The organism is Arsukibacterium indicum, from assembly GCF_019100565.1.
Classification (GTDB): Bacteria; Pseudomonadota; Gammaproteobacteria; order Enterobacterales; family Alteromonadaceae; genus Alishewanella; species Alishewanella indicum.
In genome coordinates this window covers 229,682-460,367 of sequence record NZ_JAHRID010000003.1, presented here as the reverse complement: position 1 = coordinate 460,367, position 230,686 = coordinate 229,682, and the positions used below count along the sequence as shown (strand labels likewise).

Here is a 230,686-nt window from a genome sequence, read left to right as displayed (position 1 = left end):
ATCCCGGCTCATTTGCCAGCATTGTTTGTTGGTACCCTGTTGGCAATATTGCTGTTGCAAGCAGGTGTGGCGGCCGACACCATCGGCTCGCGTTTTAGTTACACATTGGCTGATGGCAGTGTTGGTAACGGCATTCCACCTTATCTGCCCTACTTTGACTGGCCCTGGCTGCGACCCGGCCCTGGCGGTGAGCAACAGGGGTTTAGCTGGCCGCTGTTAAAAGACCTGCTGGCCGCTGCTTTTGCCATGGCGATGTTGTGCGCTATTGAGTCGTTATTATGTGCCGTGGTGCTGGACGGCATGTCAGGCCGGCGCCATAGTGCCAATAGTGAGCTATTGGGCCAGGGGCTGGGCAACATTATTACGCCTTTCTTTGGGGGAATAACGGCCACTGCTGCGCTGGCCCGTTCGGCTGCTAATTTCAAAGCTGGGGCGCAAAGCCCGCTTGCCGCTGTGGTGCATAGCCTGGTGATCTTACTGGCGCTGCTGCTGTTAGCACCCTTGCTCTCTTTTGTGCCGATGGCTGCACTGTCAGCACTACTGTTGATGGTTGCCTGGAATATGAGCGAAGCACCGAAAGCTTTGCATTTGCTGAAAACCGCACCACGCAGCGATATTCTGGTGTTTCTCTGCTGCTTTTCACTGACCGTACTGCTGGATATGGTCATTGCTATTACAGTTGGAATGTTGCTGGCTGCAGTGTTGTTTGTAAAAGACATTGCAGAAATGACTAAAGTGACAGATGTCAGCCTGCACAAAAAACTGGTCGATACTGCACTGCCAGCCGGCTGGAAAGTACTGAAAATTAACGGTCCATTATTCTTTGCCGCGGCAGAACGAGTATTTGCTGACATCGCCAGTTTAACCGGGCAATGTCGAGGCATCGTGCTTTATATGGATGGTGTAACGGTATTAGATGCCGGCGGCCTGGCTGCGTTAAATAAACTGATCAGTCAAAGCGCTAAAAGCGGTACCGAACTGATTATTACTGATTTGCAATTCCAGCCTCTGCGCACCATGGCCAGAGCCGGAGTAAAGCCGGTCGCCGGCAGCCTGAGTTTCTATCCGGGCTTAAAGCAGGCGTTAGATGCGCTGGCATCAGCGGCTGCCACAAGACTGGCGGACAATTAACTTCGGTTGAATATGGGTACTGACAATGGCCTCGTTATTTATCAGCCGCAGCAGGTTGTCGACCAGCATTTCGCCTGCCAGCGAGGTGTCCTGTTGAATGGTACTGAGCGCCGGTGTGGCGAAAGACGCAACCGGAATATCGTCAAAGCCCATTACTGCAATATCAGCTGGTATCCGGTAACCCAACTGATGCAGTGCCCGCATAACACCAATCGCGATAATGTCGCTGGCACAAAATACTGCATCAACCGTTTTACCCAGCGCCAAAATCTGGCGGATGGCATGATCCCCTGCATTCTCGGTGGAAATGGCATCGCACTGCGCAATATCAGACGGCTGAATGCCAGCCGCATGCAAGGCATCAGTAAAGCCCTGGTAGCGTTCAAAAAATTCAGGGCTATGTTCAGATGCATTGCCTACAAACGCAAAGTTTTTATAACCATTAGCCAGCAGGTGCTCGCCGGCCAGCCGGCCGCCCTCACGGTTATTGCTGCGAATGGTAGACTCCGGATGATCGTGCACTTCGGCGCCCCAACAGACAAAATGGGTTTGCTGAGCCAACAGTTTTTCCAGCTTTTCTTCATAATCGACATAATCGCCATAGCCAAGCAAAATAATACCGTCGGCTTTGTTACTGTCTTCGTAATCAGCGTGCCAGTCATCACTTAACTGCTGGAAAGAAACCAGCAAATCCTGACCGCGTTTGGCGCAGGCGCGGGTAATACTGCCCAGCATTGATAAAAAAAACGGGTTGATCAGCGACTCATCAGAGGTAGGATCTTCAAACAATAGTAGCGCCAGCGTGCTGCTTCGTTGCTTACGTAAATTACTGGCGTTTTTATCGACTTTGTAATTTAGTTGTTTGGCAATAGCATGCACCCGCTCGCGGGTTTCTTTGTTAACCTGAGGGCTATTGCGAAGCGCTCTGGACACCGTGGATTGAGACACACCGGCCAGGTAGGCAATATCAAAAGATGTCGCTTTGTCTTTCATCATGTGCTCTGCTGTTACAGCGGTGCAGCCCTGCAGATACCTGCAGCAATCTGATCAGCGCGTTATAGTTATAGTTCGCTCATCATAGATGGATTCCTCAACAGATTCAATTTCGGTGTCGCTATCTGTTGTTAGCCCGCTGGTGTAATAAATCCGGTTAATTTGTGAAACTATGTTATTTCTGTTTCAGCGCAAGCCTGCACCTTGCTAAACTAAACAGTCACTGGTAACAGGTAAGCTGTTGTGTATAAAACGCCGATAAAATTAGTATTAATAATCAGTTTTTTGCTTTGTAGTTATGCAGCAGACAGCGCGTCCCGCTGTCATGGTGATGATTGTATTACCGAACAAAAACTGTATTTAAGCTGGGCGTTAGGCTATGGCCAGCGCAGCAATCCGCTGCATGGTGGCAAAAAACTTAACTTAGTGTTGTTACCTGACATTTATTACTACAGTAAATACTGGTTTTTTGACAATGGCCGTCTGGGAAGCAGCATTGCACTGAGCGATGCTACTCAACTAAGTATTATTGGTCAGTTTAATCAGGAAAAAGGCTACTTTCAGCAATGGTTTAGTGGCAATTTGCTGCAGTTCGAAGCCAATAACCTAAGCATGCCTCAATTCAGTAGCAGTGTTGATCGTCAGGCACCGTTTCAGGTTGCTGTCAGTCAGGTTAGCAAAAGGCCTACCGCCTATGATGTTGGCTTGCAACTGGATACGGTTAGCAACGATATCCTCTGGCAACTGTCCTACTGGACTGATGTCAGCGGCCAGCACAATGGTCAGTATGCCAGTGCCGGTGCGCGGCGGGGTTGGCAAAGCCCTTACGGAAAGTGGCAACTGTCCGGATTAATTCACTGGAAAAGCGCCCGGCTGATTGATACCTATTATGGCCTGACAGCATTAGAGGTGCCGTTGGGTCAGGAATATCAGGGTAGGGATAGTTGGCAGGCAGAACTTCGGTTAAACTGGAGCAAACCACTAACAGAACGGCTCAGTGTGTTGGTATTTCTCCGCTATTTACAACTTGACAGCGCAATGACAGACAGCGCTCTGGTTCGCTCTGATCACGTCACAACCTGGTTTGGTGGCGTCAGTTACCGGTTTTACTAATGTGGGTGCTACGTAGTTGTCTCGCCATGCTGCTGTTGGTTTGCCAGAGCAGCATGGCTAACGATGCCACTGATAAATGTGCTGAGCCTTTATGCTGGCAGGTTAGCCCTATAGTATGCGTTGCCGACAAACTGGAGCAGGGCTGCGAAGCCGAACTTCGGGTGATCTGGTTCAGTGACACGCCAAGGACAGTTTGTTTATACCTGGCAGAACAGGCAGAACGCTGCTGGCAGGAAGCAACCAGTGGTCAGTGGCGGCAGCAGGTTAACTGGCGGCTGGGCTGGCTGAGCTTGCGGCAGCAGCAGCAGGTATTATTGAGTACCGAATTGCAGGTATTAAGCCGGCAGCCGGTAAAACGTCGGCGTATTTCGGGCGCATGGAGTATTTTTTAATGGCTAAGATCCTGTTAGTGGAAGATGATGCCCGGTTGGCCGGGTTAGTACAAAGTTTTCTGGTGCAGCATGGTTTTAGCGTGCAGCAGCAAAGCCGGGGCGATCTGGTTGCAGAGCAATGTAAACAATTTCAACCTGATTTAATTGTACTCGATTTGATGCTGCCGGGGCTGGATGGTTTTGGGGTTTGCCGGCAAATAAGGCCCTGGTATAAAGGTCCGGTGTTAATGCTTACCGCTAAGCAAAGTGATATTGACCAGGTGCTGGGGCTGGAGTTGGGCGCCGATGATTATGTTATTAAGCCGGTTGAACCACGGGTGCTGCTGGCGCGGATTAACGCCCTGTTACGCCGCACTCAGGTTAGCCCGCAAGCCGAGCAACAGGAGTTGGCTTTTGGCCGGTTGCTGCTGAAGCAACGGTCACGGGAAGCCTGGTTTGACAAAAACCTGGTAGAGCTGACCAGTTATGAATTTGACTTGTTGTGGATGTTGGCCCGGCATGCCGGGCAGACCGTGAAGCGGGAGGCTATTCATCAGCAGATTATTGGCCGTGAATACGATGGTCTTGACCGCACCGTGGACGTTCGGGTATCGCATTTAAGACGCAAGCTGGGCGACAATGCCGAAGTGCCGTTCCGGATTAAAACCGTTTGGGGCAAGGGTTATTTGTTTGTCGCTGATGCCTGGTAAGTATGCATCGTCTCTTTCTGCACTTTTATCTGTTTTTATTTCTGGTACTTATTGGCCTCGGCTGGACGGTTGACCAGCTTTGGCAATATGCTCAGGGTGGTCAGCCACCGGCATTGGTTGACACGCTGGCTGAGCAAATGGCCTTGGTTATGCGCTTACCTGAAGCGCAGTGGTCCAGCCATCTTGGGCTACCCTATCAGGCTGTGCCGCTTGACAGCGTAAGCTGGCAGCCTGAGGAGTGGCAATTGCTGCAGCAAAACCATTTATTACCTTTATTTCAGGACAACAGTGTATTTTTTTATGGTTTGAGGCATGAGCAGTTATGGCTGGTTGGCCCATTACAATTAAACGAGCGCTCTGGTTTTGACTGGTTCAGTATTTTGTTTTTCAGTTTACTGGCGGTAGCTGTAGCACTATGGTTATGGCCGGTTGCCCGCGACATTCGTTTTTTACAGCAAGGCCTGCAGCGATTTGGCAGAGGGCAACCGGCTGAATTACAGCTGCCAGCCCGCTCATTTATTGCGCCAATAGCCGACAGCTTTCAGCAAATGAGCCAGCAAATTATTTCGTTGCTGGAGTTGCAGCGGGAAATGACGCATGCAGTATCACATGAGCTGCGCACCCCAATTGCCCGGCTGAAATTTGCCCTGGAAATGGCGGCAGAGCTACCACAAAACGACAAGAGTTTGATGCTGCAGGACGTCAGAGAGCTGCAGCAACTGGTTGATGAAATGCTCGATTATGCCAAATTGCAAAGCCATCAACTGAATTTAAAAATTCAGCATGTTGATTTGACCGAGTTAATTAACAACGTTGCCGAAAAGCTGGCACCGTTGCCGGGTGCTGCTATCGAGCTGCAGTTACCGCCTGTATCGATGCTTTACTGTGATGCCCATTATCTGGAACGGGCAATTCAAAATTTACTGGTCAATGCCAAGCGTTATGCCAAAAATCGTATTGTTGTAGACGTAAAGGCCCAGCAAGGTTACTGGCGGATTAGCGTTAACGATGATGGCCCGGGCATTCCGGCCGATCGCCGGGCGGAAGTGCTTAAACCCTTTCAGCGGCTGGAACAAAGCCGTAGTCGGGAAGAAGGTGGCTTTGGGCTGGGCCTGGCTATTGTGCAGCGGATTGTGCAATGGCATCAGGGTAAACTGATTATTGGTGACAGCACGCTGGGTGGTGCCAGCTTGCAGCTATTGCTGCCGGTAAGTTAATTTTCTTCTGCTAAGAGTACCTGTAATGAGAAGTTCTGAGCCGTCTGTCTGGTTACTGATGCTGCTGGCAGCGGTGGTTGCCACCACACCACTGGCTATCGATATGTACCTGCCAGCTATGCCAATGATGGCAACGGAGCTGGCTACCAGTATTGGCCTGGTGCAGCAATCGCTGAGTATCTTTCTGGCGGCTTATGGCATTGGTATGCTGCTGTTCGGGCCGCTGGCCGATATGCTGGGACGCCGGCCGCTGGCGGTATTTGGTTTAACCGGCTTTATTCTGGCCAGTATTGCCCTGAGCCTGGCGAGCAGCATTGAGTGGTTTCTGGCCTGGCGTGCGGTGCAGGCGCTGGCAGGTGCCGCTGCTTCTGTGGTGGTGCCGGGGATTATCCGGCATCTGTACCAGCAACATACCGCCAAAGGTATGTCCTATGTATCAATGATCATGATGCTGGCGCCGCTGGTGGCGCCTGCTATGGGCAGTGGCATTATCTGGCTGGCCAGCTGGCAGGCTATTTTTCTGTTTCTGGCATGTTACGGTATGCTGGTGGTTGGTTTTTGCTGGCGCTTTTTACCTGAGATCCGCAGCGATAGCGACATGCAACGGCCGGCTTTTTTCAGTGGCTATATCAAAGTATTCCGGCACAAAGCCGCCTGGCCTGACATTGCCAGTTCCATGTTTGCCTCTTTCGCGTTTTTTTGTTTTTTAACTGCGGTATCGTTTGTATACATCGGCTATTTTGGTGTCAGCGAGCAGATATTTGCACTGTTGTTCGGCTTTAATGTGCTGTCATTAATGAGTGCCAACTTGTTGAATAGCCGGCTGGTGGTGCGTTTCGGGCCACAACGGATGTTGCGCTTTGGCTTGATAGTGGCGCTGGGCTGCGCAGGTTTGCTAAGTGTTTTTAATTTTCTGGGGCTGGGCCTCTGGTACACGGTGTTTACCGTAGCACCGTTAATGGCCAGCCTCGGTTTGATGGCTACTAATGCTGATGCCATGATCATTATGCAGTTTCCGGATAACAGCGGTACCGCCACTGCGGTAATTGGCACTCTGCGCTTTGGCAGTGGCGCGCTGGCCGGGCCTTTACTGGCATGGTTTTATACCGGCGATGCGCTGCCGTTTTCAGTGTTAATGCTTGGTGGGGTGCTGGCTATTGGGGTAAGCCAGCTATGGCGTCAGTTTGGTCATCAGGGGTTATCCGCTGCCCGGGATTAGCTAGCTGCCAGGCTGTTGTTACCCTGGCCCGGCGATAACGGCTATCAGAAACCGAGGTTTTTCAGGAAATCGTCGTCGACTTCCGGTTCAATATCGACCGTATTCTCCTGGCGGTATTGTTGGGCATTGGCCAGAATATCGTCCGGGTTTTCCTGCTCTGCCGGTTCAAACTCCTGTAACTGAATAAACTCGGTTTTATCCATCGCCAGCTCCATATAAAAAATATTATGTTCCGGCGTACTGAAGGTAACCCGGCGGGCCTGGGGTTGGTCAAGCTGAGTATTAATCAGAATTTGTACCTGCTTATTAATCGCCATCATTTTCGGCTGGCTCTGGTTAATTGAGGTGTGTAAATCCTGGCGCACTTTGTTGGTAAAATCACCGACGATCTGGTTCATTAGCTCGCCCATCACATTGCCAACCTCGTCTGAGGTGTGAAACTGGGCCAGCTCATTTTCCGGCATGCCCATGCTCATCATATATTTCCGGTAAATTTCCAGGGCTGCCGGGGCCGTAAAGTTAATAATGACCAGGCCGGAAAAGCCGCCATCGAACAATACAAAGCAGCCGAGATCGGGGCGCAGACAGGTTTTCTGAATCTTCTGAACCATTGGCGAATGGTTAACAGCCGGGTTGCCGGCCGCAGCCAGCACGCCATTTACGGCCTGACACAAGGTTAGCAAAATGTCATCAGTGGTGATAATACGGGTTTTTTTCATACTGTTATCCAGAGGCAATTTTCTGACAGTATAAGCGCTTATCAGCAGTAAATACTAAATTTTACAGGCGCCGCCGCTACATTCATCATCATCGTCACCAAACTGAGGCTCTGCAGCCCTCGCTTCAGCTTCTGCCTGCTGCTTAGCCAGTGCAGCTTCAGCACCATCAAAATCAAGGTTGTTTAAATCAAAATCCAGCTCAGAATCAAAATCAGACATGCTGTTAACTCCTGTTTATGACACCCTTGTTATGGCTGCCGTGTTATCTGTGGCCAGTGTAGCAAACAGCGGGGGCCGTTTTAAACCGCTGGCACAATTAAAACCGCGCAGCCTTGGTTATTTCCGGCACGGGTCGATTTCACCAATGCTGATTACTTGCTATTATAACGGCCATCTTTTCTGACCCGCCCGGAGCTGCTGATGAGCCAATTAACCATTCAAACCCCTGACGACTGGCATTTGCATTTTCGTGATGGCGATATGCTGCTGGAAACGGTACCCGCTACGGCACGCCAGTTTGCCCGTGCCATCGTTATGCCAAACCTGGTGCCGCCGGTAACCACGGCTGATATGGCCATTGCGTATCGCGAACGGATCCTGGCTGCCCGGCCGGCCGGCAGTAACTTTCAACCACTGCTAACGCTGTTTTTAACCGATAAAACCAGTCGCCAGCAAATTATTGACGCCAAAGCCGCCGGGGTTGTCGCGGCAAAGTTATACCCGGCCGGCGCTACAACCAACTCTACTGCAGCAGTCAGTGCGCTCGATTCATTGTATTCGGTATTCGAGGCTATGGCCGAGCAAGGCATGCTGCTGCTGGTGCATGGTGAGGTAACTGACCACGACATTGATATTTTTGATCGGGAAAAAGTATTTATAGACCGCTACCTGCAGCATATTGTTGCCCGCCTGCCGCAGTTAAAAGTGGTGTTCGAACACATTACCACTGCTGATGCCGCCAGTTTTGTCAGCGAGGCAGGCAGCAATGTGGCCGCTACTATTACGCCGCAGCATTTATTGCTGAATCGCAACGATTTACTGGTAGGCGGCGTACGGCCTCATAACTATTGTTTACCGGTGCTAAAGCGTCGCACCCATCAGGAGGCTTTGCGGGCCGCGGTAGCCAGTGGTTCCAATAAGTTTTTCCTCGGTACTGATTCAGCGCCACACGAAAAGCACCGCAAAGAATCTGCCTGCGGCTGTGCCGGTTGTTACAGCGCGCACAGCGCCATAGAGTTGTATGCTCAGGTGTTCGACGAGCTGGGTTGTCTGGATAAACTGGAAGGCTTTGCCAGCCATTATGGCGCCGATTTTTATGGGCTGCCCCGTAACAAAGGTACGGTAACCCTGCAGAAACAACCCTGGCAGGTGCCGGCTGAAATCACCTTGCCAAATAATAACCCGATAGTGCCGTTTTATGCCGGTGAAACCCTTAACTGGAAACTGGTTTAGGTTTTCAGATAGCTCAGCAGCCGCTCCAGCGCGCGGTAGCTAAGTGCTTCCATCAGATGAGCGCGGCTGATGTTGGTTTGCTGCTGTAAGTCGGCAATGGTGCGCGCTACTTTAATAATTTTATGGTAAGTGCGGGCCGACAGCTTAAAGCGGTGAATGGTGTCCTCCAGAAAACGAGCATCGTCCTGCTTTAACGGGCAGAAGTCGGCTATTTCGCTGCCACTTAGCCGGGCATTTGCTTTACCCTGGCGGGCCAGCTGAATATCACGGGCCGCCACCACCCGCTGTTTGACACTGGCGCTGCTTTCCTCTGTGCTATGTTGCTGGCTTAGCATGCCTTTGGGTAGCAATGGCACCTCTATCTGTAATTCAATCCGGTCAATAAAAGGCCCCGACAAGCGGTTTAAATAACGCATTACCTGCTCAGGTGTGGCGCGGCCATCCTCATGGTGGCCGGTTGGGCTGGGATTAAGTGCCGCCACTAACTGAAACAAGGCCGGAAATTCAGCCTGGCGGGCAGCGCGTGAGATATGGACTATGCCGGTTTCCAGTGGCTCCCGCAGCACATCCAGTACCTTGCGGGGGAACTCGGGCAACTCATCTAAAAACAGGATGCCATGATGGGCAAGGGAAATTTCACCGGGCCGTGGCACTGAACCACCACCAACCAGCGCTACAGCAGAGCTGGTGTGGTGCGGGCTGCGAAAGGGCCGCTGCTGCCAGTCGGTCAGGTTACGTTGCAAACCGGCTATTGAGTAAATTGCTGCCGTAGCCAATGCCTCCTGCTCTGTTAATGGGGGTAAAATGCCGGGCAGCCGCTGGGCCAGCATCGATTTGCCGGTACCGGCCGGTCCCAGCATTAACATGTTATGCTCGCCGGCTGCAGCGATTTCCAGCACCCGTTTGGCATGGCCCTGGCCCCGCACATCGGCTAAATCAGCATGGTGCTGCATCGGACGCTCTGGTAAAGGCGGAATGGCTGGCAGCGCCTGCTGGGCCAGTAAAAAACTGTGGACTTGCAGTAAGTGCTCAGCCCCGTGGATTTTGGCTTTGGGAACCTGCTGTGCTTGTTGCGCATTTAACATCGGCATCAGCGCTGCCCTGCCGGCATCGCGGCAGGCCACGGCCACCGGGATCTCACCGAGTATCGGCCGTATCTCGCCTGATAACGCCAGCTCGCCATAAAACTCATAGTTACCGGTGCTGTGCTCATTCAGCTGGCCGCTGGCTACTATAATCCCCAGTGCTATTGGTAGGTCAAAGCGGCCGCCTTCCTTGGGCAAATCGGCCGGTGCCAGATTCACCGTAATTTTTCGGTCGGGAAAAGCAAAACCACTGTTTACCATGGCGCTGCGCACCCTATCACGTGATTCTTTTACTGAGGTTTCAGGCAGGCCTACCAGTTGAAACGCAGGTAAACCATTGCTGATATGCACTTCAACAGTAACCAGTGGGGCATCCAGGCCATGGCGGGCCCGGCTGTAAATAACAGCCAGTGACATCCTGTCTCCAATAGTTTACTTAAATACTGCATTATGTTTAGCATAGTGTTAATTTATTGCAAGCTTTGCTGGCCTTATATCTAAAAAGCAATATCAATACAGGTGGTTATTCCCTGCTTAGCCAATTGCCTGCTAAGCTGAGAGGCAAACCGGTATACCGTTACACTCAACCTAAGGTAACAACAGATGATTCAGCGCTGGCTGCAGCATATTCTGGCTTATCCGCGACTTGTTACAGTGCTGTGCCTGCTACTGATTGCTGGTAGCGCCATAGGCATTGGCAACTTGTATTTCAGGGGCGACTACCGGATATTTTTCACTGAAGATAATCCGCAGCTGCTGGCCTTTGAGCAAATGCAGCAACAGTTTAATAAAAGCGACAATATTCTGATTGCTATCGCACCCGCCAGTAAGCAGGTATTCAGTGCCGATACCCTTGATCTCGTCAGACAATTAACCGAGGCTGCCTGGCAAACGCCATATTCGATCCGGGTAGATTCCCTCAGTAATTATCAGCATACCGAAGCGATAGACGATGATTTATGGGTTGCCGATCTGGTGGCGGAAGATCTGGTACTGACCAGTCCTGAGCTGGAAAAAATTGCTGCAGTTGCCCTGAATGAACCGGTGCTGGTAAAGCGACTGGTGTCGGCAGACGGTGCAGTTACTGCAATTAATATTACCCTGCAGCTACCGGAAGATAATCTGCAGCAGGAAGTTAAAGAAGTGTGGCAGGCGGTCTCTGACATGCTGCAAACTTTTGAGGCGTCGCACCCCGCTACTGAATTTTATGTCAGTGGGGTGGTAGCAATGAATCATGCTTTTGCCTATGAAGCTGAAAACGACGTTAAAACCCTGATCCCAATAATGTTTGCCGCTATTTTAATTATGCTGGCCTGGTTGCTGCGATCAGTACTGGCCTCGCTGGCGACCCTGATAATTATTGTTGTAACAGTGATCAGCACCCTGGGGTTGGCCGGCTGGGCTGGCCTGTTCTTAAGCACGGCTACTGTTAACGTGCCCACTATATTGATGACGTTGGCAGTGGCAGATTCGGTGCATTTAATAGCCTCTATGCAATTTGCTCTGCGCCGCGGTGACAGCCGGTTACAGGCGGTACAGTACAGTTTGAAGCGCAATACTATGCCGGTATTTATTACCAGCGCCACCACGGCTATTGGTTTTTTAACTCTGAATTTCTCTGACGTGCCGATATTGCGCGATTTAGGCAATATGACTGCGGTAGGGGTGATGCTGGCGTGCCTGTTCAGCCTGATATTACTGCCGGCTTTGTTATTATTTTTGCCGGTTAGTGCCGGCCGGCACGCTGATAATACTGCCGGCAGTGCTGATCCAACCATGTTATGGCTGGCCAATATGGTGATCCGCCGGCAACAGCCGTTGTTTTGGGGTATGAGCATACTGATTATCGGCTGTAGTAGCCTGATCACCCTAAACACCATTAATGATGAAGCAGTAAAGTATTTTGCTGCCGATACTGAATTTCGTCAGGCCAATGATTTTCTGGAACAGAACCTGACGGGGGCCACCACAGTCGATTTTGTGCTCGCCGGCGATAAAGCCGGTGCGGTTAATCAGCCGGAGTTTTTAGCGGCGGTAGCCGGTTTTACCAGCTGGCTGCAAAAACAGCCGGAAGTGCAGCATGTTAACAGTATTACCGACACCATCAAGCGGCTGAATAAGAATATGCATCAGGACGACCCGGCCTATTACCGGTTGCCGGAAACACCAGAGCAGGCAGCCCAGTATCTGCTGATGTATGAAATGTCATTGCCCTTTGGTCTGGATTTGAATAACCAGTTAAATCTGGATAAAAGTGCTACCAAGGTTGCCGTCAGTTTGCAGAATCTGGGCAGTAAACAGTTAACGGCCTTTGAAAGCCGGGCATTAGCTTACCTGGCTGAGCATGCTGGTGCCTATTCGGCCAGTGCTGCCAGTACCGCCCTGATGTTCGCCCATATTGGCGAGCGCAATATGGCGTCAATGCTGCAAACGTTGCCACTGGCACTGGTACTGATTTCATTACTGCTGGTATTCAGTTTACGATCCTGGCGGCTGGGGCTGCTTAGCCTTATTCCTAATATTACACCGGCGTTAGTTGCATTCGGCTTGTGGGGGCTGATCAGCGGTGAAATTAATCTTGCTTTGTCGGTAGTTGCCGGCATGAGCCTTGGCATCATTGTCGATGATACCGTGCACTTTCTCAGTAAGTACCGCGCGGCCAGAATAGAAGGGCAGGCAACAGAGCCGGCAATACGCTATGCTTTTAGCACGGTAGGGCGGGCGTTGTGGATCACCACTATGGTACTCGTTACCGGTTTTGCGGTATTAATGCTTTCCGGATTCCGGCTGAATTCGGACATGGGTATGTTAACCGCGCTGGTGATCCTGGTGGCCCTGATTATCGATTTTCTGTACTTACCGGCCTGCCTGCTGAAATTTGATGCAAAGGAGTATAAAACATATGCTACAGCTTAACCCCGGCATTACGGGCATAGTGTTACTGGTTGTAAGCCTGCTGGCTATGCCGGCCGGCGCTGCAGCAGACGAAGAAAAAGGGCTGCAGATAGCCACCGAGCAGAAAAAGCGTGACACCGGCTGGGGTGACAGTGAAAGCAACGTGCTGATGATCCTGCGCGATGCCAGTGGCAGTGAAAGTATCCGGCGGATGCGCACCCTGGCGCTGGAGGTGCCGGACGATGGTGATAAATCACTGATCATTTTTGACGAACCGCGGGATGTGCGCGGCTCGGCTTTTTTAAGCCATTCCCACCCCACTGCGGAAGACGACCAGTGGCTGTTTCTGCCGGCGATAAACCGGACCCGCCGGATAGCCAGTCGCAATAAATCGGGGCCTTTTATGGCCAGCGAATTTGCCTACGAAGATATGGCGTCGTTTGAACTGGAAAAATACCATTTTCGCTATTTACGGGATGAGGAAGTAAACGGGGTAATGTGTTATGTGATTGAACGGATCCCTGCTGATAAATTTTCCGGTTACAGTAAAACGATTGCCTGGGTAGACAAAGAACATTACCGGGTACAGAAAATAGAGTTTTATGATAAAAAACAAAGCTTACTGAAAACCCTGACGGCCAGCGACTACAAATTATTTCTGGATAAATACTGGCGGCCGATGCTGCTGAAAATGCAAAACCATCAGACCGGTAAAAGCACCGATCTGGTGGTAGAGGAGCTGCAGTTTAATGTTGGCCGCAGCGCAGCGGATTTTGATGTTAATATCCTGGATCGCCTGCGTTGACAGCAAGCGCCAACCATACCGAGGTAGTATGAAAACGCTGTTACATCAGTTATTGCAACGGACCGTATTGCCAGTACTGCTGCTGACTGCGATGACAATTAGTGCTGCCGGTCTGGCTGCAGAACTCGGCCCGGTTACAAAAACCGACACCTTATGGCGGCTTGCTGTGCAGGCCAGGCCGGATGACGCAGTTAGCATGCCGCAAGTGATTTATGCGTTGTGGCAGGCCAACCCGGCAGCTTTTGTAGACGGTGATATTAATAAGTTACGGGCCGGCACTGTATTGCAGGTTCCCAGCCGCAGTAAGATGCTGGCTAACGACGCTGCTGTCGCCAGAGTCTGGTTTTATCAGGCTATAAGAGGACAAGTGGCAACTGCCGTGTCACCGGCTAAAACAGACGCTGCTAAGGTGGCTGTCAAGCCTGCGGCTCAGGCTACAGCAAAGCCTGCACCGGCAACAACGCCTGTGGCCGGGCCTGCCGATACGGCTGCACCTGCCAGCGTTGCAGCGCAACCAGCAGCACCTCAGGAGCAACAAGCTGATGTTGACACCTCAAGCCCGGCACCGGGTGTCGGGCCCGCCGCAGGCTTTAGTCTGCGTCAGCAACATCAATTGACTGCCCAGCAACGTTATTTTGCCGAAACCGGTGCCGTTGGTCAGGCACGTGCCCACACCCTGCTGAGTTTGCTGTCAGACTGGTCGTGGCAGGATGAGGATGGTGTTCATAGTTTTCAGTTTACCCCGTTTTTACGTTGGCACCAGCGTGACAGCGCCAGCAACCTGCTGGATTTGCGCCAGGCATACTGGCGCTATGCCGGCCGTAACTGGGAGGTGAAAGCCGGCAATGACATCATATTCTGGGGTGTCAGTGAGTCGCAGCGACTGGTAGACGTGATAAACCAGGTGGATATGGTTGGCGGCGTCGATATGGAAACCCGGCTCGGCCAGCCAATGCTCAGTTTTAAAGGCTGGAACAGCGCCGGTACTCTGGAGCTGTATTTACTACCCTATTTCCGGGAACGGCTGTTTGCCGATCCGGCCGGCCGGCTGACCACTCCCTGGCCGGTTGAGCATGATATTGCGATATATGAATCGACTGACGAGCGCAACAATCTCGATGTTGCCTTGCGCTGGTCACAACGCTTCAGCTCGCTTGATCTGGGGTTAAGCTATTTTGCCGGCAATAGCCGCGAGCCGTTGTTAATCCTGCAGCCTGTAACTCAGCGTCTGCAGCCTTATTACTTTCAGATGCAGCAACTTGGCCTTGATACTCAGTATGTAGCCGGTGACTGGTTATGGAAACTGGAAACCATTTACCGGCGCAGTGGCCCGCAGGAATTTGCTGCCGCCACCGCCGGCTTTGAATACACCAGGGTTGGGGTATTTAACCAAAGCTGGGATCTTGGCTGGATAGCGGAGTATCAATACGACAGCCGCGGCTTACAGGCGCCGGTTACCGGCCAGAACGATATGTTTATTGGCTGGCGGCTGGCCCTGAATGATATAGCCGGCAGCGAGGTGCTGTTTGGTGTCTTGCAGGATTTAGATCGCAGCAGCAGCCGCAGCGCCCGGCTGGAAGCGTCAATGCGGCTGACTAACAGCCTGCGGCTGCGGCTGAATGCCTGGCTGTTTCAGACCGATGACATCGGCGATGTACTCTACAATCTGCGCCAGGACGATTATCTGGAATTAAGCCTCGACTATTATTTTTAAATAGCAATTTTGTTGAAAAACCGACGCTAAGTTGCAAAGACGCTTTGGTCTGCTGTCAAAGTAAGCTAGCATGGGGGTTTTCGTTGGCGGCAGCAAAGACGCTGCTGCCAGAAGTTATTTCAGCAAGAGTTAACACTATTTTGAATAGCCCGACTGATCAGCACGCCTTCCCACTTGACGAAAACCGCTTGTTGCAATGGTTTGACAGCGCTACCCTGCACCGGGCCCGGGCGTATCTACAGGCTGGCAAAGTGGTTAAGCTGGAGTATAACGATGATTTAAGTCAGGTGAGTGCTCAGGTATGGGGCGCCGGTTTTTCACCTTACCGACAGAATATCGTGCTGGCTCAGACCGACAATGGCTGGGCACTTCGCGATAGCTGCAGTTGCCCGGTGGGCCATCGCTGCAAACATATCCTGGCTGTATTACTAAGGTTAAAGCGTGATTATGCCCAGCAACAATTGCGGATTAAGCAATTACCACAGCTGAAACTGGATAACTGGTTTAACGAACTGGAGCAGCTACAACAACCCGCCCGGGATGCCAGTGGCGATACGGTGTTGTACTTACTGAGCTATGGCCAGGCTGGCCTGCAGTTGTACCCGCGCCGGGTAAGGCCGATGAAAAAAGGCGGTTTTACCAAGGGCCAGGCCATTGGTAAGTACGATTTAGTCAGTCCGCAGCCACCGGCCTGGCTAAGTGAAAGTGACTACCAACTGTTAACCCTGTTTCGCAGCCATAACCTGGCTGAACAATCGGTACTGGAAGACAACTGGGGCTATCAGCTACTACAACAGTTGCTGGCGACAGAGCGTTGTATGTTCAGTGAAGCACGTTACCCGCTAAGCTGGGGCGAGCCGCGGGCACTGGAATTAAGCTGGCATAACAGCAAGGCCGGCCAGCAATTAGGCTGGCGCATCGGCGATGATCACAGCAGCGTACTGGTGTTTACCGATCCGCCCTGTTACCTGGATACCGATAGTTATCAGTTGGGGCGGCTCAACACCCCCCTGAGTGGCCGTGAATTAAAGCTGTTATCGAAAATGCCACCAGCACCCGCCGCTCTGCTGCAAAGCCGGTTGGGCCGCTTGCAGCAGCTATTGCCGAAAATAAGCCTGCCAATGCCTGAAGGGTTAGGCGTTGAGCAAATTAACGTCACGCCAACACCAGTTCTGCAATTAAAAATGTTACCGCGTCACAGTAAAGGCCGGCAGGAGCCGGTCGCCTTACTCAGTTTTGATTATGACAAGCAGCGGCTACCGTTGGATTTACAGGCATCGCAAACGGAGGTGCAGCAAGGCTCAAGAACCTATTTTGTTAAAAGACACCGCGCCAGTGAAACGGCAGCGCTGGAAGTGTTACTGGAGCTCGAGTTACATAGCCTGCCACCGTTACCTGAGCCGCATAGCCAACAGGCCGCTTTTGGGGTTGGTGAAGGCCCCGACAACCCGGAACTGTGGCAACCGTTACTGCAGCAGCTGGACAGTTTGCGCGATGACGGCTGGCTGGTAGAACAGGCCAGCGATTTTAATCTGGATATTCTGGCTGCAACCCCGTATTTGCAAGTAAAAGATGGCAAGCAGAGCGGCTTTGAACTGGGGATCCAGGTGGATATTGACGGCCAGCAGGTGCCACTGCTACCACTTATTAGTCAGTGGCTGCGCCAGAACGGCCTGCCCGGGGATAACCAGCAAATCTGGCTCAGCTTGCCTCAGGGCAAACTGGCGCTGCCAATGACCTTAATACAGCCGCTTATTGATACTATTGTCGAGCTGCTGAATATGCACAAAGCGCCGTTGACTCTTGAATTACCCGATTACAAGGCAGCAATACTACCCCCGCCCGGCGCTGCAGAAATCCAGTACTTAAATGCCAACCGCCTCGCCAGCCTGAACCAGCAACTGCATAATTTCAGCGGCATTACCGATGTTACACTTCCGGAAAACCTGCAGGCTACCCTGCGCGCTTATCAGCAACAGGGCTTAAACTGGCTGAGCTTTTTAAAACAATATGGCCTGGGTGGCGTGCTGGCTGATGACATGGGCCTGGGTAAAACCCTGCAAACCCTCAGCTTTATCTTAAAACAATATCAGCAGGGTGAGCTGCAGCAGCCGGCGTTAATTGTCTGCCCCACCAGCCTATTGGGCAACTGGCAGCAGGAGGCGCGTCGCTTTACTCCTGATTTAAAAGTATTGCAGGTATATGGCCCGAAACGCCGGCCGCTGTTTGAACAGCTGGCTGATTATCAGCTGATTGTGACCAGCTATCCGTTACTGGTACGCGACATTGCCCTGTACCGGCAGCATCGTTTCAGTGTAGTGGTGCTGGACGAAGCGCAGCATATTAAAAATGCCGGTAGTCAGGCGGCGCAAAGTGTCCGGGCCTTGCATCGCGACTTCAGCCTGGCATTGACCGGTACGCCGCTGGAAAACCATCTGGGTGAATTAAAATCGTTGTTTGATTTTGTGCTGCCGGGTTTGCTGGGTACTGAGCAGCATTTTAGCCAGGTGTATCGCAAGCCCATCGAGAAGCATGCTGACACAGAGCGGGCACGAGTGCTACGCCAGAAAATTGCCCCCTTTATGCTGCGGCGCACTAAAGGCCAGGTAGCAACTGAACTGCCGGAAAAAACCGAAATAATTCAGTTGCTGGAACTGGAAGCTGACCAGCGCAACCTGTATGAAAGTATCCGCCTGATTATGGAAACCAAAGTACGGGAGCTGTTTGTCCGCAAAGGCGTGGCTGCCAGTCAGATTGAGTTTCTGGACGCCTTGTTAAAGCTGCGCCAGGTGTGTTGTGATGCCCGGCTGGTACCGATAGAGCAGGCACAAAGTGTGCGCCATAACGCAAAATTGCAATGGCTGCGTGATACCCTGCCCGAAATGCTGGAAGAGGGCCGGCGCATTCTGTTGTTCAGTCAGTTTGCCAGTATGCTGCATCTTATCGAGCAGGAACTGCAATTTATGGGGATCAGCTACAGCAAGCTGACCGGCCAGACTAAACAGCGTCAGACCCAGATTGATGCTTTTCAGAATGGCGAAACCGAAGTGTTTTTAATCAGTCTGAAAGCCGGTGGTACCGGCTTAAACCTGACTGCAGCCGATACCGTGATTCATTATGATCCCTGGTGGAACCCGGCCGCGGAACAGCAGGCAACGGATCGGGCACACCGGATTGGCCAGGACAAAGCGGTGTTTGTCTACAAACTGATTGCCCGCAACACTGTTGAAGAAAAAGTTCAACAATTACAGAGTTTTAAACAGGGGTTGGCCGACCAGTTGCTGGGCGGCACCAAAGGCCAGGTCTGGCAGGGTGAGGCCGCAGATTTGCTGGCGTTGTTCTCGAGTGACGACTAAGCCGGCCAAGCCAGCTAAACCCGGTTCTGCAATGAAAAGCTGCTGCGGCAAGATTGTTATTAAGCAGTTAAGAATGTAATATCGATGAGTTGAGGATTTAATAACAATAGCAAGGAGACAGTGATGCGTAAGTTACTCGTTGCGTTGGCCATTATTGCCGGCGCTATTTATGGTTATATCAAGCTCACCGGCACAGAAAGCCTGGTAGTTGATCATGCTGAACTGGAGTTTGTGCCGGCCGACACGGTATTTTTATCAGCGCAGCTGGAGCCGGTAGATTTTATCGCTTATTTGAATGCGTTTGGTTTAAGCCCCGATTATTACAGCGAAGCCAGTCAGCAGCAGTTAGCGGAGCTTGCCGCTGATACCGAAGAGCCACAGTTGCGTTTTGTGCTGAGCCTGGCCAAAGAATATATGCGGGCACTGGCGCAGCCAGAGCAGTTAGCAGTAATAACCGGTATTAAGCCGCAGGTGCGTTCACTAAGCTACATGCTTGGCCTGGCGCCGGTGGTGCGGATTGAGCTGGCAAATGAAGCGGCATTCTGGCAGTTATTCGACCGTGCCGAAGAAGAAAGCGGTATAAGCCATACCGCGATGCCGGGAGCTAATGGTGGTTTTCGCTCATACGCGTTCAGCTTTGGCGAGTACAGCGCAGAGCTGTTAGTGTCAGTAACAGATGGCTGGGGCAACATGGCCCTGGTATTGTCTACTCAGGGTGAAGAAACCCGCCAGCTGGCTTTAATGGCAGCCAAACCAGAACGCAGCATTCTCAGTGATAATCAGTTTGCCAATATGGCGGCAAACTATAAATTAAACCCTAATGCCATTGGTTTTATCAGCTTTCAGCAACTGGTTACCGGCCTGACAACTACCGATGGCAACCGTCTGGCAAACGATATTCAGCTGCTGGCCAGCCCACAGTTTGTTGCAGCGATGGAGCCATGGCGCAGTGCCGAGTGTCAGCAGGATCTCAGCAGTATTACCAGCAGCTGGCCAGGTATGTATTTCGACAGCAACATTACCAGCAAAGCGGGCCAGCCAACTCATGTACGCGGTAAAATGCTGCTTCCAACCACCAATAAAGACACCATTAATACGCTGAGCAGCATCCGCGGCTTTGTTCCTGACCATATTGCACAAGGCGGCAATCAATCACTGTTCAGCTTTGCCCTGGGGCTGGATATGACCGAGTTTGCGCCAGCGGTTACCAAACTATGGCGTGGTGTAACCCAGCCGGCGTATCAGTGCGCGCAACTGGCAGAATTGCAGCAAAAGATGCAGCAGGCTAACCCAATGGCGATGCTGGCTGCTGGCGCCATGGTGCATAGCGTGCAGGGCACATCGGTTACAATTAATAACCTGGCAATGGATCCAAACACCATGCAGCCAACAGCGGTTGATGCCATGCTAAGCGTGACAGCGAAAAATGCCCGCAGTTATCTGGAAGGGTTAAAAGCGATGGTACCGGGTATGGCGGAAATAACGCTGCCAGCCGATGGTGAAGAGCTGCCGCTGAACACCGTGCTGCCGATGCTGGATGCGTTTGGGGTAACACCGATGCTGCAGGTCAGTGACTCGCATCTGGTGGTGTATGCCGGCGATAAAGGCACGGCTCAGGCTAATGCGATACTGCAGCAGGCCATTGAGAAAAATGGCTTGTTAAGTTTTGGTATGGATTACGCGCGGTTTTTTGGCATCATGCAGCAAGCAATGCAGGCCAGTGGCCAGCCAGTACCGGCAGAGTTCAGTTCATTGACCGACATGAATATGCAGGTGCAGGCCAATCTGGATATTGATAAGCAGGGAGTGGTAATGCAAAGCCAGATGACCATAGGCGACGCGAAGTAATTCACATGTGACAGCGTTAAGTGGATATCAGGGCAGCCAGTGGCTGCCCTTTTTTATATCTGACGTTGTGCAAGCAGCAATATTAGTCAGCTTGCGTTGCAGCAGAGGCTGCTGGCAGCTGCAATGAAAAATAGTAAGCCAGCGCATTAATATCGGCATCATTCAGGCCACGGGCCTGCGGGGTCATCAGAGCATGCTTGCGCTCGCCACCGCGATAAGCGGTTAACGCCGCGCTTAGTTCGTTGGCAGAGCGGCCAGCCAGGCTGGGATAGTTTGGGTGGCTGGAGATACCATTGCGACCATGACACGCTGCGCAGCTGTACGCCTTTAGCTGGCCATGCTCAAACAGCTTACGTTCTGGCTCTGTCAGGCTGGCAATAAGTTGTTGCTGACTGGCATCGGGGCCGGGATCAGTGCAGGCACTGAGGCAAATGGCAATAACTGCAGAAAATAACGTGAACCGGCTAGCGGGAACAAAGGCTTTCTTCATCGACAGCTCCTGAATTTAGTATCCTCAGCCTGCCACAGCGCATAAAAAAAGCCCAGTCATTATTCCGCTAAAAATCAGTCGGCATACCACATTCTGGCCTGACGGGCCGGAATGCTGAAGCCATGATTACTGCCCCCAATACTGAAGGTTGCAGCGCCACTTAATGCATCACGGTAAGTTCGGTACCAATAAAAACGGCCGTTGGTATTCACGTTAAATGTGACCTGACCTCCACACTTGTTAATGCCCACTACGCCCTCCTGACCACGCCGGAATAAAATAGCGCAGTTACTGGATGCCAGTACCTCCATACCCTGACCCTGCATCCGGTTATGAAAGCTGATCATCCGCTGCATAAATGTTGCACGATACGCATTGACCCAGCGATTATTATCGGTGCCGGTGCTGTCACTGAATACCAGCGGTTTTCCGCCATCGCGGCCCATCACATAAGCATAAGCCAGATATTCGTCAGTCGGGTCCATGATCAGATAACGAAAGCCATCATTGGTTGGAATATCGTGAGTAATGGTAAAGGTAACCGCCCGGCTATTGGCCAATGCCTGGCCATAGGCCCCCGGATCGACCAGCTCATTCATGCTGCCACTGGGATTAAAGGCCCGGCGCAGGCTTTCGAATAATGGAAAGTCATAAGCTTTATGGTCGGTATACTGTAAATAGGGTGCCAGATAACTGTTGTATTCGTTATTGCCGGCGCCGCCACTGGTAATTATTTCACCAAACACATACATGCCGTTTTTGATCGTACTGGTGAAGATTTGGTTAATATGCCAGATAGTCATATGTTTGGCTGCATCAACTCTGAACCCTTTCACCCCCATGTTTTTCAAAGCCTGTAAGTAAGCCCGTTGCTGTTGTACCACCCAGCTGTTGGGGTTTAAATCGGGCAAGCCGGTGTCGCCACCGCCGCCACATAACCGCCAGTTCTGCACCTGCCAGACATCGTTATAATTCTGAATACAATTGGCCGGGTTAAAATCCCAGGGGCTGAATAAACCCTGAGTTAAATTGCCGAATAAAAGCTGGTTATTCCAGTATGTTGAGTTACTGCCATAACTGTTCAGCGCAGCCTGACCGGGAAAGTCGGTGGCACCATTGCGCTCATTAGCCATATGATTCAATACAATATCAGCGTACACCTCAACCCGCCGGGCCGGGTTACTGTCGTTCAGGGCGTTAATCATCGCCTGAAATGACTGCTTATTGCCTTTGCAGTGGTCAATTACCCGGATATCCTGTGGCTGATAACGTTGCCACCAGGCGCAGTTGCCGGCATTCGACTTTAACGGCGGGGCAACCAGTACTGCTTTGTAACCAAGATTCTTAATTTCTTCTGCCCGGTTGGCAACCTCGTTATAGTGCCAGTCAAAGGCATGTAAGATAACGTCGGCCAGCGCCTGTGGGGTAATAAACAGCAGCACGCCAAGCAGCATACTACGGTAACTTAATGTAAAAGCTCGCATGTTTTCGTCCTGTAATTTGTTGTTTTGCAAGACATCCGTGCATGAGCCGCCAGCGAAGCCAGCGAAGTGTTAGTGACAACAAGACCCCTTTAACACAGCTTCAGCATACTTAGCTGTTACAGCGAAATATTGTTGTTTCACGCCAAAATGACAATTTGTTTACAGTTTATAAATAATGGGAACGCCGGCGGTCAGACCGTTGCGGTTGCTGCAGCGAAATGACGTATTCAAACTGGCCGGGTCAGGTTATAGTCAGGTTTTAGCAGTTTTCACTGAAGTAAGTGGTAGTGAATGAAGTTTAAATCGTTTGCTGGTGGCAGTTTACTGCTGCTGTTATCAAGCCTCGCCCAGGCCGCCCCGGCTAATTTTGATCAGGCAAAAAAACTGGCGCAGCGCATTCACGCGCCAGAGTCGACCAGTTTCTATTGTGATTGCACTATTCGTTGGCAGGGTAATAAAGGCATTCCCGATTTGAATAGTTGCGGTTATCAAATACGGAAAAATGGCCCGCGCGCCAGCCGGATTGAATGGGAGCATGTGATGCCAGCCCACCATTTTGGCCATCAACGTCAGTGCTGGCAAAACGGTGGCCGGAAAAACTGCGTGAAAACCGACAGTATTTTCCGGTTAATGGAAGCGGATTTGTATAACCTGGTACCGGCAATTGGCGAGGTAAATGGCGATCGCAGTAATTACCGTTTTGGCATACTACCTGCCGCCCCTGCGCAGCACGGGGCCTGCCCGGTAAAGGTCGATTTTAAGCAAAAGGTATTCGAGCCGCCAAAACAGGTAAGGGGCGATATCGCCCGTACCTACTTTTATATGGCCGATAAATACAACCTGAGCCTGTCCCGCGCCCAGCAGCAACTGTTTATGGCCTGGCATAAGCTTGACCCGGTAAGCACAGCCGAACAGCAGTTAAACCAGCGAACCCGCCAGCATATGGGCCACGACAACCCCTTTATCAGTGGCAACCGCCATTGGCACCTGGGCTACCGCCCTACCGGCTATGGTTTGGTAGTGCGGCAGTAAAAAAGCTATGGGATGCTAATTATTAGCCTACAGATTATTTTTATAAATCTTGCCGTCTTTAATAATCAGCAGCAGATTTTGAACGGGGTCTGCCAGCAGCTCTAATTGCACTAGCGGATCCCCTTTTACTAATAAGACGTCGGCCAGAGCACCCGGCTCTATCACGCCTAACTTGCCTTGATAAGGCACTCGTTCGCCAGACAATGCCAGTAGCCGGCCATTGTCGTATGTGGCCATTTTCAGCACTTCAGCCGGGCTGAACCAGCGTTGCATTTTTACCAGCTGGGCGTTCTGATTAGCCGTTTTGCCGGGTGAAAACAAGATGTCAGTGCCCCATGCAATTTGCACCTTGTGTTTTTTTGCCAGGTTGTAGGCGCGATCGGTACCATTGCTTACCTGCAATTGTTTTTGCCGCGCTTCGCCCTGTTGCGGGTTGGCGTACTGGTCATCCAGAAACGGCTGCAGGCTCCACCAGACTCCCTGCTTTGCCATTAACTTTACTGTAGCCTCGTCAGCCAGCTGGCCATGTTCAATGCTTTTCACACCGGCCCGAATAGCCATTTGCATCGCCCTTGGCGTATAGGCGTGTACGGTAACGTAGGTGCCCCAGTTTTCGGCTGCCTGCACTGCTGCCTGCATTTCTTCTTCGGTATACTGTGCCACGTCTAATGGGTCATAGAAGGATGATACCCCTCCACCGGCCATCAGTTTTAACTGGCTGGCACCCAGCATCAGTTGCTCGCGGCTGCGTTTAAGTACCGCGTCTTTACCATCGGCAATGGCGGCCGCGCCAATCCGTTCGGTATGGCTAAGGCCTGTGTCATGCGGTATATCGGTTGGCAAACGGAAATCACCATGGCCGCCGGTTTGAGAAATAAGCGCGCCTGATGGGAAAATTCGCGGGCCGCTCAACACGCCGCGATCAATCGCTTGTTTCAGGCCGAACACCGGACCGCCGACATCACGCACTGAGGTAAAGCCACGTAGCAGCATGGCACCGGCTTCACGGCCTGCCAGGTGGTGGACAAAACCGACATCGCCGGTCAGCGCTGCTATTTGCGGGGCTGCAGCAAAAGTTAGATGGGCATGGGCATCAATTAAACCGGGGATTAGGGTATGGCCGGCACCATTAATAACGGTAGCGCCTGCAGCGGGTGTTACCGGCTCGCGGTGCAACTGCTTAATCGTGTTACCGGCAATTTCCACAGTAAGCGGTGGGGTAAGGCTAAGGTCTTTACCGGAAAACACCTTTACATCTGTTATATAAATCAGCCCGGGTGCAGCGTGCAAACTCAGGCTGCAAAGCAACATAGCAGCGACGACCACAACATATTTCAGCATCAGTTAATTCCCATTGAAAGTTAGCTGCTTAAGCATAGCCCAGTGGGGTTGTATGTCCGTGTTAATGGCGGACTTTTTTGCGTTGTAACTAGAAAAGGAATAAATTAACAATTGAGTGCCAGTATCAACAGTTTTTATAGTAGTATCTTTTGAATAATAGCTTTAGAGCAGTGTTGATACGGTTGTTAAACGACCAATCTTATTGAAGCAGTATTCGTTAAGCGCTTTTAGTACGCGAACCGGAGTAAATAAAGATGAAAAACCTGACTGAACATTTAAGCCAGTATGCGCTGTATCATCGCGACCAGCGTAATATAAAAACCCATTACATTGGCATACCGTTAATTGTCGTGGCCATTTTCAGCTTGTTGTCGCTGCCGCTGTTCAGTGTCGCGGGCGTAATGCTGACCCCGGCGCTACTGTTGTTTGTTGCCACGGCACTGTTTTACTTCCGGCTTGATCTCCGCTTTGGCCTGGTAATGCTGCTATTTAGTGGCAGCTGTTTTGCCCTGGCAACCTATCTGGCAGCCCAGCCTTTTGCTGTCTGGCTTGGCAGTTCGCTGGCACTGTTTGTGATTGGTTGGGTGTTGCAGTTTATCGGCCATTACTATGAAGGCAAAAAGCCGGCTTTTGTCGATGATATCGTCGGGCTGTTTGTCGGGCCGTTATTTGTGGTGGCCGAAATTAGCTTTAGCCTTGGCCTGCGTAAAAAGCTGCAGCATGATATCGAGCAGGTTGCAGGTAAGGTTCATTAAATGGCCTAAGCGGGTTGATTTGCTATTGATGAACGGCCTAGACTGGCACTACAAAAAATAACAAAGGAATGGTAACGTGCCAACTTCATTTATTGTTGTAGATGACTTTCTGGACAACCCGCATCAGCTACGTGATGCCGGGCTGAGTTTAAACTATCCCGATGCGCAGGGCCCTTATCCAGGCCGAAACTCAGCGCAGCGTTTAAACCTGGAAGGGTTAAATGAGCAGGTCTCCAGGTTGGTAGGTGAACCTTTAATGCCAATGGCCCATAACCAGGCGCATGGTAAATTCCGGCTGGCCTCAGCCAACGATGTGGGTACGGCGAAGGTGCATGTCGACAGCTCTCACTGGTCGGGTATTTTGTATATGTCCCGCCCGGAAGATTGCAAAGGCGGCACCGAGTTTTTCCGCCATAAAGCCACTAATACTGAGCGGGTTCCTTACAATGATCAGGAATCATTGCAGCGCTTTGGTGCGCCTTCTGCAAAAAAATGGATTTCAGACCTGTTAGAAACCGACTCGAATGATGACTCGAAATGGGAGATGACCCACCGGATCCCAATGCGTTATAACCGGCTTATTTTACTGCGGCCATGGTTATGGCATTCAGCCGGCGAATCTTTTGGTACCACGCCGGAGAACTCCAGGCTGGTTTATCTGATGTTTTTTGCCTCCGCCGCCGCGCTTAAACGGTAAATATCAGATAAAACCGTAAGCGCGTAGTAACCTATTGCTCTGGAGTAGCGGCCGGCTGACATTGGCTGTTAACTAAAGCAACACTGTTGCCGCTGGCCGGATGGCTTAGCCGGCACTGGTTATCAGCCTGCTGCAGTTCTAGTAATATTGCCGGCTGGCTATGGCGCCCCATAATCGGCAGCCCCTTTTCATCCCGCAATATTGCCTGCTCAATAAACAACTGATGCCGCGTGGCAAAAGCATTGTCAGCCAGCTTTACCGGCTGGCCACCAATCAGCTCAACAATAGCCTGCTGTAACTCAACTTTTACTGCCGGGCTCATATTGGTAAGCAGGGCGGGCTGTGGCTCAGCCGGTGTTATTTTACAGCCTGTCAGTAAGCAAGCGCCTGCCAGCAGGCTGGCGCTTATTTGTATGGTGCAACGCATTATTGGTTATCCTGCGCCGGCTTTATAGGCTGGTTAAGTTTATTTTCCAGAATAAAGGCCTGCATTCTTGGATCCTGACGCTGAATGCTCAGACCACTATCGTCGCTAACGCGCTGCTGCTGGCTCAGGCTCTGGGCAGCTACCCCAACCGGACAACTGTCGAAAGTGGCATAGTGCAGTGCGCTGGCCAGCATCCGCTCAGCCGGGTCGCCTAACTGGGCCGAGAAATCATCAGCCACCTGACAGCCCGGTACATCTGCTGCAAAGATCGGGTTTGGCGTTGGGTAAAAGCCATCGGCATATTCGCCAAAGTCTTTGGCGTTGGCGCCGCTGAACTGAATGGTAAAGTAGGTAGTGCCACAGTTATCGGTTGGGTAAAAGCCATAAGGCTTACCACAGGTTTTATCGCCAATCAGAATAACTTCAACATCGATACCGCGTAAGCCGTTGATAAAGGCTTCGCTGGCCGAGCAGGTATCTCCGGTAGATAATACAAAAATCCGGTTCAGGTTCAATTCTGGTAGTGGTGTGCTGGTTAACCGGCCGGCTTCATAGTCAATTTCAAAACCATAAAATGGCATCGGGCTTAATGTCTGGCCGGTTACCGGATCGCGGTTCGGGTGCTTATCATTAAAAATGGTTTTCTCGAAAATCCGATCCTGGATAATCGCATCGCCACTGACCATATAAGCGAACTGCGAAGCCAGTGCCAGTAAGCCGCCGCCGTTGTAGCGTAAGTCGAGCACTACCTCATTAACATTCGCCGCCGCAAAGCTGTTAACGGCGCTAATCAGCTGCGGCTGAGCCAGGGCAATATGGCTGTTAAACTGCAGGTAGCCGACCTTGCCAGCGGCGGTGTCCAGTACCTGCACATTCTGCACCGGGCTGCTGGCCACATCGGCAGAGGTCATGGTAACCGTTATTGTTTCACCATCATTGGTTAAAAATACAAACTCATGCTGCTCACCGGCGCTTTCCGGAAATAATGCAGCATTAATGGCATTAACACCGGCGTTAGTGTTGTCGTTGACAAAGTCTATACCGTCTACTTCAAGTAAGTCTGCGCCCCGCAATATATTGGCATTGGCGGCCGGCGAATCTGGCTCGGTATAAGCAACAATGAGTGAGCGTGGTGGCGTTGTGCTGCCAAATGACCAGGTAATACCGTAGCCTGAGCTAACGCCCGATTGGGTTTGCTGCTTGTAGCTTGCCGTGCTTTGAGAAAAGTGGAAATTATCTTTTTCAGCGCCCGAGTCAGTTAACTCATCGGTTTTCAGCTGATTGAAAAATGCCAGTACCGAGAAATTGGCCGGGTTATTGTCAGGCAGCTCGCGGTACCATAAATACGTATTATTGCTCCAGGAGCGCAACCACATTTTCTCATGCATGCTGGTGCCTGCCCGGTCCGGGTAAGGCTGGTTGTTGTTATACGGATCGGTACCGCTACGTGGCGAGGCACAGTAATTTTTAAAGTTACTTTCTGCCGCAAATACCCCGGGTGTCCAGGTGGGTGGGGTAACTCCGCTACCACCGCCCGAGCCGCCACCGCCGCCGATATTGCCAGAACCACCGCCACCACAGGCAGTGAGTAAAATAACGGTTGATACCAGTAAGCTGCGTTTAAACATGGTTATCCTTACCACCATTAACTAAAAATGAAGGGCCACGATGCTTGTTAAGTTGTTAACAAATCAGCGAGGTAAATGTAATTTCAAGAGGGCTAAAATTTAGCAAAATCGTAGCAAAACGGCAATTAATAAATAAAGGGGTAGTGTGGCGCTAACCGCCTATAAAGTCGGGTAAAATCGCTGAACTACATGTTTTGTTACAATATACGGCTGCTTAGCCCTGCGTTTAAGCTTAGATTGAACAACTAATATTTAGTTCAGGAATTACCATGATCGCCTCTGTTCAGCCTGAAATTAACCCGCAACCTGCACCTTTCAGGCTTATTCAGGCCGATGGTCAGCCACAGTTTGGCGTTTTCGATCTGCCGGTTACTGAGCTGGGTGTAGCAGATTTTGATTATCGCACTGCGATGGATAAGCCTGCATCCGGGTTGGCGCGCTGGGCTCATTACAAGCAGTTTCAGTTTGTCAGTGTCAGCCATCCGGACTGGATTCTGGCGGCGGCGATTGCCGATATCCGCTACCTGTGCTCTGGCTTTGCGTACTTTTATCAGCGCAGCACGGCCAGTTTAACCGAGTTTAAACTATTGCAACCGCTAGGCCGGCATAGCCAGATGAGTGCCTCGGCCACCGCAGGAGTGGCGCGCCTAACAGGCGGGAATAACAGTATTCGCATCGAGCCTTGCGGCTATAGCTGGCGGCTGGCGCTACAAAGTAAACAACTTAACGCAGATTTGCTGCTAAGCCCCGGCCACATCGTCGAACCGCTGGCGCTATGCTTACCCACTGGCTACAACGGCTGGACTTACACTCAAAAACATAATGCGTTGCGGGTAACAGGTGATATTCAACTGCAGCAACAGCCTGTTGCGGTAACCGCAGCGCTGGGCGGCTATGATTTTTCGGCAGGTTATATGCGCCGGGAAACCAGCTGGCGCTGGGGTAGTTTAAGCGGTTATAGCGGCAGCGATAAAATTGGTTTTAATCTGGCGGCTGGGGTTAACGAAACCGGCGCCACTGAAAACTGCTGCTGGGTAAATGATAAACGTTATTTACTGCCAGCCGTGCATTTTCGCTTTAACAGGCTTAAACCAGATACGCCGTGGCAGCTGGTTAGCCAATGTGGCGCGGTACAATTGCAGTTTATTCCGGCGGCCAAGCGGCAGGAGCGGCTGAACCTGGGGCTGCTGGCCAGTAATTTCCGCCAATACTGTGGCAGCTGGCATGGCACGATAACCCTTAGTGACGGCCAGCAAATTCACTGTATTGGCCAGCAGGGGCTGGCAGAAGACCATTTCGCCCGCTGGTAATGCCTCTCTGAGTTAACAAATTTTTACGACATACCCTCGTTGCTGTTTCTATACTTGACCCGACCTTTGGCCCTGCAGGAGGGGTTGCCCATGCGTGTTTGGCTTTTATTGATTTTTGCCGGTTTACTGTTCGGCTGTAATAGTAGCGATGACACTATTGCTGAGGAAGATGATCAACCCGTAGCGGTTGCGCCCGGTATTACTTTGCTGCGTTCAGCTTTATCTTATCAGCTAACGCCGGCTGCCAGTGATGGCCAGTTGCAACAGCTGGTACAGGATAACAATCAGTTTGCCCTGCAGCTGTATCAGCAGCAGATTAGCGCTGATAACAACCTGTTCTTCTCACCACACAGTATCTCTACAGCAATGGCAATGTTGTATGCTGGTGCCGCCGGGCAGACGGCAACAGAAATGGCCGCAGCGCTGCAATTTACTCAGATGCCGGCGCAACTGCATCAGACATTTAATGCCTATGCTCTTAAACTAAAGCAGGAAATCGCCGATCACCAGGCACCTTTTGCTCTGTACAGTAATAATGCTGCCTTTGTTGAAAAATCTTTTGTGGTTAAACCGGGATATCTGGATTTGCTTGCCCGGCATTATGACAGTGGCTTGTATACCGCCGATTTTAAAGTGCAGGCTGCCTTGGCCCGCCAGCAAATAAACCAATGGGTGGCCCAGCTGACCAATAACCGGATTAGTCAGATTTTGCCTGATGGCAGTGTTAACAGCGACACCGCGCTGGTGTTAGTGAATACTATATATTTTAAGGCGCGTTGGTATCAGGTTTTTACAGCAGCGAATACGGCAAACGCCAGTTTTACTCTGCTCGATGGAACGGAGCGTCAGGTGCCTTTAATGTATCAGTCACAAATGCGGCTACCTTATCACCAGGGCTCAGGCTATACCGCAATAAGTTTACCCTATGAAAATCCGGCACTTGAAATGCTGATTCTGGTACCTGAAACAGGAAATTTTACAGAGTTTGAAGCAAGTATCGATGCTGCAGCAATTGCTGATATCCGTGCGCTGATGCAAGACCGGTTGGTTGACTTACATCTGCCCAAATTTACCTTAGCAACGCAATTTCCATTAAAAGCTGCGCTGCAGCAGTTAGGTATGCAGGAAGCGTTCAGTCCGGGTTCTGCCAACTTTTCCGCTATATCCGACACTAACCAGTTGTTTGTAGACAATGCCATGCATCAGGCGGTGATCAGTGTAGATGAAACTGGTACCGAGGCTGCTGCCGCCACCAGCGCTGTTATCGGCGTTATTTCCAGCCCGGAATATGCGGCACTGCGCATCGATCGGCCGTTTATCTTTATGATCCGCCAGCAAAGCACAGGCGCAATACTATTTATGGGTCGGGTAACCCAGCCTTAAATGCAGTCTGGTCTGGCGATGTTAAAACGCCAGGCCAGCAGATGGCTGCTTTTCTGGCCTTGCTGCATGTTAATTTGTTTTATCTCAGCTGCGCCGGCCTGGCGCGCTGCAGCCAGCAGGGCTTTTAAGTGGCTTTGCTGTGACACCAGGCTGCTGAACCAGCCAACCTGCTCTGCAAATTCAACGCTCTCTTTAATCATTTGCCTGATAAACGCCAGCTCGCCGCCCGGGCACCATAGTTCATGATGCTGGCCGGCAAAATTGCGTTGCTGGGGGTTGTCATTGAGCCCCAGGTTAGTGCGCTTGCGCTGATTAGCCGCGGCTGCTTCGGCAGCCGAACCATAAAACGGCGGATTACAGACGGTTAACGCAAAGGTGTCGCCAGCTTTAATGATGCCGCGCAGGATGCTGTTGCTATCCGGCTGGCGGCGCAGGGTTATCTGGCCGTTTAATTTCGGATTGCTATCAATAATCAGCTGCGCGGCTTTTAATGCTAATTCGTCAATATCGGTGCCGACACAACGCCAGCCATAGCTGCGGCTGGCAATCATCGGGTAAATAAGGTTGGCGCCACAACCAATATCCAGCATGCTGATTTGCTTACCGGTAGGTACGCCAGCGGGCCCTGCCAGCAAATCTGCGGCATAGTGAATGTAATCAGCCCGCCCCGGAATGGGTGGACACAAATAATTTGGCGGCAGTTGCCAGTGGTTAATCTGATAGTAATGCTGCAGCAGGGCAGCATTTAACGCTTGTACCGCCGCGGGCTCACTGAAGTTAATGGTTTGCTCACCGCCAGGGGTGACAGTCAAATGCACCAGTAACGGTGGATAGCCCTTGCTTAGCGTCGCTAAGTCATAGCGGCCCTGATGTGGGTTGCGAGGGTGCAGCTGGGCTGATTTTGTCATAGTGGTCATAGTGACTGCAGTAACTTACTTTGCTGGCAGTTTACGTTATTCCGGCCGGGCTGGCGAGTCGGTACCTCCCTCCTTAAACCACTTAAGCAGCACTAAAGTACTAAATCGAATTTGCGTATTGGCTTCTATAGTTGGTTGGCACCCCAGCTTGCTAACGGGGATCGGAAGTCGAAACAGGGAGAAGTAGCGTCGCTGAGGTGTTCACTTAAACTACAAAAATGATAAGGAACAACAGACGTGAAAATTCAAGCTTTTAACCGGGCCGGCATAATGCTGGCCGGCGTGCTCATTGCCACTGGTTTACTCAGTCAGTCTGCAGTTGCCGGTAGCTGGCAGCAAAATGTCAGTGTCGGCGGTTTTAACAAAGTGCATTTATATACGCCAGACAGTGTTTCTGCCATTGGTCAGGGTCGTGGCTTATTGGTGGTGCTACATGGTTGCACCCAGTCAATTGACGCTTATTTAACTGCTAATTTAACCCAGGCCGCTGAACAGTACGGCCTGGTCATTGCTGTGCCGGACGCGATGAACAAAGCCGGCTTTGGTTGTTGGTCTTACTGGCAGGGTACTAAAGCGCGCAGTGCCGGTGACTATAAAAACCTGATCACCCTGGCTAATAACCTGGTAGCAGATGTCAGTTATCAGATAGACCCCAATCAGGTCTACATTGCCGGTTTATCTTCCGGTGCCGCCTTTGCCAATACCACGGCTTGCCTGGCGCCCGATGTGTTTGCTGGTATGGGAGTGAGTGCCGGGCCCAGTATCGGCACCAGTTCCAGTGGTGCTATTGGCCCCTGTGAAACCGCCAACGTCGCCAGCCGCTGTGCCCAGTATGCCGGCAGTTATGCCAGCCACTTCGACACGCAAATTGCCTCTATTGCTCATGGTCGCAGCGATACCACAGTTAACCTGTGTTACAACGAGCAAAATGCCAATGGCATGGCCGACTTATATAATGTCAGTAAGCTCAGTGGTGAAAACCTGATCAGTAATGGCAGCAGCCGCACGGCGGATGAAACCCTGTGGCAGAATGGCCGGGTATCAATGCTGTGGTTTAATAATGTTGATCATGCCTGGTCTGGTGGTCAGGGCGCCAGTGGCTCATATATCAATGGTAACAGCATTAACTATGCAAGCTATCTGGGCCAATACTTTCAGGATAATAATCAGCGGGTGAATCGCAATAGTGCCCCTGAGCTGACCAATATTAACGTCAGCCAGCAAGCCAGCATCGTAACGATAGCAGGCACTTCTAATGACGCTGATGGTGATGCTGTAACCGTAACCGCCAGCTTTACCGACAGTGTCGGCCAGCAACAACTGGTTAGTACCACACCTGCTGCTACCGGTAGTTTCAGCCTTAGCAGCCCGGCACTGAATGATGACTGGTATCAACTTAACGTAACGGCAACCGATAGCGGCGGTTTGGTCAGTACACCCTATACTGAGCAGTTGTTAATTGGCCCGCCACCACCGGCTACTGCGCCAGAGTTGTCTGAGCTGGCAGCTGCGGTTGATGGTCAGTGCGCTGTGGTGAGTGGCCGGGTGTTTGATTCAAATCGCGATCTGGCATCGGTAACGGTAGAGTTTGCCAGCGCGACTGTTACTGCCAGCATCAACGGTGATCTATTCAGTGCACAGCGTTGCCAGCTGGCGGGTGGTGAGCAAACTGCGCTAATTACCGCCACCGATCAGGGCGGCTTGTTCAGTGCTGAGCAGCTGACATTTAGCATTGATGCCGGCCAGAACGCTACATTAGACCAGCATATCAGTGCCAGCCGGCTGGACTACACCAATTATGCCAATTGTTACCTGGAATATGGCACCGCCAGCTTTGTGCTGCGCGAGCAGGTGATTACCGGTAGTCAGTGTCGCTGGCAGGATAATGACGCCAGCTGCTTTGGCCCGGCGCAAAGTTGCAGTGCTGCAGGCCCGGGTGATGGCGAAGATGATGGTGATAACGGCAATCCGCCGCCACCGCCAGCTGATTGCGTGGCCTTTACTACTAACAACTACAGCCATAAAGTGGCAGGGCGGGCATATAGTACCGGCAACTTCTACACTCCGGACTATTTCGCTAACGGCAGTAACGCGGCAATGGCCGGCTCTACCTGGGGCATAACCACACTCTCGTCAGCTGACGGCAGTTTCTGGCAGGTAGGAGCCTGCCAATAGTAAGGCTGTTCATTACGATACACATAAAAAAGCGCAGGCCAGAGCCTGCGCTTTTTCATTTAGTCAGTGTTTATACCGACACGTGCAATCGCACATCGATATTACCCCGGGTGGCATTTGAATACGGGCATACCTGATGCGCCTGTTCAACCAATTTATCAGCGGCAGCCTGGTCCATACCAGGCAGTTTTACATATAAATCAACGTCTAAACCAAAACCGCCTTCAATTTTGCCAATGCCTACTTCAGCAGTAAGGCTTAAGTTATCAGGCAGGCTGGTTTTGCTCTTCGCCGAAACGGCCTTTAATGCACCAATAAAGCAGGCAGAATAGCCAGCAGCAAAAAGTTGCTCAGGGTTAGTGGCACCGCCATCACCGCCAAGTTGTTTCGGGGCAGATAATTTTACATTCAATAAACCATCATCGGATTTTGCTTCGCCATTCCGGCCACCGGTAGAGGTAACAACTGCTTTATAAAGAATGTCCATAGTAACTCCTTAGTTAACGTTAAATGATCTTCAGTTTCAGCTAAGTTAGCATGCAACAATCTTGCGTGCAAGTTAATTGTGTACTATCTAATTCCTCGCCGTTATAATATCAACCATTGTTTTGCCAACCCGGACCCTGAAATGAGCCAAACCCTGCCACTGGATCAGCAATTGTGTTTCGCCTTGTATAGTGTTTCCAACGCGATGGTGCGGCTGTACCGGCCGCTATTGCAGCCATTTGACCTGACTTACCCGCAGTACGTCGTCTTGCTGGCCTTGTGGCAGCAAGACAATATCAGCCTGGGAACCCTGGGCCGGGCGACATTATTTGATTCTGGCACCTTAACGCCATTAGTCAAAAAGCTGGAGCAAAAACAGTTGCTGCAGCGGGTGGCCAGTCAGGATGATGAGAGGGTGAAACAGGTGGTACTGACAACAAAGGGCCGGGCGTTGCAGCAAAAAGTCAGCGGTGTGATGCAGGCACTGCGTTGTCAGGTTGCTATGGACGACGAACAGCTGATTCAATTGCGAGAGATGGCCCGCCAGCTACAGCAGCAAATTAGTGACGTGGCCAGTTGCAATGTATCTTAGTCTGTCAATCAACCTGATGTAATGCCTGTAAGCGCAATGGTTCAAGTTGTTGCAGCCGCTGTTTGTAGTCAGAATAAAATGGAACACTGGTCGCTATTAATAGCCTGCCACTTGGGTTGCGCAGCCAGCTATACCAGGGGTAAGTTGGCTGTTCATCTTGATTTAAAAGCTGCTGTGCGTGAACGTTTTTGGTATCTTGCAGCAGAAAAAGCGGGCGAACTAAACCATCAAAAATCCTCTCAACAACGCTTAGATTCTCGCTTGCAGCAGGATTACCTTGCAAGGTGTCCGCTAAAATATCAGCTCCATAATGCCATTCACCCGCCATCACCAGCTCAAGACTCAACGCATTATCACTAATGGCACTCGCCCAGGCTGCCGGTACCACCGCTGGGCGTTGGGCTTTGGGCAGTTGCTTTATCATCTCGGGAGCAAACTGAAAATGGTGCTTGAGAGCGCCTGTACTGACCATCTTGGTGATCAGACTATTGCTGTTAGTCAGCATGGTATGCCAGAACTGGTAATCTGCCTGTAGGGCAGCGTTAACCTGTTCAATATTGCCGTTTTTAGCTTCCAGCCAGGTTTGCCATAGAAATAAACGCTGGCCATGCAATAGTCCCTGATAGGCAGGCATGGTATCCAGAGTCGGTGGCGGCTCCTGCCAATGCGGGTATTGCAGCAATTCTGTGTAAAACGTCATTAGCTGATGCTGCTCTGCAATCAGCGCAGTTAAATCGGTTTGGGAATCCAGCGCGTCGTGACAAGACTGTGCTTCGCCGCACTGGCGATATAGTTCTTGCAGCGGCCCGCTTAGCAGCAGCTCATTTTTGGCATTGTGAGCCAGGTAATACTGATAGCCATTTTGCGCTGCCGGTATTGGCGGTTGTTGCAGCAGGCTTTGCATATGCAGGCTGGCGGCATTGGGTTTAGCGTCCTGCCAGTTAATGGCCAGCAAAATCAGATAGAACGCTGTTATCAGTAGCAATAAACCTATTATCAGCTTACCGGTACCGCGGGCTAAGGTTTTTAAAACGGCCATGCAACTTCCTATCTGTTTTAGTTAGCGGATTTAAACATTTGTTGCCAAGAGGTTACCCCGAACAGGCACAATAAGTAAAGCCACTACAGTTATTGCTGCTTAAGCTGAAACAGCGGGTATTGCCAGGTAGTGCGGCATAAAATAATAGTTGTGGTTATACTGCTAGCCATGAGTAAGGCAATTCGCCTGCTGCTTAATAAGGATATCGCGCAATGACAACCGCTTTATACGCCGGCATACTGGCAATTTTGTTTATTGTTTTAAGTATCAGGGTTATTACCAGACGAAATCAGTATCAGGTAGCAATAGGCAGTGATGGCCAGATATTACTTGAGCGGGCGATCCGGGTGCATGCTAATTTTGCCGAATATGTGCCCTTTGCCTTGCTTTTGATGTTTCTGGCCGAATACAGTGGCCTGGCACCGTTGTACCTGCATATTCTGGGTGTTGCTTTGCTTGTGGGGCGGTTGTCGCATGCCTACGGTGTGAGCCAGCAACAGGAACCACTGAAATTCAGGGTTTTTGGCATGATCCTGACGTTTACAGTGCTGCTGCTGGCGGCGCTGGCCATATTTATGTTGTATGGCAGCAGAGCGATTCTGAGCTGAGTTGTAATGGATTACTGAAACCTGACTTTTTTAACGTCAGGCTGGCGCTGACATATTCCCTGCGGTGATTAACTAGGGTATAACGGCGCTATGAAAATACCGAAACGTATTCAGCCGCTGGTCGAAGAAGGGCTGGTGGATGAAGTTATCCGGCCACTGATGAGTGGCAAAGAAGCCGCAGTGTATATCGTCCGTTGTGGCGAGGATATTCGCTGCGCCAAAGTGTATAAAGAAGCCGATAAACGCAGCTTTAAACAAGCGGTGTTATATCAGGAGGGTCGGAAAAGCCGCAACAGCCGCCGTACCCGTGCCATGGAAAAAGGCTCGAAGTTTGGCCGGGCCCAGCAGGAACAAAGCTGGCAGAACGCCGAAGTCGACGCTTTATTTAAGCTGGCCAAAGCCGGCGTGCGGGTGCCACAGCCTTATGGCTGCTATGACGGCGTCCTACTGATGGAACTGGTATGCGATGATGAAGGCATGGTGGCGCCGCGCTTAGGCGATGTAGCCATGGCTGAGGAAATTGCCCTGGCCGATCATGCAACCATGATGCAATACGTGGTAATGATGCTGTGTGAGGGGCTTATTCACGGTGATTTGTCAGAGTTTAACGTGCTGGTAGATGATTACGGCCCGGTTATTATCGATTTGCCGCAGGTGGTGGACGCCGCCGCAAATAACAATGCTAAGTGGATGCTGGAACGCGATATTAATAATATGCGTGATTATTATGGCCAGTATGCCCCCCAGTTGCTGCAAACCCATTATGCCGGCGAGATCTGGGCATTATATGAAGCCGGTGAATTGCACCCTGATGTGGTATTAACCGGCGAATTTACTGCCGATGACAGCGCCGCCGATGTCGACGCTGTGCTGGAGCAAATCAAAGCCGCCTTTGCTGAAGCGGAAGAACGTCGGGCCCGCATTGCCGCGGACCAGGACGATTAGTGCTTAATCAGCGGATGGGTAGTAAACAAAAAACAGTGTTTTAGCGCCGGCAAGCTGTCGCTGCTCCTGCTTAGATGCAGGCTGAATAAAAATGTGTGGGATGCTCATTGCCCGACCAACATCTTTCACGTAGTCAAAACCAGCTGGAACCTGTTGCATGTAAGCAACGTCGGTTGCCGCCATTAAAGATGGCCTGTGTTCCTGATAGTCGGGTAGCTGCCGGCGATAAAACGCCAGCACTTCGGCCGGGCTTGCTGTGGTAACAAAAGATGCGCCGGGTAAAGTAACGTAGCGCTTTTCTGCAATTTCAATTTCACCTTGTGCCGGAATATTTATCAGCAGCTTCGCTTCTGGAAACACCGGCAGCGTAACTAAATCTTCTGAGCCTTGACTGCCGGCAATCATGCCGTCAACCATTTGTTCCAGTTCAGCCACGCCGCGCTGTTGCATACGCTCAATAATCTGGTCCATTTCTCGTTGCTCAGCGGCAGTCGGCTCGCGTTCGCCAATCCGTTCAGTTAGTGCATCCAGTTCTGCCAGTAACGGGTCTTCCTGTTCTTCATCACTGTTGTCACATGCCAGCCAACGATCTGCTGGCACGCCACTACGCCTCTCCAGGCTGGCATGCAGGCAAGCTGTGTGCTGCTGCTCTGATTCTTCTGCGGTTATATCGCCTATGCCACATTCAGTTAAGGTTTGCTGCAGCAAACTTTTAAGGCGGGTTTTGGGTATATCAACGCATTCGGCCAGGCGGGTCATTTCTCCCATATTTTCCATCATGGCCAGCATCATATTAATTTGCTGTTCCTGCTGTGAAGAATTGGCCAACACACTGCCACTGAACAATAACGACAAGACTATTTTTTTCACCCTGCTTCTCCGTTAACAAAGACTGCCAAAATAATAACGCTAAAATTACCTTGTGGTAAATTTATATTTTAAGGGCAATGGAAGCGACAGAACCTGTCACAGGATCCTGACGTATAGCGTTTAAGCAACCAATACAGAGGGCACGATATGAGAACGTTAATGCTGTTGCTTGGTTTACTGCCCGTTTTATGCACCGCTAATGATGCAGCCTGGCAGGCATGGCGCGATGGCAGGGCGGTACTGATAATGCGTCATGCCTTAGCGCCCGGTACCGGCGATCCGGCCGGCTTTGTGCTGACTGATTGCAAAACCCAGCGCAATTTAAATGCTGCCGGGCGACAACAGGCACAAAAATGGGGAGAGGTCTTACGCCAACAAACTTCAGCAGATATTGCGCTGTACAGCAGTCAGTGGTGCCGCTGCCTCGATACGGCCCGCTTAATGAATATCGCTTCGGTGCAACCGCTACCGGCATTAAATTCATTTTTTGCCGGCCGTGGCGATCGGCAGCAGCAAACTGACGCCCTGTTAGCGCAATTCGCTGTGGCGAAGCTACCTGAACCAACGGTTTTGGTTAGTCATCAGGTTAATTTTACTGCGCTTACCGGTTACTTTCCTGCCTCTGGCGAAGCCGCCATTCTGGCGTTGCCCCTCACCGCTCCGGCTACCGTGTTAGCCAGAATTGCCCCCTGATGCGCTTTGCCATGCCGGAGCATATTAATAAGTAGTGTTTTTCACTAAATAATAGCCTAATCAGATTTGCCAGGATAACGCCTCTGATATTAATTCTATTAATATCAATTGGTTAATTTTTGGCAAAGCCTTTGCAAAGTTAACAGCAATAATTAACCAATAAGGAAATAACAATGAAATTCTCTCAATTTGCTGCTGTTACCACTTTCGTTGCCGCCACCGTTATGGCTAGCGGTGTGTTCAGCAATGCAGCTGCCAATGCGCCCTATGGCAATATCGACAAAGTGATGGGTAGCGCTGTGATAGGCAGTGGTGAGCACTATGGTAATGTGTCACTGGTTAACGGCAGTGTGCAAATGGCCAGTAACAGTAGTGCTAAAACTGTATCGCTGGTTAATGGCAGTATTGCGATTCGCGACGATGTGACTATTGACAGTGCTGAAACCGTAAACGGTGCCATTGAAGCCGGCCGCAATTTTACTGTTAGTGGCAGCCTGAGCACCGTAAATGGTGAAATCTCAACCAAAGACAACGCCCGGATTACCGGCGATGTGATGACCGTCAACGGCGACATTACCTTTAACAATGCGCAGCTGGCGCAGAATATCAGTACGGTAAACGGCGATATTCAACTGGCCGGTAATACGGTGGTGCAAGGTGACGTGATATTTAAAAAACCGGGTAAGAAAAAGTCGTTTTTTGGCTGGAGCAATAACAATAAGCCCAGCCTGCATATTGCGGCAGACGCTGTGGTTGAAGGGCAGATAATTCTGGAGCAGCCGGTAGATCTGAATTTTGCTGACCCGGCCATGCAGGCTAAGGTGGTAGAGCGTTTTTAAGGTTTATCGTTGCTAAACAGCTGGCGCTGCAATAAGCGACGGATTAGCTGATTATTCCAGTGCTGAATAATAATCTGGGCGCGAAACAGCGCCCACAATTCTATTACCGAAATTAACACTAACATCGCAATGCCAACTAGTATCATTGGAGTAAACAGTAAGGCGGCACCAACAATAAATACCAGTAAATTAGCCAGGCCGCGGCCCCACAGGCCAAGGTAAAAATGATGCAGGCCGGCTAAAAAGCACCAGTTCAATGTGGCGTAGGTATCAGGATCGCGTAGCAGCGGCTTTAGCTGCTGATAAAACACTTTACGTTGCTCATCCGGCAGGGCGGCAACCTGCTCCCGCAGCAGCTCCTCTTCGTCATCAACCTGTTGCTGATTCAGCATTACATTTTTCTCCAGCGGGTGGTACCGGTTCTAAACACTTACAGAAACTATCGTGCCGGTTACAACGCTTAATCCTTTGCCAGCCCATCACTGCCCCGCGGTATGCACCGAAGCGCTTAATGGCGGTGTAGGTGTAAGCCGAACAGCTGGGCTGATAATTGCAATCAATGCCAAACCAGCGCATGCCACCACCGGTTCTGCGATAGCGCCGAATAAGCCACAACAGCAAGCGCTGCATCTTAGCGGCCCAGCGTGACAACCATGGCTTCACGGGTCCAGAACAGCCAGAAGCGTTTTTGTTCAATCAGCTGAAACACCACCTGCCAACCTTGTGCTGCCTGGGCATTGAGCTCGGCTTCAACCTTTTTTAACGGCAGGCCAGATGCCCCCAGAAAAATAGTGCCACAGCCGCCTTCGGCAATATAAATCATTTTGTATTCTTTAAATGCTGTTGCCATGTTCCACATCCTGTTTAGCGGATTTAAAAATCAAACTGCGCTTCATCGATAAGCATTAAACTGTTGCTCGCCTTGTTGTAGCTGTTGTTCTGAGTTTTGCAATTGCCACTCCAGTTCAGGCAGCAGATTTATCAGATCATAATGTTCAGCTTTCAGCGCTTCAATTTCATTTAATAACCGGATGCGTTCATCCCTTACCAGGCCATCTGCAACCAGTAACTCAGTATGGATGGCAATCTGCTTTTCAACGTTTTTGATTTGTCGATGTTGCCGGTCAATAGCTGAGCGGGCATTGTTCACAGCCTGCTGTAACCCATACAGTTGCTGACCATCCTGATAGCCGCTAAGGAACTGTTCTGCCAAATTAGCAGGGCAGCTGCCCTGATAGCTGGCGCCGCGTAAGCCGACATTAAAGCCATTCCGTTGGGTGCAAAAGTTCTCAGAGCCAGCGCGATGGCCAAGGCGATAGGCATTAAGATCGGGCGAAACCCCATGGTCTGCGCAGTCCTGGCGGTAGCGGCTGATTTCAGTTTCAGGCTTACCACTGGCGCCATCTTCAAAACCAATGGTGCGCCAGTCCGCCGTCAGGCATTGTGATTTATCCATACTGGCGCAGCCATTAAGTGCTGCAAATGCCAGTAGGCTCAGCCAAAGCTTGTGTCTCATAATCATCTCATCATTATTGTTACTGCCACTGGCCAGATAAAAACCGGTGTTTTCAGGCTAAGGTACACGCTATATTCAGGTATTGGCAAGTAACAAAACAACGCCGGTTATTTAGTCGGCATCAGGGTAATTTCCCGTACATCGCATCTTGGATTGGCTGATATCGCAAACAGCACGGCATCAGCTATATCATCCGGGTCTAACTTGTCTGGTTTGGCTTCATCAAAAAACGGTGTATTGACCATACCCGGACAAATGGTGGTGCAGCGACCCTGCCACTCTTTCATTTCGGCGGCTAAATTCTGGCCAAAACCATAAGCGAACCACTTGGAGGCGCCGTATACCGAGCCTTGCAGGGTTATTTTTCCGGCAACAGAGCTGGTTAAAATAAAATGGCCCTTGCTCTGTTTTAGTGCCGGCAGGCTGGCTTTTGCGGTCAGCAATAAACCGGTGACATTAACATCAAGCAGGGTTTGCCATTCATCCGGGTCACCATTTTCAACGCCAGCAGTATTCAGACCGGTGCCGGCATTGGCGAACACAACATCTATTCTGCCAAACTTCTCTTTGGCTTTGGCCACTACATTTTTAATGTCATCCAGCTTTGATACACCTGCGGTTACCGCCAACGCCTTATTGGAGCCCAGGTTTTTGGCTAAGGCATTCAGTTTGTCGGTGCTTCTGGCTGCAATAACAACTTTATGGCCTGCAGCTACCACTTTTTTAGCTGTCGCTGCGCCGATGCCACTGGATGCGCCGGTGATCAAAACTATTTTTCCGCGATTCATCAGCTATCTCCTCATTTCACACAAAGTGCGGGTTAAAGCAAATAACAAAGCAATACCGGTACCACTTTGTAAACGGCTTTCCAGCCCAGTAAAACCAGGCATAACAGAGCAAAAACGTGGCGAAATCGTTCATAATTAATGACGGGAGGGGTAATAATTTTAGCAGTGCAGGTAAGAGTTACCGGCTAGCGGTTGGTATGGTAAATGGCCTGAACTGTTATTTTTTGCCTAGCAACAGCAACTGAACCGCGCCAACCGGTTGTTTATGCAAACCAACATGTTTTCTGACAACGTTAACTGCCTCCAGGTAGGCATGCTGAGTTTTAGCCCGCTCGTTATCATACAGTGCTACTTTAGCGTCATCATAAATCTCAGCATTGGGAATTTTGGAAATAACACTGGCCAGTTCTGTAGCTTCTGTCAGCAATTTATCCATCGCGTCAACAACCTCTGCCGGTGCATAGATGTATATTTTATTAATATTTTTTTTGCACAGCAGTATTTTATCAGCTTGGTCGTGTGTTCCGCTCCCCTCACAATACGCCGCATGATTTATTAAGGTATCAAGTGAGGCAAGGTATTCAGTAACAGCCTCACGTTCCAGCTGTTCTTTATGATATTCAAGATCAATTTCTTTTTGCCGACGGTAGGTGACAATGCCAAGCCATGCTGTGCCCACAGCTGCAAAAATGGCAACAATATTGGCAATTGATAAAAGATCAGCCATGTCTTTCTCCTGACATGAAAAAGTAAATTCGCTACCAGAGAATAGTAGTACAGCTTTTTTCTTATAAAGGGTTATTGCAGATAATTTGTAGTTACATTTTCCCGCAAGCAGTCTGTACCTGATTTTTATTTACTTTAAGTTTACTTAACTCTAAACTCGGCGCCAGATTAAATGCAGGGATGATGAAATGAAAACACTGATACCGGTAATGGTAATACTTAGTCTGACAGGCTGCGCTACGGTAAGAACCCTGCCAGTCAGCACAACGAATGTCAGCATCGAGCACGAAGGTAAGAAAAGTTATTGCCATAGCATACCGCGTATTTACAGCGGCTTATCCTACAACTTATGCAAGCTTAATGGTGAACCAAGCCGCCAGGTAAATCTGGGAAGCAGCTTTAACAACGTACCGTTCTTTATTATCGACGGCACCTTCTCGTTCGTGGCAGATACCGCCGCACTGCCTTACACCCTTTATACCCAGAGCAAGCATGGCAACATTGATGTTAATTAGTTTATCGCAAAGTATTGCTAGCCGATAGCGCAAGCCTCACCATAATCAGCTGGAATGGATTCTTGAAAAGCAGATGAGTTTTGTTTTTAAACGCATTGCCGCGTATTGTCTGGTTGCAGTTTTCAGCTGCTTTGCAATGCCTGTCTTGTCTGAAGAAACATCAGCAAATTGTAGTGATTTGCCTGCAGGCGCTATTGCAGCGTTACCACTTAGTTTTGAATTCCGACACCTTCAATTAGCATGTGATAAATTTGGACATCGACTTGAGCCCAATACCGACGTCTCATGGCTTAGTTTGCTGAATAAGCCCTTCGATGTTTATGCCCGACAACCACTAAAAATGAGCACAGAATCTGACGCTTCTGCGTATTTCTTAGCTGTATCGGCAAAACAGCTGAACAACAAGTATCGAACACTACTGCATCGCAATTTTTTAAAGAAAATCTTTCCTAATTATTCAGTACCTTCTTTGGTAACTGAATTCATTGCTACCACCAGCGAAGGAGTAGAACTCAGGTTATACCTGATGCCTGACAGGGGAATAGTGTGTTTTAACAACTGTGCTTACAGGCAAATTTTTCTGGTTAAATCAAACACACCATTCTGGCAGGATACTAAAAGCACCAAAGAAGATTTTATTAACTATCCGGCCAGTGAATCTGCATGGCCAAAACAGAAAATAGCGTGGGCCATTGTCCTGGTGCTATTTAACTGGCCAGTTCTGACGCTTTATATGTTTTTTATGCTGATGCCGGCAATATACAATGACTTAAATACTCAATCTCCAATTCTGGAGCGGTTTATAAAACATGACCGGAAAGGAGGCACCTTGCTGCTGTTAATTATTGGCATGCAGTGGCGAGTAATACGAGGCAAGTACACTGCAGATGCCAGACAAGCAAATTGTTTAACGATGGTGCGTATAGGTCAGGGAATGGTAGTGGCTAATATCGTTTTGTTTTACTTGTTTATCACGAGCTAAGACTGATTATGCAGTATGATTTTTATCCGTCTTTTTATCAGCATTGTGGCCGGAAAACCCAGCTGCTGGTTATTGTTATTTTTCTGCTACTTAGTTTTCTGCCGCTGATAGTTAATTTTGGCTGGCCAAAACAAATCAATTATGTGTTGCTTATTTTTACACCGATGCTGGCGCTGGTTATTGCTGTATTTGCTGACTTTTTACTCTCGCGCTATTTGTTACCCCGCTATCTGAAGCCCTTTCGGATAAACGCCAGTCAGTTGTTTATCCCCAAATGGTTAATCTATAAAAGAGAGCAGTCTGAGCAAAAAGATCTGATTATTGACGCTGAAATAATCCGCCGGATAATACTCCACACTTATCAGGTCAAAAATAGGCACAGCGTCGATAATTTTATCGATGCTATCTGCATTAAAACCTGGACGCAGGATATCTACCTTGATGGCAAAAAACTGATGTTTAATGGTGTTGCCAATGAGAAGAGTAAATTACTGGAGGCATTTAAGCTATTGGCCTGTGAGACGTTATTCGAACATAAAAACAATTATGGTGATGCCCGCTTGTTGTATACAGTATTCCAGGGTCGCCATCGCACTGTTTACACCGCAATGTATCTGCTGATGTTTGTAATTGCTCTTGGCAGCTTTCTGACGCTGGTGCTTTGGTAGCAGCTAAACGTTGATATAGTTACTCAACCTGTTTTCCAACCACTAACTTGCGAGCGGTTATAGCAGCAGAAGGCTTTGTTTAATCTGGCTGCAAAGCCGCTCTGAACGCTTCTTTATAGCGGCGCGACAGCGCCAGCTGCTTGCCGTTTTTCAGTAAAATATCACCGTCGCCGCTACTGTCATAGCTGATATTGTCGATAGCATTATGGTTTACTGCCAGGCTGCGATGAATTCGGCTAAAGCCTTTGCTGCTCAGTTGCAACAGGGTATTGCTTAGCGTCGCACGCAGCGGATAAATGCGGCCTTTGCTGTGCAGATTGACATAATTGCCGCTTGCCTCCAGCCATTCAATATCGTCGGTGCGGATCAAAAACTCTTTATCCAGTTTCTTCACCAGAAAATGTTCCGGTGCCTTTATCGGTTGTGCCCCGCTCGATTCTTCTTCGCTGTCCAGCTGATATGCCTCACCTTTCAGCCTGCTGTAGAAAAAAAGCAGCAGCCGGTAACCTACTAAAAACGACAGGTACCCCCAGGCATCTTTACGGTACTCGTAAAAGAACTCGCGCAGAATGGGCCCAAAGTTATAGTTGCCGCCCTGCCAGTGATAAACCAGTTCGCGCATGGCGACCATCAGGCCGACATGCAACATTGAGAACAACAGACTGCCAAGCAGATGCGCCAGCAGCTGACGGCGGAGATCGCTGAGCTGCAGCGGGAAGCGATTGAACCACCAGAATAACAGCGGAAACAATAGCAGTGTGCTGATGGCGCTGCTGTATTCCCAGACAATGGGTTCCCACAGTTGCAGCTGATTATCTGCGCTGCGGCTATGTTCCATCCATACAGAGCTGGCATTTATCGCAGCATTGATAAAAAAATAAATAGCCAGTAACAGATAGCTGTATAGCAGCGGCCGCTGGTCAAACTGCTGAAATACACTTTTTGCTTTATCGTTCGTCACACCCTGCCACCTGTTATCCCTGTTTGCTGCCTGTTGGCCATTACGTTGTGTCTCATGCTAGTGCAGCCGTGCATTCTTACGCAACAGAAAACGCAACTGCAACCCCGGAGCTTTAGCATGACAACACTAACCGACAACCGCCGCTACGACTTAGACTGGCTGCGCACACTGGCTTTTGGCCTGTTAATTTTGTACCACATTGGCATGTACTATGTCGCCGACTGGGGCTGGCATATTAAAAGTGACAGCAGCAGCACAATGTTGCAAAACCTGATGATCTTAACGAATCCGTGGCGCATGTCGCTGCTGTTCTTTATCAGTGCTATGGCTTTAGCGCTGGCGCAGCAACGCAGCCGCCGGTTAAGCCTGTTTAGTTTGCGCAGCAACCGGCTGTTAATACCGCTGTTGACTGGCATGTTCATTGTTGTGGTGCCTCAGGTTTATTTTGAGGCGTTAGCGCAGCAGCTTATTGAACCGGGCTTTATCAGTTTCTGGTGGCAGTATATCAACCCCAATACCACGCTATTGCCTGAGCACCATAGCCCGATAGGCCTGTTAACCTGGAATCATCTGTGGTTTCTGCCCTATTTATGGTGTTACAGCGCTCTTGTGTTGCTGACAGCACCGCTGTTAAATGCACTGGCTGGCAGTCTGCAGCCGCTATCGGGGCGTATTGCCCTGCTACTGGCAATGGCGGTACTTATTTGCGCCTGGTATTTCCTGCGCCAGGCTTATCCTTCCAGCCATGCCTTGCTGGACGACTGGTATAATCACGCCAAATACTTCGGTGTCTTTATTGCCGGTTATCTGTTTGCCCTTCAAGGTAACTGGTGGCGCAGCGTCATCGTATTCCGGCGTTGGTTTCTGCTGGCCGCGATTGCCTGCTACAGCCTGATTATTGCCGATCGTAACGGCCTGTTCGATAGCCTGCCGCCCGCTTTTGGCGAGTCGGTTAGTGGCCGCTTGCTTGTTGGCGTGGTACTGGCACTTAACCACTGGGGCTGGATTTTGGCGCTGCTGGGTTATGCCGGGCGCTACCTGAACCGGCCTGCCAATGCCTGGGATAAGCAAGGTAAAGTGCTGCACTACGCCAATAACGCTATTCTGCCCTGGTATATGTTGCACCAAACGCTAATTATTGTGTTTGCGGTATGGCTAAAAGCACTGGCATTGCCGGTAGCTGTTGAAGCCTCGCTGTTAATAGTGCTGACCTGTGTTGGCTGCTGGGCGGGTTATGAACTGGTTAAGCGTTTCTGGCTCAGCCGTTGGCTGTTTGGCTTAAAAGTAAGATTGCCAGCGGTTAAGGCTGAATACGCAACGCCAGTAACCCGTTAACATTGACAAAATGCTAACCCTGCCGCTTTAACCTCTGAATAATCAGCGGCAGGGCTCCGCGTGAGCTATGCCGGCTCTGGTACATCAGATACAACAGCACGAAAAGCAAAATACCCGCTGTTGCGGGTATTAAAGCCATGAGATTGGCGATTAACGGCGTTTTGGCATTAACTTCAGCAGGCGTCCCTCGCTTTGCGCACGTTCATCTTCAAGCACCCAGAGAACACCATCCGGCCCTTCGGTAACTTTGCGAATACGGGCGCCCATGTCATAACGCGCTACCTCTTTAGCCTTTTCACCGTCAAACTTGATGCGCACTATGCCTTGAGCGGAAAGGCCGGCTGCTAAGGCGTCACCACGCCAACCGTCAAAAAGCTTGCCACGGTATACGATAAGATCGGCCGGTGAAATCACCGGTGTCCAGGTAATTGCCGGTGCAGCAAACTCCGGCCGGGTATCGTGATCGGGAATGGGCCTGCCATCATAGTGCTTGCCGTTGGACACTACCGGGTAACCATAGTTGGCAGCGCGTTTAACCAGGTTAAGCTCATCGCCACCGGCAGGTCCCATCTCGATAACCCACAACTTACCGGTAAGATCAAACGCCAAACCCAGCGGGTTGCGATGACCCAGCGACCAGATCTCATCATAAATGGCTTCGCCATCGACAAAGGCATCTTGTTGCCGGTAATTTACAAAGGGGTTGTCTTTAGGTACTGAGCCGTCGTCATGTAAGCGCAGAATTTTACCCATAGATGACTGCATATCCTGGGCAGGCGTAAATTTCTGGCGATCACCTGAGGAAATCCACAAGTGCTTGTTATCATCAAACAGTATGCGGTGGCCGTAGTGGCCATAGCCCAGTACCTTGGGATACTGGCGCCAGATAACCTGCAGGTTTTGCAGCTGCGCGCGGCGGCCTTCTTCAACTAAGGTACCGCGGGCCACGGCTGCACCGCGCACACCGCCAACACCGGCTTCAGCATAGCTGAGGTAGACAAGTCTGTTATTGGCGAAGTCCGGATGCAAGGCAACATCGCCCAGGCCACCCTGTCCGCCATAATCCACATCAGGTACACCGCCGACCAGCGATTTCTCTCCCTGCTGGCTAACGATAGTCAGGCGCCCTTTCTTTTCCGTGACCAGCATCCGCCCATCCGGCAAAAAGGCCATCGACCAGGGTTCATCAAAGCGTGTTATTTCTTCAACCTTAAATGGCAACTTATCTTGTGCCGATATAGAAAATGTAAGAAGTAACCCAAGTAGAGACGCCAATAGCTGCCGGCTCATAAAAACCCTCCTGCCTGTGTTTTAAATGTGAGCGTTCAGTATAGCAAAGCCTTTGCAAACTGCAGTTTCGCTATCTGTCTTTCGCGCTTATATCATTGATTAGTGAGTAATTACGCAGTTACGTTAGGATCAGATCCGGCCTTTTTAACTTAATGGCGGGTGTCAGAAGGCAAAACCTGCACCCGCTTTCTTAACCTAACTAGATGCTAGCATGAGACCATACACCAAGTGCGTCCATTGCCATCATAAAAAAACCTAACATCACCATTCCGTACAAACTTACTTCCAGCCATAACGACAGCCACCACTGAAGGGGGGTTGCTGCTTGCCGCACCGGCTGTAATGCATCGACAAAACTGCTATTGCGCTCGTTGCGCCAGCGGGCAAATGGCACAACAATCGCCATAGCGTAAAAACCACTTTGAAAGGGCCAAACAACCCAATCACTAATGTAATCTTGCTTTGTTTGGCGTAACTTCTGTTGGATTGGTCGTGTAACAAGCATTGCAACTGTGGGATACGAAATTATCGTTAATAACAGAGAACTCACCCACAAAATAGAAAAAAAATCTCGAATCGAAAGCTCCATTAACGACGACCTCGAATACGATCGTAAACATACCCAGTTTCGTTTTGTGCCCAATTGTCCATCGTCGTGGCAGCCATGAACCCAAGTACTGCTGCACTGCCAATCAATATAACCCATCCCACAGGCGTTAACGTTAGTCCCAGGCTAATCGCGCTTATTGCGGCGACAGAACCTTTTCCGAATGCATAACCAGTTAATGCTCCAGCAGCAAAACCTGAATACTGAGTTACTGCCATACGAGTAGCGTCGCCCTGTGTCGTCATTACTTTATGGGTACGCGAACCAAAGTCCAGCACTAACAGGCCGCGTCCAATAATTTGGGTGCCATTAACAAAGCGTTGCACTGTTGCCACTTGCTGACTATTAGCAAAATGCAGAGATTGCGATGTCTGATGACCGCGCCGGCCGCTGCGGGCGATATTTATACCGCGCTCAGCATTTAATAGAGCTGAGCGACCAGCTTGCGAGCTGAGGTTTGCATGGTAGCGTTGCAGTTGAGCCTGAAAACGCTGCACCATCTCAGCATGTACTCGCTTGGCGTGTGCTGCCTTGCTGGCAATTACTGCGTTATGCGCGGATTTGGTTCGGGCGCCACTGGCCTGCGCCTTGGCCTGGCTAGCATCGTGCAAATCTATCAGGGCACGCTGATAACTTAGGATTGAGCGCTGAAACGCAGAGTATTTGCTATTTGCTGCACCCACTAACGCACCGGCAGCCGTCAGACCATGTTCGTCTAATAGCGCCATTACTGGGTTTATTTGCTCTTCCGTAACATAGGCAATAGCCAGGGTATAGTCATCATATGCGGAGGCAACTTGCTGCAAGCGTTGCAACTCCGGGTGCGAAAAGCGGTTAAAGACTTGTAATGTTAAATCATCGCCAGGTGCACAGCTCATTAAATAAGGCTGATTTGGCAGTAAAAAATCATCACGTCTATTATTAAGTTTTTGATATTTCGCAAGCAGGTCTGGTTGCTCAGCAAAAATCTGCTCTGCTCGCTGACTTGAGCGGGAAAAGTAAATTTCTGGCATGGTGATATCCCTATACAGGTAAATTACGCAGAAATTCTAGATTAATAATCTCAATATATAAACATTTTTATTTAATTAAATTTACAACAAGCTCTGGCGTTGTTAGCGCAGCGGTGCGAATTCTATTTCTGCATATTCTGTCGGCCTGGTCCTGTAAGCTGTTCACACAGACGGCGCCGGTAGGGGAGGTTTGGAGTTTTCCGTCATTTATAACAAATGGATCTGACCCTTAACGTTCTAAGCAAGCTGCTCAGCCGAGCAGATTAACCGGTATTAGCGATATTTCCTGCATATTCTGCTGGCGTAGGCCTATAAGTTGCTGACATAGTAGCTGCTGATAGGGTAAAAATGCCGCGCTAACCGACATTTGTTGCAGCCGTTGCTGATATTTAAGTTGCTTATCATCCAGCATGGCGGGGCTGGCGCGCTGGGTAAACTCGCTGATGGCAGGCAGTAACATGTTTTGGCATTGCAGGCTCAGCGCGATGCTAAGCCCGGCCAAATCGGCGTCGCCAAAGTAAATGCTGGGTTTGGCGCTGCTATGCCAGGCAGCAGATAATGCTTTGCAGCCTTTGCTATAGACCTCATCGCCGCGATAAATAACCAGCGGCTGCTGATACGGCAGTGCAACGTTAAAACTTGCCAGCTGATAAAAGCAATCAAGGTTCTCTACTATCAGCAGGGCGTCAAACTGTGCTAGTGGCAGGTGCTGCCAGTCGATATCGATAATATCTGCCGCTATGCCTAGGTTGGTCGCTACTGCCATATTCAGTTTTACCAGCACTCGGTTTTGACGCGGTTGCAGGCCAATGCTTTTTAGCTCTTGCTGGCTGGCGTTGGCATTGTTTAGCCGGCTGTTCTGGCTTAAATTATCCAGAAAGCACGCCTGCTGCAAGCGTTGTTGCACCGAAGCAATATTTTTCAGCAATGCCTGGGTAAAGGTAAAATGCGGCAGCTGCAGGCTGTTGCCCGGTACCAGCTCATGTTCAATACACCAGGCCAGGACCTGCTGTACGGCTTTAACATTGGTTGTTACCCGCTCGCTGCCACTGGCGTTCAGCCGCTGCTGCAGTTGCTGCAGGTAGCGCAGGGCTTGAGCAGTCAGCGGCGGGTAATGCATTACGCTGCCTGAACCTGTAACTGCAGGCTGATATCACGGATAAGCAACAACTGGTTCATAGCGCTTACCGGGGCTTCGTCACGTACTATCGCGAACATCTGCTTTTCGTCCTGTGGCAGTGCCTGGTACTCGGCGATGATCTGATACAGCCAGATCTCGCTGTCCCACTCAAGCGCTTGCTGCTCCAAATACCCCAGGGCACTGAGTTTGCCACCCTGATCAATCACCCGCAGGTAAAAATTCTCAACATCAGTTTTCAGTGCCTGCTGGCGGGCAGCTATTTCATCATCTACCAGCACGCTGCTAAAGCTGGCACTTTCGGTATCAAGCAGTTTTACCGGCTGATAGCGTGGCAGGGCGCGCACCAGTTCTGCCAGGCTTTGCCGGTCGCTGGCGTTATCCAGGGCAATAGCGGCTTGTGGCACTATGCGGGCGGCCTGATTAAACAGGGTCGGTAACTCAGAGCGGTTCGGGTAGTCGGCCGGCTGGTATTTCGGGTGTTGTCGCAAAAAAGCGGCCATATTGGTGATCAGCATAGAGCGGGCCTGCTGCTGGCGGAATTTGGCCAACAGTTCCACTAAGCGTTTTTGTACTTCCAGCAAGCTACTATGGTGCGAGCTTAGCTGATTCTGCAGCTGACTAACCAGCAATTTACGCAGGTGGTTGTTGCCTTCAGATAACTCAATTAACTCGTTAAAGTCGAGTAAATCCAGGCCGTCGAGCAGGCGGCGCAGCTGTTTCTGGGCCCGTTCGTTTTCACGGATTTTATCATCCAGGCTGGCAACAAAACCAAAGTCGCTGTTCAGCCGGTGCCATAAACTGTCGATAGCCTCTTCAAACTGGCCGCTTAAATCGTGCACATGCTCGGTTAAGCGTTGCAGCTGTAACTCAGCCACGCTGTAGTCGCCTTTAAACTGGGCATCACGGTAGGCCTGCACCCGGTTGCGGATTTGCTCCAGCTTTTCCGCCACGTCGGCGTTAATCTGCCGCCGGTTCTCGTCGGCCACCATACTGGCAATCAGCTCGCTGACCAAGGGCCTTAGCGCCAGCGGTTGCTGCTCGTCCGGCCGCCATAAAATACGGGCGGCAATCAGCTTTTTTAACGCGCCTTCACTAAAAGCGGTTTCATCAATAAAACCGTCCAGATAACCCTGCATCAGCGCTTTATGATGCTTGCCCAGCAAGGCCAGGCGATCGCTACCGATAGTAAACAGGTTAGAAGCTATACCGCTATCTGTTGGCGCCATCAGAGTAACGCCTCCTGAGATGGGGTGTCATCGACCGGCAGCTGTTCTTCATCGCGGATAAAGCGAATTACGTCAATTAAATAGTCAATTTTGCCGGTCACCACATAATACTGGCGGTCCTGGTGCGGCTGCAGCAGATAACCATGCTCTTTCAGGCGGCGGAAAATCAGTTTTACCTGATTATCCAGCTGCTCGCTCTGGCTGTTAAAAAAGCGGTCGCTGGCCAGCTGGTTTAAGCGCTGGCGCAAACTCTGGTTATCTTCCGTGCGCAGCACAAATTCCTGCAGCTTAATGGTATCACCTGCGGTTAATGCGCTGTCGCGGCCCAGGGTTTCCTGCACCAATTGCAGCCACTCCAATAGCGGCAACAACGATTGCACTGTAAGTGAGAACTGGCTGCTCAGCTGTTCGCGGGCGGCTTTGTTCAGCTCATGGTAGCCTAAGAAAAACACCGTATTATCGTCATTGCTGACCAGCCGCCGGTTTAGCGGCCGCAGGTAATGGTTAATATCCTGCTGCGTTTGCTCATTGCTTAAATGGCGATACGCATCCTCGTCGGTTATCTGACAGATAAAGTCACCGGCCAGCAGGCGCTCGAGTAAAGGTCCGTGTTGTAACATCAGCTTGCCTCCTGCTGCTTAGTGGCGAGGCGCTCGGCCAGCCGGCTTATTTTCGGTTGGATCCGTTTTAAGCGCCGCTTGCCAGGCTCGTGCTGGTCCGGCTCGATTAAATAACGATGACTGAACAGCATTAATACATCCGATTCCGGGTTAGGGAAGGCGCCGACAATGACAATATTATTGCTGCTGCAGGCGGCAAACAGTTTTTCGACGTTGTGATAGGCCAGGGTGCCGATTTCATCAATAGGCCAGTGAATGGCCACGTCGGCGTCGCCGCGCAGCAGGCGGGTAAAGGCCAGTAAGTACTTACATAAAATCAGGTAGGCCATACCATGGCTGGAAGACTCCAGTAACTGGCGATCATTTTTAATCACCAGCTCAGAGCCGCCTTCGCTTAAATGTAGCTCCAGCCGTAGCAAGGACTCGATGCTGTACTGCTCATCGGCCCGCAGTAATTCCACCACATCGGCTAATGCATTTAAATACTGCTCGGATGGCAGCGCCTTGCCCGAACTGCCCCAGTCATCATAGAGTTTGGCGAAGTGTTTTAATGGCTGCCAGAACCCCAGCTCGTCAATGGTGGATAAAATCCGCACTTCAGAGCGGCTAATGCCTTCGAGCACCAGATCATCAGCTACCGCTTCGCTTAAGCGCCGGCTTTGCAGGGCAATCCGGCGGTTAATGTCACTGAATACAGTGAAGAATTTCTTCAGATCGCCGCCAATATTCTCGCCCATTTCCAACAATTGCTGCTGGGCGTCTTTTAAAATCTGCAGCAGGTTCTGCAAAATAGGTAGTTGCTGGCGCTCGGCGGCGTAATCTGCCAGTTTGCGTTTCTCATGCTCCAGCCGGTCTAAAAATTCCGGGCCGGCGTCTTTACTCAGCACATTTTCAAACTGGGCAACTGCCTGCTTTAATGCACCGTCGGCTTTGCTGCGTTGCTCTAAGGCTTCATTGGCGCGGGCTAACCGCTCCACTAAATCGGCTGAGCCACTGACACTGGCCGGCGTTACCGTGGCCAGATGCAGCTCCTGCAATTTGTGCAGCACTGGTTTTATCTGATTCAGTAATTGCTCGGCCTGGCTCATCAGCTCCTGCTGATGGCGCTTTTGCTCATCCAGCTGTTTGTTCTGGCTGCTGTAATCGGTTTTTTGCTGCTCCAGCGCCTGCTTGACGCTGCGCTGTTGCTGTTTCAGGCCGGTTTCCCGCTCCAGCAGTTGCGGCCGCAGTTGCTGCCAGTCCAGCTTAATAAATTGCTGCCAGGCCGTTAACTGATCCTGGCGGGCTTCGACCGCTTTAATGTCGGTTTTCAGCTGCTCCTGTTTTTGCTTCAGCTCGGTTAAGCGGCGCGGATCAATACCTTTGGCCGACAGCTCTTCACTGAATGCCTGCTGTAAATCTTTAATCTGGTTTTTATTATCTTCCCGCTTATGCTCAAGCTGGCGCTCCAGCTCGTCGATTTGCTCATCAAATACCTGCAGCTCGGCCTGCCAGTCGGCTTTTAACTCCATTTTCTGGCTGTTATGGTCGCTTTGCAGTGCCTGCATATCAGCCTGTTGCTGCTGTTGCAGTTTTTCCAGCTGCTGTTGCTGGCTGGCCAGTTCAGTTTTGATCTTGCTCTGGCGCTGGCTACTCAGTTCCCGCTGCTGCGCCTGCAGCCGGTTGCGGGCATCGCGGGCATAGTCAATATTCTGTTCAAACTCGGTTAGCTGCCACTGGGCCTGCTCCAGCTGACTGCGGCTAAGTTCAGCCTGCTCGTGGCACTGCTGCAGGTGTTTTTCTGCCTGCTGTTTGCCGGCGCTGGCCTCTGCCAGTTGCTGCTCTGCGGCCTGAATGCGATGGCGTATCGCCACTTCGTCCTGAGCATAATCGGGGGTATCAATCGCTGATAACTCCAGCTGCAGGCCGTACAGGCTGTCGCTAAGCGCTGCCAGATGGGGTTGTAAATCCTGCCGCTCTAATAAGCGCTCGTCCAGCACCTTACCTAATTTTTGCTCCCAGCCGCTGTAATGCAGCCGTAAAAAGTGGCGCAGGCTGCCCTGCTCAGGTGTTAACTGACGGTGCAATTGCTGCAGCTGCTGCTCACTCTGGTGCAGGGCCTTGCGGCTTAATTCCAGCGCGTTATCAGCTTTGTCGCGGGCCGTGCGGGCCTGCTGATGCTGTTGTTGTAGCTGCTGCAACTGGCGGGCTTGCTGCTGGGCGTGTTGCTGAGCCTGCTCTAAGCGCAGGTCAGCGCTGCGTAGCTCGTCATGTTCGGTTTCAGTTAATAGTGGCGCCTGTAACTGGCTGTTCAGCACCGCGATGCTGCTGCTAAGCGTGGTTAACTGACCGGCAAATTGCTGCTGCGCCTGCTGCAGCCGCTGGGCAAAGGCCTGCTCCAGCGCGGCCAGTTTGGTATCCTGCTGCTCGCGGATGGCATCTTTTTGCTGTTGCAGCTGGCGGGCTTTGCCGCGGTGCTGTTCGCTTAAGCGGTTAAAGCTCTCGAGCAGTTTTGTTTTGCGCTGCTCTAACTGGCGCTCTAAATCGCCGTGCTGCTCTACCATTAACTGGTATTGTTCGACCAGCTCCTGCAGGCTTTCCCGCCACAGTGGCAGGGCGTCGGTATCCCGTTGCAGCTTTGGCATGTCCTGGCTTTCGAAATCATCATAGCGCTGCTGCAGCTGATCGAGCCGGGCGCTGGTTTCATGTAAATCGGCTTCGGTTTTTGCCAGTTGACCGTTCAGCTCCAGCTGCTGCTGGTTGAACTGCTCTTTAAGGCTTTGCAGCTGGCCGCGCAGGGTATTAACCTGTTGCTCGGCATCGGCTTTTTGCTGTTTCTGCTGTTGCTCATCTTGGTCCAGCAATGGCAATAAACCGGCTAACTGCGCCTCGCTGCCATCCAGTTGCTGGGCCAGCTGCTTTAAGCGCTCAAAATCCTGCTGCAGTTTATCCAGGCGCATCGACTGACGCATTTGCTGGATCCAGTCCCGCGCCTTGGTGTTTTTCACCTTGGTGGTGGGCAGGGTCACGCCGTCTTCTTCAAAAATGGCGGCCAGCATGGCTTTTAGCGTGTCCATTTTGCCTTCTTTGGCATGCACGGCACTGACCAGCTTTTCAATATGGCGCAGCTTATGGCCACTGCTGACTAAACTAAAGCTTGCGGCCAGCCGGCGTAATTTAACGCTATCGGCATTATTACCCCTAAGCGCCGCGGCATCGTTCTGAATAATGCTGCGATACTCGCTGGTAGCGCTGATTTTCGCCGATACCTGCACCTCAGGCCGGCTGCGCATACTGGCGGCCCAGTCGCTGTAACTGAGCGCTTTGACGCCGTCATTGCTTTCAATTAAATAGAATTCACTCTGGTATGGCGCGGCCACAAAGCGGTATTCCACCCCGCCATCACTTTTACGGGTTAATACCACCTGACATAAGGCTCCGCCTTCGCGCTGATATTCGTAAATCAGGTAGCTGTTGCTATACGGCAGATAAAACTCGTCAAACTTTTTGCGGGTTTTCGGTACCACCCGGTTTGGCTGCTCGCCATAAAATACCGGTACCAGCCGTTGCAAAGTGGTTTTACCCGAGGCGTTGGTGCCGCAAATATTGGTGTGCTGATCCAACTGCAATTCCACCACCCCAGGCAGGTGGGTGTGAATAAGCACAATACGAAGTAAACGAGACATAGCGCATCCTGTCGGCGGCGCCATACAGGTGCACCGCTCTGGTCATTTTAATCCGGCTTATTATCCATGGAATGAGGTTAAATGCCAGTTTGAAAACACAGTAAGCGGAAGATTAACCCAGCCAGGAGCTTATGCGTCGGCTGCGGCCGGCAGCTCACTGACCAGCGCGCTGCCAGAGCTGATATTCTGCAGCTGGCTGCGAAATTCTGCTTCGGCGCTAAGCGGCAGGCTAACACTCATTACTACCTGCTGCTGGTAGTCAGTGGCCAGCAATTGGCCAGCTAGTTCATTAATAAGCTGGCGGGCCCGGGTTTCCAGCGCAAAGTCCAATCGTACCGTCAGCTGCAGTTGGGGTAATACCTGGCGGCGAACTGCTTTTGCTGCGGCCTGCGACACCGCTGCCGAGTAGGCCCTTACCAGGCCACCGGCACCCAGTTTCACTCCACCAAAATAACGTACCACCAGCGCCAGGCTATTGCCCAGCTCCTGCTCGGTCAGCACATGCAACATCGGTTTGCCAGCGGTGCCAGCTGGCTCGCCATCATCGCTAAAAGCCTGCATTTCCGGCTGGCGGGTATTGCCAATAATATAAGCCCAGCATACATGGTTGGCAGCGCGGTACTGCTCGCGATACTGGTTAACCAAGCTCATCGCCTCATCACGGCTGCTTACCGGCAACAAAAAGCTCAGGAACTCACTGTTTTTCTCAGTCAGGCTGTGCTCAATCGGCGCAGCCAGTTCGGTGTAGGGGCTCATTTCATTACTCAGCTTGACTGGTAGCAGCTGCCGGCTGCTTACTCAACCGCCGCCATAGCCATTCCAGTGGGCCTTGCGAGTAGTGCTGCAGATACCAGCGGCAAAATAATAGTTGCAGGATAATGGTGGCAACCGCAATGCCCAGTAGCGCCAGCCGGTCCAGGCTGGCAAACCAGTCGGGTTTAAACACTTTAAACAGCGACACCATTAGCAGGCTCTGGCTTAAATACAGCGTGAAGGCCATCCGGCCGCAAGGGGCCAGCCAGGCTTGCAGCCAACGATAAAGCTCAGGCTTGAGGCGGGCATTAATCAGCGCGCTGGCGAAACCAAGTGCCATCAGCAGGGCGCTGATTTGCTCCCACGGCAGGGTTAAGGCCAGGTCGTAACCATAGCCGGTAAGATGATCTAACACAGCTGTGCAGCTACTGATTAAAAGTGACGTCAGCAGCAACAACAGCGTCTTGCGGGGGGAATAGCCCTGGCTGAACCAGCCACTTTTGTAAAGCGCCATACCGAACATCATCAACGCGGCCATCAGCCAGTACAGGGTTAGCGCAAAACCCACTAGCATAACAAAGTTTTGCCAAAGCATTTCAGTCAGCTGGCTAAGATAAGGGCCGGTCCATAACTGTTGTTGCGCCAACAGTTCATCTGCAGCCAATGGTTGCTGTGGTGGAGGCACGGCCAGTAAAACATATACACTGAACAGCACTGGCAAAATTAACGATATGGCAAGATGGATAGCGCCTTTGCGCCAAAGTGCGCCACAATCAAGCTTATAATAACCCTGCCTGAGTACTACCAAACCAGTAAGGGCATACCACAGCAAAATATCGCCAAACCAGATAAAACTGATATGGAGCAGGCCAAACACTGCCAGCCATTGCAGGCGGCGGCTTAAATATGCCTCGCCATATTTTTGAAGTATCAGTAGCAGGCTGACCCCAAACAGCAAATTAAACAGGGTTAAAAAGCGGCCGGTAAAAAACAGCGTCTGCAGATTAAATAACACGACATCTACACTACTGACACCCGGTTGCCAGATAAGGCTGTGGGAGTAGTCCGGCGGGCTGGCAAAAGCAAAAACATTAACCAGTAAAATACCTAAAATGGCCAGGCCGCGAATGATATCGAGCTGAACAAGCCGTTGTTTGTTAATAGTAGGATTATTTGCTGGCTGCAATTCAGGGCTCATTTAATTCGTTATGGTGTTTGCCAAATACCGGAATGGTAATTTGCCATTTAATCGCTGCCAGACGCAGTAATAATAACGCTGACATACCGGCAAGCATTGCCGATAACTGGCCCGAGCCAAGCGCCAGCAGGCTGGTATACACGCCGCCACCGACAATACAGGTTACTGCATACAGCTCACCGCGAAATACCATTGGGATTTCCCGGCACAACACATCGCGGATCATGCCACCGCATACACCACTCATAGTACCCAGCATAATCGCCACTAAGGTTGACGTGCCGTAATCCAGCGCTTTCTGGGTGCCCATAATGACAAAAAACGCCAGACCAATGGCATCCAGAATTTGCAAAGTATTGTTTGGAATGGTTAAGCGGTTGCGCACTAATAAAATAGTTGCGACTGCGGCTAAAAAGATAGCGTAGAAATAACTATTATTGTTTATCCAGATAACCGGGACATCAAGAATCAGATCGCGCAGGGTGCCACCACCAATTGCAGTAACACTGGCCAGCACTATTACCCCAAAACCGTCCATCTGATTGCGCCAGGCTGCCAGCGTGCCTGACACCGCGAATACCGCAACGCCCAATAAATCAAACCAGAAAAAATAGGTGGCCATGATGGGGTCGTAATCAGCTTAAAAAGATAGTGTCACGCTAGCAGGCTTTTAGCAGCAGGTAAATAATTTCTGCTAATGACAGCAACTTATAAAATAAATGATCTGCTGCCTTTTCGCCAGCCAGCGTGATGTGCTACGATTCAACGCTTTTGTAAATAATACGTTTGATAAATAATAGTGAATAAAGGATTACTATGAACAAGTTAGTTGTTGGTGCCGGTATTGTTGTGGTTGCCGCCGCTGCGGGCTTTTATTATGCCAATTCGCAAGCTGAAAATGCCATTAAGGAACAAATTGAACAGGCAAATAAGTCTTATGCGGAAATGGCGGCCACCGGCCTGATGCCAGCAATCAGCATTGGCTATCAGGATGTGTCAGCCAATGTTTTAACGTCAAGTTACAGCGTTAGCGGCATAGATGTCAGCGTTGCAGGCATGGGTCAGGTTGCTACTATTGATCAGGTAACGGCTGTTGGCTTAAAGCCAAAAGGCCTGGCGGATAAGGGCAGTGCCCAGCTGATTGGCGCGAAAGTGGCAGAGCCAATGCTGGCGATGTTACCACCGGATATGAGTGCTTTTATCCAGGGTGTAGCGCTGCATGCCGACTACAGCTACGAATACACGCCGGCTACCGGTGAGTTGTACTTCAGCCAGGATACCCGGATTAACGACGAGTTTAGTCTGGCTTATAATTTCTCTTTCGCCCAGATGCAGGAATTGTGGGCCTTTGCCCGTGATATGAGCGAGAAAACGCCGGAAGAACAACAGCAGCTAACCATGTCTGACAGCTACATGACCGATGTGATGGCGAATCTGGTAAAAGGCGCTCTGAAAAGTGGCGAGCTGGTAGTAACCAACAACGGTTTTATTGAACGTCTGGTTGAAATGGGCAGTGCTCAGGGTCAGATGCCACCATTGGATGCGCTAAAAGGCATGGCACTGATGGCAATCACCGCAGATGAAAACCTGCCGCTGGAAATGAAAGAAAGCCTGACTACTTTTATTAACCAGCCAGAAAAGCTGCAGGTTAACGTCAGCTTTGCTGAACCACTAAGTTTTGAGGCAGTGCAATCTGGTGCCTTAATGACAGAGCTGCAAACGCCACAGCAAATGATTGAATTTGCTAACCTGAAAATGGTTGCCAACTAAGCCAATAAGCTTGTTGAAAAAGGCAGCCAGGCTGCCTTTTTTATTGTCTGTTTTCTAACACTTGCTGTACCCGGGCCTGTAATTTTGGCAATACCGTTTCACTAAACCAGGGGTTACGCTTGAGCCAGATATTATTGCGCGGACTGGGATGAGGTAACGGTATCTTGCGGGGCCAGTAATCCTGCCAGCTGGCTACTGTTGCCGTCAGTGTCGGTTTAACGTCGTCCAGGTGATAAGCCTGGGCATACTGACCAATAACCACCGTTAACTGCAGCTGGGTTAACTGCCGCAATAACACTTGCTGCCAGGCTGGAGCGCATTCTGGCCGTGGTGCTAAATCGCCACTGCTGCCGCTACCCGGGAAACAAAAGCCCATTGGTAAAATTGCTACCAGCCGCGGGTTATAAAACTGCACAGCCGTTAATCCCAACCAGGAACGCAAGCGCTCACCACTGGCATCGGCAAAGGGCATGTTTGCCTGATGCGCTTTGCGCCCCGGCGCCTGGCCCGCTATCAGAATACGCGCATCGGGATGCCATTGTAATATGGGGCGGGGGCCCAGCGGCAAATCGGCCGCACATAAATTGCATTGGCGAACACTGGCCAGTAGCACGGCGTTGGCTGCAGACAGCGGATTATCAGCCATGTTGTTTCGTCCTAACCGGCACCAGATACCAGCTTATCAGCACCAGGGCGGCAAAGCCGGTATACAATACGATAAATACCCAGTCTGGCGCAGTGTAGTACAGTAAATATTGCAACCAGTGCTGAACAAAGGAGCCGGCATAAGTAGCTGCGCCGGCTTTTTCCCTTAACGCCATCTCCCAGACCGTAAGCGGACAGATAACACCCAGCCAGGATTGCAGTACCACAATAGTAATTGCCAGCAGATGCGCCAGCCGGAAGGCTTTATTGCCCACCCAGTACCACTGCAAAAAATGACCAAGATAGATGGCCAGCAGGCCGCCAACCACAAACAGTACGACTAAAAAGTGGATAACCAGAATGGTGTCGGCTAAGAGCAGTAATAAGGTATCAGACATGCGTATTACCTGCTGTCTGGTGCTGCCGCATAAATCCAGCACTCAGTACCTGATTTTAAGCAGGCGCTTACCCTGACATAAGCATCGACTTCATAATCGTCGGCCCGGGCCAGTTCGTCGTCAGTAAGCTCAAACACGGTACCAGGCACTTCATCAATGCTGTTGCCGGTAAAGCGCAGTATTGGGTGAATGGCTTTGCCACTTTCCCGCAGCACCCGCGGGTCGGTAATTGCTATTTCACCGACAACATAGCCCGGCAGAATGTCCTGGCAGCCGGCAAGCTCCCGGCCAAAGTTAGCCAGCTGGACGTTTTTTTGCTGCAGGGTACCGTAAGAAAAGAGTTTGGGCATGGTAAACCTTACTTAAACCTTACTTAAAGCGCACGCTAAACAAAGGCAATCCAGCGGCCGGCAGTTATTATGGCAAGCCACAGGATAATTGAAACAGCGGCGGTAAACTTCAGCAGCAAGCCTGGCGGCTGGCCTGCCAGTAAAAGGCGCCAGGCTGGCAAACTATGTACAATAGCGACATTGATCAAGGCCAGACTCAGCAACACCAGCTTTAGCAGGAAAGCGTTGTTGCCAAGATAGTGAGCAGGCTGCACGCTGAATAATAATAGCCCGCTGACGGCTGCCAGCAACAGCCCACCGGCGGCAACCCGGCTTAATAACGGGGCCAGTTCGCTAAGGCGGCCACGCTTAACAATGTTCAACAGGCGTAAGTCGAGCGTGACAATACTACCAACCAGTAAACTCAGACCAAGAATATGCGCTGAGGATAGCAAGGGATAGCCGATAGCCGACTGACGCAGCGCTGAGGCTAACGCAGACTCACTCAAACTCAGCAGCCAGGTTTCGGGCACTGAGCTTTAGTCCTCACGCAGTAAATTTGGATAAAAGGTATATTGTTTGTTGTTAATCGTGGCGCGTACAGCTTTGATAATCCGCTCATCTTGCTTCGCCGAGCGGTGACCACGGATCAGCACCTGATCACCAACTTTGGCTTCTCCTTCAACAAAACCGGCCGCTTTGGTCTGGCGCGGATTGCCTAAATCGACCTGCCAGCGGCCAACGTCGGTTTCAATCATTAAACGAGGGTGCGGCGGGCCAATATATACCTCTGTGATACTGCCGGTCATTTCTGTTTGTTGGTCTTCGGTCCAGTTCCAGCCATGGTGCGCTGCTGCCTCTGGCAACCATAACAAAATGAGCAGCAGTGCACTGAAAACAGACTTAACGATATATTTAGTCAGCATAGGTTTTCCCGTCGCTTTGATAAACAGGTATTAAGTATACAAAGCGCACAGCGTATTGCCAGTTCAGCCTGCCTGTCTTACCCCAGCCAGGGCAGACTGGCTTTACGGCTTTGCTCAAAATCGGCAATTTGCGGGTTTAACTGCTCACTACTGCCGATAAAATCGAGGCCAGATAGTAAGCGCTGCTTAATATCGGCGTCGATATTAAAGCCCAGCGCCGCATTATTACCAAACATGATCTCCTGGCTCTGCAGGTCAATCTGCCAGTGCTGCGGGCCCTGAGCGCAGCGGTTAAACAGCAGCTCAATATTGGTTTTACTTAACTGAATTAACAACATACCGTTGTTAACACTGTTATTAAAGAAAATATCAGCAAAGCTCTCTGCAATGATGACATTAAAACCATATTGCGAAATGGCCCAGGGCGCATGTTCGCGGCTGGAGCCACAGCCAAAGTTCTCCCGGGTCAGTAAAATGCTGGCACCCTGGTACTCAGGTTTGTTGATGACAAAATCCGGGTTGGGGCTGCCATCGGCTAAATAGCGCCAGTCGTAAAACATCGCCTCGGCAAAGCCGTCGCGGCTGACACTGGTTAAAAATTGCTTGGGAATAATCTGGTCGGTATCGACATTATTTTTATCTAATGGGCACACTAAACCCTGGGCGAAATTCTTACTCATGCTTGTGCTCCCGCTGCTGCTGTTACGTTATATTCAGTGTTCGCTGCAATATTCACAAATTGTCCGGCAATCGCAGCGGCGGCAGCCATAGCCGGGCTGACTAAATGAGTACGGGCACCGCGGCCCTGGCGGCCCTCAAAGTTACGGTTTGAGGTAGAAGCGCAGCGCTGGCCGGCTTCGACCCGATCATCATTCATGCCTAGGCACATACTGCAACCCGGCTCGCGCCACTCAAATCCGGCCTTTTTGAAAATGTCAGCCAGACCCTCAGCTTCAGCCTGGCGTTTAACGATGCCGGAGCCCGGTACAACTAAGGCCCGCACGCCTGCGGCAACCTGTTTACCCTGCACCACACTGGCGGCAGCACGTAAGTCTTCAATCCGGCTGTTGGTGCAACTGCCAATAAAGACCACGTCAACTTTACAATCGGTCAGCTTCTGGCCAGCTGCCAGCCCCATATAGGCCAGGGCGCGTTCGGCAGCGTCGCGCTTACTGGCATCACTGAAACTGGCTGGTGATGGCACGCTCTGGTCTATAGCTATAACCTGCTCAGGATTGGTACCCCAGGTAATTTGCGGTGTAATACTGCTGGCATCAATTTCTACGGTTTTATCAAATACCGCATCGGCATCAGAGTACAAGCTCTGCCAATAAGCTACTGCAGCGTCCCAATGCTCTGCCTGCGGGGCATGCGCTTTACCTTGCAGATAAGCAAAGGTGGTGTCATCAGGGGCAATAAGCCCGGCTTTGGCACCCATTTCAATGCTCATATTGCATAGGGTCATTCGCCCTTCCATACTCATTTCGCGAATAGCACTGCCGCAAAACTCGGCTACATAACCATTGCCGCCGGCGGTACCAATTTTTGCTATTACCGCCATAATCACGTCTTTTGGCGTAACATGGCTGCTTAAATCGCCATTAATTTCGATCTTCAGGGTTTTGGCCTGCTGCTGCGGCAAGGTTTGAGTAGCCAGCACATGCTCAACCTCTGAGGTGCCAATACCAAAAGCCAGCGCGCCAAACGCGCCATGGGTAGAGGTGTGCGAGTCGCCACAAACAATAATCATCCCCGGCTGGGTTAAACCCTGCTCGGGGCCAATAACATGGACAATGCCCTGATCAGGATGGGTTAAATCCAGCAATGGAATATTGTTGTCGCTACAGTTGGCGGCTAACGCTTCCAGCTGTTTGCGCGATGTTTCTCCGGCGGCGTCAATACTGCGGCGCTGGGTGGAGACATTGTGATCCATGGTGGCATAGGTTAAGTCTGGCCGGCGCACGCTGCGGTTTGCCAGCTTTAAACCGGAGAAGGCCTGAGGCGACGTTACTTCGTGAATTAAATGACGATCGACAAATAATAAATCGGTACTGGGGTTTAACTTACCCACCACATGGCTGGCATAAATTTTCTGATATAGGGTTGTTGCGTTTGCAATAGCCTGGCCCATTAACTATTCTCCTGGCGTAAGGTGGCAACAATAGCCGCGCCAACCGCTGCCGTGCCGTAAGTTGATTTTGGATCAATGTCGCGCGTTACGATATGCTGCTCTAAGCAATGCCGTACCGCCTGCTCAATGGCACTGGCGGCCGCTTCTTCACCAAAACTGTATCGCAGCATTAAGGCTGCACTTAAAATCTGGGCGACTGGGTTAGCAATACCCTTGCCTGCAATATCGGGCGCGCTGCCACCGGCTGGCTCATACAAGCCAAAGCCGCTGGCGTTTAAACTGGCCGAGGGCAGTAAGCCTAAACTGCCGGCGATAGCGGCAATTTCATCAGATAAAATATCGCCGAACAGGTTGTCGCATAACAGCACATCAAACTGCTGCGGGCTGCGGATAAGCTGCATGGCGGCGTTATCAATGTACATGTGCTCAAGCGTTACATCTGGGTAGCCGTTAGCAATGCGTTCAACGGTTTCACGCCATAAAATGCTGGTTTGCAGCACATTGGCTTTATCGATTGAAGTGACTTTATTACTGCGTTTCTGCGCTGCTTCAAATGCCACTTTGGCAATCCTTTCAATTTCAGCCACGCTGTAGCGCTGGGTATCAAAGGCATCGCTGTCGCTGCGGCCTTTTTCGCCAAAGTAAATGCCGCCGGTTAGCTCCCGAACACATAGCACATCCATGCCCAGGCTGCTAACCCTTGGGTGCAGTGGCGATAAATCGGCAAACGCCGGATAAATCTGGCCAGGGCGTAAGTTGCAGAATAAATCGAAGGTTTTGCGAAGTGGTAATAACGAGCCGCGCTCGGGCTGTTTATCGGGTGCTAAGCCGGTCCACTTCGGCCCGCCAACTGAACCAAATAAAATGGCATCACTTTGCTGACAAACTGACAATGTTTGTGGCGGTAACGGCTCGCCGGTGGCATCGATAGCGGCACCCCCTATCAGGGCGGGCGTCAGGTTTATACCAAACTGAAACTTGTCGGCCACTACCTGGAGTACTTTTACTGCTTCGGCCATGACCTCCGGGCCAATGCCGTCGCCGGCTAATACCGCAATATTATACTGCTTACTCATTGTTGTTCACCTGCTGCAATTTTTACTGTGTTTTTGTCTGGTGTGTGTTCTGATGCATGTTCGCGTGTGTGCTTCTGGGCGTGCTTATGGGCGTCGATAGTCTGCGCGCGCTGGATCATATTCAGCACATGGACATAGGCCAGCACCGAGCTACGCACTATGTCGGTAGCCAAACCGGCACCATGAAACCGCCGCCCTTCGTGCTCGGCAATAATATCAACCTGGCCCAGCGCATCTTCGCCGCTGCCTTTGGCCTGTAAGTTAAAGTCGACCATTTTAATTTGCAGTTTGCTGATGCGGGCAATAGCGCTGAACGCCGCCTCTACCGGGCCATTGCCGGTAGCGGCTTCGGTAAACAGCTGATCACCACAGCGTAAGCCGACGGTAGCGCTGGCAATATGGCCGGTATGAGTGGAAGAGCTTAAAAAATCCAGCGAGTAGTAATCGTTTTGCTCCTGCATATTTTCAAAAAACACCAGGGCTTCTAAGTCGTAATCAAACACCCGGCCTTTTTGGTCTGCCAGCGCCACAAAGCTTTTGTAAACAGCTTCCAAATCATAATCAGCATCGGTGTAGCCCAGTTCAGCTAACCGGTGCTGGATAACATGCCTGCCTGAGCGTGAGGTTAAATTCAGCTCGTTCTGGCGGATGCCAACCTGCTCTGGTGCCATAATTTCGTAGGTATTTTGTGCTTTTAACACCCCGTCCTGATGAATGCCGGAGCTATGGGCAAAGGCGTTTTCACCGACAATGGCTTTATTTGGCTGGATAGGCATATTGCAGATCTGGCTGACTAAATGACTGCTTCGGTAAATTTCAGTGGTTTTAATATCGGTGTACAGTGGTGCCAGCACGTCTTTGCGGGTGTTGATTATCATTGCCACTTCTTCCAATGAACAGTTACCGGCCCGCTCGCCAATGCCATTTACTGTGCATTCAATCTGGCGGGCGCCAGCCTGAATGGCGCTGATACTATTGGCTACGGCTAAGCCTAAATCGTTATGGCAGTGCACGCTTAAGCGGGCTTTATCAATGTTTGGTACTTTATTTCGCAGGGCGCAGATAATCGCTGCAAATTCGTTCGGAATGGTATAGCCAACTGTATCGGGAATATTTATGGTGGTAGCGCCGGCCTTGATAGCCTGTTCAATGATCCGGCACAAGTCATCGATGGGGGTGCGGCCGGCATCCTCACAGGAAAACTCAATATCGTCGGTATAACGGCTGGCCAGCTTAATGGCTGCAACCGCCTGCTCGGTAGCCTGTTGCAACGTTTTGCGCAGTTTATACTGTAAATGCAGCGGCGAGGTAGCGATAAAGGTGTGAATACGCCGGCGTTCCGCATCTTTTAGCGCTTCGCCACAGGCTTCGATGTCGGCGCTAACGGCGCGGGCCAGGCCGCAGATGATCGGGCCTTTAACTTCACGGGCAATCCGCTGCACCGAGTCAAAATCGCCAGGGCTGGATACCGGAAACCCAACCTCCATTACATCTACTTCTAAGCGGGCAATGGCATGGGCCAGCTGAATTTTTTGCTTCTGGCTTAAACTGGCCCGCAGTGCCTGCTCGCCATCGCGTAAGGTGGTATCAAAGATCCAGATTTTATTATCGCCGCTCATCTTGTGTTTCCTGTTCCGTTAGTCGGTATCGGTGGCAACTTGTGGCGGGGGCTTAAATGCAAAAAACCCCGGCCAGTGGCACGGGGTTTTCGTTATTGGTTGTTACGTTTTTCTACCAATAAACAACACCCCGCGCACCGGTGAGGAGCACGAGGAGGCTGATAATTGAAACGCAACGTTGTAAATTCATTGATTGCTCTTTTGGTAAATTTAATAGCAAAGCGGTACTAGTAATAACATGGTTATTTTTTAACTGCAACAGTATAGATGGCTAAACGCTTTAAAAATTTGCTGCACGGCGGGCTAAGCGCTAGGATTAAACAACCATATGCTATTCTAACTTATTAAAATTAAAGCAAACCAAGGAAGCTGACTATGCGAAACCCTCTGTTAAAACCTTTGTTACTGACTGCCAGCATTGCGTTGGTTGCTGCATGTAGCGAAGCGCCCGAACCGCGGCTGGCCGCAACGGTTGATGTGGATAACATCGCCCGCCAGTATACACAACTGGTATTAGCGCTGGGCGAACATGACAGCAATTATGTCGATGCCTATTACGGCCCGCAGCAATTGCGCGATGAGGCCGTTGCCCGGGGTTTGAGTGCGGCGGACATTGCTGCCGAGGCCAAAACCCTGCTTGAGAAAATTGACACTCAGCCTGCAGCAGACAGTGATTTGCGTAAACTGCGGCTGCATTATCTGGATAAACAGATACAGGCGCTGGCATTTCACGCAGAGCACCTGAGCAATGGCAACAAAGCCAATTTTGAAGCCCAGGCTCAGGCGTTGTATGACACCACGCCGCCCAATTACAGCCTGACTGATTTTGATGAAGTGCTGGCCGGTATTGCCGCGCTGGTGCCGGGTGAAGGCGACCTGACTGAGCGGGTAGTGGCTTACAAGAAAGACTTTGTTATTCCGGCAGACAAACTTGATGCGGTATTTCAACGCGCTATTGATGAGTGTAAGCAGCGCACTGTGGCGCATATCAGCTTGCCGAAAAATGAAGATTTCAGTCTGGAATACGTGCAGGACAAACCCTGGAGTGGCTACAACTGGTATAAAGGTAAAGCCTACAGCTTAATTCAGATTAACAGCGAGCGCCCGATTGATATTTCCCGCGCGGTTGACCTGGGTTGTCATGAGGGCTACCCAGGTCATCATACCTATAATGCGTTGCTGGAACACAAGCTGGTAGATGAACTTGGCTGGCAGGAATTCAGCGTTTATCCGCTGTACAGCCCGCAATCATTAATTGCTGAAGGTAGCGCGAACTACGGGATTGAGCTGGCGTTTCCGGGTGAACAAAAAATGCAGTTTGAACGTGACGTGCTATACCCGCTGGCTGGGCTGGATCCGGCAAGGGCCGCTGAATATGCTGCTTTTTTAAAATTAATGAACCGCTTAAGTTATGCTGGTAATGAAATTGCCCGCCAATATATTAATGGCGAGATTGATGGTGAACGGGCCGTAGCGCTGTTGCAGCAATACAGCCTGAATAGCGAAGCGGAAGCGCGCCAGCGGTTACGTTTTTTTGATACCTATGGCGCCTACGTGATCAACTATAACTGGGGCAAACAACTGGTAACAGACTATATTGAACAAACGGATGATCAGGCCGAGCGCTGGGCCCGGTTTAGCCGCTTGTTGTCATCACCCAGGGTGCCATCTTCAATAGAATGGTAAGCTGATAATGTGGTACCGCAGCCTGCTGCTAAAGCAACAGGCTGCGGTACCACTTAAAAATGTGCTTTAACCAGCAAGTTTACATTGGATTCATGGCTGCGGAATTGCTGGCTGTCGGCAATGCCATATTTATTACGCCAATATACATACTCTACCCCCACATATAATTTATTTTTCAGCCCCAGCAGCGGGTGCAGTGCCCACTTAAGTTGCGAGGTGGCATTTAAACTGGCGCTTTGATCGACTGTGGCACTGCTCCAGTCGATAAAACCATCCAGTAAAAACTGTTGCTCACCCAGGGTAAGCGGCACCGACCAGGTAGTCGTCAACTGCCAGTTGTCGGCTACTTTGTCGTTGTTGCGCCGGTAAAAATTCAGGTTCAGATAGTTAAAGCCCGGTACTGCTAAATCAGCCGCAATACCATATAAAAAATTGGTTTGCAGCGATGACATCTCGACAGTGCTGGTAAATAGCAGATCTTTTACCGGCCCGAACTGAACACTATTGCCGCTGAGTTTGCTGTAGCTTAGCCGGGGTGACCACTCGGCATAGTTACTGCGACTGCCGCTGTCGCCACGCAGGTGATCCAGAAAAAAGAAGCTGTCGCCCCAGCTGGTGCCAGCAACGTGCTCAAAGGTCAGGATCTGCAAGTTGCTGTCGTCAATCCGGTAGTTGCTGCCATTAAGATATGACACGCTGAAATCCTGCCACAAAATTTCTGCCTTAACCGGCACACCGGTCAGCGCAATACCACCCGCAAGCGTAATTGTTGTTATCGTTTTCATTAGTTACACCTTAAATTGGTTAACCAGTGCCGCTAATTGCTCTGCCCGTTGTTGCAGCAGGCTTATCGCTTTAAGCTGTTGTTCGGCATTATCATGAATACTGGCTGCACTGTCAGAGATTAAATGGGCAGACTGGTTAATATGCTCAACTACCGCACCTTGTTCTTCTGTGGCGGCAGCTACCTGATGATTGCCGGCGCTTATGGCTTCAAATTTTTGTTTAATTGCCATTAAGGCAGCAGCCGACTGTTCGGTATTGTCAGCTACCTTTTTGCTGCTGGCAGTGCCCTGCTGTATCGCACTGGTTGACTGCTGTGCTGTATGTTGCAGCTGGCTGATTTGTTCGCGAATTTCCAGGGTTGAATCCTGGGTTCGTTTTGCCAGGTTACGCACCTCATCGGCCACTACCGCAAAGCCGCGGCCTTGTTCGCCGGCTCTTGCTGCCTCAATTGCTGCATTTAATGCCAGCAGGTTGGTTTGCTCAGAAATGGCGTTAATAACTTCCACAACTGAGTTTATTGCTGCCGCCTGATCAGCAAAATCAACAATGGTTTTTTCAATATCGCCCATTACGGTATTTAGCTGTTGCATGGTGCGCGAGGTTAACGCCATGTTGTCGTTGGTGCTGTGGGTATCATGTACTGCTGATTCGGTATCCTGGGCAGTACGGTGGGCAATGCCTGATACTTCGGCAATGGTTTGGCCCATCTCAGTAATAGCGGTGGCAACCTGATCGGTTTGCGCCCGTTGCTGCTCAGTAGAATTAAAAGTGTTGTTGGCAAGCTGTGCCAGCTGTTCAATGCCTGATTTTATTGCTGTTTCGGTATTCTGAATTTCAGCCACCAGTTCCCGGATTTTACCAATAATGGCATTAAAGCCCTTAGCTAAGTGACCCAGTTCGTTATTGTGGCTGTCATCCAGCCGCTTGGTTAAATCGCCGCCGTCGCCTGACATCTGCAGTAAATCATCACCTACCTGGCGGATAGAATTACTCAACGAATTGGCAAAAATAATGGTTAGGCCAATACAAATGGCAGTAAGCACAATACTGGCGATAACAGAGAATAAAATCACACTGTTTATGGCGCTGCTTATTTCTTCTGCCGGCAGCACCGCTACCAGTTTCAGGCCGGTACCTCGAATATCCTGTACGCCAACATACACATCCTGTTTATTCAGCCTGGCTTCGGTAAGGCTGAACCCTGAGTTGTGCTGCTGCACCCGCGCAGCAATATTCTGATATTGTGAAACCTGGCTGATATTTTGCCGGGCCAGGGCCAAATCCCGGTGCACGGTGATCATGCCATTGCCATCCACCAGAAATAAAAAGCCGTTTTCACCCAGCTTATAGCCCGATACCAGGCTGGCAATAGCCGACACGTCATACCCCAGGCCAGCAACCCCGGCACGCTTATTATCAATTTTAACCGCGACATTAACAAACAAGGTCAGCTTGCCGGTGCGTTCATCAGCATCAATGGCCAGCTCGCGCTCTGCATTACTGTTTAAAAAAGAGAAAAACCAGCTGTCGCGTGGCTCGCTGGCAGAGATGGTTTTAAATACCCCCCCTTCGGTATAATAGGTTTTACTGTAATCGGACACCCAGAATAACGTTGAGGCTCCTGCGTCCAGCTGTCTCTGCCTGAAAAACTGCATCACCTCATTATGGTTATCGGCACGGGTTTCACCCTCACGCATCCAGTTATGCAATAAACTATTGTCAGCCAGCGCTTCTGACAGGGTAATAGGGTACATCAGCTCAGAGCGAACCTGCTCGCCAATCCGGCCAACGGTATTGGGCAGGTATTCCTGTTCAGTCTGGCCATAATATAGACCGGAAAACTGGTTAATATTAATCAGGGTGGAAATCACCGTTAACAGCGCCAGCGCTATGGTGACAAAGGCAATAAAGACAGTGCGTAGTTTTAATTGTTGCATGGCTGCTCCGGCATAACGTTCTAAACGTTTCTTGTTGTAATTTAATCCTAGCAGCGGTTTTCAATAACGCCTTGAAATATAAGTAACAAAAAGGGGTTTTTCTGGTTAATATTTACCAGTTTCAGAAAACTACTTGCATAAGGTGCCGACGTTCATTATTATGCGCGCCGTTCTGCCAGCACTTTTCAGTGCACGCAACTCTGCCCGGGTGGTGAAATCGGTAGACACAAGGGATTTAAAATCCCTCGCTCGAAAGGGCGTGCCGGTTCAAGTCCGGCCCCGGGCACCATTTATCTTCCTGATCTAAATATCTTTTTTATCAAACCTAATTCATTTGGCCAGCTTAGTGAAAAATACGCTATGTGCAGGTTATGTGTAGCCGATTTTGCCTGTTCCAATCACCTTGTTGCTGCCAAATGCTGTTTACGTCGCCTAAACGGGCTCAGAAACATTTGCAGCATCAGGTAATGGTCTACTTACAGATTAGTCCTGAACCCGTTCCATAGGCTGCAAAATGACTGTGGCATAGCCAAGTTCTATGCAGTTATAGTGAAATGCAGTCCAAAATCGGACTTTTACTGAATTTGAGGTTTGCTACCGAAATCTCTGGCTTGAATTTATTATTGCCGGGTAAAAGTGGCTCTAAGCGCTTTTACTGCGTTACATACTGCATGGTCGTATGTGCAGTATTGCCATTGGCGGCTTGCCTGAAGTTGATGATGTTAAGACGCGTAAAATTTGTCTTTTCAATAGGCGGTGAGTAAAACGCCATCACTTCCATTGTGAGGGTATGTGTTGGCTTGCCTGTTACAGCACAAGCCAATTTTGGCTTATAATTTAAGTCCTGGTGGCCTTATTTTTTTATTTTTACCAGGTCGCCCTCAACAAAAACACATTCATAGCGTTCACGAACTTTAAAGAAACCTTCACCCTTTTCTTTGTATTCAGTCTTGCGTTCAATTCTGGTGTTGACCAATAAATCGCCATCAATGCCTGATTGCTGACCATTCCGGATGGCGTCATCCATAGCACGCTGTAAAAGATTATCTTTAGGGCCAGAGATATATGCCAGCGTGACCATATTGACTAGATAGCATGATTTTCCGGTAGTGAAAGATACTGTGTTTGTAGACTTTTCGTATTCGAGATTTCTCACGTTGAAAGACGAGGCTGCTGTGAATTGCCCTAATCTCTCATTAGTATCTGGTGGTAGTTGAGCACATCCAGCTAAAGTAGATAATGCAATTAGAGACAAAAACTTATTAGTGTTTTTCACTATACTTCCTTTAAGTGATATTGATTAACAAACTTAATGCCAATTTTGCTAAAACTACTTAAAAGCAGTAGTACCTAAATTAGCGGGGCGACATTATATCGTTTTGATTTCTATTGCAATAAATTAGATGCATGAGCGTTACCCCATCATAGTGATGGCTTCTGCATTACCATAGCGATTCACCCTAACATTATTTATCAAGCTGAGCCGCCGGGCGGTTTAGAACAGCAGGTTTAACTCAAATAACAGCTTTTGAATATTTTGTCGGCTATCCATTAATAACAACAACTCAATACGCTGCTTTTGTTCATCAATGCGATATAACACCATATTATGCTTATCCACCTGCCATTGCCGGTATTCGGCAATACCTATTGCCAATAGCCGCTCGCTGATCGGCGCAAGCCCGGGTTGTGCTGCCAGGTCTTGTCGCAATCGTTGCTTGATGTTTGTAAGTGTATTGTCGGCAAGGGTTGCCGAATATTTTTCCGTTAGAAATGCGGCCAGCCGTTGTTGTGATAACTTAAATAATGGCGAGGCAACAAGCGTGTAAGTACTACTCAAACGCTTGATCCAGGGTTAACTCAGCAGTTTGCAACGATTTCTCAGACAATTTCAGCATTTTAAGAAGTGCCAGCGTGTCTTGCTGAAACTGATAATCCTGATAGGACTGCACCACAAAAGCGGGCTTGCCATTTTTGGTGATTATTAGTTCTTCCCGCAACTCCAGAGTATTGGCATGTTCTTTTAAATATGTAATGGTCTCGGTTTTCATAACCACCCTTTAAAAGTCTTTATTAAGCTTGGTTGAGCTTAGCAGAAAGCTTCACGCTGCACCAACCTTAAGCTTTACCGGCCGAAACTAGTAATACTTCAAACCATCTGCCTTGCCTCTGAATGCATAATAGGCCAGGGCGGTGTAACCAATAATCACCGGGATAACCACCACGGCGCCAAAGAAAATAATCAGTAAAGACTCTCTGGAGCTGGCGGCTTCATACAGCGTTAACTGATTGGGTACTACAAACGGATAAAAACTCAGCGCCAGGCCCAGGAAGCTACAGATAAAAATAATATTACAGATAGCAAAAGGCAGCCAGGCACCGTGGTCTTGTGGCAGGGGCAGTCGCTTCAGTACCAAATAACCAATAACAAACATCGCAAAACACAACAGCGGTATGGCAGCAAACAAATAGGCCATTGGTGGCTCGGTCCATACCTGTAGCGCATTGACGTTAACCAGCGGGTTAATGGTACTTACTGCCAGTATACCGGCAAGCGTAAGTACGCCGGCGATTTTGCACTGCTTAATGGCATGCAGCTGCAACTCGCCGCTGGTTTTGCCGACAAGCCAGGCATTGCCAATCATGGCATAAGCCGCGGTAACGCAAAAGCCGCTGAAACAGGCAAAAATAATGCTGCCGGCCGTGTACTCCAGGCCCATAACATAAATACCCAGCATAAAGCCCTGGCTGAAGGTGGCCAGTACCGAGCCCACTTTAAAGGTATAATCCCAGCGGGTTTTGCGGCTGGCTTTTACTTTGGCCCGAAAATCAAAGGCAACGCCGCGTAAAATCAGCCCCAGCAATAATAACGCTGCCGGCAAATATAAGGCATGTAAAATGGCGCTGTGCGCCGCCGGAAACGCCACCAGCAACAAGCCAACGGCCAGTACCAGCCATGTTTCGTTGGCATCCCAGAACGGGCCAATCGACGCAATGGCGGTGTCGCGCCAGGGTTCGTTTTTCATCGGCAGGGTAATACCGACACCTAAATCGTAGCCATCTAAAATGGCATACAGCAAAATAGCCAGGGCGGTTAAGCCTCCGAAAATAAGCGCTAAGTTTTCTGCAGTTAACCAGCTCATAATGCAGCTCCTGTGCGGGTGTCCGGGGTGCCTTCAGCCTTTTGCGCAATGCGGTTTTCAGCCTGGCCTGGCCGGGTTAAGTCGTATTCTTCCACTTCCACCGCGCGGTTAGCCAGCCAGAACAGGGTTTTAATGTAGGCTACCAGCAGTACCAGATATAACAGCAGATACATGGTCAGGGTTATGGCGACATGCTCGCCTGGCACTGTGGTTACCGCATCGCGGGTTTTCAGTACACCATAAACTAAGTAAGGCTGACGGCCAATTTCAGTAACATACCAGCCAGCCAGAGTAGCGACCCAGCCGGAGAAAGTCATGCCGATCAGTATTTTCAGGGGCAGCGGTGCCAGCGCTTTGTGTCGAAGCAGCTGATAGCTACCCCACCAGGCCATTAGCAGCATAAGCATGCCAATACCTACCATTACCCGGAAGCTGTAAAACACCGGCGCTACCGGCGGATGCTCGCCGGCAAATTCGTTTAAGCCCTTTAGCTCGCCGTCGGCGTCATGGGTTAAGATCAGGCTGGCCAGTTTCGGAACTTCAATCGAAAAATGATTTTGCTTTGTTTCTTCGTCTGGTATGGCAAATAATACTAACGGCGCGCCTTTTTCCGTGTGCCAGATCCCTTCCATCGCTGCAATTTTCTGTGGTTGATGCTCCAGGGTATTTAAGCCATGCAGATCACCCACCAGGATCTGCACAGGAACCAAGACGGCAGCGCTTAACAGCGCTGTTTTCAAAGTCAGCTTTGGTGCTTTTTTATTGTCGCCCTGCAAAATCCGGTAGGCTGATATACCCGCCACCAGGAAACAGACAGTTAAAGCAGACGCCAGCAGCATATGAAAAAACCGGTATGGAAAAGACGGGTTAAAAATAATGGCCCACCAGTCGGTGGCATGGGCTACACCATCTATCATTTCAAAGCCGGCTGGGGTTTGCATCCAGGAATTTAATACCAGAATCCAGAACGCAGAGAAAGTGGTACCAAGCGCCACCAGAAAGGTCGCCAGGGTATGGGCCCAGCGCGGCACTTTATGAAAGCCAAACAGCATAATGCCGAGCATGGTTGCCTCAAGGAAAAACGCAGTCAGGATCTCGTAAGCCAGCAGTGGTCCGGCAATATTACCGATGCTTTCCATAAAGCCCGGCCAGTTGGTGCCAAACTGAAACGACATGGTTATGCCACTTACTACGCCCAGGGCGAAGGTCAGGGCAAATACTTTTACCCAGAACCGATAGGCCCGCATCCATACCGGGTGCTGTGACAGATCAAAGCGTACTTTGAAATAAAACAATAACCAGCCCAGGGCAATGGTAATAGTCGGGAACAGAATATGAAAACTGATATTGGCGGCAAACTGAATGCGCGACAAAATTAAGGTATCTAACATAACCACCTCACTGCTAATAACCGCTAGGCATCTTTTTTCGGCCGGAACTTATCGGTAAACTCCAGCACCTTGCCCACACCAGAGCCCAGCTTCATCAGGGTATTAAGCTTTTCCGGCGATAATGACTGCAGGCTTTGCGTCCATTCGGTAATGTTTTCCAGCAGGTCGTGAATTTCGGTAATCCGTTTTTGGGCATAGGCTTCATCGTTATTGGCTGCTTCGTCCATCATAATGTCACGCAGCAAAGACAGCGTTGGGTCCATTTCACGCTTACGCCGCTCTTCAAATACCCGGTTGGCCATATCCCAGATACTGCCCCGGCTTTGATAAAATTCGCGGCGCTCGCCCTGTTTATGGATTACCTGCACCAGCTGCCAGCTGCCCAGCTCTTTTAAACCCATGCTGACATTACCGCGGGAAATCCCCAGTAACTCGGCAATTTCGTTTGCACAAATTGGCTCGGCACTCACCACCAGCAAGGCATAAATCTGGCCTACGGTGCGGTTAAATCCCCAGCGGCTGCCCATCTCGCCGAAGTGGCAAACAAAAGATTCAATCATCGGTGTCATTTGCATATATGATCCCTACTGAACTTTCAGAAATTTCTGAAACTATTGTACGCCTGGAGCTTGATCTGGATCAAGCGCTTTTTGGATATGGGTGATTTGGTTGATTTTTGCCGCAAATGTGCTGGCCAATTGCCAACTGATTCTGGCCTGATATACTGTATAAAAATACAGTTTAAGGAGTAGCTATGGTTGCAGTATTTATAGGCAACGCTGATTTCTGGCCAAAGCGACGGATGCCGTTTTACAGCGATCCGGTAATGGCCGGCTTCCCGTCGCCGGCTCAGGATTATATTGAACGAACCCTTGATTTAAATGAGCTTTGCGTGCGCCACCCTACCGCGACTTTTTTTGTGCGGGTAGAAGGCGATTCGATGATCGATGCCGGCATATTTGACGGCGACGTACTGGTGGTTGACCGTGCGCTGGATGCCGAGCATGGTGACATTGTGGTGGCAGCGGTGGGTAATGAGTTTACCGTTAAGCAGCTTGCTACCCGGCCTGCGTTGCAGTTGTTACCCCGCAATGCTGCCTATCCGCCTATTTGCCTGCGGGATGGCGACGAGTTGAATATATTCGGGGTAGTTACCAACGTGATCCGGCAGATGAAGCGCAAATGAGCAGCAAAGATAGCAGCGTGTTTGCGCTGGTTGACTGTAATAACTTTTATGCCAGCTGTGAAAAGCTGTTCCGGCCGGATTTAGCCACTACTCCGGTGGTGGTACTGTCAAATAACGATGGCTGTGTGGTGGCGCGCAGTAAAGAGGCAAAAGCACTTGGGGTGAAAATGGGCGTGCCGGTTTTTCAGGTACGCGATCTGATGCGCCAGCACGGTATACTGGCATTTTCATCAAACTATGCGTTGTATGCTGATATCTCGCAGCGGGTGATGAGCACATTGGAAGCCATGGCCCCGGGGGTAGAGGTGTACAGTATTGACGAAGCCTTTATCGATTTAAGCGGCCTGCAGATGCTGCAAAGTCTGTCGGAATTTGGTCGGGCAATTCGCCAGCGTATTCAGAAGTGGCAGGGTATTACCGTTTGTGTTGGTATTGCGCCCAGTAAAACCCTGGCCAAACTGGCTAACCATGCCGCCAAAACCTGGCCAAAAACCGGCGGTGTGGTCGATTTAACCTGCAAAAGCCGTCAGCGAAAATTGCTGGCTTTACTGCCGGTAAATGAGGTGTGGGGTATTGGTGGCAAGCTGACTAAACGGCTGCAGCAGCTGGGTATTAATACCGCACTGCAGCTGGCAGATGCCGCACCGGCTTATATCCGGCAACACTTTTCGGTGGTGGTTGAGCGTACCGTGCGCGAGTTAAACGGCGAGTCGTGCCTGGAGCTGGAGCAGATAGCGGCCACCAAAAAGCAGATAATTTCCAGCCGCTCTTTCGGTCAGCGGATAACCGATAAGCAGCAGATGCGTGAGGCGATTAGCGAATATATCAGCCGGGCCTGCAGTAAACTGCGCCAGGAGCAGCAGCAGGCGAAACACCTGACCGTTTTTCTGCGTACCAGCCCGTTTAGCGACAAAGATGCCCCATACAGCGCCAGTAAGAGTGTTGAACTCGAGGCACCAGCCAGCGACACCCGTCTGTTTTTAGCCAAAGCCATGCAGCTACTCGATGGCTTATGGGTAAATGGTTACCGCTATGCCAAAGCGGGCGTTATGCTGGCTGATTTTTATGACCCCGGCGTATATCAGCCCGGTTTGTTTGACCAGCCAGAGGCCGGCGGCCAGACCGCAGCATATCAGAAACTGATGCAACTAATGGACAAACTTAACGCCAAACACAGTAAGACCATCTGGTTCGCCAGTCAGGGTGGCAAACAGGAGTGGAGCATGAAACGCGAGATGCTGTCACCTGCCTATACGACTAACTGGCGCGAGCTGCCTGTAGTGAGATAACGGCTTGTGTTAATGACTATAAACTACTCAAGGAGGCATGATGACGGATAACTCCCATCAAGTTGAACATAGTATTGCAGACTTTGAAGCACTGAAAACTGCGATAGCCAATAGCGAAACCCTGCTGGTAAAAGAAATAGTGGCTGGCCAGACTATGCAAAAACTCGAAAAAGATTATCTGCTGGAGTTAGCCCGGCTGGGCAAAAATCAGGACATTGTCAAGGTGTTGGAGGTGGTGCCACTGAGAGACAACTAACCTGAATGCCGCTGTTACAGATGAGTTGATAACCGTTAATCGCTGGTGCCATGTTTTTGTTGTGCCCGGCTAACGGCTAACAACTATACTGACAACATGATTGGTGAGTAAAAGTCTGAAACACAGGCTGCAGAGCCTTCATTAAAAAGGATTATTAATGGGTATTAAAACAGGTGCTTTTCTAACCCTTTGTTGTCTGATGTGGCATGATGGATTTGCAACTTCTGATGCAGACAACAATGCCGGCACAATATCTTCGCAGACCATTAATTTAAGTTATGTCAGCCATCCGGTTGTCGAGACCGTATTATTGCCGCTGATCCGAAGCGCATACCAGAATATTCGGGTAGAGGTTAAGTTTACAGCGGTAGAAACGGAGCGGGGTTTGCGTTTGCTGCAGGACGGTATGGTTGACGGCGATGTCGCGCGGACAGGTCAGGTGCTGGCAAAACTTGATAACGTTATTACTGTTGCAAAACTGGCTGAACTTAAACTGGAGTTGCATTGCCGGCCGGGTGTTCAGTGTAAACTGAACGATCTGACCGACCCTGAGGTATTGTTGTTCTTTCCGGAAAGTGCCAGAACGCTAAAAGAACTCGACTTGCAGATAACCGCGCAAAAGTACCATTTGCGTGACTGGAGTCAACTCATCGCGATGTACGATGCCGGCAAGGTAGACCGCTTTTTATGGATAAGCAGCTCACTGGATTGTGCCAGTCCGGTTGCAAACACCACTGTTGTGGCGATCCCGACAGCGCCGATCGACCTTTACCATGTAATTCATGCATCAAAACTTGCGCTGCTGGAGCCACTTAAGAGCGCAATCAATAACGAACTGGAGCTGCTTATAGCGGGCAGGTGTCATTAGTAATGGCATTTTCCTGCTGAGCCATATCAATTTGTTGCTTGCTACTTAGCAGGGTGGCGTTAGTGGGTTCCAGTTGCAATGCGTTTTCTATTAATGCGGTTGCTTTACCGTGGCAACCAAGCTGGCCCAGCAGCACCGCATAGTTATTAAGGTACGGCACCTGTTGTTGTGCTGATGTTATTCCTTGCTCAAACCAGCTGGCAGCAGTTAATGGCTCAGACGAGAAATAATGATTGCCCAGCAAAAAATAAGGTAGCCAGTAGTCAGGCCATTGCCTGGTAGCTGTAACCAGAGCGGCAATGCCGGCAGCAGTTTGTCTGGTGTTGATAAGGTCCTGACAGGCTTTTGTATAAACAAAAGGATCAAGCAGCGGACTACTTTGCTCTGGTGGCAACATCACCAGCAACCAGTAGTCGGCGCGTTGCCAGGTGCGCTCAAAGGTTGAAAAATTAAGACGGTGCGCTGATGTTACCCCGGTATGTAATATCACTTCTTTGTTGTCAATGTCGTAACCCACTACCACAGCATAGTGCCACTGCGGAAACCAGCTAATTGAGTTGTTTTGCAGCACGATAACCGGAATATCATCGGCTATCAGGCTTAGTAGCAGGCTCATCGAGCCGCGCTGCTGATACGCCAGCATACCGAGCTGGCGGGTTGCTGCGGCCATTTCAATCTGTAAGGTACCGTCCAGGCCGGGGGTAAAGGTAGCCGGGGCAATATCATCCGGGCTTTTATTCCGGCCATAAAAGTTAGCAACTTCTGCTAAGGTAGTCGGGCCGCAGAAAAATTCCTGCTGCGGATAAAACGGTACCCTGGCAATAAAATGCGAGCCGGCAATGGCGGGCGGTTCGGCCAGCAGCTGTTTGGTTTGCGGCGGGGTCTGACAGGCGGTCAGACCGATGACTAGCAGAAGCAACAGACCAGCCAGATGGCTGGCCTGTGTCAGGTTACGCATAAAATGCTATGAGCCACCGATAGGGCGGATAAAAGGATAAACATCGGTAATGCCCATCAGGTCGAGTACTGCCACCACTACCAGCACAGTGACTATAGTCCCGACTATCCCGCCTGACGGTAACTCGTTTAGTTTGCTGTTAAATGTCTCGAGCTCGGCATCCGTCATATTGGCGATACGCAATTTAGCATCGGCCGGGTCGACACCCAGTGCAATCAACTTACTTTGTACTTCAGTAGTATCAACAAACGCCAGCACCTGCTGCTTGTTATACTGATGCTGTTGTTCGGCAATGACCTGATCCGAACTGTAAACGCCGGCGGTTGCCTGACCCATACCCACGCACAGCAGAGCAGCGAGCATAGTCACACTTGCCAGGCTTATTTTTAAAAGTTTATTTATCATAAATACATCCTTAAACTTATTGTTTATCGGGCAAACTGAGTTATTGGATAAGCTTTAACTTGTTGAAAATTAACAATGCATAGCCTCAGAAGCATAGCGGTATAAGCTGGCCTTTGCAAACAGATAACGGCCCACATAACCGTGCAGTGCCGTGTTACCTTATCTGATTAAATGCCATTGTGTTTGCCGGCCAGCGAGGTAAATAACCCGCTTGCCGTCAAAATAAGCACTTTGTTCCAGCTTAACATGCACTAACTGATCCCACTCAGGTAGTGCCTGCTTGATATTTCCTTCAATAGCATACGCCGTGTTGGCGTAAAGCGGCCAGTCGCCCTGGACAGGGGTGGGGCCCTGGTTATCCCACATACCAATGGTTGGCCCGGGGGCATGGCCTACAAAACCAATGGCATGGGTATAGGTACTGCTATTAATGCCGGCACGTTTTGCCTCTTTAATAGTGTTGGCTAATATCGTATTACCACTGCGGCCGGTTTTAAATTCGCCGGTCAGGATATCCTGCCAGCGGTTGCCAGTGGCCAGTGCGGCCTTTAAGCCAGCAGGGGCATCGGTTTCAGTATTTTTAAGGACATAGGCCATTTCCTGGGTATCAGTGCACAGTTTCAGGTAACAAATGCCGACATCGGTATGCAGCACATCACCGCGTTGGATAACACCGGACGTGCCGCAGAAGGGGTTATCTGCCTCACAGGCCAGGCCCTGGCGTTGCAGGTTGACATAAGGCATAAACCAGACCGGCAAATCCAGTTGCTCAAACCGTTCACGTAAATACCAGGCAACGTCATCCGTGCTGGTGACACCGGGGGTAATCACTTTGTTGCTGAATGCTTCAGCAATTACCGAACGGGCTAAACTGACAATTTGCGGATATAGCTCCAGCTCTGCTTCCGTACGTTGCTCCAGCCAGCGAACAACAAGCTGCTCGGCTGAAACCAGCCTGTTTTGGTAATCTGCCGGTAACGCTTTGACCAGTTGCTGGTGCAGACCAGAGGTTAAGCCATCGGCTACCGGCCAGTGTTCAGAGGTATTAATCCCAATTTTCTGGGGCTTGCGCTTAACAATTTCAGCAGCCAGGGCCTGCCATTGCTCAGTTAAATTACCGCCTGCCCAGGCTGACTGATAAGGTTCGCCCAGTGGATAGCGATTGACAGACAATTTTTCGATGGTGCCGTCGGCCAGGCGATTAAAAAGCAGCATAGTGGTGCGCCGGGCCGCAAAAGTAGGTTGGGGTACCAGGGTGAAATATACCGGATCTTCAGCATACTCGCGATTAATCACCAGCCACATATCCAGCTCTGATTCAGCCATTAACGTTGGCAGCACTTGCTCCAGACGCTCGTTTAAAATGCGGTTCTCAATCGCTACCCGCTGCCGCGCTGGCAATACCTGATAATCTGAAGCGCTGCTCAGTTGCCGGCCCTGGCTAAACTGCGTGGTATTGGCTGAGATTGTCGCGGATACCAGCATGGTTGCCAGCGCGGGTAGTAGTAATAATGTTTTCATGCATACCCCGTAACAGGATCGGATGTTCACTGTTTTAAGTCAGATAATATTAAAAAGCAATAGCTTAGGCCGAAAGCATTGTTCTTACTGTTGTTTCAATATATAAAGCTTAATTGTTTAATTTTTGTATATGAAAGCAGGGTTTAATGAAAACATTACTAAAAGTATTAGTGGCTATGCTACTGGTGTTGTTGGCGGTTTTATTGTCAATACTGGCGAATGCCACGGTTGAATTAACCAAGGGTGGCGTTTACAGCAAAGTATATTTGCCAATAGTTGTCGGCGAAATAAAGTGGAACGCGGCAGGTAGTGTTCAGGCCAGTGCGCCGGCAGTTTCTGGCTTACAGGGCCCGGTTATTGTTAAAAATGCCTCGACCCTGCAGTTAACAGCCTGGTGTCAGGATGAACGTATTACGCAGGAGCTGCCGCTTGCTGCCGTCAATGTGCAGCTGGATTGTCAGGACCGGCATTATCATTATCAACTGGCCGCTTCGCCGCTAAGCATCAATGCTGAAATAGCGACGCCGCCAGCAGTTGCTGTGATTAGTGATCTGGAAGGCAACATCGCATTTTTTGAGCATTGGGCCCGCAACAACGGCGTAACCGATGCCAATGGTGACTGGCAGTTTGGTAACGGCCAGCTCATTGTTCTCGGTGATGCCGTCGACAGGGGGCGTCAGGTGTATGAGTTGCTATGGCGGTTATACCAGCTGGCGCAGCAGGCTCAGCAGCACGGTGGCCAGTTGCTGCTATTACACGGCAATCATGAGCAATATGTGATGCGTGGTCTGGTTGATCGGGTAGAAACAGAGCATTTTTGGGCAATTGAACAACTTATGCCTTACGAGCAAAGTTTTGCTGCTGATACCGTGTTGGGTGGCTGGCTGCGGCAACAACCCGTTATTGCCAGAATGGGCAACTATTTGTTTACCCACGGTGGAGTAAGCCCGCAAGTACTGGCCAGCGGTTTAACGGTAGCGCAGCTCAATCAGCGGTACCACGCCACTTTGCAGCAAACTAATGGCGAGGTGAGCGAGGCTGATTATGCGTTGTTTTACGGTAGCAATGGCTTAAGCCAATACCGGGCGCTGCTGTCGGCTAATAATGATGGGGTATCTGGTGGCGATTGGCCGGAGGCGCACCTGCAACAGATATTGGCCCACTTTAATGTGAAAGCACTGGTAATTGGCCATACCCCGGTAGCAAAGCCAGCAGCATTGTTTGATGGCCGGTTATTGGCGGTTGAGGCAGAGCAAACCAGCAGTGCACTGATAATACGTGATGGCGAGGCAGAGTTTATCGATGTTGGAATGGTCAAAAACCGCTTTACCGAGCAGCAACACCAATATCGCTCGTTTCGTTTGCTGTCTGGAGCAGACTGGCGGGCACTAATGGCCAATAAACAGCACCTGAGCGATTTAAACCATGCCAAAACATTTTTTAATCGCGAAAAGCCTGTTAAAGGCAACTGACAGTGCAGCGTAGGATAAGGCTGGAACATCAGTCAGCCCTGTGGCGCATTTTAAGATACAATTAAGCCAATTAGTATCTTGAGGAGTTGTTATGCCACGTTATTCTGCTGATTTTATTAAAGCGATGCCAAAGTCAGATTTACATCTGCACCTGGACGGCAGCCTGCGGCTGGATAGCCTTATTGAGATGGCAAAGCGTTCGGCCACAAAATTGCCGTCGCAAAGTGTTGATGGTTTAAAACATTTGGTTTTTAAAGATAAATATCAGAACCTGGGCGAATACTTACACTGCTTTCAATATACCTGTGGCGTATTGCGTGACCCGGAAAACCTGGAACAGGCGGCGTATGAGCTGGCAATTGATAACCAGCAGGAAGGCGTTAACTATATTGAGGTACGGTTTGCCCCTCAGTTGCTGATCGATTTAAGCCGCGGCATTGATTTTGACCAGATCATGCATGCGGTAAATAACGGCTTAAAGCGGGCGAAAGACGAATACAACGGGGGTGAAGCCGTATTAAGTGGCAACAGGCCGCCTTTTGGCTACGGCATTATCAATTGCGCCATGCGAATGTTTGGCGATAAAGGTTTTTCGCCGTATTACACCAACTTGTTCCAGTTAATGCGTGATTTTGCACCAATGGATGTTATTAAACTGGCAGCGATGGAGCTGGTGCGGGCCAGCGTGCGCTTGCGTGATGAAAGCGGTATGCCAATCGTCGGCCTGGATTTGGCTGGTCAGGAGTCAGGTTATCCGGCCAGCAAGTTTAAAGAAGTGTATGAGTACGCGCATCAGCACTTTATGCTGAAAACCTTGCATGCAGGTGAAGCCTATGGCGCTGAAAGCGTGTTTGAAGCCATTACCGAATGCTATGCCGACCGGATTGGCCATGGCTACTCAATGTTTATTCCCGACATGATTCATAGCCCCGAGATTACCGACAAAGCAGCCTATATCCGCAATCTTGCCAGCTACATTGCTGATAAAAGGATTGCTATCGAAGTCTGCCTGACCAGTAATCTGCAAACCAATCCGCAACTTACCGATATTCGCCAGCATCAGTTTAAAGCCATGCTCGACAACAGGATGGCGACAGTCATTTGTACCGATAACCGCCTGGTGTCTAATACCACCGTCTGCAATGAGTATCAGTTGGCACTGGATAACTTTGATATTCCGTTAAAGCGTCTAAAAGACATGGTGGCCTATGGCTTTAAAAAGAGCTTTTTCCCGGGGAGCTATGTTGAGAAACGCCAGTATGCTAAAAATTGTCTCGATTACTTTGATCGCGTCGCCAAACAATATGGGTTTATTTAATTAAAACAGTGCTTTAAATTTGATGTCGCAAAACGCATACAGCTTATGTTATTGATTTTAAAGGAATCGAATAAATCGCTGCTGATAGTGTCGCTTATTGCAGACAGTGTGGGTGGGGGAAGCTGGATTCTGTCGTTCGAAAATGCCATAACATCATGAAAATTAAAGAATATTAAAAGTTGGCACAACACTTGATACACCTATGGTAATTACCGGAGGTGTGTTATGGATTTATTCTTAGTTTTTATCACGATGTTCCTGGTTGCCAATATGATGATAGTGGTAACAATGCTACGTCGGGTTGATTTAAATAACCCCAGTGTTCAGGCCTGGGAGCAACAGCAAGTTGCGGCAATCCGTGGTAATACCTTTACCGATAACCACCCTGCAGCAGTAAGCTATACCCCGGTTTATGCGCCCAAAGCGCAGTAAGCACATCACATTCCCATGAGTTCAGCTCCTTGCTGAATGCTTGTTCAGGCTAGCCCTCCTTACTGGCCTGTTTTTTTTAGTTAAACAGGTTATGCTAACGCTAACTTTCTACGAATTTAACTGCCTATGCGCTTCCATCTGCGAACTGCTTCATTACAGCAACTGGTTATTCTGAGTTTTTTACTGGCGATGATCCCGGTAGGCGTTTTAATGTGGCAAAGCCACAAGGCGTTATCTGGTTTAAGCCGGTTTGCAACGACTGAGGCAGAAAGTGCGGTGATCAGCGTGCGCCGGGCGGAAAGCATGCAAAATCTGGTGGTTGATATTGAACGGGCGGTTCGTCAGTATGCCGTGGTAAAAACCGATGCGCTGGCCCGGGTAGCGCAAAGCCATATCAATAACCAACAGGCCAGCCTCAGCCAGTTATGCAACAACTTACCCGAGCTGGATGACTGCCGGCAACAACAAACCGATTTACAGCAGTTGGCGGCCCAGTTTAACCAGCTTAGCGGAGCACCGCTGGAACAGCTGCTACAGCAAATCAGGCTGCGTCAGCAGCGGATCAGTCAGCAAATATGGGATTTACTGGAGCAGCGGCTGCTTAATCAGCAGCAACTGGTGCAGGATGCCCAGCAACGTCAGGCCTGGCAGACAGTGGCATTGGTAGTGTTAACCCTGCTGCTGGTGCTATGGGCCTCTGGCCGGGTGGCAGCACCGGTGAAAAAGCTGGATAAGATGATCAGGGCTATAGGTCAGCAGCAGCAGTTTCCTGAGGGCAAGCTGGATGGTCCGCGGGAACTTTCCGAGCTTGGTGAACAGTTACGTTGGTTAAGTTCACGCTTACAACAGCTGGAGGCCCTGCGTCTGATCTTATTACGCCATGCCTCTCACGAATTAAAAACACCGTTATCCAGTATCCGCGAAGGGTGTGCATTGTTAACCGAACAGCTGCTTGGGCCGTTAAATCCGCAGCAACTGGAAGTGGTAATGTTGCTAAATGGCAGTGCTGACCGGCTAAGTCAACTAACCGAGCAGTTGCTGGATTACAACCGGTTGTTGCAGCAAGCCAAGCCCGAACTTAGCCGGCAGGTGCCACAGCAATTGCTGCAAGCCTGTTTTGCTGATCATGCCTTGTCGTTGCAGCAACGCCAGCAACAAATTAAGCTCGATTGTCAGCTAAGCAGTTTTTACACCGACGAAACACTGTTCCGGCGAATTCTGGATAATCTGATTAACAATGCGCAGGCTTATGGTGCAGAGAGCAGCCCGGTTTGGGTTAAGCTTTATAAGAAAGATGAGATGCTGGTGCTGGATGTGGCCAATAATGGAGCGCCAATACCTACCGCTTTGCGTGAAAAATTATTTGAACCCTTTCAGCGTGGCACCACCCCAAGGTTCGATGCGGTGCAGGGTTCGGGCCTGGGCTTATCTATTGTGGCAGACTGTGCCCGCCTGTTAGGTGGGCATGCCGATATTGTTGATGTGGTATACGCTGATGTTTGCATCAGAGTGCGATTGCCACTGCTGGAGGAAAAGTAACATGAGATTGATGCTGATATTGCTGCTGGCGTTGTTGTCAGGCTGCCAGTTGTTAAACCAGCAACAGCCACCGCCACCGCCGCTGACGGAGCCGGAGTTAACCGAACAACAGGCCGCCGAAACGCCGGATAGTACTGTTAATAGTGAAGTGGCGCTAAGCCTGAATGATGACCCGGCAACATTGCAAGCCTGGGTTAACTACCGGGCCAGTTTATTGCATAACAAGGCATTGTGGCAGGAATTATTAGCGGATGTGGCTGAGCCGGATCCGGTGCAAATGTTACAGCGGATAATTCTGCAGCTGCATCCGGATACCCCCTATTTAACCCGGTTGCGGGTGCAAATGCAGTTAGCCGAACAAATAGCGTTATTACCACCGGGCCTGGCAGCTCTTATCAGCTGGGATTTAACTTTCAACCAGAAATTACTGGAAACCGAATCTGCAGTCAGCGCCCTTACCCGGCTGAATGCTCAGCAACACGAAAATATTGAACGCTTGCAGAAAAAAAATAAAGATTTGCAGAAAAAAATCGACGCCCTGACCCAGATAGAAGCCCAGCTTAACCAGAGTATCAATGAGGGTAATAATGGCAGACCCTAAACCGCGTTTATTGTTAGTTGATGATGACCCAAGCCTGCTGCGGCTGCTGACATTGCGGCTGGAAGGTGAGGGCTATCAGGTGGTTAGTGCCGATTGTGCTGAGAGCGCTCTGACTATTTTAAACAAACAAAGTTTTGATGTGGTATTAAGCGACTTGCGAATGCCGGGCCTGGATGGCATGAGCCTGTTTGATGAAATTGCCAAGCGTTATCAGGGGCTGCCGGTGGTGCTGATGACAGCACATGGCTCTATTCCGGAAGCGGTGGCTGCCACCCAGCGCGGGGTATTCGGCTTTTTAACCAAGCCACTGAATAATGCTGAACTGCGCGATATTTTAAAACAAGCGGTGCACCAGTCGGTACCCGAGCAAGCCGACTGGCGTGATGAAATCGTCAGTCGCAGCCCGCTGATGGCAGCGCTGCTGGAGCAGGCTTACCGGGTTGCGCAGCGTGATGTCAGCGTGCTGATCACGGGTGCCAGCGGTACCGGTAAAGAATTGCTGGCGAAAGCCATTCATAAAGCCAGCCCGAGGGCCAAGCAGCATTTTGTGGCAATAAATTGTGGGGCGCTGCCTGAGCATTTACTGGAATCAGAGCTGTTTGGCCACAGCAAAGGGGCTTTTACCGGAGCCGTTTCAGAGCATGGCGGTTTATTTCGCGAGGCAGATGGCGGTACCTTGTTTCTGGATGAAATCGGCGATATGCCGGTTTCACTGCAGGTTAAATTATTACGCGCATTGCAGGAGCGGCAAATCAGGCCGGTAGGCAGCAGTAAGAGCATCCCGATTAACGTCCGGGTATTATCTGCTACCCATCGGGATTTGCAACAGGCGATGACCGAAGGCAGTTTCCGGGAAGACTTATACTACAGGTTAAACGTTGTTAATTTACAGCTACCAAGCCTGGAACAGCGACCGGAAGATATTCCGTTGCTGGCCCGCCATGTGCTGGCGGTAAGTGCCGAGCGGCATAACGTTATGGTAACCCGCTTTGCAGACGACGCGCTGCAAATGCTGGCTACCGCCAAGTGGCCTGGCAATGTGCGCCAGCTGGTTAACGTTATTGAACAATGTGTGGCGCTGACCCATAGCCCGGTTATCGGCCAGAGCCTGGTAGAGCAGGCTTTATCGCAAAACAGCAGTTACTGGCCTACGTTGACCGATGCCCGCGATCAATTTGAGCGCCAATACCTGGTAAGGGTGCTGAAAATGACTGAAGGCAATGTTACCCGGGCTGCTGAGTTGGCTGGCCGTAACCGGACTGACTTTTATAAGCTTTTGAAAAAGCATGACTTAAGTGCTGCACAGGTTGCCGCTGAAGACGAGCCGCTGGAGTAACAGCGGCAGCTGTTTTACACTGGCGCTTTGAATAAGAGGAGACCTGAATGAATGCAAAAACACCGCCTAACGGCCAGCTGGCGACAGACGCCGAAACCCCTGAGCTTATAAAAGCGAAGATTATCAGCGAAACGGCCCGGATTCACTGGCCGCAGTTGCAGAAATTCTTTGCCGCTGGCTCGGTGGTTACCGTTAGTGCCGAACATGATTTGGTTGAAGTGGCGTATGCGTTCAGTGCTGATGATAAAACGCAGGTTGCGAACTGGCTGGCCGCTGGCACCGTCGGCCGCACAACCGAGCAACAGGCGCAGCAATGGTTTGATAATAATACCGAATTATGGGCGGTGGTAATTTCGCCCTGGGTGCTGGTGCAGGATAAACCGACCCAGCTAAATTAACAGGATATGGCGATGGCAAATTATAAAACAGTAGCCTGCTCAGAAATCACCTTATCGCAGCTGATGCTGCCATCGCATTCTAACTTTAGCGGTAAAATTCACGGTGGTTATCTGCTGTCACTGATGGACCAGATCGCTTTTGCCAGCGCCTCGAAATACAGTGGCAGTTACTGTGTTACCGCCTCGGTTGATCGGGTGGATTTTCTTAATCCAATAGAAGTGGGCGAGCTGGTCACCCTGAAAGCATCAGTGAATTATGTTGGCAATACCTCAATGATGGTCGGGATCCGGGTTGATGCGCAAAATATACAGACCGGCCTGGTAAAACACTGTAACTCATCATATTTTACTATGATTGCCAAAGACGAAGCTGGCGCAACATTACAGGTTCCACGGTTGCAGTTAACCAGCCGCGAACAGGTGATGCGATATTTAAAAGCCGCTGAGCGGATCAGTGCCCGCAAACAGCGGATTGCCACTGAACCTTTTGGCGGTGACTTAGCCAAAGCGCTGGCCTTTATGGCCAGCGACCATGCTGATGTTGATGTTTCTGCGGTCAGTTAACTATGTGGTCAGGCTGTCATGCCCGCATCATTTTGCGGTTTGTCGCTGATATAGCATACCCTGGTTTGAGCGATTCTGTCGTGCAGACAACGTTTTTCCCGGCCAAAAATCATCAGCGGGTTAACCAGTCCGACGATGAAGTTACCCACCACCGGAATAAAGGTAAGCCCCATCATCGGTAAATGCCGTAATAACAACACATGCTTCAACCCGGCCTGCTGGCCATTTAAATGCTCTATCCGCATGCCAAATTCAGCTTTGCCTATGGTCTGGCCATACTTATGCAGTAAATAACCATGCAGCGCCACATAGCCGGCGAGGCCATATAACGCCGAGCCAATTATCAGTGACAGACTGGGTTCGGCAAATGCTGCCAGGCCAACATACCAGAATAACGGTATGGTGATTAGAATTTGCAGCACACCGTCAATAAGCGCCCCCCAGAAACGATGGCTACGCTTGGCTAAATTCGCCGGTAGCGCTGGTTCCGACTCTGGTTCTGACTGCGCTATCTGTTGCTGCAACTGCTGCTTTAAGCGGGCTTGTTCTGCTTCCAGCCGGGCGATATGTTGATCAATTAATGCTGCCCGCTCCGGATACTGTTGCCGGTTAATGCTGCTGGCAGCTGAATACAAGTCGTCCAGACTGTATTTATCATAGTCAGGGGTTACATCCACTACTACTACTCCATTTATCGTGTACCTGAATGCGCACTTTAATCAGCTGGTTTTGTAAAGGCAAGATAAATTAGTCGTTAAGTATCAACGGGAAAATTGGTGTGCCCGGCTGCAGCCTAGCGATTAAGTTGGGCCGCCAACCATTGATGTAGCCCCTGTGCCAGTTGTGGCGTTGGCTGACCCTGCACCCCTCTGGCATTTTCCGGAATATGGGCCAGCGGATGGTCAGGGTTAAATAAGTAATGCTGCAACATATGTTGCCAGGCCGCTCGCTCGCCCGGTGCCATATGATTAAATGCCTGTATAGCGTGCAATAGCATGGGCAATGGTAGCGCGCTCGCCACATAGGCGTTGCTCCACCAGTAATTTACCAGCACATTAAAACTGCTTAGGGAAGTTACGCTGTGCCACCACGGGCTTGGGATATAAATGGCATCGCCGGCATCCAGTTCAACCGACAAACCGGCCTGATAGGCGTTGGCGTATTGCGGGTGCGCCTGTAAGTCAGGCTGTTGCAGGTTTACCATACTGATCGGCTGCCCGGCCGGGGTTAAATCCAGCGGGCCCACATATAAATTGGCCACCTGCTCAGGTGGAAATAAGGTAAAACGTCGTTTGCCTGCCGCAACCACGGCAATATTGCTGGCTTCATCAAAATGGGCCGGCACGGTTACCCTAGTGCCTAGCCAGATAAACGGCCTGGGTGATGGATTCAGCAGCGGGTTACTTAACTCAGGCAATAATGCATTGAAATTATCTGCCACCGGCACACATTGCACACAGTAGCGCATGTCGCTGTCGTTATCTGCAGCCAGCATAGTATCAATGGCTGACTGCAGCGGTTGCTGACTGGCGGTAAAGTTCATGCCACTGATGCTGCTGTTATAGAACAGCCGGCCGCCAGTGTCCGGGCCAAGGCTTACCAGCTTTTGTGGCTGGTTATTACATCGGGCCTTTAAATAGGCAGCCGCGTCGGGTAACGATTGGCGGCCAGCCTGCACCAGTGGCCAGTTTGCTGCAAAACCACGCAGTACTATCGGTTGGTAATTCGCCACTACCAGCTCATTAAAATTGGCCGCTGTTACGCCGGTAACTTCGGCCGGCGCCGGTAAGTTTTCCAACGCGTATGCTTGCTGCATGTTGTGCCTGGTGCTGGTCATTGCGTCCTCGTTAGTATCCGGCTGCCTGGCCGTCTTTGCGTGATTCCGACGCGCCGATATAAGTGCCGTTTTCATGGTCTTTCATAATGGCCTGATAGCCACCATAACCACCTAAGCCATAACGCACCTCGTGACCTTTTTGCATCAGGCCGCGTACGGTACTGTAAGGCACGCCACGCTCTACCTCAATGTAACCGCCATTGGTCAGGTATGTTTGCTGGCCGTCGGTTGGTTCAGTACTGCCAAGGTGCTGCCAGCGTGCAGCGTCACCGGCTTCCTGCAGGTTCATGCCGTAATCAACCATATTAACCAAAATTTGTACATGGCCCTGTGGCTGCATGGCACCACCCATTACGCCATAGCTAACCAGAGGTTTACCATCCTTAGTAATAAAAGCCGGAATAATGGTATTAAATGGCCGCTTACCTGGCTGATAAACATTGGCGTGGTTTTTATCCATTGAGAATAACTGGCCGCGGTCCTGAAATACAAAGCCAAGACCAGGCACCACCACGCCAGAGCCCATACCGCGGTAGTTGCTCTGAATTAATGACACCATATTGCCGTCTTTGTCGGCAGTGGTCATGTAAATGGTATCGCCTTCGTATAAATGGGGGTTACCGGCATCGACCCGTTTCGCCGCGCGTTCGCCAATCAGTTTTGCCCGCTCGCGGCCGTACTCTTCAGATATTAAGCCTTGCAGTGGCGTTTTATGAAAATCCTGATCAGCATAAAATTTAGCGCGGTCTTCAAACGCCAGTTTTTTTGCTTCTACCAGAGTATGAATACTTTCCGGGGTATTAAAGCCCATGGCTTGTAAGTCAAAGTTCTTCAGAATTTGCAGCATCTGCAGCGCTGCAACGCCCTGACCATTTGGCGGCAGTTCCCACAATGTATAACCTTTATAATCAACACCCACTGGTTCTACCCAGGTAGAGCGATGGTTGGCGAAGTCTGCAAAGCGCAGATAGCCGCCGTTTTCCCGCATAAAACGGTCAATTTTTACGGCAATCTCGCCATTGTAAAATGCTTTGCGCCCCTCTTTGGCCAGGGTTTTGTATGTGTTGGCCAGGGCCGGGTTTTTAAAAATCTGGCCTTTGACCGGCGCCTTGCCGTCAATGGTAAAGGTACCTTTAAAATCGCCGGGTTGCGGACTTAACAGCGGCACTGAGCGGTTCCAGTAATAGGCGATAAGTTCGGTTACCGGAAAGCCCTGCTCGGCATAGTCAATGGCCGGTTGCAGAATGCTGGTCATCTGCAGTTTGCCGAATTTTTCATGCAGTTCAAACCAGCCATCTACGGCACCCGGCACGCTGATTGGCAGCATGCCGTATGGTGGCAGATCGGTGCGGCCAAGTTGCTCCAGCTCATGGGCCAGCATGTCGTAGCTTAAACTTAATGGCGAGCGGCCAGAGGCGTTTAAACCATGCAGTTTGCCGGTTTTAGCATCCCAGACAATAGCATACAAATCGCCGCCAATTCCGTTGCCGGTAGGTTCCATTAAACCCAGTGCCGCATTAGCTGCTATGGCGGCATCGATAGCATTGCCACCTTTTTTCATGGTATCCAGCGCAATCTGGGTGGCCAGCGGGTGGCTGGTTGCTGCCATAGCGTGCTGGGCGATAACTTCTGAGCGGCTGGCAAAGTCGTGACCCGTTACCCGGTCATAAGCAGCAACCGCAAAACTTGCCAGCAGGGCAGCACTGGCGAGCAGGCTAACAGAGGAAAGTAATTTCATGATTGTTTACCTTAGTTATTGTTTATGCCACGCTAGCTGTTGCCGACACGAATAGCCAGTATGTTTCGACCAATGGGTACTGGTTATCGGTCAGCAGGCGCCGACAAATGCTCAGCTAGTGCTGTTTTCTGTTGCTCTGTTAATGGCACAGCTTTTTGACTTTGATAATTAAACTGCACCATTACGGTAGTGCCAGAGGCGCATTTAATGCCGTTTTGCCAGGCTTCCTGATATACATCAAACGAGCTGCCGCCCAGGCGGCTGATAAAGGTACGAATTTCTACTGGCTCACCATACTGAGTTTGGGCATGATAGTCGATAGTGACCCGGGCAATAATTAATGGCCATTGTTGCAGATTAAGATCGGGGGTGAAAATGCGAAATACTGCAGTACGTGCTCCCTCAAACCACACCGCAAAAACGGTGTTATTAATATGCCCCAGGGCGTCAGTTTCGGAAAAGCGGGGCTGGATAACTTCGCTAAACATAACCAGGAATACTCATGACAGATTTTATAGAGGTGTACGATAATGCGTTAAGCGCAGACTTTTGCCAACAGCTAATCAGCCTTTTTGATAGCAGTCCGCATCTGGTGCCGGGGCGCACCGGTGCCGGTGTCGACACCAGTAAAAAAATCAGTACCGACTTATATTTAAACCAGCATCCGGAATATCAGGCGGCAATGCAGCAGATTATTGATGCTACCAGCCGGTATGCTGCCGAATACTTTGCCAAGTATCATTTTGCGCTGATTGCGCCGGTAGGGTTAACCGTCGCTCACCCGCAAACCGGCCAGCCACTGGCGATTACTCATGAAAATTATGCAGAATTTGGCGCACCGAAAGCCAATGATTTTATGCGGACCTTATATCGCTTAGGCCCGATACAAGCTCAGAAGTACCAGGCAGGTAAGGGCAACTATAATTACTGGCACTGTGAAGTGTATCCGCAGCTACCCCACAATGAGCCACTGCACCGTACCCTATTGTTTATGTTTTATTTAAATGATGTGGCAGAAGGTGGCCAGACCGAGTTTTTTTATCAGAACAAAGCTATCAGCCCGAAAGCCGGCAGGATGGTAATCGCCCCGGCGTACTTTACCCATACTCACCGCGGTTGCACGCCGGTAAGCAATGATAAATATATTTTAACCAGCTGGATTTTATTTAACCGCGCTGAACAGTTATATGGCCAGCCGCAAAGCTGAATAAAAAAGCCCCTGATTAAAGGGGCTTTTAAAACGGTTGCCAGCTTAGAAACTGTAGCTGACGCCCAGCTCGAACGAGCGCTCCGGGCCAACGTAAATGCCCTGCCGCAAGCCAGTGATGTACCGTTTGTCTGTCAGATTTTTCACTGCACCAAACACCCGGATGTTATCTGCCACAGTATATTGTGCGGTTAAATCAAGTACGGTGTACGATGGCATCAGACCACCCCAGATCCCACCGGCGGCACCCTCTGGAATATCCACGGTATTGGCGGCATCGCCATACTGCTCACCCCGGTGATGCGCCGACAGGGCCGCGCTTAATTTTTCCAGCTGATAATTCAGCGCCAGGTTAGCAATAAATTTCGGTGCGTAGGGCAGGCGGTTGCCCTGATTTTCACCGGATTTAAACTCTGACGTTGGCACCCAGGTGGCATTAGTGTCGATGCTGAAACCGTTGCCCAGTTTGTAGCCCAGCAAAAATTCCATGCCCAGGTGTTCTGTTTCGCCGGCATTTGACTGTGACAGGTTAGGATCACTGTTACCGGTTACCACCTGATTACTGAAATCCATCATAAAGGCGGCAACTTCATAGTTGACTGCGCCACTTTTGCCACGCAGACCAAGCTCGTAGTTAGTAGAACGCTCGCCATCCAGTTGCTGATCGGTCAGGCCGTCCAGTGCCACGCCATTGGATGCCGGTGAGAATGCCCGGTACACACCACCATAAAGCTGAGCGGAATCAGTCAGATTATAGGTAGCGCCAATACCCGGCAATACTTCGGTATTGCTGGTTTTCGCGGTGGCACCATCGTCGCTAAGTACCACTCGCGTCTGTTCATATGATTCGACTCGCAACCCCGGGGTTACGGCAAATTTATCATTGAACTCAATCCGGCTTTGGGCGTATGCGGCAACGCTGTCGGCAGAATCAATAATATGCCGGTCATTCAGGCCGGTGCGATCACTGCTGCGTACCGCCCGTATCCGGGTATCGTTAGCCTCTTCCTGCATAAAGCGCAGGCCAAATTCACTGTTGGCAACCATGCCGGCCAGGTTATGATCAACATTCAGGCGGGTTTCAATACCCACCCGGTCAAATGAGCGGTTATTACCGGTTAATGCATCAGTGTATACCCAGCGACCTGCTTCGTTGGAAGCTGCGGTATCAACGTTGTAACGCCAGTAATCGCGGCTCATCTCACTCCAGTACAGCAGGGTTTTCAGGGTTGCCTGGCTGGAAAGAGTCCACTCGTGGTTAATATCGAAGGCAGTACGGTCGGTCAGAAAGTAATCGTCCGGCGCCGGGTTATAATCTGCGCCCGCCAGGTAGTCGCCAAGTAGCAAGCCGCGGTATGAAATATTGGCATCGTTTTCATAACGCGATACTTTGATACCCAGTTTCTGCTCATTACTGAAAATAACCCCGGCCTTTGCCATGACGTCGGTCATTTCGTAATCTTTGTCCATAAAGCCATCACTGCTGGCATGGGTAGCGACAATACCGGCAAAGGCGTCGCCAGAGGCAGATTTGCCGCCAGCTTCAACACTGACTTCCTGCATATTAAATGAACCGGCGCGGCCGGTGACTGTTACGCCATCATCCGGCGTTTTGGTCTGGTAGTTTACCACGCCGCCGATGGTTGACGGGCCATAGCGCAGCGATGCAGAACCTTTTAACACTTCAACCTGTTCAACCCGCTGGATCCGCGGATTAAAATAGCGATCATTGCCAATAAATAAACCCGGTGCTACCGGTACCCCATCTTCCAGTATCAGCGATTTTGACTCGCTGGCAGACAAACCCCGGATTCCAAAGTTTGCCACGACTGAGGTTTCTTCCTCACTCTTAATATTTATACCCGGAATACGGCGCAGAATATCTTCGGTTGAAAGTGGCTGAATTTGTTCAATCTGTTCGCGGCTGACAATTGCCACTGTACCTGTCTGCTCCAGCAATACCTGGTCAGCGCTGCCAACAACCCGGATAACTTCCAGCGCAGGCATAATTTTCTTGCGCTCAATAGTGCTTTCATCACTGCTTGCCTGTTGGGCCACAGCACCTAATGACACAGAGGCCAGTGCTACCGCCAGTGACAGACGTGAAAATTTAGTAGGGATATTAGTCCGCATAGTAACTTCCTTGGAAAGTAGACAAAATTTAATGGGCGTAATTAGAACACAGCTAAAAATACGAATCAATCTCATTTAAGTTGAGTTTATGCGCAGCCGATATAAACGTTTATACCGGGTGGTTTACAACATTAATAAGATGACATTGCCACCATGCCGCGGCATGGTGACAATGCTTTTGTTGGAATGCTATTTTTTTGGTTATTGAGGCTGGCGTTTAATCATTTTTAAATGCGGAATATCGTCTTCCAGATAGGGCTCACTGGCGCTTTCAAAACCCGACTCCTGATAAAACTGCTGCAAATAGCACTGGGCTGAAATATGAATATCGGTATTGGGCCAATATTGTTTTGCTACTTCTAATGTTTTTTCCATCAGTACCCGGCCAAGACCAAGCCGGCGTGCAGTTTGCGACACGCAAACCCGGCCAATGCCCGGGAAGCCGGGGAAACTGACGTCCGGGGCTAATACCCGGGAATAAGCGATCACTTTATCGCCTTTTTTCAGAATAATATGGCGGGTTTGCGGATGAAGGTCTTTGTCGTCCAGTTCCGGGTAAGGGCAATTTTGTTCTACCACAAAAACATCAACCCGCAACTGCAGCATTGAGTAAAGCGTTAAGGTATCCAGATCGGCAAAAGTCTGTACTTGCCATTGCATATACTAAGTTCCCTGTTTTACTGCGCTAACGCACTCTGTCAGAACTATATCAGAGGCCACCCGTGCTACGCCAGTAGCCAACGGTAATCTGCCGGGCCAATTGAACGAAAACTATCACAAAATTGCTATTTAATTGTAACCAATCTGCCATTAACTGTCGGTTTAATAAGCCAACCTGTTTATTCATACCCGTTAATTTATAAAAGTCCGGAGCAATAATAATGACCGACAGTAATACCGCAACCAAGTTAACTATCGACAATTCGGGCATCGACCCGCAAACCAATTTTTCTGCTAATCCTGATTTTTCGACTATTATTGCCAGCCGGATGGCGCGCCGGCGCTTTTTAAAAGGTAGTGTAGGCGCCGCAGTCGCTGCTATTATTGGTAGCTCACTTACCGGCTGCAGCAGCAGTGATAATGAATCAGCGCCTGCACCGGTGGTACCGCCAGTGGCCAACGCACCGCTGCTGGGGTTTGCTGCCGTTGCAGCTGGCAGAGCCGATACCATAGTGGTACCTGAAGGATACAGTGCCAATATTCTGTTGCCATGGGGCACTCCGCTGACCGGCAACTATCCGGCCTATCTGGCAGATGGCAGTAATAGTGGCAGTGATCAGGAGCAGCAAGTGGGCATGCATCATGATGGTATGCATTTTTTCCCAATTGACGCCCGCAGCAATGGTGAAAGTTCAAGCGAGGGCTTGCTGGTATTCAACCATGAGTATATTGATAACAACCTGATCCATCCGAATGGCATTGACAGTTTCCCCCGACTGGCTGATCAGGTGCGCAAGGAAATTGCCGGCCATGGGGTCAGTGTGGCTCATATCCAGCAGCAGGCAGATGGTAGCTGGGCGCTGGTAAGTAACAGCCCGTTTAATCGCCGGATCACTGGTGCTACCCCGATGGAGCTGGCTGGTCCGGTACGTGGCAGTGCCAAAGTGGTAACAAAATACAGCCCGGACGGCAGCCGTACCCGCGGTACGCTTAATAATTGTGGTAATGGTTTTACGCCCTGGGGCACCTATTTAACCTGTGAAGAAAACTGGGCTGGCTATTTCGTCAATACTGACGCAGAGCAACCGCGTGAGCATCAGCGGTATGGGGTATCAGCGAGTAACGGCCGCTACGCCTGGGAGACTGCCACGCCGGCTGCCGATCAGTATCAGCGCTTTAATGCCAGCACAGTTGGCGCCAGCGCCAGTGACGATTATCGGAATGAACCCAACACCTTTGGCTGGATAGTGGAAATAGACCCCTTTAACCCGGATAGCGTGCCGCAGAAACGCACTGCCCTGGGACGCTTTGGCCATGAAGGTATTATTTTTGGCAAACTGGAAGAGGGTAAACCGCTGGTTTTATACTCCGGTGACGACTCGCGGTTTGAATACATTTATAAATTTGTCTCGGCAGCACCGTATTATCAGAATACAGCCGGCGGCCATTTGTTAAACGAGGGCGTGTTATATGTGGCCCGCTTTAATGATGATGGCAGCGGTGAATGGTTACCGCTGGATATTAACAATGCTGATTTCATGGCAAAAGCCAGCGCTGCCGGTGTTCAGTTTGCTGATCAGGCTGACGTATTGCTGAATACCAGATTGGCAGCTGATGTTTCTGGTGCGACCAAAATGGATCGGCCAGAATGGGGTGCTGTGCATCCTGACATCGGTGAAGTCTATTTCACCCTGACCAATAATACCCGCCGCACTGAGGAGCAAACCGACGGAGCAAACCCCCGGGCAAACAACTCTACCGGGCACATCATTCGCTGGCATGAACGTGAAACCCAGGAGGCTATGGCTTTTGACTGGGATATTTTTCTGCTTGCTGGCGATATTGGTACCGAAACACCGGGTACTGAGCTGGTATTGGATGCTGATAATCATCTGGCCAGCCCAGACGGCCTGTGGTTTGATAAAAACGGTTTGCTATGGATCCAAACGGATATGAGCGGCAGCCAGCAGGGCGAGGGCCCTTATGGCAACAACCAGATGCTGGTTGCCGACCCGGTAACCCGGCAGATGAAACGGTTTTTAGTCGGGCCAACCGACTGTGAAGTAACCGGCATCAGTGCCACCCCTGATATGAAAACATTATTTGTTAATATTCAGCACCCGGGTGATCGTTCCAGCCCCAGCGCCTTTACCAGTAACTGGCCTGATGGCGGCAGCAGCCGGCCGCGCTCGGCAACGGTTGTTGTTACTAAAAATGATGGTGGAATAGTGGGTAGTTAAACCGGTATTACCGCTATAAAATAAGGCCGGCTGTAAGTTTGCCGGCCGTTCTGAGCTTAATAAGCGCTGATGTATTGCTCAGCGCTTTTTCGGGATCCAGGCCCAGGTCATGCTGGCATTGACTGGCTCAATCCCGGCGCTGTCGGTGATGGTTACCGCTACCGTTACTTCACCTTTATCGTCGTTATGCATGGCAGCTATCTGGTCGTCGGTCAGGGTTGCTACCGCCGTTAAATCGCCCGTTGAGCGTTTTATATAATCAATCTGCATTTGTTTTAGCAGCGGTAATTTGTTGTCGGGCAGGTGAATACCGACTAAAAAGCCGGTAGCTGACTCGGCCAGTAAACCGGTTGCGGCCGCATGCACTGAGCCAATGTGGTTCTGGGCCTTTTTGCGGTTTTTCAGCCGCAGTACCGAGCGCGATCCTTTAAGTTCTAACACTTCTACGCCGGCGGTGCCGGCAAATTTAATTACCCGGCCAAATACCGTGCTTAAGGCAAAAGCCTTGATTGCTTTTGGCAGGCGATAACATTTGCTGACGATGCGTTGCAGCTTATTCGGTTTGGTTGCAGTTTGCTGTTGTGTCTGAGCGTGGTTCATTGTGGTCTGACCTGTGGGTTGTTTACGCTACTATGCCTCTGGCAAATAACAATTGCAAGCAGCTGCGACCTACCGCAGAGATAGCTAACACCACAACTCACTAACCGGCGTGTCGGGGCTAAAACGGTGGCTGATTTGGGCCTGTAGTAATTCAGCACTGGCTAAGGCATCAGTTACCGCATGATGTGGCCGGTAAGGGGGCAGTTGATAGCGGCTGCGGCTTGCATCCAGCCGGATGGAGACTTGCCGGCGTTTGCGCAGTTTATCCCACCAACTAAGCGGCTTTGCCCGGTGTAACCTTGCTTCCAGTTCCATGGTGTCGATAACAGGCAGTAAGATGCTCTCACCCAGCCGCACTTTTACACTGGCAGAGAGAAAATCGCGCTCAATTTGCCGGTAATGAACAACTGCGACCTTGCCGGCAAGCAGCGGCAGCAGCTCTGGCAATACCGCGCTAAGGTCGGGCGCGCTGCTGATTTCTGAATGGGTGATCCGGTGCACGGTAACCGAGTCGTCACTTAGCGCAAAGCGGGGTTTTAATAACCACTGCCTGGCCTGAGAACTGAATATACGTTGCAGGTTAAATGGCACCAGGCCAATACTGACAATACCGTTATTGTCGGCATTAAGGCCGGTGGTTTCAAAATCGATAGCGACCAACGGTACCTGGCTTATCGGCGTACTGGCTGCCACCATGCCGGTGGCATAAAATTGCTGCAGCAAAGGATGTTTAACGATGGCCGCCTGTTGCTGATAATACTGTTGCCAATCGGCGCTGCTGTGTTGTGGTTGGTTATGGTCAGCCCGTTCAGGTCCGAGATACAGCATGCTTACCTCAGGCTTTAAAATGAAACTTCAGGAATTTCTGAGCATTACTCAGCACCTGAAATGCTTCTTTTAAATGTTTACGCTCGAATTCTGACAATTGCTCGGGCAGTACATTGTTATCAGGCTGCTCGCCACTGCGCAGGGCAGCGGCCTGATGGCGAATGCGAGTCATGGCGATCACCTCAAAGGCGTCACGTAAATCTTCGGCCCGGCCTTTGGGCAGTACTTTGGCATCAATAAGCTGTTGCAAGCGGCTAAATGAATTGCTTTCCGTTGAGCCAATCGCCAGCGCATGTACCCTGATTAAATCGACAAAGGGCGCGGTGCCACGGCGTTTAATATTTAACACATTGTTCTGCTTGCCGTCCTGCTCCATGACAAAGTCTTTAAAAAAACCGAGCGGTGGGGTTCTGCTCAGGGCATTGCGGGTCATACTGGCCAGAAATAGCGGTTTTTTGCGGGCCAGATTACTGACCAGCTTCTGCAACTGTTCAGCCCATTGGGTTTGCCCCCATACCCCATCAATATCAAAAAAAATTGAGCTTTGCAGCAGGCGCTCGGCAGTGGGTTGTTCTATCCAGCTTTGAAAATACTGCTGCCATATGTTTAACGGTTGGCGCCATTCTTTATTTGTTGCCATTACCTTACCGGTGCAGTAAGTGTAACCACAGGCTGCCAGGCCATCAGAAACAAAGGTAGCCAGCTGCTTAAAGTAGCTGTCATGCAGTTTGGCATCAAAGCGGTTATCCAGTACCAAGGCATTGTCCTGATCGGTCAGCACCAATTGCTCATCTCGGGCCATCGAGCCCAATGCTAAAAAGCAGTAGGGTACCGGTGGCGGACCTAGCTCGGCCTCGGCAAGCTCCAGCAGCCGTTGTTTAAAGCTGCGACCAATAGCCGCCATGGCGCTGCCAATCATTTGCGAATTAGCATCTTCGTTTACCATCCGCACAAAACAGGCATGCACATCGGGCACCAGCGCCTGTAAGTCTGCCACCGTTTGCTGGCGGAAAATGCGGCTGACCACATACAGGCTGTTTTGTGATTCAAAGCGAATAATATCGGAAATGGCGATTACGCCAACGGCTTGCTGCTGTTTTAGTACCGGTAAATGATGAAGGTTATAACGCAGCATCAGCATCATCGCTTCAAAGATATATTGCTGCTGCTCAATTGTTACCGGATCGGCCGACATAATGTCAGAAACCGCAGTTTCAGATGTTAAACCCGGCGCTACCAGCCTGCTGCGGATATCTTTATCGGTAATAATACCGGCCAGTTGCTGATCCGGGCCGAGGATCAGCAGCGATGACACATTTTGCTCTGTCATTAACTGTGCCGCCTGCCAGACGTTGGCATCACTGCCGATACTGACCGGCTCGCGGCTTAGCAGGGTGGCGACGGTTGCGCCAAGTAAGTCGGCCCTGGCCTGGTTGCTGGCTTTACTGGTTTTGCGCCTTTCACTGTCACCTACCTGGACATAATCGGCGAAAAACTCATTTTCATCAAACAGCTGTTGAAATACCTGGTCAGGAATAAAATAAATCAGAGTATCTTCCAATGCGGTGGCCGGAAACCGGACTTTGCCACCACGCAATAACCCCTGTTCAGCGAAAATACCCCCTTCACTTAAGCGGTTATATAAATCGCCATTGCGCCGAAAGGTTTCTACCGCGCCACTGCGAATAAGGTGCAGGGCATGTAATGGCTCGTTAAAGCGCAGAATGTCACTGCCTGCTTTAAAATAGCCAATATCAATACTCAGAGCCACCTGCTGTAATTGTTCTGCGGGCAGTTCCTGAAACGGCGAATGCCGCTTCAGAAATTCCAGTATTTCAATTTGCTCTATTTCCACGGGCCGGCTTACCTAGTTGCCGCGTGGTTCAGACATTAAGCCTTTTACTACCGCGACGCAGGACGCCAGCAATACGATAGTAAACGGAAAACCGGTCGAGACGGCCATCGCCTGCAGTGCCACCAGGCCGCCACCCAGAATCAGGGCTATTGCCACCAGCCCCTCGAAGGTACACCAGAATACCCGCTGCGGAGTAGGCGCATTAACTTTACCGCCGGCGGCAATGGTATCAATTACCAGCGAGCCGGAATCTGACGAGGTAACAAAGAATACTACCACCAGAATAATGGCAATAAACGATGTAATCCCGGCCAGTGGCAACGCATCCAGCATATTGAACAACTGCAGTGGCAGCGCTGCTTCAACCGCAGCCATGTAGCTGTCCTGCACCACCTGACTAATCGCTGTTCCGCCAAAAACCGTCATCCATAACACACAGGCCAGCGATGGAATAAGCAACACTGAGACTAAAAATTCCCGTACAGTACGGCCACGGGATACCCGGGCGATAAACATGCCAACAAACGGTGACCAGCTAATCCACCAGGCCCAGTAGAAGGCGGTCCAGCCCTGAGAAAAGTTAGCATCTTCCCGGCCAATGGGGTTGGCCAGCGCAGGCAAGTGCTGCAGATAAGCGCCCAGATTACTGAAAAAGCCAGTGAGAATAGCCAGGGTCGGGCCAACAATAATCACAAACAGCAACAGTAACGCGGCCAGGGTCATATTAATTTCTGACAAGCGCTTAACACCCGCTTCTAAGCCGGCCAGTACCGACACCAGTGCTATCATGGTAATACCGATAACCAGTAAAATCTGAGTTGTGACACCTTCTGGCCAGCTGAACAGATAATTTAAGCCGGCACTGGCCTGTGATGCACCCAGGCCCAGTGATGTAGCCAGACCAAACAAGGTGGCAAATACCGCAAGAATATCAATAATGTGCCCAGGCCAGCCCCAGACCCGTTCACCCAGCAGTGGATAGAACACTGAGCGAATGGTCAGCGGTAAGCCTTTATTAAATGAAAATAATGCTAATCCCAGCGCTAAAATGGCGTAAATCGCCCAGGGGTGCAGCGCCCAGTGATAAATGGTGGCGGCCATACCGAGCCGTTCGGCGGCTAACGCATCTCCGGCCGCACCAGCCAGCGGTGCCCAGTCAGTTCGAACGCCATCAACCACTGTGGTGCCGCCAAAAGAGCTATTAAAATGCGACAATGGCTCGGATACGCCGTAAAACATCAGGCCAATACCCATGCCTGCAGCAAACAACATTGAAAACCAGCCAGGATAGCCAAAATCAGGCGTGGCCTCAGTGCCCCCCAATCGCACCTTGCCCAGCGGTGAGACAATTAAAATAAGGCATAACAGCACAAATACATTAGCGGCACTGATAAAAAACCAGTCAAGGTTACTGGTTAACCAGCTGCGCATATCGCTGAACAGGCTGGCAGCCTGGGTGTGGAAGATCAGGGTCAGCAACACAAAAGCGACAATCGTCAGGCCGGAAATTAAAAATACCCGGTTATGGATATCCAGGCCAAATGGGCCCAGTTTAACCACGATATTGTCCTGGCCAACCTGATAGTCGGTATCGATCGGATTAACTTTGCCATCCGGGATCATCGGATCCTTGTCAGTTGTCATTCGTATATCCTTGTTTTTATTTTAGAAGTAATAGCCAATATTAATATTGAAACGGCGTTCGGTTTCACTACTGTCACCGCTGGCACTGCCACCGACAAAGGGTTGATTTTTAGCATGAACTAAATCGAAATAAGTGAACAGTCCTCCGGCGGCAACAGAGATGCCGGTAATGTTCATCATGGTGTCGCGGCTGCCGTCAGACTTGTCGTACACCAGACCATAGTTGTTGTAAAACTGCAGACCTGTTACCGGCCCCCATTCTACCGGCACGCTGTAAGCCAGGTTTACCGTGGCCGAAGTGGCTTCTGCGGCTATTGAATCATAAAAAGCGTAGGCACCAACGGCCATCCTGTCTGCACCGTTATCAACATCGTACTGGTATTGGGTGTACTGTAGTTGCAGGTTCCAGTTGTGGTAGTGGCTGTTGCTATGCACAGCCCAGGCGTGATAATCGCCGGCGCGGGTTTGGCCGTTATGCAGCCCCCCAGCTAAAGCAGACACCCCCAGTTCGGTTTTCAGCTCACCATGACTAACGTGATAGCCAAAACGGCCGCTCAGGGTATTGTACTCACCCAGTGGCTGGGCCGGATCATCATAAATGCCATCGCCGGGCAGGCGGGCGCCAACAATATCGTAGGAATAGCGGTCAGCACGGCTGCCAACATAGCCATCGACCCCGCCCAGTTCATCATTTTTAAAGAAGCCTAAATCCAGCTGCCAGTTATCACTAAGCTGGCGCTTAAATAAAATGCCTAAATCGTGGTCGTCTTCCAGCCCGATATAATAGTTGGTGCTGAAAAACCAGTTGTGGGAGTTATAAGGCCAGTTGCCAAACGGCACCTGAGTAATACCGGCTTGCACCTGCCAGTCGTCAGTAAGCTGATAACCAACATAGGCATATTTGACGGCGGTCATATAATCGAAAAAGCGAATTTCGGCATTCAGCAACACATCGCCAATACTGCCGTTTAAATTCAGCCGGAAAATATCCAGCGCAAAATCGCCGCCACGGTTTTTATTACCGTCACTGTACGAGGTATGGCTGTAATTTGTCCGGATAGCGCCACCCAGTTTAATACCGTCAGTGCTGTCGTCGCTGGCCTTCGCAGTCTCGTCACTGCTGGCAGGCTGCTCCTGTTGCGCAGTAAGCTCACTTTGTTGTTGCTCCTGCTCGGCCAGGCGGGCTTCCAGTGCTGCTATTTGTGCTTTTAGCAGGTTAAGTTGCTGTTTAATATCGTCTGTATCAGTGGCTTGGGCGGCGAACGTTGCTGGGGTCATTATGCAGCCAGCAGCAGCGATCAGGGCGATTCTGCAGTGGGTTTTCATAAGCGGGCCTTATCAATTGCGGAAAAACAGGTAACGCAGTGGATTTAAGAATAGTCTACTAAATGGGTTATACCAAACCGAATAGCAACTAAAATGGTTCAGACACCGCTTCGATAACAATGATTTAGCGTGAAATTAAAGCTGAAAAGGAGCTGAAAACTAAAAAATATCAGCCGACAGATAACGATCGCCGCGATCACATATAATCGCGACTATTACCGCGTCGTCATGCTGCTGCGCCAACTGAATAGCGGCATGCACGGCGCCACCGGAACTAACTCCGGCAAAAATCCCTTCTTCTTTAGCCAGCCGGCGCATGGCATTTAGCGCATCGTCCTGGCTGATATCAATAATCTGATCAACCCGGCTTTTCTCAAAAAAGCCGGGCAGGTAAGCTTCTGGCCAGCGGCGAATGCCGGGGATACTGGCACCTTCGGCTGGCTGCAGGCCAATGATCTGAATGGCTGGGTTTTGTTGTTTTAAGTAGCGTGACACGCCCATAATGGTGCCGGTGGTGCCCATACTGCTGACAAAGTGGGTTATCTGCTGCTGGCTTTGCTGCCATATTTCCGGGCCGGTGCTGGCATAGTGTGCCGCTGGGTTGTCGGGGTTGTTAAACTGATCCAGCACTATACCTTTGCCTTGTGCCTGCATCTGCAGTGCTAAATCGCGGGCGCCTTCCATGCCTTGCTCTTTGGTTACTAAAATCAGCTCAGCACCATAAGCGCGCATCGAGCTTTTGCGCTCTTCGGTGGCGTTATCCGGCATAATCAGGGTCATGGCGTAGCCTTTAATCGCCGCCGCCATTGCCAGGGCAATGCCGGTATTGCCACTGGTAGCTTCAATTATCCGGTCGCCCGGCTTAATAGTGCCACGGCGTTCAGCCTGCACTATCATATTCAGCGCCGGCCGGTCTTTAACCGAGCCCGCAGGATTATCGCCTTCCAGTTTTAATAATACGGTGCTGTTGGTATGGGCAGCCATCCGCTGTAATTTAACCAGCCGGGTATTACCAACTTCATGTTCAATAGTGGGAAATGTCATGCAAAACCGCCGGAAAACAACAACAGAATGGCGCCAGTTTAGCGTAATGCAGTGTGGTTGTTAACGGCTAACTATTATTGACTAAGCCTTAGCAGGTTGTCGCAAATAACCGCTGCGGCAATGCCGACATTCAGTGATTCAGCGCCGCCAAAGGCCGGAATAGTAATCTGGCGGCTGATATACTGGCTAACATCGCTGCTGATACCGTTGGCTTCATTACCCAGCACAATATAACCCCCTGCAGTTTCAAGCTTTAGCTGATGGACATTTTCGCCGCCCAGGTAAGCCCCGTATACCGGCATATTGGCATGAGCCAGGGCGCCGGCCAGCGGCAGGTAATGCAGCTGCACCCGCAGGAATGAACCTTTGGCCGCGGCCACTACTTTTGGGTTATAGCAGTCGGCGGTATCGGGCGAACAAAGAATATGCTTAATACCATACCAATCAGCGATACGGATAATCGTACCCAGATTACCCGGGTCATTAATATTATCCAGTACCAGGGTCCAGCTTTGCGCTTTTGCGCTAAATAGCGGCCATTGCGGTATTTCAACCACGGCCAGCGCAGCATTATTACTGCTGAACGTGCCCACTTTTACCAGCTCTTCACTACTGCATTGTTGCAGTATACCGCCGGTGTTAAGCGCCTGAGCGTGTTGGGTGCTAAACGCTTCGGTAGCAAACAGGGCCCGCACCGGCCAGCCAGCTGCAAGTACCTCTAACACCGCTTTTTCGCCCTCGACAAAAAAAAGCTGCTCGGCTTTGCGGTACTTTTTAAGATGAAGCGATTTGATCAGCTTGGTCCACTTGCTACTTATCATGCTGCTGGCTTTTGTCAGTAAAAATTAATGCCATTTTAACCAGACTTTGCCGTGCTGTCTGATTTTATCAGCACTAAATTGCCGGATCTGGCCTTGCGAATACAAATAATCGTCTCCAGATAAGTGTAAGTGGTATGCAACCATTAAGCGCGGGCAGGGTCTGTAATATGAGTCCCGACTCAGCGTTATTAACAGGAGTAGTCTATGCAAATTCAAATTAACAGTGATCGTAATATTCAGGCCGATGAGCGGCTGGCCGAGTTTGTGCGCGAGACATTGCAGAATAAATTAAGCCGGTTTGCCGACCATGTAACCCGGATTGAAGTGCATTTAAGTGACGAAAACGGCAATACCAAACACGATGGCAATGATAAGCGGTGTTTACTGGAGGCGCGGCCGGAAGGAATGGAGCCGGTAGCCATAACCGAACATGCCGCCACTGTTGGCCAGGCCGTAACCGGTGCTGCCGACAAAATGCAGCGCAAGTTAAGCTCTGCAATTGGTAAACTGCGGGATAAACATACCCGGGCTGGTAGCCCTGATTTTTCTGAACCAGAGCCGGCAGAACCGGTAGAGTAACCATGTTGGTAAGTCAGTGCTTAGCTGGCTTGCTCTTGCTATATTGTTGGTCCCACTGCGCCAGTTTTGGCGTCATTAACCTGAACCATAACGGCGGCAGCAGGGCCAGCAACATGGAGCCAAGATAACCTGTGGGTAAGTCAGGCGCGTTCGGATAAGCTTTCAGCTGGTAAAACGGCAATTGCGCCCGGGCATGATGATGGGAGTGGCGGGTCAGGTTAAAACTGGCCCAGCTGCTGACCCGTTTTGTGCTGTTCCAGCTGTGATAAGGCCGCACTGGCTCATTCAACGCGCGTTCAATACCGTAATGTTCAATATAATTAACGACTTCCAATACAGCTTTCGCCAGCAGTGCGCTGGCGCAAAAAAGTAATAAACCAGCCCAGCCCGCCAGTATAGCCGCCATAATACATAGCAGCAGTGACATGGTTACACCACGTAACACCCTGTTGTATATACTAAACACTGGTTTATGCAGGCGGGCCAGCCGCTGGCATTCAATCCGCCAGGCACTGCGGTTTCCGTAAACCGTAGAGTATAGAATATGCCGGTATACAGTGCGCCCCCGCGGCGCAGTGGCAGGATCACACACCGTGCCAACATAGCGGTGATGACCATAGACATGTTCTATGGCAAAGGTACCGTCAAAACTAAACGCCAGTAACCAGCGACCTGTCAGCATGGCCAGCTGGTCCGCGGTGCGGTGGGTAAGTTCATGTGCGGGCACCGTGCCCACCATAGCAATCAGCAGGCCGGCGCCCAGCCATACCGGCACAAAGTGCCACCACTGGTTGGCGTCACGCGCGGCCAGCACATCATAGCCGGTTATTTGTTGCACCAGCTGGCCGTAGCCAAACAGATCTGTGGTGGCGACACTCCATAATAAAGCACCAACAATTAATACGATAAAAAGCAACGAGCTATACACCAGGCCATTAAGCAGCCACGGCTTTGTATAGGCAGGCTCTGCCCGGTCATCACCCAGCAACAGATCGCCGAACACTACCAGCAGCAATATTGCCACCAGCCCCAGTGCCATCCAGCTGCCGCCGAGGGTAATGCCAATGATAAACGGCAGCGTTAGCAGGTGAAACAGACTGAACTTAATATAGTTAAACATGGGGAGTTGCTCTGCAGTGACTATGCTGCAAGCTTAAGGTAAGGGTAGCGTCGATGGCAGGGCCACAGCAGCCAGCTTATGGTCATTTGCGGCCAGAATATGCCGCGGCTGAGCGCAGTAAGGTACACTTAGCACTACCGTGTTAGCAGGCAATACTCAGGAGCCGCTGCTTATTATGTCCAGCAGTAATAGCATAGCCAACAGTAAAATAGCCGGCAATCAGGTTGCGCTGCCCGGCCATTACCTGCGTAACCTGCTTGAGCTGATTCAAAGCCGCGGCGCTGATCCACAGGCGGTACTGGCGCATGCCGGGTTGCCGGTTACCTTGCCAGAGCAGTTCGATGCCACCCTTAGCTGGCAACAGTTTCAAACGGTGATCACGCGCTGTTGTGCACAGACGAAAGAGCCGGCGCTGGGGCTGTATCTGGGAAGTCAGTTAACCATTACCACCCATGGCCTGTTAGGTCTGGCAACAATGAGCAGTGGCAACCTGCAGCAGGCACTGGCCTTAATCTGCAAATATACCAGCACCCGCAGCCCGCTGTTAACCCTGGCGATGCAGCAGCGCCAGCAGGTATCACTGATTCTGACAGAGTTGCAACCATTGGCAGACATTCGCCAGTTTGTGGTCGACACCTTTGCGGTGGCGTTGCATGCCATCCTGGATTTTGTCTCCGGCCACCAATACCGGTTGCGCCAGGTGCATTTTGCCTATGCCGAGCCGGAATACCACGCTTTATATCAGGCATTTTTTCCGTGCCCGGTGCTGTTTGCGCAAAAAGACCACAGGTTAATCTTCGATGCTGCCGATCTGGCCATAGTGTCGCCGTGGGCCGACCGGCAGGTGCAAAGCCAGCTGACCGCACAATGTGAACAGGAGCTGCAGCGCTGGCAGCAGCGTCAGAGTATGGCGGGTTTAATCCGCTTGATGCTGGGGCGCACTAAAGGCCGGATCCCGGGTATTGAACAGGTTGCCGCTGAGTTTGCGCTATCGAGCCGCACGTTGCGGCGACGCTTGCAGCAGGAGCAAACCTGCTATCTTCAACTGGTCACTGATTGGCGGCGGGATATGGCGAGCCAGTATTTGCTAACCACAGCATTACCGGTGCAGCAAATTGGCTATTTGCTGGGGTATGCCGATCCGGCCAATTTCGGCCGGGCGTTCCGGCGAGAGCATGGTCTCTCGCCACAACAATACCGGCAACAGGCTCAGTCAGCCGCTTGCTGAAAACGCAGCTGGCCGTGCACCCAGGTTTGTTCGGTTTGCACCTGCCATAGTTGGCTCGGGTCGATACTGAAAATATCCTGATCGATTAAAATAAAGTCGGCCCAGCTACCGGGGGCCAGTGTACCCATATTGTCTTCCTGAAAGGCACCGTAGGCAGCATCCACGGTAAAAGAGCGCAGCGCTTCAACCAGAGTGAGTCGTTGCTCCGGCAACCAGCCACCTTGCGGTTGATTTTGTTGATCCTGGCGGGTTACTGAGGCATGTAAGCCGTGAAACGGGTTAGCCAGCTCTACCGGGAAATCAGAACCACCGACAATAATACTGCCCTGATCAATAAAACTGCGCCAGGCATAGGCACCACGCAAGCGGGCGACGCCCAGCCGGTCGCCAGCCATATTCTTATCGGAAGTGGCGTGCACAGCCTGCATTGATGGCAGCACGTTCAGCGTTTTAAAACGTGGTATATCATCAGGTGCCACTATCTGGGCATGCTCTATCCGGTGGCGGCCAGCCAGCCGTTGCTCTGCTGTAGCCAGTTGTTCAAAGCGGTCCAGCACCAGGCGATTAGCGCGGTCACCAATGGCATGCACATTAGCCTGAAAACCGGCGTTAATTGTCAGCTGCATAATCTGAGTCAGCGCATCAGGCTGGGTTACCAGTAAACCAGTATGGCCTGGCTGATCGCTGTAGTCTGACAGTAAGGCCGCGCCGCGACTGCCCAGGGCGCCGTCACCATAAATTTTCACTGAACGGATGCTCAGCCAGTCTGCCGGTTCCTGCCAGATGCCGCCGGCCAGCCAGTCTGCCAGATCAGCATTGCGTGATGACAACATTGCATAGATCCGTATTGGCAACTTACCATCAGCAGCCAGTTGCTGATACAGGGTGGCCAGTTCGCTGCTGATCCCGGCGTCGTGCACACTGGTAATACCCAGCGACAGTAACTGCTGAAAAGCAGCTTGCAAGGCGCTGATATTATCTTCGGTGCTGGTTGCTGGCAGTACCCGCGCGATATAGCGACGGGCATTATTCATCAACACACCGGTTGGATTGCCATCGGCGTCACGAATAATCTTGCCACCGGGTGGATCCAGGGTATCTTTGGTAATGCCAGCTAAAGCCAGTGCTTTGCTATTGGCCCAGCCGGCATGGCCGTCAATCCGGGTAAGCCAGACTGGCCGGTCCCCAATAGCTTCATCCAGCAAGGCGGTAGTGGGGAACTGCTTACTGTCCCATAGTACCTGATTCCAGCCCCGGCCTATAATCCAGGCTGCTTGTGGTTGGCTGCGGGCGAAATCGGCAACCACCTTCACCGCTGCTTCTTCGCTTGGCTGGCCCCGTAAATCAGCCTGACTGAGCTCTTCGCCCAGGCCCAGTAAATGCCCATGGCCATCAATTAAACCGGGTAATACCGTTTTGCCGCCACCATCTACACGGCGGGCATCGACAAACTGCGTTTGCAGCGTCTTGTCACCACGGGCCAGCACTTTGCCGCTGGTGTCATCAAATGCCAGAGCAGTAAAGGACACTAATTCGCGATCGCTATTAAAACCATAGCCTTTTACATTGTGTAACAGCACCGGCTCGGCCGATGCAGCACCGGCAATCATTAAGCTTGCCAGTAGTGTTATTTTGCAGTGTTTCATCGATAACCTTTTTTGTTGCCAATAAGCTGAAGCTGACTATAGCAGTAATATCAGCAGCTTGATATCTGGCGCGGCTAGTGTGCTGTATGTTGCGGTAAAACCCCAGGGCTCTTTTGCAAAGCGAATATAAAAAACCCGGCATGGTCGCCGGGTTGGTTTACGCAGTAAGGGTTAGTCCTGATAACCGCTGATATCACCGATGCCGGCTGGTAACAGGCCTTTTAACATATCAGGCGTGTAAGCACCGGCGTCAGTCCAGATAGCCCAGTCAATAACACCTTTATAGCTGCTGCCGCCAGCGTCACCGAGTTGCAGGTAATTATCGGTTGCATTACTGGCCGGGCGCATTGTAACGTTTTCCAGGTTAAGCAACGGCGTGTTATTACCCTCAACATATAACGCAACATTGCCTGTGGTGGGCGAGGTGAGGCTGATATTAAACTGATACACCCGGTACTGGGTCATATCCAGTGGGTCGGGCTCATTGCCCTTGCCAATGGTGATGGAAGAACCATTGTTCGCATTCTCCAGCTGCACCCCGGCATTGTTACCATCGCCGCGGAAAATAATTTTTAACCGGCTGCTGGCACCTGTTGGTTCGGCATCGCCCAGGGCAATTTCAGTTTCCAGAATACGCTGGCCGTCACTATTGCCCTGCACACCCATTAACAGCGTAAAGAACTTCGGATAGACACCATCACTGGCGACCACATCGTTAATTTTTGCCCGACTGCGATCAGCGCCGTTTACTGTGCTGTCGAAGCTGACAGTGCCATCGCCATTGGCAGTAAAGTGGTTTGGCTCATCAGCACCGCCGCTTTGCTGAGGCGAAAACTGACTGAAGCTGCCATCAGCCAGAACCACCGTATCAGCAGTAAATGGATCGGTATCGGCACTGTAACCATTCCAGTCAACACTGCTTGGCGGTTCTACCGGATCTATTGGTACTGGTTCTGGCTCAACGGGTTCGGGCTCAGCTGGCTCGGGTGCCGGACACAGCCCAGGGCTGGGTGGGGTGTCGATAACGCCCACGCCGGCATAACGTAAGACGGTTTGTTTAACATTGTGCACCGGGATCAGGCTGTTTTGGTAATCGTATGGCACGTTCAGCTCGCCGGTCGATTGGTTATCTTCAGCGATCACTGAGCCTTCGGCCCCCTGTTCCCAGGTAATATTTTCAAAAATATTATCAATCAACTGCCAGTAGCCGATTTCCTGACTGAACATCGACATCACCGGGTTTTTCATATTTGCAAAATGGTTGTGTTCAATCCGGATAACCGCGCCCATGCGCGAATTGATCCCGCTTTCCTGAGCACCATCATAGAAATTATTGTAAATATGACCCTGGCCAAAGCGGAACAGCGGCAGACGTGAATTAACGTTGTACCAGTGATTGTGATGATAGGTCAGGGTACGGTTAAAGTTGTCGCTGTCTGACGAACCTGAAAGTGATGTTTTCCAGCTGTTGTGAAACTTATTAAACGAAATGGTAATAAATTTGGCATCACCCTTGGCATCCACCAGACCATCGTAATAGTCTTTTACCTGATCAAGAGTAAGGGTTGGGTCGTCAACGGTCAGGCTGTTATAAATTTCGTTGTGGTCAATCCAGATATTACTAACCGGTCCTTCCATGCTAATACCATCGCCTGGTGCGCCTAAATTGGCCCGGACATGATGAATACGCAGATTACGAATAATAATATTGCTGGCCCGCACAATGTTAAAGCCAATGCCCGCCATTTCGCCCTGGCTACCTAACCCAATTATCGAAATGTCAGAGACATCTTTGATATCTATCCGGCTGTCTTTAGCATTTTGCAGTGTGATAGGGCCGTTTACCCAAATGGTTAACGGCAGGTTTGGATCTTTATTTTTGATGGCGTTGATCATTTCTTCGCCGGTACAAACCGTTACTTCTACTTTATTATCGCCGCTACCGCCGGTGGTACCGCCGTTTTCTGCAGCAAAACCATATACAGTATCAAAATCGGTTAACAGCAAGGCACTGGTATCGGGTGGTGGCGGTTCAACATCTACCACCGGCGGGACTTCATCATCACTGCTATTGCAGCCAGCCAGCAAAATGCCACTTAACAGCACTGCGACAATACGCTTTTTATACATAACTTTACCCTCTTGATTTTCATTCATTATTTTTATGTTTTCTGGTAATAAGCTGCTTTGTCTACCGGTGGCACTTTTTAGTTAAAAAATCCTAGTCAAAATTCAGCTATTGCTACCAGTGTTTCAAGTTATGGCGAAAGTCGGATTGAGGGGCAAATTATTTGCGGCTACTGACCAAGATTTATGCAATAAGTTTCGTATCTGGCATAAACCAGTAAGCCGCAAAGTTAATTTCAGTGGCTGATCCGGATTAGCTATTGTTAGTTAATCTGGCTGGGTCAAGCAGCTCCTGCAGTTTCTCTTTGCTTAAATCGGTATGCTCCAGTGCGACATCCAGCACCGGGCGCTGCTGTTTATATGCTTGCTTGGCTATTGCGGCAGCTTTCTCATAGCCTATTACCGGATTTAACGCCGTGACCAGTATCGGATTCTTATCCAGTGATTGCTCAATATTCGGCTGGTTTACTTTAAAGTCCCGAATGGCCTGATCAGCCAGGGCGATGCAACCATTGCTAAGTAAATCGATACTTTGCAACAGGTTATAACCAATTACCGGCAGCATTACATTCAGTTCAAAATTACCTGACTGGCCAGCAACGGTAATAGTGGTGTCATTACCTATTACCTGGGCGCTTAGCATCGCCACGGCTTCCGGGATAACCGGGTTCACTTTGCCGGGCATAATAGAAGAGCCTGGCTGCAATGCTGCCAGTTCTATTTCGGCCAGGCCGGCCAGCGGGCCGGAGTTCATCCAGCGCAGATCATTGCTGATTTTCAGTAAGGCAACTGCCAGGGTTTTCAGGGCGCCGGAGCAGGCTACTGAAACATCCTGCGAGCTGATATTAAAGAAGAAATCTTTACTACGACTAAACTGCAGGCCAGTATCGGTGCTTAAATTAGTGGCAAAACAAGCGGCAAACTCCGGATGGGTATTCACACCGGTACCTACTGCTGTGCCACCCTGTGCCAGTTGCTGCAGTCGCGGTAATTGCTGTTGCAACAGCTGTTCTGCATGCGCCAGCTGGCTTTGCCAGCCGCCCAGTACCTGCTCAAACTTGACCGGCATCGCATCCATTAAATGGGTTCGGCCGGTTTTAACAACATGGCCAATCTGCTGACTTTTCGCCACCAGCGCAGCCTGTATATGGCGCAGGGCCGGAATAAGCTGGTTGTGAATGGCCAGCGCACTGCTTAACTGAATAGCGGTAGGGATAACATCGTTGCTACTTTGGCCGGCATTAACATGGTCATTGGGGTGTACCTGCTTACCCAGCTTGGCACTGGCCAGCGTTGCCAGCACTTCATTGACATTCATATTAGTGCTGGTACCCGAGCCGGTTTGAAAGACATCAACCGGGTATTGCTCCATATCCGTGCTGGCAAGCTGCTGTTCTGCGGCGTAAACGATGGCGCCGGCTACTTCCGGTTCCAGCACGCCGAGTTCACTGTTGGTTATAGCGGCGGCTTTTTTGATCTGCAGAATAGCCTGGATAAAAGCCCGCGGCAGGGTTAGCGGGCTTAGCTTAAAGTTATTGATGGCGCGCTGGGTTTGGGCCTGATACAGCGCGTTGGCGGGCACTTGCAATTCGCCCATGCTGTCGTGTTCAATCCGGGTTGCCATTGCGGGCTCCTTTTCCTTACCTGTGCAGGGGTTGAACTTATAGCATGGGCTCCTTTGTGCTGCTTCTCAAGGCCGGTTGGCTAATGTTAGTACTTTGCTGCCTGACCTTCAGCCGGTAATGCGTTTAAAATGAACTCACGCAAATCGTCGTTCGATTTTTTCAGATCTTCGGCCCGCAAATACATCATATGGCCGCTGCGATAGCCTTTAAAACTCATCCGGTCTTTCATTTTGCCACTGGGATCCAGCTGCCACATATTGTATTTGGCATCAAAATAGTTGGTAGCACCATCATAGTAGCCTGACTGAGTCAGTACCTGCAGGTACGGGTTCTGGGCCATGGCCTGGCGCAGATTTTCGCCGGTATTGTCATTACTTCTGTCCCACGGGTGCACCGGCCCGAACATATTATATTTAATGTCGGTTTTGTAATTCAGCTCGGTTCGCAAGTAATGGTTAATGGCCGGCGTAAAAGAATGTAACCAGGAGGTCAGCTCGGCCCAGTAGTCCGGCCGCTCGCCAACATCGTTTTTATCAATACCCAGATAGCGTGAATCCAGCCGGCCAACAGTCTGGCCCCGGTCACGTAGCAATTCTTTCCAGTAATAGCTGGTGCTGATATCCAGGTTGCTGCGCAATACATTTTGCACGCTGATCCCGGAGTAGCGGCTAACCTGTTCAGCAATCTGCTGCTTTTCTTCGCTGCTAATCATATTGCCTTTAGCCAGTGCCGGCAGGTATTGGTTAATGGTGAACGCTTCAACTTCTGGCAAAATGTCGTACAGATCTTTTTGCTGTAAATCAGCAGCAAGCTTGTTGTGATACCAGGCCGTTGCAGCGAAATAAGGCAGGCGGTTGGCAGCTTTAACCGGACCATCGCGACTGATACCAATATCGGTTGGTGAAACCAGTACTACGCCGTTTAAGTACATCCACTGCTGGTTTTGCAGCGCCAGTGCTAACCCCGATACACGGGTAGTGCCGTAGCTTTCACCAATTAAAAACTTAGGTGAGCTCCAGCGCTCGTAGCGGCTGACAAAACTGTTAATCCATTCTGCCAGATAGGTGACATCGGCATTGGTACCAAAAAACATTTTTTGTTGCTGGTCTTTAGAAGGCATTTTGCCATCTTTGTCTGGCAATACCCGTGAGTAGCCGGTATTCACCGGATTCACAAATACAATATCGGCGACATCTAATACCGAATGCGGATTGGCTTTTACGCCATATGGCTGTACCGGGTAACCTTCATCATCCACATTGAGAGTTTTCGGGCCGGTGTAGGCAACATGCATCCACACCGATGCAGAGCCGGGACCACCATTAAAGGAAATCAACAGCGGCCGCTTAGCGGTATCTTTAATATCGGTACGCTGATAATAGGTATAAAACAGCGTAGCAGTTGGGTGGCCCTCACTGTCCCATACTGGCTGGGTGCCGGTATGCGCTTTATAGTTAACTCTTTTGCCATTAATTTCAGTGCGATGTTCGGTAACCACCACTGAGTCGGCTTCAATTTGAATTTGCTCAGTGGCATTCAGGTGCCAGCTGAACGATAGCAGGGCGACGATAAAACCGCTGATTTTGATTAAACGCAGCATAAACAGCTCTCTTAGTTAAAATTACAGGGTTACTGTAGCGTCAAAACCGCGCGCTGCGAAGTCGCAATGCGACTGACAACGGTTTTACAGGATAATCAGGCTGTTAAATGGATGAAAATGCGAATGCTTATTAATAGTATAACTATGATTTATAAAGTAATTTTGCCAAAACTTAGGTTTTAGCCTAAGCTGTTAGCAAGTTATAGCTAACCGGAGCGGAACAATGCAAGGCAACCCCAAAGTACTTAGTAAATTAAATGAAGTACTTACCTTTGAGCTGACGTCAATAAACCAGTATTTCCTGCATGCCCGCATTTACAAGAACTGGGGCCTGAAGGCGTTAAACGACGTTTGTTATAAAAAATCGATCAAAGATATGAAGCAGGCAGATGAGCTGATAGAGCGAATTTTAATGCTGGAAGGCTTACCTAATTTGCAGGCGCTGGGCAAATTACGGATTGGCGAAGATACCGAAGAAATGCTGCAATGCGATATGGATTTTCAGCACGAGCAATTACCACTGCTGCGCGAAGTGATTGCACTATGTGAAACTGAGCAGGACTATGTCAGCCGCGATATCGTAACTGAATTGCTGGAATACGAGGAAGAGCACCTCGACTGGCTGGAAACCCAGCAGCATCAGATTAGCGTAATGGGGCTGGCTAATTATCTGCAAGCTCAGGTAGGAGGCGAGTAATTATGAAAGGTAATCAACAGGTAATAGCCGCGCTGAATACATTACTTGCCAACGAGCTGGCAGCAATGGACCAGTATTTTATCCATTCGCGGATGTACCATGACTGGGGCTTGCATAAACTGTATGAACGGATAGACCACGAGTTCGACGATGAAAAAGGCCATGCATCCAAACTGATTGAACGGATTATCTTTTTAGAAGGCACGCCTGATTTAAAAAACCGGGATGCAATTCATGTTGGTAAAGACGTACCGGCGATGTTGCAAAACGATTTAAACGTTGAATACGCCGTGGCCAAACTGCTGAAGAAAACCATGGCATTGTGTGAACAAGAGCAGGACTATGTTAGCCGCGAAATGCTACAGCAACTGCTTGACGATACCGAAAATGATCATGCGCACTGGCTGGAGCAGCAGCTACGGCTGATTAAAATGCTGGGCCTGGAAAACTACCTGCAATCGCAGATGTAATCGCTTTGCGCTGATTATCCGTTAGCAGCCGGCAGCAATGCCGGCTGTTTTATTACACTCGCTTACACTTTTTTCCGGCCAACTTTAGCCGGCCAGTACCGTCTTATGTTAAGTTCCTGCAAATTGTTTTCAACTCTACATATAAACTATGCAAAAGAACTTAACCTTATCTCAAACACTGCTGGCTATACTGCTGGCGACCAGTTGCCTGAATATCTCAGCGGTAATTGCCAATGAAACCCCGACACCGCCGGTAGCGGTAAAGCAACCTTATACTGTCAGCTCGCCACATGGTGACCGCCAGGACCCCTACTACTGGCTGCGCGATGATAGCCGCACCTCGCCGACCGTGCTGGACTATCTGCACCGCGAAAATGATTATTTTGCCGCTTATGCCAGCAAATATCAGCCGCTAACAGACAAGCTGACCGATGAAATTATTGGCCGGATTAAGCAAGATGACAGCTCGGTGCCTTACAGCGAGGGTGATTACAGCTATTACAGCCGGTACGAAAGTGGCAAGGAATATCCCATTTATGCCCGTAAATCGCTGAAAGACGGTAGCGAACAGGTAATGCTGGATGTTAATAAACTGGCTGAGGGTAAAGATTACTACCGGGTAGCCAACTGGCTGGTAAGCCCGGATCAGAACCTGCTTGCCTATCTGGAGGATAGCAGCGGCCGGCGTCAGTATACCCTTAAAATCCGCGATTTACGCACAGGTAAAGATTTAGCTGACCAGTTAACCGGCCTGTCAGGCAGCCTGGCCTGGGCGGCAGACAACCAAACGTTGTATGTGATTCAGAACGACCCGGTAACCTTGTTAAGCACTACTGTGCTTCAGCATAAACTGGGAAATAAAGCGGCGGCTGCCAAACCTGTATATCAGGAACCTGACAACAGTTTTTATTTAAGCCTGGCGAACAGCCGGGATAACAGTTATGTGGTTATTACTTCTGAGAGCACTGTCTCGACTGAAATCCGGGTTCAGCCCAGTAATCAGCCACAAACTGCTTTTAAAGTACTGGCACCAAGACAGCGTGATTTTCAGTACGACGCTGAGCATCATCAGGGCCGCTGGATCATTAAAACCGACTGGCAGGCGCCAAACTTCCGGTTGATGACTGTGGATAGCAACAAAATAGGTGACCGTGCAAAGTGGCAGCCTTTACTGGCACACGATGAACAGGTTTTTATTCAGGATTTCATCGCCTTCGATAACTATCTGGCTATCAGCGAGCGCAGCGATGGTTTGCGCCGGATAAAAGTGATGCCGTGGCAGTCACCCGATAAAGCATATTATCTGGCCTCAGACGAAGCGGCTTATGTTACCCGTTTTGAAAAAAATCCAGAGCAGAACACCGACTGGTTACGGTACAGCTATACCTCGCTGACGACGCCGGAAACAATCTATACCCTGAATATGAAAACCGGTGACAAGCAGTTACTAAAACAAACTGAAGTGCTTGGTGATTTTGATTCAGCAAATTATGTTACCGAGCGGGTATGGGCAACAGCTGAAGATGGCGTAAAAATACCGGTTTCGCTGTTATATCGTAAAGGCTTGCCGCTGGATGGCACGGCGCCACTTTACCAGTATGCTTATGGCTCTTACGGCAGCTCGTCCGATCCGTCATTCCGCTCCACCGTGTTCTCGCTGGTTGACCGTGGCTTCGTATACGCCATTGCCCATATCCGGGGTGGTCAGGAAATGGGCCGGCACTGGTATGAAGATGGCAAATTACTTAATAAGGTAAATACGTTTACCGACTATATTGCTGTTACCGACTATTTAGTGGCCAAAAACTATGTCGCTAAAGATAAAGTATTTGGTATGGGTGGCAGCGCCGGTGGTTTACTGATGGGCGCCGTGGCTAACATGGCGCCTGATAAGTACCGGGCCTTGGTAGCACATGTGCCTTTTGTTGATGTGGTCACCACCATGCTGGATGAAAGCATTCCGCTAACTACCAACGAGTTTGACGAATGGGGTAACCCGAAAGAAAAAGCGTATTATGACTATATGCTGGCTTATTCACCTTATGATCAGGTAAGCAAGCAGGCGTATCCGGCGTTGTATGTTACTACCGGCTTATACGACTCGCAGGTACAGTATTTTGAGCCGGCAAAGTGGGTGGCGAAGTTACGCACTCATAAAACCGATCAGAACCCGCTGCTGTTTAAAACCAATATGGAAGCTGGCCATGGTGGTAAATCCGGCCGGTTCTCCCGGCTGGCAGAATATGCCCAGGAATATGCGTTTATCCTGAACCTGATTGGCATTAATCAATAACTGATTGTAGTAAGATACCAGAGCCGGGCGATGCCCGGCTTTTTTATTGCTGCTGGCAAATGCTTTACTTGACAGCAAATGATAATTATTATCATTTATTGTTGTCGGTCATTAAATCTCGCTTAGCCGGTGTAACACTGGATTCAGGTAAAGCGCCTATACTGACTAAATTGACTATGCGGGAGCAAGCATGAAGCAATCTTTAATACAGCCACCCTGGCTTAGCAGCCGCAAAGTGCTGGGGACGCTGATTATCATACTGGGCACCAGTTATGCGGTGCAGCAGCTGGTTTTACTGATGCAACAGCAACAAAATGTCCGTTATGCTTTCTATGCCGGAATGGTTGCCGCCGGGGCTACTGCTGCTGGTGCACTACCGGCTTTGTTCTTAAAGCGCTTATCTCACAAGCTGCATGATGTGATGCTTGGCTTTGGTGCTGGCGTGATGCTGGCCGCCTGTATGTTTTCGTTAATAGTACCAGCGTTGGCGATACTTGAAGTTAGCGGGGCTTCTGTCTGGCACAGTTCAGGCAGTGTTGCGCTGGCGATTTTACTTGGCGCCGCCGCTATGCTGCTGGTTGAGCGGTTAGTGCCACACCAGCATTTTATCAAGGAAGAAGACCGCTCACGTGGTTTAAAGTTACGCCGCAGCTGGTTATTTGTATTCGCTATAATTTTGCACAATCTGCCTGAAGGGTTGGCAATTGGTGCTTCTTTTGCCAGTGGCGATACTGCCGCGGCCACTGCGCTGGCAACCGGTATTTCTATTCAGGACATACCGGAAGGGCTGGTGGTTGCCATGGCGCTGCTGGCGGCCGGTTACAGCCGCACGCTGGCGGTGGCAATGGCGATCGTCTCGGGCTTAACCGAACCTGTAATGGCAGTAGTGGGTGCCGCAGTGCTGGGTGATTCAAGCTTGTTACTGCCATGGGGGCTGGCACTGGCGGCAGGGGCCATGTTATTTGTTATCAGCCATGAAATGATCCCGGAGTCGCACCGGCAGGGACATGAGCTACCCGCTACCACCGGCCTGATGCTGGGATTTGTGCTGATGATGCTACTGGATACTGCACTGGGTTAAGCCACAGGGTTGGGCTGACAAACCAAAACGACACATTTTATTACAATCTGCCGGCATGCCGGGCCGGCCGTTTGCTTGCCTATTGATATTGTTTTTTATTACATTGGATATTACAAAAATTCACAATTACTCCAACAGAATAAAAATACAGGTGCCTTAATGAAAAAGTTATTTGTCATCAGTGCTGTAGCACTGGCAGTGCTGACGGGTTGTGCTGCAGAGCGCAGTACAGTAACGGCTGAACAACGGGTTCAGCAACAGGTACCCGGTCAGGTATTTGTCAGCCCGAATGATGAGCGTCAATACAAAACCCTGGTGTTGCCCAACAAACTGGAAGTCATCCTGGTGTCGGATCCGACTACTGAAAAGTCTGCGGCATCGCTTAGTGTTGGTGTTGGCTTGCTGCAAGACCCGATGAGCCAGCAGGGTATGGCACACTATTTAGAACACTTATTGTTTATGGGAACAGAACGCTACCCCGATCCGGCATCTTACAACGGCTTTATGGCGCAAAATGGTGGTGCTGCCAATGCTTATACCTGGCTGGATATTACTAACTATATGTTCCAGATAAATAATCCGTCGTACGATGAAGCGCTGGATCGTTTTTCTGATTTCTTTAAAGCGCCCCTGCTGCTGCCGGAATACACCGAAAAAGAACGTAATGCCGTGAACGCCGAGTGGTCAATGCGCCGGGAAATGGATTTTTTTGGCCAGTTTAAACTGGCCCGCAGCATGTTTGGTGAACACCCGGCCAACCGGTTTTTAATAGGTAACCTGGAAACGCTAAGTGATAAAGAAAACAGTAATTTGCATGCAGAAACCGTAAAGTTTTATCAGCAATATTATTCTGCCAACACCATGAAACTGGCGTTGTTAAGTAATTTACCACTGGCTGAAATGGAGCTGTTAGCCCGCAAGCACTTTGCGGGTATTGAAAACAAAGAAATTGCCAGGCCAGCGGTAGATGCCGAGTTAAACTATCAGGATTTTGGCGCAAAACGCGTTCACTATGTGCCTAACGAAGACGTTAAGCAATTACGGCTCGATTTCACCATCACTAATAACAGTGATGAGTTTGCGGTAAAACCTAATGAGTTTATTACCTACTTGCTGGGTTCTGAAATGCCAGGCTCGCCAGCCCAGCAGCTGAAAGCGCTGGGTTTAATTTCATCACTATCGGCCAGTGCTGATCCAGGTGCTTATGGCAATTACGGTAACCTGACAATCGATATCAGTTTAACCGATGCAGGTATGGCACAGCGGGAGGCCATTATTGCCACCGTTATGCAGTATCTGGATTTGATTAAACGGCAGGGAGTGGACAGCAAGTATTTCAGTGAAATTCAAACCAGCCTGGCTAACCGCTTTCGTTTCCTGGAAAAAACCGATGGTTTTGGTTACGTCTCTAACCTGGCCCACGCCATGCAGTTTGTGCCGGCCGAGCATGCGGTAAACGCACCTTACTATTATCAGAAGTTTGATGCTGACGCTATTAACAGAGTGCTGCAACAGCTGAAGCCTGAAAGCCTGCGGGTGTGGTATATCAGCCAGCAGGAACCCCATGACAGCGAATTACACTTTTATGATGGCCGTTACAAAATTACCGACATCAGTGAGCAGGAAATTGCCAGCTGGCAGCAAAGCCCGGTTGCAACCAACTTACCGGCAGTTAACCGGTTATTGCCGGAGAATTTTGAATTGCGCGCGCCAATGCAGGTGGAAAAACCAGAGCTGGTGGTTGAAGATAAAGGCATTAAAGCCTGGTTATACCCCAGTCAGGAATTTGCCAGCCAGCCCCGTGGCCGTCTGAATATATACCTGAACAGTCCGGCAGCCATTGAGGATATTAAAGCCAAAGTGATGTTTGCGCTGTGGCAGGATTTATACAATCTGGAGCAAAGTGTGCTGGCAACAGAAGCCTCGGTAGCCGGAATGGATTTATCACTGAATGACAGCAATGGCCTGGTGCTAAGCCTGGGCGGCTTTACCGACAAACAGCCAGAACTGCTGCAGCAGGCGCTGGCAGGCTTGACGCCGGAAGTGACAGCCGAGCGCTTCAGTCAGGCGGTTGACCGTTATGTGCGCGGTATCCGTAATTTAGAACGACGCTTCCCGTTTCAGCAGGCGTTTATGGCATTTAACAGCATGTACCGCGGTGGCAACTACAATAACGAACAGTTGATTAGCAGTGCAGAGCAATTAACGGCAGCCGATCTGCAGCAGTTTATGCAGCAAATACTGGCTAAGCATCAGGTTCGGATTTTTGCCTTTGGTAATTATAACCAGGCCGATGTTAAACAGTTGGTTAACACCGTTGCAGCCACTTTACCGGCAGAGCGGACCACAGTGCCTTATACCCGTAGTCCTGTATGGCAACCCGCACCTGGCCAGGTTATAAGCCTGCAGCAGGATTTAGTGGTGGCCGATGTTGCACTGGTTGATATGCATATTCATCCGGACCCGTCAGTTAAACAACTGGCGCGGGGCCGGCTGCTGCAAAGCCATTTTTCCAATAAAGCCTTTGATACATTGCGTACCGAAGAGCAGTTAGCCTATGCGGTAGGCGGCGCCGCGGTCAGCGTTGAAGACTACACCGGTTTTGGTTTGTATATTCAAACTCCGGTGAAATCGGTGGTTGATATGCAACAGCGGTTTGATGAATTTAAGCAGCAATACTGGCTGAGCCTGCAACAGCTGGATGAAGCCGGCTTCGAGCAGTTGAAGCAAAGCTTGCTGGTCAGTTTAAAAGAACCACCAAAAAACCTGCAGGAAGAAATGGCGCCGCTGATCAGCGATTGGTATCAGGAAAAGTTCAACTTTGACAGCAAGCAAAAGCTGATTGCTGAAGTAGAACAGCTAACCCTGGAAGACATAAAAGCCTTTTACCAGCAAACTCTGTTAAATAAAGATGCTGCCCGTATTTCAGTGCAAATGCGTGGCACCGGTTTTAGTCAGCAGCCTTTTGCCACTATCGAAGGCCAGCAGGTGATTACCGATCTGGCTGATTTTCACCGGCAGATGAAAACGCAGTAAGTAAAGGTTTGCCAGCAAAACGCAGCTTCGGCTGCGTTTTTTATTAATGACACAAAAAATAGTTTGAGTAATCACTTTAAACGCCCGTTAGCTTTCACTAATCCTACGCTACCGATTAAGCGCCTGTTAATGCTGTGCCACTGAGCTGCCAATTTTCCGGGCCGTAGTTTATTAAAACAACCAGCCAGCTAACTAGCCTGTACCGTCCCTGTTGTTCCTAAAACCACCTCTTGCGCTCAGCGGCAGCTGTTCTATTTTTGTTCACTGAGTCTGGACAGCATTACCAGTCAGGCGAAAGCACTAAACGCTTTCGTTAATAAAAATAAGATAAAGACGAGGACATGTAATGAAAAAATTAAGCGGGCTGCTCAGTGCAGCTTTACTGGGCGGTTTAGCCGTCAGCTTTAATCTTGCTGCCGCTGTTAGCGGCTATCCGGTAGTGCTGGTGCATGGTTTACAACCTGATCAGCTGGCCAGTCGGCCCAATGCCAGCGAAGTGGCAAACGACGGTGCCGCGTATTGGCAGGCCTACTGGCGCGACCGTGCCGATGTGCGCATTGACTGGCCAGCGCACGAACGGGTTGCCGGTAAAATAGCCAGTGATTATATCTGGCCCAAGCTGCAGCAAATGTCCCGCAATGGTACCTGTGCCAACGGCTGTATTTTTGTAACCCACTCTACCGGTGATTTAGTTACCCGTTATTTGCTTGATAACCAGGCTTTGTGGCTGCAAAATGCCGGGATGCAACCACTGAATATTGTGGCAACTTTTGATTTTGCCGGTGCCGGTGGTGGTTCAGAGTTGGCGGATTTAGCGGTTAATGTCGCCAGTGGTTCAGGCCTGATCGATTTTACCCTGCGGCTGGCACTGGCGGCCTGGCTTGGCGAAATACCTAATGCCAGTACCGTAGGGGTACTGAATGACTTGCGGGTAAACAGTGCCCGTCAGCTGGCGTCGTTCCCGGATAGCCGGGTACCCAGGTTACGCTTTGTTGGTGCCGGCTCAGATTATCTGGGTGCTACCGGCGCATTTTTACCGGGAGAGGATGATGGTGTGGTTGCCAGCCACTCAGCCTGTGGCGCGTCAACTGCTGCCAGTTTTAACAGCTGTTCGCGCAGTATCGCCTTTGACGGTAAGCTGGCAAGTCAGAGCAGCGGTGTACGCAACTTTATGCCTTACCACTATCCGCTATTGATGAGTGAAGGCTACAGTCACGGTGGCTTAATCGAAAACCGGGTACAGGACGAAGTAACCGCTGCCAACAGCAGTGCTACCTATACCAATAACGACCGCTTGCAGTTTAATACCTATGATGAAAGCCGCGGCTGGTGGATATTCAGCTCACGTTACCGGGTAGTGCGTAACTCAAATAATACCAGCATGTCAGCGCTGGTGTATCAGGCCGCAAACTAACAGCTATGGTTTAAGCATTGAAAAAAGTCATCATTGTAGTATTGGGCCTGGCAGCGTTGCTGTCAGGCCTGTGGTTTTTCTGGCCAGAACCAGTGGTAAAAATGGTGCCGGCTGCCGCTCCTGCAGAAATTGCTGAACCGACTCAGCCAGCCGCAACGGCTGACAGCGTGCCAGAAAGTGCTCCCACCATTACGGTTACCGAAAGGGTGCCGGAACCAATAGCGGAAAGCTTTAAGTTGATGGCCAGTGCTTATGCCAGTGAGCTTGAATACCCTGGCTATTCGCGACCACTGAACCCGGATGACAGTCATTTATTAAATCCCAACAACTATGTGCCGCAACAAGTGCCGCTTGAGGGCGGTGCCAGTGCCGCTATCGTATTGCCAAGGTATCGTTTCAGCTATCCACAACCAATACCGGTAACGCTGCAGGTTAGTGGTTTGACGGTACACAGCGTTAGTGTGCAGCTGCATAGTGAGCAAAACAGTAAATTGTTAGCAGCTGAAGCAATGCAAAACAGTGCTGGTCAGGGCGATAGCCAGAGCGCTGAACAATACTGGCAGGTTGAACTAAGTCCGGAAGACGACTGGGACGGCCCGCTGGAAGTCAGTGTTACATTTACTGCTGATGGCCGCGAGCAGACCCTGAAAACCGGCTTTTTATACAGCCATCCGGTTGCAACGATTACCGGCGTCGGTTCTACCCGTGGGGTGGGCAGCGACATGCTTATTCCGGTAAAGCTCAATGTGGAGCAAGCTGGCTACTACCGGTTGCGGGCGAATTTATTTACTGAGAAGCGCCAACCATTGGCTATTCTAACCGGCACTGAAAAGCTGGCAGAAGGTGATGCTGAACTCACCTTACGGGCTTATAAAGCGGTGCTGCGCCAACAGGAGGGCCCTTATATTCTCAGTAGCTTTGTACTGGAGCGCCGGCCTGCGATACCCGGTGAACTGACCCGCTATGGCGACAGTGAGCAAAGCGAGTACTCGCTGGAGTTTTTCTCACTCAGTCAGCTAACCGACGAGCCCTGGCAAGCCAGTGCCGAAGAGCGCCAGCGGCTGCAGTTCTTACAGCAGATGGCAGAGCAGTAATACTGAAATGCAAATAGTTCATGCTGCAGAACTGTACTGTAACGCTATATTTAACAGGAACTTGTATCAAAATCGGATACCAAAAGCGACGCGAAACACGTTGTATTCTGAACCTGCGAGTTGGTACTCAGCAGATAACGAAAGATCATGTTCGAGACGATAGCGGAGGCCGGCACCGTACACTAAACCGTTTTCACTGTAGCCCTTAAGTCGCGGACCCGCGCTCTTTCGGGTTGTCCCGAAACCGATACTGCCGAATAAATCTACTTTATCGGACAGTGGTAGTTCAGGAACAAAGGCAATTGCACTGTGCTCGACATCGCCGCGTTCGTCTAGCGAAATAGACAAGCAATACTCACCTGTTCTGCAACCATTGGTACTGCTTAAGTCGTTTGCCCGCTCGTATAAGCCGCGCACACTGAGGTTTGGGTGCAATGAATAAGAAACTGAGCCACCAAAAACGGTACCATTATCGTCGGTTACGTGATGCCACAGATCATTACCTTCTGCTTCCGTAAAACGATCCAAGCTCGCTCTGCCGGTGTGAACAGATACTTCCCAGCCACGTTCGAATCCCTGTGCCTTGGTATTTGCCGGAAATATCACAGTGATTAGATTTAATCCAACAACTGCAAATGTGTAAAGCGAGCATTTTGTTTTAGTTATCAATGCGAAATCTCCCTGCTGCTGCGGCATTATTAAATCTTTAATCAGTTCGCAGTCTGTTTCTTTTGATTAAGAAAATCCAGAAAAATGTAAGGGTTTTTAGAATACGAATCCCATTCCCGGAGCGATGAGCCTTTTCAGGCCAGTGGCGAAGAGCGGCAACGGCTGCAGTTCTTACAGCAGATGGCAGAGCAGTAAGTAGATCGTAATCACAGGAACCGGCCGGCCTGCAATTGACATTGAGAATCACTCTCATTATCATTCCGTCAGTTTTAATTGAGGGAAGCGTAATGAACGGGTTTAAATTATCAGCAATAAGCGTTGCATTACTGTCGTTGAGCGCAGTCGCAGTGGAACAAACAACTTCAGAACAACCGCCAGCAGAAGCAGCGAAAACAGCAGACTATGTCGAAACAATAGAGGTTATCGGCCGCTTTACCGGCAAAACCTTTTCTGAATATAGTTATTCTGCTACTAAAGTGGCCTCTGATGTGCTTGATATACCGCAGTCGATCAGCGCTGTTACCAAAGAGGTAATCAAAGATCAGGCGATGATGCGCTTAAACGATGTCGCACCTTTTATCAGCGGTGTGAACGAGTTTTCGGTCTATAACGATATTACTATCCGCGGTTTTCGTAACTCTGATGATCGCCGTGTCAATGGCATGCGCACCTACAATGACTTCTGGTCGCAGTCGGTTATTGCCCATGTAGAACGGGTAGAAGTGATTAAGGGCCCTGCCTCGGCCATCTTTGGCGACGCCAGCCCGGGCGGTACCGTTAATATGGTGACAAAAAAGCCACTGGCAGAGCGGCGCAACGAAGTAAGTGCCCGCTTAGGTAGCTATCAGGACCGCTATATTGCTGTTGATACCACAGGGCCAGCCAATAGCGATGAATCGCTGCTGTACCGGTTTAACCTGGGTTATGAAGACTCAGATTCGTTCCGTAATCAGATATTTAATGAAAGCTTACTCGCCTCGCCCAGCATTACCTGGCTGGCCAGCGACAATACCAAAGTAAACCTGGAGCTGGTATACGCTGATACTAAAGGCATTTTAGACCGTGGCCAGCCAAATGTGCGCAATGCATCATCGCTGGGTCAGGTGCCGGTAAAAGTGTCAGTAACACAACCCGGCGATAAGATGGATACTGAGTCGCTGACCAGCAGTATTGCGATTGATCACAAGCTAAGTGATGGCTGGTCTGCCGTGCTGAACTACATGCATCAGGATTATGAGCAAAAGCTGGTTGAGCATCGTATTCGCAATTATGTCGATGGCTCAGACTCCATCATTAACCTGCTGTATGTTGACCGCGATGAAAGTGCGGATGTGTCGAATGTGTCGGCCTATATCAGCGGCATGTTCAACCTGTTTAGCATTAACCACAATCTGGTGGCGGGTATTGATTATGTTGACCGCTCTTATCACTTGGCGCAATTAAGAGCCAATAATGTTGATACTTTTGACATTTTAGCGCCGGAATACCGCGTGCGTGATCCACAAACTTATGGCGCCACCGCAGACGCACCCTGGGGCGGTGATTTTAAAAGCACCGGTTGGTATATTCAGGATCAGATGGATCTTGGCAACTGGTCATTACTGCTAAGCGTGCGTTCTGAAAACTACGATATTATTGATACTGATGGCTTTGGCGCGAAAGACAGCGCAATACTGCCGCGGGCTGGTGCGATTTACAGGCTGTCGGCCAACTCCAGCTTGTATGCCACCTGGGTAACCGGTTTTGAGCCACAGGATTTGTTTTCCAACAACCCACAAAGCGGCGGCCCGTTTGAGCCACAAGACAGCGAGTTGTTTGAAATTGGCTTTAAAACCAAGCAGTTTGATGATGCAGTGCTGCTGACAGTATCTGCCTATGAAATCACCAAAAACAACATCATTTTGTATGATGATGAGGCCACGCAGGCGGCCAATGATGGTTTTGATAAATACCGCCAGCGCGGTGAAGAGCAGGCACGTGGTGTCGAGTTTGAGCTGAACGGCAAGCTGACTGATCAGCTGAATATTATTGCCAACTATGCCTTTAACCGTGCCAGGATTACCGAAGATACTGATTTAAGCCAGGTAGGCAAAGCCAAAGAGGGCGCACCTAAGCACAGCGCCACCTTGTGGGCTAAGTACCAGTTTAATGATAACTGGGCTGCCGGTGCCGGGGTTAGCTATGTCGGTGAGCGCCGTACCTTTGAGCAGGCGTTAACCCTGCCGTCTTATCACCTGCTAAATGCTGCGTTGTACTACAAGGCGACTAACTGGGATGCCGCTTTACAGTTGCGTAATATCACTGATGAAGTGCATTGGACTGGTGGCTATAACTTTGGCCGTATTTTCCCGGGCGATCCGCGCTCTGCCAGTGTCACCTTCAGTTACCGCTTCTAAGCAGAAGCCCCGCCTCACTGCAGGCGGGGCAACTGCACTAACCTGAGACGTCGTTATGAATGCAAAGCAGTGGTTTAACTGGCACAGTCTGACCGGGGTCTGGACGGGTTTATTGCTGTTCATCATTTGCTGGAGTGGCACCTTTGCCACTTTATCCAACGAGCTGGACTGGTTAACTAACTCCAATATCCGGGCGCAGAGCACACAGCCGGCGCAGATATCGCTGGCTGACGCCTATGACATTGTGGCTACAGCGCGGCCAACAGACAAGGTATCCTTTGCCAATGCCCCCCTGGCGCCGGGCTTTAATTACGATGTGGTGATTGAAACGGCGGACGGGCAGTGGCGCCATGTGTATGTTGACCCGGTGAGTGGCGTCATCGCCGGAGACAGCAGCTACTTTACTATCCAGCGGTTTTTCCGCGATTATCACCGGGTACTGTTTGGACCTTTTAACCGGACTTTTGCCGCTTATATGGTGTTTTTGCTGGCGTTGCCGCTGCTTATTTCAATCGTGTCAGCGCTGTATCTGTACCGGCACTGGTGGCGTAAGTTTTTTACCTTAAGCTGGGGCAGGCAGCGCCGCGCGAATGTCGCCAGTTTGCATAAACTCGTTGGTCTCTGGGGGCTCTGGTTCAGTTTGCTGATAGCCCTGACCAGTGTCTGGTATTTATATGAGGCGCTGCGATCTGACGTCATTGATGGCAAGGTGGCCTATATGGGCGCTGGCAGCTATGCGGTTAAGCAATTACCGGCGCTCAGTAACAACCAGGGTGACAGTTTACCTCTGTCGCAGTTGCTGGATAAGGTGCAGCAACTGCGGCCTGAACTGCAGATACGTTCTGTCTGGTTTGACAATGGTTATCTGCAGGTAAATGGCCAGGCTGGGCATGTACTGGTGCGCGACCGTGCCAACAAAGTGTATGTTAACCCGGTAAACAGTGACATCGTGTATAACCAGAATGCCAGCGACTTGTCGTTGTACTGGCGGCTGTCTGATACCGCTGATCCGCTGCATTTTGGTGATTTTGCCGGATTAATCAGTAAAGTGATTTGGTTTGTCTTTGGCTTATTGCTATCGTTCATGGCACTAAGTGGTAGCTATATGTACTTAAAACGACAACTGGCCAAACGGCAGCAGCTGGTATACGGTAAAACTCTGGTAATACTGGTTAGCGGCACAGTGTTGATGCTGGCAGGCAGTATCTGGGCCGGCTACCAAGCCATGTTATCCTACGGTGTCAATAGCCAGCTACCGAATATGCCGCTGGCGACCAGTAGTTTCCTGCTGGGCTGGACCTTGCTAACCCTGCTGATTGTTGTTTACTGGTGCTACCGTTTGCTGGGGCTATACCGGCAGCAATAAAGTATATACTGTCCGGACAACAACATGGCTACACAGGATCCAGCGTCATCAGAGCATAGCTGATGGCTAGGCAGATGAAAGTCAGTAAGGGTTACGCAGTCATGCCAGTTGCCGCCGCGGCTTTTGTAACAGTTTACGGTTATATAAATGACCACTGATTAGTAGCAGGCCGCCTGCTACTGATAACGGCAGCTCTGCATCATGGCCTGCAAAAATCGATACGATTAGCAGTAAAAAGCCACTTAGCCCCAGTACAAACGGTGTTTTATTGCGATGAACACACCAGCCGCCAGGCAGACTCCATACCAGTAAGCCACTTATTGGCAATAGCATCAGATAGTGAAACCACTCTGAACTGAATACACCCAGCAATAAGCCGGAACTGCCCACAGCCAACAGTACCGGCACGGCTAAACAATGCACCACACAGAGCCCGGAGAGCATTGCCGCAATAAGATCTTTCATTGTAACTCCCTGAAAACTTAAAACCCGTTGCCAAAGCTGAATTGAAATTGTCAGCAAAAAAACAATGTTATAGTATAACAAAACAATTAAAAATGTTATAACATAGCAATTATTCGATAAGAATCACTCAGACAACCGAAAGTGTTGCCAGCTATTGGAATAAAAACCGGTACTTTATGGGGAATAAAATGTTTAGAAAAACCATTATAGCCAGTGTGGTTGCAGCCAGCTTATTTGCCAGTCAGGCTATGGCTGAGTCTATTTCCGGTGTTATTACAGACGAAAACGGCAAACCGGTGGCCAAAGCCGAAGTGACCGTTGTCGGCGAAAATCAGCGGGTTGTAACTGATGCTGAAGGGCGCTTTACTGTATCCAGCTTACGACCCGGCGAAGCCGAACTGCATGTTGAGGCTCGCCGTTTTGGGCATCGGAATTTTCACTTTTCTGTGCCTGAGCAGGGGTTAACTAACGTAAATCTAACCTTGCTTAGCAGTACCATAGAAGTTATTGACGTTACCGCCAGCCCGTTTCACGCCTCGGCTACTGAGTCGTCTTTGCCGGTGAGTGTACTGGCCGGTGATGCCTTGAAAATGAACCAGGCGTCAACCCTGGGTGATACCCTGAAAAATGAAGTTGGGGTGCACTCTAACTTTTACGGCAATGTGGCCAGCAGCCCGATAATTCGTGGTCTGGATGGCCCGCGGGTATTAATTACCCAGAATGGACTGGATGCCGGAGATGCCTCCCGGATTGGTCCGGATCACAGCGTAGCAAGCGAGACCAGCACCGCTACCCAGATTGAAGTACTGCGCGGCCCCGCAACTTTATTTTACGGTAGTGGCGCTATTGGTGGCGTGGTTAACGTCGTGGATGAGCGCATTCCAACCAACAATACTACTCGTGCCGAGTGGATGCTGCAGGGCGACTCTGTTAACGATGAGAAGCTGGCATCAGGTTCAATGGTAACCGGTGTTGATAATCTTGGTTTATATGTCGATGGTTTCTGGCGTGATAACGACAGTTACGACATTCCCGGCTTTGCTGAAGCGCAGCCAGATGAAGACGCAGTGAAAGGTCGGGTCGACAATACCGCCGCCACGGCGAAAGGTTTCACTCTGGGCGGCAGCTTGCTGCTGGACAATGGTTTTATTGGTGTGTCGTATGGCCGGCTTGACCGTGAGTACGGTATTCCGGGCCATTCGCATGGTGGCCATGAAGAAGATCATGATGAACATGAAGGTCATGATCATGAAGAACACGGTGCTGAAGAAGACGTGTATGCCGATTTAACTCAAAACAGGTTGCAGTTGTTAAGTGAGTTAAATTCAGCGACCGGCTTTATCCGCTCAGTTAACACCAAGCTGGCCTTCACCGATTATCAGCATAGCGAAATTGAGCATGGTGAAATTGGTACCACCTTTAAAAACCGCAGCCACGAAGCGCGGCTTGAAATTCTGCACCGTACTTTTCTGGAGTGGCGCGGTGGTTTCAGCCTGCATTACAAATTCAGCGATTTTGAAGCACTGGGCGCAGAGGCGTTTACCCCACCATCAGAAACTGAAATGCTGGCGATTGGCTGGGTCGAAGAGCGCCATATCGACAACTGGCTGCTGCAACTGGGCGCCCGTCTGGAGCGGGTAACTCTGAACGCGTCAAATGTCATACTGCCAGAGTTAGCTGCGCATAGCCACGACGACCACGCGGATGAACACGACCATGATCACGAACATGGCCATGGTGTTGAATATATCCGGGTATTTGAGGTAGAGCAGCGCTTTACACCTTACAGCTTGTCGGCTGGCACCGTCTGGGATTTTACTGAAGGTTATAATCTTGGCTTGTCAGTATCACATTCACAGCGCGCTCCTTCTGCAGCTGAGCTTCTTTCTTTTGGCCCGCATATTAGTACTGCCTCTTATGAGATCGGTGCCTTGTTTATGCAGGGTGAAGACGGTTTTGAACTTAACACTCAGCCTGTTGAGCTTGAGAAATCTAACAACCTGGATATTACCCTGCGTAAGTTCAGCGGCAATACCGGCTTTGTGTTAAATGCTTTTTATAACCGGGTAGATAACTACTATTACCAGCAAAATACTGGTCTTTTTGCAGAAGATGGCCACGATCATGGCCATGATGACGGTCATGACCATGGCGATGAGCATGCAGGCGAAATGCCGGTTTACCTGTTCGCCGCGGCCGACGTTACCCTGCACGGTTTAGAGGCAGAATATGTCTGGCAGGTTAATGACCCCTTTAAACTGACTTTACAGGGTGATTATGTACGTGCCCGTTTGCAGGATGGTGGAGACTTACCGCGCACGCCGCCACTGCGGGTAGCAGCTGAATTGGCATACGAGCAGGATGCCGTCAGTGCCGATATCCGTGCAACCCGTTACTTCAAACAAGACAAGGTCGCTGAAATGGAGCAGGCCACTGCCGGCTATACCCTGCTTGATGCCAGTGTCAGCTATCGGTTTGATGTTGGGATGCAGGAGCTGACAGTTTACCTGAAAGGCCGGAACCTGACCGATGAAGAAGCACGGGTTCATACCTCATTTTTAAAAGATAAAGCCCCGCTACCAGGCCGTTCACTGGCACTGGGCTTACGCGGTCGGTTCTGATAACGAGTTGACTTTTTTGCGGCGGGGGCTTCCTGGCCCGCCGTATTTTTTCTTGTTTTGACTGAGTACTCTGGATTAGTACTTTGGATTAGTGTTTAGGAGTTGTTATGTTGCAAACCAAATTAACCCTGTTGGCTGCGCTGGTTGGGGTATCTTTGCTAAGTGGCTGTGGCGACAGTACCACTACCATTATTGAAAAAGACCCGATAGCAGTCGATGATGATCATGACCACGGCGATGATGGTGACCATGACCACGATCATGGCGACAGTGATATCAGCACCGCCGGCCGGCTGGTCATCTCGGCCAAAGATTCCAACCTGGTTTCAGTGTACGAGTTAACTGACGGCAGTTTGCTGGATACCTTCGCCGTAGCCGATATTCCATCAGCATTGGCAGCGTCGCCTGCCAGGCGCTACGCGTTAGCCGTACAACGCACTTCCGACCGGGTAGAATTTATTGACGGTGGTTTGTTTCAGGAAGACCATGTCGATCACCTGCATCCTTACCAGCAGGCACCGGAGCTGGCCAGCTTTGTATTAACTGATAGCCGGCCCACTCATATCACCAGGACTGACAGCCAAACGGCGATATTTTTTGATGGTGATGCAGCCAGCGGCGCACCAGCCGCAGTAGCAGTGACAACCGAAGCGGATATCACCACCGACAGCAATGGTTACCCTGTATTAAATTACACACTGAATATGCATGGCGCGGCTCAGGCCCGGGGTGAATATTTAGTCTCGACCGTACGCGACGCCGATAGTGCGACTACCCTGCCCGATAAGGTGGCGGTGTATCATGCACACGATGATCACTTTGATGAAGAATTAGTGTTCGACGAACTTTGCCCGGGTTTGCATGGCAGTGCGCAAAACGAGCATTTTATCAGCTTTGGTTGTACCGATGGGGTGCTGCTGATTGAACAGGACGGTACTACCTTTACCGCCAGCAAACTGGCTAATACTGCAGACTTTACCGGTTCAATGCGGATTGGCACCTTAGTTGGTGCTGAGGACGCTGAACATTTCGTTGGCTTTGCCGGTGCCAGTGCTTTTGCGATTCATGCCGAAGACGGCGAAATGGAGCTGATCGACTGGCAGGCAACAGAAGGTGCCAGCCTGACCGGTTACGGTTTTGCTGATCATGGCGAAAAGTTCGTGCTGTTAGATAACCAGGGTTTTTTAACTATTCTGAACTATCACGGTCATGAGCATGGCGACGAGCATCAAGGAACTGACGAAGCGGCGTTTGAGTTTGCTGCAAAAGTGCAACTAACGACAGCAGATGTCAGCACTATGCCACAGGGCAGCCGCTTTGAACTGGCTATTTCGGCCAGTGACGACAAAGTGTATGTGTTAAACCCGATTGACCGTAGTTTGCTGACAGTGGATGTGGCTGACGGTGAAGTGGTGGCAACCAAGCAGCTTAACTTTATGCCACATAAACTGGTATGGCTGGGTATTGCTGACGCAGCTGCAGAACACGATCACGACCACTAAATACGGTTGATAAATAAAAACCGCTGCAAGGTTGCCCCTGCAGCGGTTTTTTATTCAGCGTAACTTTTGCAATTAACGTAAATCGAACCGATCGGCGTTCATCACTTTTACCCAGGCGTTAACAAAGTCTGATAAAAACTTTGGTGTGGCATCCGCCTGCGCATACACTTCAGATAAGGCCCGCAGCTGCGAGTTAGAGCCAAATACCAGATCAACCCGGCTGGCTGTCCACTTCTGCTGACCAGTTTTGCGGTCAAAGCCGTTAAAGCTGTCTGACTTACTGTTAGCTGGCTCCCAGCGGGTTCTCATATCCAGCAAATTAACAAAGAAATCATTGGTCAGCTGGCCCGGCCTGTCGGTCAGAATACCCATTTTGCTGTTGTTGTAGTTGGCATTTAATGCCCGCATGCCGCCAATTAACACGGTCATCTCTGGTGCTGTCAGGTTTAACAACTGGGCTTTATCCAACAATAACTCCTCGGCAGTCACTTTAAATTCCTGCGACAGATAATTCCTGAAGCCATCTGCCACCGGCTCCAGTACATCAAAAGAGTCGGCATCGGTTTGCTCGTCACTGGCGTCGGTCCGGCCCGGGCTAAACGGCACCGTAATTTTATTGCCAGCAGCCTCTGCCGCCTTTTCAATGGCTGCCGCACCGCCCAGCACGATTAAATCGGCCAGTGATACTTTTTTATTACCGCTCTGGCTAGCGTTGAAATCCTGCTGAATGTTCCCGAGCGCCGTCAGCACCTTTTTCAGCTGCTCGGGCTGGTTAGCCTGCCAGTTATTCTGCGGTGCCAACCGGATGCGGGCGCCATTGGCTCCGCCGCGACAGTCTGAGTTGCGATAAGTCGACGCCGATGACCAGGCCGTGTATACCAATTCTTCATTTGATAAACCGGATGCCAGCAACTTGTCTTTTAACTGACGGATATCAGCATCATTTACCAGTTCATGATCTACTGCCGGTACCGGATCCTGCCAGATTAAATCTTCCTCAGGCACTTCCGGCCCCAGATAGCGGGATTTGGGCCCCATATCGCGGTGAGTTAATTTAAACCAGGCGCGGGCAAAGGCGTCAGCAAACTCCTCGGGGTTCTTGTGAAAATGCTCCGATATCTTGCGATAGGCCGGATCTTCTTTCATCGCCATATCCGCGGTGGTCATCATCAGTTTCGCTTTATCGCTGGCATCTTCGGCATCGGGTGCGTGGTCTTTGTCGGCCAGATTGACCGCTTCCCACTGATGGGCACCGGCCGGGCTTTTGGTCAGCTGCCACTCATAACCAAATAACACGTCAAAATAGCTGTTATCCCATTTGGTTGGGGTTGGGGTCCAGGCGCCTTCAATACCACTGGTAATGGTGTAGCGGCCCATACCTGTTTTAAACTTGCTCTTCCAGCCAAAACCCATATCTTCCAGCGCACCGCCTTCAGGCTCAACACCTACCAGCGCAGCATCGCCGGCGCCGTGGGCTTTACCAAAGGTGTGGCCACCGGCAGTCAGTGCTACCGTTTCATAATCGTTCATGGCCATCCGCTCAAAGGTGTCGCGAATGTCACGGCCTGAAGCAAGTGGATCCGGCTTGCCATCCGGCCCTTCCGGGTTAACGTAAATCAGGCCCATTTGCACCGCGGCCAGCGGATTGGCCAACTCACGATCGCCCGAGTAACGGCTGTCGGGTTTATCACTGGTTGCCAGCCATTCTTTTTCTGCACCCCAGTAAATATCTTCTTCCGGTTCCCAGATATCGACCCGGCCACCACCAAAACCAAAGGTTTTAAAGCCCATGGACTCCAGCGCCACATTGCCGGCCAGAATAAACAAATCGGCCCATGACAATTTATTGCCATATTTCTGCTTTACCGGCCATAACAGGCGGCGGGCTTTATCCAGGTTTCCATTATCGGGCCAGCTGTTGAGCGGTGCAAAGCGCTGGTTGCCGGTACTGGCGCCGCCACGGCCATCAGCGGTGCGATAGGTGCCTGCAGCATGCCAGGCCATCCGAATCATAAAGGGGCCATAATGACCATAATCGGCTGGCCACCAATCCTGAGAATCAGTCATTAAAGCAGTTAAATCTTGTTTTACTGCCGCTAAGTCGAGTTTTTTAAATTCAGCAGCATAGTCAAAATCTTCACCGAGCGGGTTCGACTTTTTATCGTTCTGGTGCAGAATTTTAATGTCCAGCTGGTTTGGCCACCAGTCTTTGTTGCGGGTACCCCCGCCGCTGCCAGAGCGGGTATTGCTGCCATGCATAACCGGGCATTTTCCACCGGCATTGTTATCGCTACTCATGTCTTGCTCCTTGTACTTTGGTAATAAGATGGGCGTATTGAAAGCCCCGGAACGTTACCACTGAATATAGACCTGATTTTCAAACAATTAAAGCCACTTTAACTGACAGTGTTAATCGAAATTATAGATTAAAACCGCGGGTTATGAGATAGAGTGCTTTACCGGATTATACGATTCATATATGATTCGTATATTGTATGCCGCCAGAACGGAGTACCACTTTGGGTATCGTTAAAATTGCCGATGAACTACATGAAGAGATCCGCAAAGCCAGTGGCGCGATGTCGCGCTCTATTAACGCTCAGGCCGAATTCTGGCTGAAAATGGGCATGCTGGCCGAGTTGTATCCCACCCACAACTATCAGCAACTGCTGCAAATGGTAATGCAGCAGGCGGATGTCAAAGCCGCAGGTGTCAAAGCTGCTGCTGTGCAAGAGCTGACAGGAGGCGCCGATGAGCGACGTTCAGCTTAAAACCCCGACAGAGCTGGCCCTACAACGCGAAGCCGGTCGCTTACTGGCGCAGGTATTTGCCATGCTGGATAAAAACATCGTAGCGGGTATGTCTACTTTGCAGATTAATGATTTGGCCGAGCGCTATATAATTGATGAATTGCAGGCCCGCCCCGCCAGCAAAGGCCAGTATGGTTTTGCTTACGTGCTGAATACCTCGGTAAACGATGTGGTGTGTCATGGCGTGCCTTCGGCAACCCAAGTGCTGAAAGATGGTGATATTGTTAATGTTGATATTACCCTGGAAAAACACGGCTTTATTGCTGATTCCAGTAAAATGTATGGTATTGGTGAGCTGAGTTACCTGGCGCGACAGTTAGTTGATGACTGCTACCAGGCGCTCTGGCTGGGTATTAAAGCGGTAAAACCCGGCGCCCGCTTAGGCGATATCGGCTTTGCCATAGAGCAATTTGCCAACAGTAAAGGCTATAGTGTGGTTCGGGAATACTGCGGCCACGGCATTGGCCGGGAAATGCATGAAGAGCCACAGGTGCTGCATTATGGCAAGGCTGGCACCGGCATGCAGTTAAAGCCCGGCATGGTATTTACCATCGAGCCGATGCTGAATCAGGGTAGCGCCAAAGTAAAAACCAAAAAAGATGGCTGGACCGTAGTGACGCGAGATAAAAAGCTGTCGGCGCAGTGGGAGCATACGGTAGCGGTAACCGAAACCGGCGTTGAAGTATTAACTCTGCGGGCAGAAGAGCAGGCACTGCTATAGTTTGTTCAGGCCTTCACTCCCAGCGTGCATCGTCTTCGCTGATGTTAAATGCAACAACCTGGCCTTTGCTTCCAAGCTGCATCACCCGCTTGGGCGAGCCATCGGTGTTAAGTTCAACCAGGCCAATACCGGCCATATTCAGCAAGCGCTCGCCGGCTTTGGCATTGTCAGGTTTATGCGGTACCACCCGCATGCTACGCCGTTTGGTCAGCCAGTTTAGTGGGGAGCGCGGTGAATAAAGCCAGCGGTTTAACCTGTCCAGCACATCCAGCAGCCGCCCCGGGAACTCATTTTTCAGGCCACTGCTGGTAATTTGCCAGATATCCGGCCCATGCTGATGACCGCGCAGGTTAACTTCGTACACAAAAGAGTAATGCACGTCGCCGGACAAAATAACAAAGTGCTTTGGCGTTTTCGGATGGCGGAACAAATTCATTAATGCATAGGCAGTACCACGGTGGGCCATCCAGTTTTCTGCATCCACCATTAACGGCTTGCCCAGTAAGGTAAATAGCCGTTGAATACCTTCAATCAGTTTTACGCCAAATACCGGTGCCGGTGACACCATTACCACCGCATCATGGCCGATTAAATTCTGCTGCAGTTCAGTTATCGCTTCCCAGTCGAGCAAACCTGACGGATTATCCAGCGCCACTTCTGAGCGCCAACGCCGGGTGCGGGTATCCAGTACCAGTAGCGGTGGTGATGTTGGCCATTGGTACTGCCACTGCTCAAACCGTAATAACTCAGTAATAAACTGCTGATGCTGTGCCGAGCCGCTGTCGGTAAAAGCTTGCTCTGCTTGTTGCAGTAGTTGGCCGTTCCCAAAACGTTCAGGCGTATTACCCCAGCCCTGGCACAGCAAATAGCCAATTAAAGCATTACCAATAATCCGGCGGGAAAAGTCATGGTTGTAGGCGGTTTGTTCCCATTCAGCGCTCAGGTTCCAATCGTCGGTAACGTCGTGATCATCAAAAATCATTGCACTGGGCAAATGAGCCAGCAGGCGGCGTACTTTGCCAAGACCGTTGGCAAAGTTGCTGATGATCACCTGCTGCTCATCATATTGCTGCCGCTCGTGTTCATTCAGATCTGCTGCCAGCTCGTCGCTCAGCTCTGTTGCCTCAGCCTGCCAGCCGGCAGGTGACCACACCAGCAAATACATCGCCATAACCTCGGCCAGGCTGATCAAATGATTACGGGCATGGTCTGAGGTAAAAACCGGCTTTTTAGCGCCTTTAAATACCTGGCTGAGCACAGCCTTGCCAGCCTCAGTTTTGGGCAACAAAGTGTCACGCCGAAAAAAGTGCGGCTTACTTTGGTGTAGCTCTGCAGCCTGGCTTACTGTTGCACAAGGCAGGCTTTCGTCACTGAACTCCAACCGGTTAATTAACTGATGTATTGCCCGTAGCATGGGCGCGGCAACATCATCAGCGTAAATCTGGTCGCCGCTTAGTAACAGTAGTGCCGGCCATTGCTCTGCAGAAGCCTGTTGCAGATGTAAGTCTGCTGCCAACAGGCCATCTTCGGCATTAAAGTGCGGTTTACGGCATGAGCCATGCAGCAGACTTTGTAATTTTGGCTGAATAACAAAACCGGGGTTATCGCGCCCGGGGTATACCAGGTCGGGCGCCCAATGCTGCCAGCCAAGCCACACAGGAGATTTGCTTAGCTGATCTGCCAGCTGTAAATCGTAAGCTATCCAGCAACTGGCAGGTAACGACTGTGCCAGCGGAATATGAATCAGCTGTAAGAACAGCTTGCCGGCGCAACGGATGGTCTGGCAATGCTGTTGCATTTGCGCCGGGTCAAAATGGCGGACGGTCCCGCCATCCGGATTCAGGTTCAGTTGCAACTGGACCGGGTTACTGGTAGCCAGCCACAGGGTAATACTATCTGGCGTTACCGCGCGCAAAATAGGCCCGGCTAATACCAGTGGCAGGCTGTCAGCACCAGATGGACGGGATGTTTGCTGAGGCATTTATTGAAAACTACCGCATTGTCACAAATTCTTCAGCACTGGTTGGGTGCAGTGCTACTGTGGCATCAAAATCCGCCTTGGTGGCGCCCATTTTCATTGCTACGGCAAAACCCTGCAGTACTTCGTCCATGCCTTCGCCAATGCCATGCAGGCCAACGACTTTTTCATCTTTGCCGGCACATACCAGCTTAAAGCGGCTCAGCGCCCGGTGGCTGGTTATGGCGTTATACATAGCGGCAAAACTGGAGCGATATACTTTAACATTAGTATCGCCATATTGTTGGCGGGCCTGTGCTTCAGTCAGGCCGATAGTACCGATTGGTGGGTGGCTGAATACCACTGTTGGGATCAGTGAGTAATCCATATGGGCATCAGGCAGTGCCGGGTTAAATAATCGTTCTGCCAGTTGCCGGCCAGCTTTTATTGCCACCGGAGTAAGCTGGGCTTCACCGGTAATATCACCGACTGCATAAATACCTTTAACATTAGTATTCTGATATTTGTCAGTGCGGATAAAGCCTTGTGGATCGGTGGTTACGCCTGCTGCCTGCAGATTAATATTTGCGGTGGCCGGCGCGCGGCCAATGGCCCAGATCAGGCAGTCTACGTCGGTAAACTCAATATCGTTATCGCAACTTACCGTTAGTTTACCATCGGCGTTCTTAACAACTTGTCTGACATTGGTATGCTTATGCAGTTTTAGTTTGTCCTGCGACATTCGCTCCAGCAACATGTCAGTAATATCGGGGTCAAAGTCGCGCAGTGGCCGGTCGTGGCGGATCAGCAAATGGCTGTCACTGCCAAGGGCGTGCAATACTCCGGCAATTTCTACCGCAATATAGCCGGCCCCAACCACCAGTACTTTTTCCGGCTGGGTAGTTAATTCAAAAAAGCCATCCGAGTCGATACCATGCTCTGCACCCGGCAGATTGGGGATCAACGGCAGGCCGCCGGTGGCAATGGTAATATGATCAGCAGTGATCTGCTCACCATTCACTTCCACAGTGTTAGCACTGACAAAGCGGGCAAACCCTTCAATATATTCCACCCCGTTATTAGCGAAGCCACGCTTATAGCCAGCATGAATGCGTTCGATATAGGCTTCGCGGTTTTTTACCAGGGTGGCCCAGTTAAAGCCCTGTTCATCAAGTTTAAAGCCATAGTCGGCGCTGTACTTAATGGCTTCGGCAATGTGGGCGCCATACCACATTACTTTTTTCGGCACACAGCCAACGTTAACACAGGTACCACCAACCGCTTTGGCTTCAATAACCGCAGCGCTGGCACCCCGCATCGCAGCGCGGTTAGCTGAGGCAATACCACCACTGCCGGCACCAATTGCCAGATAATTAAAATGCCTTGCCATAATTCTGCCTCTGAATAATTTAATAAATGTGCGGCTACGCCGGATATATGCCAGATATAAGACTAACCAGCATGAAAAACAAGGATATTGCGATAACCGTAGTTGTTGTTGCCTTGACAAATGATGCGGCCAACCCAAGATAAGCATCATTATCAGCGTTAAAGGCAGGACACTTTTTTATGTCGCAATCCGTACCTCAATCGCAAGCCCCGGTAGCAAACAGCAATCCGTTACTAAGCTTTACTGATTTACCACCTTTTTCAAAAATCAGGCCAGAGCATGTCAGGCCGGCGGTAGAAGCCGCAATCGCTAAGTCACGTCAGGCAGTAGCACGGGTGCTGGCGGCTGGCAAAATCAGCTGGCAAAGCCTGATAGAGCAACTGGAACAAGACAGTGACCAGCTGGGCCGGCTCTGGTCACCGGTATCGCACTTAAATTCAGTATTAAATAGCCCGGAATTGCGTGAGGCGTATGAAAGTTGCTTGCCACTGCTATCAGATTTCAGCACCTGGCTTGGTCAGCACGAAGGTTTGTACCAGGCTTATCAGCATCTGTACGATAGCGAAGAATTTGTCCGGTTAGACCCGGCCCGGCAAAAGGTGATAACCAATGCGCTGCGTGATTTTAAATTATCTGGTATTGGTTTGTCGGCTGAGAAAAAACAGCGTTACGGGGAAATTCAAAGCCGCTTATCTGAGCTGAGTTCCACCTTTTCAAATAACACCCTGGATGCCACAGAAGCCTGGTTTAAACAAATAACCGATGAGCGACAGCTTTCGGGTTTACCGGCAGATGCCTGCGAGGCAGCCGCTGAAGAGGCTAAAAACCGCGAACTGGACGGCTGGGTATTTACTCTGGATTTCCCCAGCTACATTGCCATTATGACTTATGCCGACAACCGGTCGTTGCGCGAGGAGTTTTACAGCGCTTACTGCACCCGGGCATCAGATCAGGGACCGCATGCCGGCCAGTATGATAACAGTGCTATTATCGATGAAATTCTGGCCCTGAAACACGAACTGGCCCAGTTACTGGATTTTGCCAACGCCGCTGAAGAGTCACTGGCAACAAAAATGGCTGACAGCCCGGCTCAGGTACTGGACTTTTTAACAGACCTGGCCAGCCGCGCTAAACCACAGGCAGCTAAGGATCTGGCTGAGCTGACGGCGTTTGCCGATGAACAGTTTCAGGCACCAACGCTGGCAGCCTGGGATGTCAGCTATTATGGTGAAAAACTGAAACAAGCCCGTTTTTCGGTATCTGATGAGCAATTACGCCCGTATTTCCCGGAAACAAAGGTGGTACCGGGGTTGTTCCGGGTGATTAATAAGTTGTTCGGGGTTAGCGTAACCGAGCGCAAAGGCGTGGATGTCTGGCACCCGGATGTGCGCTTTTATGATATTACCGACAGCAATGGCGAGCTGCGCGGTAGTTTTTACCTGGATTTATATGCCCGCAGCCAGAAACGTGGTGGGGCCTGGATGGACGACTGTCGCGGCCGGCGCCGCTTGCCAGATGGCAGCGTGCAAACCCCGGTAGCCTATTTAACCTGTAATTTTAATAAACCAGTTGGCGGTAAACCTGCACTATTTACCCATGATGAAGTGGTGACATTATTTCATGAATTTGGCCATGGCTTGCACCATATGCTAACTAAGGTAGATGCTGCTGCCGTCGCCGGCATTAGTGGTGTGGCCTGGGACGCCGTCGAGCTGCCCAGCCAGTTCCTGGAAAACTGGTGCTGGGCGCCTGAGGCGCTGGCGATCATTTCCGGGCATTATCAAACCGGCGAGCCATTACCGCAGGATTTACTAAATAAAATGCTGGCGGCGAAAAACTTTCAGTCGGCTATGTTTTTAGTGCGCCAGTTGGAGTTCGCCCTGTTTGATATGCGTCTGCACAGCGAGTATAACGAGGCAACCGGCGGCAGAGTACAGCAGTTGCTGGATGAGGTACGCGAACAGGTATCGGTGATCATACCGCCACGTTTTAACCGGTTTCAGCATGGCTTTGGCCATATTTTCGCCGGTGGTTATGGGGCGGGTTACTACAGTTATTTATGGGCCGAGGTATTGTCAGCTGACGCCTTCAGCCGGTTTGAAGAAGAAGGGGTATTTAATCCGGCTACCGGCCAGGATTTTTTAAACTGGATTTTAGAGCGTGGCGGCAGCGCTGAACCAATGGAGCTGTTTAAAGGCTTCCGCGGCCGGGAACCGTCAAATGAAGCGCTGCTGCGACATATGGGAATTACAGGCTAAACTGTTAATATTTTATTAATTGCTTATTCAGCTTTGCTCTGTCAGGATGAATTTCGCATAACTTAACAAAGGTGGCTTATGAAAAATCAATTAGCCTTACTGGTATTATTACTGGCTACAGCAGGCTGCCAGCAGGGCCAGGCTGCAAATAACGAGCGGGTGGCACCTGAGCCATTGGTGGAAGCGATTGATCCGCAAAAAGATCCGATTGCGGCTGTAAAAGCGAAGGAGAAACAAATGAGCACGCTAACCAATGCGGCTGATGTTGACAGATTGCGCCAGGAGGCACTGGCGTTAATTGGCGATGCCAAAGCAGATGATAATAGCCAGTGCCGGGTAACTGGCTTTGGCCATAAACCCTGTGGCGGCCCGGAGCGGTATATTGCGTATTCAACCAGGGATGGCAAAGAGGCTGAGATCCTGAAAAAAATTGCTGCATATAACGCTGCTGCAGAAGCGGAAAACATGCGCCTTGGCCGGATGTCAGATTGTGCCGTAGTACCTAAGCCTGCCGTTGAGTTGTCAGGTGGCCAGTGCAAACTGGTTAAGCACAACAGCTATTAAACAGCAGTACTTATTACAGGAACGTATGAGCGGGAAAGTAGAAGAGTTTGCAGCTATTTATCAGCGGGCCTGTCAGCGTAAAGGTGGTGAGGCAGCATTGGTGGCGTTAACCAGCAAACCGTTGGCGCCGGCCGGCCTGGCAAAATTACCAGACAACCTGCTGTTAGCCGAGCTAACCAAAAAAGTGTTTCAATCTGGTTTTGTCTGGCGAGTGGTTCGCCAAAAATGGCCGGGATTTTGCGAACTGTTTTTTGATTTTGATATTGAAAAAGTATTGCTGCTAAGCGATGAAATGCTCGAGCAGAAAGCGGCCGATCCACGAATTATCCGCAATTTAAACAAAGTATTCACCATTCGCGATAATGCGCTGATGATCTATGATATTCAGCAGCATCATGCCAGCTTTGCCAGTTTTATTGCTGACTGGCCAGCCGATAATATCATTGGCCTGTGGGCTTATCTGAAAAAACACGGGGCCAGATTAGGCGGCAATACCGGCCCGTATGCGCTGCGTGCTATTGGTAAAGACACTTTTATCCTCAGTCAGGATGTAGAAGCCTATTTGCGCTCTTATGGTGTGTTTGATGGCGGCCTTACCAGCCAGCGCAGCCTTAAGCAAATTCAGCAGCAGTTTAACCTGTGGCAACAGCAGTCTGGCCTTAGCTTGCAGGAAATCAGCCAGATCGTGGCGTTCAGCTGTGGCGAAAACTATGCCGGGATGCAGCGCTGATGACAGCCATTCCCCTGCGGCTAAGTGCTGAGTTAACGGCTGACTACTGCCAGTATTTACAACAACAATTTGGCCTGACAACCACGACCGCGCCAGCAGGCTGGTACCTGTGCATGCAACAGGGTGCATTAGTGCTGTTAAATGCGGATTTGCCAAAGCAGGGCGCTATTCTGGTTGATTTTGCCAGCGGTGCCAGCAATTACCGGCGCCAGCATGGCGGTGGCAAAAGCGAAGCCATTGCCAAAGCGGTTGGACTGAACAAAAAAAGTAATATCAGCGTGCTGGACGCAACGGCGGGCCTGGGGAGGGATGCCTTTGTGCTTGCCAGCCTTGGCGCAGCGGTTACCCTGGTTGAGCGTAATCCGGCGGTAGCCGCCCTGTTAGCGGATGGTTTGCGCCGGGCGGCGGCTGATCCCATGTTAAGCAGCGTGGCTGACCGTATGCAGTTGCGGCATTGTCCGGCACTGCAGGCGCTGCAAAATAGCACCGCGGTAGATGTGGTATTTCTGGATCCCATGTTTCCGGCCAGAGAAAAGTCGGCCCAGGTTAAAAAAGAAATGCGCGCTTTTCATGACGTAGTAGGCAGTGATGATGATGCCGACAGTTTACTGGCACCGGCACTGCAATTGGCACAAAAGCGGGTAGTGGTAAAACGGCCGGGCTATGCCGGCTGGCTGGCAGATAAAGCACCGACGATGGCGGTAACCGGTAAAAATAACCGTTTCGATGTCTATGTAAATGCCGCCATTTAGCAGCTTAAAAGAATCAATAACTCAAAAATTAAACTCAGGGGAAATACCAATGATTAAAACCGGCGATAAACTACCAGAAGTCAGTTTTTCACAACTGACCAAAGAGGGCGTAATGAACCCGACTACCAGCCAGATTTTTGCCAATAAAAAGGTATTAATGTTTGCGGTGCCGGGTGCTTTTACCCCCACCTGTTCTGCCGCCCATTTGCCCGGCTATATTGCGCTGGCCGATCAGATTAAGGCCAAAGGGGTGGATACCATTATCTGCACCGCAGTAAACGATGCCTTTGTGATGAGCGCCTGGGGCAAAAGCCAGAATGCTGAGGAAATTGTATTTTTAGCCGACGGTGGTGCCGCCTTTCACAAAGCCATTGGCCTTACCATGGAAACCGGCGATTTTGGCGGGGTGCGTTCGCAGCGCTACGCGATGATAGTTGAAAATGGTGTCGTCACCAAACTGAATGTTGAAGCACCGAAAACCTTTGAAGTCAGCAAAGCTGAAGTGATGTTAGCCGCCCTGTAATACTTTGCAGCGTAATCTGCCGTTAGTCTTTTGGATTGCGCTGCTTCACGAGATTTTAATATGTCTGTTTTATCGACGCTAAAGCGTCATTTTCAGCGCAAGCTTAAATCATTGAGCGGCATGCCGCTGCAATATACAGCGCAGTCAGTACTAGCGAAACAATGGGCCCGGCGGGCAGCGTTAAAACAGAGTCGCCATCCGCTGGCGGGCGAACTGATCGTAAATCTGACATCCTATCCACCAAGATTCGACACGCTGCACCTGACTTTGAAATCTTTATTATTACAGCATGTTAGTGCTGATAAAGTCGTGCTGTGGTTATATAAACCCGATTATCAGCAGTTACCAGCAGACGTATTGGCATTAGAGCAGCAAGGGTTAACGATAAGGTTAGTCGAGCACGATATTAAATCTTACAAAAAGCTTATCCCGGCATTACAGCATTACCCCGATGCCTACCATGTTACTGCTGATGATGATATTTATTATCGCAATGACTGGTTGGCCGAGTTACTGGCCGGGTATCAGGGTGGCGAGCGGGAAGTCGTCTGTCTGCGGGCCCACTATATCACGCTCGATGACCAGAATAACATCCAACCTTACCGGCTCTGGCAGGCAAAAACTGAACAACGCGGGCCGGATAATCGCTTATTTTTTACCAGTGGCGCCGGTGCATTGTTCCCGCCAGGCGCTTTGCACCCTGATACAACTGATGCCGAGAAGTTTTGCCGTTTATCTCCGCATGGCGATGATATCTGGCTGTACTGGATGGCGACGTTAAACGGTTGCGCTATCCATCGTACTGGTAGCAATAAAAAGCTGATCGTCTGGAAAAGTAGTAAGGCTGTGACTTTGTGGCAGCTCAACAAGCAACCCGATAGTGGTAATGACTTTCAAATTAATAACATGGTGCAAGAGTATGGCCAGCCGACGCTGAACAATTAAATCCAGCGGGCCAGCTCTGATGTTGCCAACTTATTTATTAATCAGCGCCGATTTAATCCGGCGAATGGTTTTACGAATAACCGACACCTTGCTGTCTTCCTTGTAACGACCTTTTTCGGCGTGGCGGATCAGCAGCAGGTTTGGCAGTGCTATCGGTACACCCTGGGTGCCCAGTAACCAGCGTACGGCGCGGTCTTCATAGGTTTTGGTCCAGTGGTACTTCGGCTTCTGGTACACCGCTAAATCATCGCAATAACCACAGTTGCGGGCAACTTCGCCATGAATAATCTGAATAGCACCGGTAGCGCGGTCAAATTTACGGGGTTTAAATTTGGTTTTATCGACTTCCAGCAACTCAGTTTTATCCTTACCGGCTGAAATCATCGGGTCGGCTTCAGTCAGCAGCGGGGTAACCAGCAGGGTGTCCGGAAATAACAGGATTTCCTGGCGGCCTTTTAACAGCTGCTCCAGGGTGTCGAGACAGTCTTGATGAAATACCATATCGCAGTCGGCAAACCATACCCAGTCGGCCTGAGTGGCTTTGGCGGCACGATTGCGGCCTATCGCCCGGCGCAATAGCAACGGCGTGGGTAACGGCTGAAAATTCCATTCCACATTTGGCACACTCAGGGTCTGAAAATGCTGCAGTAGTTTGCTGGTGGCCTCATCTTCTTCTGAGTAAAACACGGTAAAACGCAGCTGCATATTGGTTGGCGGATATTTTACCAGTGAGCTTAGCTGATAAACAAAAAAGCGGGCATAGTTCCAGCAGTGGGTAACAATTTCCAGCTTAATATTGTCATGCACCACCGGTAATTCGCTTTTAACCGGTTGGTTTTTGATAAAGGCAGTGGCCGGAAAGTAGCCTGACGCGGCAAAGCGCAGCAAAATTTCTTTAAAATTATCGAGTGGTGTCGCTCTCCCGATAGTGGTGTTGTCTGAATTAACAGTAGGCATGCACAACTCCAGCGCGTGGTTTTACTTTGGCTTTTAACAAGATAAACCGGCTTAAAAAGAGCAAAAGTTTAGCATCAAAGCGGATATCGCAACAGATTCTTTTGGTGTCACTGGCTGATATTTGGCATCATAGCGCTTTCAGGCAGCGCGATGTCACTGTCAGCTCAAACGGGGTGTTACTCATACGGGGTTTTACTATGGCTCAGGCGCTCAGCCGCTTCGCCTATCAACTGTTATTGTATCTGGGGTTACTGCCGCTGTTGGGCTATTTGCTCTGGCGTTCGCTGCGTGACAGCCGTTACCGGCAAAGGCTGGCAGAACGTTTTGGCTGGCTGCCTGCTGATTTAAAACGTGGCGGTATTGTGGTGCATGCAGTGTCGGTAGGTGAAACAATTGCCGCTATTCCGCTGATAAAGCAGTTACAACAGCGCTACCCCGATCAGCCCATCACGGTTACCGGTACTACACCCACTGGCAGCGCGACTATTATCAGCCGGCTTGGCAATACCGTGCAACATTGTTACCTGCCGTTTGATTATCCCGGAGCGGTAACACGTTTTATTAACCGGCTGCAGCCGCAGCTGATTGTTATTCTGGAAACTGAACTTTGGCCAAATCTGTTAGGCAAGTGTGATAAGGCGCTGATCCCAACGGTGTTGGCTAACGCCCGTCTGTCGGCCCGCTCGGCCCGTGGTTACCGGCGCTTTGCCTGGCTCACTCTGCCGGCACTGCAGCAGGTCAGCTTATTGCTGGCCCAGGATAATGCCAGCGCCCGGCGCTTTCGGGCATTGGGCCATACCAAAGTACAGGTGGCTGGTAATTTAAAATTTGAGTTGCGTTTGCCTGATAACCTGAATGAACTCAGTAGCAGTATGGCACCAGCGCTTAGTGAACGGCTGGTCTGGGTTGCAGGCAGCACCCATGAGGGCGAAGATGAGCAGCTGCTCCAGTTGTACCCTAAACTGAAAGGTCAATTTAGTAACTTGTTATTGGTACTGGTGCCGCGCCACCCGGAGCGTTTTAATAAAGTGGCAGCCCTGGTTACTGATGCTGGCCTGAATTTATGGCGCCGCAGTAGCGGCGGCTTACCCGATGCCAGTACACAAGTAGCGCTGATTGACAGCATGGGTGAGCTGCTGGCCTGGTATCAGCAGGCCAGTCTGGTATTTATTGGTGGCAGCTTAATTGGCCGTGGTGGCCATAACCCATTGGAGGCCATTTGTTTTGGTAAAGCCGTGCAAACCGGTCCGCATTATTTTAATTTTGCTGATGCCTATAATCAGCTGGCGCAGCGTCAGGCGGTCAGTATTGTCGATAATGCGGCACAGTTGCAGCACAGTACTGCTCAGCTGCTAGATAATGCGCTTTTACGCAAACAGCAGGGCGAGCGGGCCCGTCAGTTTTATCAGTCACAGCAAGGCGCTGTTGCCCGCAGCTGCCAGGCCATAGCGGCCTTGTGCAGTGATAACCTGGTCAGTGTTTGCGAGGGGGCCAGCGGCGATGAGGTGTATTGGTTTTATGCCGACATGTTCGACACCGTTGGTGCGGCGCAGTTTAACCCTCAGTGGTGGCAACAGCAGCAGGCAGTTACAGGTAGCTCGACTGGCCGCAATACCGCCTGGTTTGTCCGGCATACACATCAGGACCGCACACATCAATTAGTACTGCGCCATTATTATCGGGGCGGGCTGGCTGGTAAACTGATTAAAGACCGCTTTTTTTACCAGTCTGCCATCAATAGCCGGGCGATGCAGGAATTCAGTTTGCTGCAATGGATGCGGCGACAGGGGTTGGCGGTACCCAAGCCTGTGGCAGCCCGCTATCAGCAAACCGGTTTAAGTTACCGGGCTGATTTACTGATTGAGCGGATAAGCACTGGCCGTGATCTGGCAAGTATCCTTCATACCACCCGGGCCCTGACTGCTGCTGAATGGCACGCGGTTGGGGTTGCCATTGCCCGCTTACACGCTGCTGGTGTCGATCATACAGATTTAAACTGTCGCAACATTCTGCTCGATGCCAGCGGCACAATCTGGTTAATAGACTTTGATAAGTGCCGGCGCCGGTTGCCGGGCAACTGGCAGCAGCAGAATCTGCAGCGCTTGCTGCGTTCGTTGCGCAAAGAACAGGCAAAGCTTACCCCCTTCCAGTGGCAGGAAACGGCCTGGCAAAATGTTATTAACGGTTATCAGCAACAACAATAGCGGTTAAACCCGCATAAATAGCGCTTTGTCGCAGTTTTGGTGTGCTGCTTTACCATTATTTAACGCTTATATAATGGATTAAGCTGTTGGTGTCTTAGTTGAACTTTGGTATAACTATGGCAGCGGAGGGGCATCTATGCGGCTAAATATAATAACAACAGCATTGCTCGCAGTCAGTTTGGTGGCAGCAGCAGATAATTCCGAAATAATGGCAGAGGCAAAAGCGGCTTTTGCTGATGGCAGGCACGCCCGGGCGGTTGAGCTTTGGCAGAATCTGGCAATGGAAGGTGTAAAAGCGGCCCAGTTTGAGCTGGCTAAAGCCTACTCATTAGGCCAGGGGGTCGAGCAAGACCCGTTGCAGGCCTCATACTGGCTGGAGCAGGCTGCGTCTGGCAGCACTGATTTTGCCGAGTTGTCAGCCGCCAGGCGCGATATAGAGCGTGGGGCTGAGCAGCTAAAGGCCGAGCAAACTGCTGAAACTGTGCAAGCCAGGCCCGCGTTGACAGAAAATGTCACCACTGCGACCGTGTCTGCCACGTCCGCAACCAACCCGCCAGCGGTCAGCAACAGTACAGAAGTGAAACTGGGTACCAGTAACCCCGCGGCCGCACTTGCAGCCGCTCAAAACAATACGCAACGTGACCAGAATACAGCAGCAGAGCGCAGCGCTGAAAAGTCGACCACCGATACCCCGGTGGCAACCAGCACTGTCAGCGCGGTAGATGTCGGCTCGGCTAATTTCGATAGTGGCATGCGGGCCTATAATCGCGAAAATTATAGTGAAGCCCTGGCTCAGTGGCTGCCACTGGCCCAGAACGGCCACCTTGATGCGCAGTTTAATCTGGCAGCGCTTTATGCCAATGGCCTTGGCGTGGCGGTCGACTTTACCGAAGCTGCCAACTGGTTTGTTGCGGCCGCAGAGCAAGGTATGGCGGCAGCTCAATATCATCTGGCAACCTTGTTTGCCAACGGCCGCGGGGTAAGTAAAGACGATGCCCAGGCCGTGTACTGGTACAGTCAGGCCGCCGCGCAGCAACATGTGTTGGCGCAATATAACCTGGGTTATATGTACGCCAATGGTCGCGGGGTAACCCAGGACGAGCGTGCCGCGCTAAACTGGTTTGAAAAGGCGGCCGCTCAGGGCGATGTCGATGCCCAGTTTATCGTGGCCAACCGCTACAGCGATGGTCGTGGTACGACAGTAGATATGGCACAGGCTGCCCGCTGGCTGCAACAGGCGTCGGCTCAGAACCACAGCCGGGCAGCCTATCAGTTGGGCTTACTGTATCGTGATGGCAGGGGTGTGGCTAAAAATGATGACACCGCCTTTAAATTATTCTCAAAAGCCGCTGACCAGGGCCTGGCGTCCGCTCAGCGTGAAGTAGGGGCAAGTTACCTGCAGGGGCGGGGCATCCGGGCCAATACCAGCCGGGCTAAAGAATGGCTGGAGCTTGCGGCTGCGCAGCAGGATGGTGATGCCAGTTATTATCTTGGTATGCTGTTGCTGCAAAGCGGCCGGCAGGACGAGTTAAACAGGGCCGTGGCATTATTCGAACTGGCAGCCAGCCAGGGTTCGGCTAATGCCCAGTATCAGTTAGGCTTATGTTATGCCAATGGTACCGGGGTGGCGGTAGACGAAGCTCAGGCATTTAACTGGTTTGAAGCAGCGGCAAAGCAAGGGCTGGCAATAGCACAATACACCACGGCATTAAGGCTGGCGAATGGTACCGGCACGGCCCAGGATGACGCAGCAGCGGTGAGCTGGTATCAGCAGGCAGCGGCTCAGGGTGAAGTGTTTGCCATGTATAATTTGGGCTTTATGTATGCCAATGGCCGCGGTGTACCGCAGGATGAACAACAGGCCGTGTACTGGTATCAGAAAGTGGCGGAAACCGGTGATGCCGACGCTCAATTCAATATGGGCCTGCGTTTTGAAACCGGTCGTGGTGTTAAACAGAATGATCAGCAAGCCGTTTACTGGTATCAGCTGGCAGCCGATCAGCAACATAGCCGGGCGCTGGCCCATCTGGGCTGGCTGTATGAAAAAGGCTATGGCGTACCGCAGGATGAGGCCCGGGCGTTAGCGCTTTATCAGCGTTCACTTGATGCCGGGGTGCCACGGGCATTAACGGCACTGGGTATGTTTTATAAAAACGGCCGTTTAGTTAAAGCGGATGATAAGAAAGCGGTAGAGTTGTTTAGCCGGGCGGCAGAGCAAGGTTACGCCACCGCGCAGTATAATCTGGGCTGGATGTACGAAAATGGCCGTGGGGTAGGCCGGGATTTAATCAAAGCCCGTGATTATTATCAGCTGGCCGCCGAGCAGGATGAACCGCTGGCCAAAGCACAACTACACCGGTTGCTCAATCCGTAACTCACTAATTTTTAATTAAAAAGTAAGGGCGCCAATCGGCGCCCTTAGTATGTCTGTAAAAGTAAACTTATGGCTGGTATTCTGCAACCAGGGTCAGGCCGCTGAAGCTGCGATAGGCCCGTAAACTGATATGATAAGTCGCTGCCTGCGGGTTACTGAAGCTGCAACTTTCATTGTTACCGGTTCGGTATGGGCGGCAGTCATAGGCACTGGTGGTAGGTTGGCTGCCACGACGCACATATAAATCGGCATCACCACTGCCACCTGAACTGGTAACAGTTAGCGAACCCATGCCTGCAGGCACTGTTAGGGTGTAATGCAACCAGTTGCCGGTTGCAGCGCTCAGGTTCTCCAAGGTGCCACCACCACCGCTACCACCGCCGCCGGCCGGCGCCGTATAATCGGCCACCAGTGACACGCCTGAGTAGGCGCTGTAGCCATTGATCATCACATGATAAGTGCCTGCTTGTGTAGTCGCAAAGCTACAGCTTTCTGCGTTACCGCTTCTGTATGGCCGGCAATCATAGTTTGACGTTGTTGGCTGGCTGCCAAAGCGAACATATAAGTCAGCATCACCGCTGCCACCTGTCATATTAAAGTTCAGGTTAGTGGCGCCAGCCGGCACAGTGATGGTGAAATATGTTTTAGAGTTGGTCGCACCGCTTAAACCGGTTTTCGCCACTGCTTTTTCCAGCACATTATCTGCCGGTGGAGTCGGATCTTCACCACCTGAACCTGAACCGTCACAACCTTGCTGATTAATGTAGTCGTAAGCTGCTTTTGCCCGCACCAGACCATGCCCATACGAGTTATCACGGCCCGCGCTGCCTAAATCTTCTGCCGTAACGGCCAGTACATTACGGATTTGGGCATTGGTACATTGCGGGAAATGGCTCCAGACCAAGGCTGCTACGCCGGCAACATGGGGAGATGCCATTGACGTACCGCTCATCAGGCCATAATTGCTGCTACCTGAACTCAGGAATGCTGACTGACCAATCCGACTCATCAGGGCCTGGCCAACCGCCTGGGTTACTGCCAGCGCCGGAATGGAGGTGCCCGGATTATCGCCCAGGGTGCCACCAAAGTCGCCGGTAGTGTTATTGTAAATAATGGCTGCTAAGCCGCCACCGTTTTCACAGGATTGCACTTTTTGTACAAAACTGACATTGCCGCGCTCAATAACACAAATTTTATTGGCAACATTAGTACAGGTGGTTTCTGCCAGGCCGCAGCTGGCCAGGGCAGCATTGGCACTACCGTCACTGGAGTTAGTCATCGGTGAGCTGGCATAGTCGGTACTGCCAACACTCAGAATAGCCTCCAGGCCAGTGCCTTCAGGGTATGTTGAACGGATATCAACGCCTGGTGCTGCCAGTTCAACCTGAGTGTTGCGTTGAGAAAAATCAGCCAGTTGCTTATTCTTATCAATCGCAGCTACCGATACCACTGAATTGTAGGATGCCGGATACGACATGGCAGTGTTGCCATCGTTACCTGCAGCAGCAATTAACAGTACGCCCTGATCAAAGGCTGCCTGCATAGCATTACTTTCAGTGGTGTTAGAACCACCGCCGCCCAGGCTCATATTGATAACGGTAGAGCCATTGCTGACACAGGTGTTGACCGCATTGGCCAGGGTTGAGCTGTAACCCCAACCTTCTTCATTAAATACCTTGATGATGTGCAGTTTTACATTACCGTTTGGTAACACCCCGACCATACCGGTACTGTTATTTAATGCCGCTATTGTACCGGCCACGTGGGTGCCGTGCGGGCCGCCATTGTCGTACCAGTTGCCGGTACCCGAGTTATTGGTACCGGTTATATTGCCGCTTAAAAAATCTTCGTGTGGTAAATCTAAACCCGAGTCAATAACACAGACTTTCTGATTAGAGGCAAATTGGTCGCTAAGCTGATTAGCCTGCACCATATTGAAGCCATAAGGCACCTGTTGCGCCAGTGGATAGCGTTTTAAGTCTTCTTCTACATATTGCACCGATGGGTCGGCCTGCAGTTCTATCAGATCAGCAGCGGTTAAATCAGCGGCGATAGCGGATTGCGGGGTAAGAACATGATGCACCCGCCGGCCCTTGCTTTGCAGTTTACTGGCAACCTGCTGCAGGGCATATGCGGCCTGCGGCGAGGCATTGCCCGGGGCTGCATACTGGGCAACGCCAGCGAAGGCTTCATCTTTATATTTAATAATGTAACGCTTGCCTGACTGATTATTCAGTGATGCAAATACTTTGTCTTTTTTAGCTTTAGCTGCACTGGCCGGGGCAGCACTGGCGTATGGCCGGGCTTGCTCGGTATCGGCCAGCACGGAAGGAGATGCCATAATAGTTGCCGGCAGGCACAATAAAGCCAGCCTGGTAAGTTTAAATTTTGGTTTATACATGGATACACTCTTGTTGTTTATAGTAATTATCAGAATTAAGTTATAAATTCCTGGACAGGATGATCGCAAAGCGCAAACCTGCGACAACATCAAAGTTACTATTAACCAAAGTGTAACTAAGTGTAAATCCGTGAAATGGTGACAACTGTTAACAGCAAAAGCCGGCTATTGCTGCCGTTTCCAGAAAAGGGTTTTATTATTTTTGGCGAAAAAAGCAACAAGTCAGGCAGAGTAAGCCAGCCCGGTCAACACATCGTGACACTGCGGTGACAACCTTTATAACTAATGATTATTAGTTAGTAGCAAACTGCATAAGTGTGGAGATTTTAATGCCGGTGTTTGCATCTGCTGCTGCAGTCGCCGACAATAGCGTTTTTCAGCAGACAGGCAGCAAAGCATGCAGCAGTGGGATGTAATAGTAGTGGGTGCCGGTGCCGCAGGCCTGATGTGTGCCATTGAAGCGGGCAATCGCGGCCGTAAAGTGTTGCTGCTGGACAATGGTAAAAGGCCGGGTCGGAAAATTCTGATGTCGGGTGGCGGTCGCTGTAACTTCACTAATATGTTCAGCAGCCCGGAAAACTTTCTGTCGCAAAACAAACACTTTTGTAAGTCGGCACTCAGCCGTTATACCCAATGGGACTTTATTGCCCTGGTACAAAAGCACGGCATTGCCTATCACGAGAAAACCCTTGGCCAGCTATTCTGTGATGATTCAGCCAAAGACATCGTCGAGATGCTGCTTAGCGAAGCCAAAGCGGCCAATGTGCAACTTGCCCTGCAACAGCAGATAACCGCCGTCAGCTTTGCCGATGGCGTTTATACCGTTACTACGCCGGAGCTTAGCCGGCAATGCCAGAGTCTGGTGGTGGCCAGCGGTGGTTTAAGTCTGCCCAATTTAGGCGCAACCGCTTTCGGTTTTCAGCTGGCTGAACAGTTTGGCTTAAAAGTGTTGCCACTGCGAGCTGCCCTGGTGCCATTAACCTGGCAACCGGGCGATAAAGCGGTATTTGAGGAAATCAGCGGTGTGTCATTGCCGGTAACCGCAGAAGCTAATGGCACCCTGTTCCCGGAAGATATGCTGTTTACCCACCGTGGCTTAAGCGGGCCCGCGATATTACAAATATCCAGTTATTGGCAGCCCGGCGATAATGTGGTTGTGAATATGTCGCCAGACACCAATCTGGCAGAATTTCTGACTTCACAGCAGCAAGCCCATCCGGAGCAGGAAGTTAAAACCGCGCTGGCAAAATTATTACCCAAAAGGCTGGTCGAAAAACTGCTGGAATTAAACGTATTTACTAATCAGCCCCTAAAAGCATTAAACCCGAAAACCATTAAACAGCTTGCTGATACCTTGCATGCTTATGTCTTTAAACCTAACGGCACCGAAGGCTACCGCACAGCTGAGGTAACCATTGGCGGCGTTGATACCGACTATTTATCCTCCAAAACCATGGAGGCAAAAAACCAGCCTGGCTTGTATTTTATCGGTGAAGTGGTCGATGTCACCGGCTGGCTCGGAGGCTATAATTTCCAGTGGGCCTGGGCCAGCGGCTGGGTCGCCGGGCAGTATTGTTGATATAAGAACCCTGACAAATGAAAAAACTCTCCAAAGTACAACTTAAACAGCAGGCCGCAGTACTGGATGCCGTGACCAAGCTGGAGCAACAGTCGCTGGCGGACTTACCGGGGGTGGTGCAGTGCTGGTTTAGTCTGGAATATGAAGCCTTTCCCGGCTCATTGCTGGTTCGGCTGCAGTTTGCAGATGAAGCCGGACTTGCGGCTGCGCAGCCACAGTTGTTAATCTGGCAAAAACGGCTTAGTGGTTTACTGCTAAAAAAGGGCATTGTGCTGAAAGATATGCGCAAACATCTGGTATTTACCCTTAATTCTCCTGATGATTAACCGGATAAATTACACCATGAAATACTTTATTGGCGCTTATGCTGCTTCTCCTAACCACAGCGGCTGGAACCCTGAACGTGAAACCGTATTTTATAACGAATTAAAAGCCTTGCCCAATATCAAAGGGCTGGAGCATCCGTTTTTAGGCAGCTTGCATCAGCATGACGATAACTGGTTTTTAACCAATATCGATGCCTCGTGGGATTATGTGTTTACCTGCATTCCCGGCATTATGAATGCACTTGGCCAGAACCCCAACTTTGGCATTGCCTCGGATGATGATGCCGGCCGGGCGGATGCCCTGGCATTTATGCAACAGGCCTGTGCTGCCATCGGTAAACTGAATAGTCATCTGGGCCGCCACGCGGTTAAGGCCATTATGATCCAGACGGCACCGGCCCGGCATAATGCGGCTTCATCCAAAGCAGCACTGCTGGCTTCACTTAACACCATGCTGCAGTGGGACTGGCAGGGCGCAAAAATTGTCATCGAACACTGTGATGCTTATGTCGAGAACCACGTGCCATCAAAAGGCTTTTTAGCGCTGACTGACGAGCTGGATGTGCTGGCAGCAGTCAATACCGGCTTATCGCCAGAGCAGCAGCTTGGCATGGTCATTAACTGGGGTCGCTCGGTATTTGAAACCCGCACAGTTGCCGGCGCTGTTGAGCATATTAAGGCGGCGCAAGCCGCTGGGTTATTAAGTGGTGTCATGTTCTCAGGTGTCTCTGACCAGGACAGCGAATACGGCGCCTGGCGGGACAGCCACCAGCCACCACAGCAAAGTGAGCGGGTTAAACACGGTGAGCCGGTCAGCTGGATGAGCGAACAGGCGATGCACGACTGTCTGGCCGCCTGCGCTACACCGGAAGCGTTATTAGTACTGGGCGCAAAAATTGGTATCCGGCCGCTTGATGCGACTATGGAGCAGCGTATCGGCACTATCCGCGATACACTGGCGATCCTGGATCGTTATTTCAAAACTGCTTAGAAATGCTGGTGCAGAGGTCAAACAGGTTTACCCACGCCGACACGCCGTAAACCCATCCATGGGGGCTCGTTTCCGCCCGTCCAGGGCTTCAACGGTCGGCTTAGGGTAAGCCTGTTCGACCTTTTCCAAGTTCGGTTTTTCTTCTTACTCGCTTGGCGTACGGTATTTTTCATACCAGGCCAGCATATATTCCACTTTTTCAATCATCCGGCTTGGCGTGTTAGAGATACCGTGCGGCGAGCCCGGGATCCGCACCAGAGCGGTATCAACCCGGCGGATTTGCAGCGCCTGATAAAATTGCTCTGACTCAGAAATTGGTGTGCGGCGGTCCTGTTCACCGGTAATAATAATGGTTGGCGTTTGCACATTACCCACCAGGCTCAGTGGCGAGCGCTGCCAGTAATGTTCCATATGCTCCCAGGGTACCCCCGGGAACTGATGAAAGGTCTGATACAGATAGCTGTCGCCAGTCAGCACTTTACTCAGCCAGTTGATAACCGGCTTCACCACGGCCGCTGCTTTATAGCGATTAGTCAGGCCTATTGCATAAGCGGTGGCAATGCCACCGGCCGAGCCGCCGCCAATAAACAGGTTATTTTCGTCTATAAAGCCCAGGGCCAGCATGGCATTCACGCCACTGTCATGGTCGGCATAGTCTTCCGGCGAGCTGTATTTATTCTGCAGCAATAAGGCGAAGCGTTCGCCATACGATGAACTACCGCGATGATTATTATAAAACACCACATAGCCTTCTTTGGCATAGCGCTGCATTTCTGCACTCCACTGCGCGCCATAAGCCAGATGCGGGCCGCCATGAATTTCCAGTAGCAGTGGGTATTTTTTCGATGGGTCAAAATCCGGCGGTGTCATATACCAGCCCTGAATTTCCTCGCCATCAAAGGATGATTTGTAAATAATTTCATGCACTTGTGCCAGCTTTTTATGGCCGAGCAAGTCTTCATTTAACGCCGTTAATACGGTACTTTTGCCTTTTTGCAGCACCGCCACATCGCTTGGCCGCTGACTGGTACCATGGGTGTAGGCAATAACACCGTTGTCAGACACCGAGTAGCTGCCACTTAAATACGGCTGCGGTTGCGATACCCCACCTAAACTGGCCGTTAGCTCAGTCAGTTTGCCTTTGTGGGTTAAGGTTGCCAGTTTGCGCTGGCCCCGATCATCATACTGCACCACAAAGCTCTGGTTGCTCAGCCAGTTCGCGGCGGCAATGCTGCGATCGAAATCGGCAGCGATATCGTTGATATTATTGCTGCTCAGGTTCAGTATTTTCAGTTTGCTGTTGGTATAGGGAACTAAGGCATTGCTGTTCCATAAAAAGGCCAGTTGCTTACCATCAGGTGAAAACACCGGGGCCGATTCATCACCGGCCATCGTGGTCAGCGCGCTTAGCTTATTACTGGCTAAATCAAGCCGGTACAGGTTGCTGTCCCGGGGCTGAAACTCCCACTCCTGATCCAGGTTGGCGGAGAACAACAACGCTTTGCTGTCCGGACTAAAGGTTAAATCGCTGCCGTAGTGAAACTCACCTGAAGTTAGATGACGAGCACTGCCACCCGTTACCGGCAAGATAAAGATCTGGCGGAATTGCGGTTTTAAAAAGCCCTGACCATCAGCCTGATACCGGGCTCTGTCCAGCACTACCGGGGCGTCTGACCACTTGGCACCGGCTGGCTTTTTAACTTTTTTTACCCGCTTTTTAATATCAGCTTCGCTGGCTGCCACATTCATGGTAAAAGCCAGCTGCTTACCGTCCGGTGACCAGCTCAGGTTGCCAGGGCTTTGCGGTAAACGTGATAACTGAGCGGTTTTGTTTTCAGCCAGATAGTGCAAATGAATTTGGCGGCTGCCGCTGACATTGCTGATAAAGGCCAGCTGTTTACCATCAGGGGACCAGCGCGGCTGGCTGTAGCTATAGTTATCTGCAAATAACGGTAGTTGCTTACCGGTTTTAACATCCAGCAACCACAAACTGCTGCGGGTGCTGTCAGTCATAATATCGTTACTGGCCCGCACATAAACAATCTGGCTGCCATCGGGCGATATTTGCACCTCGCTGGCATATTCCAGCGCAAAAATATCTTCGGCTTCAAAATACTGGCTATTGGTGGTGCTTGCAGCCGCGGGTAATGCAAACAGCAGTGTGCTACCGAGCAGCGCACAGGTAAGAAGTTTAACGGTTAGCGGAATATTGTTCACGGGCATGTTCTCATTATATAAACCTTAACGGCTAAACTACCCGTTTCACCGTTAAGGTTCAAACATGCCGCGACCAGCGTGCGGTTTTAAGCGCTAACGCTGTCAAATAATTGCAAAAAAGTCGGTGTCTGACGAATATGCAGCGGCAAATGTAATCGCCTTGCAATATCCTGGGCGCTGATTACGCCGCGGATTAAATGCGATTCTCTGTCCACCACCACACAGTGCTGTTCGCCGCTTGATTGCAGGGTATTTAATACGTCGGCAATAGTGCAATGCTGTAACTGTTGCCAGGCCAGCGCCTTAATTCGCTGCCGCGGCAGCATTAAATCGGCGACTTTAATGTCGCGCCGGCTGTCACCAAGCGCTACCCGGCGCATAATAGCCTGATCAGATAACTGCTCCAGATGAATAATGCCGCTAAGCTCACCGCGTTCATCAACAACCAGTTTCATTTTACTGCGTTCCAGCTGCATCAGCGCCAGTACATCGCTGGCGGCAAGGGTTTCACTGATCATATCCGGCTTACTTTGCTCAAAGTCTGCTACCAGTTGCAATGCAGGAGAGGTTAATTTGGCCTGATCGAACTGGCCAGGCTGAACTAAATGATCGATCGGTTCTACTGAGAATAAGGCTAAAGTTTTCATGGTATTCCTCGCTGCCAGCATGCAGAGGCCGTGCTGGCTGATAAAAAGTTTTTATTAGGCATAACTGCCAGAAACGTTTCAGGCTAAGGAATAACTCGGCGGTGCGCGCACAGGGTGGGCTACTTTTAGTGGTAATAAAAAAACAGTAACAGCGGGACTATTTACTGACAGGTTAAGCAATAATACCGGCTCAGCTGCGGTTACTGGCAGGCTGTTGTCGTTATCGTCGCTGCTGTCCTGCTCACTGATCAGGCTGGCCTGGCCGGTCAACGGGCTTACTGCCAGTAACTGGCTGTCGGCTAATGGCAATAAATGCGGCGCATGAGCACTTGCCACCTGTGGCGTTACCAGCAGGCTTATATAAAGAATTAAGGCAACAACACTAATCCAACGCATCATCAGCTTTCTTTTACATCCGTTACTAACACTGAGTCTCTGAAGCTAACCAGCACAGTGGCAATGGCAATTAGCTTTATTGATAATGAGCCTGACAAATTGTAAGCGCAAGGGGGCAGACAAAATAAAACGCCTGATTGCGACCAACGACAGCCTTAACAGGGCAGAATAGTTCTCGTAACGATTGTGCCAGCTGGCGTTACTCAACCAGACTGACTACTGCCAGCAAGCGCTGCAGCCAGCCTGCGGGCACGTAAAAAGCCAACCAGATTACTAAGCAGGAACGCCAGCTCCATCAGCACTGCCACTGGTGAGCCAACCAACATGTTATGAATAATCCAGCAGCTGGCGCCAATAGCCATACATAGGCGCACCCGGCCAAGCCGGGTCTGGAAGCTGCCGTAAGTACCCAGCATGGCGGCGGCATAGGGCAGTAAATTCAGCGGGCTGCTGTAGCTGGTTAGCAAAATGGCGGTAGCACCGGCCATAAACAGCAGCATCCAGTGCTGGCGGGGCTGAATAGCCGCCACCAGAAAACGAATTGCCGTCAGGCCAACAAATAAAGCTGCTTCATACTGGCCAAGTAAACCAAAATGGCTGGCATTGAGCACTGCAGAAATAAACCAGAACCTTAGCATGCTGCTGCGCTGCTGCTGCCAGAACGCAAAAATACCGCAGCCAAAGGCAATAGCCGCAAGTAGTTGTGATCCCAAAAATAGTACACTGAGTTCTGGCAAAATATTTCCGGTAGCAGGCGAATAACGGCTGCTATCATACGTTATTGCTTACTGACTTGCCTTAGCGAAGCGGCATAACATATAACTGCAAATTGTTCGATATTGATACAAAAGCAGTAAATAAATCAGCGCGCAGGTGGCTGACAGCGCGTTTTCTGATAGTCTTTGATCAATAGTGACTTCAAGGGAATAGGTATGAAAGCAGTTGGTTATCAACATTCACTGGCGATTAGTGAACCGGACGCGCTGCTGGATATAGAGTTACCGCAACCGGTTGCGTCGGGCCGCGATTTGCTGGTGAAAGTTGCCGCAATATCTGTTAACCCGGTGGATACCAAAATCCGCCGCCGGGTGGCTGCTGCAGAAGGTGAATATAAAGTACTGGGCTGGGATGCCGCCGGTGAAGTGATTGGCTGCGGCGACCAGGTCACCCTGTTTCAACCGGGGGATAAGGTATATTACGCCGGTGCGCTTAATCGCAGCGGTTCTAATGCTGAATATCAATTGGTAGACGAGCGGCTGGTGGCAGTAATGCCGGCCAATTTAAGTTATGAACAGGCAGCTGCCTTGCCATTAACCGCAATCACGGCCTGGGAGTTGCTGTTTGACAGGCTGGAGCTAAATCAGTCCAGTTTAAAGTACCCCAGGCCTATGTTGCTGATAACAGGGGCTGGCGGTGGGGTCGGCTCAGTACTGGTGCAACTGGCCCGTCAGCTTACCAGTGTCTGCATTGTTGCTACTGCCTCAAGGTCTGAAACTCAGGCCTGGGTAAAAGAGCTGGGTGCGCATTATGTTATTGACCACAGTAAGCCGCTGCAACCGCAATTAGCTGAGCTGGGTATTGATACCGTTAGCCACGTAGCCAGTTTAACCCATACCGAACAGCACTACCCTGAGCTGGTAAAGCTGCTGGCGCCGCAAGGCAAGTTGGCACTGATTGACGATCCGGCTGGCGGTATTGATATTATGCCGCTAAAGCAAAAAAGCATTTCGTTGCATTGGGAGTTTATGTTTACCCGTTCACTGTTCACCACAGCAGATATGCATTTACAGCATCAGCTGCTGGCCGATTTAAGCCGGCTGATAGAGCAGGGCCAGATTAAAACCACCTTACAGCAAACTATGGGAACAATTAATGCTGCAAACCTGCGTCAGGCCCATGCATTGCTGGAAAGTGGTAAAGCTATTGGTAAAGTGGTGCTGGCCGGATTTTAGCCGGCCAGCAGTTGAATTCGGGCAAGGTTCAGTGATCAGGCAATTTGCTGGTCACTTTGCTCGAAGCTGTAGCAGGCTTTAAACATTACCTGCTCTAACGCCAGCTGCAGCGCTGTGTTGATTGGGTAGTGCCGGTTGCCTAGCTGGTAGTCCAGTTCATTAACCTGCTCTTTGCTTTGCATCATCAGCGGTGGGAGCGAGCTTTGCAGCATAATCAGGCCTTGCTGATATTTAGCCGGGTGGTCTGCCTTTATGGTTTTACATACAGATAATGACGTCTGACCGGTTTTATCACGATAACCAGCAGCACCGAACATCCGGCAAATACTGGGGCGTTGCTGATAAACACTGCACTGACCTTGTTTGCCATCAAAAGATAACTTCTGATAAAAAAGACAGCCCTGTGGCTCTGTCAGCTGGTCAAGTTGCTCCAGAGTTTGTTCTGCCCGGCCAATATCAAATAAGTGAAGTGCCAATGGCAACATTTCCAGTGTAGTGGCTTCAATAGTTGGCGCCAGGCAACACTCACCACAGCCAGTGCGGCATTGTAAGCCCTGACGTTGCTGATAATTGCTGAAAGTGTCCGCTATTTCGCTATACACAGCCTCCACACGACGCGACAATTCACGCAGCCGTTGCATACAGACTCCGAACGAGATACATATAGGATTTGCTTAATAAAGAAACGACGGATTGTCGCGGCGCCATTTTACGCTGTGCCGGATCTGCTCAGCAAGAGGGCGCTGCAAATATATACTTAACTGGTCGCCATCGGTTCAGTATACAGATGGATCCGGTTCTGACCTTTCTCTCTGGCACTGGCGGCAGCGGCAGCAGCCTGGATCAGAAAGCTGTTACTGTCCTGTCGGCTGTTATCAATTACCCGGATGCCGATATTAATACTGATAGTAAGCTGCTGCTGTTGCCAGTTGAATTTAAACTGCTTAACCTGATCAACCAGCCGGTAGGCAATAACCAGTGCTTCGTTGGCATTTTTTCCTGGCGACAGTAATGCAAACTGATCTTTTTCCAACCGGGCCAGCATATCTGCGGGCGCAAGGTTTTGTGCCAGTTGCTGACCAAGCTGCTTTAACAAACTGTCACCGGCGCTGTGACCCAGGCGGTTGTTAATATCGTTGAACTGGGCGATATCAATAAATAACAAACTACTGTTGCGTTTTGAACCCTGATACAAACTGCGGGTAAGTTGTTGCAGTATAAAATGGCGGTTATATAAGCCGGTAACGGCATCATGATTCGCCTGATAACTTAGCTGCTCATAGGCCAGCTTTTGCTTACTGATATCAATAACTGAGCCGTGGATAAAGGCGGGCTCTGTTGCCGTTGCCGGCACCAGCCGGGCCGATAACAATGCCCAGAACGGGCTGCGGTCTGCCCGCAAACCACGGATTTCAGCCTGTTGCTGACCAAACTTATGCAACTGAGCAATAAAGTCTTGTCTATCGTTGGGGTTAGCGTAAAAGCGGGTCATGCCGTGGCCGCCGACATCCTGACGCAGTTCACTTATTTGCTGATAACCCAGAATTTGCAACAATGCCAGGTTGGCGTCCAGTAACTTACCCTCCGCATTGCCGACAAATAGCCCTTCTGCAGCCTGATGAAACAGGGTTTTGTATTTGGTCAGTTCCAGCATTGTCTGATGATCAGTAGTCAGTTCCGAATGAATATGATCCAGACTAAAGTGAATTACTGTCATGCACAGCAAAATAAGTAACAAGGTTAAATAATGCCATTCCAGCAACTGCTTAAAGTAGCCCAGTTGTGCCATGGTCAGTATTGCTGCACTCATCAGTAGGAAGAAGCAGGCCAGTGCCAGCGAGCGGGCGCTTTTCTGGCCAGCGATGGCATAGTGCAGCGTCAGCAGAATATTAGTGCCCAAAACAACAATAATGGTGCCAAGTAGCAGCCAGAACCGCCATTCGCCATCAATCAACAGTGGGCTGAACAGCAGGCTTAAGGTCAGTAAATTATTAAAAAGGTGTACTTTGTGCCAGAAAAATGACAGCGGTTGTTCCAACCGGGCACGGATAAACAGGTTAAGGCACAACAGCGACAAACCGGCGAAAATATATAACACAGCCAGATTTATCGCCGGATTGTCCGGCCAGAATAGTGGGAAGGCCAGACCGTTGAGGATAGCCAGCACCATGGCAAAGCAGCCAAAGAACAAGCCCTGATATAAACGCTGCCGCTGGCGTAACTGATAAAACAAAATAAAACTGTGCAGGGCCAGCATCAGCAAAATGCCGCTGAGCACCCCGTCAAAGATGGCATTACCTTGCTGCACACTGATAAATGCTTCACTTTGCCACAGGGTAATATCACCGGGAATAATCGCGGCGTCCTCAACCCGCAGGTATAAATCGAACTCCTGTTCTGGTTCAAAATTAAGCGCGGTAACATAACCCCGATAAGGCAGCGCCCGCTCAGAAAACGGGTAGTCATTGCCGGTGCGGTTAAGCAATTCAATATTATTACTGGCACGATCAACCTGATACACCTCAAGTTTGTCGACCATCGGAAAATTATATTCCATTAACCAGGTTGCTGCTTGCTTCGTGGTATTACGTAACCGAACTTTAAACCAGACCGGCTGATGATCACTGATCAGGATCCGTTTATCGCCGTTAACCGGTTGAAAGCTGTGACTGTAGGCCGGATCGGCCAGAATATCATCAAGGCTTACATCGTCAGTGGTATTAAGATAGTACAGGTATTGCAGGCCTGTTTTGCTGGTACTGTCAGCGCTAAGCCGGTTGCTTTCAATTTGGGTCGCAAGCAAAGGCCAGCTAACAAGCCATAACATCAAGACATATAACCAGGGTTTTACTGGTACCACTTAGGCGCTCCGTTGGCAGCTAAATATAAAAAACAGCCCAAACTCTAGCATAGTATGCTGAAATCCGGCACGGGGATAACAGCAGCTTAGCGTAATTAATTACGTTTTAGCTATACAAAAATAACATTATCCATGGGTGGCAAGATAATCGCTGATTTCAGCAATAAATTCACTGCCGTAGCGGCTGAGTTTGGTATTACCTACCCCGGACACGGCCAGCATACTGCTGTTATCAGTTGGCAGCCGTTGGCACATATCAATTAAGGTGGCGTCGCTGAACACCACAAAAGGTGGCACATCGTCCCGTTCAGCCAGTTGTTTGCGTAAAGTCCGTAAGCGGCCAAATAACGCCCGGTCGTATTTCTGGTTACCCAGTTTAGCCGCAACTTTCTGGTTGCTTTGCAGTAAGCGCGGTACTGCCAGTTGCAGGCTGGTTTCACCACGCAGCAACGGCCTGGCCGCCGGCAGTAACTGCAACACAGAATTGCGGGTAATATCCTGCTGCAAATAGCCAAAATGCACCAACTGGCGCAATACACTGAGCCAGTAATCATGGCTGTGTTCTTTGCCCAGGCCCCAGGTACTGAGTTTGTCGTGCGCTAGCTCGCGAATTTTCTGGTTCTGACTGCCGCGCAGTACTTCTATTACGTGGGCCATGCCATAACTTTGTTCTACCCGGTACACGCAGGACAGCGCCTTACGGGCCAGCTCGGTGGCATCAAACTGTTGTGGCGGGTTCAGGCAGATGTCACAGTTACCACAACGCAGCTGGCGGGCTTCACCAAAATAATTCAGGAGTACTAAGCGGCGGCAGGTCTGGGCTTCGGCAAAAGCCGCCATCGCCTGAAACCGTTGCCAGGCCACTTCAGCCCGGGCCGGGTTTTCTTCGGCTTCCAGCCAGCGTTTCATCCGGGTAATATCAGCCGGATCAAACAGCATCAGGGCTTCGGCAGGCACACCATCCCGGCCTGCCCGGCCGGTTTCCTGATAGTAAGCTTCAATGGTCCGTGGCAGTTCAAAATGAATTACAAAACGAATATTGGATTTATTCACCCCCATGCCAAAAGCGACGGTGGCGACGATAATCTGAATATCATCCCGCTTAAAATCGTCCTGTACCCGTCCTCGCTGCTCGCTGTCATGGCCGGCATGGTAAGCGGCTACTTTAAAGCCGCGCTCGCTAAGCTGACTGCTCAGTTCATCAACTTTACGCCTTGAGCTGCAGTAAATAATACCGGCACTGCCTTCCTGCTCTTTTAAATAGCTAACCACCTGCTCCAGGGGGCGGAATTTTTCCTGCACGGTGTAGCGGATATTGGGCCGGTCGAAACTGCCGGTATAAATGCAGGGGTTATGCAACGTCAGCTGCTGCACAATGTCCTGGCGGGTGGCGATATCGGCAGTGGCAGTCAGCGCCATTACCGGCACGCTGGGGAAGCGCTGTTTTAATAATGCCAGTGCCATATAGTCGGGCCTGAAATCATGGCCCCACTGTGAAATACAATGGGCTTCATCAATGGCAAACAGGCTTACGCCAACGTCAGATAGCCGGTCAAGAAAAGCCGGTTGTAATAGCCGCTCCGGCGCGACATACAGCAACTTTAGTTCACCGCGCCTGAGCCTTGCGAATACCTCTAACACCGCCTCACGGCTAAGACTGCTGTTAACAAATTCCGCAGCAATGCCGTTAGCCTGCAAAGCGTCGACCTGATCTTTCATCAGTGACATTAACGGCGATACCACTATGGTTACCAGGGGCAAGTGCAGCGCCGGCAACTGATAGCACAGCGATTTACCGCCGCCGGTTGGCAGTAGCACGAAGCTGTCGCGGCCATGCAAGGCGGCGTCAATAACCTCTGCCTGGCCTTCGCGGAAGGCACTGTAACCAAAAGCTTGTTTAAGCGTAGCTAATAACTGTTCTGACACGCGCCGTTGATACCCTGAAAAAAACAGCAACTATTGTATGCGTTACGCCGGTTAATTTATAGCTTTGCAGTCAGTGGATTTTTATACCGCTGCTATTTGTGGTCAGACCAATTTAATACAGTTTGTTATTTCGGGATTTTTTCGAGTTTATACTCTAATAAAAATTTGATTTTGCCTTTGCCGTGGATCTCTGCTTTATTTACTTGTTATCGTAAAAATGCTACCGTAACGCCACTTTTACCATTGGTAAGACCAATTTACCGAGAGTGCTTTAATAAGGATTTTATTAACCCATTATGGCTGATTTAAAGATAAAGCCGGCAAAGCTGTCTGATCAGATAGTCACCCAACTGGAGCACTTGCTACTGGAAGGCAGTTTTGCGCCTGGCCAGAAGCTGCCGTCAGAGCGGGAGCTGGCAGAGCGGTTTGCAGTATCCCGACCATCGTTGCGTGAGGCTATTCAAAAGCTGGAAGCCAAGGGTTTAGTCAGCAGGCGCCAGGGCGGCGGCACCTACGTTTGCGATAATCTGGTTAAAGACTTAACTGATCCATTGTTTAGTCTGATGGCGCAATATCCGGATTCCCAGTTTGATTTTCTGGAGTTCCGCCATGCCTTAGAAGGCATTTGTGCCTACTATGCTGCGCTGCGCGGTACAGAAAGCGATCATAAAAAAATCAAAAATTTATATGAAGAAATTTGCCTGAACCAGCAGTTTCAGGATGCCGAGGCAGAGGCGAAAGCGGTGAGTCAGTTTTACCTGGCAGTCGCTGAAGCGTCGCACAATGTGGTGTTGCTGCATCTGGTAAGAAGTTTAACGCCGTTAACGGAGCAAAACATTCGTTTAAACCTGGCGGCGCTGCAACAGCGGGATGGTATAGCCGAAAAATTAAATGATCACCGGCGCCGGCTGATGCAGGCAGTCATTAGCCGCCAGCCTGAACTGGCGCGGCAGGCCAGCAATGGCCATTTAGCCTTTATTGAAGAAGCACTGCTGGACCTGGACAAAGAGCGCTCCCGTATTGAGCGCTCTTTGCGTCGTTCGCAGCAGGGTTAATACTTATAAATTTGATGCGCCTGTGGGCGTGAACAACCAAAGGAAACCTCGATATGTCTGAAGTCAGTAAGAATGACATCGACGCTCTGGAAACAAAAGAGTGGCTTGAAGCGCTGGAGTCAGTGGTGCGCACCGAAGGTGTGGAGCGGGCGCAGTTCCTGCTTGAACAGGTATTAGAGCAGGCCCGCCTGGAAGGCGTGGACATGCCAACCGGTGTTACCACTAACTACATTAACACTATCCCGCCACAGCAGGAGCCGGCTTACCCTGGCGATGTTAATCTGGAACGACGTATCCGCTCGGTTATCCGCTGGAACGCTATTATGATCGTGCTGCGCGGCTCGAAAAAAGAACTGGAACTGGGTGGCCATATGGCTTCTTACCAGTCATCTGCCGCCTTTTATGAAACCTGCTTTAACCACTTTTTTCGCGCGCCGAATGAAAAAGACGGCGGCGATTTAGTCTATTATCAGGGCCATATTTCACCGGGCATTTATGCCCGTGCCTTTGTTGAAGGCCGCTTAACAGCGGAGCAACTGGATGGTTTCCGCCAGGAAGTCGATGGCAATGGCTTATCCAGCTACCCGCATCCGAAACTGATGCCGGAGTTCTGGCAATTCCCGACCGTATCAATGGGTTTAGGCCCGATAGCGGCGATTTACCAGGCGCGCTTTTTAAAGTACTTAAATGGCCGCGAATTAAAAGACACCAGCGAGCAGCGGGTATATGCCTTTTTAGGCGATGGTGAAATGGACGAGCCGGAATCTCGCGGAGCTATCAGTTTTGCTGCCCGGGAAAAACTGAATAACCTGTGCTTTTTAGTTAACTGTAACCTGCAGCGCCTTGATGGACCGGTAATGGGCAACGGCAAGATTATTCAGGAGCTGGAGGGCTTATTCCGTGGCGCCGGCTGGAATGTGATTAAAGTCGTATGGGGCCGCGGCTGGGATAAACTGCTGGCCAAAGACACCACCGGTAAGTTACTGCAGCTGATGAATGAAACCGTTGACGGTGATTACCAAACCTATAAAGCCAATGACGGCGCCTTTGTCCGTAAGCACTTTTTTGGCCGGTATCCGGAAACAGCAGCATTAGTTGCTGATATGACCGACGAAGAGATTTTTGCGTTAAAACGTGGCGGCCATGAACCGTCTAAGTTATTTGCAGCTTTTAAAGCCGCGCAGAACTGCACTGACAAGCCTACCGTTATTTTAGCCAAAACCGTTAAAGGTTACGGAATGGGCGAGGCCGCTGAGGGTAAAAATATTGCCCACCAGGTGAAGAAAATGGACATGACCCATGTGCTGCAACTGCGCAAGCGTCTGGGTCTGGAAGACTATATCAGTGAAGATGCGGTAGCAGATTTACCCTACATTGAGCTGCCAAAAGACTCACCAGAGTTGCAGTACCTGCATGACCGTCGCAAAGCGCTGCATGGTTACACCCCGGTGCGCTTACCAAACTTTACCAAACCGTTAACCCTGCCTGAGCTGGATGCGTTTGACTCATTATTAACCGAGCAAAAACGCGAAATTTCCACCACCATGGGTTATACCCGCATTCTGAATATTCTGCTGAAAGACGAGCATATCGGTAAGCAAATTGTGCCGATTATTGCCGACGAAGCCCGTACCTTTGGTATGGAAGGCCTGTTCCGGCAGATTGGTATTTATAACCCGGGTGGCCAGACCTACACCCCGGAAGACCGCTCTGTGGTGAGCTACTACAAAGAAGATGTAGGTGGCCAGGTGTTACAGGAAGGTATTAACGAGCTGGGTGCGATGTCGTCCTGGGTGGCAGCAGCCACTTCGTACAGTACCAACGATTTACCAATGATCCCGTTCTACATTTACTACTCGATGTTTGGCTTCCAGCGGGTGGGTGATATGGCCTGGATGGCCGGTGATCAGCAAGCCCGCGGTTTCCTGCTGGGCGCCACCGCCGGCCGTACCACGTTAAACGGTGAAGGCCTGCAACATGAAGACGGCCACAGCCATGTATTGGCCAGCACAGTGCCTAACTGTATTTCCTATGACCCGACTTATGTCTATGAGCTGGCGGTGATTATGCAGGACGGTATTCGTCGGATGTATGGCCCTGATCAGGAAAACATTTATTACTACATTACGGTAATGAATGAAAACTACCATCACCCGGCCATGCCAAAAGGCGCCGAAGAAGGCATTCGCCGCGGTATTTACAAGCTGGAGTCGTATAACGGCGATCGCGGCAAAGTGCAGTTGCTGGGTTCAGGCACCATCTTTAATGAAGTGCGTAAAGCCGCTGAAATTCTTAGTAAAGATTACGGCGTAGCATCTGACGTGTACTCAGTTACCTCATTTAACGAGCTGGCCCGTGATGGCCAGGACGTTGAGCGTTACAATATGCTTAACCCGGACGCTAAAGAGAAAACGCCATTTGTAGCCACAGTGATGGGCAAGGCTCCGGCCATTGCCGCTACCGATTACATGAAAAACTACGCCGATCAAATTCGCGCCTTTATCCCGGCGGTATCTTACAAAGTACTGGGTACCGATGGTTATGGCCGCTCTGACAGCCGCGAGAACCTGCGTCGTCATTTTGAAGTAAACGCCGGATATATTGTGGTAGCAGCGTTAAGCGAACTGGTAAAACAGGGCGAGCTGAAAAAAGCGGTGGTAAGCGAGGCCATTAAGAAATTTGGCATTGATGCAACCAAAACCAATCCGCTGTACGCGTAAGGGGATAACGTATGTCGATTGAAATTAAGGTGCCGGATATTGGTGCAGACGAGGTTGAAGTTACCGAAATCCTGGTAAAGGTTGGTGACAAGGTAAAGCCTGAGCAATCTTTAATTAATGTGGAAGGCGATAAAGCCGCCATGGAAATACCATCGCCCGAAGGTGGGGTGGTAAAGGAAATTAAAGTAAAAACCGGCGACAAGGTTGCTACCGGCAGCCTGATTATGCTGTTTGAAGGCGACAGCGAAGGCAAGTCAGCCTCTGACAATAAAGATGATGGCAAAGACGATGCTGAAAAGTCGGAAGACAAAAAGTCAGCTGATAAAAAGTCGGACGATAGCAAGTCAGACGACAAAAAATCAGAAGATAAAAAGTCTGATAGCAAAAAATCAGCCGGCAGTGCCAGTAAAGATGTTGAAGTACCAGACATTGGTGGCGACCCGGTAGAAGTTACTGAAATTCTGGTAAAAGTCGGCGACAGCGTTAAAGCTGATCAGTCACTGCTTAGTGTTGAGGGCGACAAAGCCAGTATGGAAGTGCCGGCACCGTTCGACGGTAAGGTAAAAGAGATTAAAGTCAGCGTTGGCGATAAAGTGGAAACCGGCAGCCTGATTATGGTGTTTGAAACTGCGACAGATGATGACGCTGATAGCGATACCAGTTCTGAAGACAACGCCAGCGAAGACACCAGCAAGGACGACAAAAAAGACGACAGCAAAAGCGACACTAAAGCCAGTGAGCAGAGTGCAGCCAAAGCTGACAACAAAGAATCCACAGATAAAGCGGATAAAGGTGACGGCTTTGTTGAAAACAAAGCTTATGCTCACGCTTCACCGGTTATCCGCCGTTTAGCCCGCGAATTTGGTATTAACCTGGCCAAAGTTAATGGCACCGGCCGCAAAGGCCGGGTAGTAAAAGAAGATGTGCAAAACTATGTTAAGCAGCTGGTAAAACAGGCTGAAAGTGGCGCATCGTCATCCGCTTCAGGCGCGGGCAGTAGCATGGGCTTTGATTTAATTGCCTGGCCGAAAGTCGACTTTAGCAAGTTTGGCGAGGTGGAAAGCAAGCCGTTATCGCGTATTCAGAAGCTGTCGGGTAATAACCTGCACCGCAACTGGGTGCGAATTCCGCATGTTACTCAGTTTGACGAAGCCGACATTACCGGCCTGGAAGACTTCCGCAAAGAGCAGAATGCTTTAGCCGAGAAGAAAAAAATGGGCGTTAAATACACCCCGCTGGTATTTATTATGAAAGCGGTGGCTAAGGCTCTGGAAGAGTTCCCCACCTTCTGCAGTTCATTGTCAGAAGATGGCCAGAGCTTAATTCTGAAAAAGTACATTCACCTGGGTATAGCGGTAGATACGCCGAACGGGTTAGTGGTGCCGGTAGTGAAAGATGTTAATAAGAAAGGCATTATTGAACTTTCGCGCGAGCTGATGGAAATCTCGGCCAAAGCACGGGAAGGTAAGTTAAGTTCAGCCGATATGCAGGGTGGCTGTTTTACTATCTCCAGTTTAGGTGGCATTGGCGGTACGGCGTTTACGCCAATTGTTAATGCACCGGAAGTGGCCATTTTAGGTGTCTCTAAATCAGAGATTAAGCCAAAATGGAATGGTAAAGAGTTTGAGCCTAAGTTGATGGTGCCGTTGTCGGTATCGTACGACCATAGGGTAATTGACGGTGCCTTAGCAGCACGCTTTACTGCCACCTTAGCCAGCTATCTGGCCGATATCCGGCAAATTATTATGTAAAACCGGCTTACGCCAGCAAAAACTGGCGTAATTTTGCATTGCCAGTGCAATCTTAGGTTACAGAGCGGCGGCTCTGATGTTAAAATTCCGCCACTTTTTTCGCCTGATGGCCGTACCCTACAAAGTAATGCTGTCAGAACACCGGGAAAACCGGACAATTATGAAGGTAATACGATGAGCAACGATATTAAAACTCAGTTAGTAGTCGTGGGCGCAGGCCCTGGCGGTTATTCTGCAGCCTTTCGTGCAGCAGATTTAGGTTTAGAGGTTACCCTGGTTGAAGCACGCAGCACTTTAGGTGGTGTTTGTTTAAATGTTGGTTGTATTCCGTCAAAGGCCTTATTGCACGTTGCCAAAGTGATTGACGATGCACGCGATATGGCTTCGCATGGTGTATCTTTTGGCGAGCCAAAAATCGATTTAGACAAAATCCGCAGCTGGAAAGACAAAGTGGTTGGCCAGTTAACCAATGGCCTGGGCGGCATGGCGAAAATGCGTAAAGTGAAGGTAGTTAACGGTTTCGGTAAATTTACCGGTGCTAACACCTTACAGGTTGGTGATACCAAAATTACTTTTGAACACGCCATTATCGCTGCAGGTTCAGAGCCGGTAGCCCTGCCGTTTATTCCAAAAGATGACGACCGGGTAATTGATTCTACCGGCGCACTGGAATTAAAAGACATTCCGGGCGAAATGCTGGTATTAGGTGGCGGTATTATCGGCCTGGAAATGGGCACTGTATACCGTGCGCTGGGTTCTAAAGTATCGGTAGTGGAATTTGCAGACCAGTTAGTTCCGGCCGCTGATGCCGATCTGGTAAAAGCCTACACCAAGTACAACAGCAAAAACTTCAACATTATGCTGTCGACCAAGGTTACCGCAGTTGAAGCCAAGAAAGACGGTTTATACGTCACCTTCGAAGGCAAAAACGCGCCGGAAAAAGCAGTACGTTATGACAAAATTCTGGTCGCAGTTGGCCGTAAGCCAAACGGCAACCTGTTAGATGCCACTAAAGCCGGTGTTGAAGTAGACGAGCGCGGCTTTATCAATGTTGATAAGCAACTGCGTACTAACGTAAAACACATTCACGCTATTGGCGATGTTATCGGCCAGCCGATGTTAGCGCACAAAGCGGTACACGAAGGCCACGTAGCGGCTGAAGTGATTGCCGGCATGAAGCACTACTTCGACCCACGCTGCATTCCATCAGTAGCGTACACCGACCCGGAAATGGCCTGGACCGGCATTACTGAGAAAGAAGCGAAAGAGCAGGGCTTAAAAGTAGAAACCGCAACCTTCCCATGGGCAGCATCAGGCCGTGCTATCGCCTCAGCCCGTACTGAAGGTTTCACCAAGCTGATCTTCGACAAAGAAACTCACCGCATTTTAGGTGGCGCCATTGTCGGTATTAACGCTGGTGAAATGCTTGGCGAAATCTGCTTAGCGGTAGAAATGGGTGCCGACGCCGAAGACATCGCGTTAACCATTCACGCTCACCCAACCCTGAACGAGTCTATCGGCCTAGCCGCCGAAATCTACGAAGGCTCAATCACTGACTTGCCAAACCCTAAAGCCAAGAAAAAGTAATTTTTCTGGGTTTAAGATAAGACAAAGGCCGCAACTGCGGCCTTTGTTGTTTTGATGTACAAACTGGAAATGTATGAACAAGATGCGGGTGGAAAGTAACTCATGATACGCTCAAGTCTAAACGTAATTGGTTTGCTGTGATTAGTCTGAAAAACAAACATTAACTGCTAAGTGAAATCAGCTGATGGAACAATTATAGACTTATTAGTGATAACTATAACTGACTAAAGAAATCTGGTTAGGTGTTGAAAGAGGAATTACATAGCGTGTGAGCCTAAATCGGCGCTGGTGCAAATATTGCACTCAGAACATTAACAAAATAAATGTCTCGCAACCCCTCTTTCAACGCTACTAAAATAACTAACTAATAAGGGCTCCGCAACTCCTTTTTTATCAGAATCTGTGCCAAATTAGTGTGATCCCATGTGAAAAACCAATCTTTGTGTGAGAGGTATCCTACTATTTCCTCGGCATTTTCCGAGTACATCTCTCTGTTTGCTGAAAAGAAATCTAGGTTCATTACTCGATCGAATAGTGATTTTTTAAAAGTTTCAGAAAAGAATGGATTTCTCATAGAGTCAAAAAAAAGACAAGTTAACTCCGTATCGCTTCTAAAATCATCCACAGTCGATAGCCTTTCCGATATTAGATTTTCAATAAAGCTTGCTAGTTTTAGATCTTTATTCTCATATATGTAAGAACACACCATTAACTGAAAATATCCAATATCAATATTTTTATCTTTAAATATATAACTATCATTCTCTTTTTTAATATTAAATAGACTTAACACTCTTTCCTCTTTCATTGGGTAGTCTAGTAGGTTAGTTTTCAATGAAATAAGGAGATTAAGAAGTTCTATGCTGCATTCTTTCTTTTTATCTTCCATCTTCTGAATCAATAAAACTGATTCATCAAATATTTTTTTCCTAACAGTATCCTTGAAAGACATTCCTGCATTTTCAGTAACTGAGTTTAGCAAAACCACAATTTGAGTTATGATATAAGTAGTTCTTACTCTAATATCCATGCTGTAGATAAAAAAAGACGTTTCGATAGCGAAGAGTATTAAGCTCTCGATTTTCTCAGTGTTACCGCAGTCTATACTTTCTTTTACTAAATTGTCTTCAAGAAATTTTTGTAGCTTGTGGCGGAACTTTGACAAGGTATAACCAGAGAGGCTTTCATACCTGACATTATTTTCCTTTACTATCCTTTTTAATTCTTTTATAAATTTATTAGACTCACGACCTGGGTTTCTGATTTTTAGAACGGAATTAATGTCTTTAGTTTCGTCCTTGTTGTTATTGTCGATTAGCTGAGAAAAAACAGTGTTAACAAGATCGCTGCAATCCATTTTTGCTATAGTCAATCCAGTAATGAAAGGAACTGAATGAACCTCTGTTTTTGCATCATTAATAAATAGCTTAAATGATTCCAATGTTTCTTTAATTAGATCAATCAATTTGCTTGAAATGGATGCTTCTTTTACGAAAAGAAAGTAATCATCAACATATCGTTTTAAAGAATAGTGATAGTCAAATTCAAGATCCAAGGTATTCTTAGCGCGTTCGATTATCTCTAAATCAATTCTTTGAAGTATTATTTCTGCATATATTCTAGAAAATTCTGGTCCTACCACAATTCCACTTGCTTCGTCATCATTAGCATTTATCATTATGTCTTGAAAAAGTTTTTCAAATGAAAAAGTGCTAGAGTGTTTTTTAGAGAATTCTTTTGTTTTAACGGACCATGACAACGAAGGCACGTATATATTATGAAAGCATTTTGATATATCAAATTTTATAAGTGTTTCAAATTTTTTTTCTAACCGATGGGACTCGTATGAGTCATAAAATTTATATAGAAAGTTATATCTGCTATAGGTAAAGTAGGAGCTAGCATAAGCCGATGTTTTTTCAAATGCATCTGTCTCTACTTCTACCGACTCAGATTTTTCTGGTTTACTATAGCTAACAAGTTCTTTTTCATAAAATCTGCTAGCTACTTTAGTTGGTGCCCTAAGTGATACTTTGCTGCGACTACACAGCTCAGTAATTAATTGATCGTAATCGTTATACAACGAACAAATTTTAACCTGAATTGCTGGGTGCACTAGTGATAAAAGTCTTTTACTGGAGGAATTTTTATTAATTCTATAGTTATAAGGTTGTGTGTAACTTTGGTAATAAAAAAAACTATCTATGAATGATTTTACATATTCTTTTTTTGGTTTATTTAACAAATAGAAATACAGACCTTCATTTAGAAATGTCATCGGTGTCTCATATGGAAGTACTTCAGTAAGAATTACTCTATGAATATCATTTTTGTTGACTTTTACTAAGCTCATTTACCAACAGCCTTTTATTTTTGTTCTCGTCCGTTTATCAAATGAGTTCATGACTTTGCACTCAAAACCGAATCTAAATGAGTACCTTTTTATCATTGATAATAAACCCATTCTTTCTAGTTCTGATATGGCACTTTTTATAGGTGGGTGGTGAGATGTAAACAAAGAATTGAAGTGTTGATCTAATTCAGAAAGCTGAGATTTGTCATTTATGAGCTGATAGTTGTAGTAAATGCCTGATTTTAACTTTGTTCTCTGAGCATCACCTATGACATATTGATTACCGGTTAAAAACTTGATTCTCGCTTTTAATAGCTGAACGTTTTTGTTGGAGCTAAAAGCTGTAATTGATCTTTGAATTCTATTTTTAATCTTCGAAATCTTTTTCGGGCTTATCTTTACTACAACTTTTCTCTTATTTTTTTTACTTGGCCTACTCTCAAAATTTATTCGATAACCAAGATAGTCGAGAGTTGAATAATCTCTCTTGTTCTTCTCAGGTGAAATTAAAGACAATTTTTGGCCGGTGTTTAGCTGCAGTTCTGGTGCCGCCTCTTTTAAGATTCTTTCCGCAAGTTTAATAATTTCAGTTGCTGGTGATATTGAGAAAATTATAATATCGTCAACAAATCTTGCGTAATAGTATACTTCTCTAATCTCGCGAATTTTTTGATCAAACTTTCTAAGTCTTAATTCAGACAGCGTGGCACTTAAGCATAAACCTCTAGGTAGTCCATTTATTCTTTGAACGCTGAGTTTCTCTCTAAACGAAAGCAGGATCATTCTGCTTTCATATGAAAGTAGATTGTCTCTTGTAATTTCTTCTATTAATGAATTAGCATCAATGCTGTCATAGAAGCTTTTTATGTCCAACCTTGTAATAAATATTGGTTGAGAATCGTGAAGCAGGCTAATTACTTGCTTTACTATTGAATTTCTATCTGCAGTTTTTATTCTGAAAAGTCTCTTTATATTGTCATTTACTTTTCTTATTATTAGTTCGTCTGCAGCTGTTCCGGAATCGTAGGCAATGTTGTTGCCTGATGTTGTCGTGGATTTTTTTATTTTTTTAATTTTAAAGTCGTCGAATTCGTATTCTATGTTGGATAGCTTTCTCTGTATTTCTTTAAATGTATCTTCAAAGAATATTTTTTCAACGATTCCATTGTTGAACTTGTAACTTGTGCGCCACTGTAGTTGTTCTAAGTTTTTTTGTGACAAGGATTGATTTAACATGGTTTTTCATCCTGCTTTCTTTCTGAGTTTAAAGCAATGAAATTGTAGTAAACTTCGTTTTCTAAAAGTTTTAAGAAGTGTTTACACCGTCTATAGTATATTTCATAAAGCGAAAAAATTATTAATAGGTAAAGTAATTTCATCGTACATGATATGTTGATCATGAAAACTAGAGGGGAGGCAGAAAGAAAGATAAAAGCAATGCTTCTGTACATCCCAAATCGTGCAAGGAAAATTTCGATATTCGTATTTTGTGTTTTCTGTATGACTATTGCCTTGCAGAAGCGGAATGCGTGTCTTTCGCCAACTCCTTCGGGTAATTTTTTTTTCACTATTTCTAAAATATTTGTCCTGCTAGTTATTTCATCTTTTACTAGTTTTTTTACTATCTTATTTCTTATTTTTTCTTGGAAGTTTGCTAGGGGCTCTATCATAGCGCCCACAAAAATGACCAGAAGTGGAAAAATTATCGTTAAGTCTGAAATATTGAGCAGGATTTTCTTAAGGTCGTCAGTATAGGAATCGGGGATTCCTAAGTATATATAAAGAGATATTATAGCAGTGGCTGGTAGGCCTACTAGTAAATAGGTAAATATATCCCAAAAAGTAAGGTTAATGTTGTTAGTCATTTTAACTAATATTCCCTTTAAATGTTTTTAGAATTCGTTTTAAATTCCTTCAAATACGTTATAACGCCAAGTATTGGAACTTTTAGATATAGTCTTCACTACTTGTTTTTCTTTTTTCTTTTTTTTAGTTCTGCTTGTTTACTGTTTTTTAAATTATTATTAGGTTTACTCAAAATTTATAACTGGTCAAGTAATTAATTTACAGAGTGTGTGGACTCAGGGTCAGGCCTTGAAAGTTGAACGTTAAAGATTGGGGGCAGATAAAGATTGATCATGTGCTGGACCTTGCTGCAGATACCTTCCCCTGCTAGCATCAGCATTCCATATATCAGGGACACCTTATGCGCTGTTGGCGGCTTACCTTATCGTTACTATTACTTAGCGCACCGCTGGCTTATGGCCAACCGCAATACAGTGAAGCTGCCTGTATTTTGCTGCAACAGCAAATAGAGCGCTTTAGCCACCAGCCGCAGCTGAGTACCTACCAGGACAGCAAACGCCAGTTTGATAACCATTGTCAAAACCCGCTACCGGCACCAACCCATGATTTGGTATTAACCAATATTCCAGCCAAGCCCGTAACGCTAACTAATTCAGCCCAAAACACCAGTGCAAAACCGGTGGCAGTGTTGCCTGCTAAAGCTGTCGCTGCGGCTAAACCAGCAGTGGCCAACCCGGCCGATGGCATGAATCAAATACTGGGCGCGACTGTGAAAATGCTGGCGATACCCTTTGGTATTTTGTTGGCTATTGTTTTGGCCAGAGTCATCTTGGCTAAGCTATTCGGCATTACTGATTCGAGTATTAAAGGCGCTCTGGCCGAGCGGCAATTAAGGCGGGTATTACAGCGCGAACTGCCGGCTGGTTATCAGCATTACGCTAACCTGGTATTGCCAACTACCACGGGTGACTACACCGAGATAGACCATCTGGTACTAAGCCCCTTTGGTATTTTCGTTATTGAAGTTAAAAACTACAAAGGCTGGATTTTTGGCGGCGAGAAACAGCCGCAGTGGACCGTACAGAATTTTCGCAGTAAACACAGTTTCCAAAACCCACTGCGCCAGAACTACAAACACACCGAAGCAGTAAAATATTTGCTGGAATTAAACTCTTCGGCCAATGAGGGACAGGTATATTCAGTTATCGCCTTTAGCTCTCGTGCAGAATTTAAAACCCGCATGCCAACAAATGCTATTTATATTGAACTGATAGGCGATTACCTGCAGCAATTTACTCAGTCTTGTTTTAGTGATGAACAGCTACGCCAGTTTGCTGCGCGGCTAAATATGGCCGCCGACAGAAGAAAAGTACTGGGTAAGCTGCATATGCAGCAGTTTGATGCCTAATCGTTGTCAACCGACTTAAGGTGTTTACGCCGTTCCTGCTGTTGAGCTTGATCCATAGCTTTTTCTTCCTCGGCCAGCTCTTCATCAGACATCAGCAAACGATCATAGCCACCGGCGAGTATGCCGCGTTCATCATCACCCAAATCGTACTCATCAGTTAAATACTTTGCTGCACGCTCTTTGGCACGCTTAAATAGCCATGCATCAAATTCTGGTGTGCCGGGTTCAGGGCGAGTTTCAACGTCTTTACTATGAACCAGTTTTGGTTTGTCTGCTTTATCGTTGCTCATAACCATTTCCATAGATGTTCAGGGTTGCTGCCCCAGCTTTTTTGATAAATAAACCCTTTTTGCTGATACAGCGAAATTAACTTTTGATTTAACGGGCGCATAATTTTAATTTGGGTAGCACCGATAGCATCAGCATATGCCTCAAAGGCAGTCATCGCAATGTTAAATACCTGCCCAGAAAGCGCTGTTTTGTCGGGATTGGCTTCTATCACATCCAACCGCATTGATTTACCGGTTTTTGTTGGAATGCCTATGGCCAGCCCGCAAAGTGTAGTTGTGTTCCAGGTAGCAACATCCAGCCTGCTAGGGTGGCGTGCGCTCCAGGCTTGATAGTCATTAGCAAAAGACCAGGGGACCGCAGTGCCTAAACCTTTTCTGCGAGCTTCCCAGATCCTGGCTTGTTGTAATGCTTCAGTATCAATATGTCTTAGTGACACAATATCCCGGAAACTCGATGGTAAAGAGGCTTGTGCCGTTACAATTGCTCGGGTTCTTAACGATTGGTATTTGTTCTCGGCAAGTTGATGTGCAGGCTTCATAACAGTTCCTTTGTTGCTATGGATAAATAATGGTTAAATATAAGTTAATTTAGTTTGAGGTGCCACTTGAATTTTATGCTCGGAAAGCCTTTTCCGGTTTGGAAGCAGCCATGCTTTAGAGACGAACAACTACGCCAGTTTGCCGCACGGTTAAATATGGCTGCCGACAGCAGAAAAGTACTGGGCAAGCTGCATATGCAGCAGTTTAACGCTTAGTCAGCGGATTCATTGACTAAGCCCGTGCAGTTGGAGCAATAAACCACCTTAAGTTTTTTTGTCAGAGGTTTAATGTAAAGCTGGTTTATTTTCCAGGAAGAGGATTTTCAACGCTTATATTGTTATCACCATTTGGCGGAGTGGAACCATTCTGCCTCGCAGAATACGTACTTCTCAGCCCGTCAATATGCTCATTTAGCTTAGGTGGTACGGGTTGTTGCATTGGGTCAAGTATAAAATCGACACCTTCTCGGCGAGCCAACTTGGCCGCGGGCACAAAATCAGAGTCTCCGGCAATAAGGATAATTTGGTTAACTTGCTGCTTTAACGTCAGGGTAGTGATATCAATACCAATACGCATATCTACGCCTTTTTGACGCGTACTGATAGCAACCTCTGACTCCAATAAGGGATTCGTTGCTAAGTTTCGCTGGCCTTTTAAGATCGACTGAGCAACCTACGGTTTTATCACCCATTCTGAAGCTTTCGACAGTTCGCCAAGCCGCAAAGCTAGTTTGCGTTTTTTCAGCAGTCGCTGATGTAGTTCAAGTCTAAATTTAGCTTCGTCAGATTTTGAAAAATCAATTGCAAGACGAGAAACCGGGTTGTGCATCTTCTTTTCAAGTGGGGCGCAGTCATAGAAAAATATGCGATAAAGTGAACGTTCAGCTCTTTCGCCATCTTTTAAATGTAGCAGGGCACAGCGGACCGCTAAGTCGGCTATGCGTTGGGCGTTAAAATAGTTATGGGGCTCAAAATGGCGGATCCGTTTAATAAAAAACGCGCCATCGATCAGTATGGCTGTAGACATTGCCGATAGTCTTAAATATAAAAACCCCGAGGCTCGGCAAGCATCTAGATAGTTGATGCAAGCTTACTGGTCAGGGTTGAATTCTCGTAATGCTAGCAACTGAAGTTTGATCCGTCAACAAAGGTTTTCTTGGTCATGGGAGCTGGGCCAGTAAGAACCGGATCCGGGCGTTGATAGCCCTTTATTGTGGTTGAGTACGACGTTAAGCATTTGCTGGAACTAACCACTGCCAGCAACGATCAAGTGCACTCAGTCGTCGCTTTTAGCCTGCGGGCCGAGTTCAAAACCCGTATGCCGGCCAACGTGATTTTTATTGAGCTGATTGGCGACTACCTGCAGCAATTTACCCAGCCTTGTTTTAGCGATGAGCAACTACGGCAGTTTGCCGCAAGGTTAAATATGGCGGTGGATAGCAGAAAAGTACTGGGTAAGCTGCATATGCAGCAGTTTAATGCTTAATCGTTCTCAACCGACTGAAGGTATTTACGCCATTCCTGTGGCCGAACTGGATGTTATGCGCAGTTTTGATGCGCAAGAGGTTTGCGCTATACTTCTGTGCAATGTGAATCGAGTTAACCTGGTTGGAGCTTACCATGAGCCAGAATATCAAAGCGGCTTGTAACACCTCAGTTGATGCCAGTTTGCTTGCTGAGGCTAAGGCGCTGAAGATCAGTCCCTCTGTTGTTCTGGAACAGGCATTGCGTGATGCAGTGAGTCAGGCGAAAGCAGAGTTATGGCGGGCACAGAATGCCGATGCCATCGCAACTTATAACCAACAAATTGCAGAGCATGGTACCTTTGCTGAGCGACTAGGGCAGATCTAGTGCTGCAGCAATTTGGCGTTGCCCGTATCGATCAGCAGCTGGTGGTAGTGCTTACTAACACCCTGTTTCATGAGATTGATGCTTTGTTGGTAGCAGTAATTAAGCCGCAAAACAAACAGGCTTTGCTGACCGCTTTTCACCTTCCGGTGCAGATTTACGAGCAAGCTTACTTTATCGATTTGCTTGATATTGCAACTGTTTCTACTAAACGCTTAAAAACTACAGATATAACTTTGCAGCAGTATCGGCAACAAATTAAAGCTGGCCTGGATCTACTGATTGACGGTTTCTGATAATTGCCAGGTTTCCTGTGCAAACGCAGTAAATCTGCTGCTGGGCTAAAAACCACCGAAGTTACTCATATTGCCAGCATTCAAACACTAGCTGGCCTGACGGATAGGGCTCTGCTTTATCAGCATAATGTAACAGCTCCAGCCTGGCGTGGTGTTTACCGCTGCCAGGGCTAAGGAATGATGCACTGTACGCTCTAACTGGTGCCGCCGGGGCGGGCGGCTGTATTTGCAGGTAAAAGTCCAGAATGTAGGGTATGTCGGTAATATCAGTGCGGTGAACACCAACAATAAAAGTATGGCCATGCACATCGAATAATGGCTTGGAGGTAGCATCAGCAGCGGTTAGCGAAATGGCCTTATCCCGAAGGTCGTCCAAGGTAAAACCGGGATAATCCAGCGGGATCAGGTGACAACTGAGGTTCAGCTTAGTTTGGCTGGCATGTGTGGTGGTAGCCAACAATGTAAAAAGCATAGCGATTAGAATTTTGGACATAAAGCGGTGTCCTTACTGTAGGTTGTAAAGCTAGAGCGAATTTGATGTGTCACCAAACTGCAAGCATGATACCCCTGCTGCTTTAACTGCGATATTACCGTCTGGTTTATGCCGAAACCTATCGTGGGCAGCATTAATACAAAAAAGATAAAAAGCCTGCTTTGCATTTTGCGGAACTTAGCTAGTTTGTGACCAGCTACAAGGTGTTTCTCAGCAATATTCATCAGATGCAATATTGGCAAGATAAGTGGTAGTAACAAAAACGCAGTGCCAGTTTGTATCTCGACTAAAGCCGACTGCTCTATCGCGTGATATTGTTGGTGAACTCGCCAGCAAAAGAACAAGGCAAAGGCTATTGCCAATGCCTCGAACAGCGCAACTATGGTTACTTTTAATACTGGGCGCATAAGTTATCTAAATTGCATGCGGCGGACGGCGTCGTTAATTAAATTACGTTCGCAACCTTAAGGGTCAGATCCAATCAACCTTAAGGGTCAGATCCAATTGTTAATCCATTTGCGCTAAACTGCGGCAATAAACGGCATTTTTGTCGCTCTGGAGATTCTGCACAGTCGGCGCGTGCCAGTTCAATGCAGTGTTCTGGGGTATTGGTATAAACCATTACCTTGTCGTGTAACCATTGGCGTGATTGCAACTCACATTCGTTATAACCCTGCGCTTGCAGGTAACTGGCAGTAGGATAATGAATAAGTTGTGGCAGTAATATGGTTAAGCCAAGTGCCACCCAAAAAGCACGGCTGGCCCAGGTATTCTGAGCCTTGGAGACCTCTTTCCCTCGTAGTTTATTGACACCAAAGTAAAGGAGAATACCCCCAAGAAAGGCACCCCCAAGGCAATAAAAGGCTCCTTTGTTGACGGTAATGTCAGCAGCGCTGATAACAAGACCTTGCAGCAACTGGTATACGTAGTAAAAGAAATAGATAAGACCAAAAGCCGTCAGGGCGAAAATGACCAGCCACCATATGACAAACTGCCACGTTTTTAATGTATCTTCATTCTGTTGCATTAAAAACCCTGGAATTCAGTAATCGCTCTAACTGCAAGCCGCCTGGTATACTTTCTAAAATTTAGTTTTCTAGCCGCTGTTTCATTGCAGCTTGTCTTGCTTTCGCTTTAACTGGATTTGTAGCATCCTTTCAACTTGTTGCGTTTCCTCAGGAGTGCCACGGCTGATAACGCGCTTGACTTCGGGACTGTAACATAGGGTTTTGTTTTTCACCCAGGCCGTGTAGGTCAGGCGGTTTGATAATAAGGTGCCACCTGGACAAGGCTGATATCCTTGCTGCTGTGCCTGAGTATCCCAGCTGTTACTAAAAAACATTTTTCCGGCAAATACACTTACCAGGCTTAATAAAATCGCAACAGTGCAGAATTTAATAACGCCGCTTTTATATTGCTGGCCTTTACTACCTGCAAACAACAGTAATGTCAGCGCGAGAAACAGCACTGCAAGTGTCGCCAGGCCGGCAATTACTCCGGGGATATAGCCTGACGAATAGCTAATGACAATAAGTTGCTGGCCACTTATTAATAAATCACGTTGGCTGGTCCAGTCGCTCTGTAGCATCCAAAACAAGGCCAGCGCCAGCATACTGCAGAAGGCGGCAATGCCAATGCCGTATAAAACAGCTTTGGGTTTGTTAATAGTCATCGTAATACCGGTATACTGTTAAACCTGCGGAGAATACTAGAAAGCTGGCTTCTCAAGGCTCCTGTAATTCTACGTCGGACAACTTGTCCTGCTACCGGTCATCTTGTATGAAAATATCGTATTGGTTGTTGTTGAAAGCAGTTTCCAGTTCAGCGCGGCTGACATGGGGATGAGATAAAGACATTGAGTTTCTTCCTTGAATTGGACTTATTAACAAAAAGTTATTAAATCATCTCTTTAAAGTTTCATCAAGAAAAGTCTATATTGTTTATAAAATCGGGGGCAGATAAAAATTACCTACAGGTGTCCGTCTTTTCTAGAGCCCCCAATACTCAACAAAATTCTGGTTGGCCGTTCGCCAACCGCCTGCTTATTTAAACCGAACCTGCTGCAAATGCGGGTTTGGCGCTGTTACCTCAAGCTGTGCAATATCGTCCAGCACCACCCACTGCTCTGCACCGGCGTGTTCCAGCAGCAGACACTCCTGGCGGGCATCGTTATAGCGGGTATCGAGCGCGGTGCCATGCAGCACTTCGCCCGAGGCCAGAGTCAAACACAGCGGGTAATGGTAAAGGCAAACAATTTCTACATAATCATGTAAATCACACTTAAGCATTACAACCCCATTTAGTTAGTCGCTCAGGCTGTCAGGTTTGGGCAGATGAATAATATGCTTACGAAAATTCAGAACGGTACCGCTTAACGCATTGGTTACCACAAAGGCAATGGGTAAGCCTGGTTCGACATCCAGCACCACATCAGCCTGAAAGCCGCGCTGGCGTAAAAATGCCGCTGCGGCTTCTGCGCTTTGCACCGGATCGGTTACCACTATGCCAATACTGGAGCTGGCATTGCCCACTTTTTGCAGCACTTCGGCAGTGGGGTAGTTAACAATGGTGCCGTCCCACATGATAGAGCGCAACACCCCATCGCTGTTTGCCTGGAAGCGCTCAGCAATGCCATGTTGTGCCAGCAAGGCAACGACGGCTGCTTTAGCTTCGGCGGAAGGTGTAGAGAAAATACGTGAACCCGGATCGGGGAATGGCAATGGGTTACGTTGGATAACCAGGCTGTAGGTCCAGCTTAACAGCAATAAAAACACGATCAAAAAACATGAAAGCAGCCATTTTGGGATGTACATAACAACCTCGTTCAGCAGCAAGCAGCGGTGAATTCGCGACAATGTGTGCATATCTATAGCTGACAATAATCCGCTTTGCCACAGCATCAGCGACTAAAGCTACAGGGGCAGATAAATATGGCTGAAAAGCACTACTTAAATGCACTTTTATTAACATGACTTTATGCCAATGAAAAATGAGTTGGCTTAGCTTACGGTTATTCTGGCAACTGCCATATGGCAAGAAAATGCGGTGTTGGCGCCTGAGAAATAAAGAAAAAATTAAACACTTAACACGTGGTTATTCAGCAAAATAATTAACATGATCTACTGTAAATTTAAGTAATATTATAAGCCGCTAAAGCAAATAAAAAATGAATAAAATGCTATTTTTAAACCGCCGAAACGCTTACTATTGGCGTTTAGCTTTAGTTTGGTACCGTTATTGGTTACTTGATCTGGCAGAATAACAGACTATTTTTGATTGATTTATCGAAGAGACTCGAAACGTGTTATCGATATTACTTGTAGATGATGATCGCGAATTTACTGATGTTGCTTCCCATATCATAGATTTTTTGGGGCACACGGTTTCTGTCGCTGGCAATTTAGCTGAAGCCAACGAGTGGTTAGAGCACAATCACTTCGACCATATATTGCTCGATTTTATGCTTCCAGACGGCAGTGGCATCCACTTAATGGACCGAGTACAGCATTTATTTCCAGTGCCTAAGGTCACCTTTATCACTGGCCATCCATCGGTTAAGTCGGTTATTGCCGAACTCTGTGGACCAAAAGTCGATTACTTAATTAAGCCTATTCAACGGGAATGTTTAGAACGCCTGTTTAATCCGGTTAAACAAAAAGCTAAAAAGTCATCCGCTACTAAGACTAATTTGCACTTTAATTGTCTGATTGGGGAATCGGAACCAATGCAAGCTTTGTACACCATGATCGAGCGCGTAGCGGCGTCGAGTGCAAACGTCATGTTAATGGGCGAAAGTGGTGTGGGCAAAGAATTGGTAGCCTCTGCCATTCATTATGCAAGCCAGGCATCGGGTGATTTAGTTGCAACAAACTGTGGTGGTTTGTCAAAAGAGTTGATTAGCAGCGAGCTGTTTGGACATGAGAAAGGCGCATTTACCGGTGCAGTTGCTCAGAAAATAGGGGTGTTTGAACGGGCGAAAGGCGGCACTTTATTTTTAGATGAAGTAACCGAAATGCCGCTTGATATGCAACCGCATTTATTGCGGGTGTTAGAGACTAAAAAACTTGTGCGCGTGGGCGGCACCAAAGAAATTGCCGTTGATTGTCGCGTAGTGTCAGCCACTAACAGAACCCTGCAAAATATTGCTGAACAACATATTTTACGTGAAGACATTTATTTTCGTTTGGCGGTATTCCCAATTGAAATTCCGCCGCTTAGAGAGCGGGCTGCAGACATACCGTTGTTAGCAAAAGCGTTTTTAAACCAGCTAAATGAAGACAGCGGTACAAGTTATCAACTGACGTCTACCCAATTGCAAAGACTGGCGAGCTTTGATTGGCCGGGGAATGTCAGAGAGTTGCGCCACACTATTCACCGGGCTCATATTATGAGTGATCCTGCGAAAAAAGAAGTGGAATTGCCGGCATCGTTTGCGTCACCGTTTTCAATTGCGCAAAAAGAACATACCGGTTTAGCAGCAGGAAAAACGATTGACGAAGTCGAAAAAGAATTGATTTACCTTACCTTAAAGAAAGTCAGTGGTAATAAAGCAATGGCAGCTGACATGTTGGGCGTTAGTGTAAAGACATTGTATAACCGGTTGAGCGCTTATGGTGGTTTAGGTGAATTTAGCTGATTTTTGACGGGAGCTTTGACAGGAGCATTGTAATGGCAGATCTAACGGCGGCAGAATTAGCTAAGCAAGTGCATGATATTCGAAAACCATTAAACCGAATTTCTATGCAGGCCGAGCTAATTAAATTAGTGTTAGAGAATAACCTGCCGCCAGACAAAGCCATTGCCGCCATAGATAAAATATTACAATCATGCCAAGACTGTAGTCAGTTATTAGAAAATCTACTTAACCCCTCAGCCTGACTTTAATAAGGACAATTTAATGCCCGGCAACCGTTATATTAGCGCTCGCACCAGTTGGTTGCTGTTAGGTGCAGTGATCATGGGTTTGATTGGATTTAATGCCTATCTTGCCATTAGCACTATTAAAGAGTTAACCACTACTCAGGTAAAACTGATTAACGCCGGTGACATTGTCGTTAAATTAGACGATTTACATTTATCGGTACTCTCAGCCGAGTCTGGCCAACGGGGCTATTTATTAACCAGTGATGAGCTTTATCTGGAGCCTTACCTTTTAGCACTTGAGAGAGTGCAAACGCAGATCCGTGAGGTGAAGGCAATTGAATCGGATTTAGCGGAACAGCAGCTGAAGATTATGCAGCTTGCCCGACTTGCTGAGGCTAAACTTAACGAGCTTGCTGAAACCGTGGAGCTGGCGCGGCAAGATAAAGAAAGTATGGCCCTGAGATTATTACGAACTGACCACGGCAAGAATATTTATAGGCAGTTCAGGACCTTATTTGAAGAGGTACGCCAGGCAGAACAAGCTTATCATTTAAGTTTATTTATTCGGTTAACGCAGGGACGAAATGATGCTCAGCTTAATTTTATTTTGTCAGGGCTGCTTAGTAGTGTATTAGTGTTGCTGTTGCTGCTGCTGTCATCTGTTAATAGCAAAAGAGAGCGAAAATATCTGGATGCGCTTGAAGCTAAGAACGAAGAGTTGATTCAGAAAGTTGAAGAACGTACTCAGGAACTACGTTTATATTCAGAGGAACTTAGCCGGAGTAACCGTGAGTTAGAAGATTTTGCCTTTGTTGCCTCGCATGATTTACAAGAACCTTTACGGAAAATTCAGGCATTTGGTGACCGCTTAAAATCGTCTTTTAGCGCAGAACTTGGTGAGAAAGGTCAGGATTACTTACACCGCATGCGTAATGCTGCAGAAAGAATGTCCAGGTTAATTAATGACTTGTTAGATTTTTCGCGCATCAATACCCGCGGCCGGGAATTTACCGCTATTAACTTAACTGACATTGTTAATGATGCCCTGGACGACCTTGAAATCGCCATCCAGGAAAGTCAGGCCGTAATCAATGTTGGTGAGTTACCGGTAGTACAGGCAGATAGTAGCCAGCTAAACCAACTGTTTCTTAATTTGTTATCAAATTCACTGAAGTTTCGTAAGCCAGATACCCCGCCTGTTATCACTATTACCGCCACTGCTCACCAGCCTAATGTCATGCAACAGTCAGTTTGTGACAATTGGTATCAGATTACTGTTGTCGATAACGGTATTGGCTTTGCAGAGGAGTATGCGGAGAAAATATTTACACCATTCCAGCGGTTGCATGGCCGAACAGAATATAAAGGAACCGGCATTGGTTTAGCAGTATGCAGACGTATTGTAGAGAGACACCGGGGTTGCATTCACGCCTCAGCAGAACCTGGCGTAGGTGCTACTTTTACCTTAATTTTGCCAGCCGACGGCACACCGTTCGGTAATTAGAGGGAGATGGAATAATGCCACATAGTAAAACGCGACCAATTACTATTTTAATGGCCGACGATGATGAGGACGACCGGTTACTCACCCAGGACGCATTGCGGGAAAGCCGGGTGCTTAACACGCTCCATTTTGTGGAGGATGGAGTTGATTTAATGGAGTATCTGCGCAAAGAAGGTAAATATGCCACTGGTGCCCCCTGCCCACGACCCAGTTTAATACTGTTAGATTTGAATATGCCCAGGATGGACGGCCGGGAAGCCCTGCGAAACATTAAAAGTGATGAGAATTTACGTGGCATTCCTGTCGTTATCCTTACCACATCCAAGCAAGAGGAAGATATGGTGCGAGGATATAACTTAGGGGCTGCATCGTATATTACTAAACCGGTAAACTTTGATGGTTTAGTTGATTTGATGCGAGCGCTGGGTAAATACTGGGTAGAGTTTGTAGAGTTACCCGTGCCAGAAAATGATTAACTCGTTACTGATGGTTGTTCAGGCCAAAATTTTGCTGGTGGAAGACGATGAGGATGACTATATACTTACCCGTAGTCATCTTGATGAGCTGCCAGCTTTTGAATGCAAATTGACCTGGGTAACCAACTTAACTGAGGGCCTGCAGAAACTGGCTGAAGGCAACTTTGATATTTGTCTTTTAGATTATCAATTGGGTGCAGAAACTGGCTTAGCGCTATTAAAACAAGCAATTGATACTGGAATCTCAACCCCAATTATAATGCTGACTGGCCAACCAGATAAGCAACTCGATTTACAAGCGCTGGAATATGGTGCTGCAGATTTTCTGGTCAAAGGTGAACTGGGTGATGCTCGCTTTGCCCGGGCAATTCGCTATGCATTAAGCCGCCGGGAATTCGAGCTGGAGCGTTTAAACCGGCTTAGGCTGGAAGCTGACAATAGGTCAAAAGATCGGTTTTTAGCCCACCTTAGTCACGAATTGCGCACACCATTATCGTCAATACTTGGCTACACAGAGCTATTACTTGAATCTGATAGTGCCGTAGATGCCCGGCCAGAGCTCAATATTATTCTTAACAATGGCAAACATTTGCTTAGCTTGTTAAATGACATTCTCGATTTGTCGAAAATTACCGCAGATAAATTGGAACTGCGGCTTGAGCCCACCAATTTACGTCACTTGTTATTGGACATCTATACGTTACTTAAAGTGACTGCCACAGATAATGGTCTGGAACTAACTATTCGATCCATGGCTGCTTTGCCAGAGCTTATTACTGTTGATGGCACGCGTCTGAGGCAGATATTGATCAATTTAATTTACAATGCAATTAAATTTACCGATACCGGCAGTATTACCGTAGACATCTGGACGGAACAAGTTGAGGACAGAGAACAACTGGTATTTCAGATAACAGATACCGGGGTCGGTATTCCTGCTGCACAACTAGACGATATATTTGCACCCTTTACCCAAATTGAAGATTTTCTTACCCGGAAAAAAGGGGGGGCAGGCCTAGGGCTGGCTATCTCAGCAGAACTTATTCAGCGAATGGGCGGCCAAATTAAGGTGGATTCTGAGGTTGGTAAAGGTAGTATTTTTACTTTTTCCATCGATCCTGGCAATATAGCCAATATTCCGCGCCGGCAACTCAGCTTAGAGCAACCAGCCAGTTTTAGTAACAGTCGACAGAATAAGCTGGCCCTGGAAGGTACGGTGCTTATTGTTGATGATTTACCTGATTTGCAAAAGCTGACGGGATATTGGGTACAAAGTGCTGGTGCATCCGTTGAATATGCTAAAGACGGTGCAGAGGCGCTTGCCATGATTAAGCAAAAAATGACTGCCAATAGTTATTATGATCTTATTTTTATGGATTTACATATGCCCGGAATTGATGGTCGGGAAACGACTATCGCGATTCGAAAAATGGGTTATCAATACCCGATTGTTGCGCTTACAGCGGCGATGGCGAAGGGGGTCAGGCAGCAGTTAACCGCCATTGGCTTTAATGACGTTTTGGCTAAGCCGGTGACAAAACATCTGCTTTATCGCATGTTACGCCAACATTTAGCCGGTGGTACGAGTACCGCGGAAAATAACAATATAGCTGATACACCGTTACATTTTTTAGTTGTTGAGGATGACCTGGAAGCGGCGGAGTTAATGCAGATTTTGTTAGAAAGCCTGGGCGTTAAAACCACCTTAGCGCACAGTGCAGAACACTGTATGCGGGAATTAGCGTTGTCTCAGCACTTTGACAGGATTTTACTGGATTTGGGCTTGCCAGATTGCGATGGCGCTCAGCTGGTGCGACGAATTGAACAGAGCTATCCTGACAACATTATTATTGTGGTCAGCGGTAACGAATATGCTGTTCCTGTATCGGCCAGCAACATAGTGCAGCAGAGTTTATTAAAGCCCATCAGTAAACAAGCATTAAGCCGCTTGGTATCAATGTGCCGCTAGCGGCAGTCATTCAGTTTCTGTTCACTTATTTGTTTAAAAATCAATCGGTTGTAGCTGTCTTTACTTGCTAAAAATCAGCGTGAAATTGTAAGAGCTGCACTTTTCTATGTTGGTTTTACACTTTTTTAAATAGTTAAAAAAAGCCTGAGTGAAGGTGGGATTTTGTTAAGTGTTTGTTTTATAGGTTTTTTAACTTGGTTCGTTAATTTGGCACAAAGGTTGTAACTCGCTATGTGACTTAAGGCCGCAGGGTCTCATGCAATTAGCTGATTTAACGGAGTTTATAATGAAAAAATCTATCTTAGCTTTATTAACCGCATCTTCTCTTATCGCTACCTCTGCTTATGCTAATTCGCCAACAGATAATATTGATCACCAGGGGATCTACATTGGTGCTGGTTATGGCTTGCTGAATGTTAAAGGTGATGAAGAGGATTTTGATAAGGAGGATAATGCCAGCCGGGTTTTTGCCGGAGCGCAGCTAAACCAGATGTTTTCTATTGAAGGTGGCTACATCGACTTTGGCAACTACGGTAATAGCGTGTTTAATACCGATTTAGATGGTTACACCTTAGCATTAAAAGCGGGTTTGCCGGTATCAGAGCGGTTTACGGTATACGCACAGGGCGGCAACATATGGTGGAAAGCCGACATTAATGCCACTGATGCAAGTGATGATGTTGATGGCTCAGATATTTTTTATGGCGCCGGGGTGTCTTTTGCACTTACTCAAAGTTTATCCCTTCGTCTTGAATATACTCGTTTAGATGTTGAATTTGATCGGGATGAAATTGGTATTCTGGCAGAAATTGATAGCTTTGATACTAAGGTTGATTACGCCAATATTGGTATTCAGTACACTTTCTAGCTTAGCGGCGTTTTCTTCTAATCCCATGATTTACGCAAATACCGTTACCGTCTGGCGGCTGATTGCCGCCAGTTTGCCATTGGGTTGCCACAATTTGGCGGCGATATGATGATAACCATCGGCGCCATAGTCGATTTCGGCCAGGTAGCGCCACCAGTCGGTGTTATTAAACGGCAGATCATGAGCAATAAATTCGATGGTCCAGGTTAATGAACTGGCTGGCGCCGGCTGGTTTAGCAGGGTAAGACTAACCGGTGGCCAGGCATCAACTAACGCCAGTAGCTCTAAAATACCGGCCTGGCTGCTTTCATTGCCGGCCATCCGGATATCACCACCGAGTTCACGCAGCGGGCTGGCGCTGAACGGCAGTTGGCCATGGGCAATACGGTAGTCAAAATGGGTGGTAAATTCCGGTACCGGGCCCTGTTTAGGTAAGGTGTGGCAAGTGTCAGTTTGCCACCGCGGTGCAGTGCTGGCGTGTAACTGATGAGCCGACGGGCGCGCGGCGCCAAAGCTGGCCAGCAGCACCAGTGCTACCTGGTCGTCCTGGGTAATTTCGACCTGAGCTTGGATAACCGATTTACCCTGGCGCAATACGCGACGCTGTACCAAGGCCGGCCCCGCATTTAGCGGTGCCACAAAAGAAACAGACACTGACCGCAAAGGCATGGTAACAGGAATAACCGGCAGTAGATGCGCCATTGCCAATGCTGCCGCCATACCGCCAAATACTGCACGGCCCTGGCCCCACGCCTGCGGCACATCAATTATCATGTTATCTGGTTTATTTGCACCAAACTGCTGCATAACCTGAGAAAAATGCATATTAATTACCCGCTGTAATAGGATTGGTATGGCGTTTTCGCGGCCGGAAACGCCGCCACAGCAGCACGATGCCGCTAAAAGTAAATAGCAGGGCACTGGCAGAGAACGTGATAAGTAGGGGGTTATTGAAATTGCTACGGTCCTGATAATCCATAATATGCAGCATCCAGAAAAAGTCGAACCAGCGCCAGCTGTCGGTTCGTACCCTGATTACTTTGCCGGTGGCCGGATCAAGGTAAAATCGGCTGTTGTTGCTGTCGGCAAATTGTATTTGCCATAGTGGTGCCGGTAGTTGCTGTACTTCCTGTGGTAGCTGTTGCAGCAAACTGGCTGCTTGTAATGTGCCGTCCCCGTTATACTGCGCCAGAGCCAGTTGCCGAATATCCTGCTCTGTCAGGGCACTAACCGGATTACCTGTTGCCGCGCTGTAGCGATAAAGCTCGCTGCCATCATTAACCAGATACACCGGTGTGGCTGCCAGTTGATTGTTTTTCCAGCTTAGCCGCTCGCTCAGGCTAAAGCTGGCCCGGGCACTGTGCTGCTGTAAAATCTGCTGCGGGCTGACAACAGCCTGCTGCCAGTTGGCACTGATAACCAGGCGTAAATGTTCACCCCGCACCTGCTCTATTGGCAGGATGGCCATAATAAGGCCACTTAAAAACCAAAGCGCGATCTGAACCACCAGAATAAGCCCCAGCCAGTTGTGCAGGCTGCGGAAAAATTTAGTCATTTTTTTTATTCTTTATTATCTGATAAGTTATCAGAACAGAAAATCAGTACCGCTGTAAAGCGTCAATTGCTACATCAGTTGACTGCATTTTTGATTTGTAACGGCACTTATCAGAATTATATAGCCCTGTGCCCTTATCTGAGACTGTTGCGTCATGGTCAGGCAAACCGGGCAGAGGAATCATTAAGTTATGCTCAATAGCAAAGAATTGTCAGCCGAGACCTGGCTGGACCGGCTGGACAGATCGTCCTATGCTTTACCGCTACTGTTTATCCTGTCGATGGCTGAAACTCTGATAATTCCGATACCTATTGAAACGATTTTAATTCCGTGGATGTTAAGTCAGCGGCGTCGGCGCTGGACCATTGCCACTGTGGCGCTGGCCGGCAACCTTAGTGCTGCCGCGGCTGGATACTGGCTTGGCGTATTGGCGATGGAGCAGTGGGGCGATACCCTGGTTGGCCTGTTTGGTGGTGCCGAAGCCTTTGACAGCTTCAGCAGCGAAATTGAAAACAACGGCTTCAGTGCCATTCTGGCCGTTGGCATCAGCCCGACACCATTACAAATAGCCATGTTAGCCGCCGGTGCAACCGGTTATTCGTTCCTGCTGTTTTTACTGGCTGTCGGTATTTCGCGTTCAACCCGTTATTATGGCCTGGCCTTACTGGTGCATTTTGCCGGCGACAAAGCCCTGCAATTGTGGCAGCGTTATTCAAAGCAAATTGGCGCTATGTTATTTGTCCTGGCCATTGTCTGGTTATGGTTTCAGTTCAGATAATTAGCCAAATTCGCCAGAAAGTGGCTTTTTTGCAAAAACTTAGAAATACAATCACCCTTATGTTATTGAAATTAAATGTTTTTAATGTGGGCATCTAACTTGCTACAGTCGTGCCGGCTATTTTATTTAATAACAAACAAAAAAGGACACAATATGAAAACCGGTATGCTAAGTGTGGCAGCGGCAGTGCTGCTAAGTGGTTGCATAGTTTATGTTGGTAATGGCCATGCAGACGACAGGCTGCATGAAGAACGTAATCTTAGCCTTAGTGCTGAAAATCTTAACCAGCTGGTAGCAGATACCGGCGCCGGCAAACTGGACATAATCGGCGAAGAAGGGCGCGAGCTTATTGAGCTGCAGGCCAGCATTTATTATTACGACAGTGAAGATATCCGCTTATCGCTGGTGCGCCGTGGCAATGATGCGGTGCTGGAAGCCGGTTTCGCCAGCAGCAGCTACAATGGCAACAGCCCCTATATTGACGTTGTGGTAAAAGTTCCGGCCAGGCTGGCACTTACCTTGGATGATGGCTCGGGAGATGCCGATATCCGCGGCTTACAGGGCGATTTAAATATTGAAGATGGCTCAGGTGCGCTGCGGATTAGTGGTGGTAATAATGCCAGAGTGGTTGATGGTTCTGGTGAGCTTTATATCAGCCAGTTGCGTGGTAATTTAGTATTGGAGGATGGCTCGGGCGATGCCGATATCCGCCAGGTTAAAGGCAACGTCACGGTGGAAGATGGTTCGGGCGATCTGATGATCAGTGACATTGGCGGTGTGGTTACCATTGATGATGGCTCAGGTGATATTAATGTCAACGGTGCCGGCGGCCTGACAATTCTGGACAGTGGTTCGGGTGGTTTAAAAATAAACGCCATTAACGGTCCGGTAAAAATTAACGACTAAGTTGGAGCTGTTAGCATTGGCACAATTGGCTGTTATAGAGAAAGCCTTTGTGCCACTGCATCGGCGCTACCTCCGCACTTAATTTACTTATGCAGCAACCAGCTAAACCCTTCTTGCTGAAAACAGCTATTGCTGCATTATCATTCCCTTGCTAGCATCAGTTAACAATTATTACGAGATTGGTTATGCGCTGGGTGCGATACTTTTTACCGTTGCTATTACTGACAGCTGTTCAGGCCTCTGGCCAGCAACGGTATTCAGAGGGGGCCTGTATTTTGCTGGACCAGCAGGTTCAGCGTTTCAGTCACATGCCGCAAAGCAGCAGTTACCGCAATGCCAAAAGCGAATACGACAAAAACTGCAACAGGCCCCAGCGGCCTGTACCGCCTAAACCTGTTCCCCAGCAAGCTGAACCCGTGGTGGTTAAACCAGCTGAGCCTGAGCCGCAGCAACAAATTACCCCGGCAGAGACGACTGAACCAAGCCAGCTAAAACCTGCAGATACTGCCACCGACCTGGCACAGCCTGAGACAAGCCCGCCAGCCGTGCCAGTTGCCTCACCTGCCGTGGTAGCGGAAGAATTATTGCAGGCTGATGCCACTGATGATGTTGCAACAGAGCCCGAACAGCAGCCAGCAGCGGCTAATTCAAATAGCTTGCCGCAGCCCATGTTGCCGGTGCCGGTTATTATCCCGACAGATGACAGCACGTTGCCGGCTGACTGGTGGCGACCTGCTAATTTAATAAACCTTATGTTAGCTAACCTACCCCTGATTATTGCTAATATTTTCGCCTTTTTACTGGCAGTTTTTTTAGTGACGAACTGGCTTGGTCTTAACTTACCGGGCTTTAAAGGCATTTTTGCTGAGTATAAATTAAACCGGCTGCTGCGCTGGCGGCTGGCCCGTGGCTATCGCCATTTTCGCAAGCTGAAACTACTGACTGCCAAAGAAGAGCTGGTGGTAGTGGACCACCTGGTGCTCAGCCCCTTTGGCATTTTTGTGATTATGGTAAAGGGGTATCGTGGCAGTATTTTTGGTGAGGTAGCCGAAGCCAACTGGTTACGCCAGTATTTTGGGACTAAAAAGCAATTTATGAATCCGCTGCATCAGAACTTTAAGCATGTGGAGGCGATTAAACATCACTTAGAGCTTCAAGGCACGCCGTTAGCCCAGCACGTGCATTCAGTTATTGCCTTCAGCCGACTGGCCCAGTTTAAAACCGAAATGCCGGCCAATGTAACGTACCTGGATACGGCGCCGGCCTATCTGAAAAAGTTCGAAGAGCCGTGTTTTGACGATGAACAGCTGAATAGGTTCGCTGCGTTACTGCGCCAGGCCAGTACTGCAAATTAAGGTGTCAGGCCAGGCTGTTCCAGTAGGGTCAGAAATAAGCGTAAATCCAGCTCCAGCTGATGATATGCGGGCTCCATATACAAACACAGCTTATAAAAAGCTTTGTTGTGATCCTTTTCCCGCAGGTGGGCCAGTTCGTGTATTACCACCATTTGCAATAGCGGTAGTGGCAGTTGCTTCAGTAGTGCTGCCACCCGTATTTCATTTTTACTCTTTAATTTGCCACCCTGCACCCGGCTAATTTGGGTGTGGGTACCCAGTGCGTTATTAATCACATGAATTTTCGGGTCGAATACCACCTTGCTTACCGGATCACTGCTTTTCAGCCATTGCCGTTTTAATGCCATAGTAAGCTCGTACAAGGCTTTATCGGTTTGCACCGGATGGCTCTGTTCGGGGTAGCGTTGTTGTAATACCGTACCCAGCTTGTTGTCAGCCAGCAGCTGACGCACCTGCTGCTGCAGGCTGTCAGAGTAATGACGAAGGTAGAGCAGGTCTTGCATTGCCAACTAGTCAGGCAGCCGCTGAAACGTCGCTTTGGTATTGGAAGCCATAAAGTAGCTTTGCCATTGCTGTAGCGGCAACTTGTATTGCACTGTCTGGCCTTTGTAGCTTACGGTGGTTAAGCCGTCGGGTTGCCAGTCGAGGTGGATTAATACCGCTTCGCCAGGGCCAATATCGCTGGCCAGTGCTTTACGAAATGGTTTATAGCCAGGCATGATGTATTCAATCATCAGTAAAGCCTTGTCTGCCTCTTGTGGCTGCAACAATGAAACCCGTAAATAATCATTGTCTGGATCACCAATTTGCACGTTGGCGTAGGCCGTTACATCGTTATCTACTGCTGTTATCGGTGTCAGTGACATATTAAAGCTGACACTGGCCGGGGCCATTTCCAGTGGCAGCGGGTACAGGCCAAATTGTCCCGGTGGGACATTCAGTGCCAACACACCAGGCTTTACCTTAGCTGCTTTTTCTGCCAACTGGCTGGGTGCCGGTGACATACTGTGGTCGGGCGTTTCGCTTATCCGGTAGTATGTGGCAATGCTGCCGTTTTCTGTCCTGAGGTTAAGCTGAGTTTCGCTCTGGCTAAGCACTTTATTGCAGATATTCTGATCATCAGGGGTATAAGGTTGTTCGGTAACGATATCGAATGATTTATAGATCAGATTAAGGCATAGCTGATCGCCATGCTGGCGCCAGTAACCGGTAGCAATATACAGCAAATCATCATTGACGCCATAACCATACACTTCACCGTTAGCAAAATATGACACATAGCTGCTACAGGTTTTACCGGCATCTGCAGATTGGCACCATTTACCCGGCTGGGCAGCGGTAAAAGAGGGAAACAACACGACTATTGACGACACCATCAGTGCAAAACAGAAGGTATACTTCATCATTACCTCTACTACGTTTCGTTTACTATGTTACTTCGGTTACGTCTTCACAATAATTAGCAATTGTACAAAAAGCAATCGATTATTTATTGCTCGCGGCGGGTAGTTTAAGCCGTGGTGCAGAGTTCATGCTGCAGGCCGGAGACTAAGTTGCCTGCCAGAATCTCATTTGTTCTTGTTTATGCACATGTTACTGTGTTTGTTTCATCGTGCAGCGGGCACAGTAACGTCGTCACCTGGCCTGACAAATTGTCAGCAGAAGCAGGTAATTTTTTTTTCACCAGCCTGATTAACTTGTGCTGGCAGGCGTTGTTTTTTTGAAGAAGATGGAGATCCTATGCACACTGCCACTTTGATGCTGATTATGCTAAGTGCCGGCCTGGCCAGTCAATGGCTTGCCTGGCGTATCCGGATCCCCGCAATTGTTATCTTAATTGCCACCGGTCTTATTCTGGGGCCGGTAACCGGTGTGATTAACTTGGCGATGTCGCAAACTGAGCTGACTGAGCTGATAGGTATGGGCGTAGCAATTATTCTGTTTGAAGGCGGCATGGACCTGAAACTCGGTGAATTTCGCCGGGTGGGCCATGGTATTGGCCGGTTAACCGTGGTGGCGCCGCCGCTTGCCTGGGTATTTGGTGCCGCCGCCGCACACTATGTTGCCGGTCTGAGCTGGCCGGTGTCTTGGGTGTTGGGCGCCATTCTGGTGGTAACCGGGCCGACGGTTATCCTGCCCCTGCTGCACCAGGCCCGGCTTAACCGGGAGTCATCTTCCCTGCTTAAATGGGAAGGTATTGTTAACGACCCGGTTGGCGTATTGCTGGCTGTGCTGACGTTTCAGTACTTTACTCTGGCGGGCAGCGACTGGTCGCAGGTCGCCATGGGGTTGGGTACAGCAATTGCCGTAGCAGCGGTGCTGGGCGGGGCCGGTGGCTGGCTAACAGGCTGGCTGTACCGGCGTGGCGCTGTGCCTGCGAATTTAAAGGCGCCGCTACTGATGGTATGGGTATTGGCGGCTTACTGGCTCAGTAACCAGTTCCAGCACGAGGCGGGTTTGCTAACGGTTACTGTTATGGGGTTGGTAATAGGCAATATGAAACTGGTTGAGCGCGACCCGTTGCGCCGGTTCAAAGAAAACCTGACAGTAGTACTGCTCTCGGTATTGTTTATTGTTATTCCATCCCAGCTGAATATTGAGCAGCTTGATCTGCTGAACTGGCGGGTTGCGGCTTTTGTGCTGGCGGTATTATTGCTGGTGCGGCCTTTAAGTATCTTGCTGGCAACTCTTGGCGCACCAATGCGTGGCAAAGATAAAGTGCTGTTAGCCTGGATCGCGCCCCGCGGCATAGTGGCAGCAGCCACCGCCGGGATTTTTGGGCCGGCACTGGTCGATGCCGGTTATCCGGATGCTGCAGCGCTGCTGCCCATTGTATTTTTAATTATTATTGTCACAGTATTGGCCCATGGCCTAACGCTGGCGCCGTTAGCCCAGAAAATGTCGCTGGCCGCAAAGGAAGAAAACGGCCTGCTGATTGTCGGCGCATCGCCGTGGACCCTGGCCCTGGCGCAGACATTAAAAAAACTAAAAGTAGATGTGGTGGTAGCAGATGGCTCTTATCAACGTTTAAAACCAATCCGGATGAACGGCATTAAGGTGTATTACGGCGAAATTTTGTCTGAACATGCTGAGCATGAACTGGAAGACGAGCATCTGAGCTTTTTATTATGTGCTACCGACAATTATTATTACAACGCTTTGGTTTGCAAAGCACAGGGCCATGAGTTTGGCCATCACCGAACCTTTCAGCTGGCGCCGCACCAGGAGTCGGATATGAAACACAAACGGCTTACCGTGCAGCAACGCGGCTATTTTTCGTTTGAGAAAACCACCGATTTTTATACCCTGCAGCAACGTCTGACCGATGGCTGGACTGTGCAGACCACCCGGCTTAGCAAGGATTTTGATTTGGACAGGTTGCAAAGCAGGCTGGGTGAACTGGGTAAAGACTGGGTATTGCTGGGCTGTGTGTCGGCCCAGGGCGAGCTGAAAATATATTCTTGCGAGCAACGTTTTAAACCGACATTAGGCTGGACCTTGTTGTATTTCGCGGCTGAAAGTAAAGCAGTGTCTGCTGGCGATAAAGCAGACGATCCAGCAGCGGAACCAGCGATGTTAAAATCATGACAAAATACAACGGACAAGGCGCAGCAAATGAAACACAGTGCTGATTTAACCTCGCTGCTGCAGCAGTTACTTGAGCAATGCCGGCCACTGTATAGTCAGGGGAAAGTGGCCAATTATATTCCGGCGCTGGCCCAGGTAGCGCCGCAACACGCTGCGGTAGCGATAGCCACCCTGGATGGTCAGGTGCATAGCGCCGGCGATGCCCGGCTGAATTTTTCCCTGCAGAGTATTTCTAAAATATTCGGGCTGGTAATGGCAATGAACCGGCTGGACGATGAGCTGTGGCAACGGGTAAATATGGAGCCCTCTGGCCAGCCGTTTAATTCAATAGTGCAGCTGGAGTGGGAGAAGGGTATTCCGCGTAATCCGGTGATTAATGCCGGCGCTATTCTGGTAGCAGATGTGCTGGTAAGCCACTATTCTGCCAGCAAAACGGCCTTTTTAACCTTTTTACGCCGGCTTACCGGCGAGCAAAACATTTATGCCGATCAGCAGGTTTACCTGTCAGAGCTGGAGCACGGTAACCGTAACGCAGCACTGGCCTATCTGATGAAAAGCTTTGGTAATATAGAGGCGGAAGTGCCGCTGGTACTGGAGCATTATTTTCACCAGTGTGCTACGGCAATAAACTGTGAACAACTGGCGCAAAGCCTGCTGTTTCTGGCGAATCGTGGGGTGCAGCCGGGCAGCAATGAGCAAATTTGCAGCCGGCGCGATGCCCATCGGGTTAATGCCATTTTATCGACCAGCGGTATGTATGATCAGTCTGGTGAATTTGCCTTTAAGGTAGGCTTGCCCGCGAAAAGTGGGGTGGGCGGCGCAATAGTGGCGATCGTACCGCAGTTTGGGGTGATAACCGCCTGGAGCCCGCCACTGAACCGGTTTGGTAATTCGGTAGTTGCTATGCAACTTATCAGCAACCTGGCAGATGAGCTGGGGCTGTCATTGTTCTAACCAGGCCTGATGCGGTTAAGATGGCACTAACTGTCTAAGTATCCTTAACTGTCTCAGTGTCCTGGTGTTGCCAACGTTGCAAAAGAGCATATTTGATTACGGCCGGTGTTTTTAGCCTGATACAGCGCCTGATCCGCCTGCAGTAACAGTTCCTGTAAGTTGGTGTTATGACGGGTGCTGGCCAACCCGGCACTAATGGTAAGCTTGAGTTCGGGATAGTGCACTGGCACTGAGCTCTCTATCGCGCGTCTGATACGGTTGGCTACATGTTTGGCGGCAGTGGCATCAGTATCGGGTAAGCACACCACAAATTCTTCACCACCATACCGGAAGAACAAGTCATAGCTTCGCAACTGGGCCGAAGTGATTGCGGCAACATGGCAAAGTGCAGCATCGCCTGCAAGATGACCATGTGCATCATTAACCTGTTTAAAATGGTCAAGATCAAATATAACCAGGCTGCATGGTCTGGCTTGCCTGTGACACCGATCCAGTTCTGCGCTGATTTTCTGCTCCATGACGCGCCGGTTTAGTAAACCCGTTAACGCATCTCGCTCTGAATATTGCTGCAAAGTCAGCTGTTGCTGCCGGTATACCAGTAATATACTGCTGCCAAATATTAACAACGCGAATGAGGTCAGGCCAAAAAAGCCAATATTGTGAATAAAGTCTGGGTTGCTGAATAAGCCTAGTTGCCATTTGTCTGACAGCAGCAACAGGAATCGCAGGCTCATTTGCGTAATGTTTAACACAAAGGCAAGTTTTAGCACCAGATAAATACCATTTAATGCCGTATGGCGTTGCCTGAACAGAAGGTGCAGGCCAAAAAAATTGATAATGATTATCAATGGAAAATTTAGAAATAGGCGGTTGGCAGTTGCCTGCTGGGCAAAGTCACTAAAATGCATCGCGAAAACTATGATTATGACACTGACAAACCACCGCAGTTTTACACTAAGCCGGAAATACTGATATAAGCCTGCCAGCAAGGTCAGGTGTAAACTTACTATAAGGGTGTTGCCTAACGCCGGTGTTAACCAGTATGGCAGTGATAACCCAAAATGAAACAAAGTGCTTAATGTTGAGCTGACCAGCATACAACTGGCGGCAATGGCCCAATACAGTAAATGTTGCTGTGACTTATCTGCCAGATAAAGCAGCCAGAATAAGGCGCCTGCACCGCCGGCAATAAACAGATTAACGATGGTAAGAGTAAGTATATCCATTTACTTATGTTCCGCTTGTAGGTTCAGCCGAACATTAGCATGATGGAATCTAAAAGCGAAGTGTAAAAATAACAAACATGGCAATGCTTGATCTGGGTTAACTATTGGCAGGTGACCATGATAATTTGCAAAGTGTTATGCCTTTGCTCAACGCTTATACTGAGTAGGGCAATACGCCCGGCTTATTGCCGGATTACGCAGTTTAAGATGCTTGGTGGTACGGCCGCTGACCCGGGCCCGCCATAGTCGGAAAGAACCTGGCTTTAGCTCACGCCGCATTAATTTTATTACTGCAGGTTCGCTTAAGCCATACAGCTGTTGTATCGCTTCAAACGGCGTTCTGTCTTCCCAGGCCATTTCAATAATACGTGACAGGTCCGCAGCATGTAATTCAGTGCTCATAGCGTGGTTTCCTGTGGATCTGCAATAAACTTATCGCCCAGCAAACCTGCGCCAAGATGACCGACTTTGACATAAATCAGTGCGCCTTCTGGCCCGGTAAAAGGGGTATGTTCGCTGTAACGAGGGTTACGTAGCCAGCTGCCAGCAGGGTATTCGCCGTGCTCGTCGCGAAACAGGCCTTCGAGTACCAGTATCTCTTCCCCGCCAACATGAATATGACGATTAAAGCGGGTGTTAGCCGCCCAGCGCACCAACGCGGTGCTGACGCCATTATGCTCGTGTAGCGGCATGACTGACAATCCGGGTACCAGACCCTGACGCCAGCTTAGCGCTTTGGTGTTCATTACCAGTTGCTCAGAATCGTCAGCGGCAAATTGCCACAGCTTAACCAATAAAGTACAGCCTTCGCGCGAGAAAGGTTGATGCGACGTCCCTGGAGGGTTTCTCAGATAAGTGCCTGCCGGGTAATCGCCGTGTTCATCACTGAATACGCCTTCCAGCACCAGTATTTCCTCGCCGCCCTCATGGGTATGGCTGCTATAGCCGCTACCTGCAGCATAGCGGACAATACTGGTAGCGCGGGCCACTTCGCCCCCGGCGCGGTCCAGCATCATCCGACTGACACCGGCAAGTGGCGACGCAACAAAATGATATTCCGCAGGTAATATTATGGCGCGCTGACTAAAGTCGCTGTTTAACTGCATTACCGGTTAACCCTTAACCAAAATGACAGAAGCACAGTTTATTGCCATCAATGTCTTTCACGTAAGCACCGTAAAAAGTGTTTTCAATGCGTTGGCCCGGAGCACCATCGCAGCTGGCACCTAATGCAATAGCTTTGTGGTAAAGCGCATCGACTTTTTCTTTGCTACCAGGTTGAAACGACACCATATTGCCATTACCCGGACTAGCCGGTTGTTTGTTAAAAGGCTCACATACTGCCAACATAGGTTGCGCCATGCTTTTGCCGAAAAAGGCAATACGGCCCATATCCAATAAGCTTTTGCAGCCTAATTCGCCCAGTAATTCGCCATAAAAGGCTTTGGCTGTGGTTAAGTCATTTACACCCAGGGTTACGTAACTAATCATAAATTCGTCTCTGCTAATATTGTTGTTATGCTTTGGGTATAGCTTACGTGCGGAACAAGGCGTTGGAGCTGTTATTATAAAAATATTTTAGCTGGCATTCCCCGGTGAACTACTCAACCTATTGCACATAAGGTTCATGCAAATACTGCGACCCAGGTGATTGCATTGCCCACACCATGCACTAGTGCTGGCACGGTAACGTTGCCGGTATGGTTGCGCAGCCACTGAAAAAATATACTGGCAGCAACGTAAATGCCGATTAGCAAAGCCACCACAGTATAGTGTTCTTGTTGCAGATATTGCCATAACCTTACTGAGTGCAATGGCGCTATAACAAAGGCCAATGTTGTTACAGCACCGGCAAGTGTTACTGACATAAAGCGGGTTAAGCTGCTAAATAATAACCCGCGATACAACAACTCCTGGCCAACGCCAATACAGAAGCCGGTTACAAACCAGGCCAGCCAAAGCCACAAGCCGGCAGAAAAGCTGTTTAACAATTGCTCTGCTTCAAGCAGGCTAAATAACATGGCGCTGACCAGCATGCAGCCCAGTAGCAGCTTGGTTTGGTTGCGTTGCAGCTTAAGAGTCGTTGGATAGATCAACTTTACAGCAACTAACAGGAGCATAACCAGTGCCAGTTCTGTCAGCAGACGCAGCGGTTGGCCGAAATACCAGTGCTGAGCATTCAACAGCCATGGATCCGGTTGTAACCAAAGCCTTACCGGTAATTCCATCAGCAAAAATATTAGCAGCGCGGCCGTGACAAGCAAACCGGCTTGCTCTGATGCTTGTTTAGCGTTGTAGTCGTTTGATTTCACGTTGCAGTTCCTTATCATTAGTGTCGCCAGCCTGAGTAAGATGTTGCTGCATCATGCTGTTGTTGTCATTGAGCTTGTGTAATTGCGCCAGACGAAAATGTGCCCATGCCATATCAGGTAAATTATCTGCCTTTGGTGCCTGCGCAATATAATGGTTTAGCGCCTGAATACCTTTTTCCAGCTGCTGTTCGCTAAATAGTGCGGTGCGGCCAATTTGATACCAGGCATTAAATTGGTAAATGGCTTCCTCATCGTGCGGCGCCTGAGTAGCTGCAGTAAAAGCAGTAAAAGCGTCGGTGTATTGCTTGTTCTCCTGCAAAACTAAGCCATGGCGATAATGCAATTCAGCTTGCTCTGGATATTTCTGAGCGCTTTGCGCCAGCAACTGCTGGTGTTGCTCCGTTTGCTCTGTCTGGCGGTAGTAACTAAGTTTAGCCAAAGTACCCTGCAACGCATTTAGCTGGGCTATCTGCTCTGCTTCTTGCCAGGCAAGCTGTTTATCCCCACCGGCAATGCCGGGGGCGCCAAGATAAAATGACATCAACCCTTTACGATAGGTGGTATTTTCCGGTTGTAACGCTACCGCCTGCTCTAAACAGCGTAATGACTTTTTCGCGTAGCTAAGTGCGGAGAAAATTGCGTTTTCAGCTTGTTGCCCCATAATGCGGCCACACAGAAATTGCACTTCTGCATTGTTTGGTGCTTTAGCCAGGGCTTTTTCAATATGCTTTTCAGCGGCATCAAGATCTGTCGCCATAACGGCTTTAGCTTGTTGTAATTCGGCCGGGTTTTCGGCAGCGGCAGCACCAGCAAAGCTTGCTGTTGCGGTAATTGCAAGTGCCAAAAAGATGTATGAAAGTCGCATGGTGTTTCCTCTGTGTGTTTTATTCAGCTTAACAAGCCAGTGGAAACGCGGTTAGTGTCAAAAGTCACTTTTTAAGCTATGACTTCTGGCATAGTATGGGAACTTTTTGATCCTTTCAGAAGCAGCCTGGCGGGCTGTTGCCAGTGTTTTTGGCTTTAACATTAAGTGATTTTCAGTATCCTGCTTTTAACAAGTGCTGACACCATTTTTTCAGATGCCGCTTTGGGGATACCTTTTTTAGGTATTTGTGATGGAAAAAAGTGAGTGTAGCTTCTACAGTTGTGGTAATTGTCAATGCACCACTAAATTTTGATGTCAGTTTGTAGTGTGGCTTGCCTTATAAAGGTTACTTAGAGTATGGATACGTTTGAGCTGAGTCAGTTACAGGACGCCATTGTACAATCGGCAGTTGATGCCATTATTGTGATTGATCAACAAGGACTAATCTGTTTTTTCTCACCTTCCGCAGAAAAACTATTTGGTTACAGTTCCGCAGAATGTGTCGGACAGAATGTACGCTTGCTGATGCCTGAACCTTTTCACGGCGAGCACGACAGCTATCTTAAGAATTATATTAAGGATAAAAAGCCGGCAAAAATTATTGGCATTGGCCGTGATGTGCAGGGTAAACGCAAGGATGGGTCTATATTTCCGATGCACTTGTCTGTTGGCGAGTCAAAAACCAATGGTAAAAGCTATTTTGTCGGTATTTGCCATGACCTGACCGCCTACCAGGCCAGTGTCAAAGCGCATTTAAAGGTATTGTCGGTACAGGATGCGCTGCTGGAGGCCGCCGTTGATGGCATTATTTCAATTGATGAGTTTGGCATAGTGCAAAGCTTTAACCGCGGCGCAGAACAGTTGTTTGGTTATAAAAAACAAGAAGTGATCGGCCAGAATGTCAGCATGCTGATGACACAACAACACGCAGGCCAGCACGATAGTTTTATTGATAATTACAAAGTCAGCGGTAAAGCAAAAATTATTGGTATTGGCCGCGATGTGCAGGCACAGCGCAAAGATGGCACGGTATTTCCTATGCATTTGTCGGTAGGTGAATCAGTTACCGAGCAGGGGCGGGTTTTTGTTGGGGTATGCCATGATCTGTCAGAATTTAAAGCGGTATTGCAGCGACTGATAACGGCAGAACAGCGCTATCGCGATATTGTCCAAAACCAGAAAGAATTTATTTGCCGGTTAAGTAAAAACTCACGGCTTACTTTTGTGAACAATGCCTTTAGCCGGCAATTGAACCAGCAATTGTTTCAGATGCTGGGTATCTCCATTTTTGAGTTTATTCATGCTGATGAAAGACATCACGTTGAGGCGTTACTGGCGCAATTGCGGCAAGGCGGGCAGCAACAAACTGTCTCACTATCGGTGCGAATGCTTGGCGCTGAAAGCACAGTGCACTGGGTTGACTGGACCTTCAGCAGTCTGGCCGGTCAGTCTGACTCCGGCGATGAGATCCAGGGAGTGGGTATCGATATTACCGAGCAGGTAAAAGCAAAAAATCATGCTAAATTTCTGACCAGCTTTGACGCACTAACGGGCTTGCTGAATAAAGAGGGCTTAATGGAGCAGTTCAGCCGACGGTCTGATCCCAATAAGCTTTGTGCGGTGTTGTTTATCGATTGCCATCGGTTCAGGTTGATCAATGAAAAATACGGCTATGAATGCGGCGATTTAATGCTTATTGAAGCGGCCCACCGGCTGAAAAATCTATTACCCGATGGCGCCCTGGCCTGCCGGCCTGGCGCAGACGATTTTATTGTGTGGCTGCCGTTAACAGAACGTAGCGATTTACTGCCCTTTGTGTACCAGTTGATTGAACAATGTACCGAGCCTTACTGGCTGGCCCAGGAAAAAATAGCGCCATCAATCTGTGTCGGTATCAGTATCTGTCCGGATGATTCGAGTCAGTTTCCGGCGTTGATCCAGCAGGCTGAATCTGCAATGTTTGATGCCAAACAGCAGGGTTTGCCGTTGCGGATGTATCACGAAGATATTCACAGCGCACTGACCCGCAGACTGGAAATTGAACAGGGTTTAAGGCGAGCACTGGAACACAATTTACTGAATGTGGTGATGCAACCCAAGTACAGTTTACACAGCGGTGAAACCTCTGGTTACGAAGCGTTAGTGCGCTGGCATGACGCTAACCTGGGTACTGTGGCACCTGATGTATTTGTGGCAGTAGCAGAAGCGGTAAATCTGGGAAAACAACTGGACCGCTGGGTTATTGATACCGTGTTGCAGCAGCTAAGCTTGTGGCAACAAGCCGGGTTACAACCACAACCTGTTGCAGTAAATATTACCAGCAAGCATTTTTCGGATCCGCAGCTTTACCATCACATTATGGCAAAACTGCAGCAGTTGCAGCTGGTTCCTTCGAGCTTACAATTGGAAATTACCGAAGGGGTGGCAATGGATAAATCGCCAACCACTTTGGAAAACCTGAACGCGTTTCGCAGCGCCGGAATTAAAATTGCTATTGATGATTTTGGTACAGGCTACTCTTCGTTATCGTATCTGACGTCGTTACCAATTGATTTTATAAAAATTGATAAAACTTTCGTGCAGGCGCTGGAAAGTGATCAAAATCTTAGTCTGGTTAAAGCCATGCTCGCTATGGCCAAAGCAATTAAGGTACCGGTGATCGCTGAGGGGGTTGAAACCGAGACTCAGCAACAACTGCTGGCGTCGCTCGGCTGCGAATTTGGCCAGGGTTATCATTATGCTAAACCCACAGCCGTGGCAGAAATAGAGCAACAGTTATCGGCGGGTTGTTAATCTGCCTGCTTTATTATCAACACATCACAAGGTGTATGCCGGCTTAGATACTGGGCAGTATTACCAAACAACACCGAACTGAACTCATGCTGATGGGCATTACCAATAATCGCCAACTGGCACTGGTAGTTCAGTACGGCTTTTGGTACCTCATCATCGGGCAAACCTTCACTTAGGTGAATAATGTCAGCGGGCAAGTGGTGAGCTTCAATATAGGGTTTTAGTTTGAGGGTGTGCTGTAGCTGAATGTCAGGCAGCGGGGCAAAGCCAAGGTTGCTGTCATAGGGCAGGCTCATACTGTAATCGTCAGCCTGATAACAGTTTAGTACATGCAGCTGTTGGGTGCTCTGCTGCACTATTTGTTCGCCAATGGTCAGAATGTCGTGGTTCAGGCTATGTTGCTGCTCACTGTTATTCCCCAAATCAAGGCAAGCGAGAATGCTCAGTTCAGTATTATTGCCGGCCTGTTTGACTAACCATACCGGCAAGGTGCAGTCGCTGATAAAGTAATGTTCAAGGTCGGGTATTAACCACGACAATAAACTACGTTTATGCTGCAGCCTTTTAATAATTAAACTGATATCACCGTCAGCCAGAAGCTGCTCAATTTTCTTCCTGGCGGGTTGTTGCCAGCAAATTTCAATTACCGGCTCTGCTACTAACCCCATGGCTTGCAAAGTCTGCTGCAGCTGTTGCTGATACTTTGCTGCTTGCTGGCAAACATCGGCCTGTGATCGGCTTTGATACAATGAACAAAACAAGGTGACCTTGCTGCGATACTGATGGGCCAGCATTAATGCTTTGCTGAGCACCAGCTCGTCATCGTGCTGGTTTTCTAATACCACCAGTAAATGTTGAAATACCTTTTTCATAGCGTTATCCGGCTTATCTGTGCGTTATTGCCACAATGGCAAGGCGTCAGCCATACCGCTTAACTGGGCTGTTAACCTAGTAAGCGGATTGCGTTTATGAAAAAGACAAAAAATAGAAAAAAATTAAAAAAGGTGGCAAACAGCCCTAAATAGCCTGGTGAATAAAGGCTTTCGCCAGCTTACTGCTGCGTTCAATGGTTTTGCCTGATACGCCATACAGCTCGCCAATTTGCGCCGGGCTCAGGCCGGCAAAAAACTGCAAATCAAGAATTTCAGCTTTTTGCTGATCAAATTTCGCCAGGGCCTGCATAGCATTGTGCAGGCCAATAATGCTGTTGGTGTCATCTACCGCAAGCGCATGATCGCTCAGGGTTATTTGTAACAGGCCATCGCCACGCTTAGCTGCGTTGCGCGCCCGTGCGTGATCAACCAGGATGCGGCGCATGATACTGCCAGCCAACCTGAAAAAATGCAGCCTGTCCTGATAATCGACGTCTGCCTGCATCAGGCTGATAAATGCCTCGTTTACCAGTGCGGTGGGCTGCAAAGTATGGCCAGGGCGTTCCTGGCGCATATATGTTGCCGCCAACTGATGCAATTTTTGCTGTACAAGCTTGCTTAGCTCATGCTCTGCCTGCAAGTCACCTTCCCGCCACTGGCCCAGCAGGCTGGTAATGTTGGCATGTTCCTCAACGATAGACATAAGCATTTTTTCTACTAGGCTGTTATTGAGTTACCAGTATAGACAGTGTTTCACTAATTTAGGAAATACAAGGCAAAAGCTAATGGATAAAAAGTTGTGGCTGCAGATCGAACCGTTATTTTATCAGGCTATTGCCTTGCCAGAGGCTGATCGGGACAACTTCATTAAGCAAGTTAGCGCTGACAACCCTGAACTTTACGCTGCACTGCAGCAATTGCTTGCCAGTGACGGCCATACGTTACAGATGCAGGATATGCTGGCTTCAGAGGCAGCGTCGCTGTTGGCCCATGCGCAGGATTTGAGCGGCGAGATGCTGGGACCTTACAAACTGTTACGCCAGCTTGGCCGGGGCGGCATGGGCACCGTGTATCTGGCTGAGCGGGCTGACAAACAATTCGAAAAACAGGTTGCCATTAAGCTGATAAGTACCACCCTGATAAACCCGCTTTTGCTGCATGCTTTTAAAACTGAGCGCCAGATCCTGGCAGATCTGGAACATGCTGCGATTTCGCGCCTGCTGGATGGCGGTACAACCGCAGCCGGCATGCCTTATCTGGTAATGGAATATGTTAAAGGCGAGCCGGTTGATCAGTATTGCCATACGCGTAAGTTAGCGCTGACCGCGCGCTTACAATTGTTTGTAAAAGTGCTGGCTGCGGTGGCGTTTGCCCATCAGAAAATGGTGGTGCACTGTGATATTAAGCCCTCAAATATTTTAGTCAGTCAGCAGGGCGAACCCAAGTTACTCGACTTTGGTATTGCTCATTTGTTAACCCGTACTACCAGTAACGATGCCGCAACAGCTAGCAGGCAACTGGGTTTAACCCTCAGCTACGCCAGCCCCGAGCAACAGCAAGGTAAAGCGCTGTCTACCCTGAGTGATGTTTATTCTTTGGGCCAGGTTCTTCAGTTATTAGTCAGTGATTACTCAGCGCCGGATATCAGCTGGATTTTAAAGCGGGCACTGCAGCAGAAACCGGCGGACAGGTACCAATCTGTTACCGCATTCAGTGATGATATAAAACGTTTTCTGGGCAAGCACCCTGTTTTGGCGCGGCCCTCAACATGCTGGTATCGTGGCGCTACCTTTGTCAGGCGCAATACCGCCAGCAGCGTGCTGGCGGCTGTTATGTTGTGCGGTATCACTGCTTTTAGCGTGGCATTCTGGCAACAGGCGCAGCTGGTTAAACAAGAGCGGGACATTGCCAGGTTGCAGCGGGATAAAGCGCTGGCCATTACTGAATTTGTCACCGACATGCTGGGCAAAGCCGACCCCCATGAAGCGCAAGGCGCCGAACCAAAGGTGCGGGACGTATTGGACGAGGCCAGCAGCAAGCTGGCAGAGCAACGTGACCATGCGCTGAGTCAGCAACCAGAAGTGGCTGCAGCGGTTCACCGGATCATAGGCCGTACTTATTATTCGCTTGGTTTGTTACCCGCAGCACAACAGCATATTGAACAAGCCAGGGAACTGGCTTTGCAACATAACTTTGCTGAGACCGAGTTATACTGGCAGATACTAATGACGCTGGCCGACATCTATCAGGATCAATATAAAACAGCAGCTGTGCTGGAACTTCGTCGCCAGAGCCTGCAACTGGCTACGCAACTATTTGGTCCAGAGCATAAGCTTACGTTGGGGTCGGCGAGTAGCCTGGCCAGTGCGTATCATACTAATGGCGATTTAGTAAAAGCTGAGAAAATGTGGCTGCGTTTATATCAGGACAGGTTGCGGCTGTTGGGAGAGCAGCATCCTGATATTGTGCACTCACTGGTGCAGCTGGGGATTATTTACCATTGGTTGGGGCAATACGCTCAGGCGGAGCAATACTACCTGCAGTGTCTGAACAAAGCACAGCAGCTTTTTGGCTCCAGGCATCCTACCACACTGCAATGCATGAGCACGCTGGGTTCACTATATGAAGTAACCGGACAGTATGAAAAAGCCGAACCGCTTATTTTGCAACATATTACGCTTGCTGAGCAGGTATTGGGGCCGATGCATCCGGATACCCTGCGCTCAGCACACAATCTGGCAGATACCTATCGTGGTTTAGGGCGTTATACCGAAGCTGAAACCCTATTTCGGCAAGTACTGGTCAATCGCACTGAGGTGCTCGGCAGTGACAATATTGAAACCCTGCAAAGCCAGATGAAACTGGCGCGACTGTTGCGGTTGCAGCGTCAGTTTACCGAGGCCGAACTGCTGGTATTGGATGCTTACCATAAACAACAAACGCAATTAGGCAAGGCACATCCTACAACACTGATAACGGCCCAAGTTCTGGCTGATACCTATCTGGCCCAGCAAAAAGCGGCTGAGGCGCTGCAGTTATATCAGCAGATTATTGTGTTGCGAGGAGATGAAAACCTTGAACATCCTGATGTAATTGATACCTGGGCCGGGTTGGCCAGAGTGTATTTGCTGCTTGGTGAACCGCAACAGGCTGCTGAGGCGCTGCAACGGGCAGATAGCATTATTGCCCTGCATCCGCAGAAACAAAGCATTAATTTTCAGCAGGCTACACTGGCCTTGCAACAACACCCTGTAAATTAAGCACTACTTAACATAGCTAAACGTCCGAAACTGCTGGCAATTGCAGCACAACATCCAGCCCGTTACGATTATTTACAGCAAAGCTGATACTGCCGTGATGCAGAACAACGATGTGTTTAACGATAGATAACCCCAGGCCAGCGCCATCCTGCTGCTGATGTTGTTGATGCCGGTAAAAGCGGTCGCCCAGCCTGCTGGTTTCAGTATCTACGGTACCACTGTTGCTGATGCATATCCGAATAGTCTGCTGGTCTGTGAAGCCCGTGTGTACCTCAACAGTGCCGTCAGCGGGTGAGTATTTGGCGGCGTTATCCAGCAAATTACGCATGACACTTTGCAATAGTGCGTTGTCGCCATGCAACTGACAGTTGTCATCTAACTGTAGCTGCCAGCTGACCTTATCCAGCAGCAGAGGCGGTAATTGCGCCAGACATTGATGCAGTAAAGGTGTTAATGCTACCTGGTTAAAACTGACTGCTTCAAGGTGATCCAGCCGGGCAATAGACAGTAACTGATTGACCAGATGCGACATCCGTTTGCTGCCTTCAACAATGGCATCGGCTGCTTCTGTGATTTCAACCGGATCAGTAGCACTGCTAAGGTTTTGAGCATGAAGTTGCAGAATACTTAAAGGGGTTCGCAGCTCATGCGAGGCATCAGAGATAAACCGTTTTTCCTGCTCTAAATAGCTGCGGATCCGCAGCAACAAGCTGTTAATTGCTTCCTGAACAGGTTGCAGCTCGTCAGGCAATGCTAGTTTTATTTCATGCAGTTGTTCTGGTGTTTTATTAGCAACCTGTTGCTGTAGCAATTGTAGTGGACGCAATACCAGCTTAATAACAACATAAATTAGCAGGCTGAGCGGCAGCATCATAAACAGAATGGGCCGCACTTGCGCCCGAGCAATGTGTGCACCGAGCTCTTCGCGGATATCTTCGCGTTGTGCTGTGAATACCCATAAATTGTGGTTGGGCACAAAGTAACTGAATGTTATCCATAAGCTCCCATGTTCAGTTATTTCATGGTAACCCGCTTCACGGATGGGGGTCGGGAACTGCAGCGCGTTTTCCGACAACATAACAAGTTTGTCGCCCTGCTGAGCCTGAAAGGCAATTTTGCCTTCATATTTATGACCATCGAGCAACCGCTCCTGCTGGACAGTGAGTGATTCGCCCATGTCGGTAATGTGTGGCACGGCTACTACAACTGGCTGCCCGATATTGTCTGACAACGTGCGGCTGGTTAGCAGTAAACTTATTAATTTGGCACTTCGCGCCAGTTCTGCGTCGTAAATTTCGTCCAGCTCATGCAACGCATCGTTATAGGCAATCCAGGCGTTCAGGCTCAGGGTACCCAGCATCAGCAGGTTAATCCCCAACAACAGATAAAACTTTATACTATTGATGGTCATACTGACTTACCAGCATATAGCCCACACCACGTACAGTTTTAATCAGGTCAGGGCTAAGTTTTTTGCGTAAATTATGAATATGTACTTCAATCGCATTGCTTTCCGTTTCGCCATCCCAACCGTAGCTGAGTTCTTCCAGCTGCTGACGCGACAATATTCTGTCGGGTTTTGACATAAACTCCTGTAACAGCATAAATTCGCGTCGGGTCAGGGTAACAATTTGCTGCTGGAACTGACATTGATGATTTTGCAAATTCAGGCTGATACCAGCCAGCTGCAAGGTGTCATCTGTGCGTTGCAGCTGGCGGCGGCACAATACTCTGATCCGTGCTTCCAGTTCCAGTACGTCGATGGGTTTAACCAGATAATCATCTGCGCCACTGTTCAGAGCGGTTAGTTTAGTATCCAGCTGGCTTTGCGCGGTCAGCACCAGTATTGGCATGGTTACCCTGCTTTGGCGTAACTGGCGGATAATATCCAGCGCAAAGCCATCCGGTAAACCTAAATCGAGAATCATCAGCGCGAAATCACTGTCTTGCGCTGCCAGAAGCGCCTGCTTGCCAGTGGTGCAATGTTCGGGCTGGTAACCCATCCGTTTTAGCCGGGTAATCATACCTCTAGCTAGCAATTCATCATCTTCTACCAGTAAAATGCGCATCTAAAAAATCCAGTGTGGCGTGCCGCAGGGCGGTTTATCTGATGATAATACAACAATATGTTAAATAAACCTGCCGGGCGTTGCCTTGTTGCTAATATAATCGTATTGCTACTATGTCAGAGTACAGGGGCGGATAAAATCTAATTGTACATCTTTACTGCTGCTGGTTACCTCAAACAGTGACAGTATGGAGTTAAAAACATAGTCGTGAGACAAGTCCTTTTGTTGACTGATACAGTCGGTATCTAAGGCCAGACGCTGGGTAAAGTTAGTGGATAGCCACAACAACATTGGCACCTTTGTTTGCGCTTCCGGCGCCATCCAGAAAGGTAAACCGTGTAAATAAACACCATTTTCTCCCAAAGACTCACCGTGATCTGACACATACAACATTGCCGTGTCAAACTCTGCAGACAAGCCTTCCAGCACTGCTATGGTGTTACTTAGCAGCTCATCAGTAGCAACAATGGCATTGTCATACGCATTGATAATATGTTGCGGTTGACACTCACTAAGCAAGTTACTTTCACACTCGGGCAGGAAGTGTTTGTGTTGTATTTCGCTACGCTTGTAGTATTCCGGGCCATGATTGCCTTGCTGGTGCAACACGATAAAAATAGGTTGATTATCGTTTTTTATCTGTGCTATTTCCTGCGATAAATTATGCAGTAACGCTATATCCGGACAAGCACCTTCTTCGCAGTCAAAGGTGCTGTTACCAGCAAAGCTATGATCAATAACCACTCTGTCGCACATGGTTTTACAACCGGAGTTGTTGTTTCGCCAGATCACCTTTATACCGGCACGTTTTAATACATCCAGCACATTGTCTGAATGCTTTGCCATCGTGTCATTGTAGTGGGCTTTATCCAGATAGCTAAACAAGCAGGGTACTGACACCGCGGTCGCGGTGCCACAGGCATCGATAGCACCAAAGTTAATCAGTTCGCGCTGCGCCAGCAGCGGGGTGGTATTGCGCAGGTAGCCGTTAATGCCCAGATGATCAGCTCGCACGGTTTCACCCAGCACCATGATCACCAGCTTCGGTTTATTTGCCTGCTTAATGATTCGGGCATCCACTGCATATTCACTAAACGTCGTCGGATGACCATCAGCAATTTTACTTTGTAAAACGCCGAATGCTGCGGCAAGGGCATTCAGTGGGACAGCCTGATGTTTAAGATAACGATGCTGGCGAAACACGCCGGCAAAGTTTTGGTACTGTGATGCAGCCAGCCCTGAGAGTAACGCAACGACAATAAAAAGTAGCGCGCTGTAGCGTTTAACGCTGCTGCGAAGTTTGCGACGCTGCGGTTTTACCCAAAAAAGAAAAGATAGGGGCAATAGCAGATAAACGACAAAATAAGGCAACATGGCACTGCTTAATAAACCGGTCATTTCATGGCTGTCTGTTTCCAGCGCGTTAATCAGCATGCTTTTGTCCAGCAGTACACCGTACTGTTGCATAAAGTACTGGCTGACGGCGGCGAGAATAATCAAGGTACTTAACCAGACTTTTTGGAATTTTCCCATGCTAAATATCTGACAAATAAAAATATTAATTAACAGCAATAATGCCATTAGCGGTAACGTTAACAGCCAGCCACCTAATGGTAAAATGCTCTTTATAAAGCTTTGGTTAAACATCAGCGTAAGCAGTATTGCAGCGCTAATGCTAAGCAGTTCGCGCGATATTTCAGGTTGCATTGCCCTTAATCGCACAGGTGAGATGGAAACGTCCAGATGCATAAGGTTACCGCTTTATTGCTACATTATGCAGACAGTGTGTGCTTGTCTGCTTAAGGAATACTTAACGGTTTAAAGCTTTTTTGACACTGTTTTACTGCTGTCCGGTGCAAATAACATAAAGCAGAATTTTGCCGATAAGAAACACAGTGCCAATGTGGTTAAATCATGTGATAAAAAATGAGCTCCCCGCAACTGCTGAGCCAGGCCCAGGACCACACCCAATATCAGGCCGGTCGCTAAACCGATAAATTGCCACTGAGGTTTTACTTTTTTGAAAAAATAAAAGAGTGCCAGCCAGGCATAGCCGACACTGGCGTGACCTGCGGGAAAACATTGGTTATAAGGTAAGTACGATGGCCGGTTTTGCAATAAGTGAAAATAAGGTTCAGCACCACCAAACATGGCCAGGTCCCACGGACAGGCAATATTGGTAATTGCTTTTAAGTAAGCGACCAGAACAAAAGAAACGGTTAAAGACAGGCTTAAGGCCGCAAAGCTGTCGGCCAGCAACTTATGACTGCTACGTTTGAGGTTAAAGTAACCTGTAAGCAACAGTACCAGTGCGCAGGCAACATAATTCACTATGCGGGCGTCTTTATGCAGAATTTTTTCGGTAAACCAATGTTGTTGTAATGACCACTGGTATCCCTCTAAGGCATAAAATTTACTGGCGAGCCAGATGTCGCCGCCACCAGTATCTAAAATTAGCAGGGCCATGAGGTATACCAGTAAAAACAGGTATACCGTTCTGTCACTGATGTAGGCTTTTATTACCATAGAATCATCAGCCAGATAGCACCGGCGCCAAACAGCGTGATCAGCACCGCGGCTGATGCCAGATCTTTGGCTTTACCACTGAGTTCATGATAATCGTCACCGATGCGATCAACGACAGTTTCAACTGCGGTATTCAGCAGCTCGACAATAAGCACCAGTAGCGTACTGAGTAACAGCATGCTGCGTTCAGCCGCACTGATATCAAGCCAAAAGATAACGGGTAGCAATAGCGCTAATGCCGCAATTTCCTGGCGTAGCGCTGCCTCAGACTTTAACCCGGCCATCAATCCCTGCCACGAATACTTGCTGGCATGAAACAGTCTGTTTAGCCCTTTGGCTTCAGATTTCATTATTTTCTCCACGCTGAATCAACCGCACTTTTATTACACTTCTACCGCACTTTTATACAACTAGTATCGCTGTTGTATCTTAAGAACAGCTTAAGCTTAGTGCTTTAGCGTCAGGCAACCTTAAGCTGTGAAGTGATTATGACCGGCAATGAAAAAAGATTTACGCTCTGTATCAGGCCCTTATTATCTGCTGGCGGTAATGGCATTACTGGTATTGCTTCTATTATCAGTAAGCCGTATTGGCTTGTTTGTCTGGCAATATGACCGGATTAGCGCCGTAGCATCAGTGTGGCCCCTCCTAATACAAGGGGTGCGGGCTGATTTGATACTGGCTGGTCTGTGGATGGTCTTACCCATACTGCTGGCGCCGTTTCTGGCTGGCCGCAGAGGGTTGAATGCCTGGCGTTGGTTTTGCTATGGTTGGGCCATGTTGGGTCTGACGTTATTTATCTTTGTAGAGCTCTCTACCCCGCAGTTTATTCTGCAATACGATATCCGGCCAAACCGTCTCTATGTGGAATATCTGAAGTATCCGCAAGAAGTCTTCAGTACCTTATGGCAGGGCTTCAGAGCGATGTTACTTGGTGGCATTTCGCTTACATTACTGCTTATTTGGGGCGCTAATAAAATACTGCAACGCGCCCGTCTTCGCACCGAACCCTATCAGACGAAAACCTTCTGGCTAACCTGGCCTGTGCTGCTACTGGTGGTATTTGCCATGATCCGCTCTACCACTGAGCATCGTCCTGCTAACCCGGCATTTTTTGCGGTTACCAGTGATGCTCTGGTTAATTCATTGGTAATCAACTCGCCTTATTCAGTGCTGTATGCACTGTATAGTCTGAAACACGAAGCGCACTCCAGCGAGATTTACGGCAAGCTGCCTGATACTGAAATGCTGGCGCTGGCTCTGGATTGGCCATGGTTAAAACAGACCGCGTTTTCTAATCCGGGTTTACCCACTGTGCATTACAGTCAAGCAAGTGTGCAGCGTGCCAAACCGTTGAACCTGGTCATCATTCTTGAAGAAAGCCTTGGTGCAACCTTTGTTGAATCGCTCGGTGGTGTCGCTGTCACCCCTGAGTTGGAGAAGCTGAAGTATGACGGCTGGTGGTTTGAGCAAATGTATGCAACCGGTACCCGCTCGGTGCGCGGTATAGAAGCGGTGGTGTCAGGCTTTATGCCAACGCCGGCCCAAAGCGTGGTTAAGTTGTCGTTAGCTCAGCAAAATTTTTATACGCTGGGTAGCACGCTGTCGCAACAAGGCTATAACACCAGCTTTATTTATGGTGGCGAAGCGCATTTTGACAATATGCGCAGTTTTTTTACCGGCAATGGCATTAAGCAGGTGATTGATTTGCCCCAAATGGACAATCCGGTTTTTGTTGGTAGCTGGGGCGCCAGCGATGAAGATTTATTTACCGCTGCGGCCAAACATCTGGACGAGATGCATCAGCAACAACGACCCTTTTTCAGCCTGGTGTTTAGCTCGTCCAATCATACGCCGTTTGAGTTCCCGGATGAGCGTATCGATTTGCATGAACAGCCAAAACAAACCGTAAATAATGCGGTTAAGTATGCTGATTATGCCTTAGGACAGTTTATTGCTCATGCGAGGCTACAGCCTTATTGGCAGAACACGCTGTTTCTGATTGTGGCCGATCACGACAACCGGGTGTATGGCAGCAATCTGGTGCCGGTAGAGAAGTTTCATATTCCGGCATTGATCTTGGGCGCGGATCTGCAGCCAAATCGTATTACACCGGTTGCCAGCCAGATTGACCTGGCTCCTACCCTGTTGTCTTTAATGGGGATCAATGGTCAGACGCCACTCATTGGCCGTGACTTTAGTCGTGATGACACCAGTGCTGGTCGGGCGCTGATGCAGTTTGACCAGTATTTTGCATTAATGGAACAACAGCAACTGACAATTTTACGACCACAGCAGAGTGCAGTAAGTGGTGTGTATGATCCTGCCAGTAAACAATTGCTCCTCTCAGACAAAGTACCCTCTGCAGCACAGACAAAACGCGCGTTGGCACAGGTGCTGTTGCCCTCTTATCTGTATCGGCAGCAACAATATCATTTAGCTAATTAACCATTACCTAAAGCAATCAGGATAGTTTAAGGTTAATAGCCAGAATATACATTCGGAGCAAAGCAGATGAGTCATATCGAACTTCACCGCTCGCATCGTGTTGGCTGGTTACGCGCCGCGGTACTGGGTGCAAATGATGGCATTGTATCAACTGCCAGTCTGATTATTGGCGTGGCTGCTGCCAGTACCACGCATGCCAGTGTCATGCTGGCCGGTGTTGCCGGGCTGGTTGCCGGGGCAATGTCGATGGCGGCAGGTGAGTATGTTTCTGTAAGCTCGCAGGCTGATACGGAGCAGGCTGATCTTGAGCTGGAGAAAATATCTCTTGCCCAGAACCCTCAGTATGAAAAAAATGAACTGGCTGAAATTTATCAGAAAAGAGGTGTAACGCCGGAGCTGGCGCAAAGGGTTGCGGGACAATTAATGGCGCACGATGCATTAGGCGCGCATGCTAGAGACGAAATTGGTATTTCCCTGTCGGGTAAAGCCCGGCCTGTCCAGGCTGCACTTTCATCAGCTGCGGCCTTTACTATTGGTGCGGCCCTGCCACTACTGATAGCCTGGGCTATGCCCGGCCCCTATCTGATTTACGCTGTTGCCTTATTCTCGCTATGTTTTCTGGCGGGTCTGGGTGCCCTGGCTGCCCACGCAGGCGGTGCTCCCCGAACGCGAGGTGCAGCACGAGTTACCTTCTGGGGCGCGCTGGCAATGGCGTTGACCGCGCTGGTGGGCAGTATTTTTGGGGTAGCGGTCTGAGTCCGTATTTTCCAAGCTTTACAGTTAGCTGCAAACGCGATCAACTGAATTAATATTAGTAAGCCAAGTAGCGAGCCTCTCTATTTATCTATCTCACTTTCTACCGCGCAGTTTTCTCAATTCTTTGCTGTTTTTCAAAGTTGTAGCGTCACTTAAGGTTTGCTTAAGCAAACACCGTTAGCTTGAACGCAAAAGTATTGGAGGTGCTATGCAGTACTGGAAAACAAGTGGCTTGCTAACGGGGCTTTTACTCAGTTGCCTGATAACCGGCAGTGTTGTAGCAACCGAGCTTAGTGATTTGGAAGGCAGCCCGGTTAGCAGCATGCAGCAGCTAAAAGGCCAGGTGGTGCTGGTTGATTTCTGGGCATCCTGGTGTGCGCCCTGTCGCAAGTCTTTTCCCTGGTTAAATACAATGCAGCAGCGTTATGGCAGTGATGGCCTGCTGGTGCTGGCGGTAAATGAAGACAGTGAACGCAATGATGCCAGCCGGTTTTTACAGCAGGTACCAGCGCGGTTTGCCGTGCTGTATGACCTGAACGGCGCTGTGGCGGAGCAGTATCAGTTGCCCGGTATGCCCAGTAGCTATCTGATTGATAAAAAAGGCCAGATCCGTTATCGCCATATTGGCTTTAAACACGCTGATAATGCTGATTATGAGGCAAAGATCCGCCAGTTACTGGCAGAGGAGTAAGCAAGATGCAACTGACAAAAGTAATGAAGGCTGGTGTGATTGCGTTGGTGTTAAGCCAGTTAGCAGCCTGCAGCAGTTTAGGGGTTAAACCTTGGCAGCGCGATACGCTGGCAAAAGAAGAAATGGCGCTGAACAGCGCGCCTTTAGACAACCGGTTGGATGATCATATTTATTTCAGCAAAGAAGGCAGCAGCGGCGGTCGCAGCTTTGCAGGCGGAGGTTGCGGATGCAATTAAAACAACTGGCAAATATCAGCGCAGCATTGGCCGCGGCCAGTTGCGCTGTGCTTGGACAACCAGCCGAAGCGGGCACCTTACTGGATGACTGGCAATTTAACAGCGCTATTTTATTGTACAACGAGACCGACCGGGTAAGTGCCGGTGAAGGCATTCTGACCGCGCGGGGCGATTTTGGTGATGATAAATACCTCAATTTGGGGCTGGTAGTCGACGCGCTGACCGGAGCTTCAGCCACCGGGGCAGTTGGCCAGCCTTACGTGCAAAGCTTTACCCGGCCTTCAGGTCGTGGCAGTTATGATGTCGCGCCCGGCGTCACACCACTGGATGATACCTTCCATGATACCCGGGTGCAGCTGGATGCGAGCTGGGAGCAACCGTTGGCGCCAGACTGGCGGGTAAGCGGCGGTGGTCATTTGTCAAAAGAGTATGACTATTTATCTATGGGGCTGAATGGTTCTCTGGCGCGGGATTTTAACCAGAAAAACACCACAGTATCGTTGGCTTTGGGCTACAGCCATGACACTATTTCACCGGAAGGCGGCATTGCCGCTGCATTTGCTCCCATGTTGCTACGCAGTAATTTTGCCGATGACAACAGTTATCAGGCAGCGTTTGACGCGACACGTGACCGGGCGGATGATACCAAAGATACACTTGATGTTTTGCTTGGGCTGACTCAGGTAATTAACCGTGACTGGTTAATGCAGTTTAACTATTCATTCAGCCTGGCCGATGGCTATATGACCGACCCGTTTAAGTTGGTCAGTGTGATTAATGCCAATGGTGAAGTGCAACAAAACCTTTTTGAGAACCGGCCGGACCAGCGCACTAAGCACAGCCTGTACTGGCAGAATAAACTGCATTTGCGCGGCAGTTATCTTGATGCCTCTTACCGCTATATGTGGGATGACTGGGAGCTGACATCACATACTGCTGATCTGAAATGGCGATTGCCAATGAGTGACAGCTGGTATGTCGAGCCACAGTTCCGTTATTATCAGCAAAGTGCGGCCGAGTTTTATCAGCCATTTATGTTTGAAACGGAGCCGTTACCGCAGTTTGCCAGTGCCGATTACCGGATTGGTAAAATGAATACCTATACACTGGGTGCTAAGTTTGGCACTAAGCTGGCGCAAGGCAACGAGTTGTCGTTTCGGATAGCACTGTACCAACAGAATCCGCAAAATGATGGGTTTACAGCGCCGGGTGTCTTAGCTGACATTGATCTGTATGAAAAGGTGACCGCAGTTATGGCGCAGATAAGTTACTCTTTTTAAGCAACAAATGGCAGGGAGACCAGATGGTTGATATCACAGTCAGTGCTGGTAAAAACTGTGTTGTAGGCCAGTTTCGTGCGATGGCCAGTCCCTGCGAGATATTGCTTGAGACACAGGACGTATCGTTGTGCCGGCAGCTAACTCAGCTTGCCGCCGCTGAAGCCGAACGCATTGAGCAAAAATACAGCCGTTATCGCAGTAATAGCGTGTTAAGCCAGCTCAACCATAATGCTGGTAGCTGGCAAACACTTGATCCGGAAACCTTGCAGCTGTTTGCTTTTGCTGACAGCTGTTACCAGTTAAGTGATGGCTTGTTTGACATCAGCAGTGGAATTTTGCGGCGTATCTGGCAGTTTGATGGTTCGGCTAAACTGGCAACGCAATCACAAATCGATGCGTTGTTGCCAAAGCTTGGCTGGCAGCAGGTCACTCGCGATAACAATCGCATTTTATTACCTGTGGGCATGGAGTTAGACCTTGGCGGCATTGCCAAAGAATATGCAGTAGATAAAGTGCTGCAGCTGCTGAACCAGCAATTCGCCGAGACGGATGTACCCAGCCTGGTGGTTAACTTTGGCGGGGATATGCGCTGCAGCCGACCAAGACTCGATGGCAGTTTATGGCGGATCGGCATCGAAAACCCCACCCTGGCAGATCAGGCGATATCAGCCGTAGGTATAAGTAACGGCGCGCTGGCCACCAGTGGTGATAGCCGGCGCTTTTTACTTAAAGATGGTGTGCGTTACAGCCATATCCTTAACCCCAAAACCGGCTGGCCCGTCAGCAACGCGCCACGTTCAGTAACGGTGGCAGCCCCAAACTGTTTGCTGGCAGGCATGCTGGCGACCACGGCATTATTGCATGGGACCGAGGCTGAAGATTTTTTACAGGCCCAGAAACTACAGTACTGGCTGGTACATTAACCGTGCTTACCAGCTGACCAGCCTGATGCCGCCAACAGCGCTTCGCCGGATGCATTGGCGCCTTCCTCAAGTGTGGTTGCCATTGAATCGTTCCAGCGATTTAAATAGCCAAACAGTGCAATAACACCCATTATTTCCACAATTTCGCCGCTATCCCAATGCTCGCGCATTGCTGCCTGCAAGGTTTCATCGACCGCATTGGGCACCTGCGAAGCGGCAATAGAAAGTTCCAGCGCTGCGCGCTCGGCATCATTAAACGCCGGATGACTGCGAAACTGCCAGATATTGGCCAGTTGCTCATCCGGCGCGCCGTAACGCTCTGCCGCCCGAATGGTATGGGCCTGGCAATAGCGACAGCCAGTAGCATGACTGGAGACATAGGCAATCAGCCGCTTTAGTGCTGAAGTCACCCGGCCTTTGTTCTCCATAACGGCCATATTCAACTGAATAAAAGCTTTGGCAATAGCCGGGCGATGGCTCATGGTCAGCACACTGTTCGGGCAAAACCCCAACGTTTCATTAAAAAACGTCGCCAGTTCTGCGACATCCGGGTTTGCGTCGGCAGCAAGCGGGGACACAAATGCCATTGTAATATCCTCATTTAAAAGTTGGGTGAGGCTTACTTTAGCATTTAATGTCTTTCCAGCAACTTTACTGGGTATTGCTTAGCCTGAACTGATAGGCGTGCTGCGACAAAGGCTGGAGTACACCGGTTTGATAGGTATCCACCTGCACCAGGCCATTACTGTGTACCTGAAAAACCCGGTACATGGCAGTGTGTTTTGTTTCATCGGGTATTTTGGTGCGCTCCAGCGCTGGAATATGCAGGTAGTGCACCTTGCCCAGTTGTTTTGAGTGCTGAACCCGATCCATATCCATGTGTAAATCACCGGAAATAACGGCTGCCAGATTGGGTTGAGCAATAACGTTGGCAAAGCCGGGATGATGAATGCCTTTTTCGGCATTTTCCGGATACACACCGGCCTGCGCGCCGTGCACTACTAACAACACCGGTTTGGGGTAAAGTTGCGTGATTTGCTGTTGCATCCAGGCAATACCACTATCGTCAAAGTCGCGGCCATGATCCGGCGAGGCCATAACCAGTGCGACGCTATCAAACTCCAGCACATAACTCGGTTCGTCAATTGTAACCTTACCCTCATTCCACAAATTGACATAATGCATATAACGCTCAATGGTGCTGCCGTGCTCTTCGTTACCCATAATCGGATAAAATGGTAGCGTAAGCTGTTGCAGAACGGGCGTCACATTGTCGTACTGCACCTGAGTGCCTTTATGAGCAATATCACCGACCCCGATAACAAAGTCCAATTTTAACGAACTGGCCAACTGATTAATATCGGCGACTGCGGCAGCAACATTGGGGAATTGTGGCTCAGGTTTAGGCTCGGCATCACCTAACACGGCAAAGCGCAGTACCATCTGCTCGCCTACCTGTGCTGCTTCACTGGAGTCAGCTGTTTTTGGTTGGCTGGTGCGGTCTGGCGAGCAGGCCGCAAGTGCAACACTGAACAACAGCGCCAGGCTAAGGGTTTTGATCAGGTTCATGCTAAGTCCTTTGACAGTAAGTTGGTTAGTTAAAATTGAATACGCTTTTATAATCGCTGGGAATAAAGCCGGTCCAGCGTTTAAAGGCACGGCGGAAATTATGCTCGTCAGAGTAGCCCAGCATCATTGCCAG

Annotated in this window: 212 protein-coding genes and 1 tRNA gene (2 of these 213 cut by a window edge); 98 read left to right on the top strand and 115 right to left on the bottom strand. The window is 49.6% G+C overall.

The genetic code is table 11. From position 1 onward, the window contains the following. A protein-coding gene (dauA, locus tag KQY15_RS09335; protein WP_217668914.1) for a C4-dicarboxylic acid transporter DauA crosses the window boundary here: on the top strand, window positions 1–1,131 show its 3' portion. It extends 615 nt beyond the left edge of the window; 1,131 of the gene's 1,746 nt are visible here — the last part of the coding sequence; the start codon falls outside the window, past its left edge; its stop codon occupies window positions 1,129–1,131. Here the strand turns inward: dauA and KQY15_RS09330 are convergent. After that, window positions 1,099–2,127 (bottom strand): LacI family DNA-binding transcriptional regulator, encoded by a 1,029-nt coding sequence (locus tag KQY15_RS09330; RefSeq protein ID WP_254795574.1) that lies wholly within the window; start codon window positions 2,125–2,127, stop codon window positions 1,099–1,101. The two genes, dauA and KQY15_RS09330, sit on opposite strands and share 33 nt — an antisense overlap. 240 nt (window positions 2,128–2,367) lie before the next feature. On the opposite strand from KQY15_RS09330, the gene KQY15_RS09325 reads away from it, so the two are divergent. Genes KQY15_RS09325 through KQY15_RS09305 form a run of 5 tightly spaced genes read left to right on the top strand, consistent with a single transcriptional unit; the run spans window position 2,368 to window position 6,754 of the window. Further along, window positions 2,368–3,237 carry a MipA/OmpV family protein gene (locus tag KQY15_RS09325; protein ID WP_217668913.1) on the top strand — a complete coding sequence of 290 codons (870 nt, stop codon included), beginning with the start codon at window positions 2,368–2,370 and terminating at the stop codon, window positions 3,235–3,237. Continuing rightward, window positions 3,237–3,629 (top strand): DUF3019 domain-containing protein, encoded by a 393-nt coding sequence (locus tag KQY15_RS09320; protein ID WP_217668912.1) that lies wholly within the window; start codon window positions 3,237–3,239, stop codon window positions 3,627–3,629. Before KQY15_RS09325 ends, KQY15_RS09320 begins: the two co-directional genes overlap by 1 nt. After that, window positions 3,629–4,318: a response regulator gene (locus tag KQY15_RS09315; RefSeq protein WP_302850313.1), complete on the top strand. Its 690-nt coding sequence runs from the start codon at window positions 3,629–3,631 to the stop codon at window positions 4,316–4,318. Before KQY15_RS09320 ends, KQY15_RS09315 begins: the two co-directional genes overlap by 1 nt. Window positions 4,319–4,320: 2 nt before the next feature. Next, window positions 4,321–5,535, top strand: coding sequence for an ATP-binding protein (locus KQY15_RS09310; RefSeq protein WP_217668910.1), 1,215 nt, complete (start codon window positions 4,321–4,323; stop codon window positions 5,533–5,535). Window positions 5,536–5,560: 25 nt separating this feature from the next. Beyond that, the gene (locus tag KQY15_RS09305; protein ID WP_254795572.1) at window positions 5,561–6,754 is read left to right on the top strand and encodes a multidrug effflux MFS transporter; all 1,194 of its coding nucleotides are present in this window, start codon (window positions 5,561–5,563) and stop codon (window positions 6,752–6,754) included. 44 nt (window positions 6,755–6,798) lie between these two features. Here the strand turns inward: KQY15_RS09305 and KQY15_RS09300 are convergent, their stop codons facing one another. After that, window positions 6,799–7,473, bottom strand: coding sequence for a DUF3334 family protein (locus KQY15_RS09300; protein WP_217668909.1), 675 nt, complete (start codon window positions 7,471–7,473; stop codon window positions 6,799–6,801). Window positions 7,474–7,527: 54 nt separating this feature from the next. Next, on the bottom strand, window positions 7,528–7,692 hold the full coding sequence (locus KQY15_RS09295) for a hypothetical protein (protein WP_217668908.1): 165 nt from the start codon (window positions 7,690–7,692) through the stop codon (window positions 7,528–7,530). A 201-nt stretch (window positions 7,693–7,893) separates the two neighbouring features. Between KQY15_RS09295 and pyrC the strand changes: the two genes are divergently transcribed. After that, complete coding sequence (gene pyrC / locus KQY15_RS09290; RefSeq protein WP_217668907.1) at window positions 7,894–8,925, top strand: dihydroorotase; 1,032 nt, start codon at window positions 7,894–7,896, stop codon at window positions 8,923–8,925. Here pyrC and KQY15_RS09285 read toward each other — a convergent pair. Beyond that, window positions 8,922–10,427 (bottom strand): YifB family Mg chelatase-like AAA ATPase, encoded by a 1,506-nt coding sequence (locus KQY15_RS09285; RefSeq protein ID WP_217668906.1) that lies wholly within the window; start codon window positions 10,425–10,427, stop codon window positions 8,922–8,924. The two genes, pyrC and KQY15_RS09285, sit on opposite strands and share 4 nt — an antisense overlap. A 186-nt stretch (window positions 10,428–10,613) precedes the next feature. Between KQY15_RS09285 and KQY15_RS09280 the strand changes: the two genes are divergently transcribed. The 5 genes from KQY15_RS09280 to KQY15_RS09260 all read left to right on the top strand — a co-directional run bounded on the left by KQY15_RS09280 (window position 10,614) and on the right by KQY15_RS09260 (window position 20,628). Beyond that, window positions 10,614–12,926, top strand: a complete 2,313-nt coding sequence (locus tag KQY15_RS09280) for an efflux RND transporter permease subunit (RefSeq protein ID WP_217668905.1) — start codon at window positions 10,614–10,616, stop codon at window positions 12,924–12,926. Then, a complete protein-coding gene (locus KQY15_RS09275) occupies window positions 12,913–13,710 on the top strand; it encodes an outer membrane lipoprotein-sorting protein (protein WP_217668904.1) in 798 nt (265 codons plus the stop codon). Before KQY15_RS09280 ends, KQY15_RS09275 begins: the two co-directional genes overlap by 14 nt. 28 nt (window positions 13,711–13,738) lie before the next feature. Beyond that, window positions 13,739–15,424, top strand: coding sequence for a type IV pilus assembly protein FimV (locus KQY15_RS09270; RefSeq protein ID WP_217668903.1), 1,686 nt, complete (start codon window positions 13,739–13,741; stop codon window positions 15,422–15,424). Window positions 15,425–15,507: 83 nt separating this feature from the next. Beyond that, the gene (locus KQY15_RS09265; RefSeq protein ID WP_254795570.1) at window positions 15,508–18,780 is read left to right on the top strand and encodes a DEAD/DEAH box helicase; all 3,273 of its coding nucleotides are present in this window, start codon (window positions 15,508–15,510) and stop codon (window positions 18,778–18,780) included. A 123-nt stretch (window positions 18,781–18,903) separates the two neighbouring features. Next, window positions 18,904–20,628, top strand: a complete 1,725-nt coding sequence (locus tag KQY15_RS09260; protein ID WP_217668902.1) for a hypothetical protein — start codon at window positions 18,904–18,906, stop codon at window positions 20,626–20,628. Window positions 20,629–20,710: 82 nt separating this feature from the next. On the opposite strand, the gene KQY15_RS09255 is transcribed toward KQY15_RS09260, so the two are convergent. Then, window positions 20,711–21,118 carry a c-type cytochrome gene (locus KQY15_RS09255; RefSeq protein WP_217668901.1) on the bottom strand — a complete coding sequence of 136 codons (408 nt, stop codon included), beginning with the start codon at window positions 21,116–21,118 and terminating at the stop codon, window positions 20,711–20,713. 74 nt (window positions 21,119–21,192) lie between these two features. Further along, window positions 21,193–22,602 (bottom strand): alpha-amylase family protein, encoded by a 1,410-nt coding sequence (locus KQY15_RS09250; RefSeq protein ID WP_217668900.1) that lies wholly within the window; start codon window positions 22,600–22,602, stop codon window positions 21,193–21,195. A gap of 291 nt (window positions 22,603–22,893) precedes the next feature. Here KQY15_RS09250 and KQY15_RS09245 point away from each other — a divergent pair, with 291 nt between their 5' ends. Continuing rightward, entirely contained in the window at window positions 22,894–23,634 is a 741-nt protein-coding gene (locus KQY15_RS09245; protein WP_217668899.1) for an endonuclease, read from the top strand. Between the two features lie 27 nt (window positions 23,635–23,661). Here KQY15_RS09245 and KQY15_RS09240 read toward each other — a convergent pair whose 3' ends face one another. Beyond that, window positions 23,662–24,975 (bottom strand): metal-dependent hydrolase family protein, encoded by a 1,314-nt coding sequence (locus KQY15_RS09240; protein ID WP_217668898.1) that lies wholly within the window; start codon window positions 24,973–24,975, stop codon window positions 23,662–23,664. A 254-nt stretch (window positions 24,976–25,229) separates the two neighbouring features. Here KQY15_RS09240 and KQY15_RS09235 point away from each other — a divergent pair, with 254 nt between their 5' ends. Both KQY15_RS09235 and KQY15_RS09230 read left to right on the top strand, forming a co-directional pair. Beyond that, on the top strand, window positions 25,230–25,730 hold the full coding sequence (locus KQY15_RS09235; RefSeq protein WP_217668897.1) for an Mpo1 family 2-hydroxy fatty acid dioxygenase: 501 nt from the start codon (window positions 25,230–25,232) through the stop codon (window positions 25,728–25,730). A 76-nt stretch (window positions 25,731–25,806) separates the two neighbouring features. After that, entirely contained in the window at window positions 25,807–26,427 is a 621-nt protein-coding gene (locus tag KQY15_RS09230; protein WP_217668896.1) for a DUF6445 family protein, read from the top strand. 31 nt (window positions 26,428–26,458) lie between these two features. On the opposite strand, the gene KQY15_RS09225 is transcribed toward KQY15_RS09230, so the two are convergent. Together KQY15_RS09225 and KQY15_RS09220 are read right to left on the bottom strand one after the other, a co-directional pair. Continuing rightward, window positions 26,459–26,854 carry a hypothetical protein gene (locus tag KQY15_RS09225; protein ID WP_217668895.1) on the bottom strand — a complete coding sequence of 132 codons (396 nt, stop codon included), beginning with the start codon at window positions 26,852–26,854 and terminating at the stop codon, window positions 26,459–26,461. Beyond that, on the bottom strand, window positions 26,854–28,482 hold the full coding sequence (locus tag KQY15_RS09220) for a S41 family peptidase (protein ID WP_217668894.1): 1,629 nt from the start codon (window positions 28,480–28,482) through the stop codon (window positions 26,854–26,856). The genes KQY15_RS09225 and KQY15_RS09220 overlap by 1 nt, the downstream gene beginning before the upstream one ends. Before the next feature lie 269 nt (window positions 28,483–28,751). Between KQY15_RS09220 and KQY15_RS09215 the strand changes: the two genes are divergently transcribed. Beyond that, window positions 28,752–29,792, top strand: coding sequence for a DUF2804 domain-containing protein (locus KQY15_RS09215; protein ID WP_217668893.1), 1,041 nt, complete (start codon window positions 28,752–28,754; stop codon window positions 29,790–29,792). Between the two features lie 90 nt (window positions 29,793–29,882). Then, window positions 29,883–31,175 carry a serpin family protein gene (locus KQY15_RS09210; RefSeq protein ID WP_217668892.1) on the top strand — a complete coding sequence of 431 codons (1,293 nt, stop codon included), beginning with the start codon at window positions 29,883–29,885 and terminating at the stop codon, window positions 31,173–31,175. Here the strand turns inward: KQY15_RS09210 and rlmF are convergent. Further along, complete coding sequence (gene rlmF, locus KQY15_RS09205; RefSeq protein ID WP_217668891.1) at window positions 31,172–32,092, bottom strand: 23S rRNA (adenine(1618)-N(6))-methyltransferase RlmF; 921 nt, start codon at window positions 32,090–32,092, stop codon at window positions 31,172–31,174. The genes KQY15_RS09210 and rlmF overlap by 4 nt on opposite strands. A 237-nt stretch (window positions 32,093–32,329) precedes the next feature. On the opposite strand from rlmF, the gene KQY15_RS09200 reads away from it, so the two are divergent. Beyond that, window positions 32,330–34,267, top strand: coding sequence for an extracellular catalytic domain type 1 short-chain-length polyhydroxyalkanoate depolymerase (locus KQY15_RS09200; protein ID WP_308160236.1), 1,938 nt, complete (start codon window positions 32,330–32,332; stop codon window positions 34,265–34,267). A 70-nt stretch (window positions 34,268–34,337) separates the two neighbouring features. Here KQY15_RS09200 and KQY15_RS09195 read toward each other — a convergent pair whose 3' ends face one another. Beyond that, entirely contained in the window at window positions 34,338–34,754 is a 417-nt protein-coding gene (locus KQY15_RS09195; RefSeq protein WP_217668890.1) for an organic hydroperoxide resistance protein, read from the bottom strand. 141 nt (window positions 34,755–34,895) lie between these two features. Between KQY15_RS09195 and KQY15_RS09190 the strand changes: the two genes are divergently transcribed. Continuing rightward, window positions 34,896–35,345 carry a MarR family winged helix-turn-helix transcriptional regulator gene (locus tag KQY15_RS09190; protein WP_217668889.1) on the top strand — a complete coding sequence of 150 codons (450 nt, stop codon included), beginning with the start codon at window positions 34,896–34,898 and terminating at the stop codon, window positions 35,343–35,345. Window positions 35,346–35,349: 4 nt separating this feature from the next. Here the strand turns inward: KQY15_RS09190 and KQY15_RS09185 are convergent, their stop codons facing one another. Beyond that, on the bottom strand, window positions 35,350–36,384 hold the full coding sequence (locus KQY15_RS09185; protein WP_217668888.1) for a hypothetical protein: 1,035 nt from the start codon (window positions 36,382–36,384) through the stop codon (window positions 35,350–35,352). 212 nt (window positions 36,385–36,596) lie between these two features. On the opposite strand from KQY15_RS09185, the gene KQY15_RS09180 reads away from it, so the two are divergent. After that, complete coding sequence (locus KQY15_RS09180) at window positions 36,597–36,992, top strand: MAPEG family protein (RefSeq protein ID WP_217668887.1); 396 nt, start codon at window positions 36,597–36,599, stop codon at window positions 36,990–36,992. Window positions 36,993–37,082: 90 nt separating this feature from the next. Then, on the top strand, window positions 37,083–37,937 hold the full coding sequence (locus tag KQY15_RS09175; protein ID WP_217668886.1) for a PA4780 family RIO1-like protein kinase: 855 nt from the start codon (window positions 37,083–37,085) through the stop codon (window positions 37,935–37,937). Window positions 37,938–37,940: 3 nt separating this feature from the next. Here KQY15_RS09175 and KQY15_RS09170 read toward each other — a convergent pair whose 3' ends face one another. Next, entirely contained in the window at window positions 37,941–38,807 is an 867-nt protein-coding gene (locus tag KQY15_RS09170; RefSeq protein ID WP_217668885.1) for a hypothetical protein, read from the bottom strand. Between the two features lie 147 nt (window positions 38,808–38,954). Here KQY15_RS09170 and KQY15_RS09165 point away from each other — a divergent pair, with 147 nt between their 5' ends. Next, a complete protein-coding gene (locus KQY15_RS09165) occupies window positions 38,955–39,500 on the top strand; it encodes a histidine phosphatase family protein (RefSeq protein ID WP_217668884.1) in 546 nt (181 codons plus the stop codon). 173 nt (window positions 39,501–39,673) lie between these two features. Beyond that, complete coding sequence (locus KQY15_RS09160; protein ID WP_217668883.1) at window positions 39,674–40,339, top strand: DUF4097 family beta strand repeat-containing protein; 666 nt, start codon at window positions 39,674–39,676, stop codon at window positions 40,337–40,339. On the opposite strand, the gene KQY15_RS09155 is transcribed toward KQY15_RS09160, so the two are convergent. The 6 genes from KQY15_RS09155 to KQY15_RS09130 all read right to left on the bottom strand — a co-directional run bounded on the left by KQY15_RS09155 (window position 40,336) and on the right by KQY15_RS09130 (window position 43,370). Beyond that, window positions 40,336–40,731, bottom strand: a complete 396-nt coding sequence (locus KQY15_RS09155; RefSeq protein WP_217668882.1) for a TM2 domain-containing protein — start codon at window positions 40,729–40,731, stop codon at window positions 40,336–40,338. The genes KQY15_RS09160 and KQY15_RS09155 overlap by 4 nt on opposite strands. Further along, window positions 40,709–40,969, bottom strand: a complete 261-nt coding sequence (gene yidD / locus KQY15_RS09150; protein ID WP_217668881.1) for a membrane protein insertion efficiency factor YidD — start codon at window positions 40,967–40,969, stop codon at window positions 40,709–40,711. Before yidD ends, KQY15_RS09155 begins: the two co-directional genes overlap by 23 nt. Window position 40,970: 1 nt before the next feature. Then, a complete protein-coding gene (locus tag KQY15_RS09145) occupies window positions 40,971–41,189 on the bottom strand; it encodes a DUF4177 domain-containing protein (protein WP_019676344.1) in 219 nt (72 codons plus the stop codon). Window positions 41,190–41,231: 42 nt separating this feature from the next. Then, window positions 41,232–41,855, bottom strand: coding sequence for a DUF2799 domain-containing protein (locus KQY15_RS09140; RefSeq protein ID WP_217668880.1), 624 nt, complete (start codon window positions 41,853–41,855; stop codon window positions 41,232–41,234). Window positions 41,856–41,962: 107 nt separating this feature from the next. After that, window positions 41,963–42,643, bottom strand: a complete 681-nt coding sequence (locus tag KQY15_RS09135; RefSeq protein ID WP_217668879.1) for an SDR family oxidoreductase — start codon at window positions 42,641–42,643, stop codon at window positions 41,963–41,965. Window positions 42,644–42,860: 217 nt separating this feature from the next. After that, window positions 42,861–43,370 (bottom strand): hypothetical protein, encoded by a 510-nt coding sequence (locus tag KQY15_RS09130; RefSeq protein ID WP_217668878.1) that lies wholly within the window; start codon window positions 43,368–43,370, stop codon window positions 42,861–42,863. Between the two features lie 187 nt (window positions 43,371–43,557). Here KQY15_RS09130 and KQY15_RS09125 point away from each other — a divergent pair, with 187 nt between their 5' ends. From KQY15_RS09125 to KQY15_RS09115, 3 genes are all read left to right on the top strand, one after another. Then, entirely contained in the window at window positions 43,558–43,884 is a 327-nt protein-coding gene (locus KQY15_RS09125) for a YceK/YidQ family lipoprotein (RefSeq protein ID WP_217668877.1), read from the top strand. A gap of 73 nt (window positions 43,885–43,957) precedes the next feature. Then, window positions 43,958–44,866, top strand: coding sequence for a hypothetical protein (locus tag KQY15_RS09120; RefSeq protein ID WP_217668876.1), 909 nt, complete (start codon window positions 43,958–43,960; stop codon window positions 44,864–44,866). A gap of 8 nt (window positions 44,867–44,874) precedes the next feature. Continuing rightward, window positions 44,875–45,534, top strand: a complete 660-nt coding sequence (locus tag KQY15_RS09115) for a hypothetical protein (protein WP_217668875.1) — start codon at window positions 44,875–44,877, stop codon at window positions 45,532–45,534. A 79-nt stretch (window positions 45,535–45,613) separates the two neighbouring features. Here the strand turns inward: KQY15_RS09115 and KQY15_RS09110 are convergent, their stop codons facing one another. Continuing rightward, window positions 45,614–46,495, bottom strand: a complete 882-nt coding sequence (locus tag KQY15_RS09110; RefSeq protein ID WP_217668874.1) for a LytR/AlgR family response regulator transcription factor — start codon at window positions 46,493–46,495, stop codon at window positions 45,614–45,616. A 117-nt stretch (window positions 46,496–46,612) separates the two neighbouring features. Here KQY15_RS09110 and KQY15_RS09105 point away from each other — a divergent pair, with 117 nt between their 5' ends. Further along, window positions 46,613–47,830, top strand: a complete 1,218-nt coding sequence (locus tag KQY15_RS09105) for an acyltransferase family protein (protein ID WP_217668873.1) — start codon at window positions 46,613–46,615, stop codon at window positions 47,828–47,830. Between the two features lie 150 nt (window positions 47,831–47,980). Here the strand turns inward: KQY15_RS09105 and KQY15_RS09100 are convergent, their stop codons facing one another. The 10 genes from KQY15_RS09100 to KQY15_RS09055 form a co-directional block, all read right to left on the bottom strand. Next, window positions 47,981–49,120, bottom strand: a complete 1,140-nt coding sequence (locus tag KQY15_RS09100) for a PQQ-dependent sugar dehydrogenase (RefSeq protein WP_217668872.1) — start codon at window positions 49,118–49,120, stop codon at window positions 47,981–47,983. 199 nt (window positions 49,121–49,319) lie between these two features. Then, window positions 49,320–49,709: a hypothetical protein gene (locus KQY15_RS09095; RefSeq protein WP_217668871.1), complete on the bottom strand. Its 390-nt coding sequence runs from the start codon at window positions 49,707–49,709 to the stop codon at window positions 49,320–49,322. Beyond that, the gene (locus KQY15_RS09090; protein WP_217668870.1) at window positions 49,709–50,740 is read right to left on the bottom strand and encodes a hypothetical protein; all 1,032 of its coding nucleotides are present in this window, start codon (window positions 50,738–50,740) and stop codon (window positions 49,709–49,711) included. The genes KQY15_RS09095 and KQY15_RS09090 overlap by 1 nt, the downstream gene beginning before the upstream one ends. A gap of 250 nt (window positions 50,741–50,990) precedes the next feature. Further along, on the bottom strand, window positions 50,991–51,860 hold the full coding sequence (locus KQY15_RS09085; protein WP_217668869.1) for a DUF7281 domain-containing protein: 870 nt from the start codon (window positions 51,858–51,860) through the stop codon (window positions 50,991–50,993). After that, window positions 51,860–53,107 (bottom strand): hypothetical protein, encoded by a 1,248-nt coding sequence (locus KQY15_RS09080; protein ID WP_217668868.1) that lies wholly within the window; start codon window positions 53,105–53,107, stop codon window positions 51,860–51,862. The genes KQY15_RS09085 and KQY15_RS09080 overlap by 1 nt, the downstream gene beginning before the upstream one ends. Next, window positions 53,107–53,727, bottom strand: coding sequence for a hypothetical protein (locus KQY15_RS09075; RefSeq protein WP_217668867.1), 621 nt, complete (start codon window positions 53,725–53,727; stop codon window positions 53,107–53,109). Before KQY15_RS09075 ends, KQY15_RS09080 begins: the two co-directional genes overlap by 1 nt. Next, window positions 53,727–57,392, bottom strand: a complete 3,666-nt coding sequence (locus KQY15_RS09070) for an ATP-binding protein (protein WP_217668866.1) — start codon at window positions 57,390–57,392, stop codon at window positions 53,727–53,729. The genes KQY15_RS09075 and KQY15_RS09070 overlap by 1 nt, the downstream gene beginning before the upstream one ends. Before the next feature lie 129 nt (window positions 57,393–57,521). Then, the gene (locus KQY15_RS09065) at window positions 57,522–58,148 is read right to left on the bottom strand and encodes a YigZ family protein (RefSeq protein ID WP_217668865.1); all 627 of its coding nucleotides are present in this window, start codon (window positions 58,146–58,148) and stop codon (window positions 57,522–57,524) included. Window positions 58,149–58,152: 4 nt separating this feature from the next. After that, window positions 58,153–59,343, bottom strand: coding sequence for a DUF418 domain-containing protein (locus KQY15_RS09060; RefSeq protein ID WP_217668864.1), 1,191 nt, complete (start codon window positions 59,341–59,343; stop codon window positions 58,153–58,155). Next, a complete protein-coding gene (locus KQY15_RS09055; protein ID WP_217668863.1) occupies window positions 59,333–59,965 on the bottom strand; it encodes a trimeric intracellular cation channel family protein in 633 nt (210 codons plus the stop codon). Before KQY15_RS09055 ends, KQY15_RS09060 begins: the two co-directional genes overlap by 11 nt. Window positions 59,966–60,159: 194 nt before the next feature. On the opposite strand from KQY15_RS09055, the gene KQY15_RS09050 reads away from it, so the two are divergent. Continuing rightward, a complete protein-coding gene (locus KQY15_RS09050) occupies window positions 60,160–61,113 on the top strand; it encodes an aq_1923 C-terminal domain (RefSeq protein ID WP_217668862.1) in 954 nt (317 codons plus the stop codon). 40 nt (window positions 61,114–61,153) lie between these two features. Here the strand turns inward: KQY15_RS09050 and KQY15_RS09045 are convergent, their stop codons facing one another. The 9 genes from KQY15_RS09045 to leuA all read right to left on the bottom strand — a co-directional run bounded on the left by KQY15_RS09045 (window position 61,154) and on the right by leuA (window position 68,237). Next, window positions 61,154–61,759 (bottom strand): uracil-DNA glycosylase family protein, encoded by a 606-nt coding sequence (locus KQY15_RS09045; protein ID WP_217668861.1) that lies wholly within the window; start codon window positions 61,757–61,759, stop codon window positions 61,154–61,156. Next, window positions 61,752–62,156: a DUF2784 domain-containing protein gene (locus KQY15_RS09040; RefSeq protein WP_217668860.1), complete on the bottom strand. Its 405-nt coding sequence runs from the start codon at window positions 62,154–62,156 to the stop codon at window positions 61,752–61,754. Before KQY15_RS09040 ends, KQY15_RS09045 begins: the two co-directional genes overlap by 8 nt. Before the next feature lie 5 nt (window positions 62,157–62,161). After that, complete coding sequence (locus KQY15_RS09035; RefSeq protein ID WP_217668859.1) at window positions 62,162–62,506, bottom strand: gamma-glutamylcyclotransferase family protein; 345 nt, start codon at window positions 62,504–62,506, stop codon at window positions 62,162–62,164. A 35-nt stretch (window positions 62,507–62,541) separates the two neighbouring features. Beyond that, window positions 62,542–63,018 (bottom strand): DUF6644 family protein, encoded by a 477-nt coding sequence (locus KQY15_RS09030; protein ID WP_217668858.1) that lies wholly within the window; start codon window positions 63,016–63,018, stop codon window positions 62,542–62,544. Between the two features lie 6 nt (window positions 63,019–63,024). Continuing rightward, complete coding sequence (locus KQY15_RS09025; protein ID WP_217668857.1) at window positions 63,025–63,411, bottom strand: DUF6152 family protein; 387 nt, start codon at window positions 63,409–63,411, stop codon at window positions 63,025–63,027. 77 nt (window positions 63,412–63,488) lie between these two features. After that, on the bottom strand, window positions 63,489–64,091 hold the full coding sequence (gene leuD / locus KQY15_RS09020) for a 3-isopropylmalate dehydratase small subunit (protein WP_217668856.1): 603 nt from the start codon (window positions 64,089–64,091) through the stop codon (window positions 63,489–63,491). Next, window positions 64,088–65,542 carry a 3-isopropylmalate dehydratase large subunit gene (leuC, locus tag KQY15_RS09015; protein WP_217668855.1) on the bottom strand — a complete coding sequence of 485 codons (1,455 nt, stop codon included), beginning with the start codon at window positions 65,540–65,542 and terminating at the stop codon, window positions 64,088–64,090. The genes leuD and leuC overlap by 4 nt, the downstream gene beginning before the upstream one ends. Beyond that, window positions 65,542–66,618 (bottom strand): 3-isopropylmalate dehydrogenase, encoded by a 1,077-nt coding sequence (leuB, locus tag KQY15_RS09010; RefSeq protein ID WP_217668854.1) that lies wholly within the window; start codon window positions 66,616–66,618, stop codon window positions 65,542–65,544. Before leuB ends, leuC begins: the two co-directional genes overlap by 1 nt. Further along, window positions 66,615–68,237 carry a 2-isopropylmalate synthase gene (leuA, locus tag KQY15_RS09005; RefSeq protein WP_217668853.1) on the bottom strand — a complete coding sequence of 541 codons (1,623 nt, stop codon included), beginning with the start codon at window positions 68,235–68,237 and terminating at the stop codon, window positions 66,615–66,617. Before leuA ends, leuB begins: the two co-directional genes overlap by 4 nt. A gap of 375 nt (window positions 68,238–68,612) precedes the next feature. Between leuA and KQY15_RS09000 the strand changes: the two genes are divergently transcribed. Continuing rightward, complete coding sequence (locus tag KQY15_RS09000; protein ID WP_217668852.1) at window positions 68,613–69,923, top strand: hypothetical protein; 1,311 nt, start codon at window positions 68,613–68,615, stop codon at window positions 69,921–69,923. A gap of 53 nt (window positions 69,924–69,976) precedes the next feature. Here KQY15_RS09000 and KQY15_RS08995 read toward each other — a convergent pair whose 3' ends face one another. Continuing rightward, on the bottom strand, window positions 69,977–70,708 hold the full coding sequence (locus KQY15_RS08995; RefSeq protein ID WP_217668851.1) for an outer membrane protein OmpK: 732 nt from the start codon (window positions 70,706–70,708) through the stop codon (window positions 69,977–69,979). Window positions 70,709–70,711: 3 nt separating this feature from the next. Further along, entirely contained in the window at window positions 70,712–72,646 is a 1,935-nt protein-coding gene (locus KQY15_RS08990; protein WP_217668850.1) for a methyl-accepting chemotaxis protein, read from the bottom strand. 202 nt (window positions 72,647–72,848) lie between these two features. On the opposite strand from KQY15_RS08990, the gene KQY15_RS08985 reads away from it, so the two are divergent. Next, window positions 72,849–72,935, top strand: a tRNA-Leu gene (locus KQY15_RS08985). 564 nt (window positions 72,936–73,499) lie between these two features. Here the strand turns inward: KQY15_RS08985 and KQY15_RS08980 are convergent. From KQY15_RS08980 to KQY15_RS08955, 6 genes are all read right to left on the bottom strand, one after another. Then, entirely contained in the window at window positions 73,500–73,922 is a 423-nt protein-coding gene (locus KQY15_RS08980) for a hypothetical protein (RefSeq protein ID WP_217668849.1), read from the bottom strand. 219 nt (window positions 73,923–74,141) lie between these two features. After that, window positions 74,142–74,486: a hypothetical protein gene (locus KQY15_RS08975; protein WP_217668848.1), complete on the bottom strand. Its 345-nt coding sequence runs from the start codon at window positions 74,484–74,486 to the stop codon at window positions 74,142–74,144. Continuing rightward, entirely contained in the window at window positions 74,479–74,697 is a 219-nt protein-coding gene (locus KQY15_RS08970) for a type II toxin-antitoxin system Phd/YefM family antitoxin (protein ID WP_217668847.1), read from the bottom strand. Before KQY15_RS08970 ends, KQY15_RS08975 begins: the two co-directional genes overlap by 8 nt. Window positions 74,698–74,784: 87 nt before the next feature. Then, window positions 74,785–75,789 (bottom strand): cytochrome d ubiquinol oxidase subunit II, encoded by a 1,005-nt coding sequence (locus tag KQY15_RS08965; RefSeq protein WP_217668846.1) that lies wholly within the window; start codon window positions 75,787–75,789, stop codon window positions 74,785–74,787. Further along, window positions 75,786–77,180 (bottom strand): cytochrome ubiquinol oxidase subunit I, encoded by a 1,395-nt coding sequence (locus tag KQY15_RS08960; protein WP_217668845.1) that lies wholly within the window; start codon window positions 77,178–77,180, stop codon window positions 75,786–75,788. Before KQY15_RS08960 ends, KQY15_RS08965 begins: the two co-directional genes overlap by 4 nt. 23 nt (window positions 77,181–77,203) lie before the next feature. Beyond that, window positions 77,204–77,755, bottom strand: coding sequence for a GbsR/MarR family transcriptional regulator (locus KQY15_RS08955; RefSeq protein ID WP_254795569.1), 552 nt, complete (start codon window positions 77,753–77,755; stop codon window positions 77,204–77,206). A gap of 179 nt (window positions 77,756–77,934) precedes the next feature. Between KQY15_RS08955 and umuD the strand changes: the two genes are divergently transcribed. From umuD to KQY15_RS08935, 4 genes are all read left to right on the top strand, one after another. Beyond that, window positions 77,935–78,366, top strand: coding sequence for a translesion error-prone DNA polymerase V autoproteolytic subunit (gene umuD / locus KQY15_RS08950; protein WP_217668844.1), 432 nt, complete (start codon window positions 77,935–77,937; stop codon window positions 78,364–78,366). Next, complete coding sequence (gene umuC / locus KQY15_RS08945) at window positions 78,363–79,655, top strand: translesion error-prone DNA polymerase V subunit UmuC (protein ID WP_254795567.1); 1,293 nt, start codon at window positions 78,363–78,365, stop codon at window positions 79,653–79,655. Before umuD ends, umuC begins: the two co-directional genes overlap by 4 nt. Before the next feature lie 40 nt (window positions 79,656–79,695). Beyond that, entirely contained in the window at window positions 79,696–79,911 is a 216-nt protein-coding gene (locus tag KQY15_RS08940) for a hypothetical protein (RefSeq protein ID WP_254795565.1), read from the top strand. Window positions 79,912–80,068: 157 nt separating this feature from the next. Continuing rightward, entirely contained in the window at window positions 80,069–80,779 is a 711-nt protein-coding gene (locus tag KQY15_RS08935) for a hypothetical protein (protein ID WP_217668842.1), read from the top strand. Here the strand turns inward: KQY15_RS08935 and KQY15_RS08930 are convergent. The 3 genes from KQY15_RS08930 to KQY15_RS08920 all read right to left on the bottom strand — a co-directional run bounded on the left by KQY15_RS08930 (window position 80,757) and on the right by KQY15_RS08920 (window position 83,663). Next, window positions 80,757–81,737, bottom strand: coding sequence for a PA2778 family cysteine peptidase (locus tag KQY15_RS08930; protein WP_217668841.1), 981 nt, complete (start codon window positions 81,735–81,737; stop codon window positions 80,757–80,759). The genes KQY15_RS08935 and KQY15_RS08930 overlap by 23 nt on opposite strands. A gap of 6 nt (window positions 81,738–81,743) precedes the next feature. Beyond that, window positions 81,744–82,142: a PA2779 family protein gene (locus KQY15_RS08925; protein ID WP_254795563.1), complete on the bottom strand. Its 399-nt coding sequence runs from the start codon at window positions 82,140–82,142 to the stop codon at window positions 81,744–81,746. Window positions 82,143–82,301: 159 nt separating this feature from the next. Continuing rightward, entirely contained in the window at window positions 82,302–83,663 is a 1,362-nt protein-coding gene (locus KQY15_RS08920) for a M24 family metallopeptidase (RefSeq protein ID WP_217668840.1), read from the bottom strand. A gap of 146 nt (window positions 83,664–83,809) precedes the next feature. Between KQY15_RS08920 and KQY15_RS08915 the strand changes: the two genes are divergently transcribed. The 8 genes from KQY15_RS08915 (at window position 83,810) to KQY15_RS08880 (ending at window position 91,323) form a co-directional block, all read left to right on the top strand. Then, complete coding sequence (locus tag KQY15_RS08915) at window positions 83,810–85,135, top strand: metallophosphoesterase (RefSeq protein ID WP_217668839.1); 1,326 nt, start codon at window positions 83,810–83,812, stop codon at window positions 85,133–85,135. A 91-nt stretch (window positions 85,136–85,226) separates the two neighbouring features. Then, window positions 85,227–86,453, top strand: coding sequence for an adenosine deaminase family protein (locus KQY15_RS08910; RefSeq protein WP_217668838.1), 1,227 nt, complete (start codon window positions 85,227–85,229; stop codon window positions 86,451–86,453). A 225-nt stretch (window positions 86,454–86,678) separates the two neighbouring features. Then, the gene (locus tag KQY15_RS08905; protein ID WP_217668837.1) at window positions 86,679–86,885 is read left to right on the top strand and encodes a hypothetical protein; all 207 of its coding nucleotides are present in this window, start codon (window positions 86,679–86,681) and stop codon (window positions 86,883–86,885) included. A 126-nt stretch (window positions 86,886–87,011) separates the two neighbouring features. Beyond that, window positions 87,012–88,424, top strand: a complete 1,413-nt coding sequence (locus KQY15_RS08900) for a sensor histidine kinase (protein ID WP_217668836.1) — start codon at window positions 87,012–87,014, stop codon at window positions 88,422–88,424. 1 nt (window position 88,425) lies between these two features. Beyond that, window positions 88,426–89,025, top strand: coding sequence for a hypothetical protein (locus tag KQY15_RS08895; RefSeq protein ID WP_217668835.1), 600 nt, complete (start codon window positions 88,426–88,428; stop codon window positions 89,023–89,025). Further along, window positions 89,012–90,361 (top strand): sigma 54-interacting transcriptional regulator, encoded by a 1,350-nt coding sequence (locus KQY15_RS08890; protein WP_217668834.1) that lies wholly within the window; start codon window positions 89,012–89,014, stop codon window positions 90,359–90,361. The genes KQY15_RS08895 and KQY15_RS08890 overlap by 14 nt, the downstream gene beginning before the upstream one ends. Before the next feature lie 47 nt (window positions 90,362–90,408). After that, a complete protein-coding gene (locus tag KQY15_RS08885; RefSeq protein ID WP_217668833.1) occupies window positions 90,409–90,759 on the top strand; it encodes a DUF2288 domain-containing protein in 351 nt (116 codons plus the stop codon). 12 nt (window positions 90,760–90,771) lie between these two features. Beyond that, the gene (locus tag KQY15_RS08880; RefSeq protein WP_217668832.1) at window positions 90,772–91,323 is read left to right on the top strand and encodes an acyl-CoA thioesterase; all 552 of its coding nucleotides are present in this window, start codon (window positions 90,772–90,774) and stop codon (window positions 91,321–91,323) included. Window positions 91,324–91,331: 8 nt separating this feature from the next. Here the strand turns inward: KQY15_RS08880 and KQY15_RS08875 are convergent, their stop codons facing one another. From KQY15_RS08875 to KQY15_RS08860, 4 genes are all read right to left on the bottom strand, one after another. Beyond that, entirely contained in the window at window positions 91,332–92,000 is a 669-nt protein-coding gene (locus KQY15_RS08875) for an RDD family protein (RefSeq protein WP_217668831.1), read from the bottom strand. Between the two features lie 116 nt (window positions 92,001–92,116). Further along, window positions 92,117–93,139, bottom strand: coding sequence for a cupin-like domain-containing protein (locus tag KQY15_RS08870; RefSeq protein ID WP_217668830.1), 1,023 nt, complete (start codon window positions 93,137–93,139; stop codon window positions 92,117–92,119). 31 nt (window positions 93,140–93,170) lie between these two features. Continuing rightward, window positions 93,171–94,898 carry a gamma-glutamyltransferase gene (ggt, locus tag KQY15_RS08865; RefSeq protein WP_217668829.1) on the bottom strand — a complete coding sequence of 576 codons (1,728 nt, stop codon included), beginning with the start codon at window positions 94,896–94,898 and terminating at the stop codon, window positions 93,171–93,173. 83 nt (window positions 94,899–94,981) lie between these two features. Further along, window positions 94,982–95,386 carry an acyl-CoA thioesterase gene (locus KQY15_RS08860; RefSeq protein WP_217668828.1) on the bottom strand — a complete coding sequence of 135 codons (405 nt, stop codon included), beginning with the start codon at window positions 95,384–95,386 and terminating at the stop codon, window positions 94,982–94,984. Between the two features lie 14 nt (window positions 95,387–95,400). Here KQY15_RS08860 and KQY15_RS08855 point away from each other — a divergent pair, with 14 nt between their 5' ends. After that, entirely contained in the window at window positions 95,401–96,105 is a 705-nt protein-coding gene (locus tag KQY15_RS08855; RefSeq protein WP_217668827.1) for a 2OG-Fe(II) oxygenase, read from the top strand. A gap of 45 nt (window positions 96,106–96,150) precedes the next feature. Here the strand turns inward: KQY15_RS08855 and KQY15_RS08850 are convergent, their stop codons facing one another. Next, window positions 96,151–98,238 carry a TonB-dependent receptor family protein gene (locus KQY15_RS08850; protein ID WP_254795561.1) on the bottom strand — a complete coding sequence of 696 codons (2,088 nt, stop codon included), beginning with the start codon at window positions 98,236–98,238 and terminating at the stop codon, window positions 96,151–96,153. A gap of 201 nt (window positions 98,239–98,439) precedes the next feature. Continuing rightward, a complete protein-coding gene (locus KQY15_RS08845) occupies window positions 98,440–98,898 on the bottom strand; it encodes a GNAT family N-acetyltransferase (protein WP_217668825.1) in 459 nt (152 codons plus the stop codon). Window positions 98,899–99,119: 221 nt separating this feature from the next. Here KQY15_RS08845 and KQY15_RS08840 point away from each other — a divergent pair, with 221 nt between their 5' ends. Continuing rightward, window positions 99,120–101,138 (top strand): PhoX family protein, encoded by a 2,019-nt coding sequence (locus KQY15_RS08840; protein WP_217668824.1) that lies wholly within the window; start codon window positions 99,120–99,122, stop codon window positions 101,136–101,138. 78 nt (window positions 101,139–101,216) lie between these two features. Here KQY15_RS08840 and KQY15_RS08835 read toward each other — a convergent pair whose 3' ends face one another. The 7 genes from KQY15_RS08835 to KQY15_RS08805 all read right to left on the bottom strand — a co-directional run bounded on the left by KQY15_RS08835 (window position 101,217) and on the right by KQY15_RS08805 (window position 109,256). Continuing rightward, window positions 101,217–101,738, bottom strand: a complete 522-nt coding sequence (locus KQY15_RS08835) for a DUF4442 domain-containing protein (protein ID WP_217668823.1) — start codon at window positions 101,736–101,738, stop codon at window positions 101,217–101,219. An 84-nt stretch (window positions 101,739–101,822) separates the two neighbouring features. Then, the gene (locus tag KQY15_RS08830) at window positions 101,823–102,566 is read right to left on the bottom strand and encodes a 3'-5' exonuclease (RefSeq protein ID WP_217668822.1); all 744 of its coding nucleotides are present in this window, start codon (window positions 102,564–102,566) and stop codon (window positions 101,823–101,825) included. 7 nt (window positions 102,567–102,573) lie between these two features. Then, complete coding sequence (locus KQY15_RS08825) at window positions 102,574–104,421, bottom strand: putative nucleotidyltransferase substrate binding domain-containing protein (RefSeq protein WP_217668821.1); 1,848 nt, start codon at window positions 104,419–104,421, stop codon at window positions 102,574–102,576. Between the two features lie 12 nt (window positions 104,422–104,433). Further along, the gene (locus KQY15_RS08820; protein WP_217668820.1) at window positions 104,434–106,065 is read right to left on the bottom strand and encodes a BCCT family transporter; all 1,632 of its coding nucleotides are present in this window, start codon (window positions 106,063–106,065) and stop codon (window positions 104,434–104,436) included. A gap of 21 nt (window positions 106,066–106,086) precedes the next feature. Then, the gene (locus tag KQY15_RS08815; protein ID WP_254795560.1) at window positions 106,087–107,343 is read right to left on the bottom strand and encodes a porin; all 1,257 of its coding nucleotides are present in this window, start codon (window positions 107,341–107,343) and stop codon (window positions 106,087–106,089) included. Between the two features lie 207 nt (window positions 107,344–107,550). After that, complete coding sequence (gene cysM, locus KQY15_RS08810; RefSeq protein WP_217668818.1) at window positions 107,551–108,435, bottom strand: cysteine synthase CysM; 885 nt, start codon at window positions 108,433–108,435, stop codon at window positions 107,551–107,553. Between the two features lie 74 nt (window positions 108,436–108,509). Further along, entirely contained in the window at window positions 108,510–109,256 is a 747-nt protein-coding gene (locus KQY15_RS08805; RefSeq protein WP_217668817.1) for a TrmH family RNA methyltransferase, read from the bottom strand. Window positions 109,257–109,460: 204 nt separating this feature from the next. Here KQY15_RS08805 and KQY15_RS08800 point away from each other — a divergent pair, with 204 nt between their 5' ends. Beyond that, on the top strand, window positions 109,461–109,835 hold the full coding sequence (locus KQY15_RS08800; protein WP_217668816.1) for an HPF/RaiA family ribosome-associated protein: 375 nt from the start codon (window positions 109,461–109,463) through the stop codon (window positions 109,833–109,835). 13 nt (window positions 109,836–109,848) lie between these two features. Here KQY15_RS08800 and KQY15_RS08795 read toward each other — a convergent pair whose 3' ends face one another. Further along, a complete protein-coding gene (locus KQY15_RS08795) occupies window positions 109,849–110,955 on the bottom strand; it encodes an alkane 1-monooxygenase (protein ID WP_217668815.1) in 1,107 nt (368 codons plus the stop codon). 175 nt (window positions 110,956–111,130) lie between these two features. Here KQY15_RS08795 and KQY15_RS08790 point away from each other — a divergent pair, with 175 nt between their 5' ends. Next, the gene (locus KQY15_RS08790) at window positions 111,131–112,183 is read left to right on the top strand and encodes an AraC family transcriptional regulator (RefSeq protein WP_217668814.1); all 1,053 of its coding nucleotides are present in this window, start codon (window positions 111,131–111,133) and stop codon (window positions 112,181–112,183) included. On the opposite strand, the gene KQY15_RS08785 is transcribed toward KQY15_RS08790, so the two are convergent. The 4 genes from KQY15_RS08785 to KQY15_RS08770 all read right to left on the bottom strand — a co-directional run bounded on the left by KQY15_RS08785 (window position 112,165) and on the right by KQY15_RS08770 (window position 119,181). Further along, window positions 112,165–113,829: an amidohydrolase gene (locus KQY15_RS08785; protein WP_217668813.1), complete on the bottom strand. Its 1,665-nt coding sequence runs from the start codon at window positions 113,827–113,829 to the stop codon at window positions 112,165–112,167. The two genes, KQY15_RS08790 and KQY15_RS08785, sit on opposite strands and share 19 nt — an antisense overlap. 171 nt (window positions 113,830–114,000) lie before the next feature. Further along, on the bottom strand, window positions 114,001–115,959 hold the full coding sequence (locus KQY15_RS08780; protein ID WP_217668812.1) for a pectate lyase family protein: 1,959 nt from the start codon (window positions 115,957–115,959) through the stop codon (window positions 114,001–114,003). Window positions 115,960–116,209: 250 nt separating this feature from the next. Beyond that, window positions 116,210–117,580 (bottom strand): class II fumarate hydratase, encoded by a 1,371-nt coding sequence (locus KQY15_RS08775; RefSeq protein WP_217668811.1) that lies wholly within the window; start codon window positions 117,578–117,580, stop codon window positions 116,210–116,212. Between the two features lie 86 nt (window positions 117,581–117,666). Further along, a complete protein-coding gene (locus KQY15_RS08770; protein WP_217668810.1) occupies window positions 117,667–119,181 on the bottom strand; it encodes a S10 family peptidase in 1,515 nt (504 codons plus the stop codon). Between the two features lie 223 nt (window positions 119,182–119,404). On the opposite strand from KQY15_RS08770, the gene bfr (KQY15_RS08765) reads away from it, so the two are divergent. The 7 genes from bfr (KQY15_RS08765) (at window position 119,405) to KQY15_RS08735 (ending at window position 129,266) form a co-directional block, all read left to right on the top strand. After that, window positions 119,405–119,878, top strand: coding sequence for a bacterioferritin (bfr, locus tag KQY15_RS08765; protein ID WP_217668809.1), 474 nt, complete (start codon window positions 119,405–119,407; stop codon window positions 119,876–119,878). 2 nt (window positions 119,879–119,880) lie between these two features. Then, entirely contained in the window at window positions 119,881–120,348 is a 468-nt protein-coding gene (gene bfr / locus KQY15_RS08760) for a bacterioferritin (protein WP_217668808.1), read from the top strand. Window positions 120,349–120,496: 148 nt separating this feature from the next. Beyond that, window positions 120,497–122,641 (top strand): S9 family peptidase, encoded by a 2,145-nt coding sequence (locus KQY15_RS08755; protein WP_217668807.1) that lies wholly within the window; start codon window positions 120,497–120,499, stop codon window positions 122,639–122,641. Between the two features lie 190 nt (window positions 122,642–122,831). After that, window positions 122,832–123,722, top strand: coding sequence for a ZIP family metal transporter (locus tag KQY15_RS08750; RefSeq protein WP_217668806.1), 891 nt, complete (start codon window positions 122,832–122,834; stop codon window positions 123,720–123,722). A 159-nt stretch (window positions 123,723–123,881) separates the two neighbouring features. Further along, the gene (locus tag KQY15_RS08745; protein ID WP_217668805.1) at window positions 123,882–126,758 is read left to right on the top strand and encodes an insulinase family protein; all 2,877 of its coding nucleotides are present in this window, start codon (window positions 123,882–123,884) and stop codon (window positions 126,756–126,758) included. 346 nt (window positions 126,759–127,104) lie between these two features. Continuing rightward, window positions 127,105–128,172, top strand: coding sequence for a hypothetical protein (locus tag KQY15_RS08740; protein WP_217668804.1), 1,068 nt, complete (start codon window positions 127,105–127,107; stop codon window positions 128,170–128,172). Window positions 128,173–128,189: 17 nt separating this feature from the next. Next, window positions 128,190–129,266 (top strand): hypothetical protein, encoded by a 1,077-nt coding sequence (locus KQY15_RS08735; protein ID WP_217668803.1) that lies wholly within the window; start codon window positions 128,190–128,192, stop codon window positions 129,264–129,266. A gap of 66 nt (window positions 129,267–129,332) precedes the next feature. Here KQY15_RS08735 and KQY15_RS08730 read toward each other — a convergent pair whose 3' ends face one another. Next, on the bottom strand, window positions 129,333–129,962 hold the full coding sequence (locus KQY15_RS08730) for an outer membrane beta-barrel protein (protein WP_217668802.1): 630 nt from the start codon (window positions 129,960–129,962) through the stop codon (window positions 129,333–129,335). A 260-nt stretch (window positions 129,963–130,222) separates the two neighbouring features. On the opposite strand from KQY15_RS08730, the gene KQY15_RS08725 reads away from it, so the two are divergent. After that, window positions 130,223–132,331 carry a TonB-dependent siderophore receptor gene (locus KQY15_RS08725; RefSeq protein WP_217668801.1) on the top strand — a complete coding sequence of 703 codons (2,109 nt, stop codon included), beginning with the start codon at window positions 130,223–130,225 and terminating at the stop codon, window positions 132,329–132,331. Between the two features lie 55 nt (window positions 132,332–132,386). Beyond that, window positions 132,387–133,697: a PepSY-associated TM helix domain-containing protein gene (locus KQY15_RS08720; protein WP_217668800.1), complete on the top strand. Its 1,311-nt coding sequence runs from the start codon at window positions 132,387–132,389 to the stop codon at window positions 133,695–133,697. Window positions 133,698–133,796: 99 nt separating this feature from the next. On the opposite strand, the gene KQY15_RS08715 is transcribed toward KQY15_RS08720, so the two are convergent. Next, entirely contained in the window at window positions 133,797–134,162 is a 366-nt protein-coding gene (locus KQY15_RS08715) for a MerC domain-containing protein (protein WP_217668799.1), read from the bottom strand. A gap of 188 nt (window positions 134,163–134,350) precedes the next feature. Between KQY15_RS08715 and KQY15_RS08710 the strand changes: the two genes are divergently transcribed. After that, window positions 134,351–136,783, top strand: coding sequence for a TonB-dependent receptor (locus tag KQY15_RS08710; protein WP_217668798.1), 2,433 nt, complete (start codon window positions 134,351–134,353; stop codon window positions 136,781–136,783). Window positions 136,784–136,890: 107 nt separating this feature from the next. Continuing rightward, a complete protein-coding gene (locus tag KQY15_RS08705; RefSeq protein WP_217668797.1) occupies window positions 136,891–138,285 on the top strand; it encodes a 5-methyltetrahydrofolate--homocysteine methyltransferase in 1,395 nt (464 codons plus the stop codon). 72 nt (window positions 138,286–138,357) lie between these two features. On the opposite strand, the gene katG is transcribed toward KQY15_RS08705, so the two are convergent. After that, complete coding sequence (katG, locus tag KQY15_RS08700; protein ID WP_217668796.1) at window positions 138,358–140,583, bottom strand: catalase/peroxidase HPI; 2,226 nt, start codon at window positions 140,581–140,583, stop codon at window positions 138,358–138,360. A 221-nt stretch (window positions 140,584–140,804) separates the two neighbouring features. Here katG and KQY15_RS08695 point away from each other — a divergent pair, with 221 nt between their 5' ends. Together KQY15_RS08695 and map are read left to right on the top strand one after the other, a co-directional pair. Beyond that, window positions 140,805–141,056: a ParD-like family protein gene (locus KQY15_RS08695; RefSeq protein ID WP_254795557.1), complete on the top strand. Its 252-nt coding sequence runs from the start codon at window positions 140,805–140,807 to the stop codon at window positions 141,054–141,056. Next, a complete protein-coding gene (gene map / locus KQY15_RS08690; protein WP_217668795.1) occupies window positions 141,037–141,816 on the top strand; it encodes a type I methionyl aminopeptidase in 780 nt (259 codons plus the stop codon). The genes KQY15_RS08695 and map overlap by 20 nt, the downstream gene beginning before the upstream one ends. Before the next feature lie 13 nt (window positions 141,817–141,829). Here the strand turns inward: map and KQY15_RS08685 are convergent, their stop codons facing one another. After that, window positions 141,830–143,797 (bottom strand): alkaline phosphatase D family protein, encoded by a 1,968-nt coding sequence (locus KQY15_RS08685; protein ID WP_217668794.1) that lies wholly within the window; start codon window positions 143,795–143,797, stop codon window positions 141,830–141,832. Between the two features lie 10 nt (window positions 143,798–143,807). Then, window positions 143,808–145,163 (bottom strand): glutathione-disulfide reductase, encoded by a 1,356-nt coding sequence (gorA, locus tag KQY15_RS08680; protein WP_217668793.1) that lies wholly within the window; start codon window positions 145,161–145,163, stop codon window positions 143,808–143,810. Between the two features lie 179 nt (window positions 145,164–145,342). Between gorA and prlC the strand changes: the two genes are divergently transcribed. The 6 genes from prlC to KQY15_RS08650 all read left to right on the top strand — a co-directional run bounded on the left by prlC (window position 145,343) and on the right by KQY15_RS08650 (window position 150,935). Then, on the top strand, window positions 145,343–147,421 hold the full coding sequence (prlC, locus tag KQY15_RS08675; RefSeq protein WP_217668792.1) for an oligopeptidase A: 2,079 nt from the start codon (window positions 145,343–145,345) through the stop codon (window positions 147,419–147,421). A gap of 78 nt (window positions 147,422–147,499) precedes the next feature. Next, window positions 147,500–147,985 carry a hypothetical protein gene (locus tag KQY15_RS08670; RefSeq protein ID WP_217668791.1) on the top strand — a complete coding sequence of 162 codons (486 nt, stop codon included), beginning with the start codon at window positions 147,500–147,502 and terminating at the stop codon, window positions 147,983–147,985. A gap of 25 nt (window positions 147,986–148,010) precedes the next feature. Next, window positions 148,011–148,715, top strand: a complete 705-nt coding sequence (locus KQY15_RS08665) for a DNA-3-methyladenine glycosylase I (protein ID WP_217668790.1) — start codon at window positions 148,011–148,013, stop codon at window positions 148,713–148,715. Continuing rightward, window positions 148,715–149,467, top strand: coding sequence for a class I SAM-dependent methyltransferase (locus tag KQY15_RS08660; RefSeq protein WP_217668789.1), 753 nt, complete (start codon window positions 148,715–148,717; stop codon window positions 149,465–149,467). Before KQY15_RS08665 ends, KQY15_RS08660 begins: the two co-directional genes overlap by 1 nt. A gap of 49 nt (window positions 149,468–149,516) precedes the next feature. Next, window positions 149,517–149,990, top strand: a complete 474-nt coding sequence (locus KQY15_RS08655; protein ID WP_217668788.1) for a peroxiredoxin — start codon at window positions 149,517–149,519, stop codon at window positions 149,988–149,990. A 60-nt stretch (window positions 149,991–150,050) separates the two neighbouring features. Further along, window positions 150,051–150,935: a hypothetical protein gene (locus KQY15_RS08650; protein WP_217668787.1), complete on the top strand. Its 885-nt coding sequence runs from the start codon at window positions 150,051–150,053 to the stop codon at window positions 150,933–150,935. 30 nt (window positions 150,936–150,965) lie between these two features. Here KQY15_RS08650 and KQY15_RS08645 read toward each other — a convergent pair whose 3' ends face one another. Further along, window positions 150,966–151,892 carry a glycosyltransferase family 2 protein gene (locus tag KQY15_RS08645; protein ID WP_217668786.1) on the bottom strand — a complete coding sequence of 309 codons (927 nt, stop codon included), beginning with the start codon at window positions 151,890–151,892 and terminating at the stop codon, window positions 150,966–150,968. Between the two features lie 197 nt (window positions 151,893–152,089). Between KQY15_RS08645 and waaA the strand changes: the two genes are divergently transcribed. Further along, window positions 152,090–154,096, top strand: coding sequence for a lipid IV(A) 3-deoxy-D-manno-octulosonic acid transferase (gene waaA / locus KQY15_RS08640; protein WP_217668785.1), 2,007 nt, complete (start codon window positions 152,090–152,092; stop codon window positions 154,094–154,096). A 136-nt stretch (window positions 154,097–154,232) separates the two neighbouring features. Then, a complete protein-coding gene (locus tag KQY15_RS08635) occupies window positions 154,233–156,470 on the top strand; it encodes an SEL1-like repeat protein (RefSeq protein ID WP_217668784.1) in 2,238 nt (745 codons plus the stop codon). A gap of 67 nt (window positions 156,471–156,537) precedes the next feature. Here KQY15_RS08635 and KQY15_RS08630 read toward each other — a convergent pair whose 3' ends face one another. Next, window positions 156,538–158,811 carry a S8 family serine peptidase gene (locus KQY15_RS08630; RefSeq protein ID WP_254795556.1) on the bottom strand — a complete coding sequence of 758 codons (2,274 nt, stop codon included), beginning with the start codon at window positions 158,809–158,811 and terminating at the stop codon, window positions 156,538–156,540. A gap of 457 nt (window positions 158,812–159,268) precedes the next feature. On the opposite strand from KQY15_RS08630, the gene KQY15_RS08625 reads away from it, so the two are divergent. Genes KQY15_RS08625 through KQY15_RS08615 form a run of 3 tightly spaced genes read left to right on the top strand, consistent with a single transcriptional unit; the run spans window position 159,269 to window position 161,767 of the window. Beyond that, window positions 159,269–160,450, top strand: coding sequence for a BaiN/RdsA family NAD(P)/FAD-dependent oxidoreductase (locus tag KQY15_RS08625; RefSeq protein WP_217668782.1), 1,182 nt, complete (start codon window positions 159,269–159,271; stop codon window positions 160,448–160,450). A 17-nt stretch (window positions 160,451–160,467) separates the two neighbouring features. Next, the gene (locus KQY15_RS08620; protein WP_217668781.1) at window positions 160,468–160,776 is read left to right on the top strand and encodes a hypothetical protein; all 309 of its coding nucleotides are present in this window, start codon (window positions 160,468–160,470) and stop codon (window positions 160,774–160,776) included. Window positions 160,777–160,792: 16 nt separating this feature from the next. Further along, entirely contained in the window at window positions 160,793–161,767 is a 975-nt protein-coding gene (locus tag KQY15_RS08615; RefSeq protein WP_217668780.1) for a DUF4862 family protein, read from the top strand. A 144-nt stretch (window positions 161,768–161,911) separates the two neighbouring features. Here KQY15_RS08615 and KQY15_RS08610 read toward each other — a convergent pair whose 3' ends face one another. The 4 genes from KQY15_RS08610 to KQY15_RS08595 form a co-directional block, all read right to left on the bottom strand. Further along, the gene (locus KQY15_RS08610; protein ID WP_217668779.1) at window positions 161,912–163,990 is read right to left on the bottom strand and encodes a S9 family peptidase; all 2,079 of its coding nucleotides are present in this window, start codon (window positions 163,988–163,990) and stop codon (window positions 161,912–161,914) included. A gap of 80 nt (window positions 163,991–164,070) precedes the next feature. Further along, window positions 164,071–164,631, bottom strand: coding sequence for a CBS domain-containing protein (locus tag KQY15_RS08605; RefSeq protein ID WP_217668778.1), 561 nt, complete (start codon window positions 164,629–164,631; stop codon window positions 164,071–164,073). A gap of 78 nt (window positions 164,632–164,709) precedes the next feature. Next, on the bottom strand, window positions 164,710–165,030 hold the full coding sequence (locus KQY15_RS08600) for a hypothetical protein (RefSeq protein ID WP_217668777.1): 321 nt from the start codon (window positions 165,028–165,030) through the stop codon (window positions 164,710–164,712). 200 nt (window positions 165,031–165,230) lie between these two features. After that, the gene (locus KQY15_RS08595) at window positions 165,231–165,764 is read right to left on the bottom strand and encodes a YgjV family protein (protein WP_217668776.1); all 534 of its coding nucleotides are present in this window, start codon (window positions 165,762–165,764) and stop codon (window positions 165,231–165,233) included. A gap of 195 nt (window positions 165,765–165,959) precedes the next feature. Here KQY15_RS08595 and KQY15_RS08590 point away from each other — a divergent pair, with 195 nt between their 5' ends. After that, window positions 165,960–166,979, top strand: coding sequence for a zinc-binding alcohol dehydrogenase family protein (locus tag KQY15_RS08590; RefSeq protein ID WP_217668775.1), 1,020 nt, complete (start codon window positions 165,960–165,962; stop codon window positions 166,977–166,979). A 35-nt stretch (window positions 166,980–167,014) separates the two neighbouring features. On the opposite strand, the gene KQY15_RS08585 is transcribed toward KQY15_RS08590, so the two are convergent. From KQY15_RS08585 to recQ, 3 genes are all read right to left on the bottom strand, one after another. After that, entirely contained in the window at window positions 167,015–167,620 is a 606-nt protein-coding gene (locus KQY15_RS08585; protein WP_217668774.1) for a YkgJ family cysteine cluster protein, read from the bottom strand. 116 nt (window positions 167,621–167,736) lie between these two features. Then, window positions 167,737–169,839 (bottom strand): diguanylate cyclase domain-containing protein, encoded by a 2,103-nt coding sequence (locus tag KQY15_RS08580; protein WP_217668773.1) that lies wholly within the window; start codon window positions 169,837–169,839, stop codon window positions 167,737–167,739. A 126-nt stretch (window positions 169,840–169,965) separates the two neighbouring features. Further along, entirely contained in the window at window positions 169,966–171,765 is a 1,800-nt protein-coding gene (recQ, locus tag KQY15_RS08575) for a DNA helicase RecQ (protein WP_217668772.1), read from the bottom strand. 296 nt (window positions 171,766–172,061) lie between these two features. Between recQ and pdhR the strand changes: the two genes are divergently transcribed. From pdhR to lpdA, 4 genes are all read left to right on the top strand, one after another. Beyond that, complete coding sequence (pdhR, locus tag KQY15_RS08570; protein WP_217668771.1) at window positions 172,062–172,820, top strand: pyruvate dehydrogenase complex transcriptional repressor PdhR; 759 nt, start codon at window positions 172,062–172,064, stop codon at window positions 172,818–172,820. Window positions 172,821–172,873: 53 nt separating this feature from the next. Continuing rightward, the gene (gene aceE / locus KQY15_RS08565; protein WP_217668770.1) at window positions 172,874–175,540 is read left to right on the top strand and encodes a pyruvate dehydrogenase (acetyl-transferring), homodimeric type; all 2,667 of its coding nucleotides are present in this window, start codon (window positions 172,874–172,876) and stop codon (window positions 175,538–175,540) included. Between the two features lie 11 nt (window positions 175,541–175,551). Next, the gene (aceF, locus tag KQY15_RS08560; RefSeq protein WP_217668769.1) at window positions 175,552–177,291 is read left to right on the top strand and encodes a dihydrolipoyllysine-residue acetyltransferase; all 1,740 of its coding nucleotides are present in this window, start codon (window positions 175,552–175,554) and stop codon (window positions 177,289–177,291) included. A 174-nt stretch (window positions 177,292–177,465) separates the two neighbouring features. Beyond that, window positions 177,466–178,878, top strand: a complete 1,413-nt coding sequence (gene lpdA / locus KQY15_RS08555) for a dihydrolipoyl dehydrogenase (protein WP_217668768.1) — start codon at window positions 177,466–177,468, stop codon at window positions 178,876–178,878. Window positions 178,879–179,242: 364 nt separating this feature from the next. On the opposite strand, the gene drt3b is transcribed toward lpdA, so the two are convergent. From drt3b to KQY15_RS08540, 3 genes are read right to left on the bottom strand one after another with little or no spacing between them, the layout of a single operon-like run. Further along, entirely contained in the window at window positions 179,243–181,231 is a 1,989-nt protein-coding gene (gene drt3b, locus KQY15_RS08550) for an antiviral reverse transcriptase Drt3b (RefSeq protein WP_217668767.1), read from the bottom strand. Beyond that, window positions 181,232–182,467 (bottom strand): antiviral reverse transcriptase Drt3a, encoded by a 1,236-nt coding sequence (drt3a, locus tag KQY15_RS08545; protein ID WP_217668766.1) that lies wholly within the window; start codon window positions 182,465–182,467, stop codon window positions 181,232–181,234. Further along, the gene (locus KQY15_RS08540) at window positions 182,461–183,096 is read right to left on the bottom strand and encodes a hypothetical protein (RefSeq protein WP_217668765.1); all 636 of its coding nucleotides are present in this window, start codon (window positions 183,094–183,096) and stop codon (window positions 182,461–182,463) included. Before KQY15_RS08540 ends, drt3a begins: the two co-directional genes overlap by 7 nt. A 341-nt stretch (window positions 183,097–183,437) precedes the next feature. On the opposite strand from KQY15_RS08540, the gene KQY15_RS08535 reads away from it, so the two are divergent. After that, entirely contained in the window at window positions 183,438–184,445 is a 1,008-nt protein-coding gene (locus tag KQY15_RS08535; protein WP_217668764.1) for a nuclease-related domain-containing protein, read from the top strand. On the opposite strand, the gene KQY15_RS08530 is transcribed toward KQY15_RS08535, so the two are convergent. From KQY15_RS08530 to KQY15_RS08515, 4 genes are all read right to left on the bottom strand, one after another. After that, window positions 184,442–184,735: a hypothetical protein gene (locus KQY15_RS08530; protein WP_217668763.1), complete on the bottom strand. Its 294-nt coding sequence runs from the start codon at window positions 184,733–184,735 to the stop codon at window positions 184,442–184,444. The genes KQY15_RS08535 and KQY15_RS08530 overlap by 4 nt on opposite strands. Further along, window positions 184,732–185,274 (bottom strand): hypothetical protein, encoded by a 543-nt coding sequence (locus tag KQY15_RS08525; protein ID WP_217668762.1) that lies wholly within the window; start codon window positions 185,272–185,274, stop codon window positions 184,732–184,734. Before KQY15_RS08525 ends, KQY15_RS08530 begins: the two co-directional genes overlap by 4 nt. Before the next feature lie 301 nt (window positions 185,275–185,575). Next, on the bottom strand, window positions 185,576–185,896 hold the full coding sequence (locus KQY15_RS08520) for an NYN domain-containing protein (protein ID WP_302850309.1): 321 nt from the start codon (window positions 185,894–185,896) through the stop codon (window positions 185,576–185,578). A gap of 51 nt (window positions 185,897–185,947) precedes the next feature. Then, a complete protein-coding gene (locus KQY15_RS08515; protein ID WP_217668760.1) occupies window positions 185,948–186,301 on the bottom strand; it encodes a PIN domain-containing protein in 354 nt (117 codons plus the stop codon). A gap of 186 nt (window positions 186,302–186,487) precedes the next feature. On the opposite strand from KQY15_RS08515, the gene KQY15_RS08510 reads away from it, so the two are divergent. The 3 genes from KQY15_RS08510 (at window position 186,488) to KQY15_RS08500 (ending at window position 187,418) form a co-directional block, all read left to right on the top strand. Next, entirely contained in the window at window positions 186,488–186,760 is a 273-nt protein-coding gene (locus KQY15_RS08510) for a hypothetical protein (protein WP_217668759.1), read from the top strand. A 134-nt stretch (window positions 186,761–186,894) separates the two neighbouring features. Then, on the top strand, window positions 186,895–187,125 hold the full coding sequence (locus KQY15_RS08505) for a type II toxin-antitoxin system CcdA family antitoxin (RefSeq protein ID WP_217668758.1): 231 nt from the start codon (window positions 186,895–186,897) through the stop codon (window positions 187,123–187,125). Continuing rightward, window positions 187,125–187,418 carry a putative type II toxin-antitoxin system PemK/MazF family toxin gene (locus tag KQY15_RS08500; protein WP_217668757.1) on the top strand — a complete coding sequence of 98 codons (294 nt, stop codon included), beginning with the start codon at window positions 187,125–187,127 and terminating at the stop codon, window positions 187,416–187,418. The genes KQY15_RS08505 and KQY15_RS08500 overlap by 1 nt, the downstream gene beginning before the upstream one ends. 61 nt (window positions 187,419–187,479) lie before the next feature. On the opposite strand, the gene KQY15_RS08495 is transcribed toward KQY15_RS08500, so the two are convergent. The 6 genes from KQY15_RS08495 to KQY15_RS08470 form a co-directional block, all read right to left on the bottom strand. Beyond that, window positions 187,480–187,911, bottom strand: a complete 432-nt coding sequence (locus KQY15_RS08495; protein ID WP_217668756.1) for a hypothetical protein — start codon at window positions 187,909–187,911, stop codon at window positions 187,480–187,482. Beyond that, window positions 187,896–188,318, bottom strand: a complete 423-nt coding sequence (locus KQY15_RS08490; RefSeq protein WP_217668755.1) for a DUF1240 domain-containing protein — start codon at window positions 188,316–188,318, stop codon at window positions 187,896–187,898. Before KQY15_RS08490 ends, KQY15_RS08495 begins: the two co-directional genes overlap by 16 nt. 80 nt (window positions 188,319–188,398) lie before the next feature. Continuing rightward, a complete protein-coding gene (locus KQY15_RS08485; protein ID WP_217668754.1) occupies window positions 188,399–188,938 on the bottom strand; it encodes a DUF1240 domain-containing protein in 540 nt (179 codons plus the stop codon). Between the two features lie 81 nt (window positions 188,939–189,019). Then, window positions 189,020–189,583, bottom strand: a complete 564-nt coding sequence (locus KQY15_RS08480; RefSeq protein ID WP_217668753.1) for a DUF1240 domain-containing protein — start codon at window positions 189,581–189,583, stop codon at window positions 189,020–189,022. Window positions 189,584–189,953: 370 nt separating this feature from the next. Then, complete coding sequence (locus KQY15_RS08475; RefSeq protein ID WP_217668752.1) at window positions 189,954–190,199, bottom strand: Rho-binding antiterminator; 246 nt, start codon at window positions 190,197–190,199, stop codon at window positions 189,954–189,956. 15 nt (window positions 190,200–190,214) lie between these two features. Beyond that, window positions 190,215–190,724 carry a hypothetical protein gene (locus tag KQY15_RS08470; RefSeq protein ID WP_217668751.1) on the bottom strand — a complete coding sequence of 170 codons (510 nt, stop codon included), beginning with the start codon at window positions 190,722–190,724 and terminating at the stop codon, window positions 190,215–190,217. A gap of 488 nt (window positions 190,725–191,212) precedes the next feature. Between KQY15_RS08470 and KQY15_RS08465 the strand changes: the two genes are divergently transcribed. From KQY15_RS08465 to KQY15_RS08440, 6 genes are all read left to right on the top strand, one after another. Next, window positions 191,213–192,547, top strand: a complete 1,335-nt coding sequence (locus KQY15_RS08465) for a sigma-54-dependent transcriptional regulator (RefSeq protein ID WP_217668750.1) — start codon at window positions 191,213–191,215, stop codon at window positions 192,545–192,547. Window positions 192,548–192,579: 32 nt separating this feature from the next. Beyond that, window positions 192,580–192,789 (top strand): histidine kinase dimerization/phospho-acceptor domain-containing protein, encoded by a 210-nt coding sequence (locus tag KQY15_RS08460; protein WP_217668749.1) that lies wholly within the window; start codon window positions 192,580–192,582, stop codon window positions 192,787–192,789. Between the two features lie 19 nt (window positions 192,790–192,808). Continuing rightward, window positions 192,809–194,278, top strand: a complete 1,470-nt coding sequence (locus tag KQY15_RS08455; protein WP_217668748.1) for a sensor histidine kinase — start codon at window positions 192,809–192,811, stop codon at window positions 194,276–194,278. A 14-nt stretch (window positions 194,279–194,292) separates the two neighbouring features. Next, window positions 194,293–194,754, top strand: coding sequence for a response regulator (locus tag KQY15_RS08450; RefSeq protein ID WP_217668747.1), 462 nt, complete (start codon window positions 194,293–194,295; stop codon window positions 194,752–194,754). Continuing rightward, the gene (locus KQY15_RS08445) at window positions 194,747–196,723 is read left to right on the top strand and encodes a response regulator (RefSeq protein WP_217668746.1); all 1,977 of its coding nucleotides are present in this window, start codon (window positions 194,747–194,749) and stop codon (window positions 196,721–196,723) included. The genes KQY15_RS08450 and KQY15_RS08445 overlap by 8 nt, the downstream gene beginning before the upstream one ends. Window positions 196,724–197,009: 286 nt before the next feature. Beyond that, on the top strand, window positions 197,010–197,591 hold the full coding sequence (locus tag KQY15_RS08440) for an outer membrane beta-barrel protein (protein ID WP_217668745.1): 582 nt from the start codon (window positions 197,010–197,012) through the stop codon (window positions 197,589–197,591). 30 nt (window positions 197,592–197,621) lie between these two features. Here KQY15_RS08440 and KQY15_RS08435 read toward each other — a convergent pair whose 3' ends face one another. Further along, entirely contained in the window at window positions 197,622–198,416 is a 795-nt protein-coding gene (locus tag KQY15_RS08435) for an acyl-CoA thioesterase (RefSeq protein WP_217668744.1), read from the bottom strand. 1 nt (window position 198,417) lies between these two features. After that, entirely contained in the window at window positions 198,418–199,146 is a 729-nt protein-coding gene (locus KQY15_RS08430; protein WP_217668743.1) for a PepSY domain-containing protein, read from the bottom strand. A 190-nt stretch (window positions 199,147–199,336) separates the two neighbouring features. Here KQY15_RS08430 and KQY15_RS08425 point away from each other — a divergent pair, with 190 nt between their 5' ends. The 3 genes from KQY15_RS08425 (at window position 199,337) to KQY15_RS08415 (ending at window position 202,185) form a co-directional block, all read left to right on the top strand. Further along, entirely contained in the window at window positions 199,337–199,924 is a 588-nt protein-coding gene (locus KQY15_RS08425; protein ID WP_217668742.1) for a YqaA family protein, read from the top strand. A 153-nt stretch (window positions 199,925–200,077) separates the two neighbouring features. Beyond that, window positions 200,078–200,830, top strand: coding sequence for a DUF4097 family beta strand repeat-containing protein (locus KQY15_RS08420; protein WP_217668741.1), 753 nt, complete (start codon window positions 200,078–200,080; stop codon window positions 200,828–200,830). A 185-nt stretch (window positions 200,831–201,015) separates the two neighbouring features. Continuing rightward, window positions 201,016–202,185: a nuclease-related domain-containing protein gene (locus tag KQY15_RS08415; RefSeq protein ID WP_217668740.1), complete on the top strand. Its 1,170-nt coding sequence runs from the start codon at window positions 201,016–201,018 to the stop codon at window positions 202,183–202,185. On the opposite strand, the gene KQY15_RS08410 is transcribed toward KQY15_RS08415, so the two are convergent. Then, window positions 202,182–202,688: a YgjP-like metallopeptidase domain-containing protein gene (locus KQY15_RS08410; RefSeq protein ID WP_217668739.1), complete on the bottom strand. Its 507-nt coding sequence runs from the start codon at window positions 202,686–202,688 to the stop codon at window positions 202,182–202,184. The two genes, KQY15_RS08415 and KQY15_RS08410, sit on opposite strands and share 4 nt — an antisense overlap. A 6-nt stretch (window positions 202,689–202,694) precedes the next feature. Continuing rightward, window positions 202,695–203,591, bottom strand: coding sequence for a hypothetical protein (locus KQY15_RS08405; protein WP_217668738.1), 897 nt, complete (start codon window positions 203,589–203,591; stop codon window positions 202,695–202,697). Window positions 203,592–203,925: 334 nt separating this feature from the next. Between KQY15_RS08405 and KQY15_RS08400 the strand changes: the two genes are divergently transcribed. Beyond that, window positions 203,926–205,773, top strand: coding sequence for a cation:proton antiporter (locus KQY15_RS08400; RefSeq protein ID WP_217668737.1), 1,848 nt, complete (start codon window positions 203,926–203,928; stop codon window positions 205,771–205,773). Window positions 205,774–205,800: 27 nt separating this feature from the next. Next, entirely contained in the window at window positions 205,801–206,727 is a 927-nt protein-coding gene (gene glsB / locus KQY15_RS08395) for a glutaminase B (RefSeq protein ID WP_217668736.1), read from the top strand. 53 nt (window positions 206,728–206,780) lie between these two features. Here the strand turns inward: glsB and KQY15_RS08390 are convergent, their stop codons facing one another. From KQY15_RS08390 to KQY15_RS08365, 6 genes are all read right to left on the bottom strand, one after another. After that, window positions 206,781–207,953, bottom strand: a complete 1,173-nt coding sequence (locus KQY15_RS08390; RefSeq protein ID WP_217668735.1) for a GGDEF domain-containing protein — start codon at window positions 207,951–207,953, stop codon at window positions 206,781–206,783. Window positions 207,954–208,100: 147 nt separating this feature from the next. Then, window positions 208,101–208,355: a TIGR03643 family protein gene (locus tag KQY15_RS08385; RefSeq protein ID WP_217668734.1), complete on the bottom strand. Its 255-nt coding sequence runs from the start codon at window positions 208,353–208,355 to the stop codon at window positions 208,101–208,103. Further along, window positions 208,352–209,059 (bottom strand): cupin domain-containing protein, encoded by a 708-nt coding sequence (locus KQY15_RS08380; protein ID WP_217668733.1) that lies wholly within the window; start codon window positions 209,057–209,059, stop codon window positions 208,352–208,354. Before KQY15_RS08380 ends, KQY15_RS08385 begins: the two co-directional genes overlap by 4 nt. A 13-nt stretch (window positions 209,060–209,072) precedes the next feature. Next, window positions 209,073–209,444, bottom strand: a complete 372-nt coding sequence (locus KQY15_RS08375; RefSeq protein ID WP_217668732.1) for a VOC family protein — start codon at window positions 209,442–209,444, stop codon at window positions 209,073–209,075. A 134-nt stretch (window positions 209,445–209,578) separates the two neighbouring features. Next, window positions 209,579–210,265 (bottom strand): CPBP family intramembrane glutamic endopeptidase, encoded by a 687-nt coding sequence (locus tag KQY15_RS08370; RefSeq protein ID WP_217668731.1) that lies wholly within the window; start codon window positions 210,263–210,265, stop codon window positions 209,579–209,581. After that, window positions 210,240–211,130 (bottom strand): tetratricopeptide repeat protein, encoded by an 891-nt coding sequence (locus tag KQY15_RS08365; RefSeq protein WP_217668730.1) that lies wholly within the window; start codon window positions 211,128–211,130, stop codon window positions 210,240–210,242. The genes KQY15_RS08370 and KQY15_RS08365 overlap by 26 nt, the downstream gene beginning before the upstream one ends. Window positions 211,131–211,487: 357 nt before the next feature. Between KQY15_RS08365 and KQY15_RS08360 the strand changes: the two genes are divergently transcribed. Continuing rightward, window positions 211,488–213,923: a sensor domain-containing protein gene (locus KQY15_RS08360; RefSeq protein WP_217668729.1), complete on the top strand. Its 2,436-nt coding sequence runs from the start codon at window positions 211,488–211,490 to the stop codon at window positions 213,921–213,923. Here KQY15_RS08360 and KQY15_RS08355 read toward each other — a convergent pair. Next, window positions 213,920–214,795, bottom strand: coding sequence for a universal stress protein (locus KQY15_RS08355; protein ID WP_217668728.1), 876 nt, complete (start codon window positions 214,793–214,795; stop codon window positions 213,920–213,922). The genes KQY15_RS08360 and KQY15_RS08355 overlap by 4 nt on opposite strands. 145 nt (window positions 214,796–214,940) lie before the next feature. Next, entirely contained in the window at window positions 214,941–215,498 is a 558-nt protein-coding gene (locus tag KQY15_RS08350) for an ECF-type sigma factor (protein ID WP_217668727.1), read from the bottom strand. A gap of 82 nt (window positions 215,499–215,580) precedes the next feature. Here KQY15_RS08350 and KQY15_RS08345 point away from each other — a divergent pair, with 82 nt between their 5' ends. Next, complete coding sequence (locus tag KQY15_RS08345; protein WP_217668726.1) at window positions 215,581–218,055, top strand: serine/threonine-protein kinase; 2,475 nt, start codon at window positions 215,581–215,583, stop codon at window positions 218,053–218,055. A 16-nt stretch (window positions 218,056–218,071) separates the two neighbouring features. On the opposite strand, the gene KQY15_RS08340 is transcribed toward KQY15_RS08345, so the two are convergent. From KQY15_RS08340 to KQY15_RS08320, 5 genes are all read right to left on the bottom strand, one after another. Further along, window positions 218,072–219,466 (bottom strand): sensor histidine kinase, encoded by a 1,395-nt coding sequence (locus tag KQY15_RS08340; RefSeq protein WP_217668725.1) that lies wholly within the window; start codon window positions 219,464–219,466, stop codon window positions 218,072–218,074. Further along, window positions 219,453–220,124, bottom strand: coding sequence for a response regulator (locus tag KQY15_RS08335; RefSeq protein WP_217668724.1), 672 nt, complete (start codon window positions 220,122–220,124; stop codon window positions 219,453–219,455). The genes KQY15_RS08340 and KQY15_RS08335 overlap by 14 nt, the downstream gene beginning before the upstream one ends. Window positions 220,125–220,235: 111 nt before the next feature. Beyond that, the gene (locus KQY15_RS08330; RefSeq protein ID WP_217668723.1) at window positions 220,236–221,873 is read right to left on the bottom strand and encodes a phosphoethanolamine transferase; all 1,638 of its coding nucleotides are present in this window, start codon (window positions 221,871–221,873) and stop codon (window positions 220,236–220,238) included. A gap of 69 nt (window positions 221,874–221,942) precedes the next feature. Beyond that, a complete protein-coding gene (locus tag KQY15_RS08325; protein ID WP_217668722.1) occupies window positions 221,943–222,650 on the bottom strand; it encodes a phosphatase PAP2 family protein in 708 nt (235 codons plus the stop codon). Next, window positions 222,644–223,003: a diacylglycerol kinase gene (locus KQY15_RS08320; RefSeq protein ID WP_443627112.1), complete on the bottom strand. Its 360-nt coding sequence runs from the start codon at window positions 223,001–223,003 to the stop codon at window positions 222,644–222,646. Before KQY15_RS08320 ends, KQY15_RS08325 begins: the two co-directional genes overlap by 7 nt. Window positions 223,004–223,148: 145 nt before the next feature. Here KQY15_RS08320 and KQY15_RS08315 point away from each other — a divergent pair, with 145 nt between their 5' ends. From KQY15_RS08315 to KQY15_RS08290, 6 genes are all read left to right on the top strand, one after another. After that, window positions 223,149–225,098, top strand: a complete 1,950-nt coding sequence (locus tag KQY15_RS08315) for an LTA synthase family protein (RefSeq protein ID WP_254795552.1) — start codon at window positions 223,149–223,151, stop codon at window positions 225,096–225,098. Window positions 225,099–225,164: 66 nt separating this feature from the next. Then, window positions 225,165–225,854 (top strand): VIT1/CCC1 transporter family protein, encoded by a 690-nt coding sequence (locus KQY15_RS08310; protein WP_217668720.1) that lies wholly within the window; start codon window positions 225,165–225,167, stop codon window positions 225,852–225,854. A 208-nt stretch (window positions 225,855–226,062) separates the two neighbouring features. After that, window positions 226,063–226,545, top strand: coding sequence for a TlpA family protein disulfide reductase (locus tag KQY15_RS08305; protein WP_217668719.1), 483 nt, complete (start codon window positions 226,063–226,065; stop codon window positions 226,543–226,545). A 5-nt stretch (window positions 226,546–226,550) separates the two neighbouring features. Continuing rightward, entirely contained in the window at window positions 226,551–226,781 is a 231-nt protein-coding gene (locus KQY15_RS08300) for a DUF4266 domain-containing protein (RefSeq protein ID WP_217668718.1), read from the top strand. Next, window positions 226,772–228,061, top strand: a complete 1,290-nt coding sequence (locus KQY15_RS08295) for a DUF3570 domain-containing protein (RefSeq protein WP_217668717.1) — start codon at window positions 226,772–226,774, stop codon at window positions 228,059–228,061. The genes KQY15_RS08300 and KQY15_RS08295 overlap by 10 nt, the downstream gene beginning before the upstream one ends. A gap of 23 nt (window positions 228,062–228,084) precedes the next feature. Beyond that, the gene (locus tag KQY15_RS08290; RefSeq protein ID WP_217668716.1) at window positions 228,085–228,984 is read left to right on the top strand and encodes an FAD:protein FMN transferase; all 900 of its coding nucleotides are present in this window, start codon (window positions 228,085–228,087) and stop codon (window positions 228,982–228,984) included. Here KQY15_RS08290 and KQY15_RS08285 read toward each other — a convergent pair. From KQY15_RS08285 to KQY15_RS08275, 3 genes are all read right to left on the bottom strand, one after another. Further along, window positions 228,981–229,571: a carboxymuconolactone decarboxylase family protein gene (locus tag KQY15_RS08285; protein ID WP_217668715.1), complete on the bottom strand. Its 591-nt coding sequence runs from the start codon at window positions 229,569–229,571 to the stop codon at window positions 228,981–228,983. The two genes, KQY15_RS08290 and KQY15_RS08285, sit on opposite strands and share 4 nt — an antisense overlap. 64 nt (window positions 229,572–229,635) lie before the next feature. After that, entirely contained in the window at window positions 229,636–230,553 is a 918-nt protein-coding gene (locus KQY15_RS08280) for a metallophosphoesterase family protein (RefSeq protein ID WP_217668714.1), read from the bottom strand. A gap of 25 nt (window positions 230,554–230,578) precedes the next feature. Beyond that, on the bottom strand, window positions 230,579–230,686 hold the 3' end of the coding sequence (locus tag KQY15_RS08275; protein ID WP_217668713.1) for a helix-turn-helix transcriptional regulator. The gene runs 924 nt beyond the window's last position; 108 of the gene's 1,032 nt are visible here — the last part of the coding sequence; its start codon lies off the right edge, out of view — the gene reads right to left on this strand; its stop codon occupies window positions 230,579–230,581.

Bases quoted from the DNA above. Each gene is read 5' to 3' on its own strand.
- KQY15_RS08845 (WP_217668825.1), bottom strand. From the start codon at position 98,898: ATGCAATGGCAAGTACAGACTTTTGCCGATCTGGATACCTTAACGCTT.
- KQY15_RS09275 (WP_217668904.1), top strand. From the start codon at position 12,913: ATGCTACAGCTTAACCCCGGCATTACGGGCATAGTGTTACTGGTTGTA.
- KQY15_RS08425 (WP_217668742.1), top strand. From the start codon at position 199,337: ATGCTCAATAGCAAAGAATTGTCAGCCGAGACCTGGCTGGACCGGCTG.
- KQY15_RS08315 (WP_254795552.1), top strand. From the start codon at position 223,149: ATGAAAAAAGATTTACGCTCTGTATCAGGCCCTTATTATCTGCTGGCG.
- KQY15_RS08355 (WP_217668728.1), bottom strand. From the start codon at position 214,795: ATGAAAAAGGTATTTCAACATTTACTGGTGGTATTAGAAAACCAGCAC.
- KQY15_RS08665 (WP_217668790.1), top strand. From the start codon at position 148,011: ATGAGCGGGAAAGTAGAAGAGTTTGCAGCTATTTATCAGCGGGCCTGT.
- KQY15_RS09165 (WP_217668884.1), top strand. From the start codon at position 38,955: ATGAGAACGTTAATGCTGTTGCTTGGTTTACTGCCCGTTTTATGCACC.
- KQY15_RS09300 (WP_217668909.1), bottom strand. From the start codon at position 7,473: ATGAAAAAAACCCGTATTATCACCACTGATGACATTTTGCTAACCTTG.
- KQY15_RS09000 (WP_217668852.1), top strand. From the start codon at position 68,613: ATGCGAAACCCTCTGTTAAAACCTTTGTTACTGACTGCCAGCATTGCG.
- KQY15_RS08490 (WP_217668755.1), bottom strand. From the start codon at position 188,318: ATGCGCCCAGTATTAAAAGTAACCATAGTTGCGCTGTTCGAGGCATTG.
- KQY15_RS09185 (WP_217668888.1), bottom strand. From the start codon at position 36,384: ATGGCCGTTTTAAAAACCTTAGCCCGCGGTACCGGTAAGCTGATAATA.
- KQY15_RS09255 (WP_217668901.1), bottom strand. From the start codon at position 21,118: ATGAAGAAAGCCTTTGTTCCCGCTAGCCGGTTCACGTTATTTTCTGCA.
- KQY15_RS09285 (WP_217668906.1), bottom strand. From the start codon at position 10,427: ATGTCACTGGCTGTTATTTACAGCCGGGCCCGCCATGGCCTGGATGCC.
- KQY15_RS08620 (WP_217668781.1), top strand. From the start codon at position 160,468: ATGAAAAAACTCTCCAAAGTACAACTTAAACAGCAGGCCGCAGTACTG.
- KQY15_RS08405 (WP_217668738.1), bottom strand. From the start codon at position 203,591: ATGATGAAGTATACCTTCTGTTTTGCACTGATGGTGTCGTCAATAGTC.
- KQY15_RS08750 (WP_217668806.1), top strand. From the start codon at position 122,832: ATGAAGCAATCTTTAATACAGCCACCCTGGCTTAGCAGCCGCAAAGTG.
- KQY15_RS09250 (WP_217668900.1), bottom strand. From the start codon at position 22,602: ATGCGAGCTTTTACATTAAGTTACCGTAGTATGCTGCTTGGCGTGCTG.
- KQY15_RS09190 (WP_217668889.1), top strand. From the start codon at position 34,896: ATGAGCCAAACCCTGCCACTGGATCAGCAATTGTGTTTCGCCTTGTAT.
- KQY15_RS08900 (WP_217668836.1), top strand. From the start codon at position 87,012: ATGCGCTTCCATCTGCGAACTGCTTCATTACAGCAACTGGTTATTCTG.
- KQY15_RS08920 (WP_217668840.1), bottom strand. From the start codon at position 83,663: ATGAAAACATTATTACTACTACCCGCGCTGGCAACCATGCTGGTATCC.
- KQY15_RS08610 (WP_217668779.1), bottom strand. From the start codon at position 163,990: ATGCCCGTGAACAATATTCCGCTAACCGTTAAACTTCTTACCTGTGCG.
- KQY15_RS08670 (WP_217668791.1), top strand. From the start codon at position 147,500: ATGAAAAATCAATTAGCCTTACTGGTATTATTACTGGCTACAGCAGGC.
- KQY15_RS08480 (WP_217668753.1), bottom strand. From the start codon at position 189,583: ATGACTATTAACAAACCCAAAGCTGTTTTATACGGCATTGGCATTGCC.
- KQY15_RS08885 (WP_217668833.1), top strand. From the start codon at position 90,409: ATGAATGCAAAAACACCGCCTAACGGCCAGCTGGCGACAGACGCCGAA.
- KQY15_RS08605 (WP_217668778.1), bottom strand. From the start codon at position 164,631: ATGAAAACTTTAGCCTTATTCTCAGTAGAACCGATCGATCATTTAGTT.
- KQY15_RS09215 (WP_217668893.1), top strand. From the start codon at position 28,752: ATGATCGCCTCTGTTCAGCCTGAAATTAACCCGCAACCTGCACCTTTC.
- KQY15_RS08445 (WP_217668746.1), top strand. From the start codon at position 194,747: ATGATTAACTCGTTACTGATGGTTGTTCAGGCCAAAATTTTGCTGGTG.
- KQY15_RS08345 (WP_217668726.1), top strand. From the start codon at position 215,581: ATGGATAAAAAGTTGTGGCTGCAGATCGAACCGTTATTTTATCAGGCT.
- KQY15_RS09245 (WP_217668899.1), top strand. From the start codon at position 22,894: ATGAAGTTTAAATCGTTTGCTGGTGGCAGTTTACTGCTGCTGTTATCA.
- KQY15_RS08755 (WP_217668807.1), top strand. From the start codon at position 120,497: ATGCAAAAGAACTTAACCTTATCTCAAACACTGCTGGCTATACTGCTG.
- KQY15_RS08775 (WP_217668811.1), bottom strand. From the start codon at position 117,580: ATGGCAACCCGGATTGAACACGACAGCATGGGCGAATTGCAAGTGCCC.
- KQY15_RS08730 (WP_217668802.1), bottom strand. From the start codon at position 129,962: ATGCCGCAGCAGCAGGGAGATTTCGCATTGATAACTAAAACAAAATGC.
- leuA (WP_217668853.1), bottom strand. From the start codon at position 68,237: ATGAGCGGCGATAATAAAATCTGGATCTTTGATACCACCTTACGCGAT.
- drt3b (WP_217668767.1), bottom strand. From the start codon at position 181,231: ATGAGCTTAGTAAAAGTCAACAAAAATGATATTCATAGAGTAATTCTT.
- aceF (WP_217668769.1), top strand. From the start codon at position 175,552: ATGTCGATTGAAATTAAGGTGCCGGATATTGGTGCAGACGAGGTTGAA.
- KQY15_RS08905 (WP_217668837.1), top strand. From the start codon at position 86,679: ATGGATTTATTCTTAGTTTTTATCACGATGTTCCTGGTTGCCAATATG.
- KQY15_RS08835 (WP_217668823.1), bottom strand. From the start codon at position 101,738: ATGAACCACGCTCAGACACAACAGCAAACTGCAACCAAACCGAATAAG.
- KQY15_RS08300 (WP_217668718.1), top strand. From the start codon at position 226,551: ATGCAACTGACAAAAGTAATGAAGGCTGGTGTGATTGCGTTGGTGTTA.
- umuC (WP_254795567.1), top strand. From the start codon at position 78,363: ATGAGCAGCAAAGATAGCAGCGTGTTTGCGCTGGTTGACTGTAATAAC.
- KQY15_RS08715 (WP_217668799.1), bottom strand. From the start codon at position 134,162: ATGAAAGATCTTATTGCGGCAATGCTCTCCGGGCTCTGTGTGGTGCAT.
- KQY15_RS08290 (WP_217668716.1), top strand. From the start codon at position 228,085: ATGGTTGATATCACAGTCAGTGCTGGTAAAAACTGTGTTGTAGGCCAG.
- KQY15_RS08860 (WP_217668828.1), bottom strand. From the start codon at position 95,386: ATGTTTAGCGAAGTTATCCAGCCCCGCTTTTCCGAAACTGACGCCCTG.
- KQY15_RS09025 (WP_217668857.1), bottom strand. From the start codon at position 63,411: ATGCTGACTAAATATATCGTTAAGTCTGTTTTCAGTGCACTGCTGCTC.
- KQY15_RS08440 (WP_217668745.1), top strand. From the start codon at position 197,010: ATGAAAAAATCTATCTTAGCTTTATTAACCGCATCTTCTCTTATCGCT.
- KQY15_RS09070 (WP_217668866.1), bottom strand. From the start codon at position 57,392: ATGTCTCGTTTACTTCGTATTGTGCTTATTCACACCCACCTGCCTGGG.
- KQY15_RS08650 (WP_217668787.1), top strand. From the start codon at position 150,051: ATGTCTGTTTTATCGACGCTAAAGCGTCATTTTCAGCGCAAGCTTAAA.
- KQY15_RS08710 (WP_217668798.1), top strand. From the start codon at position 134,351: ATGTTTAGAAAAACCATTATAGCCAGTGTGGTTGCAGCCAGCTTATTT.
- KQY15_RS08805 (WP_217668817.1), bottom strand. From the start codon at position 109,256: ATGATAAGTAGCAAGTGGACCAAGCTGATCAAATCGCTTCATCTTAAA.
- KQY15_RS08375 (WP_217668732.1), bottom strand. From the start codon at position 209,444: ATGATTAGTTACGTAACCCTGGGTGTAAATGACTTAACCACAGCCAAA.
- pyrC (WP_217668907.1), top strand. From the start codon at position 7,894: ATGAGCCAATTAACCATTCAAACCCCTGACGACTGGCATTTGCATTTT.
- KQY15_RS08600 (WP_217668777.1), bottom strand. From the start codon at position 165,030: ATGATGCGTTGGATTAGTGTTGTTGCCTTAATTCTTTATATAAGCCTG.
- KQY15_RS09090 (WP_217668870.1), bottom strand. From the start codon at position 50,740: ATGCCAGAAATTTACTTTTCCCGCTCAAGTCAGCGAGCAGAGCAGATT.
- KQY15_RS08365 (WP_217668730.1), bottom strand. From the start codon at position 211,130: ATGCGACTTTCATACATCTTTTTGGCACTTGCAATTACCGCAACAGCA.
- KQY15_RS08295 (WP_217668717.1), top strand. From the start codon at position 226,772: ATGCAATTAAAACAACTGGCAAATATCAGCGCAGCATTGGCCGCGGCC.
- KQY15_RS09320 (WP_217668912.1), top strand. From the start codon at position 3,237: ATGTGGGTGCTACGTAGTTGTCTCGCCATGCTGCTGTTGGTTTGCCAG.
- KQY15_RS08540 (WP_217668765.1), bottom strand. From the start codon at position 183,096: ATGACTAACAACATTAACCTTACTTTTTGGGATATATTTACCTATTTA.
- KQY15_RS08725 (WP_217668801.1), top strand. From the start codon at position 130,223: ATGAACGGGTTTAAATTATCAGCAATAAGCGTTGCATTACTGTCGTTG.
- KQY15_RS09195 (WP_217668890.1), bottom strand. From the start codon at position 34,754: ATGGACATTCTTTATAAAGCAGTTGTTACCTCTACCGGTGGCCGGAAT.
- KQY15_RS08630 (WP_254795556.1), bottom strand. From the start codon at position 158,811: ATGGCATCTCCTTCCGTGCTGGCCGATACCGAGCAAGCCCGGCCATAC.
- KQY15_RS08800 (WP_217668816.1), top strand. From the start codon at position 109,461: ATGCAAATTCAAATTAACAGTGATCGTAATATTCAGGCCGATGAGCGG.
- lpdA (WP_217668768.1), top strand. From the start codon at position 177,466: ATGAGCAACGATATTAAAACTCAGTTAGTAGTCGTGGGCGCAGGCCCT.
- glsB (WP_217668736.1), top strand. From the start codon at position 205,801: ATGAAACACAGTGCTGATTTAACCTCGCTGCTGCAGCAGTTACTTGAG.
- KQY15_RS08360 (WP_217668729.1), top strand. From the start codon at position 211,488: ATGGATACGTTTGAGCTGAGTCAGTTACAGGACGCCATTGTACAATCG.
- KQY15_RS09075 (WP_217668867.1), bottom strand. From the start codon at position 53,727: ATGTTACAACACGGACCTTTACTCGAGCGCCTGCTGGCCGGTGACTTT.
- KQY15_RS08795 (WP_217668815.1), bottom strand. From the start codon at position 110,955: ATGTTTAACTATATTAAGTTCAGTCTGTTTCACCTGCTAACGCTGCCG.
- KQY15_RS08995 (WP_217668851.1), bottom strand. From the start codon at position 70,708: ATGAAAACGATAACAACAATTACGCTTGCGGGTGGTATTGCGCTGACC.
- KQY15_RS09225 (WP_217668895.1), bottom strand. From the start codon at position 26,854: ATGCGTTGCACCATACAAATAAGCGCCAGCCTGCTGGCAGGCGCTTGC.
- KQY15_RS09235 (WP_217668897.1), top strand. From the start codon at position 25,230: ATGAAAAACCTGACTGAACATTTAAGCCAGTATGCGCTGTATCATCGC.
- rlmF (WP_217668891.1), bottom strand. From the start codon at position 32,092: ATGACCACTATGACAAAATCAGCCCAGCTGCACCCTCGCAACCCACAT.
- KQY15_RS09155 (WP_217668882.1), bottom strand. From the start codon at position 40,731: ATGCTGAATCAGCAACAGGTTGATGACGAAGAGGAGCTGCTGCGGGAG.
- map (WP_217668795.1), top strand. From the start codon at position 141,037: ATGAGCGACGTTCAGCTTAAAACCCCGACAGAGCTGGCCCTACAACGC.
- KQY15_RS08450 (WP_217668747.1), top strand. From the start codon at position 194,293: ATGCCACATAGTAAAACGCGACCAATTACTATTTTAATGGCCGACGAT.
- gorA (WP_217668793.1), bottom strand. From the start codon at position 145,163: ATGGCAAGGCATTTTAATTATCTGGCAATTGGTGCCGGCAGTGGTGGT.
- cysM (WP_217668818.1), bottom strand. From the start codon at position 108,435: ATGACATTTCCCACTATTGAACATGAAGTTGGTAATACCCGGCTGGTT.
- KQY15_RS08335 (WP_217668724.1), bottom strand. From the start codon at position 220,124: ATGCGCATTTTACTGGTAGAAGATGATGAATTGCTAGCTAGAGGTATG.
- KQY15_RS09105 (WP_217668873.1), top strand. From the start codon at position 46,613: ATGACAACACTAACCGACAACCGCCGCTACGACTTAGACTGGCTGCGC.
- KQY15_RS08910 (WP_217668838.1), top strand. From the start codon at position 85,227: ATGCCACGTTATTCTGCTGATTTTATTAAAGCGATGCCAAAGTCAGAT.
- KQY15_RS08935 (WP_217668842.1), top strand. From the start codon at position 80,069: ATGGGTATTAAAACAGGTGCTTTTCTAACCCTTTGTTGTCTGATGTGG.
- leuB (WP_217668854.1), bottom strand. From the start codon at position 66,618: ATGAGTAAGCAGTATAATATTGCGGTATTAGCCGGCGACGGCATTGGC.
- KQY15_RS09305 (WP_254795572.1), top strand. From the start codon at position 5,561: ATGAGAAGTTCTGAGCCGTCTGTCTGGTTACTGATGCTGCTGGCAGCG.
- KQY15_RS08890 (WP_217668834.1), top strand. From the start codon at position 89,012: ATGGCAGACCCTAAACCGCGTTTATTGTTAGTTGATGATGACCCAAGC.
- KQY15_RS09310 (WP_217668910.1), top strand. From the start codon at position 4,321: ATGCATCGTCTCTTTCTGCACTTTTATCTGTTTTTATTTCTGGTACTT.
- KQY15_RS09035 (WP_217668859.1), bottom strand. From the start codon at position 62,506: ATGCCCAAACTCTTTTCTTACGGTACCCTGCAGCAAAAAAACGTCCAG.
- KQY15_RS08820 (WP_217668820.1), bottom strand. From the start codon at position 106,065: ATGACAACTGACAAGGATCCGATGATCCCGGATGGCAAAGTTAATCCG.
- KQY15_RS09120 (WP_217668876.1), top strand. From the start codon at position 43,958: ATGAGTTTTGTTTTTAAACGCATTGCCGCGTATTGTCTGGTTGCAGTT.
- KQY15_RS08660 (WP_217668789.1), top strand. From the start codon at position 148,715: ATGACAGCCATTCCCCTGCGGCTAAGTGCTGAGTTAACGGCTGACTAC.
- KQY15_RS08770 (WP_217668810.1), bottom strand. From the start codon at position 119,181: ATGCTGCGTTTAATCAAAATCAGCGGTTTTATCGTCGCCCTGCTATCG.
- KQY15_RS09100 (WP_217668872.1), bottom strand. From the start codon at position 49,120: ATGAGCCGGCAGCTATTGGCGTCTCTACTTGGGTTACTTCTTACATTT.
- KQY15_RS08350 (WP_217668727.1), bottom strand. From the start codon at position 215,498: ATGTCTATCGTTGAGGAACATGCCAACATTACCAGCCTGCTGGGCCAG.
- KQY15_RS08880 (WP_217668832.1), top strand. From the start codon at position 90,772: ATGGCAAATTATAAAACAGTAGCCTGCTCAGAAATCACCTTATCGCAG.
- KQY15_RS08330 (WP_217668723.1), bottom strand. From the start codon at position 221,873: ATGCATCTGGACGTTTCCATCTCACCTGTGCGATTAAGGGCAATGCAA.
- KQY15_RS09135 (WP_217668879.1), bottom strand. From the start codon at position 42,643: ATGAATCGCGGAAAAATAGTTTTGATCACCGGCGCATCCAGTGGCATC.
- KQY15_RS09125 (WP_217668877.1), top strand. From the start codon at position 43,558: ATGAAAACACTGATACCGGTAATGGTAATACTTAGTCTGACAGGCTGC.
- leuC (WP_217668855.1), bottom strand. From the start codon at position 65,542: ATGGGCCAGGCTATTGCAAACGCAACAACCCTATATCAGAAAATTTAT.
- aceE (WP_217668770.1), top strand. From the start codon at position 172,874: ATGTCTGAAGTCAGTAAGAATGACATCGACGCTCTGGAAACAAAAGAG.
- KQY15_RS08420 (WP_217668741.1), top strand. From the start codon at position 200,078: ATGAAAACCGGTATGCTAAGTGTGGCAGCGGCAGTGCTGCTAAGTGGT.
- KQY15_RS08960 (WP_217668845.1), bottom strand. From the start codon at position 77,180: ATGTTAGATACCTTAATTTTGTCGCGCATTCAGTTTGCCGCCAATATC.
- KQY15_RS08790 (WP_217668814.1), top strand. From the start codon at position 111,131: ATGTCCAGCAGTAATAGCATAGCCAACAGTAAAATAGCCGGCAATCAG.
- KQY15_RS08940 (WP_254795565.1), top strand. From the start codon at position 79,696: ATGACGGATAACTCCCATCAAGTTGAACATAGTATTGCAGACTTTGAA.
- KQY15_RS08485 (WP_217668754.1), bottom strand. From the start codon at position 188,938: ATGCAACAGAATGAAGATACATTAAAAACGTGGCAGTTTGTCATATGG.
- KQY15_RS08895 (WP_217668835.1), top strand. From the start codon at position 88,426: ATGAGATTGATGCTGATATTGCTGCTGGCGTTGTTGTCAGGCTGCCAG.
- KQY15_RS08625 (WP_217668782.1), top strand. From the start codon at position 159,269: ATGCAGCAGTGGGATGTAATAGTAGTGGGTGCCGGTGCCGCAGGCCTG.
- katG (WP_217668796.1), bottom strand. From the start codon at position 140,583: ATGAGTAGCGATAACAATGCCGGTGGAAAATGCCCGGTTATGCATGGC.
- KQY15_RS08475 (WP_217668752.1), bottom strand. From the start codon at position 190,199: ATGCTTAAGTGTGATTTACATGATTATGTAGAAATTGTTTGCCTTTAC.
- KQY15_RS09160 (WP_217668883.1), top strand. From the start codon at position 39,674: ATGAAATTCTCTCAATTTGCTGCTGTTACCACTTTCGTTGCCGCCACC.
- KQY15_RS08635 (WP_217668784.1), top strand. From the start codon at position 154,233: ATGCGGCTAAATATAATAACAACAGCATTGCTCGCAGTCAGTTTGGTG.
- KQY15_RS09050 (WP_217668862.1), top strand. From the start codon at position 60,160: ATGAACAAGTTAGTTGTTGGTGCCGGTATTGTTGTGGTTGCCGCCGCT.
- KQY15_RS08340 (WP_217668725.1), bottom strand. From the start codon at position 219,466: ATGACCATCAATAGTATAAAGTTTTATCTGTTGTTGGGGATTAACCTG.
- KQY15_RS08915 (WP_217668839.1), top strand. From the start codon at position 83,810: ATGAAAACATTACTAAAAGTATTAGTGGCTATGCTACTGGTGTTGTTG.
- KQY15_RS08305 (WP_217668719.1), top strand. From the start codon at position 226,063: ATGCAGTACTGGAAAACAAGTGGCTTGCTAACGGGGCTTTTACTCAGT.
- bfr (WP_217668808.1), top strand. From the start codon at position 119,881: ATGAAAGGTAATCAACAGGTAATAGCCGCGCTGAATACATTACTTGCC.
- KQY15_RS08855 (WP_217668827.1), top strand. From the start codon at position 95,401: ATGACAGATTTTATAGAGGTGTACGATAATGCGTTAAGCGCAGACTTT.
- ggt (WP_217668829.1), bottom strand. From the start codon at position 94,898: ATGAAATTACTTTCCTCTGTTAGCCTGCTCGCCAGTGCTGCCCTGCTG.
- KQY15_RS08615 (WP_217668780.1), top strand. From the start codon at position 160,793: ATGAAATACTTTATTGGCGCTTATGCTGCTTCTCCTAACCACAGCGGC.
- KQY15_RS08470 (WP_217668751.1), bottom strand. From the start codon at position 190,724: ATGTACATCCCAAAATGGCTGCTTTCATGTTTTTTGATCGTGTTTTTA.
- KQY15_RS08325 (WP_217668722.1), bottom strand. From the start codon at position 222,650: ATGGTAATAAAAGCCTACATCAGTGACAGAACGGTATACCTGTTTTTA.
- drt3a (WP_217668766.1), bottom strand. From the start codon at position 182,467: ATGTTAAATCAATCCTTGTCACAAAAAAACTTAGAACAACTACAGTGG.
- KQY15_RS09080 (WP_217668868.1), bottom strand. From the start codon at position 53,107: ATGGCGCCAACAGATAGCGGTATAGCTTCTAACCTGTTTACTATCGGT.
- KQY15_RS09315 (WP_302850313.1), top strand. From the start codon at position 3,629: ATGGCTAAGATCCTGTTAGTGGAAGATGATGCCCGGTTGGCCGGGTTA.
- KQY15_RS09115 (WP_217668875.1), top strand. From the start codon at position 44,875: ATGCAGTATGATTTTTATCCGTCTTTTTATCAGCATTGTGGCCGGAAA.
- KQY15_RS08410 (WP_217668739.1), bottom strand. From the start codon at position 202,688: ATGCAAGACCTGCTCTACCTTCGTCATTACTCTGACAGCCTGCAGCAG.
- KQY15_RS09060 (WP_217668864.1), bottom strand. From the start codon at position 59,343: ATGAGCCCTGAATTGCAGCCAGCAAATAATCCTACTATTAACAAACAA.
- KQY15_RS08435 (WP_217668744.1), bottom strand. From the start codon at position 198,416: ATGCATTTTTCTCAGGTTATGCAGCAGTTTGGTGCAAATAAACCAGAT.
- KQY15_RS09295 (WP_217668908.1), bottom strand. From the start codon at position 7,692: ATGTCTGATTTTGATTCTGAGCTGGATTTTGATTTAAACAACCTTGAT.
- KQY15_RS09045 (WP_217668861.1), bottom strand. From the start codon at position 61,759: ATGGCTGATAATCCGCTGTCTGCAGCCAACGCCGTGCTACTGGCCAGT.
- KQY15_RS08645 (WP_217668786.1), bottom strand. From the start codon at position 151,892: ATGCCTACTGTTAATTCAGACAACACCACTATCGGGAGAGCGACACCA.
- KQY15_RS08655 (WP_217668788.1), top strand. From the start codon at position 149,517: ATGATTAAAACCGGCGATAAACTACCAGAAGTCAGTTTTTCACAACTG.
- KQY15_RS08535 (WP_217668764.1), top strand. From the start codon at position 183,438: ATGCGCTGTTGGCGGCTTACCTTATCGTTACTATTACTTAGCGCACCG.
- KQY15_RS09180 (WP_217668887.1), top strand. From the start codon at position 36,597: ATGACAACCGCTTTATACGCCGGCATACTGGCAATTTTGTTTATTGTT.
- KQY15_RS08585 (WP_217668774.1), bottom strand. From the start codon at position 167,620: ATGCAACGGCTGCGTGAATTGTCGCGTCGTGTGGAGGCTGTGTATAGC.
- KQY15_RS08705 (WP_217668797.1), top strand. From the start codon at position 136,891: ATGTTGCAAACCAAATTAACCCTGTTGGCTGCGCTGGTTGGGGTATCT.
- KQY15_RS09260 (WP_217668902.1), top strand. From the start codon at position 18,904: ATGCGTAAGTTACTCGTTGCGTTGGCCATTATTGCCGGCGCTATTTAT.
- KQY15_RS09130 (WP_217668878.1), bottom strand. From the start codon at position 43,370: ATGGCTGATCTTTTATCAATTGCCAATATTGTTGCCATTTTTGCAGCT.
- KQY15_RS09210 (WP_217668892.1), top strand. From the start codon at position 29,883: ATGCGTGTTTGGCTTTTATTGATTTTTGCCGGTTTACTGTTCGGCTGT.
- KQY15_RS09140 (WP_217668880.1), bottom strand. From the start codon at position 41,855: ATGAGACACAAGCTTTGGCTGAGCCTACTGGCATTTGCAGCACTTAAT.
- yidD (WP_217668881.1), bottom strand. From the start codon at position 40,969: ATGCAGCGCTTGCTGTTGTGGCTTATTCGGCGCTATCGCAGAACCGGT.
- KQY15_RS09240 (WP_217668898.1), bottom strand. From the start codon at position 24,975: ATGCTGAAATATGTTGTGGTCGTCGCTGCTATGTTGCTTTGCAGCCTG.
- KQY15_RS08740 (WP_217668804.1), top strand. From the start codon at position 127,105: ATGAAAAAATTAAGCGGGCTGCTCAGTGCAGCTTTACTGGGCGGTTTA.
- KQY15_RS08530 (WP_217668763.1), bottom strand. From the start codon at position 184,735: ATGAGCAACGATAAAGCAGACAAACCAAAACTGGTTCATAGTAAAGAC.
- KQY15_RS09095 (WP_217668871.1), bottom strand. From the start codon at position 49,709: ATGGAGCTTTCGATTCGAGATTTTTTTTCTATTTTGTGGGTGAGTTCT.
- KQY15_RS09280 (WP_217668905.1), top strand. From the start codon at position 10,614: ATGATTCAGCGCTGGCTGCAGCATATTCTGGCTTATCCGCGACTTGTT.
- KQY15_RS08415 (WP_217668740.1), top strand. From the start codon at position 201,016: ATGCGCTGGGTGCGATACTTTTTACCGTTGCTATTACTGACAGCTGTT.
- KQY15_RS08830 (WP_217668822.1), bottom strand. From the start codon at position 102,566: ATGCTGTATCTCGGACCTGAACGGGCTGACCATAACCAACCACAACAC.
- KQY15_RS09055 (WP_217668863.1), bottom strand. From the start codon at position 59,965: ATGGCCACCTATTTTTTCTGGTTTGATTTATTGGGCGTTGCGGTATTC.
- KQY15_RS08850 (WP_254795561.1), bottom strand. From the start codon at position 98,238: ATGCGGACTAATATCCCTACTAAATTTTCACGTCTGTCACTGGCGGTA.
- KQY15_RS08780 (WP_217668812.1), bottom strand. From the start codon at position 115,959: ATGTATAAAAAGCGTATTGTCGCAGTGCTGTTAAGTGGCATTTTGCTG.
- KQY15_RS09175 (WP_217668886.1), top strand. From the start codon at position 37,083: ATGAAAATACCGAAACGTATTCAGCCGCTGGTCGAAGAAGGGCTGGTG.
- KQY15_RS08745 (WP_217668805.1), top strand. From the start codon at position 123,882: ATGAAAAAGTTATTTGTCATCAGTGCTGTAGCACTGGCAGTGCTGACG.
- KQY15_RS08955 (WP_254795569.1), bottom strand. From the start codon at position 77,755: ATGCAAATGACACCGATGATTGAATCTTTTGTTTGCCACTTCGGCGAG.
- KQY15_RS08430 (WP_217668743.1), bottom strand. From the start codon at position 199,146: ATGACTAAATTTTTCCGCAGCCTGCACAACTGGCTGGGGCTTATTCTG.
- KQY15_RS08840 (WP_217668824.1), top strand. From the start codon at position 99,120: ATGACCGACAGTAATACCGCAACCAAGTTAACTATCGACAATTCGGGC.
- KQY15_RS08495 (WP_217668756.1), bottom strand. From the start codon at position 187,911: ATGTCCAAAATTCTAATCGCTATGCTTTTTACATTGTTGGCTACCACC.
- KQY15_RS08685 (WP_217668794.1), bottom strand. From the start codon at position 143,797: ATGCCTCAGCAAACATCCCGTCCATCTGGTGCTGACAGCCTGCCACTG.
- KQY15_RS09270 (WP_217668903.1), top strand. From the start codon at position 13,739: ATGAAAACGCTGTTACATCAGTTATTGCAACGGACCGTATTGCCAGTA.
- KQY15_RS08870 (WP_217668830.1), bottom strand. From the start codon at position 93,139: ATGCAGCAAGCATACGCGTTGGAAAACTTACCGGCGCCGGCCGAAGTT.
- KQY15_RS09220 (WP_217668894.1), bottom strand. From the start codon at position 28,482: ATGTTTAAACGCAGCTTACTGGTATCAACCGTTATTTTACTCACTGCC.
- KQY15_RS09330 (WP_254795574.1), bottom strand. From the start codon at position 2,127: ATGATGAAAGACAAAGCGACATCTTTTGATATTGCCTACCTGGCCGGT.
- KQY15_RS09065 (WP_217668865.1), bottom strand. From the start codon at position 58,148: ATGAGCCCCTACACCGAACTGGCTGCGCCGATTGAGCACAGCCTGACT.
- KQY15_RS08970 (WP_217668847.1), bottom strand. From the start codon at position 74,697: ATGAAAACCGAGACCATTACATATTTAAAAGAACATGCCAATACTCTG.
- KQY15_RS08310 (WP_217668720.1), top strand. From the start codon at position 225,165: ATGAGTCATATCGAACTTCACCGCTCGCATCGTGTTGGCTGGTTACGC.
- KQY15_RS08380 (WP_217668733.1), bottom strand. From the start codon at position 209,059: ATGCAGTTAAACAGCGACTTTAGTCAGCGCGCCATAATATTACCTGCG.
- KQY15_RS08925 (WP_254795563.1), bottom strand. From the start codon at position 82,142: ATGATAAATAAACTTTTAAAAATAAGCCTGGCAAGTGTGACTATGCTC.
- KQY15_RS08280 (WP_217668714.1), bottom strand. From the start codon at position 230,553: ATGAACCTGATCAAAACCCTTAGCCTGGCGCTGTTGTTCAGTGTTGCA.
- KQY15_RS08785 (WP_217668813.1), bottom strand. From the start codon at position 113,829: ATGAAACACTGCAAAATAACACTACTGGCAAGCTTAATGATTGCCGGT.
- KQY15_RS08400 (WP_217668737.1), top strand. From the start codon at position 203,926: ATGCACACTGCCACTTTGATGCTGATTATGCTAAGTGCCGGCCTGGCC.
- KQY15_RS08525 (WP_217668762.1), bottom strand. From the start codon at position 185,274: ATGAAGCCTGCACATCAACTTGCCGAGAACAAATACCAATCGTTAAGA.
- KQY15_RS09085 (WP_217668869.1), bottom strand. From the start codon at position 51,860: ATGCATTACCCGCCGCTGACTGCTCAAGCCCTGCGCTACCTGCAGCAA.
- KQY15_RS08990 (WP_217668850.1), bottom strand. From the start codon at position 72,646: ATGCAACAATTAAAACTACGCACTGTCTTTATTGCCTTTGTCACCATA.
- KQY15_RS08460 (WP_217668749.1), top strand. From the start codon at position 192,580: ATGGCAGATCTAACGGCGGCAGAATTAGCTAAGCAAGTGCATGATATT.
- KQY15_RS09040 (WP_217668860.1), bottom strand. From the start codon at position 62,156: ATGTCTGATACCTTATTACTGCTCTTAGCCGACACCATTCTGGTTATC.
- leuD (WP_217668856.1), bottom strand. From the start codon at position 64,091: ATGAGTAAGAATTTCGCCCAGGGTTTAGTGTGCCCATTAGATAAAAAT.
- KQY15_RS08455 (WP_217668748.1), top strand. From the start codon at position 192,809: ATGCCCGGCAACCGTTATATTAGCGCTCGCACCAGTTGGTTGCTGTTA.
- KQY15_RS08720 (WP_217668800.1), top strand. From the start codon at position 132,387: ATGAATGCAAAGCAGTGGTTTAACTGGCACAGTCTGACCGGGGTCTGG.
- umuD (WP_217668844.1), top strand. From the start codon at position 77,935: ATGGTTGCAGTATTTATAGGCAACGCTGATTTCTGGCCAAAGCGACGG.
- KQY15_RS08390 (WP_217668735.1), bottom strand. From the start codon at position 207,953: ATGGATATACTTACTCTTACCATCGTTAATCTGTTTATTGCCGGCGGT.
- KQY15_RS08385 (WP_217668734.1), bottom strand. From the start codon at position 208,355: ATGAGCACTGAATTACATGCTGCGGACCTGTCACGTATTATTGAAATG.
- pdhR (WP_217668771.1), top strand. From the start codon at position 172,062: ATGGCTGATTTAAAGATAAAGCCGGCAAAGCTGTCTGATCAGATAGTC.
- KQY15_RS08285 (WP_217668715.1), bottom strand. From the start codon at position 229,571: ATGGCATTTGTGTCCCCGCTTGCTGCCGACGCAAACCCGGATGTCGCA.
- bfr (WP_217668809.1), top strand. From the start codon at position 119,405: ATGCAAGGCAACCCCAAAGTACTTAGTAAATTAAATGAAGTACTTACC.
- KQY15_RS08515 (WP_217668760.1), bottom strand. From the start codon at position 186,301: ATGTCTACAGCCATACTGATCGATGGCGCGTTTTTTATTAAACGGATC.
- KQY15_RS09145 (WP_019676344.1), bottom strand. From the start codon at position 41,189: ATGGCAACAGCATTTAAAGAATACAAAATGATTTATATTGCCGAAGGC.
- KQY15_RS08505 (WP_217668758.1), top strand. From the start codon at position 186,895: ATGAGCCAGAATATCAAAGCGGCTTGTAACACCTCAGTTGATGCCAGT.
- KQY15_RS08815 (WP_254795560.1), bottom strand. From the start codon at position 107,343: ATGACCCCAGCAACGTTCGCCGCCCAAGCCACTGATACAGACGATATT.
- KQY15_RS08965 (WP_217668846.1), bottom strand. From the start codon at position 75,789: ATGAGCTGGTTAACTGCAGAAAACTTAGCGCTTATTTTCGGAGGCTTA.
- waaA (WP_217668785.1), top strand. From the start codon at position 152,090: ATGGCTCAGGCGCTCAGCCGCTTCGCCTATCAACTGTTATTGTATCTG.
- prlC (WP_217668792.1), top strand. From the start codon at position 145,343: ATGTCGCAATCCGTACCTCAATCGCAAGCCCCGGTAGCAAACAGCAAT.
- KQY15_RS08930 (WP_217668841.1), bottom strand. From the start codon at position 81,737: ATGCGTAACCTGACACAGGCCAGCCATCTGGCTGGTCTGTTGCTTCTG.
- KQY15_RS08590 (WP_217668775.1), top strand. From the start codon at position 165,960: ATGAAAGCAGTTGGTTATCAACATTCACTGGCGATTAGTGAACCGGAC.